205 protein-coding genes, 5 tRNA genes, 1 other RNA gene and 1 pseudogene (1 of these 212 cut by a window edge) are annotated in these 230,686 nt (G+C 40.9%); 91 read left to right on the top strand and 121 right to left on the bottom strand.

Annotated elements, in window-relative coordinates; translation table 11 throughout:
- Window positions 1-243 carry the 5' end (the start) of a DUF1080 domain-containing protein gene (locus tag BWD42_RS16925; protein WP_077437579.1) on the bottom strand. It extends 486 nt beyond the left edge of the window, so only the first 243 of its 729 coding nucleotides appear in the window; the start codon lies at window positions 241-243; the stop codon falls past the left edge of the window.
- 177 nt (window positions 244-420) lie between these two features.
- On the opposite strand from BWD42_RS16925, the gene BWD42_RS16920 reads away from it, so the two are divergent.
- The 3 genes from BWD42_RS16920 (at window position 421) to BWD42_RS16910 (ending at window position 2,406) form a co-directional block, all read left to right on the top strand.
- Window positions 421-786: a dihydroneopterin aldolase gene (locus BWD42_RS16920; RefSeq protein ID WP_077437578.1), complete on the top strand. Its 366-nt coding sequence runs from the start codon at window positions 421-423 to the stop codon at window positions 784-786.
- 154 nt (window positions 787-940) lie between these two features.
- Window positions 941-1,669, top strand: a complete 729-nt coding sequence (locus tag BWD42_RS16915) for an AAA family ATPase (protein WP_077437577.1) — start codon at window positions 941-943, stop codon at window positions 1,667-1,669.
- A gap of 293 nt (window positions 1,670-1,962) precedes the next feature.
- Window positions 1,963-2,406, top strand: a complete 444-nt coding sequence (locus BWD42_RS16910) for an Hsp20/alpha crystallin family protein (RefSeq protein ID WP_077437576.1) — start codon at window positions 1,963-1,965, stop codon at window positions 2,404-2,406.
- 142 nt (window positions 2,407-2,548) lie between these two features.
- Here BWD42_RS16910 and BWD42_RS16905 read toward each other — a convergent pair whose 3' ends face one another.
- Window positions 2,549-2,986 carry an acyl-CoA thioesterase gene (locus BWD42_RS16905; protein WP_077437575.1) on the bottom strand — a complete coding sequence of 146 codons (438 nt, stop codon included), beginning with the start codon at window positions 2,984-2,986 and terminating at the stop codon, window positions 2,549-2,551.
- A 121-nt stretch (window positions 2,987-3,107) separates the two neighbouring features.
- Here BWD42_RS16905 and BWD42_RS16900 point away from each other — a divergent pair, with 121 nt between their 5' ends.
- From BWD42_RS16900 to BWD42_RS16885, 4 genes are all read left to right on the top strand, one after another.
- On the top strand, window positions 3,108-3,611 hold the full coding sequence (locus BWD42_RS16900) for an RNA polymerase sigma factor (protein ID WP_077437574.1): 504 nt from the start codon (window positions 3,108-3,110) through the stop codon (window positions 3,609-3,611).
- Complete coding sequence (locus BWD42_RS16895) at window positions 3,601-4,242, top strand: hypothetical protein (RefSeq protein WP_077437573.1); 642 nt, start codon at window positions 3,601-3,603, stop codon at window positions 4,240-4,242. Before BWD42_RS16900 ends, BWD42_RS16895 begins: the two co-directional genes overlap by 11 nt.
- A 114-nt stretch (window positions 4,243-4,356) precedes the next feature.
- On the top strand, window positions 4,357-6,012 hold the full coding sequence (locus BWD42_RS16890; protein WP_077437572.1) for an ABC1 kinase family protein: 1,656 nt from the start codon (window positions 4,357-4,359) through the stop codon (window positions 6,010-6,012).
- A 75-nt stretch (window positions 6,013-6,087) separates the two neighbouring features.
- On the top strand, window positions 6,088-6,873 hold the full coding sequence (locus BWD42_RS16885; RefSeq protein ID WP_077437571.1) for an SDR family oxidoreductase: 786 nt from the start codon (window positions 6,088-6,090) through the stop codon (window positions 6,871-6,873).
- Between the two features lie 144 nt (window positions 6,874-7,017).
- Here BWD42_RS16885 and BWD42_RS16880 read toward each other — a convergent pair whose 3' ends face one another.
- The gene (locus tag BWD42_RS16880) at window positions 7,018-7,611 is read right to left on the bottom strand and encodes a YceI family protein (protein ID WP_077437570.1); all 594 of its coding nucleotides are present in this window, start codon (window positions 7,609-7,611) and stop codon (window positions 7,018-7,020) included.
- Between the two features lie 107 nt (window positions 7,612-7,718).
- A complete protein-coding gene (locus BWD42_RS16875) occupies window positions 7,719-8,348 on the bottom strand; it encodes a Crp/Fnr family transcriptional regulator (protein ID WP_139351194.1) in 630 nt (209 codons plus the stop codon).
- Between the two features lie 375 nt (window positions 8,349-8,723).
- Here BWD42_RS16875 and BWD42_RS16870 point away from each other — a divergent pair, with 375 nt between their 5' ends.
- Complete coding sequence (locus tag BWD42_RS16870) at window positions 8,724-9,263, top strand: GNAT family N-acetyltransferase (RefSeq protein ID WP_077437568.1); 540 nt, start codon at window positions 8,724-8,726, stop codon at window positions 9,261-9,263.
- Between the two features lie 20 nt (window positions 9,264-9,283).
- On the opposite strand, the gene BWD42_RS16865 is transcribed toward BWD42_RS16870, so the two are convergent.
- From BWD42_RS16865 to BWD42_RS16835, 7 genes are all read right to left on the bottom strand, one after another.
- Window positions 9,284-9,685, bottom strand: coding sequence for a DUF1634 domain-containing protein (locus tag BWD42_RS16865; RefSeq protein ID WP_077437567.1), 402 nt, complete (start codon window positions 9,683-9,685; stop codon window positions 9,284-9,286).
- A 135-nt stretch (window positions 9,686-9,820) separates the two neighbouring features.
- Window positions 9,821-10,654, bottom strand: a complete 834-nt coding sequence (locus BWD42_RS16860) for a sulfite exporter TauE/SafE family protein (protein ID WP_077437566.1) — start codon at window positions 10,652-10,654, stop codon at window positions 9,821-9,823.
- A gap of 184 nt (window positions 10,655-10,838) precedes the next feature.
- Window positions 10,839-13,946 carry an efflux RND transporter permease subunit gene (locus BWD42_RS16855; RefSeq protein WP_077437565.1) on the bottom strand — a complete coding sequence of 1,036 codons (3,108 nt, stop codon included), beginning with the start codon at window positions 13,944-13,946 and terminating at the stop codon, window positions 10,839-10,841.
- 21 nt (window positions 13,947-13,967) lie between these two features.
- A complete protein-coding gene (locus BWD42_RS16850) occupies window positions 13,968-15,059 on the bottom strand; it encodes an efflux RND transporter periplasmic adaptor subunit (RefSeq protein WP_077437564.1) in 1,092 nt (363 codons plus the stop codon).
- The gene (locus tag BWD42_RS16845; protein WP_217700096.1) at window positions 15,049-16,407 is read right to left on the bottom strand and encodes a TolC family protein; all 1,359 of its coding nucleotides are present in this window, start codon (window positions 16,405-16,407) and stop codon (window positions 15,049-15,051) included. The genes BWD42_RS16850 and BWD42_RS16845 overlap by 11 nt, the downstream gene beginning before the upstream one ends.
- Window positions 16,408-16,494: 87 nt before the next feature.
- On the bottom strand, window positions 16,495-17,910 hold the full coding sequence (locus tag BWD42_RS16840) for a sensor histidine kinase (protein WP_077437563.1): 1,416 nt from the start codon (window positions 17,908-17,910) through the stop codon (window positions 16,495-16,497).
- The gene (locus BWD42_RS16835) at window positions 17,907-18,731 is read right to left on the bottom strand and encodes a response regulator transcription factor (RefSeq protein ID WP_217700095.1); all 825 of its coding nucleotides are present in this window, start codon (window positions 18,729-18,731) and stop codon (window positions 17,907-17,909) included. Before BWD42_RS16835 ends, BWD42_RS16840 begins: the two co-directional genes overlap by 4 nt.
- Window positions 18,732-18,803: 72 nt before the next feature.
- Between BWD42_RS16835 and BWD42_RS16830 the strand changes: the two genes are divergently transcribed.
- Window positions 18,804-21,317 carry a phosphocholine-specific phospholipase C gene (locus tag BWD42_RS16830; protein WP_077437562.1) on the top strand — a complete coding sequence of 838 codons (2,514 nt, stop codon included), beginning with the start codon at window positions 18,804-18,806 and terminating at the stop codon, window positions 21,315-21,317.
- A 192-nt stretch (window positions 21,318-21,509) separates the two neighbouring features.
- Here BWD42_RS16830 and bioD read toward each other — a convergent pair whose 3' ends face one another.
- From bioD to bioB, 6 genes are all read right to left on the bottom strand, one after another.
- A complete protein-coding gene (gene bioD, locus BWD42_RS16825; protein WP_077437561.1) occupies window positions 21,510-22,142 on the bottom strand; it encodes a dethiobiotin synthase in 633 nt (210 codons plus the stop codon).
- A gap of 213 nt (window positions 22,143-22,355) precedes the next feature.
- Entirely contained in the window at window positions 22,356-23,120 is a 765-nt protein-coding gene (bioC, locus tag BWD42_RS24790) for a malonyl-ACP O-methyltransferase BioC (RefSeq protein WP_077437560.1), read from the bottom strand.
- A 13-nt stretch (window positions 23,121-23,133) separates the two neighbouring features.
- Entirely contained in the window at window positions 23,134-23,841 is a 708-nt protein-coding gene (locus BWD42_RS24785) for a DUF452 family protein (protein ID WP_077437559.1), read from the bottom strand.
- On the bottom strand, window positions 23,838-24,995 hold the full coding sequence (locus tag BWD42_RS16810; protein WP_077437558.1) for an 8-amino-7-oxononanoate synthase: 1,158 nt from the start codon (window positions 24,993-24,995) through the stop codon (window positions 23,838-23,840). The genes BWD42_RS24785 and BWD42_RS16810 overlap by 4 nt, the downstream gene beginning before the upstream one ends.
- Entirely contained in the window at window positions 24,995-26,278 is a 1,284-nt protein-coding gene (gene bioA, locus BWD42_RS16805) for an adenosylmethionine--8-amino-7-oxononanoate transaminase (protein ID WP_077437557.1), read from the bottom strand. Before bioA ends, BWD42_RS16810 begins: the two co-directional genes overlap by 1 nt.
- A gap of 56 nt (window positions 26,279-26,334) precedes the next feature.
- Complete coding sequence (gene bioB / locus BWD42_RS16800; protein ID WP_077437556.1) at window positions 26,335-27,414, bottom strand: biotin synthase BioB; 1,080 nt, start codon at window positions 27,412-27,414, stop codon at window positions 26,335-26,337.
- A gap of 141 nt (window positions 27,415-27,555) precedes the next feature.
- On the opposite strand from bioB, the gene BWD42_RS16795 reads away from it, so the two are divergent.
- A complete protein-coding gene (locus BWD42_RS16795) occupies window positions 27,556-29,037 on the top strand; it encodes a PLP-dependent aminotransferase family protein (RefSeq protein WP_077437555.1) in 1,482 nt (493 codons plus the stop codon).
- Between the two features lie 373 nt (window positions 29,038-29,410).
- Here BWD42_RS16795 and BWD42_RS16790 read toward each other — a convergent pair whose 3' ends face one another.
- The 3 genes from BWD42_RS16790 to BWD42_RS16780 all read right to left on the bottom strand — a co-directional run bounded on the left by BWD42_RS16790 (window position 29,411) and on the right by BWD42_RS16780 (window position 33,329).
- Entirely contained in the window at window positions 29,411-31,381 is a 1,971-nt protein-coding gene (locus tag BWD42_RS16790; RefSeq protein ID WP_077437554.1) for a transglutaminase domain-containing protein, read from the bottom strand.
- Window positions 31,382-31,492: 111 nt separating this feature from the next.
- Entirely contained in the window at window positions 31,493-32,764 is a 1,272-nt protein-coding gene (locus BWD42_RS16785; protein ID WP_077437553.1) for a TonB family protein, read from the bottom strand.
- Window positions 32,751-33,329: an RNA polymerase sigma factor gene (locus BWD42_RS16780; RefSeq protein ID WP_077437552.1), complete on the bottom strand. Its 579-nt coding sequence runs from the start codon at window positions 33,327-33,329 to the stop codon at window positions 32,751-32,753. The genes BWD42_RS16785 and BWD42_RS16780 overlap by 14 nt, the downstream gene beginning before the upstream one ends.
- Window positions 33,330-33,409: 80 nt before the next feature.
- On the opposite strand from BWD42_RS16780, the gene BWD42_RS16775 reads away from it, so the two are divergent.
- From BWD42_RS16775 to BWD42_RS16760, 4 genes are all read left to right on the top strand, one after another.
- Window positions 33,410-35,272, top strand: a complete 1,863-nt coding sequence (locus BWD42_RS16775) for a vWA domain-containing protein (protein WP_077437551.1) — start codon at window positions 33,410-33,412, stop codon at window positions 35,270-35,272.
- 161 nt (window positions 35,273-35,433) lie between these two features.
- The gene (locus tag BWD42_RS16770) at window positions 35,434-35,694 is read left to right on the top strand and encodes a hypothetical protein (RefSeq protein WP_217700094.1); all 261 of its coding nucleotides are present in this window, start codon (window positions 35,434-35,436) and stop codon (window positions 35,692-35,694) included.
- Between the two features lie 240 nt (window positions 35,695-35,934).
- The gene (locus BWD42_RS25005; RefSeq protein ID WP_254846260.1) at window positions 35,935-36,120 is read left to right on the top strand and encodes a hypothetical protein; all 186 of its coding nucleotides are present in this window, start codon (window positions 35,935-35,937) and stop codon (window positions 36,118-36,120) included.
- A 261-nt stretch (window positions 36,121-36,381) separates the two neighbouring features.
- On the top strand, window positions 36,382-36,792 hold the full coding sequence (locus BWD42_RS16760) for a hypothetical protein (RefSeq protein WP_077437550.1): 411 nt from the start codon (window positions 36,382-36,384) through the stop codon (window positions 36,790-36,792).
- Between the two features lie 123 nt (window positions 36,793-36,915).
- Here the strand turns inward: BWD42_RS16760 and pstB are convergent, their stop codons facing one another.
- The 4 genes from pstB to BWD42_RS16740 are packed head-to-tail and all read right to left on the bottom strand — an operon-like array spanning window position 36,916 to window position 40,255.
- Window positions 36,916-37,662 (bottom strand): phosphate ABC transporter ATP-binding protein PstB, encoded by a 747-nt coding sequence (gene pstB, locus BWD42_RS16755; protein WP_077437549.1) that lies wholly within the window; start codon window positions 37,660-37,662, stop codon window positions 36,916-36,918.
- Entirely contained in the window at window positions 37,652-38,509 is an 858-nt protein-coding gene (gene pstA / locus BWD42_RS16750; RefSeq protein WP_077437548.1) for a phosphate ABC transporter permease PstA, read from the bottom strand. Before pstA ends, pstB begins: the two co-directional genes overlap by 11 nt.
- Complete coding sequence (gene pstC, locus BWD42_RS16745) at window positions 38,499-39,389, bottom strand: phosphate ABC transporter permease subunit PstC (protein ID WP_077437547.1); 891 nt, start codon at window positions 39,387-39,389, stop codon at window positions 38,499-38,501. Before pstC ends, pstA begins: the two co-directional genes overlap by 11 nt.
- Window positions 39,390-39,394: 5 nt before the next feature.
- Entirely contained in the window at window positions 39,395-40,255 is an 861-nt protein-coding gene (locus tag BWD42_RS16740) for a PstS family phosphate ABC transporter substrate-binding protein (RefSeq protein WP_254846259.1), read from the bottom strand.
- A gap of 220 nt (window positions 40,256-40,475) precedes the next feature.
- Here BWD42_RS16740 and BWD42_RS16735 point away from each other — a divergent pair, with 220 nt between their 5' ends.
- Complete coding sequence (locus tag BWD42_RS16735) at window positions 40,476-41,795, top strand: MutS-related protein (protein WP_077437546.1); 1,320 nt, start codon at window positions 40,476-40,478, stop codon at window positions 41,793-41,795.
- Window positions 41,796-41,871: 76 nt separating this feature from the next.
- Here BWD42_RS16735 and BWD42_RS16730 read toward each other — a convergent pair whose 3' ends face one another.
- Together BWD42_RS16730 and BWD42_RS16725 are read right to left on the bottom strand one after the other, a co-directional pair.
- Window positions 41,872-42,534 (bottom strand): DUF6266 family protein, encoded by a 663-nt coding sequence (locus BWD42_RS16730; RefSeq protein WP_077437545.1) that lies wholly within the window; start codon window positions 42,532-42,534, stop codon window positions 41,872-41,874.
- Between the two features lie 322 nt (window positions 42,535-42,856).
- Window positions 42,857-43,351 (bottom strand): hypothetical protein, encoded by a 495-nt coding sequence (locus tag BWD42_RS16725; protein WP_077437544.1) that lies wholly within the window; start codon window positions 43,349-43,351, stop codon window positions 42,857-42,859.
- A 185-nt stretch (window positions 43,352-43,536) separates the two neighbouring features.
- On the opposite strand from BWD42_RS16725, the gene BWD42_RS16720 reads away from it, so the two are divergent.
- Complete coding sequence (locus BWD42_RS16720) at window positions 43,537-44,583, top strand: fatty acid desaturase (RefSeq protein WP_077437543.1); 1,047 nt, start codon at window positions 43,537-43,539, stop codon at window positions 44,581-44,583.
- Here BWD42_RS16720 and BWD42_RS16715 read toward each other — a convergent pair.
- From BWD42_RS16715 to BWD42_RS16700, 4 genes are all read right to left on the bottom strand, one after another.
- A complete protein-coding gene (locus tag BWD42_RS16715) occupies window positions 44,555-45,055 on the bottom strand; it encodes a helix-turn-helix domain-containing protein (protein WP_077437542.1) in 501 nt (166 codons plus the stop codon). The two genes, BWD42_RS16720 and BWD42_RS16715, sit on opposite strands and share 29 nt — an antisense overlap.
- A 550-nt stretch (window positions 45,056-45,605) precedes the next feature.
- Window positions 45,606-46,211, bottom strand: coding sequence for a DUF417 family protein (locus BWD42_RS16710; RefSeq protein WP_077437541.1), 606 nt, complete (start codon window positions 46,209-46,211; stop codon window positions 45,606-45,608).
- Window positions 46,212-46,282: 71 nt separating this feature from the next.
- Window positions 46,283-47,122 carry a helix-turn-helix domain-containing protein gene (locus BWD42_RS16705; RefSeq protein WP_077437540.1) on the bottom strand — a complete coding sequence of 280 codons (840 nt, stop codon included), beginning with the start codon at window positions 47,120-47,122 and terminating at the stop codon, window positions 46,283-46,285.
- A gap of 72 nt (window positions 47,123-47,194) precedes the next feature.
- The gene (locus BWD42_RS16700; protein WP_077437539.1) at window positions 47,195-47,377 is read right to left on the bottom strand and encodes a hypothetical protein; all 183 of its coding nucleotides are present in this window, start codon (window positions 47,375-47,377) and stop codon (window positions 47,195-47,197) included.
- 258 nt (window positions 47,378-47,635) lie between these two features.
- Between BWD42_RS16700 and BWD42_RS16695 the strand changes: the two genes are divergently transcribed.
- Window positions 47,636-48,523 (top strand): sugar phosphate isomerase/epimerase family protein, encoded by an 888-nt coding sequence (locus BWD42_RS16695; protein ID WP_077437538.1) that lies wholly within the window; start codon window positions 47,636-47,638, stop codon window positions 48,521-48,523.
- A 118-nt stretch (window positions 48,524-48,641) separates the two neighbouring features.
- Window positions 48,642-49,460, top strand: a complete 819-nt coding sequence (locus BWD42_RS16690; protein WP_077437537.1) for a universal stress protein — start codon at window positions 48,642-48,644, stop codon at window positions 49,458-49,460.
- Between the two features lie 164 nt (window positions 49,461-49,624).
- Here BWD42_RS16690 and BWD42_RS16685 read toward each other — a convergent pair whose 3' ends face one another.
- Entirely contained in the window at window positions 49,625-50,140 is a 516-nt protein-coding gene (locus tag BWD42_RS16685; protein ID WP_077437536.1) for a GNAT family N-acetyltransferase, read from the bottom strand.
- A gap of 317 nt (window positions 50,141-50,457) precedes the next feature.
- Here BWD42_RS16685 and BWD42_RS16680 point away from each other — a divergent pair, with 317 nt between their 5' ends.
- Together BWD42_RS16680 and BWD42_RS16675 are read left to right on the top strand one after the other, a co-directional pair.
- Window positions 50,458-51,651: a DUF5009 domain-containing protein gene (locus tag BWD42_RS16680; RefSeq protein WP_077437535.1), complete on the top strand. Its 1,194-nt coding sequence runs from the start codon at window positions 50,458-50,460 to the stop codon at window positions 51,649-51,651.
- A 100-nt stretch (window positions 51,652-51,751) separates the two neighbouring features.
- Window positions 51,752-52,798 (top strand): glycoside hydrolase family 18 protein, encoded by a 1,047-nt coding sequence (locus BWD42_RS16675; protein ID WP_217700093.1) that lies wholly within the window; start codon window positions 51,752-51,754, stop codon window positions 52,796-52,798.
- 122 nt (window positions 52,799-52,920) lie between these two features.
- Here BWD42_RS16675 and BWD42_RS16670 read toward each other — a convergent pair whose 3' ends face one another.
- The 4 genes from BWD42_RS16670 to BWD42_RS16655 all read right to left on the bottom strand — a co-directional run bounded on the left by BWD42_RS16670 (window position 52,921) and on the right by BWD42_RS16655 (window position 57,469).
- Window positions 52,921-54,072 (bottom strand): Gfo/Idh/MocA family protein, encoded by a 1,152-nt coding sequence (locus tag BWD42_RS16670; RefSeq protein ID WP_077437533.1) that lies wholly within the window; start codon window positions 54,070-54,072, stop codon window positions 52,921-52,923.
- 21 nt (window positions 54,073-54,093) lie between these two features.
- A complete protein-coding gene (locus BWD42_RS16665) occupies window positions 54,094-55,155 on the bottom strand; it encodes a sugar phosphate isomerase/epimerase family protein (protein WP_077437532.1) in 1,062 nt (353 codons plus the stop codon).
- A gap of 63 nt (window positions 55,156-55,218) precedes the next feature.
- Window positions 55,219-55,785, bottom strand: coding sequence for a gluconate 2-dehydrogenase subunit 3 family protein (locus BWD42_RS16660; RefSeq protein WP_077437531.1), 567 nt, complete (start codon window positions 55,783-55,785; stop codon window positions 55,219-55,221).
- 4 nt (window positions 55,786-55,789) lie between these two features.
- Window positions 55,790-57,469 carry a GMC oxidoreductase gene (locus tag BWD42_RS16655; RefSeq protein ID WP_077437530.1) on the bottom strand — a complete coding sequence of 560 codons (1,680 nt, stop codon included), beginning with the start codon at window positions 57,467-57,469 and terminating at the stop codon, window positions 55,790-55,792.
- A 234-nt stretch (window positions 57,470-57,703) separates the two neighbouring features.
- On the opposite strand from BWD42_RS16655, the gene BWD42_RS16650 reads away from it, so the two are divergent.
- The gene (locus tag BWD42_RS16650; RefSeq protein ID WP_077437529.1) at window positions 57,704-58,552 is read left to right on the top strand and encodes an AraC family transcriptional regulator; all 849 of its coding nucleotides are present in this window, start codon (window positions 57,704-57,706) and stop codon (window positions 58,550-58,552) included.
- Between the two features lie 45 nt (window positions 58,553-58,597).
- Here BWD42_RS16650 and ssrA read toward each other — a convergent pair.
- Window positions 58,598-58,965, bottom strand: a transfer-messenger RNA (tmRNA) gene (ssrA, locus tag BWD42_RS16645).
- 160 nt (window positions 58,966-59,125) lie between these two features.
- Window positions 59,126-61,156: a M3 family metallopeptidase gene (locus tag BWD42_RS16640; RefSeq protein ID WP_077437528.1), complete on the bottom strand. Its 2,031-nt coding sequence runs from the start codon at window positions 61,154-61,156 to the stop codon at window positions 59,126-59,128.
- Between the two features lie 95 nt (window positions 61,157-61,251).
- Between BWD42_RS16640 and BWD42_RS16635 the strand changes: the two genes are divergently transcribed.
- On the top strand, window positions 61,252-61,776 hold the full coding sequence (locus BWD42_RS16635) for a hypothetical protein (RefSeq protein ID WP_077437527.1): 525 nt from the start codon (window positions 61,252-61,254) through the stop codon (window positions 61,774-61,776).
- Between the two features lie 118 nt (window positions 61,777-61,894).
- On the opposite strand, the gene BWD42_RS16630 is transcribed toward BWD42_RS16635, so the two are convergent.
- Window positions 61,895-63,100 carry a pyridoxal phosphate-dependent aminotransferase gene (locus BWD42_RS16630; protein WP_254846258.1) on the bottom strand — a complete coding sequence of 402 codons (1,206 nt, stop codon included), beginning with the start codon at window positions 63,098-63,100 and terminating at the stop codon, window positions 61,895-61,897.
- A gap of 213 nt (window positions 63,101-63,313) precedes the next feature.
- Here BWD42_RS16630 and BWD42_RS16625 point away from each other — a divergent pair, with 213 nt between their 5' ends.
- The 4 genes from BWD42_RS16625 (at window position 63,314) to BWD42_RS16610 (ending at window position 67,860) form a co-directional block, all read left to right on the top strand.
- Window positions 63,314-64,303 (top strand): cation diffusion facilitator family transporter, encoded by a 990-nt coding sequence (locus tag BWD42_RS16625; protein WP_077437525.1) that lies wholly within the window; start codon window positions 63,314-63,316, stop codon window positions 64,301-64,303.
- A 148-nt stretch (window positions 64,304-64,451) separates the two neighbouring features.
- Complete coding sequence (lepA, locus tag BWD42_RS16620) at window positions 64,452-66,242, top strand: translation elongation factor 4 (RefSeq protein WP_077437524.1); 1,791 nt, start codon at window positions 64,452-64,454, stop codon at window positions 66,240-66,242.
- A 68-nt stretch (window positions 66,243-66,310) separates the two neighbouring features.
- Window positions 66,311-67,198, top strand: a complete 888-nt coding sequence (locus tag BWD42_RS16615; RefSeq protein WP_077437523.1) for a bifunctional 5,10-methylenetetrahydrofolate dehydrogenase/5,10-methenyltetrahydrofolate cyclohydrolase — start codon at window positions 66,311-66,313, stop codon at window positions 67,196-67,198.
- A gap of 152 nt (window positions 67,199-67,350) precedes the next feature.
- Window positions 67,351-67,860 (top strand): hypothetical protein, encoded by a 510-nt coding sequence (locus tag BWD42_RS16610; RefSeq protein WP_077437522.1) that lies wholly within the window; start codon window positions 67,351-67,353, stop codon window positions 67,858-67,860.
- A gap of 317 nt (window positions 67,861-68,177) precedes the next feature.
- On the opposite strand, the gene BWD42_RS16605 is transcribed toward BWD42_RS16610, so the two are convergent.
- Window positions 68,178-69,050 (bottom strand): serine hydrolase, encoded by an 873-nt coding sequence (locus BWD42_RS16605; protein WP_077437521.1) that lies wholly within the window; start codon window positions 69,048-69,050, stop codon window positions 68,178-68,180.
- Between the two features lie 245 nt (window positions 69,051-69,295).
- Between BWD42_RS16605 and BWD42_RS16600 the strand changes: the two genes are divergently transcribed.
- Complete coding sequence (locus BWD42_RS16600) at window positions 69,296-69,841, top strand: DUF1543 domain-containing protein (RefSeq protein ID WP_077437520.1); 546 nt, start codon at window positions 69,296-69,298, stop codon at window positions 69,839-69,841.
- A gap of 129 nt (window positions 69,842-69,970) precedes the next feature.
- Here the strand turns inward: BWD42_RS16600 and BWD42_RS16595 are convergent, their stop codons facing one another.
- The 6 genes from BWD42_RS16595 to BWD42_RS16570 form a co-directional block, all read right to left on the bottom strand.
- Entirely contained in the window at window positions 69,971-71,455 is a 1,485-nt protein-coding gene (locus tag BWD42_RS16595) for an amino acid permease (protein WP_077437519.1), read from the bottom strand.
- Between the two features lie 143 nt (window positions 71,456-71,598).
- Window positions 71,599-72,246 (bottom strand): NAD(P)-dependent oxidoreductase, encoded by a 648-nt coding sequence (locus BWD42_RS16590; protein ID WP_077437518.1) that lies wholly within the window; start codon window positions 72,244-72,246, stop codon window positions 71,599-71,601.
- 6 nt (window positions 72,247-72,252) lie between these two features.
- Window positions 72,253-72,666, bottom strand: coding sequence for an Rrf2 family transcriptional regulator (locus BWD42_RS16585; protein WP_077437517.1), 414 nt, complete (start codon window positions 72,664-72,666; stop codon window positions 72,253-72,255).
- 117 nt (window positions 72,667-72,783) lie between these two features.
- Complete coding sequence (locus BWD42_RS16580) at window positions 72,784-73,470, bottom strand: hypothetical protein (RefSeq protein ID WP_077437516.1); 687 nt, start codon at window positions 73,468-73,470, stop codon at window positions 72,784-72,786.
- Between the two features lie 144 nt (window positions 73,471-73,614).
- Window positions 73,615-75,561 carry a M1 family metallopeptidase gene (locus tag BWD42_RS16575; protein WP_254846257.1) on the bottom strand — a complete coding sequence of 649 codons (1,947 nt, stop codon included), beginning with the start codon at window positions 75,559-75,561 and terminating at the stop codon, window positions 73,615-73,617.
- Between the two features lie 94 nt (window positions 75,562-75,655).
- Window positions 75,656-76,003 (bottom strand): ArsC family reductase, encoded by a 348-nt coding sequence (locus tag BWD42_RS16570; RefSeq protein WP_077437515.1) that lies wholly within the window; start codon window positions 76,001-76,003, stop codon window positions 75,656-75,658.
- Between the two features lie 378 nt (window positions 76,004-76,381).
- Here BWD42_RS16570 and fbaA point away from each other — a divergent pair, with 378 nt between their 5' ends.
- From fbaA to BWD42_RS16535, 6 genes are all read left to right on the top strand, one after another.
- Entirely contained in the window at window positions 76,382-77,461 is a 1,080-nt protein-coding gene (gene fbaA / locus BWD42_RS16560; RefSeq protein WP_077437513.1) for a class II fructose-bisphosphate aldolase, read from the top strand.
- 216 nt (window positions 77,462-77,677) lie between these two features.
- Window positions 77,678-78,352, top strand: a complete 675-nt coding sequence (locus tag BWD42_RS16555; RefSeq protein ID WP_077437512.1) for a head GIN domain-containing protein — start codon at window positions 77,678-77,680, stop codon at window positions 78,350-78,352.
- 235 nt (window positions 78,353-78,587) lie between these two features.
- Window positions 78,588-79,256 (top strand): sterol desaturase family protein, encoded by a 669-nt coding sequence (locus BWD42_RS16550; RefSeq protein WP_254846256.1) that lies wholly within the window; start codon window positions 78,588-78,590, stop codon window positions 79,254-79,256.
- 423 nt (window positions 79,257-79,679) lie between these two features.
- A complete protein-coding gene (locus BWD42_RS16545) occupies window positions 79,680-82,070 on the top strand; it encodes a peptide-binding protein (protein ID WP_139351193.1) in 2,391 nt (796 codons plus the stop codon).
- Window positions 82,071-82,552: 482 nt separating this feature from the next.
- A complete protein-coding gene (locus BWD42_RS16540) occupies window positions 82,553-82,819 on the top strand; it encodes a PqqD family protein (protein ID WP_077437510.1) in 267 nt (88 codons plus the stop codon).
- Window positions 82,820-83,274: 455 nt separating this feature from the next.
- Window positions 83,275-84,297: a bestrophin family protein gene (locus BWD42_RS16535; RefSeq protein ID WP_077437509.1), complete on the top strand. Its 1,023-nt coding sequence runs from the start codon at window positions 83,275-83,277 to the stop codon at window positions 84,295-84,297.
- 26 nt (window positions 84,298-84,323) lie between these two features.
- Here BWD42_RS16535 and BWD42_RS16530 read toward each other — a convergent pair whose 3' ends face one another.
- Window positions 84,324-84,782: an Lrp/AsnC family transcriptional regulator gene (locus BWD42_RS16530; RefSeq protein ID WP_077437508.1), complete on the bottom strand. Its 459-nt coding sequence runs from the start codon at window positions 84,780-84,782 to the stop codon at window positions 84,324-84,326.
- Window positions 84,783-85,020: 238 nt separating this feature from the next.
- On the opposite strand from BWD42_RS16530, the gene BWD42_RS16525 reads away from it, so the two are divergent.
- The 4 genes and pseudogenes from BWD42_RS16525 to BWD42_RS16515 all read left to right on the top strand — a co-directional run bounded on the left by BWD42_RS16525 (window position 85,021) and on the right by BWD42_RS16515 (window position 88,542).
- Entirely contained in the window at window positions 85,021-86,232 is a 1,212-nt protein-coding gene (locus tag BWD42_RS16525) for an aminotransferase class I/II-fold pyridoxal phosphate-dependent enzyme (protein ID WP_077437507.1), read from the top strand.
- A gap of 10 nt (window positions 86,233-86,242) precedes the next feature.
- Window positions 86,243-86,764, top strand: a pseudogene (locus BWD42_RS25265) (glycosyl hydrolase family 95 catalytic domain-containing protein); the annotation flags it as partial.
- A 9-nt stretch (window positions 86,765-86,773) separates the two neighbouring features.
- Window positions 86,774-87,046: a glycoside hydrolase family 95-like protein gene (locus BWD42_RS25260; protein ID WP_410528292.1), complete on the top strand. Its 273-nt coding sequence runs from the start codon at window positions 86,774-86,776 to the stop codon at window positions 87,044-87,046.
- Window positions 87,047-87,759: 713 nt separating this feature from the next.
- Window positions 87,760-88,542, top strand: coding sequence for a LuxR C-terminal-related transcriptional regulator (locus BWD42_RS16515; protein ID WP_217700092.1), 783 nt, complete (start codon window positions 87,760-87,762; stop codon window positions 88,540-88,542).
- Window positions 88,543-88,771: 229 nt separating this feature from the next.
- Here BWD42_RS16515 and BWD42_RS16510 read toward each other — a convergent pair whose 3' ends face one another.
- From BWD42_RS16510 to BWD42_RS16500, 3 genes are all read right to left on the bottom strand, one after another.
- Window positions 88,772-90,358, bottom strand: a complete 1,587-nt coding sequence (locus tag BWD42_RS16510) for a M56 family metallopeptidase (protein ID WP_077437505.1) — start codon at window positions 90,356-90,358, stop codon at window positions 88,772-88,774.
- Complete coding sequence (locus tag BWD42_RS16505) at window positions 90,355-90,729, bottom strand: BlaI/MecI/CopY family transcriptional regulator (RefSeq protein ID WP_077437504.1); 375 nt, start codon at window positions 90,727-90,729, stop codon at window positions 90,355-90,357. Before BWD42_RS16505 ends, BWD42_RS16510 begins: the two co-directional genes overlap by 4 nt.
- Window positions 90,730-90,961: 232 nt before the next feature.
- Window positions 90,962-91,354 (bottom strand): group III truncated hemoglobin, encoded by a 393-nt coding sequence (locus tag BWD42_RS16500; protein ID WP_077437503.1) that lies wholly within the window; start codon window positions 91,352-91,354, stop codon window positions 90,962-90,964.
- Between the two features lie 181 nt (window positions 91,355-91,535).
- Here BWD42_RS16500 and BWD42_RS16495 point away from each other — a divergent pair, with 181 nt between their 5' ends.
- Window positions 91,536-92,102: a hypothetical protein gene (locus BWD42_RS16495; protein ID WP_077437502.1), complete on the top strand. Its 567-nt coding sequence runs from the start codon at window positions 91,536-91,538 to the stop codon at window positions 92,100-92,102.
- Window positions 92,103-92,229: 127 nt separating this feature from the next.
- On the opposite strand, the gene BWD42_RS16490 is transcribed toward BWD42_RS16495, so the two are convergent.
- A complete protein-coding gene (locus tag BWD42_RS16490; RefSeq protein ID WP_077437501.1) occupies window positions 92,230-92,766 on the bottom strand; it encodes an ExbD/TolR family protein in 537 nt (178 codons plus the stop codon).
- Between the two features lie 383 nt (window positions 92,767-93,149).
- Here BWD42_RS16490 and BWD42_RS16485 point away from each other — a divergent pair, with 383 nt between their 5' ends.
- Complete coding sequence (locus tag BWD42_RS16485; RefSeq protein WP_077437500.1) at window positions 93,150-93,665, top strand: methylated-DNA--[protein]-cysteine S-methyltransferase; 516 nt, start codon at window positions 93,150-93,152, stop codon at window positions 93,663-93,665.
- A 14-nt stretch (window positions 93,666-93,679) separates the two neighbouring features.
- On the opposite strand, the gene BWD42_RS16480 is transcribed toward BWD42_RS16485, so the two are convergent.
- The 4 genes from BWD42_RS16480 to BWD42_RS16465 form a co-directional block, all read right to left on the bottom strand.
- A complete protein-coding gene (locus BWD42_RS16480) occupies window positions 93,680-94,459 on the bottom strand; it encodes a LuxR C-terminal-related transcriptional regulator (RefSeq protein ID WP_217700091.1) in 780 nt (259 codons plus the stop codon).
- 206 nt (window positions 94,460-94,665) lie between these two features.
- Window positions 94,666-94,750 (bottom strand) — tRNA-Ser (locus tag BWD42_RS16475).
- A 448-nt stretch (window positions 94,751-95,198) separates the two neighbouring features.
- The gene (locus BWD42_RS16470; RefSeq protein ID WP_077437499.1) at window positions 95,199-96,005 is read right to left on the bottom strand and encodes a DNA alkylation repair protein; all 807 of its coding nucleotides are present in this window, start codon (window positions 96,003-96,005) and stop codon (window positions 95,199-95,201) included.
- Entirely contained in the window at window positions 96,002-96,640 is a 639-nt protein-coding gene (locus tag BWD42_RS16465; RefSeq protein WP_077437498.1) for a peroxiredoxin-like family protein, read from the bottom strand. The genes BWD42_RS16470 and BWD42_RS16465 overlap by 4 nt, the downstream gene beginning before the upstream one ends.
- A gap of 92 nt (window positions 96,641-96,732) precedes the next feature.
- On the opposite strand from BWD42_RS16465, the gene BWD42_RS16460 reads away from it, so the two are divergent.
- The gene (locus BWD42_RS16460; RefSeq protein ID WP_077437497.1) at window positions 96,733-97,074 is read left to right on the top strand and encodes a winged helix-turn-helix transcriptional regulator; all 342 of its coding nucleotides are present in this window, start codon (window positions 96,733-96,735) and stop codon (window positions 97,072-97,074) included.
- Between the two features lie 338 nt (window positions 97,075-97,412).
- Here the strand turns inward: BWD42_RS16460 and BWD42_RS16455 are convergent.
- Together BWD42_RS16455 and BWD42_RS16450 are read right to left on the bottom strand one after the other, a co-directional pair.
- Window positions 97,413-97,497 (bottom strand) — tRNA-Ser (locus tag BWD42_RS16455).
- A 93-nt stretch (window positions 97,498-97,590) separates the two neighbouring features.
- Window positions 97,591-98,475 (bottom strand): bestrophin family protein, encoded by an 885-nt coding sequence (locus tag BWD42_RS16450; RefSeq protein WP_077437496.1) that lies wholly within the window; start codon window positions 98,473-98,475, stop codon window positions 97,591-97,593.
- Window positions 98,476-98,541: 66 nt separating this feature from the next.
- Here BWD42_RS16450 and BWD42_RS16445 point away from each other — a divergent pair, with 66 nt between their 5' ends.
- From BWD42_RS16445 to trxA (BWD42_RS16435), 3 genes are read left to right on the top strand one after another with little or no spacing between them, the layout of a single operon-like run.
- Complete coding sequence (locus BWD42_RS16445; protein ID WP_077437495.1) at window positions 98,542-99,390, top strand: glycoside hydrolase family 25 protein; 849 nt, start codon at window positions 98,542-98,544, stop codon at window positions 99,388-99,390.
- An 8-nt stretch (window positions 99,391-99,398) separates the two neighbouring features.
- On the top strand, window positions 99,399-100,127 hold the full coding sequence (locus BWD42_RS16440) for a rhodanese-like domain-containing protein (protein WP_077437494.1): 729 nt from the start codon (window positions 99,399-99,401) through the stop codon (window positions 100,125-100,127).
- A 3-nt stretch (window positions 100,128-100,130) separates the two neighbouring features.
- Window positions 100,131-100,427, top strand: coding sequence for a thioredoxin (gene trxA, locus BWD42_RS16435; protein ID WP_077437493.1), 297 nt, complete (start codon window positions 100,131-100,133; stop codon window positions 100,425-100,427).
- 96 nt (window positions 100,428-100,523) lie between these two features.
- On the opposite strand, the gene BWD42_RS24780 is transcribed toward trxA (BWD42_RS16435), so the two are convergent.
- The 3 genes from BWD42_RS24780 to mqnC form a co-directional block, all read right to left on the bottom strand.
- Entirely contained in the window at window positions 100,524-100,679 is a 156-nt protein-coding gene (locus BWD42_RS24780) for a hypothetical protein (RefSeq protein ID WP_175992081.1), read from the bottom strand.
- Window positions 100,680-100,832: 153 nt separating this feature from the next.
- Complete coding sequence (gene scpB, locus BWD42_RS16430; protein WP_077437492.1) at window positions 100,833-101,393, bottom strand: SMC-Scp complex subunit ScpB; 561 nt, start codon at window positions 101,391-101,393, stop codon at window positions 100,833-100,835.
- A gap of 9 nt (window positions 101,394-101,402) precedes the next feature.
- The gene (gene mqnC / locus BWD42_RS16425) at window positions 101,403-102,527 is read right to left on the bottom strand and encodes a cyclic dehypoxanthinyl futalosine synthase (protein ID WP_077437491.1); all 1,125 of its coding nucleotides are present in this window, start codon (window positions 102,525-102,527) and stop codon (window positions 101,403-101,405) included.
- Between the two features lie 420 nt (window positions 102,528-102,947).
- On the opposite strand from mqnC, the gene BWD42_RS16420 reads away from it, so the two are divergent.
- The 8 genes from BWD42_RS16420 (at window position 102,948) to BWD42_RS16385 (ending at window position 115,909) form a co-directional block, all read left to right on the top strand.
- Window positions 102,948-106,253: a SusC/RagA family TonB-linked outer membrane protein gene (locus tag BWD42_RS16420; protein ID WP_254846255.1), complete on the top strand. Its 3,306-nt coding sequence runs from the start codon at window positions 102,948-102,950 to the stop codon at window positions 106,251-106,253.
- Window positions 106,254-106,286: 33 nt separating this feature from the next.
- Window positions 106,287-107,999: a RagB/SusD family nutrient uptake outer membrane protein gene (locus tag BWD42_RS16415; protein WP_077437490.1), complete on the top strand. Its 1,713-nt coding sequence runs from the start codon at window positions 106,287-106,289 to the stop codon at window positions 107,997-107,999.
- Window positions 108,000-108,122: 123 nt separating this feature from the next.
- Window positions 108,123-109,442, top strand: a complete 1,320-nt coding sequence (locus BWD42_RS16410; RefSeq protein ID WP_254846254.1) for a D-alanyl-D-alanine carboxypeptidase — start codon at window positions 108,123-108,125, stop codon at window positions 109,440-109,442.
- 10 nt (window positions 109,443-109,452) lie between these two features.
- On the top strand, window positions 109,453-110,751 hold the full coding sequence (locus BWD42_RS16405) for an MFS transporter (RefSeq protein WP_077437488.1): 1,299 nt from the start codon (window positions 109,453-109,455) through the stop codon (window positions 110,749-110,751).
- 20 nt (window positions 110,752-110,771) lie between these two features.
- Window positions 110,772-111,500, top strand: a complete 729-nt coding sequence (locus BWD42_RS16400; RefSeq protein ID WP_077437487.1) for a (Fe-S)-binding protein — start codon at window positions 110,772-110,774, stop codon at window positions 111,498-111,500.
- 24 nt (window positions 111,501-111,524) lie between these two features.
- Entirely contained in the window at window positions 111,525-112,415 is an 891-nt protein-coding gene (locus BWD42_RS16395; RefSeq protein ID WP_077437486.1) for a TIM barrel protein, read from the top strand.
- 246 nt (window positions 112,416-112,661) lie between these two features.
- On the top strand, window positions 112,662-114,236 hold the full coding sequence (locus BWD42_RS16390) for a peptide MFS transporter (protein ID WP_077437485.1): 1,575 nt from the start codon (window positions 112,662-112,664) through the stop codon (window positions 114,234-114,236).
- Window positions 114,237-114,319: 83 nt separating this feature from the next.
- The gene (locus BWD42_RS16385) at window positions 114,320-115,909 is read left to right on the top strand and encodes a peptide MFS transporter (protein WP_077437484.1); all 1,590 of its coding nucleotides are present in this window, start codon (window positions 114,320-114,322) and stop codon (window positions 115,907-115,909) included.
- 86 nt (window positions 115,910-115,995) lie between these two features.
- Here the strand turns inward: BWD42_RS16385 and BWD42_RS16380 are convergent, their stop codons facing one another.
- Window positions 115,996-117,288: a hemolysin family protein gene (locus tag BWD42_RS16380; protein WP_077437483.1), complete on the bottom strand. Its 1,293-nt coding sequence runs from the start codon at window positions 117,286-117,288 to the stop codon at window positions 115,996-115,998.
- Between the two features lie 146 nt (window positions 117,289-117,434).
- A complete protein-coding gene (locus tag BWD42_RS16375) occupies window positions 117,435-118,781 on the bottom strand; it encodes a Gfo/Idh/MocA family protein (protein WP_077437482.1) in 1,347 nt (448 codons plus the stop codon).
- 230 nt (window positions 118,782-119,011) lie between these two features.
- On the opposite strand from BWD42_RS16375, the gene BWD42_RS16370 reads away from it, so the two are divergent.
- Both BWD42_RS16370 and BWD42_RS16365 read left to right on the top strand, forming a co-directional pair.
- Window positions 119,012-120,118, top strand: a complete 1,107-nt coding sequence (locus BWD42_RS16370) for a phosphotransferase enzyme family protein (RefSeq protein WP_077437481.1) — start codon at window positions 119,012-119,014, stop codon at window positions 120,116-120,118.
- A 73-nt stretch (window positions 120,119-120,191) separates the two neighbouring features.
- Window positions 120,192-120,839 (top strand): carbohydrate-binding family 9-like protein, encoded by a 648-nt coding sequence (locus tag BWD42_RS16365; RefSeq protein WP_077437480.1) that lies wholly within the window; start codon window positions 120,192-120,194, stop codon window positions 120,837-120,839.
- A gap of 26 nt (window positions 120,840-120,865) precedes the next feature.
- Here BWD42_RS16365 and BWD42_RS16360 read toward each other — a convergent pair whose 3' ends face one another.
- Window positions 120,866-121,204 (bottom strand): DUF2853 family protein, encoded by a 339-nt coding sequence (locus BWD42_RS16360; RefSeq protein WP_077437479.1) that lies wholly within the window; start codon window positions 121,202-121,204, stop codon window positions 120,866-120,868.
- Between the two features lie 227 nt (window positions 121,205-121,431).
- Here BWD42_RS16360 and BWD42_RS16355 point away from each other — a divergent pair, with 227 nt between their 5' ends.
- The 8 genes from BWD42_RS16355 to BWD42_RS16320 all read left to right on the top strand — a co-directional run bounded on the left by BWD42_RS16355 (window position 121,432) and on the right by BWD42_RS16320 (window position 129,823).
- A complete protein-coding gene (locus BWD42_RS16355) occupies window positions 121,432-121,680 on the top strand; it encodes a type B 50S ribosomal protein L31 (protein ID WP_077437478.1) in 249 nt (82 codons plus the stop codon).
- A gap of 78 nt (window positions 121,681-121,758) precedes the next feature.
- Entirely contained in the window at window positions 121,759-122,925 is a 1,167-nt protein-coding gene (locus BWD42_RS16350) for a putative sugar nucleotidyl transferase (RefSeq protein WP_175992080.1), read from the top strand.
- A 12-nt stretch (window positions 122,926-122,937) separates the two neighbouring features.
- Window positions 122,938-123,705 carry a triose-phosphate isomerase gene (tpiA, locus tag BWD42_RS16345; protein ID WP_077437476.1) on the top strand — a complete coding sequence of 256 codons (768 nt, stop codon included), beginning with the start codon at window positions 122,938-122,940 and terminating at the stop codon, window positions 123,703-123,705.
- A 9-nt stretch (window positions 123,706-123,714) separates the two neighbouring features.
- Window positions 123,715-124,554 (top strand): 50S ribosomal protein L11 methyltransferase, encoded by an 840-nt coding sequence (gene prmA, locus BWD42_RS16340; RefSeq protein WP_077437475.1) that lies wholly within the window; start codon window positions 123,715-123,717, stop codon window positions 124,552-124,554.
- Between the two features lie 7 nt (window positions 124,555-124,561).
- Window positions 124,562-125,932: a Mur ligase domain-containing protein gene (locus BWD42_RS16335; protein ID WP_077437474.1), complete on the top strand. Its 1,371-nt coding sequence runs from the start codon at window positions 124,562-124,564 to the stop codon at window positions 125,930-125,932.
- Window positions 125,933-125,997: 65 nt separating this feature from the next.
- Window positions 125,998-126,327, top strand: coding sequence for a helix-turn-helix domain-containing protein (locus BWD42_RS16330; protein WP_070566095.1), 330 nt, complete (start codon window positions 125,998-126,000; stop codon window positions 126,325-126,327).
- Window positions 126,328-126,461: 134 nt separating this feature from the next.
- Complete coding sequence (locus BWD42_RS16325) at window positions 126,462-128,237, top strand: peptide MFS transporter (protein WP_077437473.1); 1,776 nt, start codon at window positions 126,462-126,464, stop codon at window positions 128,235-128,237.
- Between the two features lie 56 nt (window positions 128,238-128,293).
- Window positions 128,294-129,823 (top strand): peptide MFS transporter, encoded by a 1,530-nt coding sequence (locus BWD42_RS16320; protein WP_077437472.1) that lies wholly within the window; start codon window positions 128,294-128,296, stop codon window positions 129,821-129,823.
- A gap of 781 nt (window positions 129,824-130,604) precedes the next feature.
- On the opposite strand, the gene BWD42_RS16315 is transcribed toward BWD42_RS16320, so the two are convergent.
- A complete protein-coding gene (locus tag BWD42_RS16315) occupies window positions 130,605-131,600 on the bottom strand; it encodes an acyl-ACP desaturase (RefSeq protein ID WP_077437471.1) in 996 nt (331 codons plus the stop codon).
- Between the two features lie 210 nt (window positions 131,601-131,810).
- Between BWD42_RS16315 and BWD42_RS16310 the strand changes: the two genes are divergently transcribed.
- Entirely contained in the window at window positions 131,811-133,046 is a 1,236-nt protein-coding gene (locus tag BWD42_RS16310) for a cysteine desulfurase (protein ID WP_175992079.1), read from the top strand.
- An 11-nt stretch (window positions 133,047-133,057) separates the two neighbouring features.
- Entirely contained in the window at window positions 133,058-133,477 is a 420-nt protein-coding gene (locus BWD42_RS16305) for a SufE family protein (protein ID WP_077437470.1), read from the top strand.
- A 75-nt stretch (window positions 133,478-133,552) separates the two neighbouring features.
- Here the strand turns inward: BWD42_RS16305 and BWD42_RS16300 are convergent, their stop codons facing one another.
- Genes BWD42_RS16300 through BWD42_RS16285 form a run of 4 tightly spaced genes read right to left on the bottom strand, consistent with a single transcriptional unit; the run spans window position 133,553 to window position 136,230 of the window.
- Complete coding sequence (locus tag BWD42_RS16300; protein ID WP_077437469.1) at window positions 133,553-134,374, bottom strand: VOC family protein; 822 nt, start codon at window positions 134,372-134,374, stop codon at window positions 133,553-133,555.
- Window positions 134,375-134,402: 28 nt separating this feature from the next.
- Window positions 134,403-135,332, bottom strand: coding sequence for a DUF1801 domain-containing protein (locus BWD42_RS24885; protein ID WP_077437468.1), 930 nt, complete (start codon window positions 135,330-135,332; stop codon window positions 134,403-134,405).
- A 10-nt stretch (window positions 135,333-135,342) separates the two neighbouring features.
- Window positions 135,343-135,771: a DUF1801 domain-containing protein gene (locus tag BWD42_RS16290; RefSeq protein ID WP_077437467.1), complete on the bottom strand. Its 429-nt coding sequence runs from the start codon at window positions 135,769-135,771 to the stop codon at window positions 135,343-135,345.
- A gap of 12 nt (window positions 135,772-135,783) precedes the next feature.
- Entirely contained in the window at window positions 135,784-136,230 is a 447-nt protein-coding gene (locus tag BWD42_RS16285; protein WP_077437466.1) for an SRPBCC domain-containing protein, read from the bottom strand.
- A 394-nt stretch (window positions 136,231-136,624) separates the two neighbouring features.
- On the opposite strand from BWD42_RS16285, the gene BWD42_RS16280 reads away from it, so the two are divergent.
- A complete protein-coding gene (locus BWD42_RS16280) occupies window positions 136,625-138,526 on the top strand; it encodes an alpha-L-fucosidase (protein WP_217700090.1) in 1,902 nt (633 codons plus the stop codon).
- 219 nt (window positions 138,527-138,745) lie between these two features.
- On the opposite strand, the gene BWD42_RS16275 is transcribed toward BWD42_RS16280, so the two are convergent.
- Window positions 138,746-138,818 (bottom strand) — tRNA-Lys (locus BWD42_RS16275).
- 278 nt (window positions 138,819-139,096) lie between these two features.
- Entirely contained in the window at window positions 139,097-140,050 is a 954-nt protein-coding gene (locus tag BWD42_RS16270) for an acetyl-CoA carboxylase carboxyltransferase subunit alpha (RefSeq protein WP_077437464.1), read from the bottom strand.
- A gap of 161 nt (window positions 140,051-140,211) precedes the next feature.
- On the opposite strand from BWD42_RS16270, the gene BWD42_RS16265 reads away from it, so the two are divergent.
- Both BWD42_RS16265 and BWD42_RS16260 read left to right on the top strand, forming a co-directional pair.
- Entirely contained in the window at window positions 140,212-142,395 is a 2,184-nt protein-coding gene (locus BWD42_RS16265; RefSeq protein ID WP_077437463.1) for a glucoamylase family protein, read from the top strand.
- Between the two features lie 96 nt (window positions 142,396-142,491).
- Window positions 142,492-143,013, top strand: coding sequence for an OmpA family protein (locus BWD42_RS16260; protein WP_077437748.1), 522 nt, complete (start codon window positions 142,492-142,494; stop codon window positions 143,011-143,013).
- 179 nt (window positions 143,014-143,192) lie between these two features.
- Here BWD42_RS16260 and BWD42_RS16255 read toward each other — a convergent pair.
- The 3 genes from BWD42_RS16255 to BWD42_RS16245 all read right to left on the bottom strand — a co-directional run bounded on the left by BWD42_RS16255 (window position 143,193) and on the right by BWD42_RS16245 (window position 143,956).
- Window positions 143,193-143,277: transfer RNA gene (locus BWD42_RS16255), tRNA-Leu, on the bottom strand.
- Window positions 143,278-143,282: 5 nt separating this feature from the next.
- Window positions 143,283-143,355 (bottom strand) — tRNA-Gly (locus BWD42_RS16250).
- 112 nt (window positions 143,356-143,467) lie between these two features.
- Window positions 143,468-143,956 (bottom strand): regulatory protein RecX, encoded by a 489-nt coding sequence (locus BWD42_RS16245; RefSeq protein WP_077437462.1) that lies wholly within the window; start codon window positions 143,954-143,956, stop codon window positions 143,468-143,470.
- A 75-nt stretch (window positions 143,957-144,031) separates the two neighbouring features.
- Here BWD42_RS16245 and BWD42_RS16240 point away from each other — a divergent pair, with 75 nt between their 5' ends.
- Both BWD42_RS16240 and BWD42_RS16235 read left to right on the top strand, forming a co-directional pair.
- Window positions 144,032-146,473: a bifunctional UDP-N-acetylmuramoyl-tripeptide:D-alanyl-D-alanine ligase/alanine racemase gene (locus BWD42_RS16240; RefSeq protein ID WP_077437461.1), complete on the top strand. Its 2,442-nt coding sequence runs from the start codon at window positions 144,032-144,034 to the stop codon at window positions 146,471-146,473.
- A 48-nt stretch (window positions 146,474-146,521) separates the two neighbouring features.
- Window positions 146,522-147,121, top strand: a complete 600-nt coding sequence (locus tag BWD42_RS16235; RefSeq protein ID WP_077437460.1) for a DUF502 domain-containing protein — start codon at window positions 146,522-146,524, stop codon at window positions 147,119-147,121.
- Between the two features lie 168 nt (window positions 147,122-147,289).
- On the opposite strand, the gene BWD42_RS16230 is transcribed toward BWD42_RS16235, so the two are convergent.
- On the bottom strand, window positions 147,290-148,189 hold the full coding sequence (locus tag BWD42_RS16230) for a pirin family protein (RefSeq protein ID WP_077437459.1): 900 nt from the start codon (window positions 148,187-148,189) through the stop codon (window positions 147,290-147,292).
- Between the two features lie 45 nt (window positions 148,190-148,234).
- On the opposite strand from BWD42_RS16230, the gene BWD42_RS16225 reads away from it, so the two are divergent.
- Window positions 148,235-148,828: a hypothetical protein gene (locus BWD42_RS16225; RefSeq protein ID WP_077437458.1), complete on the top strand. Its 594-nt coding sequence runs from the start codon at window positions 148,235-148,237 to the stop codon at window positions 148,826-148,828.
- Here BWD42_RS16225 and BWD42_RS16220 read toward each other — a convergent pair.
- On the bottom strand, window positions 148,825-149,607 hold the full coding sequence (locus BWD42_RS16220) for a Cof-type HAD-IIB family hydrolase (protein WP_077437457.1): 783 nt from the start codon (window positions 149,605-149,607) through the stop codon (window positions 148,825-148,827). The two genes, BWD42_RS16225 and BWD42_RS16220, sit on opposite strands and share 4 nt — an antisense overlap.
- 188 nt (window positions 149,608-149,795) lie before the next feature.
- On the opposite strand from BWD42_RS16220, the gene dnaE reads away from it, so the two are divergent.
- Complete coding sequence (gene dnaE / locus BWD42_RS16215; RefSeq protein WP_077437456.1) at window positions 149,796-154,214, top strand: DNA polymerase III subunit alpha; 4,419 nt, start codon at window positions 149,796-149,798, stop codon at window positions 154,212-154,214.
- A 124-nt stretch (window positions 154,215-154,338) separates the two neighbouring features.
- Window positions 154,339-154,659, top strand: coding sequence for a thioredoxin (gene trxA / locus BWD42_RS16210; RefSeq protein ID WP_046671752.1), 321 nt, complete (start codon window positions 154,339-154,341; stop codon window positions 154,657-154,659).
- Between the two features lie 469 nt (window positions 154,660-155,128).
- Here the strand turns inward: trxA (BWD42_RS16210) and rplI are convergent, their stop codons facing one another.
- From rplI to BWD42_RS16175, 7 genes are all read right to left on the bottom strand, one after another.
- Window positions 155,129-155,572: a 50S ribosomal protein L9 gene (rplI, locus tag BWD42_RS16205; RefSeq protein WP_077437455.1), complete on the bottom strand. Its 444-nt coding sequence runs from the start codon at window positions 155,570-155,572 to the stop codon at window positions 155,129-155,131.
- A 15-nt stretch (window positions 155,573-155,587) separates the two neighbouring features.
- Complete coding sequence (gene rpsR / locus BWD42_RS16200) at window positions 155,588-155,851, bottom strand: 30S ribosomal protein S18 (RefSeq protein ID WP_028071347.1); 264 nt, start codon at window positions 155,849-155,851, stop codon at window positions 155,588-155,590.
- Window positions 155,851-156,219: a 30S ribosomal protein S6 gene (gene rpsF / locus BWD42_RS16195; RefSeq protein ID WP_077437454.1), complete on the bottom strand. Its 369-nt coding sequence runs from the start codon at window positions 156,217-156,219 to the stop codon at window positions 155,851-155,853. The genes rpsR and rpsF overlap by 1 nt, the downstream gene beginning before the upstream one ends.
- 144 nt (window positions 156,220-156,363) lie before the next feature.
- Window positions 156,364-157,242 (bottom strand): 4-hydroxy-tetrahydrodipicolinate synthase, encoded by an 879-nt coding sequence (gene dapA, locus BWD42_RS16190; protein WP_077437453.1) that lies wholly within the window; start codon window positions 157,240-157,242, stop codon window positions 156,364-156,366.
- A gap of 37 nt (window positions 157,243-157,279) precedes the next feature.
- Window positions 157,280-159,304, bottom strand: coding sequence for an NAD-dependent DNA ligase LigA (gene ligA, locus BWD42_RS16185; RefSeq protein WP_077437452.1), 2,025 nt, complete (start codon window positions 159,302-159,304; stop codon window positions 157,280-157,282).
- A 120-nt stretch (window positions 159,305-159,424) separates the two neighbouring features.
- Window positions 159,425-160,456 (bottom strand): glycosyltransferase family 2 protein, encoded by a 1,032-nt coding sequence (locus BWD42_RS16180; protein WP_077437451.1) that lies wholly within the window; start codon window positions 160,454-160,456, stop codon window positions 159,425-159,427.
- Entirely contained in the window at window positions 160,453-161,319 is an 867-nt protein-coding gene (locus tag BWD42_RS16175; RefSeq protein ID WP_077437450.1) for a lysophospholipid acyltransferase family protein, read from the bottom strand. The genes BWD42_RS16180 and BWD42_RS16175 overlap by 4 nt, the downstream gene beginning before the upstream one ends.
- Window positions 161,320-161,407: 88 nt before the next feature.
- On the opposite strand from BWD42_RS16175, the gene BWD42_RS16170 reads away from it, so the two are divergent.
- Window positions 161,408-162,019 carry a WbqC family protein gene (locus BWD42_RS16170; protein ID WP_077437449.1) on the top strand — a complete coding sequence of 204 codons (612 nt, stop codon included), beginning with the start codon at window positions 161,408-161,410 and terminating at the stop codon, window positions 162,017-162,019.
- 68 nt (window positions 162,020-162,087) lie between these two features.
- Entirely contained in the window at window positions 162,088-162,774 is a 687-nt protein-coding gene (locus BWD42_RS16165; RefSeq protein ID WP_077437448.1) for an outer membrane beta-barrel protein, read from the top strand.
- A gap of 5 nt (window positions 162,775-162,779) precedes the next feature.
- On the opposite strand, the gene BWD42_RS16160 is transcribed toward BWD42_RS16165, so the two are convergent.
- Both BWD42_RS16160 and BWD42_RS16155 read right to left on the bottom strand, forming a co-directional pair.
- Window positions 162,780-163,781 (bottom strand): YihY/virulence factor BrkB family protein, encoded by a 1,002-nt coding sequence (locus BWD42_RS16160; RefSeq protein WP_077437447.1) that lies wholly within the window; start codon window positions 163,779-163,781, stop codon window positions 162,780-162,782.
- 35 nt (window positions 163,782-163,816) lie between these two features.
- The gene (locus tag BWD42_RS16155) at window positions 163,817-165,583 is read right to left on the bottom strand and encodes an AMP-dependent synthetase/ligase (RefSeq protein WP_077437446.1); all 1,767 of its coding nucleotides are present in this window, start codon (window positions 165,581-165,583) and stop codon (window positions 163,817-163,819) included.
- 170 nt (window positions 165,584-165,753) lie between these two features.
- On the opposite strand from BWD42_RS16155, the gene BWD42_RS16150 reads away from it, so the two are divergent.
- A complete protein-coding gene (locus BWD42_RS16150; protein ID WP_077437445.1) occupies window positions 165,754-166,254 on the top strand; it encodes a hypothetical protein in 501 nt (166 codons plus the stop codon).
- Window positions 166,255-166,309: 55 nt separating this feature from the next.
- On the opposite strand, the gene BWD42_RS16145 is transcribed toward BWD42_RS16150, so the two are convergent.
- The 6 genes from BWD42_RS16145 to BWD42_RS16120 form a co-directional block, all read right to left on the bottom strand.
- A complete protein-coding gene (locus BWD42_RS16145; RefSeq protein WP_139351192.1) occupies window positions 166,310-167,242 on the bottom strand; it encodes a hypothetical protein in 933 nt (310 codons plus the stop codon).
- Window positions 167,243-167,247: 5 nt separating this feature from the next.
- Window positions 167,248-168,198 carry a DUF6175 family protein gene (locus BWD42_RS16140; RefSeq protein WP_077437443.1) on the bottom strand — a complete coding sequence of 317 codons (951 nt, stop codon included), beginning with the start codon at window positions 168,196-168,198 and terminating at the stop codon, window positions 167,248-167,250.
- 10 nt (window positions 168,199-168,208) lie between these two features.
- A complete protein-coding gene (locus BWD42_RS16135; protein WP_077437442.1) occupies window positions 168,209-168,697 on the bottom strand; it encodes a hypothetical protein in 489 nt (162 codons plus the stop codon).
- Window positions 168,698-168,702: 5 nt separating this feature from the next.
- Window positions 168,703-169,191 carry a hypothetical protein gene (locus tag BWD42_RS16130; protein WP_077437441.1) on the bottom strand — a complete coding sequence of 163 codons (489 nt, stop codon included), beginning with the start codon at window positions 169,189-169,191 and terminating at the stop codon, window positions 168,703-168,705.
- Between the two features lie 5 nt (window positions 169,192-169,196).
- Window positions 169,197-170,975, bottom strand: coding sequence for a hypothetical protein (locus BWD42_RS16125; protein WP_139351191.1), 1,779 nt, complete (start codon window positions 170,973-170,975; stop codon window positions 169,197-169,199).
- 493 nt (window positions 170,976-171,468) lie between these two features.
- Window positions 171,469-173,214 (bottom strand): M61 family metallopeptidase, encoded by a 1,746-nt coding sequence (locus BWD42_RS16120; RefSeq protein ID WP_077437439.1) that lies wholly within the window; start codon window positions 173,212-173,214, stop codon window positions 171,469-171,471.
- Window positions 173,215-173,474: 260 nt separating this feature from the next.
- Here BWD42_RS16120 and BWD42_RS16115 point away from each other — a divergent pair, with 260 nt between their 5' ends.
- Entirely contained in the window at window positions 173,475-174,341 is an 867-nt protein-coding gene (locus tag BWD42_RS16115) for an N-acetylglucosamine kinase (protein ID WP_077437438.1), read from the top strand.
- Between the two features lie 12 nt (window positions 174,342-174,353).
- Window positions 174,354-174,878, top strand: coding sequence for a glutathione peroxidase (locus BWD42_RS16110; protein ID WP_077437437.1), 525 nt, complete (start codon window positions 174,354-174,356; stop codon window positions 174,876-174,878).
- A 173-nt stretch (window positions 174,879-175,051) separates the two neighbouring features.
- Here BWD42_RS16110 and BWD42_RS16105 read toward each other — a convergent pair whose 3' ends face one another.
- Together BWD42_RS16105 and BWD42_RS16100 are read right to left on the bottom strand one after the other, a co-directional pair.
- Window positions 175,052-176,188 carry a serine hydrolase domain-containing protein gene (locus tag BWD42_RS16105; protein ID WP_077437436.1) on the bottom strand — a complete coding sequence of 379 codons (1,137 nt, stop codon included), beginning with the start codon at window positions 176,186-176,188 and terminating at the stop codon, window positions 175,052-175,054.
- Window positions 176,189-176,221: 33 nt separating this feature from the next.
- Window positions 176,222-177,103, bottom strand: a complete 882-nt coding sequence (locus tag BWD42_RS16100) for a LysR family transcriptional regulator (RefSeq protein ID WP_077437435.1) — start codon at window positions 177,101-177,103, stop codon at window positions 176,222-176,224.
- A gap of 198 nt (window positions 177,104-177,301) precedes the next feature.
- Between BWD42_RS16100 and BWD42_RS16095 the strand changes: the two genes are divergently transcribed.
- Window positions 177,302-178,015 (top strand): class I SAM-dependent methyltransferase, encoded by a 714-nt coding sequence (locus tag BWD42_RS16095; protein ID WP_077437434.1) that lies wholly within the window; start codon window positions 177,302-177,304, stop codon window positions 178,013-178,015.
- Window positions 178,016-178,313: 298 nt separating this feature from the next.
- Here BWD42_RS16095 and BWD42_RS16090 read toward each other — a convergent pair whose 3' ends face one another.
- From BWD42_RS16090 to BWD42_RS16080, 3 genes are read right to left on the bottom strand one after another with little or no spacing between them, the layout of a single operon-like run.
- Window positions 178,314-178,769 carry an NUDIX domain-containing protein gene (locus tag BWD42_RS16090; RefSeq protein ID WP_077437433.1) on the bottom strand — a complete coding sequence of 152 codons (456 nt, stop codon included), beginning with the start codon at window positions 178,767-178,769 and terminating at the stop codon, window positions 178,314-178,316.
- Between the two features lie 36 nt (window positions 178,770-178,805).
- Complete coding sequence (locus BWD42_RS16085; protein ID WP_077437432.1) at window positions 178,806-179,552, bottom strand: hypothetical protein; 747 nt, start codon at window positions 179,550-179,552, stop codon at window positions 178,806-178,808.
- Window positions 179,553-179,604: 52 nt separating this feature from the next.
- Window positions 179,605-180,750 carry a DEAD/DEAH box helicase gene (locus BWD42_RS16080; RefSeq protein ID WP_077437431.1) on the bottom strand — a complete coding sequence of 382 codons (1,146 nt, stop codon included), beginning with the start codon at window positions 180,748-180,750 and terminating at the stop codon, window positions 179,605-179,607.
- A 323-nt stretch (window positions 180,751-181,073) separates the two neighbouring features.
- On the opposite strand from BWD42_RS16080, the gene BWD42_RS16075 reads away from it, so the two are divergent.
- Window positions 181,074-183,488, top strand: a complete 2,415-nt coding sequence (locus tag BWD42_RS16075; protein ID WP_077437430.1) for a thiamine pyrophosphate-dependent enzyme — start codon at window positions 181,074-181,076, stop codon at window positions 183,486-183,488.
- A gap of 185 nt (window positions 183,489-183,673) precedes the next feature.
- On the opposite strand, the gene BWD42_RS16070 is transcribed toward BWD42_RS16075, so the two are convergent.
- From BWD42_RS16070 to BWD42_RS16050, 5 genes are all read right to left on the bottom strand, one after another.
- Window positions 183,674-184,528: an ROK family protein gene (locus BWD42_RS16070; protein ID WP_077437429.1), complete on the bottom strand. Its 855-nt coding sequence runs from the start codon at window positions 184,526-184,528 to the stop codon at window positions 183,674-183,676.
- A complete protein-coding gene (gene aroC / locus BWD42_RS16065) occupies window positions 184,515-185,621 on the bottom strand; it encodes a chorismate synthase (RefSeq protein ID WP_077437428.1) in 1,107 nt (368 codons plus the stop codon). The genes BWD42_RS16070 and aroC overlap by 14 nt, the downstream gene beginning before the upstream one ends.
- Window positions 185,622-185,835: 214 nt before the next feature.
- Window positions 185,836-187,086, bottom strand: a complete 1,251-nt coding sequence (gene aroA, locus BWD42_RS16060; RefSeq protein WP_077437427.1) for a 3-phosphoshikimate 1-carboxyvinyltransferase — start codon at window positions 187,084-187,086, stop codon at window positions 185,836-185,838.
- Window positions 187,086-188,198: a chorismate mutase gene (locus tag BWD42_RS16055; RefSeq protein ID WP_077437426.1), complete on the bottom strand. Its 1,113-nt coding sequence runs from the start codon at window positions 188,196-188,198 to the stop codon at window positions 187,086-187,088. The genes aroA and BWD42_RS16055 overlap by 1 nt, the downstream gene beginning before the upstream one ends.
- 115 nt (window positions 188,199-188,313) lie before the next feature.
- Window positions 188,314-189,138 carry a prephenate dehydratase gene (locus BWD42_RS16050; RefSeq protein ID WP_077437425.1) on the bottom strand — a complete coding sequence of 275 codons (825 nt, stop codon included), beginning with the start codon at window positions 189,136-189,138 and terminating at the stop codon, window positions 188,314-188,316.
- Between the two features lie 555 nt (window positions 189,139-189,693).
- Here BWD42_RS16050 and BWD42_RS16045 point away from each other — a divergent pair.
- Genes BWD42_RS16045 through BWD42_RS16030 form a run of 4 tightly spaced genes read left to right on the top strand, consistent with a single transcriptional unit; the run spans window position 189,694 to window position 192,546 of the window.
- Window positions 189,694-190,170 carry a thermonuclease family protein gene (locus tag BWD42_RS16045; RefSeq protein ID WP_077437747.1) on the top strand — a complete coding sequence of 159 codons (477 nt, stop codon included), beginning with the start codon at window positions 189,694-189,696 and terminating at the stop codon, window positions 190,168-190,170.
- Between the two features lie 38 nt (window positions 190,171-190,208).
- Window positions 190,209-191,081: a DMT family transporter gene (locus BWD42_RS16040; protein ID WP_077437424.1), complete on the top strand. Its 873-nt coding sequence runs from the start codon at window positions 190,209-190,211 to the stop codon at window positions 191,079-191,081.
- Window positions 191,078-191,695 (top strand): IMPACT family protein, encoded by a 618-nt coding sequence (locus BWD42_RS16035; RefSeq protein WP_077437423.1) that lies wholly within the window; start codon window positions 191,078-191,080, stop codon window positions 191,693-191,695. Before BWD42_RS16040 ends, BWD42_RS16035 begins: the two co-directional genes overlap by 4 nt.
- Window positions 191,692-192,546: a nucleoside phosphorylase gene (locus BWD42_RS16030; protein WP_077437422.1), complete on the top strand. Its 855-nt coding sequence runs from the start codon at window positions 191,692-191,694 to the stop codon at window positions 192,544-192,546. The genes BWD42_RS16035 and BWD42_RS16030 overlap by 4 nt, the downstream gene beginning before the upstream one ends.
- Before the next feature lie 27 nt (window positions 192,547-192,573).
- On the opposite strand, the gene rodA is transcribed toward BWD42_RS16030, so the two are convergent.
- From rodA to BWD42_RS15975, 11 genes are all read right to left on the bottom strand, one after another.
- Window positions 192,574-193,839: a rod shape-determining protein RodA gene (gene rodA, locus BWD42_RS16025; RefSeq protein WP_077437421.1), complete on the bottom strand. Its 1,266-nt coding sequence runs from the start codon at window positions 193,837-193,839 to the stop codon at window positions 192,574-192,576.
- Window positions 193,832-195,814 (bottom strand): penicillin-binding protein 2, encoded by a 1,983-nt coding sequence (gene mrdA / locus BWD42_RS16020; protein WP_077437420.1) that lies wholly within the window; start codon window positions 195,812-195,814, stop codon window positions 193,832-193,834. Before mrdA ends, rodA begins: the two co-directional genes overlap by 8 nt.
- A gap of 27 nt (window positions 195,815-195,841) precedes the next feature.
- Window positions 195,842-196,309: a rod shape-determining protein MreD gene (locus BWD42_RS16015; protein WP_223585203.1), complete on the bottom strand. Its 468-nt coding sequence runs from the start codon at window positions 196,307-196,309 to the stop codon at window positions 195,842-195,844.
- A gap of 43 nt (window positions 196,310-196,352) precedes the next feature.
- Entirely contained in the window at window positions 196,353-197,195 is an 843-nt protein-coding gene (gene mreC, locus BWD42_RS16010; RefSeq protein ID WP_077437418.1) for a rod shape-determining protein MreC, read from the bottom strand.
- Between the two features lie 92 nt (window positions 197,196-197,287).
- Window positions 197,288-198,310 (bottom strand): rod shape-determining protein, encoded by a 1,023-nt coding sequence (locus BWD42_RS16005; protein WP_077437417.1) that lies wholly within the window; start codon window positions 198,308-198,310, stop codon window positions 197,288-197,290.
- Window positions 198,311-198,756: 446 nt separating this feature from the next.
- Complete coding sequence (locus BWD42_RS16000; protein WP_077437416.1) at window positions 198,757-200,064, bottom strand: NAD(P)/FAD-dependent oxidoreductase; 1,308 nt, start codon at window positions 200,062-200,064, stop codon at window positions 198,757-198,759.
- Window positions 200,065-200,316: 252 nt separating this feature from the next.
- Window positions 200,317-200,649: a 2Fe-2S iron-sulfur cluster-binding protein gene (locus BWD42_RS15995; RefSeq protein WP_077437415.1), complete on the bottom strand. Its 333-nt coding sequence runs from the start codon at window positions 200,647-200,649 to the stop codon at window positions 200,317-200,319.
- Between the two features lie 2 nt (window positions 200,650-200,651).
- Window positions 200,652-201,656 carry an NAD(P)/FAD-dependent oxidoreductase gene (locus BWD42_RS15990; protein ID WP_077437414.1) on the bottom strand — a complete coding sequence of 335 codons (1,005 nt, stop codon included), beginning with the start codon at window positions 201,654-201,656 and terminating at the stop codon, window positions 200,652-200,654.
- Window positions 201,657-201,661: 5 nt separating this feature from the next.
- On the bottom strand, window positions 201,662-202,096 hold the full coding sequence (locus BWD42_RS15985; RefSeq protein WP_077437413.1) for a MarR family winged helix-turn-helix transcriptional regulator: 435 nt from the start codon (window positions 202,094-202,096) through the stop codon (window positions 201,662-201,664).
- Between the two features lie 114 nt (window positions 202,097-202,210).
- Window positions 202,211-205,198: a protein translocase subunit SecDF gene (gene secDF, locus BWD42_RS15980; RefSeq protein WP_077437412.1), complete on the bottom strand. Its 2,988-nt coding sequence runs from the start codon at window positions 205,196-205,198 to the stop codon at window positions 202,211-202,213.
- 257 nt (window positions 205,199-205,455) lie between these two features.
- Entirely contained in the window at window positions 205,456-205,929 is a 474-nt protein-coding gene (locus tag BWD42_RS15975; RefSeq protein WP_077437411.1) for a hypothetical protein, read from the bottom strand.
- A 221-nt stretch (window positions 205,930-206,150) separates the two neighbouring features.
- Between BWD42_RS15975 and guaB the strand changes: the two genes are divergently transcribed.
- The 4 genes from guaB (at window position 206,151) to murA (ending at window position 212,499) form a co-directional block, all read left to right on the top strand.
- Complete coding sequence (guaB, locus tag BWD42_RS15970) at window positions 206,151-207,626, top strand: IMP dehydrogenase (protein ID WP_077437410.1); 1,476 nt, start codon at window positions 206,151-206,153, stop codon at window positions 207,624-207,626.
- A gap of 143 nt (window positions 207,627-207,769) precedes the next feature.
- A complete protein-coding gene (locus BWD42_RS15965; protein ID WP_077437409.1) occupies window positions 207,770-210,049 on the top strand; it encodes an ATP-dependent helicase in 2,280 nt (759 codons plus the stop codon).
- 52 nt (window positions 210,050-210,101) lie between these two features.
- The gene (locus BWD42_RS15960; protein ID WP_077437408.1) at window positions 210,102-210,896 is read left to right on the top strand and encodes a DUF4290 domain-containing protein; all 795 of its coding nucleotides are present in this window, start codon (window positions 210,102-210,104) and stop codon (window positions 210,894-210,896) included.
- 277 nt (window positions 210,897-211,173) lie between these two features.
- Window positions 211,174-212,499, top strand: coding sequence for a UDP-N-acetylglucosamine 1-carboxyvinyltransferase (murA, locus tag BWD42_RS15955; protein ID WP_077437407.1), 1,326 nt, complete (start codon window positions 211,174-211,176; stop codon window positions 212,497-212,499).
- Between the two features lie 163 nt (window positions 212,500-212,662).
- Here murA and BWD42_RS15950 read toward each other — a convergent pair whose 3' ends face one another.
- Together BWD42_RS15950 and BWD42_RS15945 are read right to left on the bottom strand one after the other, a co-directional pair.
- On the bottom strand, window positions 212,663-213,067 hold the full coding sequence (locus BWD42_RS15950; RefSeq protein ID WP_077437406.1) for a DUF5606 domain-containing protein: 405 nt from the start codon (window positions 213,065-213,067) through the stop codon (window positions 212,663-212,665).
- 25 nt (window positions 213,068-213,092) lie between these two features.
- Window positions 213,093-213,551 (bottom strand): peptidylprolyl isomerase, encoded by a 459-nt coding sequence (locus tag BWD42_RS15945; RefSeq protein ID WP_077437405.1) that lies wholly within the window; start codon window positions 213,549-213,551, stop codon window positions 213,093-213,095.
- A gap of 164 nt (window positions 213,552-213,715) precedes the next feature.
- On the opposite strand from BWD42_RS15945, the gene radC reads away from it, so the two are divergent.
- The 3 genes from radC (at window position 213,716) to BWD42_RS15930 (ending at window position 215,899) form a co-directional block, all read left to right on the top strand.
- Window positions 213,716-214,414: a RadC family protein gene (radC, locus tag BWD42_RS15940; protein WP_077437404.1), complete on the top strand. Its 699-nt coding sequence runs from the start codon at window positions 213,716-213,718 to the stop codon at window positions 214,412-214,414.
- Window positions 214,415-214,429: 15 nt separating this feature from the next.
- Window positions 214,430-215,179, top strand: a complete 750-nt coding sequence (locus tag BWD42_RS15935; protein WP_077437403.1) for a class I SAM-dependent methyltransferase — start codon at window positions 214,430-214,432, stop codon at window positions 215,177-215,179.
- A gap of 318 nt (window positions 215,180-215,497) precedes the next feature.
- On the top strand, window positions 215,498-215,899 hold the full coding sequence (locus tag BWD42_RS15930) for a hypothetical protein (RefSeq protein WP_077437402.1): 402 nt from the start codon (window positions 215,498-215,500) through the stop codon (window positions 215,897-215,899).
- A 102-nt stretch (window positions 215,900-216,001) separates the two neighbouring features.
- Here the strand turns inward: BWD42_RS15930 and BWD42_RS15925 are convergent, their stop codons facing one another.
- The 4 genes from BWD42_RS15925 to BWD42_RS15910 form a co-directional block, all read right to left on the bottom strand.
- Complete coding sequence (locus BWD42_RS15925; protein WP_077437401.1) at window positions 216,002-219,313, bottom strand: DEAD/DEAH box helicase; 3,312 nt, start codon at window positions 219,311-219,313, stop codon at window positions 216,002-216,004.
- Between the two features lie 11 nt (window positions 219,314-219,324).
- Complete coding sequence (locus BWD42_RS15920) at window positions 219,325-221,394, bottom strand: TonB-dependent receptor (RefSeq protein ID WP_077437400.1); 2,070 nt, start codon at window positions 221,392-221,394, stop codon at window positions 219,325-219,327.
- Window positions 221,395-221,413: 19 nt separating this feature from the next.
- A complete protein-coding gene (locus tag BWD42_RS15915; protein ID WP_077437399.1) occupies window positions 221,414-222,223 on the bottom strand; it encodes a hypothetical protein in 810 nt (269 codons plus the stop codon).
- Between the two features lie 197 nt (window positions 222,224-222,420).
- Entirely contained in the window at window positions 222,421-223,641 is a 1,221-nt protein-coding gene (locus BWD42_RS15910; protein ID WP_254846253.1) for a BamA/TamA family outer membrane protein, read from the bottom strand.
- A 251-nt stretch (window positions 223,642-223,892) separates the two neighbouring features.
- Between BWD42_RS15910 and BWD42_RS15905 the strand changes: the two genes are divergently transcribed.
- Complete coding sequence (locus BWD42_RS15905; RefSeq protein WP_077437398.1) at window positions 223,893-225,773, top strand: M1 family metallopeptidase; 1,881 nt, start codon at window positions 223,893-223,895, stop codon at window positions 225,771-225,773.
- Window positions 225,774-225,866: 93 nt separating this feature from the next.
- Here the strand turns inward: BWD42_RS15905 and BWD42_RS15900 are convergent, their stop codons facing one another.
- The 5 genes from BWD42_RS15900 to BWD42_RS15880 form a co-directional block, all read right to left on the bottom strand.
- Entirely contained in the window at window positions 225,867-226,490 is a 624-nt protein-coding gene (locus BWD42_RS15900; protein WP_077437397.1) for an alpha-ketoglutarate-dependent dioxygenase AlkB family protein, read from the bottom strand.
- Between the two features lie 23 nt (window positions 226,491-226,513).
- Window positions 226,514-227,350: a methylated-DNA--[protein]-cysteine S-methyltransferase gene (locus BWD42_RS15895; protein ID WP_175992077.1), complete on the bottom strand. Its 837-nt coding sequence runs from the start codon at window positions 227,348-227,350 to the stop codon at window positions 226,514-226,516.
- Between the two features lie 78 nt (window positions 227,351-227,428).
- Window positions 227,429-227,716 (bottom strand): SelT/SelW/SelH family protein, encoded by a 288-nt coding sequence (locus BWD42_RS15890; RefSeq protein ID WP_077437396.1) that lies wholly within the window; start codon window positions 227,714-227,716, stop codon window positions 227,429-227,431.
- 122 nt (window positions 227,717-227,838) lie between these two features.
- Window positions 227,839-228,696 (bottom strand): 4,5-DOPA dioxygenase extradiol, encoded by an 858-nt coding sequence (ygiD, locus tag BWD42_RS15885; protein WP_217700088.1) that lies wholly within the window; start codon window positions 228,694-228,696, stop codon window positions 227,839-227,841.
- A gap of 112 nt (window positions 228,697-228,808) precedes the next feature.
- Entirely contained in the window at window positions 228,809-229,642 is an 834-nt protein-coding gene (locus tag BWD42_RS15880) for a helix-turn-helix transcriptional regulator (RefSeq protein ID WP_077437394.1), read from the bottom strand.
- Between the two features lie 662 nt (window positions 229,643-230,304).
- On the opposite strand from BWD42_RS15880, the gene BWD42_RS15875 reads away from it, so the two are divergent.
- A complete protein-coding gene (locus BWD42_RS15875) occupies window positions 230,305-230,610 on the top strand; it encodes a hypothetical protein (protein ID WP_139351156.1) in 306 nt (101 codons plus the stop codon).
- The last annotated feature ends 76 nt before the right edge of the window (window positions 230,611-230,686 follow it).

The raw sequence follows: 230,686 nt of genomic DNA, 5'->3' as shown, positions 1-230,686 counted from the left end.
TACTTCAAGCGTATTATTGGCCACTGTCCAATTTGCTTTCCCCTTTTCGCTCTTCCATTTGCTGAGGTCCTTACCGTCGAAAAGAACAATGGCATCACTTGGGATTCCCTTGTTAAATGTTACTGTTGGCGGAACAGGTTTGTAATACTCTGTATCGCTGGGTTTCATATTTGTTTGGGCATAAACTGCACTAGAACTACATAAGAGTGCTATGGCTAGTGCCGCAGGTAAAGAAAAATTCATCTGTTTGGTTTTTGGTGTATTTAAACTTAGGAAAATTTACCTTTATATACAATTTATTTTTAGAATAGCATCGATTTAAATGTCTCTCTGGATCCGGATGTTTTTTTTCGTGGGAAGTTCTGGAATTCGCTGAAACCGCAGGTTTTTTGATTTGGAACAATTTGCTTAGGTTTGTGCATGGCAACCATTTTACAGACAGTCTCACTGAAAGAAGCGCGGTTTTATGCGCCAATTGGATATTACGAGGAGGAGCAGATTCTCGGAAATGAATTTTTTGTGTCTATTGATGTCTCTTTCCCCTTTCATAATACCGAAACCGAAGATTTGCGTAATACGTTAAATTATGAAGAACTGTACCAGATCACTGCCCGGGTGATGCAGCCCAAACGGAAACTACTGGAATCTGCAGCGGCGGAAATATTGGAACAGATTCGGCTAGGGGTACCGCATGCCGAAATGATCGAAGTTGTTATTCGCAAATCAAATCCTCCGTTCGGTGGAGACCTTTCCTGTTCACAGGTTGGCTTGAAATATAGTATATAGTATTCAATAATGAGATTTTTTTGGCAGCAAGGACCTGCTCTTAAATGTTAGATTTACATTACAATATGGCTGCTAAGATTAGCTGAATACAGTGTAAAGTGTGAGTTTATGGTTTACAAAAATTTATAACCATTTTTAGTATTTGAATGAATCTATGAATATTTACGATCTAGTTATAGCTGATAAGGAAAAGATAGCATTAGAAGATGTTTTTTTAGCGGAAGATAGCAGGCAGAAACTGCAACAATTGATAAAGGAACATCGCTATATCCGAGAGCTCTCACAATATGGTCTGCCTGTCAGCAACAAGATTCTCTTGCACGGTTATTCGGGTTGCGGAAAAACAACGACCGCAAAGGCGCTGGCGACGGCTCTCGACAAACCTATCTATGTGTTGAATCTAAGTAACCTGATCTCGTCCCGGATTGGGGAGACCTCACAGCATATCAAACAGGTCTTTGACAAGGCCGGACGTGAAAAAGCAGTGCTTTTTCTGGACGAATTTGACCAGATCGGAAAAGCGCGGATCAGTGAAGAAAAAGATGTAGGTGAGATGCGTCGCTTGGTGAACACGGTTATCCAACTGATCGATTATTTTCCCAACGAAGCTGTATTAATTGCGGCAACCAACCATCCCGAGATATTGGATACAGCAATTATTCGGCGATTTCAGCTTCGGCTGGCTTTTGAATTGCCCACTCATGCGCAGCTGGATGCCTATTACGCTAAATTATTTTCCCCTTTTCCTCAATATGATGCATTGGTATCACGGATCTATGATGTTTCCTATGCGGAGGCAAAAGATTATATCTATGATGCTGTTAAGTCTTTGCTGATTAATGCACTGGAAGAAAAAGAGAAACCAGAAAAAGAAAGACTGTAGTTGAAAAGTAGAGTTTCATGGTTAATGTTTTGTCAAATTAAATCCGTCTTAAAAACTGTTTGGCTGCTGCTACGTTAATGCTATATCAGGTGTGGGATGCGTAAAGCAATACAATGATAATGCAAGCTCTTTTTGTCGGCTATTTTAATGCGTTAGTGTCAAAATGGCGCTTCGTGTTAATTAAAAATGTCATTTTGTCTTTGTTTTGCGGTTGGTACGTGAATTGAATATCCCCTACAAAAGAGTTAGAAAATAAAGCTTAACAAAAAATAAAAAAATTAGGAGGACAAAAAATGGCATTAATTAAATTCCCTACAAAAAGTTTGAACACAGACGCAGTAAATCCATTTGTAAATACTGTATTTGACAATTTATTTAACGATAATTTTATTTCAGACCGTTTGGTCTCACGTGTTCCAGCAGTAAATATTTCGGAGTCCGAAAAATCATTTAAGATCGAGATGGCTGCTCCGGGATTGGATAAATCAGATTTTAAAATCAATGTGGATAAAAATCTGATTACGATTTCAGCTGAGAAAAAAGAAGAGCAAGTAAGTGAAGAAAAGCTTTATAGCAAGAAGGAGTTCAACTATAGTTCATTTTCAAGATCATTTACCTTACCCGAAACGGTTGACTACAGCAATATCGAAGCTGCCTATGAAGGCGGGATATTGGTCTTGACGGTTGGTAAGAAAGAAGACGCTATCATTGCAAAGCGTTTGATCGAGGTAAAATAAGTTTATCCGGATCATATCTGGGTATATCGATCCTAGGATTAGCAGCTCCCGACAGCTAGTCGGCTGATGCTCAGAATAAGATAGTTTTTAGGTTAGTTTATGTTTTGATCCCTCGGAATATGTTGTATTCCGAGGGATTTTTTTATCCGATCTCTTCATAACCCGCTGCGCGCGGCACTTTGGCGAGATAGGGTTCCATTTCTTCTGGTAATTTGGTCAATTTTCGCAGTTTAAGGTCCAGCCAAGCACCGTCAACGTTAACCGTACAGCATAGGGTGCCATCTTCGCGGTAAACTTGATGGATAAAAGAAAATCGACTATTGCTCTTATTGTATTTGGTCAATTCTACTTTTACCTGAACATATTCATCCAAATGCACTTCCTTGCTGTAGATCAGTTCCTCCCGAAATAAGATCGGTCCGATCTGAAACTGGGCGAACTTGTCCAAAGAAAATCCCATTTTATTCAACATATTGCTCCGGGCCTGTGCGCAGATATCCGCATAGGCAGAATGTCGCATATGCCTATTGGCATCTATTTGCGCCCAGATGACCTGCCCCTCATAAAATATATTTTCCATAATTAATATTGTGATTTGCCTCCTTTTTATGAACAATTTACATATTTTTAAATTAAGCTGTAACACTTTGTTTGTTTGCGATACTTATTACCTGAAAAGATCTTAAAAGAAAAATTTACCATTGGCCCATTCGGAAACAGAATTTCTCCAGTTGATTGACGAAAATAAAGGAATTATCGTCAAGGTGAGCCGTATGTATATGGATGATCAGGATGGTCGGCAGGATCTTTATCAGGAAATCGTATATCAGCTCTGGAAATCTTATGCAACATTTAAGCAGCAAAGTAAATTTTCAACCTGGATGTATCGGGTTGCACTGAATACCGCGATGGTATTTTTAAAGAAAGAGAAAAAACATCGGATCTACGATAGCCTGGAAGAACGACATGACTTCGCTGAAGAATCCTATAATCCGGATAGAGACGAACAGCTAAAAATATTCTATCAGGCAGTACATGAACTGAACGCTGTAGAAAAGGCATTGATCTTTTTATTTTTGGAAGGTCAGAGCCACCGTGAAATTGCGGCGCATCTGGGTATATCTGAAGTCAATGCCCGGGTTAAATTAAATCGTACGAAAGAACGGATTCAACAAATCATTAAAAAATACAATTATGAATTTTGATGAGTTAAAAAAATCGTGGCAAGAGCAGCCTACAGATGAGGATTTACAAAATCCAAATCTCAAACACTATAAGGAGGTCGGTAATATCATGGTCAAGCTGAGACGCAATATCAAGCGGGAATTTGTATCCTGGGTGGTATGCATGTTTTTCCTGATTGCTGTGCCTATGTTGCCGGTTTATAAAATCTCAGGCTATGCAGCTTTTGCGTATTACTTTTTTCTTGTACAGATTTCGCTGTCTAGCCTGCTCTATTACCGTCGATTTTATTACCTGATCAAAAGCGCCAAGCAGATCGATCTACTGGCATCCCGCGAACATCTCCTCAAGCTCTATTACGATCTTAAATACGCAGTCGAGACCTATCGTATCGTAGCTTATGTGATGATCCCCCAGGGTTTATTCCTTTATCTCGTTATGATTGGTCAAAATAGGGCAATCGCCTGGTTTGAAAAATTATATCATTTTAAACAGACGCTCCAGCAGGATCCCAATTTTATCGCATGGATGGCACTCTCGGCGATTGTTTCCATCTTAATTATTGTCTTGATCACCGAATTTATGATCCGCGCCTATTATGGAGATTATCTCAAACAGATCAAAGAAAACCTGGATCAGATGGAAGCAGAATAGTTTATTTTGAATAACCAAAAAATCTGTAGGCAAGTGAATTTTTACTTTCAATAAACCATGGAATGAAAAAGGTAAGGTTTTTGTTCCGTATCTTGTTTTCGAAAATCCTTGTCCATGATGTACAATCCGACCAAGAAGTTACAACGGAGTTCCCAGATCTTAAGCATATTGGCAAAATATGGTTTCAAAGATGCCATCGCCCGATTGCCATGGAAAGGGCCAAGAGCAAGCTTAGAACGTAATATAGATGTTGATAAGATCAGTGTATATACGCGTATCCGTATGGCTTTGGAAGAGCTCGGGCCAGCCTTTATCAAGCTGGGACAATCGGCATCCACCCGTGAAGGACTGCTCCCCAAAGATCTTGTCGAGGAACTCAAACGGCTAGAAGATAATGTTCCGCCTTTTGAAGTTGACATCCAGGATTATCTTACCGAGGAATTGGGACTTGATGTCGCAGAACAATTTCAAAGCATTGCGTCAAAACCTTTTGCCGCCGCTTCCATTGCTCAGGTCTATCGGGCGACATTAAAAGACGGTACAAATGTTGTCTTAAAAGTGCGGCGGCCAGGAATAGATGAAGTCATGCGCGTTGATCTTGCACTCATGCGGGACATCGCCAAGATACTGACCATGTACAATGACGCATTGGAAAATCTCAACCTTTCCCTGATCGTAGAATCCTTTGCCATGACCCTGCAGGAGGAAATGTCGCTGGTCATCGAGCGCCATAATATCGAACGGTTTGCTAAAAATTTTAAAGCCAACAAACTGATCAAAGTTCCCAAAGTTTATCCCGATCTCTCCTCTGACCGTGTACTCTGTATGGAGTATCTCGATGGTTTCAAAGTAACGGATGCCGTGGAAATAAAACGACGGGGAATGGATGTGGAAACCTTGGTGAAAAATGGAATCAATCTGTATCTGGAACAAGTGATTATCCACGGTTTTTTTCATGGTGACCCACATCCCGGTAATATGATGGTAATGCCCGACGGACGCATTGCCTTTCTGGATTTTGGTAACATGGGTAAACTGCTCGGAATTGACCGTAGACAGCTCGAAGAATTTATCCAATCGGCAATTTCCGAAGATGCGGTCCGACTGGCAGATGTCATTGAAGATGTCGCCGTAGTGAGCCATATCCCTGACCGAAACCAGTTTGAACGCTCATTGTATGAGATTTTTGACATGATCGACAATGTCTCCCTAGGTGATCTGAGTCTTGATCTATTGTTCAATAAACTCTGGAAAATTATCGGTGACAACCGCTTGTATTTTCCTGAATATATCTATCAGCTCATGCGGGGTATTTCGCTGATGGAAGGCATCGGACGCCAGCTTTATCCGGACCTGAATATTATGGAGAGCATCAAGCCTTTTGCCCGAAGGATTATGATGGAACGGCTTTCGCCGGAAGCGATGTTCAAGAAAGGAAAACATAAGATCGAGTCTTTCGCACGGGATGTCGAGAAACTTCCCGAGGATATGCGTGCTTTAGTAAGGTTGTTCCGAACAGGTAATTTCACTTTAAATCATCGTCTGATCAGTGCGCGCTCCTTCAATGCCATACTCCGTAAAGGGGTCAATCGCATAGTGATCGGTATTATGTTTATGTCACTCAACTTATTGGGCGGAATGGTGATTGTCGCGCGTATTGAACCCAAATGGCTGGGAATCCCTGTTTTTGCCTGGATATGCTTGGGGTCGGCATGGGTCTTTGCTGTCTATCTGTTTATCGCCATGATTCGCGCAAAGGACAATGATTAAATCAACTGCTGGAGTTCAGCGACTTTACTATACACAATGAATAATCTGATATAAGATAAAAGCATACGAATAAAGATGGAAATCAATCTAATTGGAAAAAAAGCCTTGATTGGTGCAAGTTCCGCCGGTATCGGTGCCGGAATAGCCAAAGTTTTGGCCTCCTGCGGTGCAAGCATCACCCTGGCCTCCCGTAATGAAAATAAGCTACGAGATACGCTAGCAGACCTGGATAGCTCAAGAGGGCAGGTACACCAATATATTCTGGTGGATTACAATGATCATGAAGACTATAAAGTACAAATAGACAACTATTTTGAATCCAATAGGGTGGATATTCTAGTCAACAACTCCAATGGGCCACAGGCGGGGACAATTGATCAGAAAAATCTGGCGGATTACCAGCATGCCTTTGAACTTTTATTTCAAAATCACTGTTATACGACATCCTGTGCCTTACCCTACATGTTGGCAAACGGTTATGGACGCATTATTAATGTGTCATCTTCCACCGTGAAGGAACCTGTGTCTAACCTGGTTCTATCAAATACCATCCGCACCGCACTGATCAGCTGGAGCAAATCGCTTTCAGATGATGTTGCAAAGGAAGGTGTGACTGTCAATAGTATCTTAACGGGTTTATTTGATACTGAGAGGATTCAATCCTTAACTAATATGGATGCACAGCGATTGGGTATATCCTATGAGGAAGCGCTGCAGCTACGTTTAAAGCAGGTGCCGGCAGCCCGCTTGGGTAAGCCCGAAGAATATGGCTACCTGGTGGCTTTCATTTGCTCGGCCTATGCCAACTACCTCACCGGAACCAATATTCCGCTGGATGGTGGGATGTTGAAAGGGTTTTAAGATGGAAAATACCTGCAGTCAAATTACGGCAAAGGGTTAAAGGCGAGAAAAAGAGATTGGTTTACGGCTATAGCCGTAAAAAAAATTAGCTGCCCAAAATCTTGGGTAGCTAATTTCAGTTTGTGTGATGTAAAAAGTCGTAGCTTAGTTCAGAACCAATTCTGTATTAACAATGATATCCACATCAGAAGCAACAGCTTCTACACCTGAAGGTAATTTGTCATTGTATTTGATACCAAAATCCTGGCGGTTGATTTTTGTTTTTGCTGTAAAACCAGCGCGTGTTTTTCCCCAAGGATCAGTAATAACGCCACCATTTTGAGTGACATCAAACGTTACTTTTTTAGTTACGTCACGGATGGTCAGATCGGCTACCATGATATATTTACCTTTCGCTTTCGCATTTTTTAAGCTGACAGATTTTAAAGTCATCTTTGGAAATTTGTCTGCCGCGAAGAAATCATCTGTTTTTAAGTGGTTATCACGTGCTTCGATACGGGTGTCAATGCTATTGACATCAATGGAAAAGTTTACTTTTGCATTGTTAAAACTTGTTGCAGTTGCGGTTTCCACTGTTCCCTCCACTTTGGTAAACTGACCATCGACAAAACTTATTCCAAGGTGTTTGATGTCAAATCTCGCGTTGGTATGTCCAGGGTCAGCAGACCATTTTACTTGTGCTACAGCAACATTAACCATTAATACTGCTACTGCCAGAAATTGGAAAAATCTATTCATGTTGTTTTCTATTTGTTTATTTATCAAACGTTTAATTGCTCAAAATGTTTGTTTGAACAAGCTTCTGCAAAGGTGTGATAATCTTAAATAGAAAAAATTGATGTAGGTCAAGAATTTCGATTAGGCTTTAAAATCTGTCTTTTCAATCGGCTTAGAAACTCCTGTGTTACCCCTAGATACGACGCCAGCTGCATATTGGAGATCCGGGGGTATATTTTAGGATAACGTTTAATGAAATCCAGATAACGCTCCTGGGCTGTAAATCCTATACTTGATATAATACGGTGTTGGGAAGCAATCTGTGCCCGTTGGGCCATAATTCTGGAAAGCTTCTCATAGATCGGATGGTCTTCGTAGAGTTTATCTTTAGCTGTTTTCGATAAAGTCAGTACCACCGAATCTTCTAGGGCCTGGATATTCTGCAAGGCCGGTTCCTGATAGTTGAAGCTGGCAATATCCCCCACCCACCAGTCTTCAATCGCAAATTGTAGGATATGTTCTATACCATCAGCCGTGACATAAAATGATTTAAACAGTCCACTGAGGACATAAGCTTCATAATGACAGACCTCACCCGCCCTTAAAAAGTATTCTTTCTTCTTGATTTTTCTGACCTGATATCGTGATACAATATCATTTAATTCCTCTTCACTGACATTGATCCGCTGTTTTACAAATTCCTTGAACTGTTCCATTAGGGGGTAAAATACGAAATTTTGCGCTGTTAATTTAATCACTGGACTGATTTTTTACCAATTTTATACGCATTAAAGGGACATATGTCAACTATAATCATTTCCGCTGCGGTATTTGATATTCATTCCGCAGAAGATTTTATGGAATCATGTAATTTGCGAAACTTTGTCCCTGTCGAATTTGTGTTTCCGGTAGTGACACTTCAACCGTTTTTACCAGTTTGATCGTTTCTTGCTTATTGTCAGTAAAGTTATTGTGGATGATCATCGGATCTAAATGTAATCCTGATCGATAATTGAACATTTTGGTGTAATATTTGAATAACAGCAGGTGTTATTCAATTTGGTTTCATCAATAATTGGTATCTTTTATTAAAATTTAAAATTTGGTAAAAATCCAACGTTAAACATGTTCAAATGAAGTTTGTAGCACCGAATAAACTTGAAAATGATAAGGTCGTATTAAAGCTGATTGATCCCAGCGATTTTGATGCACTTTATCAAGTAGCAAAAGATCCGCTGATATGGGAACAGCATCCCAATAAAGACCGCTGGAAAGAGGAGGTTTTTCGCTCTTTTTTTGATGTCGCATTGGAAAGCAAAGCAGCTTATCTTATTTTGGATAAAACGACGGGCGAATGCATCGGAAGTACCCGGTATTATGGTTTGAATGAAACGGAAAAATCTATTTTTGTTGGTTTCACGTTCTATGCACGCGCCTATTGGGGGACCGGGATCAATCCTTTGGTCAAAGAAATGATGTTTGACTTTGCCTTTAATTTTGTGGATAAGATCTATTTACATGTAGGCGCAGAAAATATCCGTTCACAGAAAGCTGTTGAGCGCTTGGGGGCAAGCAAGGTAGCCGAGAAATTGGTTTCCTATGTTAATGAACCCGAGCGGAGAAATTTTGAATATGCACTGGAAAAATCTACCTGGCTGAGATCCAAAAGATAACGCGGGGTTCTCCTGCCGGGCTATCCCTTGACTCCGCTCAATATACTGCCTATAATAACAGTCAGCACAATCAACGTGATGATAACATAGAGCTTGTCTCTTTCGATGATGAAGCCAAATAGCGAGCCGATCACCCGTACGATTGGCGTGCAGATCAGGAGTAAGACCCCGAGTTGTATGATCTGGGGAATATTTTTGTTAAATGCCCCCACGATAATACCGCTGATCGTTGTATTGGCTTTTCCTTCACCGACAAAATCTTTATAATTAGGTACTGCGTCCTGTCCATGCACGGTCAAATACCAGATCCCACCAATCACCAGAATAGCGGAAGCCAGGATCACACCTGTGCGTAAGATCTGTCCCACTAGCAATGAGATATCTTTATCGCCCCAATAGATTTTTGAAAATACCTGTTTCATCTGCAAATAATTACTTGTTAAATGTCTATTGCCAATACGAGTACGTTACGTTTTTTGTTCAAATAAGCCCATTGTTCAAAAATGGATATATTGCTTATGATGCCATTGAATATCAGTTGTCTACAATGTGTTCGTCTAAAATTTATGTTGAAATCCATTGAAAATCATTTCCAGTGCAACCAAGGTGATGGCGACGGCGAAAATAATACGCAAGGTCTTGGGATTCATTCTTTTCAGGAGCTTTGAACCGGTAATCGCACCACAAAGTACACCTAAAATAACAGGGAAGGCGATTCCCGGATCCATATACCCACGTTGTAGATAGACTACGGCTGAGGCAGCTGCTGTCACCCCGATCATAAAATTACTTGTTGTAGTACTGACCTTAAAGGGGATTTTCATCATACTATCCATGGCAAGTACTTTAAGGGAGCCCGAACCGATGCCTAGTAAGCCCGATAGGATACCTGCGACACCCATTAACGAAAAACCACCGACCACATTGCTCAGTTTATAGGGCACGAGCTTGCCATCCAAAGGATATGTACTGTTTAGTTTTAACTTTTCGGCTAAAGCCGAACCACCCGAAAAAGCCTGCTCATTTTTCTTGCGTACCGTCATTGCGGCTGAAAAGATCAGTACTACGCCAAAGATAATGGCAATGGTATTGGTGGGCATATAGATCGCAATGATAGCACCGATAACAGCACCTACCGTAGTTGCAATTTCCAGAAACATCCCGAGCCGGATATTGGTAATTCCCTCCTTGACATAGGCAGTGGCGGCACCCGAAGAGGTGGCAATTGAAGCCAGCAATGCGGCGCCAATGGCATAACGGATATCGACATGAAAGAGGAGGGTCAGCAATGGAATGACGACCACTCCGCCGCCCAGGCCTGTTAGGGACCCTAAGAGGCCCGCAACAAATGCACCCAAAAGAAGGATGAGCGTAAAGGTGAGAATAGTCATATATTTTGTCTATTGATCCTGCGTGGTACGATACCCCGCAGACGATAATTTGTTGTAAACTTAAGGGCTTTTTGTTGCTTTTGAAACTTTATGGACCGAATAGATACAAATGTTACATCCATAGTTGAGCCAAAAACGAAATACTGCCTTACGCCTCATGGCGTAGGCAGAGGTGATGATTGTATTAATCTGCTACTCTCCGTTGTACTTTTTCCCCCCGATTGAAGATATCATAGATGATCGGGAATACGAGCAATGTCAGGATGGTGGCAGATATCAATCCGCCGATAATGACGATCGCCAAAGGTTTTTGCGATTCCGAACCTATACCGGTAGAGAGTGCTGCTGGCAACAAGCCAATGGAAGCCATTAATGCGGTCATCACAACAGGACGGGTACGCGATTTGACACCCTTGTAGATCGATTGATCATTGGGCAGGCCATCTTTTTTGTTCTGGTGGAATTCGGAAATCAGGATAACACCATTTTGGATACATATCCCAAATAAGGCAATCATACCCACGCCAGCGGAGATCCCGAAATTCATGCCAGTCACATGCAGTGCAATGATTCCGCCGATCAATGCAAAAGGAACATTGGCTAGAACAAGCAAGGAATCCTTGATATTGCCGAATAAAATAAACAATAAGAAGAAGATCAAAAGCAGACTGATCGGCACCACTTGCGCCAGACGATGGGTTGCCCGTTGCTGATTCTCGAACTGGCCTGTCCAGCCAATGGAATAGCCATCAGGCAATTTGATCTTGCTGACTTTCTGCTGCGCCTCGGCTATGGTACTCCCTAGGTCACGGTCGCGAATGGAAAATTTGATGCCGATATAGCGTTGGATATTATCCCGATAGATAAAGGCTGCTCCATTGTCCTTTTCTATTGTTGCGATACTTTTCAACGGGATCAACGTACCATCGCCGCAGGGCACCATCAGCTGGGCAATATCCTTCTCTGTCTTCCGGTATTCCGGGGCATACCGCAGCCGAATGTCAAACTTGCGTTCACCATCGTATAAGACTGAAGCGGTCTTGCCGCCAAAAGCCATTTCCAGTACCGCCTGTGCATCGGCTGGCAGCACGTTAAATGCAGCCATGCGTGTTCTGTCCAGGATAACACTGACTTCCGGCTGCCCAATATTCAGGATAATACCGGGCTCTTTGATTCCCTGTATATCCTTGATCTGTGCGAAGACCTCCTTCGATAGGCGGTCCAGCGTAGCAAGGTTGTCACCAAAGATCTTAATCCCGTTCTCGGCCTTAAATCCTGCGACAGCTTCCGCGACATTGTCCGAAATGGGTTGTGAATAGTTGTAGGTGATCCCTTGGTACTGCTTGAGTTTATGGTCCATTTCTTCGATCAGCTGATCCATGCTGATCTTTCGTGTCCATTCTTCCTTGGGTTTCAGCGCTACGGCAAATTGCACAAATCCAAAACCATTCGGATCCGTTCCATCATTACTTCGTCCGGTTTGTGATAATACACCGGTTACCTCCGGAAAAGATTCCAATGTCGTTTTTAACACTTTGGTGGTTTTGATGGATTCCTTTAAGGAAGTGCTCATCGGCATTTCGGCGGTTACCCAAAGTGATCCTTCGTTCAAGGTGGGCAAGAACTCTGTTCCCAGAAATTTTGCGGAAAATAATACGGTACCGAGGATGGCCAGAGCAACAATTAAACTCAGACGTTTATTTCTAAAAGTAAATCCAAAACCTTTTGCCACTACTCGGTTCCAAAACTCCACAAAAGGATTATGTCTTTCTTTGACATTTTTGTTCAACAGGATATGGGATAGGGCCGGTACCAGGGTCAATGTAAATAACAGTGCCCCCAATAAGGCAAAACCGAGTGTAAATGCCAGCGGCGAGAACATCTTGCCCTCCACCTTTTGAAAGGAAAAGATCGGGATCAAGGAGGTGATGATAATCAGTTTGGAAAAGAAAATGGCTTTCCCCAATCCGGTACCGGTTTGTTTGATCCAACCCGCTTTGGCCATTTTGTTGAATTTTTCCATGCCCAGTTTATGGGCTTTATGATCCAGCATCACAAATATACCTTCGACCATGACTACGGCACCATCGATGATAATTCCGAAATCCACCGCACCCAAAGAAAGTAGATTGGCACTCATACCCGCCAGTTTAAGGCATAAAAACGCGAATAATAGGGCGAGGGGAATAACGATGGAAACGATTACAGTCGTCCGCCAGTCCGCCATAAAAAGCAATACCATTAGGGTGACCAGAACGATACCCTCGATCAGGTTATGCATCACGGTATGTGTCGTAAAATCCATCAGATTGTCACGGTCATAGAACGTTTGCATTTTGACATCCTTGGGCAATATCTTGTCGTTGAGTTCCGCAATTTTTGCTTTTACGGCTGCCAATACCTCCCTGGGATTCTCTCCTTTGCGCATCACCACTGTACCGGCAACAACATCGTCACTTTTGCCAAAACCGGCTTGCCCTACCCGGGGCATGGAACTCTCTTTGACCTCCGCTACATTTTTGACAAATACTGGGTTGCCGCGTTCGTTGATCACGGTAATGTTTTCGATGTCATTGATCGAATTGACCAGACCGATACCGCGCACGACATAGGACTGTCCACTTTTTTCGATCACATCCCCACCGACATTGAGGTTACTTTTGCTGACCGCATCATAAACCTGTAGGGGTGTAAGGTTATATTTGTCCAATTTGATGGGGTCAGTACTGATCTCATAGACCAAATCCTGCCCACCGAACACATTGATGTCAGCCACCCCTGGAACACCCCTCAATGCCCGGTCTATAACCCAGGTTTGCAAAGTCAGCAGATCTCTTGAATTCCGTTGGTCACTATGTAGGGTATACCGGAATATTTCTCCCGTTGGACCGTATGGTGGTTGCACTTCCGGATCAATGTCTTCGGGAAGACTGACCGAGCGTAGTAAATTGTTGACCTGATTACGTGCAAAAGTATCGTCTACGCCATCATCAAAGATGATTTTAACAATGGAAAGCCCAAACATGGTGGTACTGCGGATGCTGGTCTTCTTCTGAACAGGACTCATGCCCAATTCAATGGGGGTGGTCACAAAACGTTCGACCTCTTCCGCACTACGGCCATTCCATTGGGTGATGATGGTGATCTGCGTATTGGTTACATCCGGAAATGCCTCAATCGGCATACTTTTGAAACTTATAAAGCCGGCAATTGCCAAAATGCCCACCCAGATAAAGGTAAAGGCTTTATTTTTTATGGAAAAGGCAATAATATTTTTAATGAATTTGTTCATGCTCGAAAAAGCTTATACAGGTTAATTATTCAATGCTCTATAAATCAGAAGCTTGTTGTTGACAATCACCTGCTCGCCTTCCTGTAAACCTGAGCTGACGTAGGTGATTTCTTCATTTTGTTTCAGCGGTTGGATCTCACGGATCTTGATGTCATTCTGTGACTTATAGATTAATACGAAATACTTGTTCTGATCAAAAATCACCGCATCTGAGGGGATGGCGAGGGCCTGTGTATTGGAATGATGGAGTAGTTTGATCGTGGCCTTGCTCTCCGGAATAAGCAGACCGTCTTTGTTGTCCAGTACAACACGCGCCTGCATGGCATTAGTCTGAGGGTCAATGATTTTAAAGATCTTGTCGATGCTGCCTTTGAATTTTTTATCGGGATAGCTTAATGTGGAAACAACGGCTGGCATACCCATACTGATCTTTTCGATATCCGTTTCATTGACATTAAGTATTGCCCACACATCTTTGGTGTTGGCTACATCAAAAATATTGTCACTGCGGTCGCTGCGCAACTGCATATCTTTATTGATGTTTTTTTGGACAATATACCCGTCAATTGGAGATACAACGGAATAAATATTGCCGGTACGGACGTTGTAGATCTGACTGACGGCTTCTGAACGGCGCAACTGCTCTTTGGCTTTGGCCAATTGCCCCTTGGCCTCAAGCATGTCCTTATCGGTACTCAATTTGCCGTTATACATATCCTCTGCAACACGGTAATTCTTTTCGGCAAGGAGCAGATCTGTTTTTGCATCGGATAAGTCTTTCTGTATCCCAGCGACCTCTGTACTTCGGATTGTGGCGAGCACCTGACCTTTACGTACATAATCCCCCAGGGATACATTGACGGATACGACATTTCCACCAACCAGTGGAAAGATGTCAATGTAATTATTCTGATCGGCCGATATCTTACCGAAGAAATTGAGTTCCTCGGTCACATTTTCTTTTTTTACGGGGACGAAACTCGTCGATTTGAGCATCGTTTCACTGATTTCAAAACCTTTGACAATCGCTGAATTGTCCGTTTCTTTATGATTTTGGCAGGCGTATAGGAATACGATGGCCACAGTGCTGAGGAGAAGTTGTTTAGTTGACATGGCTTGAATTGAATATAGGGGTTTGCGCCAAGTAGTTAAGTTGCTCGGCATTAAGAATAATTTCTTTTTTCATATCGTAAAGTTTGAGGATGGATATGCGGTAACTATCCATAAAATCACTGAACTCAACCAGGGAGATATTGCCTTTTCTGAAATTGCTGAACACACCATCATAGACTGTAGCAATATTGTGCAGGTCGTCAGCCGTGATCGCGAAATATTGCTTGTATTGATTTTCCCAGGACTGGTAGTTGGCTCGGATCTGTGATTCCAGCAGCTGTCGCTGTACCTCGATATTTTTTTTGGCTTCTTCTTCCGCATATTTGGCCTTGATGATGTTTCCTTTGTTTTGTTTCCATAACGGAAGTGGGATAGCTGCTTTGAGGTTCAGTTCATTGTGAAATGTACCTCCGTTCTGGCTGTATTCTATGCCCAGATTGATGTCCGGTGTATTCAGGGATTTTTGCCACTTGGTAAACAGCTGTGAGCTTTCGGCTGTTTTTAACGCAAACTGATAGTCCGCATTGTTTTCAAGTGCCAGGTCAAATATTTTGTCCATGCTTATTGCTGGCCTGATGGCCAGTTCCCGATCCGCTTCAGCATCTGACAGATTGGGAAGCACGTCCTCTTGATTGGAGAGCAGCACCCTTAACTGTTGTTGCATCGCAATAATGGCATTGGTGGCACTCGTTTTTTCGTTGGTTAGATCGATGGCCATGGTCTGTAGGCGAACCTGATCCCGAAGGGAAACATTTCCCTTTTTCCCTTCCTCTTTGTAGGCGGTCAATAAGCTGTTGAGGTAATCCAGTTGTACATTGATGTCGGCCAGTTTATGTTGTTCGAAATAAAGGGAATAGAATGTTGTTCTTAGTTGTGCGCGTAGACTGGCCAGCAACTGGCTGAATTGTAATTTCGAAAGTTCGACATTTGATTTGGCGAATTCAACCTCATTTTTCTTTTTTCCACCCAGATAAAGCAATTGGGATATGCTGGCATCTTTTGATCCGCCCACATGGAATGCCTTTTTATTTTGTGGATCATAGGCGTTGACGGCGACTTCCAGTTGCGGAAGCTCCCAGATCCTGGCCTGAATGACATCCGCTTCAGCCTGGCTGATATCATATTGTTGCGTCAATAAAGAGAGGTTGTTCTTACGGAAGGCTTCTTCGCATTCAAGCAGCGTCATTTTTCTGCCGGAAGACTGCGGTATTGTTTTATCAATAGTAGTTTCAGCACGAACGGTTGCATTTTCCGGATGAATAGCATTGAGCGCTACCGTCGGTTTCTGTTGTGCGAAAGCAACCGCGTTTAAAAACAGCAAAAATAGCAAGGATTTCTTTGTCATCATGATCGAATCTTATGCAACAAAGAAAGAGCACCCAGATTAAAAGCCCCTTAATAAATACTTAAAAAAAGCTTAAAATTTAATCGTTTTTCAGCTCAGTCGATCAGGGGTGGGCTGGGAATCGTCGGCTTCAGCCGTCGAACCGGAGATCGGGAATCTGAGTATAAAAATATGCGCCGAATGCCCTGTATTGGCTTTGTATTCGATGCTAGCCTGATGGGAATCCATAATGCGTTTGACGATCCGTAGTCCCAGGCCCGAACCGATGGTTTCGGAGGCATTCTCACCGCGGCTGAACGCATCAAAAATACGCTTTTGATCAGTGGCACTCAGGGCAGCCCCATGACTGGTGACCAATACGTTCAGCTGTGTCGGAGATTCATGGATAACGACACTTACCTCCGGATGATAGGAGTATAGTGCTGCGTTTTTGAATAGATTGACAAAAGCGATTTCAATTAACTGTGCCGAGCAAATGAGGGTTAATCTGGGATCTGCGACGCCTTTAATGAAAAAATCAAGTTGCAGATCGGGGAAAGCCTTTGCAACCTTTTCGTATGCCGTAAAAATGATTTCATCAATGCGTTCTTCCTGATAAGTCGTTTGGAGCGTCGCCGAATCAAACTTCGAAAGCAACATCAATGAGTTGGTGACTTCCGAAAGATGCTGTGTTTCTTTTGCAATATTGTCAAGTACATGACTGACCCCTTCCTCCAGCTGCTGTTGATGCCGGAGGTTCTCCAACTGGAATGACATTCTGGCCAGCGGTGTACGCAGCTCGTGGGAAGCACTCGAATTAAATTCCTTTTGGGATTCAAATGCCCCGGAAAGCCGTTTCAACATGGTATTGAATGCTTGGGTCAATACCGCGATTTCGTCCGTATTTCCGGCATATTTAACCGGATTGGTCAGCTTACTGGCATTGATCTGCGTGATATCCTTTTTGAGTTTGTCCAATGGTTTCAGTAAGCGGAGAATCAGGTTATAGCTAAAGATCCAGATCAATGACGTACTCAATAGGAACAAGATCGTTAATACAATAGCCAGGTGGTCCAGCTTTTCGTTGCCGGAATAATCCTGGGCCTTGACCAAAAGGTAATATGCCTGATTGTTGATCAGGTAATATTTGCCCAATATTTCATATTGATCCTGCTTATAGAAGATTCGTTTTTCATTTTCCAGGCGGTTGATGATCGCTTGGTTCCAGGTAATTGTTTTGTCTTTTACCGTGCTGAAAATAAGTTTTTTGTCCCTGTCCAGGATAATGACATCCTCATAAAAGAGCCCATCTTCAATGTCCTGAAAATAAGTTTTATAAGATTCGCGGTCAAAAGAAGGCGTATTGGCAATGTAATGTGAAATATAATCCAGTTTATCGACCAGACGCTGGCGGAATTGATCGTTTCTGAAGTCAACGCTGGCATAATAGATGATGAGCATTGCGATGCCAAATAAAATGGAGAACGCAATACTAAAACTGATCGCTATTTTCTTTTTTAAAGTCATTTATCGGCAGCGAGGTAATAGCCAAATCCAGGTCTGGTATGAATCAGTTTGTTTTCAAAATTCTTGTCTATTTTTTTGCGTAAAAAATTGATATAAACTTCGATGGTATTTTGTGTTGTCTGGAATTGATTTTGCCAAACCTCCTCCGAAATATGTTGCTTCGATAAAGTTCGCCCATTGGCCTGCGCCAAAATTAGCAACAACTGAAATTCTTTCTGCGTCAGGTTGATTTCTTCATTTGACCGGAGTACCCGGGCTTCGTCCGGGTAGATGATCAGATCATCTATAATCAGCGTTTTGGGGCTATTGTTTTCGTTATGCTGCTGCCGGCGAAGAAGTGAATTGATGCGAAGCAACAACTCATCCAGTACGAAGGGCTTGACTAGGTAATCGTCCGCAGCACGGAGAAAGGCTTCCTTTTTGTCGTCGATATCATCATAGGCCGAGAGAATCATGATCGGGGTCATGGCGTCGTGACTTCGTATTTTTTTACAGATTTCTAAACCATTGATCTTGGGTACATTAATGTCAAGCAGGTAAAAGCCATATTTTTTTTGATGCGTCTGTGCGAGAAACTCAATGCCATCAAAGGCCTGGTCACAGGAGAAACCCTGACTTAATAAAAAGGATTTAATTTCCGTAGAAAGAATCCTGTCGTCTTCGAGTAGCAAAATGTCCACCATAAATGTATGCATTGTCCTTCTGTAAAAGTAAGCAAATTTTGTAAACCCTGTCCATCGGATCCCATTTGCGATATTCCTCCCTAGGACACATTCTTCTCCATTTGTCACATTCTTCTCCTGCAAATAATTTAGTAACACAAGATTTACACGAAGAAATATGAAACAAAAAGAAATCTAAGTAGATTCAAATCGAAATTATAGATAAACATTATGGAAAGCAGAAGAGAATTTCTTCGAAAGAGCTTGTTATTTTCCGGAGCTGCCGGTATTGCCAATTTTATGCCGGCCTCTATCCAAAAGGCCTTTGCCATCGATCCAGCACCCGGCAGCAGCTTTTTGGATGCCGAGCATATCGTGATCCTGATGCAGGAAAACCGTTCCTTTGATCATACGTTGGGGAGTCTCTCCGGCGTACGTGGATTCAATGATCCCCGTGCGGTGCGCTTGCCCAATGATCTCCCGGTATGGTATCAGACAGATAAGGCAGGGAAGGTGTTTGCCCCTTTTCGGCTAAATCTCAAAGAGAGCAAGGTAACCTGGATGGGCTCACTTCCCCATAGCAGGGCAAGTCAGGTGGATGCCTACAATGACGGGAAATACGACCAATGGCTGACTGCCAAGCAATCGGGCAATAAGCAATATGCAGCGATGCCACTGACCCTTGGTTATTTCACGCGTGAGGACTTGCCTTTCCATTATGCGTTGGCCGATGCTTTTACCGTATGTGATCAAAATTTCTGTTCGGGCATGACCAGTACAACCCCCAACCGCTCCTTCTTTTGGACTGGGAAGATCACCGAAATAAAGGATGGATTGCAAAAGGTCAATATTCGGAATGATGACTTTGGTTATGGAAAAATGACCTGGCAAACCTTTCCCGAACTGTTGGAAAAGAACAATATCGATTGGCGTTTTTATCAAAATGAAACGAGCTGCGGTGGCGGACTATCGGGCGAGGAGCGTGCCTGGTTGTCCAACTTTGGCTGTAACCTATTGGAATTTTTTCAGGCCTATCAGGTCAAGTTTAAAGATACCTATGTCAGCAACCTCGAGGCGCAGGTACGTGATCTGCCGGGACAGATTTCCAGGCTTGAAGAGCGATCGCCCGAATCGGAGGAGCAGGCAGAAAAAATCCGGATTGATATCCGCAAGAAAAGTGAAGCACTTGAGCGGGCCGAAGCTGAACTAAAGGAGTTTCGTGCCGATAATTACAGTAAGCTGTCTGATTTTAGCAAATCCTTACATCAGCGAGCCTTCACGGTCAATAGGGGAGATCATAATTATCGTAAACTGGAGACCTTGCAATTTAAAGTGCAGGGAAAAAAGCGGACTTTGGAAGTGCCTAAAGGGGATGTGCTCGATCAGTTCCGAAAAGATGTCGACGGCGGTAAATTACCTGCAGTATCCTGGTTGGCCGGCCCCAAAAATTTCTCGGATCATCCCAGTGCCCCTTGGTACGGTGCCTGGTATGTGTCGGAAGTATTGGATATTTTGACCAAAAATCCGGAAGTCTGGAAAAAAACGATTTTTATCATCACTTACGATGAGAATGATGGTTATTACGACCATGTGAAACCTTTCCTCGTGCCGGATCTAATGAAAAAAGATACTGGCGCCTGTTCGGCGGGAATTGACAGTGAGGTGGAAATGGTACGCCTGGAGAATGAACTTAAACAGGGAATTCCAAAGAAACAGGCGCGTGAGGGTGCAGTGGGACTGGGGTTCCGCGTACCGATGTACATTGCATCACCCTGGTCACGGGGAGGCAAGGTCTGTTCTCAGGTATTCGACCATACCTCCACATTGCAGTTTTTGGAGTATTTCTTTAACCATAAATACAATAAGAATATCAATCTGGAGCATATCAGTGCCTGGCGGAGAACAATTTGTGGTGACCTGACAGCGGCTTTCACACCTTTTGTCCAGGCGCAGGAGCAGCTTCCATTCCTCGAACGTAACCAATATATCGAAACTATATACAACGCCCAATTTAAAGATAATCCGGGCGGTTTTATCGAAATTACGGATCTAAACCAAGCTAAGCAGCAGGTTTGGACGTCGAAATTCAATCGCGTACAGGAAAAGGGAATCCGTAAATCGACAGCATTGCCTTACGGACATGACGCTTTTGGGTATGTGCAGAATGGTCAATTTAACCTGACGATGCAGGTGGATACAGGTCTATTTGGTAAAAAGACCAGCGGTGTACCTTTCAATGTGTATAGTCCACTTGTCTATATAGACGGAGCGGGGAAAAGCGAAAGCTATCGAAACTGGAATTTTGCGGTCAAAGCCGGGGATCGCCTCGACTACCAGTGGGACCTGCGGCAGTTTGAAGGGCAGCGCTATGCCTTTGAGCTGCATGGGCCAAATGGTTTTTATCGCAAGTATGCCGGACAAAAAGATGCGCCCGCGGTGTTGGCTACGGTAGGCCCTGAACTCAAATCACTGACCCGAACAGCAACAGGCAAGCTGCAGCTGACCATACGAAATCTAGATGCCGGGCCTGTTCAGCTAGCGATAAAAAGTTTGAATTATCAGCATTATGCTGCGACAAAGGAAATCGGAGCCGGTAAAGAGCTTCTGCTGATTTTGGATATTGCCGCGCATGGCAATTGGTACGATCTTGCGATAAAGGGACTGGGTAAGGCTGATTTTGAAGTACAGCTTGCAGGACGGTTGGAGACCGGAGTGGAAACCACTACTGATCCCTTATTGGCCTAGTGTTTTGCACGCAAAGCTGTTTTCATGAGCAGTCCCGCTGCTACAGTCGGTCGGACCTTTCGTTGCAGGATTTAGGTAATACAGCAATTTGACTGGGGCAGCTTGACTAAGGTCATTTAAAACTGCGATTAGACGTTCTTCTCATCGTAAGCGATTCGCTACAATGGGAAGAACGCACGAGTTTGGGTATATTTATAAAGTGATAAATTTGGTTTCGGGAAAATACTTTTGAATATAATTGCGGAGATAACGCTGTGTTTCTGTGCTGATGGTACTGTCCTCGAGTACAGGGAACGTATTGTATATCACCGAATGCAGATTGATTCCTCGTTTGGCAATGGCTTCCAGGCTTAATAGGGTATGATTGATACTGCCCAATTTGCCGGAGGTTACAAAAAGCAAAGGATAGCCCATTTCTTTGATATAATCTATGATCAGGTAATCCTCCGTGAGTGGTACCATGAGGCCGCCGGCGCCTTCTACCAATACAGCATCATAGCGCTGGCTTAACTGGGCTGTAGCTTGCCTGATTTTTTCAAAGTCTATTTCACGTTTATCTATTTGTGCAGCCAGGTGTGGAGATGCAGGGTAGCTGAAAATTTCAGGCATGGTTATTTTCTCCTGGTCATCTTCGGTAAAGGCGATACCCATCAGTTCGCGGTGTAAGGTAATATCTTCAGAAATCGCTGTGTTTCCGGTCTGTACCAGTTTTTGAGTTATTGTACGCAGGCCGTCTGCATTCCATTGCTTTGCAAGAAGACCAGTTGCGTAACTTTTGCCTATTCCGGTATCTATGCCGGATACAAAATAAATGTTGTTTTTCATTTCTATTTTTTTTTGCTGCTTATTCGATTGCCAATTCAGTGTTACATGCTGTTGAGATTTCGCAGGGATCTGTCATCTGTCATCTGTCAGCACATTCCGGAGCAGGTTTACTACGTAACAGTTCACTTTCCTATTTGGCGCTCTTGTTTAATGCGTTCATTGTTCAATCCGAAACGGCTAAACCAGGGTTTAAAGCGCTACTTGTTGAATTGTTCATTTTTTCTTTGCGATGATATAGATGGGGTGATAAGTCAGTGGAACCCGCGTGCCCACAGCATAACGATCTACATATTCGGTACAATAGGCCTGAAGCTTGCTTTTTGTCCAGCGATGATTTTTTATGCCTGTCACTCCGGTTTCTTTCAGGTGGCTGAGCACCTGTAAGGGGCTTTCAAAGCTGAGGCTCAGGAGTTCTTCTTCTACGGAGAGAATTTCATAGCCCAATGCCAACAATTCCGCTACCAGTGCCGATTGGGTATGATAGGTTAAGCCGACTCCTGTTGTACTGCTGATCTCGCGCATATTTTCTTCGCCAAATGTGCTGAATGCTAGGATACCATGCGCATGAAGTGCGGTATGGCAGCGCGCAAAGAAGGCGCTGGGGTCTTCAAACCATTGAATAGTGGAACAGGAGGTAATGAGATCCAGTTCACCGGGTAAGTTACAGGTTTCGGCATCGGCACAGATAAAGCTGCAGTGTTGCGAACTATGCTGCGGCAAGACAATACTCTTCACACTTTTGATCATTTCCGGGCAGATATCGTTGAAGATCGTATGCTTCGGTGAGAGTTGCTGGAGCAGCAAGCGGGAAAGGAGTCCGGTTCCGCAGCCTATTTCAAGTACCCTATCTGGTCTGATGGGAACATGATTCCGGAGCAGGCGAATCATTTTTTCGGCAATTTGACCTTGCACAACCGCTGCTGAGTCATAGCTAGCGGCGGCTTTAGAAAAACGGGAGCTGATCCGTTGTTTGTCCATGATGTTAAGTATTTTAGATCTCCTGCAAAAGCTGTTTAAATAATTGTTTGGGATAGTGCGGCGTATCGACAAATGTATGGGGGCTGTGCGCCCATGCCCGCTGCTGGTTTTCCGAACTGAAGATGCGGTCATCCTTTCCGATGTAGGCCTGATCCCATTGAAAAGTTGTACCGGATTGTACTGTTGCCTGTTCTTCAATTGCAGCTAATTCTTTTCGAAGGCTCGCTATGTCCCGCCTGGGGGCTCTAGCAAGAAAATGGTTTAACGTCTCCCTTGAGCCACACATCCGTAGTCTGAATTTATCCAGCGTTTTTTCGTTTAACGTGTTCAAGGTGGCTTTGAATATCTGGACTGGAATTCCTCTGTTGTCATCAATCGGATATGGCGTGCCATTGATGGCTGTACAGGTACCGATCGGATAATGCTGCGTCTGCAGTTTCGGTAATACCTGTGAAGCTGCCCATACGCCCATAGACCAGGCAAAAACTTGGATTTCATCGTAGCCTTTTAACAGGGTTTCGTCCAGGGTTAAGGAAGAATAGTCGTAGGCGATCATCAGATTCTGTTCGGATCGGGCGTAACCCGAGAACAGCTGTTCATCCATTCCCCATCCCGCAAAGAATAGGACAAGCTTTTTGTTGGATGGTACTGGATTATTTAGTGGTACCAAATTATCTGGGTTGACCGGATGAAGTGCATGGATAATTTTTTTCAATATCATAGGCTTGCTGCAAGTTGATGAATAAGCGATGTGGTTATACCCGATGTTAGTGAGATACGTATTCTTGAAGTTCCTTCCGGTACAGTAGGTGGACGGATGGGCAGTACGTAAAACCCTTTTTGCTGCAGGTCTTCGGCTTTCCGTACTGCCGCGTTGCTGTCGCCTATTATAAGGGGTAGAATATGGCTTTGTGAGCTGCATTCGTAACCTTTTGCGATGATCTCCTGTTTGAGCAATATACTGTTTTTGCGCAATTGCTGACGTCGATCTGAAAAACTGTCCAAGCGTTCCAGAATAAATAAACTCCATAGGAGATTGATCGGCGGGAGTGCGGTTGTGAATAGCAATGTCCGCATTTTATTGATCAGGTAATCTCGAATCGGCTGTCGACAGACCAAGTAGCCACCTAAAGATGCCAGCGCTTTTCCGAAGGTTCCGGTCAGGAAGTCAATGGCAGCAATGCATCCCTGCTCTTCTGCGCAACCAAGTCCTCTTTCGCCACGTACTCCCACCGCATGGGCTTCATCCAGGTACAACATGACGTTCGGATAATGATGTTTGAGGCGAACCAGATAACCAAGGTCAGTACAGTCGCCGTCCATACTGAATATGCTTTCAGTGACGATAATAACGCGTTCGAAGCGGGAAGCATGTTTTGCTAGTAATTCTTCCAGATGGGCATAGTCGGCATGTCGATACCGGAAATACTGAGCTGTCGAAAGCCGGATGCCATCAATTAGACTGGCGTGCACCCATTTGTCAGCCAGGATTAGGGTACGCCCATGGCAGATGGCTGGAAGTATACCTGTGTTCATGTGATAACCACTGTTAAAAACCAGCGCACTTTCTGTACCGAACATCGCGCTCAACCGCTTCTCCAGTTGGGTATACAGCACATGATTTCCAGTTAAGAGACGTGAAGATGAAGCGCTGAAAAGCGCATTTTCGCTGTTGACCGATTGTAAAAATTCTTCACGCAATGTCAGGTCCGTAGCCAGATCCAGATAATCGTTTGAGGAGAGGTTGTAACCGTTTTTCTCTTCGTATTGGATGTGGTTTCCCTGCTGGATAATCAGGGGGAGTGTTCGCCTATTTCCTTGTTTTTCGAGTTTGTGAAGTTCATCCACAAAGCTATCGAGTAGATTGTTTTCCATTAGTCGATTTCTTTGACGACCTTGAGTAGAGCCTGTGTCAGTTTGTTTAACTCTTCCGTATTGATAATAAAAGGAGGCATGATATAAACCAGTTTGCCAAAAGGTCTGACCCAGACGCCTTCTTCCACAAATCGTTTTTGTATACTTACCATGTCTACTGGATTTTTCATTTCGATGACAGCAATAGCTCCCAAAATCCGGACATCTTCTACCTGGGGGAAGTCTTTTGCCGGGGAAAGTGCTTGTGTCAGCTGTGTTTCAATATATTTCACCTTTGCTTTCCAGTCCATTGACAATAATAATTTGATCGACGCAAGTGCCACGGCGCAGGCCAGCGGGTTTGCCATAAAAGTCGGACCGTGCATAAACATACCCGGATTACCATTGGAAATGGTTTCTGCAACAGCCGTAGTAGTGATTACTGCGGATAAGGTCATGTATCCACCTGTCAAGGCCTTGCCAAGGCATAGAATATCTGGCTCTACATCCGCATGTTCACAGGCAAAGAGCTTACCGGTGCGACCGAACCCGGTGGCGATTTCGTCAAAAATCAGTAAGATATTATTCTCCTTGCAGAGTCGTGCTGCCTGACGGAGATATTCGGGATGGTAGAAGCGCATTCCACCGGCACCCTGGACAATAGGTTCAAGGATCAGGCCCGCCAATTCGTCCTGATGTGTTTTGATAAGCGCTGCTAAGGGGGCAATATCGCTCGCATCCCATTGGTCACCAAACCCAATTTGAGGGGCGGCTGCGAAGTAACGGAGGGGGAGGGTGTTGCCGAAGATGCGGTGCATGCCCGTCACAGGATCACATACAGACATGGCATTCCAGGTGTCGCCATGGTAACCCGAACGAACGGTAACAAAGTTGGTCTTGTTGATCTTCTTTTGTGCCCCCCAGTACTGTACAGCCATTTTGAGTGCCGCTTCCACAGCAACGGAGCCAGAATCGGCATAAAATATTTTATTGAGTGAGGGGGGGATGATCGCAAGCAGCATTTTACCAAGGGCAATTGCAGGTTCATGTGTCAAACCACCAAACATCACATGCGACATCTTGTTGAGCTGGTCCGTTACTGCAGCATTTAATACAGGATGGTTATATCCATGGACGGTACACCACCAGGACGACATGCCGTCGATCAGCTGCTGACCGTTTTCCAGTTCAATCACACAACCATCTGCCCGTTTCACCTTGTAGGCTGGCAGTGGGGCTGTGATACTGGTATAGGGGTGCCATAGGTGCTGTCTGTCGAAATCGTCAGTCTTATACGCTGTCATGCTATTATTTTTTTCAATTCCTGATTTTCGGTCTCTGATAGGCTGTCCCCGATCTATTATTTCCCTTGCTGTTTGGCCAGGTTGCGTTGAATTTTGTGGTCAGGTCGCGACCATTGTGGTTTTTCACCCAGTGCCTGGTATTGACTATCCTCCATTGCGATAGTTTCAGGCTGGCTTTTTTTCTCAAAGGGCTGTTGTGGGATTAAGCCCAGCGTTTTGAACATATCCATATCCTCGTTTACATCCGGATTGGCGGTTGTGAGCAGTTTATCACCTGCGAAAATGGAATTTGCCCCGGCAAAAAAACAGAGGGCCTGCCCTTCGCGACTCATCTTGGTACGGCCGGCAGATAAGCGAACCTGCGTTTGTGGCAATAAAATTCGCGCGGTGGCAACCATGCGTACCATTTCCCAAATCGATACGGTCTCCATGGCTTCCATCGGTGTGCCCGCGACCGGAACCAGCGCATTGATCGGTACCGACTCGGGCTGCGGATGAAGTGATGCCAATGTAATCAGCATATCCGCCCGGTTGGCTATGCTCTCGCCCATACCAATAATGCCGCCACTGCATACCGTAATATTTGTTTTGCGTACATTTTCGATGGTCTGCAAACGGTCATTGTAACTTCGGGTCGAAATAATTTCTTCATAGTATTCAGCAGAGGAATCCAGGTTGTGATTATAGGCGTAGAGGCCTGCTTCCGATAGGCGATGAGCCTGATTTTCGGTCAGCATACCCAAGGTGCAGCAGACTTCCATATCCAGTCTGTTCAGTGTACGTACCATATCCAATACCTGGTCAAACTCGGGGCCGTCTTTGACGTTGCGCCAGGCAGCACCCATGCATATCCGCGAACTGCCGCTAGCTTTGGCTGCCAAAGCCTGCGTTTTTACCTGTTCAACGCTCATCAGCTGCTCGGCCTTAACATCGGTATGGTAACGTGCGGCCTGCGGACAGTAGGCACAATCTTCGGGACATCCACCGGTTTTTATTGAAATCAATGTAGAAACCTGTACTTTATTGGGATCATGATGGGTTCGGTGGACTGTAGCCGCTTCGTACAATAATTCCATGATCGGTTTGTTATATAAGGCAACAACTTCTGCCTGTGTCCATTTCTTTTTAGTTTGCATAACATTTGTTTTTGATCGTTTGAAAAATCAGTTTTTATTGAAAAATATGGTGTGAGCCTCAAATTTTCAGCAAGCTGTTTTTCAGCTGAATTGCAAATATTACTGTTTAAAGTTTAACTTTGGTAGTCCGAAATAAATATAATGAGTAGTCCGGTTAGTATAGCTTTTCATTCAATTATCAAGATAGATCGCTGTAAGGAAGATGCGGTGTATATACAGATCGTCTATCAATTTATCAATGCTGTCAAGCGCAACTTGCTGGAGGATGGGGATCTTCTCCCAGGAAGCCGAAAGATAGCGACGGAATTGAATGTGCATCGAAAAACAGTGGTTGCCGCACTAGCGGAACTACAGGAGCAAGGCTGGGTGGAGATCTTGCCCAATAGAGGTACTTTTGTAAAAAATCCAGAACCTCTGAGCTCAGAAGTAACCGCGATTGAGGTCTTTAGGCAGCCACCAGATCGGGCTCCATATCATTTTAGAAGGGAATTGATCCTGGATACACCGGTAATGGAAGTCCCCGAAAAATATTATTTTACAGACGGTACCCCGGACTACCGTGTTATCGATACAGAAGAACTGGTTCGTTTTTACGCTGCAATGATGAAGCGGAAAAAAAAGAGCAATGAATTTTTGGCTACCGCCGACGGAAATCTGTTTTTTAGGGATCAATTGAGCTATTATCTCAATTTGACACGGGGATTCCATCTCTCCCGAAACTTTCTATTGCCTATTGCCAGCAGGGAACAGGTCTTTTCTATTTTATCGCGCCTACTGATTCAGCGTGGAGATATTGTACTGGTCGAAAATCTTAGCTATTTTTTGCCGAACATGATCTTTAGCCAAGCCGGAGCTAAGCTGAAAACGGTTCCTGTAGATGCAATGGGAATGGATATTGATTATATCGCAGATCATTTTGCACCCGGAGCAATCAGGTGTGTTTATATCAATACGAAATGCCAATATCCCACTACAGTAAGCCTTTCTGAAAAAAGAAAAATGCAGTTGTTGCAGCTGGCCGAACAGTATAATTTTATTGTGATCGAAGATGATGTTGATTTTGAGTCTTCGCTGGTCAAAGACAAGGGGGAGTCCCTTTTTCGTAAAAATGCAGGGAATAGGGTGATCTATACAGGGACTTTCGGTCGTTTTTTGGATCCAGGTTTTCAAATGAACTTTTTGATTGCTCCTCAAGATCTTCTGGAGGAGGGCAAAAAATACCTGAATCTCTTTGGCAAACCCAATTTTATGATCGAAAAAACACTGGGTGAAATTATCCATCAAGGCGATATCTTTCGGTATCAGCGGAAGTTTCAAAAAGTCATCGCCGAACGGAAAGACTTATTTGCAGAGTTGCTGCGTACCTATTTTGAAAATAAGATCGTTTTTGAGGTTCCGGTTTCGGGATTGGCTTTTTGGGTACGGTTTAATGTTGGTTTTTCAGTGATCGCTTTACAGGCGAGAGCCAAAGGGAAGGGATTGCTGCTGCCGAGCTACTGCCTTTACCAGAATCGAACGGTGACAGCCCTGCGTTTGGGTTTTGCTCATCTCGATGAAAAAGATATGCAGGATGCGATCAGTCTGTTGCATGAAGCCTATCAAGAGACTGTCGGAGCTAAGTGAGCGGTGTGATTTTGCGGTTGGGCTTTGCTGATTTCGATGAGAAAGACAGGTGTGATGCGTCTGTAATCCGAAATCTATATGAAGGTAGGGACAGAATTAGGATCAACTATGAAAAGAATAAGCCCGGAGAGGAATCAACCGGGCTTAGAGATTATATAAGGGGAATAATACTTGCTTAAAAAAGTGAAGACCTAGTCTTCATCGGTGATAATGTCATCACCATCTAACTCGAAACCTTCACCAAGAAAGGTATACTCTAGTTCGAATAATTCTGAATCTTTAATCATTTTAATTCTTTTTTTTGTTATTCAAATTTATTACCCTTATTTAAGCTTATCGTCAATATAACATGAAGTTTTTGTTAAGACAGCAACTAGATTTTTTTTAGTGAAATATCCAGTTTTTGCGCTTGAATGATCCGGCTAAAAAACTCCTTTAGATCAAAATATTCTTCTGGCAGAAACAACGGTTTGTTAAATTGAGTTGCGCTCTCAATAAGTAGGACATTCGGATCTGAATTGCTGACTTTAAAAATATAGCGGGCAGCGCGTTCGGGTAGCGCCATACTGATGTTCTTTAATTTTGCCTCGGGGGTGTATGTATATCCTTTTGGCAATTTGATTTCCATATAGCTTTCTTCGAGTATCAGGGATCCGAAATCAATCGGATAATTCCGTTCGGTCAGATTAAAAGGGTTTTTGGTGGTTTTGCTGTCAATATAAGGATTGAAAGCAAGCTGATCATTTTGTTGGTTGGCAAAATTTTCAATCTCAATTTCAAATTCTTCGGCGAATGGTTTGTCCAAAGAATCCCGGTTGGAGACTTTAAAACTATTGATTTTGATACGGTTATTTTCCTCATCCAATTTTTCGTAAAATTCCTCTTCGGAATTGCTGCCCTGTAGACGTTCACGCATGCGTGAAGCCGTATAACCATTACGGGATGTTACCCATTTTCCTTTTAAGGTACCATTTTCCATGAGCTCACCAAAGAAGAAATTACTTTGTGAGGCGGGAAGTCTGGACTCCAGTTTTACCCAGTCGGATTCTCCGGTCAGAGGGATAGAACGACCTTGGTAGTTGACGCATTTCAAGGGAATATTGCCGAAGGGTTCGTAGGGAGAGGTTGCATCTAATAGATAGTATTCTTCGCCGATTTTCACCTGAGCGACAACATGGTTGAATTCCGATATTGCGGGTGCATACAGGCCTGCGTAGCCGTTGTCACGCGTTGATAAAATAATCGGGATGGCCTCTAACTGGGCATAACGCAAGGCATTGACCAATCCGAGATTGATGTCGGCACTATTACCGGTTCTTTTTTCAAGCGCCTCTTTGATATTTTTCGCGTATATCGAGTGCTTCTTGTTCCATTTGATCTGTTTCTGAAAATAGGCATAGAGACGGGATGCTTTTGTGATATCATTGTTTGCACCCTGCAATACAGGTTCGATAAATTCTTTTAAGGCCCCTTTGCGCTTGACCTGACCACCAAAACTTTCGTCTGCGACCAATTTTTCCCGTACATTCTCCCAGGTCATGGAGAAGTCTTTTGTAGGACCCATGGGGAAGCTATAGCGCCCAAGTTCAAAAAAGAGAATAGACCGGAAGTTTTTCGAGGAGGTCATATAATCTTCGCTGTGGAAGGCCGGAATATTCTCCATGATATAGGTCGTTTTGTTGCCCAGGACTTCGCCAATTGAACTTTCTAACCCTGTGTTATAATTATCGGTTTTGCGTTCTTTAATGGGAAATCCACCCTTTAAATTGGACTTGTAATGGCATATTTCCGGTATACGGGTGACATATTCGCTATAGATTTTGGGGAGTTCTTCCTGAAATTCCCAGGCATTGAGGTTAAAAATAAAAGGGGATTCCGTTTTGTAGCGATATTCAATAATTGTTCCCTCCTGGACCTGTGGGATGGCGGCCTTGGTCAGGGAAATGTTTTCCGAAGAATTTTCATTGAAAATATTGGCCTTTGTCATCTCTGTTTCAATGACTTTATCCCCTTCCAGGTGATAGGAAGCCCCCTTGATGTCCGTGACAACCTCGCGTTCATTGCCATTTTTGTAAAGTGGGATCGTGAAGTTCGCGTGTGCATAACCTTCCTTGTTCAGGATTTTGATCCGGACATGCTTTAAAAATTCGACAACCAGACCTTTCTGCGCAGTATAGTTGACCTGTGCGGAACCATATTCCCGAATGACAAAAGCATTGGCTGCAGTGTCCAATTTGCCAATATCGATGGCGAAATCCTCTTTTTTTACCTTACCGAATGAAAAATCCTGGGCATGAGCCCAAAAACTGCCGAGAATAAGCAGACTGGTGAAAAAGCCTTTCATAAAAAGTCACTATATGGTTAAGAATTATAGTGCTAATGTATGAAATAATCTTAGATTTTATACACTAATTTTTTTTGCTTGAATTGCGATCGAATAGCCTTTAAATAGCTACTAATACTTAAAATCAAACGTCAGCGTGACATACCGGTTGTCTCCATCTTTCCATTTTGGTCCCGAGAGTAAAATTTGCTTGGCCTGGTTGTCCAGGTACTCATTTGCACTCTGCAGGATGGTGATATTGGAAGGGAATCCATCTTTATCGATATCGAAATTCAGGCGTACGGTGCCCTCATAGCGGCTGTTAGCTGTTTTCTTTTTAACGTAATTATTAAATGACTTCCAGCCCCAGACAGGTTCTGCGCGCTTTATTTTCCGGGCTGACATGGTCGTCACCACGACTTCTTCAAGTACTGCTCCGGAAGGTTGTAATTTAATATTTAGGTTTTTGTTGCGGCGCATATTCAGCGCAACAGTATTATAACCTACTGCCATGATATCGACCAGTGAGTCTACGGTGCTTGGTTGGATGGTGGCTTTTCCCTGCGCATCAGTATTTGTCGCCAGTTTACTATTGGGCTGTATAATGGTAACTCCCGATATCGGCAAGCCGGTTTCTTTGTCACGAACAGTGACCTGTAACGGACTACCGTAGGTTTGCGGGGTTACATTGACACCGGCGACACGGCCGGCGAGCGCATTGCTTTGACTGGGTTGTTGCCCGCGGATCATAACCGTACTTCCGGTTATACTTTTTTTCGCCTGTGGCGCGTAACCAAATACCTCTACACTGTCAAGCAGTTTTGAGTCGCCCATAGTTCGCTCCCTGTGGATGCCACTATTCATTTTTTCACTCAGCGCGATTCGGATAGGGGACTCCTTATGAATCGGAGCGGTTTCTTCCGTTGTATGTCGAGGTAGGCCTGCGGGTTTATTGTTGTCCGCCAGCCTAGGGCTGTCCTGCTCTTTACTGTCCGTTGCGATGGCTGACGAAGTCGTTGTATCGTTCTGAGGTTTGGATTTTGGTACGGGCACATCAGCCGGTACAGCAACATCTGCTGTAAGTTTTGCCTCAGAAGGGCTTCTCTGTTGCTGGAAATAGAGGATACCTGCACTTAGGATAGCAACTACAGTAGCAGCAATTGCCAGTCGTTTCCAGTCGAAGACTTTTATTTTTGCTTCTTTTCTATGCTCAATGTGTTGCGCAATACCTGCGTTGAGTTCGGAAGGAACAGTACTGTTTTGATCCATTTCTATACCCATAAGAATATCCGCCAACATGGGATCACGTTGGGCCTCACGTTCAATGGCGTACATCTCTTTGGGAGAAAGTTGGCCGTTGACGTATTTCTTTAAGTATGCTATGTCGTAATTACTGTCGCTCATTCCAAGCCTCCATGCAATTTTTTAAATTCCGCTTCCCATTCTGGATATAACTTTTTACTTCATTTAAGCTATATCCCGTCGAGTCGCTGATCTCTTTGTAACATTTTTCCTCCAGAAAAAAGAGTCTGACGGACTGTTGCTGTTTGTCCGGTAATTTTTCCAGGCAGCCTTCCATCGCAGTCAATTGCTCCTCTTTTTCATCCTGTTGCTCATACTGATGCAGATCTTCGGGATATTTCACAAATTCATCCAAAGAAATTTGTGATTTGTTCTTTTGTGACCTTAGATACATCAGGCAATGGTTTTTGCCCAGCACATAGAGCCATCTCGGAAAGTCTTTGATTTCTTGCTTATTAACCTTGTAGATAAGCTCTTCAAAAATATTCATCACGGCATCCTTGCTCAGTTCTGGATCTTGAAGATACCTTAGGCAGACATAATAGACCATCTCGGTATGTCGTTGATAAAGGTTTCCCAATACCTTGAGATCTGTGGTCTCCTGATATTGCTGCAAGAGCTCCTGGTCTTGCGTGGAATCCTTCTTTGACGACTTGAATGCGAACATTTTATTTGCTAAAAATATTTTTTTTTTCTGGTTTATGGAAATTTAATATTTGATGCATCCCTTGACAAAATTTGAACGATATGAGAACAATACTTTTTTTAATGAGCATGTTGCTATCCCTTGGTGGATATGCCGGCCAGCAATACGAAGTGAAAGGGAAAGTGACCGATGCAAAGACTAAAACGGCGTTAAGTGCTGTGGTTGTCATAAATGTAGAAACTAATGCGCGTACAGCTACCGATCGTGATGGAAATTATCAGATCCAGGTAACATCCGGTAAGACCACTTTGGAGTTCAGGTCCCTTGGTTATATTACCCAAAGGGTGAAGGTAAAAGGGAACTCAACGATGGATATTCGCATGGTACAGGATAACCGTACACTGGAAGAGGTTGTCGTTGTGGGCTATGGTAAAGTTGCGAAAAGAAATACCGCATTTACGGCGAATGCCTCTACGGCCTTAGCAGGTCAGGCATCGGGAATATATATTCGTGGCGGTTATATACCGGAGCAAAGCCAGGAATCGTATCAAAAAATCAAAGAAAATAAGTTTATCAATCCAATGAAGGAACCGTTGTCGACATTTGCTGCAGATGTGGATGCCGCTTCATACAGCAATGTGCGCCGGTTTATCAATGCGGGCAGTCTACCCGATAAGGATGCTGTACGCGTTGAGGAGATGATCAATTACTTTCAGTATCAGGTAGCTGGACCAAAGAACGGTGATCCGGTGAATATCGTAACCGAATTGACCAAGGCGCCTTGGAACGATGCACATCAGTTGATGCGAGTGACCTTAAAAGCCAAAGATATCCCGAGGGACCAACTCAAAGCCTCCAACCTGGTTTTCTTGATCGACGTATCAGGATCGATGATGGGCGCGGGACGCTTGCCTTTAGTAAAATCTTCCCTGAAAATGCTGGTGGATCAGTTGCGTGATATTGATCGTGTGGCTATTGTCACCTACGCAGGTTCAGCCGGAGTGAAACTGGAAAGTACCAGCGGTAGCCAGAAAATGAAAATCAAAACAGCAATAGATGAACTGGAAGCGGGAGGAAGTACTGCCGGTGCCGCCGGGATCAGAAAAGCCTATGAGATTGCCCGCCAAAACTTGGTCAAGGGTGGCAACAACCGGATTATCCTGGCCAGTGATGGTGATTTCAATGTAGGCGAGAACAGCGATGAGTCTATGGAGGAACTGATCAGTAAAGAGAGTAAGTCTGGTGTTTTTCTGACCGTGCTTGGCTATGGCATGGGAAATTTGAAAGATAGCAAAATGGAGATTTTAGCAGATAAAGGACATGGCAATTACGCTTATATCGACAATATTTCCGAAGCACGGAAAGCCATGGTGACCGAATTTGGCGGTACATTATTTACGGTGGCTAAAGATGTGAAGATTCAGGTAGAGTTCAATCCGAATTATGTGCAGGCTTATCGCTTGGTCGGCTATGAAAATCGTTTGCTTGAAGCCGAAGATTTCAATAATGATCAGAAAATGGGTGGCGACATGGGCGTAGGGCATGTGGTGACAGCGCTGTATGAAATCGTTCCTGTAGGCGTTAACTCCGAGATGGTCGGAACGGTAGATCCATTGAAATACCAGCAAAATTCAACTAAGTATATTGAGGTCAAAGGCAACGGAGAGTTGGCAACGGTCAAATTCCGTTATAAGGAACCGGATGGCGAAAAAAGTAAATTGCAGCAACATGTAGTACAAGCTAAGGTAACCGAGTTGAATAAGGTCAGTGAAGATTTACGTTTTGCAACGGCTGTGGCCGAACTGGGGCTGTTACTTCGTGAATCGGACTTTAAACAACAGGCTAATTTTGACCGTCTGATCGCACGTGCGAAGGCAGCAAAGGGAACCGATAATGAAGGTTATCGTGCTGAATTTATCCGAATGGCCGAAAATGCACGGGATTTATCGAAAGCGAAATTGTAGAAGGCTTAAAATACAAGCTAAAACGCATTAATATCCGATAGGAAATTGTGTCTGATCAGTAATAAAGTTACTGGCCAGACACAATTGAATATAATGAAGTGTTTGGGATATTTCGATATTAAATTAATTGTAACTATCTTTGAAATAGAGCTTTTACAGTAATGAGAGCCAAGGAGGGTAAAATGACACATGCTGAAAAAAATATAATAAAAACATATTCTATTCTTTTTGAAAACTTAAGTTCTATCGGGAAGCTTGAATTGTTAGAGCGCTTGGCTAAGTCATTAAAAAAAGAGAGAAAATCAAATGAAGATGAGTTTTTTAAGTCATTTGGCGCTTTTGCTTCTGAAAAATCAGCGGAAGATATTATTGCTGAAATCAAATCAAGTCGAAGATTTAAAGTTGATGATTTAAAATTGTAAAAAGGAACATCGCCTGTGAAACAATATTTACTTGATACATGTATTTGTATTTTCTTTTTGCGTGGTAAATTAAATCTCGACAGTTTAATAAAAGAAAAAGGGGTTGAGAATTGTTTCATTTCTGAAATTACTGTTTTTGAGCTAAAATATGGAGCGGAAAACAGTGAAAATCCTTAAAAATCTCATAAGGCTGTTGATGCATTTATCAAAGGACTGACCGTAATCCCAATATTGGGATCGGTGGAACAATATGCAAAAACTAAAGTGAGATTGAGAAAAGAAGGGACTCCTATGAACGATGAATTTGATTTAATAATTGCAGTAACTGCCTTAGAAAATGAGTTTGTTCTGGTTACTGATAATTTGAAAGATTTTCGTTATATAAAAAATTTAAAGCTTGAAAATTGGTTTGAAAGGAAACAGTGATCGGTTTCAACTTTTTGATTTCTTCTTAATCCTGGGTTATAACACTAATATTATCCACTTTCATTCAATAAGAATATCCATAAAATACTTTACACCCCTTTTACTTCCCATGGTTGATTACCGGCCTTTTGTTAAATTGGTTAATCGTTTTTTTATCGAATTTTCAAACAATGTATCTTTATCAAGTTTTTTTGATTCAACGAATAAATAAATTTGAGATAATAAAGAGGGGAAAGTGGAGTTTATTAATAAATTTGAAGCATGAAGAACTTCCTATTAATATGTTTTCTCTTTTTTGGAGCGCACAGTGGGTTGGAAGCCCAAAATACAACGCTCAACAAGCAGCAGACCATAGCTTACATCAATAAGCTCTACAAGATTGCCTATCGCTATAAAGAAACCAAAATTGATACGGTTACGGTGGATGGCAAAGTCCTGACCGTTTTTCTGTCTACTGGTCAGCATTATAGAAGCGATCTATCGAAATCCGAGCCACTTGCTGTGGCACGCGTAAAATCGGGCTATCAAATCCGTTATAAATCCGCCGCGAGCACCGAAGAGATCCTCTGGGCTATCCAGACCGAAGATGATGCCAAACGTTTGCAGAAAGCGCTACAGCATTTGATCGGGATATTAAAAACCGAGAAAAAGACGGATCCTTTTGAAAGCTAGGGGCAGGCTATTGTTGCATTACTAAACTCATTTGTCTTTTTTGTGTTTGGCAACATATGAACTCACCGAATATCAGCAAAAATATGGAATATGCACACAAAAGGTGTATTTCGGATAAAGAGATTAACCGAAATGCCCGCTAATATAATTACGTGTAGTTTCATGTTGCGGGTTGTTAAAAATCTGATGCGTATCCCCCTGTTCAATTATTTCTCCGAGGTACATAAAGACCGTTTTGTCGGCGACACGTTGTGCCTGTTGCATATTATGGGTGACTATAACTATCGTATATTTTTTTTTCAGATGATGAATAAGTTCCTCGATTTTCAGGGTACTCACCGGATCCAATGCCGAGCAAGGTTCATCCATCAAAATAATTTCGGGACGCAGCGCTACCGCACGGGCGATACAGAGCCTTTGTTGCTGTCCCCCAGAAAGCCGTGTGGCGGGCTTTTTTAAATCATCTTTAACCTCCTCCCAGATATAAGCTTCTTCCAATGCCTTTTGTACGGTCGCCTTATCAGCAATCAGATTGTTAATCTTAAGACCATAGCTGATATTTTCGTAAATACTCTTGGGAAAGGGATTGGCTTTTTGGAAAACCATACCGATGCGTTTGCGGAGATCGGTAACCTCTATATCTTTTTGATAGATCTCGCGGCCATCCAGCTTGATATGTCCCTCGATTCTGGCCTCCGGATAGAGGTCGTGCATGCGGTTAAAACTTCGCAAAAGGGTGCTCTTGCCACAGCCTGAGGGACCTATCAGCGCCGTAACTTTGTTTTCTTCAAATTCGATATTGATATTCTTCAATACCTGTTTGCTCCCAAACCATAGGTTGAGCTGTTCTGCGACCAATTTACTTTTCATTATTTCTAAACTTATACCGGATATAGAAAGCTGTTAAATTCATAAGGAAGACCACAATAATCAGCACCAATGCCGTTCCATAGGCGATGGGTCTGACTTCTTCGATAGACTGATGTTGTGTTGACAACATATACAGGTGATAGGGCAGCGCCATAAACTCCTGATTAAGGTTGCCAAAGGAATTGGTGATGTAGAATGCGGCTCCCGTAAAGAGTATAGGCGCTGTTTCTCCAGCGGCTCTGGACAATGTCAGGACGATACCAGTTAGTATACCGGGCAAAGAGGCGGGAAGCACCACATCTTTGATCGATTCGAATTTGGTGGCTCCCACAGCCAGTGCGGCCTCGCGCATGCTTCGTGGAATACGGAGCAGGGCCTCTTCCGTCGTTGTGATTATATAGGGAAGGGACAAGAGCCCTAGGGTCAGTCCGGCAGATAAAATCGACGTTCCGAGGTTCAAGGCCTGCACAAAAAGTGCCAGACCGAATAATCCATAGATAATGGATGGGACACCGGATAAATTGCGGATCGAGGCCCGGATTGTACGGGTCAGCCAGGTATTCTCTGCATATTCGTTGAGATAAATGGCGCAACAGATGCCAAACGGAATGGAAAATATTGCCGTGATCAAGGTCAGAAATACGGTACCGATGATCGGGGTGAGGATACCGCCCTGTGTCATGCCATTGGTGGGCAGCTCAGCGACAAATTCCCAGGACAGTACCTGGTAGCCCTTGCTGAAAATATCGTACAGGATCACGCACAAAAAGAAGCAGACAAGTCCTGTGGACAGGAGAAGTGTACCCCATTCGACGATCGGTGCCAGTTTTTTGAATTTACGCAGCATGGTATTTTCTAAAGCGGTTAATAAAATATTCACCAATCAGATTGGCCACCAAGGTCATAAAGAATAAGACAATCGCTATGGCGAACAAGGCATAATAATGCGTGGTCTGATAGGGGACTTCCCCCATTTCGATAGCGATGGTTGCGGTAATAGTTTTGACCGAATCAAAAAATCCCTTGGGAAATATCGCGGCATTACCGGTAGCCATCAGTACGGTCATGGTTTCGCCGATGGCCCTTCCGAGTCCAAGCATGACTGCTGCAATGATTCCTGGGGCCGCTGCCGGGATCGTAATCTTACGGAGAGTCTGCCAGCGCGACGCGCCAAGGCCATAGCTCGCTTCACGGTACGTTTGCGGTACCGCATGTATGGCATCTTCGGAGATGGTAATAATGGTTGGAAGAGCCATGATGGCCAATAAGATTGCACCATTTAATGCGTTCAGTCCATTGGGTAGATTGTTTAGATCTGCTATTCCCGGACCAACCAATACAATCCCCAAAAAACCGATCACCACCGAAGGGATTGCTGCAAGCATCTCTATAGCTGGTTTTAAAATCGTCTTGAGTTTGGGACTTGCATATTCGGAAATAAAAGCTGCTGTCCCCACCCCTAGTGGAACGGCAATCAGCATCGCACCGAAAGAGACAATGGAAGTACTCACAATTAAAGGTAGAATGCCGTAGACGGGTTCTGCTGCTGTGGGGTTCCATTGGCTTCCGCTGATAAAATCCAGAGGCGAAACTTCCAGAAAGAAGGCGACCGCGTTATAGAGCAACATAAAGAAAATACCACCCAGAAGCGCAAGTACCAAATATCCGGTAGACTTGAATATGATTTTGGCAATCTGATCGATGGCTATTCGTTTTTTGTACTGCATGTTATTTAATGAATAAGGTAATAACCTGAGTTTTCAATAATCTTCGTTCCTTCCCCTTTGGTTTCGAATTGGATAAACGACAGCACCTTTGGCCATGACTTTTCGGGAATAAATTGATAGAGGGGGCGTTGGAAGAAATATAACCTGTTTTTTATCGCTGCTGAATCTAAGGGCGATATCGCATTGGAATTGACATCATTTTTAATTTTCAATACCTTGATCCCCTTGTTATCTTGAATTTTTTTGGAGATATAGCCCGCACCGACATAGCCGATACCTGATTTGTCGATTTTGATGGCTTCCAGAATCTGTGCATTGCCGGTCATTTCCTTGGCCTTTTGGCTGTAGACTATTTTCAGTTTCTTGCGAATAAATGAATAGGTACCCGAACTGCTCTGTCTGCCATAAATATTGATCGGAATGTTCCTGCTGGAAACAGATTTCCAGTTTTCGATCTCCCCACTCATGATTTTTGACAGCGTTTTCACATCAATCTCCGAGATCGGATTGTCGCTATGCACCACAAAAGCGGTAGCATCTTCGGCAAAGACAACGGTTTTGAGGTCTATTTTTTTCTTTCTGAAGAGCGCCTGTTCTTCTTCGGTCAGTGGCCGTGAGGAGTTGGCGATATCTGCCTGTCCATTCAATAGGGAAGTAATGCCGAGCCCAGAGCCCCCGCCTGAAATAGCCATGCTGAAGCTTGGATCGGTCCTGTTATATGCTTCGGCAAGATTAACGGCAAGATTGACCTCCGTATCCGAACCTTTCATTTTAATGGTATGATCTGTATTGCCACAGGACCATAACAGGAGGCTGAAACTAAAAAGTATCGTATAAATAAAGCGATTCAAAGCCATATCATTCATTCTTACTAAGTTAAACAGAACAACAAGGATTTTGTGTTAGCACAATGTTATCTTATTATGAAGTAATATTCCGTAAATATATTTTTACGTTGATGTATTCGCCATATTTTTAGTTAATTTAGGTAGAGCCACTCAGCGAGGTTTTTTCTGAGGGTATAATCAAAAATAAACGAACAGTATAAGCATCGATCATTGCGAAAGCTGACCTGAGATATAAAAAATGGCTAACAGATTTCTAATTGACGAACAGACAAAAAAAGACCTGCAACTCAGCAGTACTTTTGGACGGAGTGTTCTTGACTTTTTCAGCAACACAACGACGGACGGAGGAAGTCGGGTATTGCAAAGTTTTTTTTTATCTCCGACGACTAACTTAAACCTGATTGCGGAAAGGCATAATAAGATAAAACGTATGTTACCATTCGTGGATCATTCCTTTTATTTTGATAAATCCATACTTTTGGACCTGGAAAAGTTTTTGGTCCCAACTCCCAACGCGAAGTCTTTCCTTTATGTGCTGAACGTATTCAGAGTAAGTTCTCCAACGTATTTTTATACCAAGCGATCGATGATCGAAATCGTTGATGTATTACTTAACTTTCATCGATTTTTAGCTGTGGTACTGCAGGTTAATGACGATGCGGATATTGCCGAATATTTCGAAAAATCTAAATACTGTTTAAAAAAGATATTAAAAACCGATAATTTCCGTAGCGCTAAACTTCATGTTACTCATTTTAACTTTGATATTTATAACCATATTATTCGCTGTGATTTATTGAAGGAACTTAAATCCATTTTGGGCTTTTTGTACGAAACTGACGCCTATTTAGCAATTGCAAAATCCTTCAGGGACAAAGTCCATTGTTTTCCGGTTTTTACCAAAAAGTGGGAAACGGGGAAACTCTGTATTGCGGGATTATACCATCTTTTTCACTCGAAGCCAATACCCAACGATATTTTTATGGCGCGCTCAGAGAAGGTCTGGTTTCTTACAGGAGCCAATATGGCTGGTAAATCCTCCTTAATCAAGTCGATAGCAATAGCTGTTTACTTAGCCCATATCGGTTTTCCTGTCCCCGGCCTCGCCATGGAAACGGATGTACTGGATGGATTATTCACTTCAATCAATATAAACGATAATATAGATTTGGGCTACAGTCATTTTTATAATGAAGGGATTCGGCTTAAAGAAATCGCAGATCAGCTACAGCCTAAGTCAAATGCCCTGATCATCCTGGACGAGCTGTTTAAGGGAACGAATAACGAAGATGCTTCACTGGCAATATTTGAAGTGATGAAATTCTTTACTGTAATTGATGGGCCATTCGCGATTGTATCTTCCCATATTGCAGAGTTGGCTGAAAAGCTAAAAGGGCTGAGTAACATTAGTTTTAAAAGACTGAATATTGAGAAAGACCATGCAGGCTTACCTTTTTTTACCTATAAAATCAGTGACGGGATTGCCTATGAGCGTCTGGGAATGTGGTTATTGAACAAAAGCGGCGTATTTACTTCTTTTCAGGAATTAATGAAATAATCCTGTTTATCATCAACACGCATTTGGCATAACTATTTCTTCAGTTTGATAAGGACAATATTGTCTTTATTCCAAATCATTCTTTTTCTGCAGTAATTTTGCCGACATAAACGCTGTTCATGCTACGATTGCTTCCATCTGTCGCTGCGAAACCCAGATAGACATGAAAAATTGAGCTTTCACTGATCTTAGGTAGGTCGATCAACTGGGATCGGTGTTCGATGCTATTACCCAATAGCAGTCCATTTGATTGATCCATTGAATTTTCAGGTAGTAAGAGCGCCATGGCCCTAAAGTCAATTAATTCATGGTTCAGCAGTTCCTTAGTCATTTTGGGTTCCCATTTGATTTCGAGTTTATGGTCTACGATCTCGGTGGATGTGGAAACAATAAGATCGTCCAATCCTCTACTGATCGCAAATTTTTCATAATTGATGGCAGGCCCCTGTGCCCCCATGAGGACGGCATGTTCAAGATGATAGGACATAGCCGCATTAAAAGCGGTCATGTTTTCTGCATAATGCTGAAAACCTAAGCGGAAAAATTTTGTAAACGGGGCCAGAAAAGTTTGTGTAAAGCCAAATTTACCCCTGTTTTTTTCCTCGCTGTCCGATAGTTTTCTTTTTTTTCTGACTTTAGGAAGGGAACGTACATAGGTGATATCCTTCCATTTGCAAAATACGACAGCGCCAACTTTTCCGGAGGGGGCACCGTTTGCTCCATTATTTACTCGTGCCATAATTTTTATACTTGGTTTGAAGCTGTTAACAGACAAGTGGGGGAAAGGTTTGCTTTAACTCCTAGATTCATTGTAATTTAATAGATACAAAATAGGGATGTAATAGGGAGTTTATACGCTTTTATCCGAATGAAGTCCGAATGAGGTCCCTATTATGTCCGAATAAAGTCCCTGTTAAATTACAAGAAAGTCCCCAGTTGAATCCTTGCTGTTCCCCATCTTTTGTGTGGAAGAAGCACAGGGGGCTCCTGCTGATCTCGCAAAAAAAAACAGGCATTTCGCCTGTTTTATAGGATATCGTAATAACTATTGTAGTGATTGGTTAAAATAGGAGTATGGTGAAGACTGGAATAAGTGCAATCATCGAATACATGACGGTAGTTCTCTTTTGGAGATATAGACTGATCGATAACAAGAGTTCATTATTCGCTTTACTTTCTATTGTGCCACCATTGCCCATGACAGAAGGATTGATTTCAACTAGTTCGCCCTGTTCATCTTCGATTTTCCAGGACGACAGCCACATATTACGAGTACTCCATTTGTATTTCCTGTCAACAAGACTGATGGTTGCCCCACCTGTCCAGTTGTTGTATTCGATGTCACCGATCAGTTCACCGTATTTATTTCGTATTTCGGTATATGGATTGAAAAGTCCTTTATTGATAAAGCGATATTGATCCGAGCGGATAGAAACATTGGCATCCAGTGTCCAGTCATTGGATTCCAATGAACCTATCAGGCTATCCTGTTTATATAACTTTGATTTATTTCCCAAGAAATTGTTTTTCCAGTTGTAAATAGATCTCTTTTCCATAACTGTTCAGTTTAATCTGTTTATTTTCCACATTAGTATGGTGGCAGCGAATTATGTTACAGTTTTAGTTGAAAAAAATTGATACCTAGTTTGATACCGGGTTTAGGGTCATCCTTAATTCTAAAGGGAAAGGGCAGTGATGTACGTTAAAAAAAATGTATTTTTGTATTTAAAATCACATTACATTGACACATCAAGAAAAGTCGAGTCGGATCAGAAAGGAGATCAATCTGTCCTATCAGCAGCTAAAAAGGGCGTATCCGATATTAAAACTTCAGAACAGTATTGGATTGGTTATTTTCTTAGTGGCCATTGTTGCGATCGTTGCGGTGTCGATCGGTTGGTACAAAGCCGTTGTTCCGACTTGGCTGATGATTGTTGCGAATGCATTTTTTATGGGCGTGCTGCATGAAATTGAGCATGATCTTATTCACTGGCTATATTTTAAGAAGCAGAAAACCGTACATCATTTTATGCTTTTTAGCGTTTGGATCTTACGCCCATTGACCGTAAACCCCTGGATCCGGCGTACCTTACATCACCATCATCATAAATTTTCGGGAACATTACATGATGTGGAGGAACGTAGCGTAACCAATGGTGAACGATGGACAATCAAACGGCTGTTGACAACACCGGATGTTGTTTTGGGAGGACTGTTGCGCCTGCATCGTATGTTTAGTGATATGGATCGGGAAGTGAAGAATGGAAACCTGAAAGTGGAGACATCATCCAAATTAAAACAGATTATGTTCTTGAGTATCGTTCCCGTGACGATTTTTGCACACGTTATCCTATATTTCTTTTTTGCGGACGCGCTAATGGACTGGTTAAATGGACGATCTGTGATAGATTTTAGTTTTCCACACTATGTGGATAACATGTTGATAAGTCTACATGTGATTATTTATACGATCCTGTTGCCTAATTTACTGCGGCAGTTCTGCCTACATTTTATCACCTCCAACATGCATTATTTTGGTGATGTGGAGGAAGGAAATGTGATCGAACAGACGCAGGTGCTCAATATCTGGTGGACTTATCCGATGCAATTATTCTGTTTCTTTTTTGGCTGGACACACAGTATCCACCATTTTGTCGTCAATGAAACTTTTTATGTGCGTCATATCGGCCGTAAGAAAGCACAGGCGGTGCTGCGAAAGTATGGTGTCCGGTTCAATGACCTGGGTACTTTCAAAAGGGCTAACCGTTTTCGGGAGTTTTCAAAGTAAAGTCACTTTTTCGGTACTCCTTGTAATTGCCATGTTGCTCGTATGAAAGCGTTCCTTCTTCGCAATAAGCGGATAGATAAACCGAGAACTTGTTGCTATGACTTTTATCGACGTCCAGTTTATGTAGTACTTCGGCAACACGTTTGGGCTGATGAAAGAAATCGGAGTGGTAAACCAGTTGATCCAGTTTCTTATTGATCGAAATTCTTTCTTGTACGTCCGGGGAGAGGGAATATGGGGGGCTGAACGTGATGTCGTCCTGAAAAAATTCCCTGGGTTGAATTTCAAGGCTATGGCACAATAGCAGGAAGTTGGTCATGGTGAGGTCTCTACCTTTTTCGATGCCATTTAAAGTTCCTGTTGAAATGCCTGTCAGGTTTGACACATCTCTCAAGGAATAATACAGTTCATTACGTCTTGTACGAAAGCGTAAGCCAATCCAGTCCAGTTTAAGTTTGTTATAATCCGTCATGTAACGAATTGAATAACAATTTGTGCAAAAATTTGTATATTATTTTGTTTGAAAATTTGCTATTATATTTTTTTTCTTTAAATTCGTTATGACATGGATTTAAAAGAATATTTTATATCTAAATTGTTCTTTGTGAATATTATTTAATGATATTATTTTGTATTTATCTTAATTGTAGATGTTTGTTCTTTTATTGATAGTCTATTAATGTTGTATTTTGTTTTTGTCAATATGTTTAAAAAATTGCAAAATGACCCTATCTACCTGTGCTAGGCCTGATCTAGTGCATGCCAAATGAAAAACTCGACTTGCCCAGCTTCGGTTTTCCACAAAATCCGTCAATTTCAGCCGAGGTTGTGGCAAGTTGCTTGAAAAAGTCAACAAATGTACACTATTGTTTCATAAAGACTTGCCCAGCTCCGGTTTTCCATCAAATCCGTCAATTTCAGCTGGGGCTGCGGTAAGTCACTTATTTCTCTTTTGATGGTGCTTGTAATCTCCCTGCTTGTCGTGTTCTTTCTTCACAATAGGCGCCCAGATAAACAGTGAATTATTTATTGGCAAGTATACGCTTTGCGCTATCGGAAGCAATGAGCAAGGCTGTCGCTAGCATAATAACATCTTTTATGACCAAACGACCTGCTGCTGATAGGTAGGGGAAGCCAACGTTTGGTGAGGGTAAATCACCATCTAGTTTTGGAACAAAGCTCTCAGGTGTGGTCATGAGAAAAGTTAGGGTCACAATGGACATTCCGATCGTAAATAGGGCACCCCATAAACCTATTTTTGGAAACCAGATTCCCAACAAAGTCATCGAACCAATGACGACGATTACGAAACCTAGTAGATAAGAGAAGGTATAGGTCCCATTTTGTTGATGCCAGCTCATATTTTTCTTAACCATCAGACCTTCTGGGTTTTTGAATAGCTGATATTCGGGAACTAGTTTTCCATTTTTATCCTCGGCATATTTTCCGGTGTTGTGATAAAAGAAATTCATAAAAGGGCTATTGATGACAAATGGAACAATGCCATCCGCTTCGTATTGATACGCTTTTAAACCACCTATCCAGGCCATGACGATAAATATCGCGATGCGGGCAAAATTGATCAGGCCGTTTTGGCTTGTGGCGAGTAGGTTTACTATTTTTTCCATCTTGCTTTGTTTGATTAAAGAATAAAGCAAAATTAGGTAGGATTAGATCTTCAAAACATGGACAAATAGGGTTATAACATAGACTTTTGGACAACAATAGATAGTCCGACCTGTTCGCGAAAGATTTTTGGGGATACGCCGGTCATTTTTTTGAAAAATCTACTGAAATAAAACTCATCCAGATACTGTAGTTCAGCTGCAATTTCTTTGATGCTCTTCGGGGTCAAGTGAAGAAGTCTTTTACTTTCGAGTACAATACGTTCCTGAATGAGTGTGGAGGGCGATTTACCCCATCTTTGTTTCACTTTTTTTGTAAAAGCAGCTGAACTCAGATTGTAGTATTCTGCGTAAAAAGCGACACTTTTATGGGTTCTATACTCACTTTCCAAAAGTTGCTCAAAACCATCAACAGGATCCTTACGTGATGTGGTTGTCAAGGATAGTTTATTGGTCAATATTTTCTGTTTACTTGCAATGGCAAGGATAAGCTGGAGGTAGGTCTTTGTAATAGCCTGATCAAAGGAAGCGGACGAATATTTTAGATGATCTATTTTGTCTATGATCGCAGTAATTTCCTGAAATGCGTCTTGTGTCAACGCCACATGTGGTTGCTGGTAGATGTTGTTGAATAATAAACCATTGCAAGCTACCTCATCCTTATGATACTCGATGCAATAGAAATCACCATGAAACTTTAAAACCCGAGTATGTTCAGGTAGCTTTTCTTTAATGGAAAACAGCTGAAAAGGAGACAGGAATAAAATACTTTTCGTAACAGATCGGTAAGGTACTAAATCTATTGAAAAATGAAGTTCTTGTTCCATTAATATAATGAAATAGAAAGGTTCGGTTAGTTCCGAGCTTTCAGACAGCATTTCTGGGATTCCAACTTGGATAAGTGACGATGACATAGCGGTAAAATACAAAATTTATAATGATGAGCCTCATATAATATAATCATCAATCACCTCTATTTCTATATTCTACCTCTCGCTCATAAAATAATAGATCAAATAAAATACAATCAGCACACAAACGGCAATAATAATCGTTCGTTTGATATTGCGGCCAGCAGGTGCATCGTCTTTTTCTTCAACGGCTACAGGAGGCAATTTCTCCTCCTGCTTCTCGTGGCTATGTTCCGGGGTGTTGAATTGATTTTCCATCTTTTTAAGTGTTGTCTTTACTCCTATAACAAGTTTGAGAAGCAAATCGTTTAAAATGTTCGATTTTCGGGTTCAGCGAAGGTCGTCGTTATGGCTGAGAATCGCAGCGATGTGAATAAATAAAGAAGCAAAACGTTGTGTTTTTTAACGGATTTGCATACATTGCAGCTGCACTTAACACGAATAAACCTAAACAGCCCGTAAACTAATGTTTACCATAGCTTTCGTGTTGGATAGGTCTATGAATAAATAAAACTCATGAAAAGAAGAACACTTATCGGATCTTTAATGGCGAGCTGTATGCTATTGGCCATCAATCCGACTTTTGCGCAACAAAAAGCCGCAAAAAAAGAAATTGGCCTACAGTTATACTCTGTACGTGAAGAAATCAGTAAGAACCCGAATTTCGATCAAATTCTACAAAAGATCGCTGCACTGGGGTACACAGGAGTAGAAGCTGCGGGCTATAAAGCGGGTAAATTCTACAACCTTAGCCCACAGGAATTTAAAGCGAAAGTGGAAAAGACAGGTATGAAGGTGTTGTCTTCACACGCGACAAAAACACTGTCCCCGCAGGAACTTGCATCCGGAGATTTCTCTGAATCCCTGAAATGGTGGGATGAATGTATCGCCGCCCACAAAGCTGCCGGTATGAAATATATTGTGACACCTTGGATGGATGTACCCAAGACGATCAAAGACCTTGAAACACAATGCCGCTACCTGGATGCCGTGGGTGCAAAATGCCGCCAACAGGGAATTCTGTATGGATACCACAACCACGCACATGAATTTAAAAAGGTGGAAGATCAGGTGATGTACGACTACATGTTGGAGCATACCAACCCCCAAAATGTATTTTTTGAAATGGATGTCTACTGGGCTGTCATCGGCGATGTGAGCCCTGTGGATTATTTCAACAAGTATGCAGGCAGATTTAAAGCCTTACATATCAAAGATCACCGCGAAATCGGTCAAAGTGGAATGGTCGGATTTGATGCAATCTTTAACAATACCAAAGCAGGTGGACTTGAATATCTGTTCGTTGAATTGGAAGATACACGCAATGATATTTACACAGGGCTCGAGCAAAGTATAGACTACCTCAAAAAGGCTCCCTTTGTAAAAGCCAGCTATTCAAAATAGCCCTGAATCGGGAGAAAATTGACGGTGCTGAGACAATTGTCCGGTTGATAGATTTATTATTTTTCGGTAACTTAATGGGATCATTAAGGAATTGTTTAATCGTATTAAATCGGATCATATGAAACGGATTATTGTTGCTACAGACTATGCGGAAGAGGCCGAACATGCCTTGAGTTTTATCATGGAAGTTTTTGTGGGTAAGGAATATGAGATTATCTTATTTTCCCTTCAGAATCCTTCCATCCATGCGATGAATGCACGTCTTTCTCCCGATTCTATGTTCAAAATCTTTGAACACCAAAACAGGATTCTACAACATAAAGCAGAGGCTATCACCCAACAGAAAGGGGTACCGGTCATCCCTTACCTTGCTACGGGGCTGTTCTATGATCAGATGACAAAATGTATTCAGGAAACAGGCGCCGATCTATTGGTCATGGGTATGGCAAAACGGTCATTTGACCAGGATATGCTGGGCAATACGACGACAGCAGCCATCAGTAGACTAAAAATTCCTATTCTCTCCGTACCATTGGGAGCACAATTTACCGGCCTTAAACATATTTTATTCGCCTGTGACGTTGTTCGTGGAGTTCAAAAGGAGATCCTGGAAAAAGTAAAAGATTTTGCGGCGGACTTCAACGCGGTATTGGAAGTACTCAATATCCGTAAAACCGTAGAACAGCTTAACGAAGAAAAAGGCAATGCAACCCGTGAAGCTATCAGCGATGTGATGGGAATCGTCAGCTACTACTATAAACATGTAACGTCAAATGAAGTGGTGAAGGCCATTCGTGATGAAGTCAAAGAAAGCCAGACGGACCTTTTGGTCATGATCCCTTATAAATATGGTTTCTGGAGCTCGTTGACACATCGCAGTAAAACACGCATGATGGCTTCTGGCCTCGATGTGCCCTTGTTGACAATATCCATATAACTCCGGTTGCACTATTTTTATAGCGCTTCCAAAATTGTTGTGAAAGATGCTGAAGGATAGCATTGTTTTCTGATAGCTATGCTCAAAATAAATGAAAGCCTGTCCATATATTTTGACAGGCTTTCTTTTTCTATTAAGGTATTTTATTGTGCGAGCTATAAATGTTACTCGCGATCTGTAGAGTCTATTCTTTTCCCCAATATCTTTAAACTTCGTTCCACACCATCCAGTGTAGCAATATCGGGAAGGTTCGCCCATTCCCGGAATCCCATTTTTTCAAATAGGCTGATGCTGGTTAGGTTGTGCGCAAAGATAAAACCCAATAAGGTATGTACGCCCAGGCCTGGAGCTTTCTCTATACAGTATTGGAGAATTTGCTTGCCTAATCCGCGCCCACGCTGCTGCTCATCCAGGTAGATGCTTATTTCTACCGTAGCATCGTATGCCGGACGACCGTAAAAAGATTGGAAGCTGACCCAGCCGACAATAGTATGCTGATCCTCTACCAGCCATAGCGGTCTCTTGGACGGGCTATGTTCGTCAAACCATTTCTGTCTGCTTTCCACCGTTACCGGACTGGTATCGGCAGTGACCATTCTGGAAGCAATGGTGGTATTGTATATCGCTACGATACGAGGTAAATCTTCTTGTATAGCGTCACGAAATCTTAACTGGCTCATGTTATATGCTGTTTAGAACTTAGGTCAAAAATATTGGTTTTACCTTATAGTTGCTGTATGTTGATCAAGTTTTTCTTTTGTTTTACATTTCAGGAAATAGGTGATAAAAACAAATATTACACTAATTTGAACAATTATTTCTCCTGAATATGGTAGAATTTACTCATCTTAGGGAAGGCAAATAGCTATTCTGTCTGCTGAAATTATAAACCTAAATGTAGGCGGAGCGATGTCTGCAGTTCAATAATTCCCAACCGCATTGCTCTACGGGATATTTGGGCTGTACCAATTATTTCTTTGGATTTTATCGTATCATTATGGATCAACAACAAGCTAAACAGTCCATCCGAATCCGCTCAATGGATGTCATGCGGGGTATGACGCTATTTCTGATGTTATTTGTCAACGATCTATTCGCACCTGGTGTCCCGCAATGGCTATTGCATACCAAAGCTGATGTCGATGGCATGGGGCTGGCAGACTGGGTGTTTCCGGGATTTCTTTTTATGGTCGGAATGGCTGTGCCATACGCAGTGGCTGCCCGTGAGAAGCTGGGGGAATCTACCCGGTTGATATATATGCATGTGGTTACCCGCACGGCAAGTTTAATCCTTATAGGCGTCTTGATTCTTAACGGTGGGCGTGTGGATGCTTCATTGACGGGTATGTCCAGCTTTTTGTGGTTGGGTCTCCTGTACCTTTGTGTGTTTCTGATCTGGAATAAATATCCAACAGCATTGGGCAATCAAGCTCTATTTAAAGGACTGCGTTTGCTCGGAGTCTTGGGGATCTGTTATCTGGTTTACTGCTTTAAAGCTGCTGGGGGCAAAGGCTTGGAGATCGGTTGGTGGGGAATCTTGGGATTGATCGGATGGGGCTATTTTGCTGCAGCCACGACATTTCTGTTAAGTCGGGGAAAGCTCCCTTTTGTAGTATGCTTTTGGTTATTGTTTCTCGTGCTGAATATACTGTCACAGACAGCGCTCAAATTGCATATTCCGATCATCGGAGACTACCTTGGGGTGCTGTTGTCGGGCAATGTGCCTTGTATTGTATTGGCGGGGACAATCATTGGTATTTTGATCAAACGGTATGCTGCCACACCTAAACTACTTTTACCTTGGATGCTGATTATTGGATTACTATGGTTGAGCGGTGGATTTATACTGCGCTCCTGGTTTATATTCTCCAAGATTCAAGGCACACCAAGCTGGGCATTACTCTGTTGTGGTATTAGCCTGCTTTTACTGCTTGTTATTTACTATATAATCGATATCCGGAAATACCATATAGGAATATTTGTCTTTGAAGAGGCTGGAAAAAATTCTTTGACAACTTATCTTGCACCTGATTTAATTTATTTTATCTGTTGGGGATTGCAGATTCCTTTGTTTTTCTACAAGCAAACGGGCAATATGCTACTGGCCGTCGGTGGTTCGCTGGTATGGGCTTTTGTGATGCTCTGGTATGCCATTTTATTGAAAAAGATAAATATCTATTTAAAACTTTAAACAGGAGCCAGGTCCTTACTTGTTTTTCATGTTAACTTGAACAGGGGATCCATTTATAGATTCAGAATCAGTGCTGTTTATTATCTAAATTATAATATATATGAAACCTAAAAATCTTGTAAATCCGCGCAGGTTACTACACGTTTGCTTAATGGTGATCAGCTTATGGTTAATGGCCGTCAGTCCGCAACGGAGCTGGGCGGTAGAAAAACATAATAAGGTAGTGATTGCTTATGTGACATCCTGGTCAACTGTCATGCCGGATCCCGCGTATTTGACCCATATCAACTATGCTTTTGGACATGTAAACGATAGCTTCGACGGCGTTCGTATTGATAATGAAACAAGATTAAAAAGCATCACTGACCTAAAGAAGAAACATCCGCACTTGAAAGTGCTGCTGTCCATCGGTGGCTGGGGGAGTGGTCGTTTTAGTGAAATGGCTGCCGATATCGTTCACCGGGAGAAATTTGCCAAAGACTGTGCACGGGTTGTAAAAGAGTTCAAACTTGATGGCATCGATATCGATTGGGAATACCCCACCAACTCTTCTGCGGGTATTTCCGCAGGGGAGGCGGATACGGAGCATTTCACCCTGCTGATGCGGGATATCCGGAAAACTATCGGTAAGAAAAAGCTATTGACACTTGCTTCGGTATCAAGTGGTCAATATATTGCCTTTGATCAGATTAAAAACGATGTGGATTTTGTGAATATCATGACTTATGATTCCGGAAATCCACCCTACCATCATGCAAGCTTGCATCGTTCAGCGCTATCGGGGCGTACCACCTGTGCTGAAGCTGTCAAAGCCCATATCGCTGCTGGTATGCCTGCCGAAAAACTGGTGCTCGGTATTCCGTTTTATGGGCGGGGAAATAAAACGGATATCAAGGGATTTATAGACTATAAGGATCTCCTGAATTTGCAGGGCTTTGAACAGAAATGGGATGATGTAGCGAAGGCGCATTACCTGGTCAATGCCGAGGGAACATTGGTGCTGACTTTTGAAACACCGGAATCCATTGCGCTGAAATGTGCTTATGTACATGAGCTGGGCCTGCTGGGGGCGATGTACTGGGAATATGCCGGTGATACAGAAGGGGGAGTATTACGGGATGCGGTATATCGAGGGATCATCAGATAAAAGATTCGCTAAGGATACAATGAAAAACCGGAATTACTGGTTTGTCTGTCAGGTTATTTGATTGACAAGCAGTGATTCCGGTTAGGGGAGCTTCTTAGCCGTCTATCTTATTTTGCTAGCGGTCAGAATACTGTCCATTTTTGACTGGACTGTCCTGAAGCGATCACGGTTTCGATAAATTTCATACCCCTCGTTCCATCCTCCACAGTAGGAAAATCCAATAGGGCCTCGGAGGGGGTAGTACCGTTTATTTTCGCGAGAATTGTGCCCGAAAAGTTCCGATAGATATTGGCAAATGCTTCAACATACCCTTCTGGATGTCCAGCGGGTAGACGGCTGTTGTGTTGCGCGAGCGGGCTGAGATACTGTTGTCCTGCACGGAACAGCTGGGCAGGCGCATTCAGTGGTTTCAGTAAGAGCGTGTTGGGATCCTGCTGATTCCATTCCAAACCGGCTTTTTCACCGTATATCCTGATTTTTAACGCATTTTCTTCGCCAGCAGCTACCTGTGAGGCCGAGAGCACGCCGGTTGCTTCATTTTCAAATCCCAGCAATACATTACCGTCATCTTCCAGTCGTCTCCCTGCAACAACTGTTCGGAGATCGGCGCATACCTTGGTTATTTTTAAACCTGAAATGTATTCCACTAAATGGGCTGCATGTGTGCCAATGTCTCCCATACAGCTACTTAGGCCTCCTTTTGCGGGGTCTGTGCGCCAGGCGGCCAAGGGAGATTCGTTCTCGATCAGGGTGCTGAGCCAGCCCTGTGGATATTCGACCATAATTTTGCGAATGTCACCGAGCGCGCCTTCACGCACGAGCTGACGTGCCTGTTTGACCATGGGATAGGCCGAATAGGTATAGGTAACGCAAAGCAGCAGTCCCGTTTCATTGACTTTCTGTTTTAATAACTCCGCTTCTTTCAGGCTGAATGTCATGGGCTTTTCGAGCAGCACATGAAAACCATGTTCGAGGGCGAGCATCGCTGGTTCGAAATGGGCTACATTTGGGGTTACGATACTTACAAAATGCATCCGTTGATCAGCCGGTAACTCACTTTCGCGTAGGATCATTTCCCGAAAATCCCTATAGATCCGATCTTCAGGGAGCGAAAGTAATTGACCGGATTCTTTTGCTTTGACAGGATCGGAACTTAGCGCTCCGCAACATAATTCGACCTGTCCATCTATACCTGCGGCCATACGGTGCACGGCTCCGATAAATGCATTTTTGCCGCCGCCAACCATGCCCATTCTGATTTTTCTGATTTCCATGTTACTTGTATTTTTAGGCTATTACTCCTCTGATAAACCAATCAATTTGCGGTTCAGGTTATTGTCGCTGCCGGCAGAAGCAAAATTGTCAAATGCCTGGTCACTTACCCGGATGATGTACTCCTTGATATGCTGGGCTCCCTCGCGTGCCCCATCCTCAGAATTTTTAAAGGCACATTCCCACTCCAGGACTGCCCAGCCCTGAAAGTTATATTGTGTGAGTTTGGTGAAGATTGCTTTGAAATTCACCTGCCCATCGCCAATCGAGCGAAAACGGCCGGCTCTTGCCTGCCAGTCCTGATAGCCACCATAGACCCCTTGTCGGCCAGATGGGTTGAATTCGGCATCCTTGACATGGAACATTTTGATACGTTCGTGATAGATGTCGATGAACTGTAGATAATCGAGGCATTGCAGTACAAAATGTGAAGGATCGTACAGGATATTTGCCCGCTTATGATAATTGACTTTTGCGAGGAACATGTCGAAGGTGATGCCGTCATGCAGGTCTTCCCCCGGATGGAGCTCATAGCAGAGGTCCACATCGTATTGTTCGCAGACATCCAGTATGGGAAGCCACATGTTGGCAAGCTCAGTGAACCCTGTTTCGATCAGATTCTCAGGCCGTTGTGGCCAGGGGTATACGTAGGGCCAAAGAAATGCGCCGCTGAAGGTTGCGAGGGCTTTCAAACCTAAATGATGAGAGGCTTTGATCGCATAATGGAGCTGTTGTACAGCCCATTGCTGTCGTTCTTTGGGTTTATTATGCAGCTCTTGTGGGGCGAATGCATCGAATAGTGGGTCAAAAGAAGGATTTACGGCGATCAGCTGCCCTTGGAGATGTGTGGATAGTTCGGTGATCTCCAGTCCATAGGATTGCACGGTGGCCTTAAGCTCGAGTGCATAGTCTTTGTCTTCCGCGGCTTTCTGTAGATTGATCAATCGCGCGTCCCAAGTGGGTATCTGAATTCCCTTGTAACCGATGGAGGCTGCCCATGCACAGATACTGTCCAGTGTATTGAAAGGTGCGTCGTCGCCGGCAAATTGTGCCAAAAAGATAGCCGGTCCTTTAATTGTTGTCATAAAGCTTTTTTTTGGTGAAACAGGTGACCCCGTGGGGCGACCTTATAGTTTTCTGTTCGTTGTTTAAGCCCAGGATTTATCCCCTTTTTTATAGGGTACATCGCCACTATACCAGCCCGGAGCGACATTATAGCGCCGCGCTTTGGTGTAACCGATCTGGGAAGAGAAATAGCCCAAGAGGGTCAGCTGATAAAACATCGTGAAATAGTGGGATTCTCCTTTTTTTGCGATAAAATCTTTTGCTTCTTTACTGATCGCAGTCAATAATTCAAGCCGCTGTTCGGGGCTGGCTTTCATGAAGCCCTGTTGGTGCATTTTGTTGCAGGCTTCGTCCAGTTTATTGATGCCTTCTAAAAAGGTTTGCTGATCCATAGACTCATAGCAGTCATTGACGATAACCGTCATCAAAGCGCCGACCTTGGCTGCCTTTGCACCTGGGCTCTTTTGCGTAGTGGGAAGTATGGTCTCAGCGACTTCATCTAAGAATGCTACCTGTTCCGGATCAAAAGCAAGGGGATTTTTTTGATCGGATGTTTTGCTTGAATTACAGCTAGTCAGCAGGGCATTGCCGCCGATAACTGCTCCTCCGGTAAGCAGGGCAATCATCTTTAAAAGTGTTCTTCTTTCCATTGCCTTAAATATTGTTTTTTTTCAATTCATTGACGGCGTAGTCAACGGCCCGCGCTGTCAATGCCATATAGGTCAACGAGGGGTTTTGGCATGCGGAAGAGGTCATGCAGGCCCCATCTGTGACAAATACATTGGGGCAGTCCCAAACTTGGTTCCACTTGTTGAGCACCGAAGATTTGGGATCGAGTCCCATTCTTGCCGTTCCCATTTCGTGGATGCCGTGGCCAACAGCGTGACCGCTGTCCCAGCCGGAAATATTTTTGACTCCCAGGGCTGCGAGCATTGCTTTTGTCTCTTCGAGCATGTCCTTTCGCATCCTTAGTTCATTTTCTTTCAGTTCGGCATCCATTGATAATACAGGTAAGCCCCATTTGTCCTTTTTGTTTTTATCCAATGAGATTTTATTTTCATGATAGGGAAGCATCTCGCCAAAGGCTGTGGCACCGATGGTCCATTGGCCGGGCTCACTGATGGCATCTTTGAAATCGCCACCGATATTCAGTTCGGCGATATGTCTGCCCCAGCCTTCCCTGCTTGCGCTGCCCTGATAGCCAAAACCGCGCAGGTAATCTCTTTTATCCTCACCTATATTGACGAATCGCGGGATGTAAAAGCCATTGGCCCTTTGGCCGGATACATAACGGTCTTCGAAGCCATCGATTGTTCCCGAAGCGCCGATATTGTAGTGGTGGTCCATCACATTATGGCCTAATTCTCCGCTACTGCTACCGAGACCTTCGGGCCAGATATCCGTGGCGGAGTTAAATAGAATCCAGGTGCTATTGAGGGATGATGCGCATAGAAACACCACCTTACTTTTGAACGCATAGGTTTGATTGGTCTCGGTATCTAAAACCTCAACGCCAGTGGCCTTTTTGGTATCCTTGTCGTATAATACCTGTTTAACCAAAGAGTAGGGGCGCACAGTGAGGTTACCGGTCTTCATTGCCGCAGGTAATGTAGAAGATTGCGTACTGAAATAGCCTCCATAGGGACAGCCTTCCCAGCAACGGTTTCTAAATTGACATTTTGTACGGCCGGGGATCATGGCGGTTAGATTCGCTGTTCTGCCGATAATGAGATGACGTTTTCCGCCATAGACTTGCTTGATGCGTTTAGCCACATCTTTTTCCACACAATTGAGTTCCATGGGGGGAAGGAAATGTCCATCTGGCAGATGCGGGATATTTTCTATTGAACCGCTGATTCCTGCAAATTTTTCGACATGATCATACCAGGGGGCAAGATCCCTGTAACCAATGGGCCAGGGCACTGCGATTCCGTCACGTTCATTGGCTTCAAAATCCATCTGGCTCAGTCTGTAGGATTGTCGGCCCCATAGGGTGGAGCGTCCGCCCATACGGTAGCTGCGCCACCAGGTAAATGGCTTCAATTCGGTATAGGGACAATCTTCTTCGTTGACCCAGCCATCCATTATTGCCTCAGATGCGGCCCAACCACGGTGGATAATAGGATATTTTTTTTGCTGTTCAAGCGTAGTTCTTCCCCGGTGCGGAAGATCCCAAGGATTTTTCAGGGCAGAGGTATAATCTTTAATATGTTCATAAGGACCGCCACGCTCCAGCATGAGGACTTTTAATCCTCTTTCGCAAAGCTCTTTTGCCGCCCATCCGCCACTGATACCCGAACCTACGACAATAGCGTCATACCTATTCGTTTCCATACTTGATCGTTATTGGAGTTGTGTTCATAATTAGTTATTGGGTTTATAGGGTATTGCCATACCCGCCTACAGTTTAAACCATATTTCTGTAGTGTGAGATAAATTTACTGGATCGTTCAAGCATCTTTCAACTGCTATTTGGGTGAAAAAATATGCTATCTTGCTATTTTTTAGGTTTATAATTGTATCTTATGTGTTTAGATAGCAGATGTATTCGCTAATAGCAAGTTTATCATGAAAACCCTGATCCAGAAAATACATGTTGAAGAACAGTATTCTTTTGCCTGTCGTACTTACAGAACGCCGACTTTTGAAACGGCCTGGCATCGACATCCCGAATGTGAGCTGATCCTGATCACAGAAGGTAATGGGACAGCACTTATTGGTGATTATATAGGCGATTACAAGCAAGGGGACGTGTTTTTTCTTGGGTCGGATCTGCCGCATTGGTTTCGTAAATCCAAGCCGGATGCCATGGGAAGTGCTATTGTGGTTCATTTCCTGAAAGACTTTTGGGGCGCGGGATTTCTGGCGCTGCCCGAGATGCATGTGATCGCCGGATTGCTGAAAAATGACAGCACAGGAATCCAGCTGATAGGCAATCTCTCGAAAGAAATTGATCGCATGATCCGGCAAATAGAAAATGCGGAGGGACTCCAACGGATTCAGTTATTATTGAACTGTATGGAACGGATTGGATCATCAGATGAGCAGAAGGTGATTACGATGGCTTTCGATACCATCGCCGGTAGAGAAGAAAACATGGTTATCGAAGCAATAATAGATTATTCCTTTAAGAATTTTTTAAATCCTATTTCACTGGAGGAGGTCGCCTCCGGTACGAATATGTCCGTTTCGTCATTTTGCCGCTTTTTCAAAAAGAATATCAAAAAGAGCTACTTTGATTTTATCAAGGAACTCCGGATCGGTCATGCCTGTAAACTGCTGCGCGATACAGACCGGCCTATTCTTGATATCTGTTATAATAGTGGCTATAATAGCTGGGCGCATTTTAGCAAACAATTCAAGGTGGTGACAAAGGTGTCGCCCTTAAAATATAGAAAGCAGTTTCGCGTGGGATAGCAGTTTAAGAAGAAAAGCCATACTCAATGTTGAATATGGCTTTTCTAGTGGAGCTGGAGAGATTCGAACTCTCGTCCAGTCATGGTACTGTATACGCTTTCTACATGTTTAGCTTCTCTTTGATTGTCGGGCGAGGGAAGGTGAGTCGCTTACCTATACCGTACGCCGTAGTTGCTGTTTCTCACAAGTGCTTAGCAACATCACACTTGCCAGTTCTATTGTTCGATGCCCCGAATGTTAAACCAAAGAACAGGATCTAACGGGACAAATAGCTATGTTAAGTCTAACTTAAGCAGCTAAGGCGTAGTTTTCTTCGCCAGTTATAATTCTGAAAGTTCAGATTAAAGTGCTCTACTAACAACGCACTACATGCTTACATAACCGTCTCCATCCTGTCAATTCCGGTCAACCCCAATTATGTCTTACAAAGATACGACTTTTTTGATAATAAATCAACAGAAGGTTCTTTCTAGCCGATAAATTGAGGGAAACGAGGCTGTTAAGCCTGTTTATAGGCTATAAGAAAACCCCAGCTATTTTATCTTCTGGGGTTTTATAAAAGTTGCATGCTGCTTATTTAAGTAAGCCTGCCCGTTTGAGTAGAGGCTCAACAGACGGTTCCTGTCCTCTAAAGCGCTTATAGAGCAGCATTGGATGTTCTGTGCCGCCTTTGGATAAGATGTTGTCCTGAAATTTATGGGCAATATCGGCGTTGAAAATACCGTTTTGTTTGAAATAATCAAACGCATCGGCATCCAGTACTTCGGCCCACTTGTAGCTGTAGTAGCCTGATGAATAACCGCCATTAAAAATATGGGAGAAGGCTGTACTCATCGCATTCTCTTTTACATCGGGATACAATTTTGTGGATGCGAATTGTTCATCTTCGAATGTTTTTAAATCAGCAATAGCGCTTGGGTCCTGTCCATGCCAGCCCATGTCCAATAAACCAAAGCTCAATTGGCGCATGGTGGCCATTCCTTCCAGGAAAGATGCACTTTCGCGTATTTTTTCAACCAGCTCCATGGGAATCACTTCGTCGGTTTCATAATGTTTGGCAAACAATTCCAACGCCTCTTTTTCGTAGCACCAGTTTTCCATGACCTGACTTGGCAATTCAACAAAATCCCAATAGACAGAGGTGCCGGATAAAGTTGGATAAATCGTGTCAGCTAGCATGCCATGTAGGGCATGACCGAATTCGTGAAATAGAGTTGTTACCTCCTGAAAGGTTAATAGGGAAGGCTTAGTCGCTGTTGGACGGGTGAAATTGCATACGATAGATACATGCGGACGCTCTTGTTTGCCATTTTGCACATACTGTGGCTTGAAGGATGTCATCCAGGCACCATTTCGTTTCCCTTTACGTGGAAAGAAATCGGCATAAAAGATAGCGACCAATTCGCCATTATCTTTGGTGACTTCAAAGGTCTGTACTTCTTCGTGGTAGGTTTCTATATCCTTGACTTCTTTGAAATTGATTCCAAACAGACGGTGGGCAACCTCAAACGCACCATTTAATACATTTTCGAGCTTGAAATAGGGCTTAAGCTTCTCGTCATCCAGATTAAAACGTTCTTGTTTTAGTTTTTCCGCATAGTATGCTCCATCCCATTTCTCCAGCTGTTCGATGCCGTCCAGTTTCTTAGCAAAAGCACTTAATTCAGCAAATTCACGCTGCGCGGCTGGTTTCGCCTTTGCGAGCAGATCGTTTAGAAACTCGGTTACCTTCGTCGGATTTTGTGCCATACGCTCCGCTAGCACAAAGTCTGCATGTGTTGCGTAACCTAATAATTTGGCGCGATCAAAGCGTAGTTTTACGATTTTCAATACGTTTTCAATGTTATTATATTCATTGTCCTGAAAAGCCTTGCGTCCTGCGGCCAAGGTGATTTCCCGACGCAATTCGCGGTTGTCGGCATAGGTTACGAAAGGAAGGTAACTTGGGAAATCCAGGGTAAATAACCAGCCTTCTTTTTCATTGGCTTTGGCCAATGCATAGGCAGCTTCAATGGCTCCCTCCGGAAGTCCAGCCAGATCTTTTTCCTCAGTAACCAGCAGTTGATAAGCATTGGTTTCCGCAAGGACATTCTCCCCGAATTTTAATTTTAAAAGCGATAGTTCAGCATCAATTGCACGCAACTGTTCTTTCTGCTCATCGTTCAACAACGCTCCATTACGAACAAAATCCTTGTATGATTTTTCCAATAACGTTGTTTGCTCTGCTGTAAGCGTCAGTTGATCTTTTTGATCGTAGACAGCTTTTACACGTTTGAACAGGTCAAAGTTTAAGGTAATATCATTACCTAAAGCGGATAATTTTGGGGCAACGTCCTGCGCGATCTTTTCCAGTTCATCATTAGTTTCCGCGGAATGCAGGTTGAAAAAGATACTGGACAATCTATCTAAGGTCTGTCCGGAATAAGACATCGCTGCAATGGTATTGTCAAATGTAGCTGCTTCGGGATTGTTGACGATGGCGTCAACTTCACCTTTTGTTTTTTGGATCGCTGCGTCAAATGCAGGGATATAATCTTCGTTTTTTATCTGTGAAAACGGAGCGGTATCATGCTTCGTTTTGAATTTTTCTGTTAAAATACTCATAAAGGTAAATGTAATAAATATTTATCTGAAGCACTAAAATCAATGTAAATTATGTGCTGGGGATGATATTTTCTAAAAATGGGTATCTTCGATGCATGAAATTAGAATCTTTTTATTCGTGGATATCCGCTATTGTACTTGTCTTGATAACGACTGCTGTTCAGGGGCAGCAGAACTGTGATTCCCTAAAAAAGGAGATACCTTCATTTTGTAAGCTGCTGGATGACGATGCACGGGTGGAGTTTCCAAAAGATTATGCTAAAATCGCTGCTTGCATGGAGATTGATTCCGTTGCGGAGATGCTGCTGGGCTATGATATGGTCAAGATGAAAGCCTTACAATTGCAAAAGGTAAAAAATAGGCTTTTCACTTATGGCGACTGGATGGATATGGTGGTGGAACTGAAAACAAGTAAGGAATACCGCAATGCCGTACAGATGATGGCGTTGATTCAGCACAAGATCAATCGTGCGGACTGGGATCAGATGTTGAAGTTGATGAAAAAGAGTTTGTTACCTATTCATCTCGAGGCTCTTGAGCTGGATAAGGTAGAAAAAATGCTTTTTGATCCGAAGAATAAGGGTAAGAAATTCATCGAGGTGATGGAGCATATCAAATAAAAAGACGTATTTGAATATACCGTTGTGGAAAATACAGCGGGATTGATACAGCTGGGATTGATGAAAAAATGAGCTATCCAATTTTCTTGGATAGCTCATTCAGTATGCTGTGTATTGATTAGGCTAATTTGCCTAATGCTTCTTTGATTCGCTTTAATGCTTCGATCAAACTTTCGTCTGATGCAGCATAAGATAAACGAATGTAGTTGTCATTACCAAAAGAATCACCACCTACAGTAGCGACGTGACCAACATTCAATAAATATAAAGCTAGATCAGATGAGTTTTTGATGATATTGCCATCTTGGTCTTTCTTGCCAAAGAAGGATGAAATTTCTGGGAAGAAATAGAAAGCACCTTCCGGAAGGTTAGTACGTACACCTGGGATATCACTCAATAGATCGTAAACCAATTGACGACGACGAGCAAAAGCCTCTTTCATTTTATTGACCGATTCCAATCCTTGTTCGTACGCGACGATACCCGCACGTTGCGAAATCGAGCAGGTACCTGATGTTGTCTGGCCCTGCAATTTATCATTTGCTGCCGCGATAGTTTTGTTGGCCGCAATATAACCCAAACGCCAGCCTGTCATGGCAAAAGCTTTGGAGAAACCATTGATGATAATAACGCGATCCTTGATGCTGTCAAACTGCGCGATAGATTCGTGTTTATCTACAAAGTTGATGTGCTCATAGATCTCATCAGATAGAATGAATACCTGTGGATGTTTTTCAAAAACTTTAGCCAATGCTGCTAGTTCATCTTTACTATAAACTGTTCCAGTTGGATTGTTTGGTGAAGAGAACATAAACAATTTGGTTTTTGGCGTAATGGCCGCTTCCAACTGCTCTGGGGTAATCTTAAAGTTGTTGTCGATCTCGGTATTGATAAATACTGATTTTCCCTCTGCTAACACGACCATTTCTGAATAGGACACCCAGTATGGTGTGGGAATAATCACCTCATCACCCGGATTGATCAACGTTAAGATCACATTAGACAAGGATTGTTTCGCACCTGTTGAAACAACGATCTGCGAAATATCATAATCCAGATTGTTCTCTGTCTTCAATTTATTCACGATCGCCTGACGCAATTCAGGGTATCCCGGTACTGGCGAATAACGTGTCCAGTTTTCATCCAAGGCCTTCTTTGCTGCATCTTTTACATGTTCAGGCGTGTTAAAATCAGGTTCACCTACGCTAAGGCTGATTACATTTACGCCTTTTGCTGCTAATTCGCGGCCCAACTTGGTCATTTTAAGTGTAGCCGATTCGGACAAATTATTTATCCTGTCTGATAAGTATGATGATGTGCTCATGGTAAGACAAAGATATTATATACGTTGCAAATAATGGTCTTTATTTTTGAAAATTTACAAAGAAAAAGGCTGTTTTTATTGGGGCTTTGCTAACAAAAAGCGATTGATGCGATTTAGCACATCAATATTGACACCGCTGTGAAGGTGATGTGCAAAACTAATCAAGTTGATTTGACGTTATATCTTTACCTTTGCCCCTACAAAATACAGGTCATGTCGAGACAAACAAGATTGGTTTTATTATCGCTGTTTACGGGAATAGGCTTAATGCTGATTAAGTTTGTTGCCTATTTTTTAACAGGTTCAAGCGCGATCTTTACGGATGCCGCCGAAAGTATTGTCAATGTTGTGGCCTCTGGTTTCGCTTTCTATAGCATTTATCTTGCAGCACAACCGAAAGATGAAAATCACCCGTATGGGCATGGTAAGGTGGAGTTCTTCTCTGTTTTTCTTGAAGGGGGACTGATCTTTATCGCTGGTGCGATTATTTTGGCAAAAGCTTGTTACAATATCTTTTTCCCGGCAGCAATTACGCATCTCGAACAAGGAATCTACCTGATTGGTGTCACTTCGCTGATCAACTTTGCGATAGGTTTTTATATCATGAAAAGGGGACGTGCGCTGGGATCCATTACCTTGGTGGCGGATGGTAAACACCTGCAGGTGGATGCTTACAGCACCATAGGCTTAATCTTGGGTTTGTTGCTGATGAAATTCACGGGGTTTCAATGGATTGACGTGGTGATCTCTATTATATTGGGACTTTTTATCCTGTTTAATGGTTACAAATTGTTGCGGCAGTCTATCGGTGGACTGATGGATGAATCCGATACCGAGCTTGTAAAGGATGTAGTAGCGATCTTGGAACGTAATCGTAAGGCCGAATGGATTGATGTACATAATCTTCGGGTGCAGCGTTATGGCAACGAACTGCATGTGGATTGTCACCTCACTTTACCAAATTACCTGGATTTGGTGAAAGTTCATGATGAGATTTCGGCCGTCGATAAGATTGTCAACAAGGAAATGTCCGTGCGTACCGAGTTTTTTGTCCATGCGGATCCTTGTCTCCCGCAATGCTGCCGTTATTGCCAGGTGGCGGACTGCCCAATCCGTTCGGAACAGTTTAAAGGTAAGATCGCTTGGGATATGGATAAGGTAACCCGCAATCAGAAGCATTTCTCCTATGCCGTGGCGGACTAAAAATGAAAATGCTTTCTGCTTGTGTCTCATGTGTATAGCGAAACTTTTCATTAGGCTATAGTCGACTGATGAAAAATATACTTGATTCTATAAATATGTATAAAAAAAGGTATCTTTGCCTTTTAGCAAAAGAGTTTAAAAATCCTATATGAAGCACATTCGTAATTTCTGTATTATTGCGCATATTGACCATGGCAAAAGTACTTTGGCAGATCGCCTTTTAGAGTATACCAATACCATCAGTCAGCGCGAAGCACAGGCACAATTACTTGATAATATGGATTTGGAACGTGAACGTGGTATTACGATCAAGAGTCACGCCATCCAAATGAATTATAAAAAAGATGGTCAAGAATATATCTTGAACCTGATTGATACTCCCGGACACGTTGACTTTTCATACGAGGTATCCCGTTCTATTGCCGCCTGTGAAGGGGCGCTGTTGATCGTGGATGCATCGCAGGGTATTCAGGCACAGACAATTTCAAATTTATATTTGGCGTTGGAGCATGACCTGGAGATTATCCCTATTTTAAACAAGATGGACCTCCCGGGAGCGATGCCCGAAGAGGTGAAAGACCAGATCGTTGACCTGATCGGTGGTGACCGTGATGCGATTATTCCTGCATCTGGGAAGACCGGTCTCGGAGTTCCGGATATTCTGGAAGCCATTGTTGAACGTATTCCTCATCCGGTCGGTGATGCAGATGCACCGTTACAGGCTTTGATCTTTGACTCTGTATTTAACTCTTTCCGCGGAATCATGGCTTATTTCAAAGTTGAAAATGGCGAAATCCGCAAAGGGGATCGCGTAAAATTCGTAGCGACGGGTAAAGAGTATTTTGCAGACGAAATTGGTACATTGAAACTTAATCAGGTGCCAAAAGAGGTTATTAAAACAGGGGATGTAGGCTATATTATTTCTGGTATCAAGGAAGCACGTGAAGTGAAGGTAGGGGATACCATTACCCATAAAGACCGCCCTTGTGGCGAGGCAATCCAAGGGTTTGAGGAAGTGAAACCAATGGTCTTTGCCGGTATCTACCCGGTAGATACAGAAGACTATGAGGAACTACGTGAATCTATGCACCGTCTGCAGTTGAACGACGCTTCTTTGGTCTTTGAACCAGAGTCCTCAGCGGCTTTAGGTTTTGGTTTCCGTTGTGGTTTCTTGGGAATGCTTCACATGGAAATTATTCAGGAACGTCTGGAAAGAGAGTTTGACATGACGGTAATCACTACGGTTCCCAACGTGTCCTACAAAGCGTATATGACGAAAGATAAGGAAGAAGTAATCGTACACAACCCTTCGGACTTACCTGATCCAAGCAAATTGGATTCAATTGAAGAACCTTATATCAAAGCGAATATCATTACCAAATCGGATTTCGTAGGGCCGATCATGTCCTTGTGTATTCAAAAACGTGGTACGATCATGAACCAGCATTACCTGACTTCGGATCGTGTGGAATTGGTCTTTGAAATGCCAATGGGAGAAATCGTATTTGACTTCTATGACAAGCTGAAAACTATTTCCAAAGGTTACGCTTCGTTTGACTATCACCAAATCGGTTACCGTACTTCGGATCTGGTTAAACTGGATATTCGATTGAATGATGAGCCTGTGGATGCTCTGTCTTCTTTGATCCACCGCAGCAATGCCTACGATTTTGGTAAGAAAATCTGTGAGAAACTAAAGGAACTTCTTCCACGCCAACAGTTTGAGATTCGTATACAGGCCTCTATTGGCGCAAAAATTATCGCCCGTGAGACGATCTCCGCTTTGCGTAAGGATGTAACTGCGAAATGTTATGGTGGTGATATCTCGCGTAAACGTAAATTGTTGGAAAAACAGAAAAAAGGTAAAAAACGCATGCGTCAGGTTGGGAACGTAGAAATTCCGCAATCTGCATTTATGGCGGTATTGAAATTGGATTAATAACATTTAAATTATACAAAATAAAGGAGCTCTTGGGCTCCTTTTAAATACAATCAAATCTCCTAAACATGAATCTATTAGATGGTAAACTAGTTTCCGAAAAAATTAAAGAGCAGATTGCTTTGGATGCGGCTGAATTTACAACTCAAACGGGTCGGAAACCACATTTGGTAGCTATCCTGGTCGGTAACGACGGTGGTAGCGAGACTTATGTGGCGAGCAAAATGCGTAATTGCCAATTGGTCGGCTTTGAATCGACAAACATCCGCTATGATGAGACAATCACTGAAGAGGAATTGATCGCCAAGGTTCAGGAAATCAATAAAGATGATTCTATCGATGGCCTGATCGTGCAATTGCCCTTACCCAAACACATTGATCCGGACAAAATTACCGAAGCGATAGATTACCGTAAAGATGTGGATGGATTTCACCCGGTTAACCTTGGTCGCATGCAACGTAATCTTCCATGTTTTATCCCAGCGACACCTTATGGTATTATGTTGATGTTGGATTATTACAAGATCGATACAGCGGGCAAACATGCTGTGGTCGTAGGCCGTAGTAATATTGTTGGTTCGCCGATGAGCATCTTATTGGCTCGTAACGCCACTCCTGGAAACTGTACTGTTACATTGACGCATAGCCGTACGAAAGATCTTAAAACCGAGGTATTACGTGCTGATATCGTTGTAGCTGCAATCGGTCGGAAGAATTTTGTTACCGCAGATATGGTCAAAGAGGGGGCTGTAGTGATTGACGTGGGAATCAATAGAGAAACATCTACAGAAACTAAATCTGGATTTAAATTATATGGTGACGTGGACTTTGAGCATGTAGCACCAAAGGCTTCCTGGATCACTCCGGTACCAGGTGGTGTGGGCTTGATGACCATCGTCGGATTATTGAAAAATACATTGGAAGCGGCGAAGGGAACCATTTATCCGAAACCGTAAGTTTTTCTATTTGGCATAGAAGTTGTAAATTGAAGATTAGTTAATCATATAATTACAAACTTACATAGAAAACATCATGCAGTTGATAGGCGTCGAAAATGGACAAATATAAATTCTTGATGAATTCTTGCCATTAAAAAACAATTATTCTAATGAAAAAAATCGCACTTTTAGCAGTAGTAGCAGGAGCATTGGTAATGTCTTCCTGCAATAATTCGGACAAGAAAGCGTCAGACTCGACAGATACTGCGCAAACAGTAGGTGAACATGTGGATGCAGCAATAGCAGATTTAAAGAATGCCGAAGAAAGCGCGCGTCTGAAAGCAGAGGAAGCTAAGAAAGCTTTAGATGAAGCAATCGCCAAAGGTGACAAGGCTGCCGAAGAAAAAGCACGTGCTGCTTCCGAAGAGGCTAATACAGCTTGGGAAAAAACCAAAGCAGCATTGCGTGAAGCTGGTCAGGATGTGAAAGAAGGGTTAAATGATGCGAAAGATGCTACGGTAGATGCTGCGAATACCGCTGTTGATAAAACGAAGGATGTAGCGAAAGATGTTGCTGACGGCACTAAAGAGGCTGCTAAAGATGTTGCTGATGGTACTAAAAAAGTAGGTGAAGACATCAGCCGGAAAGCCAAAAATGTTGGTGAAGCGCTGAAAAACTAATTCGCTTAGTTGAAAATAAAAAAACGGAGACTAAAACAGCTCCGTTTTTTTTATTTCCTTTGATCGGCATTGATAGACATTCATGCTTGAATTTTTACCGCTGTACCACCGAGGTGTCCTAGCGGGCTTTGATCGATATTGCAGCAGGATATTCCAGGCCATTAAGAAGTGTTTACATTGTTGAATGCAATAAACTGCATGGAAATGACAACAATAATGAGCCTCCAGGCATGCCCTCTTTTGGATACAATTTAACATTGACAAATGATATTACCGTAGTCCGGGAGATAGCAGTTAAATGCAGGCAGGCCGAAATTTTACCTGTTGAAGTAATCCCATAGTAATTTAGAGAGATCACGTGTTAACACTTCCGCTGCATTGGTTTTACCCCAGCTCTTGTCCTGGTTGTTTTTGGTGAATATACTGAATACATAGTCGCCTTTTGAGGCATTGACCAAGATGACTTCATTGCGGACATCGTCCAGGGATCCGGTTTTGGATGCCGATTTGACGGTGGCAGGAATCTGGGAAAGCCCCCTTTCGTCGTAGAACATATTCCCCAGAAAACGGTACATCCGGTCAGCGGATTTTGCTGAAACTACTTTTCCCTGACGGATCAAGGTCAGGAGATCGGCCATCTCTTTGGGCGTGGTCTGTCCCCAGCCATACTTTTCCCAATCGGCTTTTCTTCCTTCTGTCTGTGAGTTGACACGGGTATGGGTTAATTGAAGGTCGGCCATCAATCTGTTGATGGCTATTCCGCCGCCAGCGAGCTTTTGGTTCCAAATGCTGGTGACATTGTCGCTATAGGAGAGCATGAGAGCAATCAGGGTTTTAAGGTCCACCTTGCTGCTGTCCTTAAAAAATTGCATCAGTCCCGAACCACCATATTTTTGACTTTCACGATAGATATACTCTTGGTCCAATTGTAACTGCCCTTTTTCAATTTTATCGAAGACACCCACTAAAATGGGGATCTTGACAACACTTGCCGTTGGAAAGATACTGTCGGCCCCGATGTTAACTTCTTTGTGTTTCTTGAGGTCATGTACATAGATACCTACTTCGCCCTGAAAACCCTGAATAAGCTGTTTGATCTGTTTTTCAAGCTTTTTATCTGTACTTCGTTTTTGTCCAAAAGAGCATAAAGAAAGGAATAGTAACGTAAATGATAGGAAAATTTTACTCATAATCAGGCTTTTATCTGTATTAAATGTGATGAATAATCGTTATTTTTATTATTTAATGGGCTTAAGTTATGAAAATATCCGTGATTGGAAAGCACACTATAATTGAAATAGCCTGAATATTCCACATGGAACGTTAGAACCGCCGAAGGCCGCATGAAGTGAGCTCATGAAAGCCATTGCAAATGAATGCTTTTAACTATTGCCTTATTGGGAAAATGGACTAATGGATAAACAAATTTATACAGATGAAATTATTTATGATTTTGATCGGTTGTAAACCGAAAAATAGACGCACCGAACAGCACGATATTTTTTTTGGAATCGGCAATGAGCTAAAGGATTTCATAGAGCCAATTAAAGAATTTTGGCCTGACGCTGATGGCAAAATTCATATTGATGCCTATCGTGTGGTCAATAAGATTGGGGAGTATGAAATTACGGTACAGGAAAAAAATAACGCTACAGCTGTGCCAGATACGGAATTGAAATTGTTTTTTGTCAACTTGGGGGGCTATAAACCGAACGAGTTTGATGAATTCCATTATAAAGAACTGATTGTTGCCCCTAATTTGGCTAAAGCAACGGAGAAGGCCAAACGTACAGTTTTTTGGAAACACCATAGTACAGCCCATATTGATGACAAATATGGATTGGATGTAGATGATATTTATGAAATAGAAGATCTGTTGCTTGATGTGGACAAAGCGAAGTACCATATTCAGATTGTTCCAAAAGCAGGATTGAAAGAAGATGTGGTCGCAAATGGCTATTTTAAACTAAGTGCCCTCTAAGCGATGGGATAGGGGCTAGTATCAATTCAGAAAATGTATTGTCGGTATAAAAATAGCGGGCTTCATTTTTTGAAGCCCGCTATTTTTATGGAGAAATAACTATTTCTAAAGGGTGTTGTTTACCCCCTGTTATTGTATGCCTTGTTGATCCCTGTGCTGTTTACGGATAACACTATGCTTTTTACCATAAACGAAGTAGATCAATAGGCCTAAAGCCAACCATATTGCTAGACGCTCCCAGCTTTCAATAGGGAGTGAGGCCATCATGAGTACACAGACAATGATACCCATAATCGGTACAAAAGGCACTAAAGGTGTTTTGAATGGACGTTCTAAATTCGGATCGGTTTTGCGGAGCACCAATATGCCTACACAAACCAATGTAAAGGCAAATAGTGTACCTATACTAACCATATGGCCCAGATCAGAGACCGGAACGAATCCAGCGAAGATACTTACAAACACCATAAAGATCGCATTTGTTTTCCAAGGAGTCTGTCTTTTGGAAAGATCAGAAAATATTTTTGGAAGTAATCCATCTTTACTCATCGAGTAGAATACACGGCTTTGGCCGAGTAGCATGACAAGAATAACGGAAGTATAACCTGCAATAATCGTAATAATCAAAGCTGTATTCAGAAAATGATATCCCGTTTTCGCAAATGCTGTTGCTACTGGTTTGGCATCGCCTTTAAACATGGTGTAGTTTTCAATACCGGTCATGACATAGGAAAACAGTACATAAAGAAGCGTACAGATAATCAATGATCCGATGATACCAATTGGCATTCCTTTTTTCGGGTTTTTCGCTTCCTGTGCAGCAGTACTGACCGCATCAAAACCAATGAAAGCAAAAAACACAACGCCAGCTGCACGTAATACACCGCTGATTCCAAAATGGCCAAAATCATCACTCTTTAGAAAAGTCCATAAGCTTTGCTGTCCATTTTTTACCATTTCCTCCCCAGCATTTGCAGGGATAAAAGGATCGTGGTTTGCAGGATTTATAAAGCTCCATCCCAATGCAATAAAAATCAGTACAACACCCACTTTCAAAATAACCAATACGTTATTTACGGTCGAGGATTCCTGTGTTCCTCTCATCAATAGCAGGGAAAGCAAGCATACGATGATGATTGCGGGTAAATTGACCATCCCGCCTTCCCAAGGGCCCTTAAGTAATATGTCGGGCAAATGGATATGGAATATCATCAGGAGCTGATTAAAGTATTGTGACCAACTGACGGCTACGGTAGCCCCTGCTAGCGCATACTCCAGTACAAGATCCCAACCGATGATCCAGGCTACAAATTCTCCCATGGTCGCATAAGAGTAGGTGTAAGCACTTCCAGCGACCGGAATCATGGAAGCAAATTCGGCGTAACAAAGACCTGCAAAAGCACAGCCAACGGCGGCAATAATGAAAGATAGGATAACAGCGGGACCAGCGTTTTCAGCGGCAGCAATTCCGGTTAAGGAAAATAGTCCTGCGCCGATGATGGCTCCAACACCCAAGGCAATCAGGCCGGTGCTGGATAGCGTTCTCTTTAGCGTATGTTCACCATTTTCATTTGCCTCAGCGATCAGTTGAGGAATCGATTTTTTAAATAGCATAGGATTAATTCTTTACGATTATTTAGCTTCTAATTGTTTAATTAATGTCAAATATAAATGATATCAACGACAAAAGGGAAGATTGCGCTTCCCTTTTGTAATAAAATTTTGTATTAAATATAAATCAACCGATTGTATAGCCGTTAGTATGCCGCTGTAAAACGTTTGTTGATAAATTGTTTATTAGCGATCTCGTCAACAATGGCAACTGCAAGGTCCTCAACAGATAGCCTGGAACGACCTTCTTGATCAAATACAGGGTTATCCAGTCCTGTACGGTATTGGCCAGTCCGTGTACCGCCCGCATGCGAATTCATTTCGATGGCAGGGCTGATCATTGTCCAGTCAAGCTGATTTTCTTTGCGAATGGTATCGAGGTAATCTGCTGCAGCTAGGGCTCCAGGTTTAATTTCCTGAGGAAATTCAGGTGAATCGACCAAACGATTGCCGTCGATTAATAAACTTCCTGCTCCACCAACAACAATAAAACGTTTGACACCGGCATCTTTTACAGCTTGTTGAATAGCTAAGGCACCCTTTGTAAAATCCGCATAAAGGTTGGGGTTGGTCCAACCGGCATTAAAAGCTGAAATCACGACGTCCGCACCTGTTAATGCATTTACCAATTGTTCGTGGTTATTGATGTCAGCTTCTACTTTTGTGATATTGTCATTTGATGGAATGCTTTCTGTATGGCGAGCGATTGCGATAGCTTCGTAGTTTCGGTCAACCAATTCTTTGACAAGATGTGTTCCTACATATCCTGTGGATCCAATTACTGCTACTTTCATGTGTTTTTAATTAAATGTTTTACTAAAATCAGCTAACGTTATCTTCTCCAAACGTACGGCAATATCAGTGTCGACTTCCTGATAGAGATCCTGCAATTTGGCATTGATGTTTTTACCTACGACACAGGCCGGGTTCGGGTTGTTGAATTTACCCAAAAGCTCCTGTTGTTTTGTACTGAAATAAATGTCCGCAAGGGTGATACGTTCTTTTTCATCGTTTATGCGAATCCCACCGCCTTTGCCCTCTTTACTGATTAATAAGGCAGCCGTTTTAAGGGAAGCGATTTCCTTGCGAACTACAGCAGCATTTACCTGGATGCTTGAAGCGATGTATTCGGAAGAGAGCCATTGTCCGGACTCCTCCAATTGTGCTAAAACCATAATGTGTAAAGCTGTTGCAAATCTCAAGTTGTGTAACATTCCGTTGCTGATTTTTTTAATTTGATAACACAAAGGTAATAGAAAGGTTTTAAACTGAAATAAAAAATATTACAGTTTAAAACCTTCTGACAATCATATGATAAAAAGTCCTTTTTTTTATTTTTTCTCGTTAAATTTTTTGTAGCTATCCATGATATAGACCCGCAATGTTTCCATGCTGCTATTTTGGATAAACTGATAAGAAGGTCTAAATCTTTCTTTAAATAGTGCTAGTTCAGCGGCATTCAATGGTGTCAGCTCTTTGATGAGATTGTCTGTAAATTTCCGGTCAACGGCTCTTTTTTCCATTTCTGCTACGAGAAGTTTATAGTTTGAGCGAGCCTGTTTTCCTTCCTTGCTAAATATACGGCTAGGAGAGATACGGATCCCCCCGCGGTTTTTACTGACATCAGAATATTTCCCAGCTTCTTTTTCCCGTTGAATTTCTGCTGCAAGTCTACTATCGGTCATCCGTTCGACGACAACTTGACTTAATTCAATAGGGGTGTTTATTCTGTTCAGATAGATTCTTCGTAGACTTGAATCATAAATAAATACCGTATCTTGTTCGTATCCGTTCGCTTTGATCAATAAGAGATCATTGATATTAGCATCAATAGCAAATGATCCATCGCGGTTGGTCTGAACTTCTACTTTGCTCCGTAAATTCTGGATCTGCGCAGCTTCTATTTTTTCTCCACTGACAAGCTCCATAATAATACCTTTGGTTTTTTCCTGTGCTAATAGTTGTCCAGAGATCAAGGTCATCAATAAGCAGCTTAGAATCGTTTGTATTACTTTCATGGGGATATAATTATATATAATAATGAGCTTGTTGCCTTTTGTTTATTGCGATGAAACCATTATGAACCGAAAAAATCGTTCATAATGGCTTCATGACGTCGCATTTCCTTATCAAAAATAACGAATAGATTTTGAATTATTGTGCTAATTTGCTTTCCATGTGTTATTGTCAGGATTCTTATCTGGCATTACATCATCAGGGTCTAACTGAACAGACTGTAAAGGTTCGTTTGTTGCGATTTTAAATTGCCATGTTTTGTTTCTTTCCCAAATTTCCACGGGTAGTTTTTTTCTTATTTTTTTGCCGGATACTGTAGTTGCCTCAACAATAGTAGGCATCGGTAATCTTTCCAGATTCTCTACTGTAACCAATGCGCCGAGCATAGGTTGATTGTTGACATAGGACACGGACTTGATCGCCTGATCCATTTGCCAGTTGTTGACAAACCAGCCCCGCCAGAACCAATTCAGGTTTTCGCCGGTTCCGTTTTCGATCGCTTTAAAGAAATCTTCTGGTGTTGGATGTTTAAATGCCCATTCCTGGATGTACTTTTTAAAAGCGTAATCGAAGCGCTCTTTGCCAATAATCTGATTGCGCAATAATTTTAGTCCATAGGCTGGTTTGTAATAAACGAGTGCACCGATATTACGTTCCTTCATATTTTGTGGGGTACTCATAATCGGCTCAAGGTTCTGCGATGTGAAAATATAGGAGCGACTCGCCTGAGCACGATAATATTCGCCATTATTAAATTCTTGTGTTGCCAGTTCATTGATAAAGGTATTGAAACCCTCATCCATCCAGCCGTGTTCACGTTCGTTGGAGGCAACAATCATCGGGAACCAGTTGTGGCCAAATTCGTGGTTGGTTACTCCCCAAAGCGAACCTGCCTTGGCTTGATTACCACAGAATGAAAGGGCCGGATATTCCATACCACCCACATTAGACGCGACATTTACGGCCACCGGGTAGGGGTATTCAAACCAGTTTTTGGAATAAATTTCGATGGCAGCCTTGGTGTATTCTGTCGAACGCTCCCAGGCATTGTTGCTGTTACTTTCCACCGGATAAGCCGAAAGGGCAAGGGCTTTTTTGCCACTGGGTAGATTGATCTTGGCACCATCCAGTATAAAGGCGGTAGAGGAAGCCCATGCAATGTCCTGTGCATTGTTGAGCTGGTATTTCCAGGTCAACGTCTTTTTGTTCGGTCTGGAATTTTTTGCGGTCACTTCTTCGGCGGAACGAATCAATACAGTTTCATCACTGCGTAAAGCGAGCTGATATCTTTTGAGCTGATCTGCAGTAAATACTTCTTGCGGATTTAAGAGTTCCCCACCAAGTACAACGATATGATTAGCCGGTGCTGTGATCTCTACCTGATAATTGCCAAATTCGCGGTAGAATTCTCCAGGGCCTGTATAAGGCAAGGTATTCCAGCCTCTGATATCGTCATATACACAGAGTCTGGGGAACCACTGGGCAATGGCATAGATTTTCCCGTTTTTAGTATCGAGTATACCGGTACGGTCAGCACCGTATTGTGGTACGGTATATTGGTAGGTAATCTTGAATGTCATTTTTCCGCCCTTGCTTTTTAGTGCGGCGGGCAGACGTAGCTGCATACGTGTATCATCGATGATGTGCTCTATGGCTTTGCCATTGGCGTCAGTGACAGACTGGATCTGGTAACCGCCGTCAAATTTTGAATTTCCATCACCATAACGGCTATTGGTTAACGGGGAAATTAATTGACCACGCCCATGTTGTGAAAACATGTTCTGGTCTAACTGAAGCCAAAGGTAATCCATATTGTCCGGGCTGTTGTTACTATAGGTAATCTCTACAGCACCGGTCACCTGATCATTTTGGTCGTTTAAAGAGGCCTGTATCTTGTAGTCTGCGGAATTCTGCCAATATCCCGGGCCTGGTTTTCCGGCCGCGGAGCGATATTCGTTTCCATTATTTTTAAAAAACAATGGAGCAAAAGCTTCAGTATAACTATAGTTGGATGTTTTTTCCTGAGAAAAGGATGGAAAAGCGTAGCTCAATGCAACAAGGCTCAACGAAGCCAATGCAAGTCTTTTCATCATAGTTGTTTGATTTAAATTATGTTTATTGGTACCAATATACAATGAAAAGTACATAAGAAAAAAAAAAGCTCCTTTTTAAAGGAGCTTGTAACAATTATTTTAAGTTGCTGTTATAATCGTCTTCACTGAATCCGAGCAAGATACCCTTACTGTGTTCGATTACAGGACGCTTGATCATGCTGGTATGTTCTTTTAAAACTTGATTGGCACTGTTTGCGTCAACGACACTTGCTTGTTGCTCTGCACTCAATTTTTTCCAGGTGGTACCTTTTTTGTTGACCAGTGACTGCCAGTCTGCTTTTTCTTCCCATTCTCTGAGTTTTTCATCACTGACACCTTCTTTTTTGAAGTCATGAAATTGATAGGCAATCTGATTGTCTTCTAACCATGTTAAGGCTTTTTTAACTGTGTTACAATTCTTGATACCGTATACCTGTAGCATAATGATTACAATATTAGTGAGATCAAATTTAAATAATCTGCGATGTATTTTAAGTGTTATTAAACCTATTTTTTTCGATGCGGTAGCGGAACGGCGATGGATTGCTACTGAGCAACGTTTCATCCAATATAGTAAAAGATCTGTCATTGTGGCCCCCGATGAAAACCAGATCCAAAGGATAGTTTGCTTTTGCAAAGCTGGATTGCTCAGGTCCTTCCAGTGGAGTGAAAGAGATTATATTCTGCTGCAGAAGGAATAGGGTAATAATTAATTGATAGTGTATTTAGTACACTATAAAAATTAGGAAGTAATAATTATTTTTAATAATTTAGTAGCTTCAAGAGTTAATAAAGATTAAAATAAATCAATAACAGTAATATGAGCCTAAAAGATTTTAAAGGTGTATTGACAGGAGATCAAGTACAAGAGTTGTTTGAAGTTGCAAAGAAACATAGGTTTGCTTTGCCTGCGGTAAACATTATCGGAACAAATTCTATCAATGCGGTAATGGAAACTGCTAAAGCAGTAAACTCTCCAGTAATTATTCAATTGTCAAATGGTGGCGCACAATTCTATGCAGGTAAAACATTAAATAATGACAACTTGCAAGCTTGTGTATTAGGAGCAGTATCTGCAGCACAACACGTGCATTTATTGGCAGAGCACTATGGTGTTGCGGTAATTTTGCACACCGATCACGCGGCCAAAAAACTTTTACCTTGGATCGACGGTTTGTTGGATGCTGGTGAGAAATTCTTCGCACAACACGGTAAGCCATTGTTCTCTTCACACATGTTGGATCTATCTGAAGAACCAATTGAGGAGAATATTGAAATTTCTGCAAAATACTTAGCGCGTATGAAACCACTAGGGATGACTGTTGAGATCGAATTGGGTGTTACAGGTGGTGAAGAAGACGGTGTTGACAACTCGGATGTTGACAGCTCCAAATTATATACACAACCGGAAGAAGTTGCTTATGCATACGAAGAATTGTCGAAAGTATCTGACAAATTTACTGTTGCTGCGGCTTTCGGTAACGTACACGGTGTTTATAAACCAGGTAACGTAAAATTACAACCAGTAATCTTACACAATTCTCAAGAATATATCCGCGAAAAATATAACCTTGCAGCTGAAAAGCCGGTGAATTTTGTATTCCATGGTGGATCTGGTTCTTCTCCAGAGGAAATTGCTGAAGCGATCTCTTACGGTGCGATCAAAATGAACATCGATACAGATATGCAATGGGCTTTCTGGGATGGTGTAAGAGGTTATGAAGCTAAAAACCACGATTATTTGCAAGGGCAGATCGGTAATCCTGAAGGCACAGATTCTCCAAACAAAAAATATTACGATCCACGTGTATGGTTACGTAAAGGTGAAGAAGCATTTGTTGCTCGCTTAAAAGAAGCTTTTGCTGATTTGAATGCAGTAGATGTAAACAGCAAATTGTAAGCTGAATAAAATATATTCTTTAGAGGTATCCTGGATCAGGATACCTTTTTTTGTCAAAATAGGTTAAAAAAGGGGAACAGCCAGGGTGATTGGCGTGTTTTTTGACATCAACAACTTGAAATAAGTTAGAATAAATATACTAACCCTATAGGCAATTACAAGTCGGTGTATCGTAGGGGAGGTATATCAAAAAGTAAAAATATAGCTAATATCATTATGAAGTTTTTAGGAATAAGTGCATTTCTTTTATTAATCACCCAAGTAAGTTTTGGACAGGCGAAGCAGAATGTAGGCGATTTCAGTTCGGTTGCCGCTACAGATAAAATACAGGTTGAATTGATCAAATCCAATGAGTCGCTGGTGACTTTTGAGGGGCAGAATTACGAGAATGTAAAGGTTGTTAATACCAATGGCTCTTTGACCTTAAAAATGAATACCCTGAATATGTTGCAGGGCGGCAATATCTCTGTTAAAGTTTATTATAAAAGCCTGAAAAATATAGAGGCTAAAAAAGGAGCTAAAGTATTTGCTACATCAAATAATACGGTGTCATCAGACCAGCTAAAACTTTATGCTGCCGAAGGGGGATTGGTGGATCTATATGTGGATACAAAAAATGCTACAGTTAAAGTGACTTCAGGAGCAACGGTCGCACTTTATGGGAAGGCAGACAGACAGGAAGTTATCTCCAATTTTGGTGGTAAATATGAGGGGAAAGATTTTAAAACGAAAACTACGATTGTTACCGTAAATGGCGGTGGAAAAGCAGAGGTCAATGCAGTAGATTCCATCGAGACACAAACGCGTGCTGGCGGTACAATAGATGTGTATGGCAAGCCTGAACAACGTGTAGAAAAGAAAATGGCGGGTGGAACAGTCATTTTTAAATAAGCAACTGTCTTGATTTTGTCAATTTTACCAGGGCAGATTTACAGGCTGTTCGGGTAAATTGCCAACGAAAGTTTAAGTTAAGAGATCAAATAAAAGGTTTTAGACGAAATATCACTTTGAGCTTGTGTTTAACCTTTTTGTTGAAAAGGTCAAATATTTTGTTTTTATAGGCTACAGCCTTCTTCATTTGTGCTTAAAATACTTATTTTTGTGAGGGAATAATAAAAATAGTATTATGGCAAAGCGTAATTATGTTTCAAATTCTACGGAATCTACGCGCATGTTCAAAAATGACTTTTTAGAGTCTTTGACGAAAGTGCATTGGAGTGTACCTCTGATTTTCTATGTACCCGTAGTGATTTTCTTTTCGTATAAAGCTCTGGTTTGGGGAGAGGTTTCCCTATTGACATATATTGGATACTTTGTTTTTGGCCTGGCATTTTGGACAGCATTTGAATATGCGCTCCACCGTTGGGTATTCCATTTCCATCCCACATCAGAATGGGGTAAACGAATCGCTTTTATTTTTCACGGCGTACATCATGATTACCCAAGGGACCGGATGCGTTTGGTCATGCCGCTATCGGCAAGTATTCCCTTGGCAGCGCTGGTTTATTTTGGATTTACATTGTTCTTTTCAAACGAGTTTATCCTAGCTAGTTTTTTCTCTGGATTTATGGTTGGATACCTAATCTATGACGAATGCCATTATGCTATGCATCATGCTAATTTTAAGAGTGGTATTTTCAAACGGATTAAACAACACCATATGTTGCATCACTATTCGGATCCTGAAAAAGGTTTTGGTGTGAGTTCGTCGCTATGGGATGAAATCCTGCGTTCGGGTTTCGAGGAAAAAGAATCCAAAAAAGAATCGTCAACGCTTAAGGAAGAAAAAGCATAACACGGAATTTTGTATATCAAAAAACATCAAACCCCGTCATTAAACAATGACGGGGTTTGATGTTTTTTGACCTGAAGATTTAGTATCGTACGGTGCATCTACTCTTAATATCTTCTCTTGTAAGGCTATATAATGGTCTGCTAAGCATGAAAATTATCGAACTGAGAATATCATCGAATAGAAACCTGGTAGAAACCGCGTTCAAAGAAAGTCGTTTGTAAAGCAAATGACTTTTTATGCCAAATCCGATTGTTCAATTTTGGGTCGTCTTTTAAAGATACAAAATTATAAGGAACGACTTGCGGCCTTAAAAAAAAAGAAAAGATATATCTTTTTTAAAGATATAAATGGTTTATTTTCGTCTCTGTGATTGATCTAAACAAAAAAGATTTTGATTGAACATTAACCAAATGAAATACCGATATGATGAAGATACCATTTTGCCAGGTAGCCGGGCTATTTTTAATCGGCACGGGCTGTCTACCGACTTTTAGTCTACAGGCGCAGCAGTCAGCTACTGTCAAGCGCTTTTATATCAGTACAAAAGGCAGTGATCAAAATTCGGGAACAGCAACACGTCCCTTTGCTACTGCTGATGCAGCCCTTCGTGCCGCAGAAAAGTACAACAAGAATAAGACTATTTCAGGCATTGAAATTATTTTTAAAGGCGGAATCTATTACCTGGATAAACCAATACAGCTCTCAGCGGAATTATCCGGTAAACCGAAGCGTCCATTAAAGATAAAATCAGAGGGAAAACACGTTATTCTTAGTGGTGGAAGACCGCTGGAGTTAAGTTGGGAACAGGGCGAAAAAAATATCTGGAAAGCCAAGGTTCCAGTAGGCATCAGTTTCCAAAGCCTTTATGTAGGTAAAACAAAACTTGTGCGGGCACGTTATCCGAATTATGATGCCACTATTCTACCCTTTCAGGGCTATGCTGCAGATGCATTGAGTCCCGAACGTGTAAGTACCTGGCAAAATCCGATCGGCGGCATTGTGCACGCGCTACACGCGGGACGTTGGGGCGGCTTCCATTACCGTATTACCGGGAAAGATGGTGCGACAAAGGTCACACTCGAAGGTGGGGAACAGAACAACCGTCCAAGCAAAATGCACGAAACCTATCGTTTTGTCGAAAATATCCTTGAAGAGTTGGATACTTTCCAGGAATGGTATTTGGATAAGCAAACAGCGACATTATATTATATGCCCGAAAAGGGGGTAAATCCCAATCAATTAAATTTCGTAGCGCCACAGCTGGAAAATATAATAAACATTTCTGGTTCAGTATCCGATCCGGTGCGGAATATTGAAGTCAGCGGCCTGCATTTTACGCATACCGCGCCAACTTTTATGAAAACAGCCGAACCGCTCTTGCGTAGCGATTGGACCATCTACCGTCAGGGTGCGATCAAAATTGAAGGCGCTGAAAATTGTGTTCTCCATGATAACGAATTTATGGAATTGGGGGGGAATGCTATTTTCGTCAGTAATTATAACCGGGATGTGAAGATCCGAAGCAATCTGATCAATCAGATCGGCGCGGGAGCCATAAATTTTGTGGGTGATCCTGAAGCTGTGCGCTCAGCTGCGTTCCGGTACGAAAAATTTGTGCCACTTAGTCAGATGGACACCGTCAGAGGTCCAAAAAACAACAACTACCCCATGGACTGCGAAGCCAGTGACAATCTGATTCATCACATTGGCTTAATAGAAAAGCAGGTTGCTGGTGTACAGGTTTCGATGGCCGAGTCCTTACGTATTTTGAACAATACCATTTATAATGTGCCCCGTGCTGGTATCAATGTGGGTGATGGTACCTGGGGAGGTCATGAAATCGCCTACAATGATGTTTTTAATACCGTATTGGAAACTAGTGATCACGGTGCTTTTAATTCCTGGGGGCGCGATCGGTTTTGGCATCCTGATCGAAAAGAAATGGATGAACTGGCAGCAGCACATCCTAATTTGATCTTGCTGGATGCGGTCAAAACAACCAAGATTCATGACAATAGATTTCGCTGTGATCATGGATGGGATATTGATCTAGATGACGGCTCTTCCAATTATGAAATTTACAATAACCTTTGCTTAAGCGGCGGTTTGAAATTGCGGGAGGGCTTTTACCGAAAAGTATATAACAATGTAATGATCAATAACGGCTTTCATCCACATGTATGGTTTCAACATAGCCACGACATATTTCGAGATAATATTGTTATGCAGGCCCACCAGGATATTCAGGTCAAATACTGGGGGGAAGAAGTGGATGATAATCTGTACAGTAGGGCAGAAGATCTGCAAAAAGATCAGGCCAAGGGCGTGGAAAAGCACGGTCGTGTTATTGTCTTGAATTTTATTGATCCTGTTCATGGCGACTTTCGTCTGAAAGACTGGAACGGACAGGGATTTAAAAATTTTGATATGCTGCATTTTGGTGTGGTCAGCAAAAAATTAAAAGCCGTTGCTGCTGAACCGGAAATACCACATTTAATGCAATCCGGTACAAAAGAGCAGGGGCAAATTTGGGACTGGAAAGGCGGTCGGTTCAAATCTATTGAAAGTCTCGGGGAGCAGTCCGCAGCTGGATTACCGTCAATTGCCGGAGCCGTGCTGATTCAGTTGGATGAAAATAGTACGCTTTATAAAAGTGGTTTGCGCGTAGGCGATGTATTATTAGATTATCAGGGGGAAAAAATCGTGAATTTAATGGCTTTACAGCAAGCCGTTAAAAAGCATGTACATGCCGACCAGCCAGCACTTATTATTTTTAGAAACCAGCAACAACTTGAATTGAAGCTACAGCTTTAGTACATGCTTACGCACATAGCCACGACTTGTTGCTTTTTATAGCGGAGAGATCGGGACTATCCACTCCGCTGGGATAGCCCGATTTTTTTGTAATTTTATAGGTACAATTAATTTCTCTTACGATAAAAAATAAAAGCCCAATCGCGAAAGGTTTCAACCATAACTTAGAAATTGCTTAATTACTTCAATCCTAGAACTGACGCTATTAGACTTTTGCGCCCGCAAGGGTATAAAAAACAAGAGATTGTTGATAAACTTAATTTTACTTTTATTCCAAATTTCGCATTTTTCGGTTGATTATTTATTTTCCTTTTTCAATGCTGAGTTTTTTTATTTATCACAGTCTTTTGTATTTTTGAATAGAAGCCACAAGAAAGTCGGACAGCAAATCGGACCTAATTGTAAAAAGTATATATATTTCGTATAAAGACAAACCAAAGATTATATTTGGATGTCATAGATTTAAAACAGCATATAGCCAGATGAAACTTAGAGGAGATTTACAATTACGCAAATTAGGCGATGACCATATTTTAGTCTTTCCAGGACAGGATCAATTGGACGTGTCCAAAGTTTATACTTTTAATGAGACTGCTGTACAGATATGGCTGGAGCTTCAGGGTAAGGAATTTAATGTCGAAAGTGTAACGGCGGTATTGTTGGATTACTATGAAGTGGAAGAAATAGAAGCTGAAAAAGATGCAGCAAAATTGGTTAAGCAATTTGAAAAGCAAGGCTTTTTAATCTAATCATACCAAAACTACATTTGATTGTGTCGGTTGCTCCGCAAATTTTTTGATTTCGTATCTTTTTAATTCCAACGTAGATTCATTATTTGACGTTTACAATCAAGGCAAACGAATTCCCAATTGGTCGTTCGGATTGTGTAAATTTTTACATTTTGTCTGGACAATTATCTTTTTTTTGTCTTCTATAAAAAGATAATTTTTATTTTAAATCTATCTTGATTAAAGCATAACAGAAAAATAGTTGGAATTAAATAGAACGTTTTTATAAGAGAACAATTATTTTTTACATAATTGAGTTCTTATGAAAATAAGGCATGATATTGGACAATAAAAATTTAAATTGTACATTCAGATGGTAATAAGTTTTTCAGTGAATGAGCTAAAAAAAGATATATCATCCTGCCAGAGCATGCATTGATTATTGCGTGATCGGTAGCTGCTTAGCATATTTTATTATGATCACAACAAAGTATTTTAATTACAAACAGATCTTTAATCTTGCCGGGGTACACCTGATCTGGTTGACAGGATGGTGTTCATTGGTGGCGGTCATTTATTATTTTTTTAACTGGCAGTGGATGATTATCCCTTGGGTTCCATTGGCACTGATTGGTACAGCGGAGGCATTTTATGTAGGTTTTAAAAATAACCAGGCGTATGATAGGTTATGGGAGGCCCGAAAGATATGGGGTGCCATCGTCAACTCCAGTCGCGCATTAGGGGCTATGTTGTATGCATTTGATACAGAGCAAGGCGATCAGCACGACCTAAATGAAAGAAGAAAGAAAATGGCCTACCGCCATATTGCATGGCTATACCAGCTTCGGGAACAGCTCCTCATTCCTACGGAATGGGAACATATCAGTCTGAAGAGACATATCGGTGCATTGAATGTGAAGCGACATAGATTGATCAAGGCAGGGTTCCCGGATTATAGCCGTACCCCCATTTTTTTACATAAGTACCTCTCAACGGAAGAGTTTGAATCTCAGTCGACATATAAAAACTTTGCGACTTACCTAATCGCGCAACAGGCCAAAGATGTCAATACATTAAAAAATGACCAGCTGATTACCGATTTCAATCAGACACAGCTCCAGAACTGTCTCAATCAGTTTTACGATTTCCAGGGGCAGGCCGAACGAATAAAAAAGTTCCCCTCACCACGGCAGTTTGCCAGTACGGCTTTTGTATTTAACGTAATTCTAATTCTACTACTACCTTTGGGATTGGTCAATGAATTTGCGAAATTGGGCGACTGGGGGATCTGGACCAGTATTCCATTTTGTGTGGTTATTGGCTGGATCTATATCGTGATGGAACTAGTAGGAGATTATACCGAAAATCCTTTCGGCGGCCTAATGTTTGATATCCCCATGCTTTCGATTTGCCGTACTATTGAAATCGACCTGCTGCAGATGGTCGGCGAGGAAAACCTGCCGGAGCCTATAGCATCCAAGAACGGTGTTTTGGTTTAGCTCATAAGGCTCCTCCTTTAATTGGGCTACAGGAGAATAGTCGGCGTATTTTTTACCTCTGAAATCATAAAGGAACTATGCGTACTGGCGATATGCTGTAGGACGGTAAGCCTGTTCAGGATAAAGCTACGGTAGTCTTCCATATCCTGTACACAGATTTTTAGAATATAATCGTAATCTCCGCTGACATGGAAACATTCGGTCACGGCTTCCAAATCCATAACCTCTCGCTCAAACTGTTGGATGAATTCTTTTTTATGCTGTGTAAGCTTCACATGGCATAATACCATAAAATCTCTGCCCACCTTTCGCTTATCGAGCAGCGCAACGTATTTAGTAATAACACCCGTGTTTTCAAGCTTGCGCACTCGTTCATAGACTGCTGTGACAGACAATCCTAATCGATGTGCCAGTTCCTTGCTGGTCTGTTTGGCGTCCTCCTGTAGAAATTGCAACAATTTTTTATCTGTTTCATCAAACTGCATAGATAATTTTTTGGTTAAAAGGCGATAAGTTTAGCTGTTTTAGATATATTTTCTTTTGTAGTTGTAAATATTAGATTTATAATCTAATATACTTAAAAATTGTTGTAATACAACTTGAAAAAATCCAATTTTATAAATAAAAAATTAGGAAGCTTCCAGTTTTATTAAAAGCAAAATTGAATGCTCAGCAAATAAATCGGATAGCTTTTATAACCCTTAAAAACCAAATTATAAGCAGATGAAAGATTTTAATGCAGCAAATGAAATACAAGATTTGCAATATTTCGGGGAATTCGGCGGGGTAAATCCATCGATTTCGGATAGCTCTACCTATACTTTTCTTTCCGCCAAAACCATGTTCGATACGTTTGAAGGAAATGCAGAGGGTTGCTATTTATACTCCCGGCATTCCTCACCGATGAATTTGTATCTTGCACAGGCGCTGGCCAAGTTGGAGAATACGGCAGCAGCCAATGTGACAGCATCTGGGATGGGAGCTATTACCACAGTCTTGCTGCAGCTATGTAAAAGTGGTGACCATATTATCTCCAGCCGAACCATCTATGGGGGAACCTATGCTTTCCTGAAGAATTTTTTGCCTCCATTTCAAATTGAAACAAGCTTTGTTGACATCAACAATTTTGAGGCGATTGAGCAGGCGATAGGTCCCAAGACCAAAGTAATCTATTGTGAAAGCGTCAGTAATCCTTTATTGGAAGTGGCGGATTTAAGAAAGTTGGGTACAATATGTAAAAAGTATAATCTGAAACTTGTTGTGGACAATACGTTTTCACCCTTGTCAATTTCACCAGCTTTATTCGGCGCGGATATCGTCATTCATAGCCTGACCAAGTTTATCAATGGGAGCAGTGATACGGTGGGTGGTGTTTACTGCGGGACACAGGATTTTATTGATGCTACTAAAAATGTAAATTCTGGTGCTTGTATGCTGCTCGGTCCCACGATGGATAGTCTGCGCTCAGCCAGTATCCTTAAAAATCTAAGGACACTCCATATCCGCGTGAAGCAACATAGTCACAATGCACATTATCTCGCCGAACGTTTTGAACAGGATGGACTAAAAGTTTCATACCCTGGATTGGCCTCTCACAGACATCATGAATTGCTGAAGAATATGATGCATTCGGAATATGGCTTTGGAGGGATACTGACACTGGACGCCGGAACGACAGAAAAGGCCAATGAACTTATGGAACTGATGCAAACGGAAAATCTTGGATACCTGGCCGTAAGCCTTGGATTTTATAAAACTTTATTTTCGTGTTCGGGAAGTTCGACTTCATCTGAAATTCCGGAAGAAGAACGTCTGAGCATGGGAATCTCAGACGGATTGATCCGTTTTTCGATCGGACTGGACCATGATATAGACCGGACTTATCAGCGGATGAAAGCATGTATGATAAAGACGGGTGTGTTGATAACAAGATAGTTCACCAGAAAATAGCTTTGTATTGCCCAACGGAGAAGTTTCTAGTTTTACCTATGATGCCACGATGGACAAACAGATCATCCGCGAATTGCTGCAACATTATATTGAGATGACAGAGATGTGGAAGGTTGACCAAGAATTAGGCAATCGCTGCCGGGATATACTAGCGAAATTAATCCCGACACAAATTAGCGCCAAAACCGGACGTGTGATGGAGTGGATAGAAGATTATGCTGAAACGGAAGTACAGCACCGGCATGTATCCCATCTCTATGGCTTATATCCGAGCAGCGAAATTTCGATGCTACAGACACCAGCGCTTGCAGAAGCGGACAAGAAAACCCTTGTGAGCCGGGGCGATGGGGCGACGGGCTGGAGCTTAGCCTGGAAGATAAATATGTGGAACAGGCTGCATGACGGCAATCATTCGTATCTGCTTTTTCAGCATCTGATCAGTGATAAGACATTACCTAATCTTTTTGACTATCATCCGCCCTTTCAGATTGATGGCAATTTTGGCGTTACAGCGGCGCTCGCGGAAATGTGCCTGCAGAGCCATGTCAGGGACAAGGAGGAAAATTATATTATAGAACTTTTGCCGGCACTGGGGGATAAAATGCCCGACGGAAAGATAAAAGGATTGAAGGCTAGGGGAAATATAGAAGTGGATATCACTTGGGGAAAAGGTCAGCTAAAGCAGGCTGTCTTAAAGCCGAAATATCATGGAAATGTTGTAGTTCGTTATCGCAATAAGACGATCCAGCTCAAATCGGATGACAAGGGTCAGATCGACATTGGACCTGAATTATTTTAATAGCCAGTTAGCTGTGACTTTTTTGTTTTTCTATTGGGACTATTTGTTCGCGGGGGCGTCTTATGAAGTAGTGTATCAAAGTTTAATGGAGGGGATACACGTATAAATTCTTATTCGTATTAATTGATGTTTTAGGCCGCACAGTACCCGATGTACTGGCGGCCTATTTGTTAGCCGGCGCATACCACCGTTTTTATTGTCCAATTGTCAGGTGTTTGAATACAGCACGGATGCTCTCTAGTAGCGGCTTAAAAGGAAATAAACTAATTTTCATTTTTTTCGGGATAAATGGCTTCCTCAACCGTCATAAATAGATACTTTTCATAAAGTAAAGGTTTTTCATAGGTTAGTGTGAGGCCGCAGCAAATTCTCCGTTTGTGCGCTTATCCTGATCCATCTTACTCCCGATAAACCTTCAATAATGTATTCTTTAAAACCACAAAAATATCTGTGGGATAGCAGCTGTACACGCACACAATTTTAATTAAATGATTTGCGATAAAACAAAGAAATAACGAAGTTTACAATAGCGTATTTTTTCTGTTTATCATTCTTAAATTGCTTATAAATAAAAGAAGCGAAGGGGGGTAAACTGGAAAGAAATAGGCTAAACAATTGAATAGCCTATTTGTTAATCAGAAATATAGCCGAAATAACGATTTTCTCTTGGAAACGTAGAGCTACCGAAAAAAACAACCATATACAACTGAACTATGAAAACTGATTTTAATGCGCCTTTCTATCTAGAGGTGCGAAAATACTGGAAGACTGTCGCCCAGCAGGGGAAAACTATTGATCCTTTAACACTTCACCAGCAGCTGGAGGTTTATAGAAAGCTGTTCAATATATTTCAGGCCGGAGATTATTATTTTTTGCTCTTCGATATTTATAATGGAGACATTGCCGAGGCGGGTCCCGAAATGAGCGCGATGCTGGGATATAGCCCCGAAGAGATGGATTTACGCCTTTTTATGGATAGTATTCATCCAGCTGACATGCCTTATTTTATGAATTTTGAACAGTACATTACCTCATTCCTCAATACTGTTCCAATGGAAAAAATAACTCATTATAAATTCCAGTATGACTTGCGAATAAAGAGAAAGGATGGTAATTATCTCCGTATTTTACTTCAATATGTGATCATCGACTACGATGAGAATAATCTTTACCATAGTTTGCATGTGCATACAGACATCACGCATTTGCAAAAGCGGGGCAAACCAACTTGTTCGATAATCGGATTATATGGAGAGCCCTCACTGTATAATATTCCCGATGCAATAGCTGTAACTTTTGGGACGAAGCTCTTCACTGAGCGCGAAACAGAGGTGCTAAAAGGAATAGTCGAGGGCATGAATAGTCAGGAGATCGCCGACCGTCTGTACCTAAGTATTCATACAATCAATACGCACCGTAAAAATATCTTAGCGAAGGCGGGGGTCAAGACGCCCTTACAGTTGATCAAAAAAACAATTGAGGAAGGTTGGGTTTAGTGTGGGAAAGCGGTAAAAGATGATAATAGGAATTTAGGAAATACCTAAGGTCTGCACCAAAAGTGATCCAAGCGGTACGAATGCAATAAATTTTGAAATGGTATGACGGTATAGCGGATTAGATGATTTTTCCGTATGTTAGCCTGGACTGGGAAACCGGAGGAACGATTGTTTCTCCGGTTTTTTTGCTTTGAGATGGGATTTCGATTTCACTTTACTTAAATCCTATTTAGTTTGAAGTAACCTCTTTTTTTGCGGGATGACCTCTAAGTACAATCCTAGCAGCTCGCTTCCCATTGTTTTCCTTTGCTTTGGAGCTGATGGTATTAGTAGAACCCACGTTTACATTCGTTATCGTATTGGGTTCGGTCGACCTAATTTCTGATACCTTTGCAGGGCCAGATGTAGCAGTTCCCGTTCTTACGATCGAAACAGTTTTAGGATTATTCACTTGAGCATTTGATTTTACTGATGTGACCATGCTCACATGTGCTGTTCCACGCATAGTTACCTGCTTAGGTTTCTGGTGTTTTCCCCTTGAATCTCCGCCGGAGTTGCCATTATCGGTAGCGTTTCCATTTCCATTTGTATTACCGTTTACATTGATTCGCTTGGGTTCTTTAATTTGTACATCTTCCAAAATCACTTCTTCTATTTTAGGAGCTTTTTCCACCTTCACTTCTTCAAGCATTGGCGGTTTATTTTTCATTATTTTCTTGCTGTTCCTACTTGTCTTTTTTGGTTCTGGAAAATGTATTGTTTCTTCTGTTTGATGTGCAGGACTTTTCTTTGGCTTCATTGCAGGAGTCATTTCTCTTTTCGGAGGATCAAGCCGTTTGGATACCGCTTTTGGGGCACCCGGTTTTTTGGATGCAGGCGGAGTCATGGCCGGTTTCGCGGGTTCAGTTTTTTCTGTTTTGGCCGGAGTTGTTTTCTGCGCTTCGACATGGGTCGAAAACAGCAGGCTGATTGCTGTCGTCAGCAAGAGGGTAAGCGCAGGCATCAGCAGGAGCTTACGGCTGTTGGTTCTTTTCTGTAACATAATTAATCTTTTTTTTGTTGTTAAATAATTAAAATTACTGGCCGGTAATGCGTTTATATCGGGGGAGGCCATGCTCCACTGGATAATCAGATGTTGGTAACTGGTACGTTCATAAACCTGTACGACGGCATCATCTGCCAGGTATTCGTGGTTTTGTCGGACGGCCCTGTCGATTAGATAAACTAAGGGATTAAACCATAGGACAACGCGTGCGAACTGCATAACCACCACGTCTATCGAATGTCGCTGGTCTACATGTGCCTGCTCGTGCGCAATAATCGAAGCCGCAATCTCTCCTTGTAAATATGCTCTACGGGGAACATAGATCCGCCTGAGAAATGAGAAGGGAGTTTTGAGGCCATGAATGCTATAAATTGAAGCATTGTCAGTTGCAGATGCGCGGTGAATATAAATTAAGAACTTTTTATAGCTCAATATATACTTAATCAAAAGTACTACCGCGATCATTAGATAAACAAGGAAAATAGCTGTGCTGGTCGATATTATCGGTTCCTGTGAGACAGCGGCAGGGGCTGTGACGACAGCCTCCATATGCTCGGGAACTACTTCTGGCTGTAGGTCATTAAAATGAAAAAAATCAGGAATAAAAGATGGTAAGGCAGTTTGCAGCAAAGGCGCAAAAAGTGCGATCGGGATGATGGTAAGCAAATAAAATCGGTTAAAGACCAGAAGTTTTTGCTGTTGCAGAAGAAAAATATATACGAGATACAATAAACCCGAACAGGCGATCAATTTTCCCAAATACATAATCATGTCGCTTTATTTTTAATTTCTGAATCAATTATTTTTTTCAGTTCCTCCAATTGCTCTTTGGTCAACTGCGATCGCTTTGTGAAAAAAGAAGCAAATTTTAATGCTGAATTATCAAAATATGTTTCAACAATATCATTGACGTGTGCAAGATAATAACTGTCTTTGTCGAACAAGGGATAATACTCACGCGAATTACCATATAATACATACGATATAGCACCTTTTTCGGTCATCCGTTTTAATAATGTCGCAATTGTCGTTGGAGCGGGCTTGGGTTCGGGATAGGCTTCCATAATATCTTTCATAAAGGCCTTTTTCATGTCCCAGATGTATCCCATCAATTGTTCTTCAGTCGCTGATAATTTATTCATACTACAAATATAGAATATATTCTACATTATGTAGAATAAAAAATGTTAAAATTTGTTATTTGAATGTATTGTTTTGATTTTTAGTTTTTGTTGCCTGTGTAGAACAAATTGTTATAAAAAAAGAGAGTGGCGACTGCGAAAATAATTATCTGTCGGATACTGAGGAGGATTTATTTGAAATGCTGATGGAAAATCACGCGAGACTGCATATTGAACCTGGAATACTAAATGTTTATATTAGCGGTTTCTTTTTAGGGTTGGCATTGAAATATTCTTTTTTAAACTGGAACATCTGTGCCATTTTCTGTGCACGCCATTTGGCTTCGTCAGCTTTTTCACCCTTATATAGACGATCGACCGTCGCTTCAAACAAAAGGAGCCATTGGTCGAAATGTTTCGCCTCAATAGGTAGGGGGATATGGGGTGGAAATGGACTACCGAAGTAAGTATGTTCATCCAGGAGGATTGTCTGCCAGAAGCGATACATTTTTTCCAGATGTACGCTCCAATTGTCCTGTATGCGCTCCTGAAAAATGGGGCCAATGAGACTATCCGCGCGAACAGTAGTGTAAAACTGATCGACTAATATTTTAATGTCCTCAATGGTTTGGATGTCCTGCTTCATCGGATTGTTTACCTATTTTTTGTGAAACAGCTACCTGATAGGAAACCGCCACAGTCTGAATAATTATATAAATCTAGGGAGAATAATGGAGAATAGAATCAAGCTGATGTAAAGATGTATGTGAAACTTTTGTATTTTTCTTTTATTGTCAGTAATTTAATTACATATTTAGGGAGAACATATGGGAAAATATATGCTTTTTATCCTGTTTATGATGGGATGCTCCATTGCGCAGGCACAGATCACCGATATTTCAGTCAATAAAGAAAACTTTCAGTCTTCAGGTTTTCCGTTTAAAGGCAAACGGGTACTGCAGGTTGAACATATTCAGACTGTAAAGGAAGATAATTACATCATTTTTTCGAAAGAGGAGCGTGGAGCAGATCCGGACAAACTGTATGCACAGCAATTTCAGCGGATAGATGGTATGTGGGTACCAATAGTAGAAGAAACTATTCAAGAAGACGGAATTATTACTTCAGTCTGGGAATCGCGAAAAGCCTTTTTTGATGCAGATAAAGATGGAAAATTGGATGCGGTGTTTATCTATTCCAGACATCCCAAAGAGAATGTCGAAAAACAATTGAGCTGTATTGCCCTGATTTTATATAAAGGACAATTTTATCGGATGCGTGCAGAAGCGGAGGATGGATATAATAAGACCTCCTATTCGGACAACTACGCTTCTCTGCCTGCGGAGGTGAAAGAAAACGTGGAGCGTTATTGGGAAAACTTAGACAAAAGGTAGTCCACCGTCATATTGAACATAAAGACAAGAGGGCCTACCCAAAAATAGAATAGCTCTCCTGTCTTTGATTCTGCTTGTATCGCTACAGTCCTGTTTCGAATATTGAATACATAGGCTTGTTGGTGTTTTACTGAATGGAAGCCAATAGCTGTTTTTCCTCTTCTTCTTGTGTTTTTCCAATGACATACCGTGTGATGTTTTGATGTTTGATCTCATCAATTGTATGGATGACATCTTTTGTCCTTGCTTCTTTGCTCGGCTTAATCAGGACGATCATATCCTTACTGTTGGGCATGGAACTGATCTTTGCTTTCAATTGCACGAGCACCTGCGGTAAGGTTTTCTCGATATCGCTTGATTTCGCTGAAAAAGCAATGGGCTTCTTGAAGTCGCCATGATACCACATAAATTTTCCATTACCAAGGATTAATGTCGCTGTCCGGTTTTCGTCAATGAGTACCTGTGGGGTAGCCTCGCCCTTTGTTTTGTCTGGCATGGCAATATCCATTGCTGCAGGCTTGTTTAAGGTTGTGGTCAGCATGAAAAAGGTGATCAAAAGAAAAGCAAGGTCTACCATCGCTGTCAGATCTACCTTTGGAGCCATTTTCCGGGTTCTAACTTTTTTCTTTCCGCTTTCTTGTGTTTTTTGGTTTAATTCTGCCATGATGCTCGGTCTTTAGGTTATAACTCTTGTTCATTCTCATTTATATGATGATCAAGAGTGGACTATTCCATAGTTTTTTTGACAATTAAAAGCGTTTTCTTTCTTTGTTTTTTTAGGCGATTCTGTTACAATAGGTTAGGGATCGTCTAGTAGAAGACGAATGATTAAGATTAACCAGTGTTAACAATGGATTTATAATGATACTATCTACTATAGTTGGCAATTTGTCTTCTCTGGTACGGTTGTCACAAAAAGTTGAGGCCATCATAAAATCATTGTGGTGGTTATATAATACAGACAGGTTGCTGTGGCTGTTTGGCTAGAAACATGTTTTCGGTACGGGAAATGAAATCAAAAAGATTAGTAACTTGCCAATAAAAAATATGGATCAGGATAAGGGACTTGTCTATACAGATATTGCATCTCCGGTAGGGAGTATAAGACTTGTGGCGACCACGCGTGGTCTTACGGCAGTACTATGGGAAGGTGAGGACTATACCCGTACAAAGCTGTACATGCCGAATAGAAATGATCAGGCGCCTATACTTTTACTCGCGCAACAGCAACTTATGGAGTATTTTAATCGCAAGCGTACTGTGTTTGATCTGCCGCTGGATATGCAGGGAACTCCCTTTCAGCTTAAGGTGTGGGAAGCTTTGCTCGCTATTCCTTATGGCCAAACAAAGACCTATGGGGATCTGGCGCGCCAGCTTGGCGATATCAAAGCTGTACGCGCAGTCGGTGGTGCATTGAACAAAAATCCGATATCCATTATTGTGCCCTGTCATCGGGTGATCGGTGGGAACGGTAAGCTGGTTGGTTTTGCAGGAGGCCTAAAAAATAAATCTATTCTTATTGATCTGGAAATGAAAGATCGGACTCCCACATTGTTTGATTAAATTCATATCTTAACCTATACCCAGCCCTCCTTTATAGCCTTGGTTATCAGGTCTACAGGTGTCTTTACTCCAGCTTTTGCAAGAATATTTTTGCGATGAGAATTCACGGTGTGAAGACTTATGCATAGTTCGTCAGCGATCGATTTGCTCATCTTGCCCTCAACAATACATTTTAAAATTTCTCGTTCTCGCCTTGTAAATATATCATAGGATTTTGTGAATGCTTGATCAAGTTGAATATTGAAAAAAGAGGGCTCGTCATCAAGTCCAATAAGCGAGAAACAGGGCTTTCCTTCTTGTTTTATATGGGATATGTCGGTATGCAGAGAGAGGGTCCGATAGAAGTTTCTTTCGTCATAATCTATCTGAATGGCTTGATGCAGGATCCTAATATACTGCCCATCTTTTCTTTTGATCCTGATATCATACTGAACCTTATAGTTCTTTACTTTTTCATAAGGTAAACTCTTAAAAAACTCTACGACTTTATATTCAAAGTTGAGGAAATAAGGTTTGTCGTCAGGATGGATGCGTTCCATGAAGAGTGGAAGAGAAAGCTCCTCTGGTTTATATCCGAGAAGATTTTCGCTTCCTTCGCTGACAATCTCGAGATCCCCAGTATACATATTGAACACTATATAATAGAAACTACCGGCTTGAAATATATTTAATAAGCGTTTATGAAATTCGATCTGTTGTTGTAATTGATAACTATCCGCTGTTTTCTCGATGTCCACAACTGTCTTCCAGAACTTCTTTGCGGTCAGGTAATATTTGGATTGGGATGACTCCATAAAAGTTAATCGGTTAATTGCATAAAGCTACAAAAAGTACAAGAATACCTAAATGAAAAGACTCCGATTTTTTTTTAAAGGGATTTATCGCGTCCCACATCCCCGTGCAATAATCCGCAATGATAAAGTTCGAACGCCGGCCAGCGCTTCTGGTTCGAATCCTGATAGAATGCAAAAAGCCTTTCATTGCTGAAAGGCTTTTTCTGCGGAGAGTGAGGGATTCGAACCCCCGAACCTGTGACAGTTAACGGTTTTCAAGACCGCCGCATTCGACCACTCTGCCAACTCTCCGCGACAAAAGTAGAAATTCTGAACAGATTTACAAAACTTATTTTACATTTTTCTTTGTTAACGGATCCTGTCGGATGTCTTTTGAATAAAACAGTCTTGAAAACCAGTTGTTTATTGATGGTATTTTTATGAACTTTATACACTGCTTAAATAAGCAGGAGTATGGGGCTCTGCAGATAGAGTCATATCTATCTCTGAAAAGCTCCCTGCTGAGTATATACAGTGGGAAAGTATAGACTATTTTTTGTGTCATTTGGATTTACGGGATAATGCATAATCAAATTCCTATCATATGTGATTTTAGATAACTCGAAAAAATTGTTGAATCCATTACACCTCAATCCGGCCAATTGTATGGTCTTAGAGGATGATATTTACGTTTGTTTTTAATTTGAGAAAAACAGGATTATATGAAGTATAAAAATTTAAGTAGTTACTTGAATATTTTCTATTGCTTATTGATAGTCCGCAATGCTTTTTTAATAATGTAATTAGTCTCTTTTGTTCCGCTTTCTTTTTCCCAAAGCTCACAGAGTTCCTTTACAAAATCCGGACAGGTTTTACTGGCATCATTCAGCCAATTACCAACGCTGTCCTGTACATATTTTGCAGGGTCGGATTTCAACGGCTCCAAGACGGGTAAACCCAATAGAGGATTTTGTTTCAACAACTCAATATGCGTACACCATACGCCACGGGGTCTGGTTGCTTCCGTGGCGAACCGTCTTATATTTTCATCTTCGCTGGTTGTCCATTCTGCAAGAATGGCAACGCTATTTTCTAAATCCCCGTTTATTTTATTCCTAACAGCGATCCAACTGATTTCCCTTACGCCAAAATGTTTGTCTGCCGAAAAGAATCGGATTTCATTAAGGGTTTCGGTTATATTCAGATTTTCATTTTTTCCGATGGCGTAGGTCGCCCAACAACGAACGAGGTCGGCAGTATGATTTGACATAATTGCCAAAAATTCCTTATCGTCTTCTTGCGCCACTTGCTCAAAAAGCCCTGTTCCGATAGCTTCGTTTACCGTGTTTACGGTCTGCTTTTTAAGTTGACCTATTTTAGACAGAACAGATTTTAAATAACTCGTTCTTTTGTGCTGTTTCAGCAAGTTTTCAAGCAGAATTTTTTGGTCAACCGCCAACCATTCCACAAGGTTGGCGGTTTCAATCTCACCACGGTTTAGCTGTGCTAAAATATCTATCGGAATATCCTTTGCACTTCTTGCTCCTTTTCTTTTTACTCCATTCATAATTGTTCAATCAGTTCTTGAATATCTATCCTGTTCATATAGTTGGTGTCAATAAACCTGTATGTGATATTTCCATTGGTATCTATTACGAAAACTGCAGGGATAGGCAGTTCGTTTTTATCGGTCTCATTGTATTCTGATAAGTCAATTCCCAGATTACCGTAAGTCGGGATTATGAAGTCCTGAAGCCCAAACGAAATACCGAGCTGTTTGGCCAAAACATTTTCTTTGTCCGTCAATAACTCAAAACTTAAATGATGGTCGTTTTTCAATTCTTTGCTGTAGTCGGAGGTTTGGGGAGAAATTGCCACAAGTGTTGCATTTCTGTCGGTAATCTGTCTGAGGTTGTCCCGTAATGCTTTCAATTCGAGGTTGCAGTAAGGACACCAACTGCCACGAAAAAAAGCCGCAATTACTTTCCCTTTTTTTAGAAGTTCCTTTAACGCGATTGTTTCATTATTTGTATTTGGCAAGATGAAATCAGGAAATTTCTCGCCGGTTCTGATACTGCGTTCCCCTATGCCTTTTGCTTTGAAGTCTTGAATGGATTTGCCAAATACTTCTAAAACTTCTGTCGGAAGTTGTTTTGCTAAATTTCTATTTAGTTCTTCAATCTGCTGTGCTAAATTTTTCATATTTTGTTTACTATTTTTGCAAAGTTTTGAAAGTAAATTCAGAATCACAATACCGCATTTAATTACCCCTATGGGATAAAAAAGTCAATTTTATGAAAACAAAGGAACTAGCGATAGAAGAAAAGATTTGCCCATTGGAATTTGCTGTAAATGCCATTAGCGGCAAATGGAAAGTTCCGATTGTATGGCGCATAAACCAGGGTGAAAAACGTCCGAGCGAAATGTTGCGGGGTATTGCCAAAGTAGATAGACGGGTTTTAAACCAGCACCTAAAAGAGTTGGAGCAAGACGGGATTTTAAGCAAAAAAATCTTCAATGAATTACCGCCCCGTGTTGAATATTCACTTACGCCATTGGGTGAAAAATTAGTGGACGTGCTTTGGAAATTGAACGATTGGGGAAAAGTCCTATTGGAACATTCCAATGAGGAATAGTTGTATCGAAGTATTTTCATACTATACAACCATTGATTTTACTTTTGCCTAATGTCACGCGTGAATCCATTGTCGGTATTTATCACTTCCCACATCCCCTTGCTATAATCCGCGATGATAAGGGTCGAACCCCGGCCAGCGCTTCTGGTTCGAATCCGAATGCAACGAAAAAAGCCTTTCATTTCTGAAGGGCTTTTACTGCAGAAAGTGAGTGATTTATCGCGTCCCACATCCGCTTGTTATAACCCGCGATGATAAAGTTCGAACCCCGGCCAGCGCTTCTGGTTCGAATCCGAATGCAACGAAAAAAGCCTTTCATTGCTGAAAGGCTTTTTCTGCGGAGAGTGAGGGATTCGAACCCCCGAACCTGTGACAGTTAACGGTTTTCAAGACCGCCGCATTCGACCACTCTGCCAACTCTCCGCGACAAAAGTAGAAATTCTGAATAGATTTGCAAAACTTATTTTTGCGACGATGTCTTATGGTTTGAAAATGAGCTAGATTATTTTAAAAATACTACGCTGGGATAATTTCAAGGCAGTGTTTTTTGATATTCGCAGCTATTTTATCGATAGGTAGATCGTCCTGGTCTATACCAAAGGGCTCCTCTATAGATTCTCCGATCAACTCGAGTGAAGCTAACACATACAGGATAAACGGAACGGCAACAACAACAAAATATCCGATTGAAAAAACATAGCCTACGGGAAGTGTCATCGTATAGAAGATGATGAACTTCTTAATAAACGCACTATATGCTAATGGTATTGGCGTATTCTTAATCCGCTCACAGGCGCCACAAACATTGGTCATGGACACCAGCTCTTCGTTGAGTATGATCAATTGGTCTCCACTGACTATACCTTCCTTATAGAGCTGGTTTATCTTCTGAAAAATCATATTGGAAACCTGATTCGGACCATGTTTCTTGTTGTCCAATGATTTAAGTTCGGGATGCTCATTTTCATCGAGCATAAATTTGGTGTAGTCGGATCGCAAAAAATCGTACAAGGTTTCTGCGAAGAGCGGGATACTTTTTCGAAAGAAGCTACGGTTGACCTTGTCTTCTTCATCAAGAATGGCGTTGAGCTTATACGCAAAGGCCCGACTGACATTCGTCAACGTGCCCCATTGCTTGCGGGCCTCCCACCAACGGTCATAAGCTGTGTTCGTCCTAAAGACTAATAGTAAAGAGATGACGAAACCTAATAGATTATGAACAATCGTAATATTTTTGACCCAACTCCGCTCACTTAATTTGAGGTATTCCAGCTCAAGGTACGCAATACCCCATGAGTAGATAGCGATTAAAATAAGAAATGGTAACAGTTTTTTAAAAGTGTCTGATTTATGTAATTTGAAAGTTGCTGAAAGCCAGTCTTTAGGGTTGTATACGATCATATACAAAAATATAAATTGTTACGAAAATTTTGCGAGTTAATTGCGATTCCCGTAACTTCATCCTGTATGCCGCAACAGCAATCGAAACGAACGAAAACCGCTAGGAAGAAACAGCAACCTCAGGAAACCAGATGGATCTGGATGATCGTGGGAATGCTTGTGTTTTTCTTAGGGCTTGTTGCCTGGCATTATAAAGCTGGAATTATCTACTACTTCCGCGTAGCAACATCCAAAAATAAAGCGCTGGCGAAGGAGGCTAAATATGATATTCGAAACATCGAAATAATGAGTAAGCACGATGATAAGGTCTTTGGTATTGATGTTTCGACCTATCAGGAAGATATTGATTGGCAGAAAGTGAATACGATCAACGACCAATTTCCTATCGACTTTGTATTTATCCGGGCAACAATGGGGGAGAAAGGGGTAGATGATAAATTTAGTCGCAATTGGTCCAAAATACATAATCGGGCAATTTTACGGGGTGCATATCACTACTTTAGGCCTAATGAAAATTCGGTTAAACAAGCAAAGAATTTCATTCGGAAAGTAAGACTCAATCCAGGTGATCTACCTCCTGTACTAGATATCGAAGAACATCCGAAACAGCAATCCATGGATAGTTTGAAAGTGGGATTAAAACGCTGGCTCGATGAGGTGGAAGCGCATTATAAAGTTAAACCCATCCTGTACTCCGGAGATAAATTCTATAGTGATTTTTTGGAAAAGGAATTCGCGAATTATACCCTCTGGATCGCGAACTACAATTTTTGGATCGAAAATCCAAAAGACCATTGGGCATTTTGGCAGTTTTCGGAAAAAGGCACAGTAACCGGTATCCGTGGAAATGTCGATTTGAATATCTATAATGGTAAAATAACGGAATTGGAAAAATTACTTATCCCCTTTAAATAGTAAATAAAATGAACAGAATTTTAGTAGCCGCCTTGCTGGGTGCGACCTTGATATGTACCAGTGCTCTGCCAGCGAATGCAGCGTTCAATATAAAGCAGCAAGAGTCACATCACCACATAGTTGAGTTGCCCTTACTTTCTTTGAAGCAATTTAAAAAACTACGCAAACAACATTCTGTACTTGTTTTGGATACACGTTCGGGTGATGACTTCCTAAAAGGTTTTATTCCAGGGTCTGTCAATATCGGTTTTAAGGGGCCATTTGATACTTTTTTGGAACAGGTTATCCCTGATAAAAAACAAAAGCTCCTCATTGTTGCTGAGGATCAGGATCGTTTTACAGTGGCTGAGCGTTTATCGCAGTTGGGATATACCGGTGCTATGGGGGTATTGGATAGCGGGATAGATGGTTGGAAGAGACTGGAATCTACCGATTCAATCACAAATCTGAGTGCCGGAAAATTTGGAAAAAGATCAGGTTCAGGTCATATTGTGGATGTGAGGACAGTGAAAGAATTTGATAAAGGACATATTGACAATGCAATGAACATTCCGTTAATAGATTTCGCTAATTTTGGTAACACGCTAGAAAAAGATAATATGCCGCTCTATGTGCATTGCCAATCGGGATATCGTAGTGCGGTTGCGGTTTCTATTTTGCGTGCAAAGGGATTTAAAAATATATGCAATATTCAGGGTGGATATAAGGCATTGAAAGAGGAAATAAAGGAGAATTAAGTAATGGCAACTTTTGACCAGATTATTCAATCAAATTCGCTGGTTTTAGTGGATTTTTTTGCAACGTGGTGCGGTCCATGCCAAACAATGGCGCCGGTGTTACAGGAGGTAAAAGAATTTTATCAGGAGGATCTATCTATTATCAAAATAGATGTGGATAAAAATCCGAAAATAGCCTCCATTTATAAAGTGAGTGGGGTACCTACTTTTATCTTGTTTAAAAATGGACAACAGCTATGGCGTCAGAGTGGGATGATCCCAAAGATGGAATTGCATAAGTTGATCGACCAGGCAAAGTAAATCGATGGTAAAACAATAAGGCGTTCAATTTGATTGAACGCCTTATTGTTTTAATGATTCTCTGGCTTTAATAGGTAGTGTTATATGCACTAAATATTAAAATTCATCGTCATCATCGAAGTCATCTAATCCTTCAATTTCTGAGATTTCGAAATCATCGTTATCGAAATCATCATCATCGTCATCAGGTCCATTGAAAGACGCGAATTTTACTTCTTCAAGATCTTCGTTAGCTAATATTGCCGTGTTCATAAAATAATGCTTTATTGTTTTTTATTCAATGTTGTAAAATTAGAGAAGAAAACTATTTTTTAAAACTTTTTTTTAAAAAAATATCGCCCTTTATTTTTCTGTTAATCAATATGTTGAACTGTTTTTTGAAAATAAAAATTTATTTTATTTTATTTACTCATTTGTTTCACCAATTGCGTTATCTTCCGTAACGATATCTTTTAGTTGCGGAAGGTCGCGAACGCCGTTGATTCCAAAGTGATCCATAAATTGTTGGCTGGTTGCATACAGTAATGGTTTACCTATGGTATCTGCCTTTCCAGCTATTTTGATCAATTTCTTTTCCAGTAGTCTCTGAATAGAATAATCACAGCTGACCCCTCTGATCTGTTCGACCTCCAGCTTGGTAATTGGCTGCCTATAGGCGATGATGGCAAGTGTTTCTAAAGCCGATTGACTGAGCTTGCGTTTGTTGTTATGATTTTGTAATTGCTGTATCGCCTCATGATAGACCGCTTTGGTCAAAAACTGATACGAATTATTGATATACCGCAATTCCAATACATGATCTTCATCCTGATATTTGTCTTCTATCTTTTTAATCAATTCACGTAGCTCTTCTTTCGATACTTCAATAGCCAAAGCCTCCTGTAGAATCTGTTTGATGTCGGCAAGATCTATTCCTTCCGCAGAAGCAAAAATAATTGCTTCAATATTTCTAATGACGTCTTTCAATGTAGGGTATTAATAGTTAATGACCTGTTCGACCATATGAGCAGGCAGTTCTCTGAAATCATATTTTTGTGTTCTCAACTGTGGTTCAAAACCGGCTTCTAAAATAGCTTCCTGTATAGATCTGGAAGTAAACCTATGGGGCGCCCCCGCTGCCGAAACGACATTTTCTTCGATCATAATAGATCCAAAATCGTTTGCTCCAGCATGTAAACATAGCTGGGCAGTACGTTTTCCAACCGTAAGCCAAGAGGCCTGAATATTTTTGATATTCGGTAACATGATCCGGCTTAGTGCAATCATACGGATATATTCTTCACTGGTTACATCGTTGGTGATGCCGCGAAGTCTTTTTAATAATGTGCCATCATCCTGGAAAGGCCAGGGAATAAAGGCAATAAAACCATAAGAATCTTCGGGTTTTTCATCTTGCACTTCTCTGATCCATACCAGATGTTCGAAACGCTCTTCTATGGTTTCGATATGACCGAACATCATCGTGGCCGAAGTCGGCAAATTGATCTTATGCGCCGCACGCATTACATCAAGCCATTCCTTACCACCACATTTTCCTTTGGATATCAAACGTCGCACGCGATCATTAAGAATCTCAGCGCCGGCTCCAGGCAATGAATCCAGCCCCGCTTCTTTCAGCTGAGTCAGTACATCGATATGGCTCATATTTTCCAGTTTCGAAATATGGGCAATTTCCGGTGGACCGAGTGAGTGGAGTTTCAGTGTAGGGTAAAGTTCCTTTAACTGTTTGTATAGATTTTTATAGAATTCAATACCTAAATCAGGGTGGTGACCTCCTTGTAATAAAAGTTGATCGCCGCCATATTTAAAGGTCTCTTCGATCTTTTGTTTGTAACTCTCGATATCGGTGATGTAACTGTCTTCATGACCGGGGCGACGAAAAAAATTGCAGAACTTGCAGTTTGCAACACAAACATTCGTCGTATTTACATTTCTGTCGATCTGCCAGGTTACCTTGCCATGTGGTACTTGTATCTTGCGCAATTCATTGGCTACGAAAGTCAAATCAGCTGTAGGTGCATTGTGATATAAAAATACACCCTCTTCCTTGGAAAGGAACTCAAATCGGAGCGCCCGTTCTAATAAACTACTTACATTCATCAAAACAAATATAAGTACCTTTTAGCGTATTTAAATGTATTTGGCGAATATTTGACATTCATGCTTTATATACACTCAAAATAAATCACCCCAATTTGTCGAACTTTATTTTGTAACAAAAGTATTGATGGTAGGCTTAGTGTAGGAAATACAATAACCTGATTTATAGCTTTTTGCGATTTAAAGTGTAAATTTTCTTTTTTTTATATTTTTTATTCTTTACATTTATTTAACAGATTTTAACATTTCTGGAAAATAACCAAGCTGAAATTGAAAAATGATAACCAAAGTAGCTCATAGTCAGTAGCAACGCATGTTGTTTCTGGTAGGGCTAAACGACCAAAACTTAAAATAAACCAATACCAAAAATAGACAAACAAATAAATAAACATAAATTTTTTAAACCACCTATTTAAAATTATGATGAAAAAAACGGACAAAAATTGCTGTTTTGATCTCATATTGGGCCAAAAGTTCAATAAGAGGTTCTTGCTGATGAGTTCTCTTCTCATCGCAGGCGGAATGACTGCTCAGGTGTCTGCCAAAGGAGCTGTTGCTCATGGTCGAGTTGAAGTCGTTTCACTAGTGAAAACGAAAGGTTTACAGGAGATACCTATTAAGGGAGTAGTGAAAGATGCTGCGACAGGCCAGGTGATTACCGGGGTATCAGTTAAAATCAAAGGGACCAGTAAAGGAACATCAACCGATGCGGATGGGGCATTTACGATCCAGGGAAAGGTTGGTGATGTTTTGGTCGTTAGTTACATCGGTTACTCAAGCGCTGAAATTACCGTCTCAGGAAAGGCGGATTTGGCCATTTCATTAAATTCTACTGAAGGGGCATTAGAAGAGGTTGTGGTTACCGGTTATTCCGCTCAACGCAAGAAGGATCTGACAGGTGCTGTTGCGGTTGTTAGCGTAAAAGACCTTAAAACAACCCCCGCAGCCAGTGCTGTAGAATCTATGCAGGGACGGGCGACGGGCGTTCAGATTGTTGTGGATGGTGCACCGGGATCAACCCCACAGATTAAGATTCGGGGTTACAGTACGATCAACAATAATGAACCGCTTTATATTATAGATGGTGTTCCTTATGAAGGAAAATTAAGTTGGCTTAATCAAAGCGATATCGAATCCATGCAGGTGCTGAAAGATGCCTCAGCAGCCTCTATCTATGGTTCACGTGCAAATAATGGTGTGGTTATCATTACCACAAAGATCGGCAAGGAGGGAAAACCTCAATTTAACCTTGATTCTTACTATGGTGTACAAGTACCAAACAGCTCCCGTTTTCCAAAGATGTTGTCTCCGCAACAGACCTTGGATATCGAAAATTTATTAAACGGCGAAAGTAAAAAGTTGCCTGATTATCTTATAAACGGTCCGAAAGTAGGTGGGAAAGATGTGATTACAGATGCTGATATCGACATGTCGAAGTATAAATTTGACGCCAATAGCCGTGCTGACTTCTTTCAGATCACAAAAGCAAATAAGGCGGGTACAAACTGGTTTGATGCATTATCCCAAAATGCGCCCACACAATCTCATCAGTTAAGTGTGCTTGGCGGTGGAGAGAACGCTTCTTATGCCATTTCGGGAGGCTATCTGAAACAAAAGGGTACGATTATCCATACTGGCTTTGAAAAATATAATCTTCGCTCAAATACACGGTTTTCTGCATTCAATAACAAGTTGCGTTTTGGAGAAAATATGCAATATAGTTTCACAGAAGGTTTCGGGGTCGGGGTGAATACAAATACCGCAGGTGACTATATCGGTGAGGGAAGTGCCCTTGGTTTTGCTTATCGTATCCATAATATTATTCCAGTCTATGATATGGGCGGAAATTTCGCGGGATCTGTGGGTGGACAGTTTGGTAACGGTGAAAATCCTGTTGCTATTGCCTATCGCGCAAAGGATAATAAGAATAAGAGCAATATGTTCTTTGGAAATGTATTTGGGGAATATGATATCTTTTCCGGGCTAACATTCCGCAGTAGTTTTGGTATGAAGTATGAAAACTACAACGGTATATCCTATACATATCCGAATCCGGAATTTACAGAGGGAAGTTTTAACAATGGAATTAATGAATATTTTGGATTAAATAAAGAATGGACCTGGACAAATACCTTAAATTATAAAGCCACATTTAATGAAGATCACAGTTTGGCGATCTTAGCAGGTACCGAAGCTATCCAGAATAGAAATAGACAGATCAGGGGTAAAGGAAATGGATTCTTTACCATGTCGACCCTGGATTACCTTTATCTGGATGCGGCATCAACAGGCCGTGTGAGTGAAGGTGGTGGTTCTGTAGGTTCCTTATTCTCTATTTTTGGAAAAGTTGACTATTCATTCAAAGATCGTTATATCTTGAGTGCGACAGTACGTCGGGACGGTTCGTCCAATTTTGGATCGAACAACAAATATGGTACTTTTCCGGGAGCAAGTGCAGCCTGGCGTTTATCCCAAGAGGAATTTATGAAAGGTATATCTTGGCTTTCTGATCTGAAAATCCGGGCCGGCTATGGGGTTACGGGAAATCAACGTATTCCCGCCAACCAATACTTAGATCGTTATCAGGTCGCAATTAACTCCTCATCTTATCCGATCGACGGAAATCTGGCCTCAGGAATGTGGCATAATGCTTATCGCAACCCAGATGTTAAATGGGAGCAAGTCTCCGCGTTGAACCTTGGTTTGGACTTTACCTTATTGCAAGGTGATTTTGATGGATCCTTCGACTGGTATAATAAAAAAACCAAAGATATGTTGTACCTACTTCCTTTGCCGGCAGTTGCGGCAGGTCGTGCCGCATCACCGTATGTCAACATCGGTGATATGGAAAATAAAGGGATCGAACTGTCTTTAAATTATCATTATGGCAGACGTCAGGAGAGCGCCTTTACGCTGGATTTGTCAGGTACGATCTCACGGAATGTCAATAAGATTGTATCATTGGCCCCTTCTGTTAGCCAACAGGTCTATGGAAGTTTTAGAAGTATGGAAACCTCGATCCTTAAGCCAGGTGAAGCAATAGGTTCTTTCTATGGCTATAAGGTAATCGGAATCTATTCTGAGGCGGATATGGCCAACACATCGGTCGCGAAGTATGAAGATGGAAAATCCAGAGCGGGGGCACTCAAATATGAAGATGTTAATGGTGATGGAAAAATTGATGCCAATGACCGTACAATAATCGGCAGTCCTCATCCTGATTTTGTGTATTCATTAAATATCAATGCGGGGTACAAGAATTTTGATTTTATGGCTTATTTCTATGGATCAAAAGGAAATAAAAACTATGAAGCCACGCGTTATTTCACAGATTTCGGTGTATTTAGAGGACAAAAAAGTGAACGTGTACTGGATGCATGGGATGCGAAGAATAATCCTTCAAGTATGATACCATCGCAGGTGAACAATGCTTCGGCCTATGAATATGCGTCTTCAAGCTATTATGTGCAGGATGCTAGTTTTCTAAAGTTAAAGAATCTTCAGGTGGGATATAATTTTGATACCAACAAGGTATTTGGTAAAAATACCGGCATAACGAAATTAAGAGCCTATATAGGAGTCACAAATCTGTTTACCATTACGAAATATCAAGGGTTGGATCCGGAAGTCAGTGCGACACCGTCAACATATTCCGCATTGGGTGTTGACTTTGGGGTGTACCCGCAGGCTCGTCAGTACATGTTGGGTGTGAGTCTTGGATTTTAAGCATGGAATGAATTACGTTAAAATTTGATAGAAATGAAAAAAAGAAATATAATTACAGTTCTAGGTATATCATTGATGTTATTGGGCTCATGTGGTAAATCTTTTCTGGAAAGAGATCCGCAGGGCGAGCTTCCTGAAAGTCAGGTTGTCAATTCCAAAGGGATCGAAGGATCTTTAATAGGAGCTTACGGCATCATGAATGGAAATGTGAATGGAACCTGGGGAAATTACTCCTCTGCGCCGAGCCAATGGTTATTTGGTGAAGTAGGAGCCGATAATGCACATAAAGGCTCCGAAGCGACGGATCAGCCCAATATGAATATGATCGAATTCCATACGCCCAATAGCTCTAATGATAATCTGAGCACGATGTGGGAAGTGTATTATGAAGGGGTATCACGGGCAAATAATACACTACGCCTACTGAAGTTAGATCAGGCAGAAGGCAAAACAGTGCCTGAGGCGAGAGCCAAGGAAATTGAAGCCGAGGCAAAGGTGCTACGCGCACATTATTACTTCTTCCTGTGGCGGGTTTTCAAAAATTTGGCTTATGTAGACGAAAATACATCTGTTGATGATGCTAAGGTAAAACCAAATACAGACGATGTTGTCCCTAAAATTATTGATGACCTGAAATTTGGTATCGCTAACCTTCCCGAAACAAAAATAAATAAGCAGTCAGGGCGTATGGATAAACGCATTGCACAGGCCTATTTAGGTAAAGTGTATTTGTATCAAAAGAAATATGCGGAAGCATTGGTTTTATTTAAGGAGGTCATTGGCGGGAAGGATATTCGTACAATGCCATATCAAAATAATTTCGATGTGCTGACCAAAGATGGTCCTGAATCACTTTTAGTGGCAAAACACGCGATCAACCCCGACGGGAGTGGCGACAATGCCAATGTAGGCGATATGCTGTCCGGATTGAACGGAAATAATCCCGTTGGTTGTTGTGGATTTTATCAACCAACAATAGACTTGGTCAATGCTTATAAAGTTGATGCTAAAGGTTTGCCAATGTTCGATACCTATCGCAATAATCCCTATAAATCTGACTTTGGTTTATCTACAGCAGAGAAAGAAAAATACAAATTGGATGTTACCTTGCGTTTTGACCCTCGTTTGGATTATACGGTAGGTCGTAGAGGTGTACATTTCTATGATTATGGTGTAATGCCGGGAGATGCCTGGATCCGTGAAGTAGGTTCTGGAGGACCTTTTGTGGGTATCAAAACGATGATCCCAAAAAGTTTACATGGTGGCCATACAGCTGCGGGAGCAGCTTATATCACCGATCTAGATGTAAATATTATCCGCTTGGCTGACGTTATTCTGATGGCGGCCGAATGCCAGGTTGAACTGGGAGATCTGGATGGAGCACTGAAATCGGTCAATGCAATCCGAGAAAGAGCGGCTAGCTTACCGCCGAAACTGACGGGAGATAATGTTCCGGCTGCTGCATATGACGTGAAACCTTACCCATCTTTCCCGGATCAAAATTTTGCACGCAAAGCTGTCCGTTTTGAACGCCGTCTGGAATTAGCGATGGAAGGACATCGTTTTTATGATTTAGTAAGATGGGGCGAAGCCAAATCCGTTCTGGAGAGTTATGCTAATTTTGAAGGTGGTTTTATGGCTCGTTATAAAGGATTAAACTTTAAGGAACATAATGTATATCTGCCAATTCCACAGGCACAGATTGACCGAAGTGGTGGTGCTTTAAAGCAAAACCCCGGTTATTAATCGTTGATATAAAGACAGCAAAAGGAGGATGAATTTCCTCCTTTTGCCGTTTTAAATAGTTTGTATCTGAATTTTGGCAATAAGAGAAAAAGAGTTGTTGCTCTTTTTTGTATGTTTGAACTAATGAAAAATTTCTTGCGCACGATATTCCTGCTTTGGCTTATCCCATTTTCTACCCTTATTGTTAAGTCACAGGATTTTGAAGACGTCTATCGGATGCTTCAGGAATCCAAAATATTAAATGATCATTTCTACGGATTTTCACTGTATGATTTAAACGCAAATAAGTATGTACTGGATATCAATGGCAATAAACATTTTACACCAGCTTCGAATACCAAAATGTATACAACCTATGCTACACTGGAGCTGCTGGGAGATTCTATCCCAGGCCTGGAGTATGTCGAAAGGGGAGATTCCTTATTAATTTGGGGAACGGGAGACCCTACTTTCTTGCATAACAGACTCGATACCAGGGTGGTCTACAACTTTCTAAAACGGACGAACAAAACGATTTACGTTGTGCCGGGAACAATGAAAAATAAGTTCTATGCCCACGGTTGGGCAATAGAAGACTTCGAAGCATACTATCAGCCCGAAATCAGCACTTTTCCGATCTATGGCAATGTGGTCACTTTCCGTCAAAGAGGTTATAATCATTTAAATACTTCTCCTGGGGTTTTTCAGAAAGACCTAAATTTTCTACCTGAACCCAAAGTCGGCGATTTTGAGCTCTCACGCTCATTTCGAAGTAATGTTTTTTGGATGTCAAAACGACCAGTACCAAACGATTATGTCAATGAGGTGCCCTTTATTTATTCTGATAGTCTGTTTGTGAAGTTGCTGTCCGACACACTGGGCAAAAAAGTAAATCTGACGACCTATAAAAAGCCCAATGATACCAAGATATTATATTCCGGAGAAACCAAAAACCTTCTTCGGGAAATGATGCTGCCCAGCGATAATTTTATCGCTGAACAATTCTTAATGATGTGCTCATGGAAGCAGTTTGGTCAATTTGACACCTACTTGGTTCGGGACTGGATGAAAAATAAGGTTTATAAATTTTTTTCGAGCGAGGTGGCTATTTTTGATGGTTCGGGATTGTCTTCCTATAACAAAGTCACACCACAAAATAATGTTGACCTGCTGGTGCTCCTGAAAAATAAGATACCGGACGAGCGGGTACGTTTTCGACTGTTTCCCGCTGGTGGAGTGGATGGTACATTAAAAAGAACCTATAGTAAAGACCAGGGCGAAGCTTTTGTTTTTGCAAAAACAGGAACAATTACTTCTGTATATAACCAGAGCGGTTATCTAGTCACGAGGTCGGGAAGACGGCTCGCTTTCTCTTTTATGAACAATAATTATATCGACGATCGCGCAAGTGAAATTCGTAAAGAAATGGCTAAAATAATTACTTATATTCGTCAAACTTATTAAGCCAATTTAAATGGAAGCAATTGTAAAAAACAATAAAAAACTCATTCGCTCATGGGCGATGTTTGATTGGGCCAATTCCGCTTACAACCTTGTGATCACCTCAACCATATTCCCAGTATATTATACTGCAATTACTACGACAAAGGAACATGGTGATGTTGTTAATTTTTTTGGTTTGGAGATTGTCAATACTGCGCTTTCTAATTTTGCACTGGCTGTCGCTTATTTGTTGATGTCATTTTCTTTGCCCTTTATCTCATCCTATGCAGATGCAAAAGGCTTAAAGAAGCCGATCATGAAATTTTTTACCTATATGGGGGCAATTTCATGCATGTGCCTGTTTTTCTTTAAACTCGATACCCTGGAGATCGGTATTATCTGTTTTGCTTTGGCTGCAATGGGCTATATCGGGGGTGTGTTGTTCAATAACTCCTATTTACCACTGCTCGCGACCGTAGATCAACAGGACCGAGTGAGCGCCCAGGGATTTGCTTTTGGTTATATTGGTTGTGTTACTTTACAGATACTTTGTTTTATCGTGGTATTGAAACCTGACTGGTTTGGTATTACAGACCCCTCTTTACCTGCCCGCATATCGTTTTTGATGGTAGGACTCTGGTGGTTAGGGTTCTCCATGATTCCATTTAAATATTTACCTAAAATTGAAGCAACAGGTAATAATGTCGGCAAAAGTTTTGTACAGAATGTACGCGATGAGTTTAGTCATGTTATCCGGGAAATTAAAGGTATACCTGAGATAAAACAGTTTCTACCGGCCTTTTTCTTCTATGCCATCGGGGTGCAGACGCTAATGATCGTGGCCTCATCATTTGGAGAGAAAATACTCCATCTGGGCGCTGAGCGATTGATTGCGACAATTCTTTTAATTCAGCTTGTGGCGATCTTAGGGGCGTTTTTGATGTCGTACTTATCCAAGCTTTTTGGAAATATTAAGGTGCTGATCGTCGTTGTAATGATCTGGATCGCGATCTGTATCGCTGCATTCTACTTGGCTACAGCAATGCAGTTTTATATTATTGCCGCATTGGTCGGCTTGGTCATGGGCGGAATTCAATCTTTATCGAGGTCAACCTATTCCAAATTGATCCCAACGGATATCAAGGATACGACGGCTTTTTTCTCCTTTTATGATGTTACAGAAAAAGTGGCTATCGTCATTGGCTTGTTCTCCTTTGGCCTGATAGAACAGATCACACACAATATTCGCTATTCTGCACTGGTACTTTCTTTATTTTTTGTAATTGGATTGTTACTTTTAGTGCGGATATTAGTATCCAATAAATCTTAATTTTATTGATTGAATTAAATATGAAGGTAGAACTTTTTGTTCCTTGTTTTATAGATCAGCTTTATCCGGAAACGGCTTTTAACACGATTCGTTTACTGGAGAAGGTAGGTTGTGAGGTGAGTTATAATCCCAATCAGACCTGTTGTGGGCAACCGGCCTACAATGCTGGGTTTTGGGACGATGCGAAGCAGGTAGGAAAAAAGTTTTTAGAAGATTTTTCGGGAGATCACGTCATTATTTCTCCTTCGGCCTCCTGTACCGGTATGGTCAGAAACAGTTATAGCGACCTATTCGCAAATTCTGCAGATTCCCACCAATGTCATAAAATACAACAACAGGTCATGGAGATTTCCGATTTCTTGGTCAATGTATTGAAAAAGGATTATTTTGGTGCTGAATTGGAAGGCGTGGCTGTGTATCATGATTCTTGTTCAGCCCTGCGTGAGTGCAAGATCAAAGATGAACCGAGAAAGCTGCTCAGCAAAGTGCTGGGATTGGAAATGGTGGAAGTAAAAGATAGTGAAACCTGTTGCGGTTTTGGCGGAAGTTTTGCCGTTAAGTTTGAAGGGATATCTGCCGCTATGGCGGAACAAAAAGTCCGAAATGCCATGGCATTGAATGCTGACTATATAATTTCAACAGATTCGTCCTGTTTGTTGCAGCTGCAGGCATATATTGATAAACATAAATTACCCATCCAGACCATGCATCTCGTGGATGTACTGACTACCGGATGGGGAAATATATAAATAACACACTTTAAATCTAAACACATGAATTCTAGAAGAGATTTTCTTAAAAACCTTGCATTAGCTTCTGCTGGTGTAGCATTGGCGCCATCGTTGGAGAGCTTTGCTGTAGCAAAGAAAGACTGGTTTGACATTTCCCTGGCTGAATGGTCATTGCACAAAACTTTGTTTAAAGGTGATCTGAACAATTTGGATTTCCCTGTTGTAGCTGCTAAAAAATATGGTATCTATGGCGTGGAATATGTAAATCAATTCTTTAAAGATAAGGCTAATGATAACAATTACCTGACTGAATTGAACATGCGTGCAAAAGATAATGGTGTAAGGAATGTGTTAATTATGGTTGATGGTGAAGGAAATCTTGGTGACGAAGATGAGACCAAAAGAAAACAGGCTGTACAGAACCACTACAAATGGATTTCAGCAGCCAACTTTTTGGGTTGTCATGCCATCCGCGTAAACGCAGCTGGTAAAGGTACACCTGATGAAGTAAGCAAACGTGTTGTTGAGAGTTTAACTACGCTGTCGGATATCGGAAAGAAAGCAGGTATCAGTATTATCGTTGAAAATCATGGTGGTATTTCCTCGCATGGTGACTGGTTGGCTAAAACCCTGAAAGCTGTAGGAAGCAAATATTGTGGAAGCTTACCTGATTTGGGTAATTTCTATGAATATGACCGTTATCAGGGGGTAACAGATCTGATGCCTTATGCGCATGGTGTAAGTGCCAAAACACATGATTTTGATGCGAATGGTAATGAAACCCAGATTGACTACGAACGCATGTTAAAAATCGTGAAAAAGGCGAAATTCAAAGGTTATGTTGGGATTGAATACGAAGGAAGTAAACTGAGTGAAGAGGAAGGAATCTTCGCAACTAAAAAATTATTGGAGCGCTTGCGTCCCTTGATCTAATATAATGAGGATATAAACAAAGTTCTTTTCATGCTATTGGGAAGAACTTTGTTTTTAACCGAGAATTTAATCGATAGGCGATATCCTATTGAGGTAAATCTAAATTTTGTCCATATTATTTTGTCAACCGATTTGATTGCAGTATCTACGTTATCGAACTATGAACATAGGACGATCGGGTCTGGATAAACAATGGATAAATTGAAATCACACTACCTGATATTGAAAAATAACGATTAGAAAAACATGAATTTTGAAAAAGATGCTGTTCTGGAAGCTCACTTAAACCAGGTGGGCGCTGAACGAGTATTGGTGAAAGGGCATCCCGCTGGCTTATTTGTCTTGTTTTTTACCGAGATGTGGGAACGCTTTAGTTACTATGGCATGCGTGCATTATTGGTAAACTTCTTGGTTTCGACAATTGCGCAGCATGGCTGGGGCTGGACAAATTCGGAGGCGATGAAGTTGTACGGGCTTTATACGGGGATGGTCTTTTTGACACCTTTATTCGGCGGAATTATTGCAGATCGTTTGACAGGCTATAAAAAGTCCATTATGGTGGGAGCTATCATTATGACCCTAGGCCATATTGCTATGGCTATGGAGGGATTCAATAAAAACTTCTTTCTTGGGGGACTGGTGCTTATTGTTCTGGGAAATGGCCTGTTTAAACCCAATATCTCTTCGATGGTGGGGAAACTATACCCCGATAAAGGCGGTAAAAAAGATGCTGGATATACGATTTTTTACATGGGGATCAACGGTGGAGCCTTCTTGGGAATGATGTTATGTGGTTACATCGGTGAGAAAATCGGATGGCACTATGGTTTTGGACTTGCGGGTATATTTATGTTTTTAGGGATGTTGCAATTTTATTTTGCCCAACGCATCTTCGGAAAAATAGGCAATACACCAGAAAAGGAAAATATAGTTTTGGCGGAGCGGGGACAGGAAGACGAACATCCAAAGCATATCGTTCGTGACAGGCTATTGGTTATCGCGATCTTTATGTTTTCAAGTATTGTATTCCATTTGGCTTTTGAGCAGGCTGGAGGTTCGATGACCATATTTGCTAAAAACTATACCCAACGCGTATTAAGCGGCGAGGCTGCGACCATTTTCAAATGGGCAGATTCTGCGTTAACGATTGTGCCTATTGTTGTGATTACCGCCGTGTTATTTGTCTTGGCGAAAAAAATAGTCCGAAAGTATCCTATGATCATACTCTGCTCCAGTATCTCATTTGTGATGATCTGGTCTTTGTGTTTATGGAAGGTTTACCGCGAATATCATGGTATGAATTCGGAAGTGACCGTTTCTTGGTTCCCAATGCTCAATTCGTTCTTTATCATTACACTGGCCACTTCTTTCAGCAAGATCTGGGAGCGTGTATGGAATCCTTCCGGGCCGATTAAGTTTGCGATGGGCCTAACGTTGGTTGGTGTTGGCTTTGCCGCCCTGGCAATAGGGAGTGCTGAGATTCCAACGGGAGCAAAGACCGCTTCGGTCAGTATGATCTGGTTGGTTTTAGCTTACTTTTTCCATACGGTGGGAGAGTTGTGTATTGGTCCGGTAGGTTTATCGTATGTGAGTAAATTGTCGCCAAAGAAATTCCTGGGCCTGCTATTTGGCTTTTGGTTTTGTGCCAATGCCATCGCTAACTTTATTGGTGGATTTATTGGCTCTTATATAGATAGGATTACCGAATCACATTCCATGTCATTTTTCTTTGCCGTGTTTACGATCATACCTATGATAGCGGCTGTATTCCTACTGCTGGGAAATAAAAAAATAAAAAAGATGATGCATGGTATTGACTAATTCATAGAAAAATAGTGTATCTTCAAGCGATTTTTATCAAATTAAAAACAAAACCTGAGTTATAAAACAATTATTGAAATTATATGAATCAAGAAAAAGATCAAGTTCTTGTAGCACATCTGGCCAAGCAGGGGATAGATGACAAGATGGTAAATGGGCATCCTGCCGGATTATTTGTGCTATTCTTTACTGAGATGTGGGAGCGTTTCAGCTATTACGGTATGCGTGCGTTACTGACGTTGTTCTTAATCAGTACGATCGCTGACGGCGGCTGGGAATGGAGCAATGAACGCGCCATGAAATTATATGGCGCATATACAGGTTTTGTTTATTTGACTCCGTTGATCGGTGGTATGATTGCGGATAAGTTAACCGGTTTTAAAAAGGCTATTCTGATCGGTGCATTGATTATGACACTAGGTCACTTATCTATGGCATTTGAGGCTGTCAATTCAGGCTTCTTCTTCTTAGGTCTGCTTTTGATGATCTTGGGAAATGGAATGTTTAAACCGAATATTTCTTCTATGGTTGGAAACTTATACCCAGATAAAAGTGCGAAGAAAGATGCTGGTTATACCATTTTCTATATGGGTATTAATGCCGGCTCATTTCTGGGGATGCTTTTGTGCGGTTATATTGGCGAGAAGATCGGTTGGCATTATGGCTTTGGGCTAGCGGGAGTTTTTATGTTTTTTGGGATGTTACAATTCTATTTTGGTCAAAAAATATTTGGAATTATTGGCGATACACCCAAGGCTCTACAGGCGCATCACGACGCAAAGGTTAAAAATAATGAGGAAGTTGATGAGATTATCCCTAGAAATGTTGTAAGAGACCGTCTTGTTGTCGTTACAATATTCATGCTCGCTAGTATCGTATTCTTTTTGTCTTTTGAGCAGGCAGGAGGGTCCATGTCTATTTTTGCCAAAGATTATACACAACGCGTGTTATCGGGAGATTCAGCTGTTGCCTTTAAATGGATAGATACAATATTAACGATCGCTCCCATTATCATAGTAACCATTGTATTGACTGCGCTTGCGAGAAAGATTTACAAACAATTTCCTTTGACCATTTTGTTCACAGCGATTTCCTTTGGAATTATTTGGGGCTTGGGCTTGTGGAAAGTGTTTCGTGAGATTGGTATAACCGGTTCCGAAGTTGGCGCTTCTTGGTTCCAGATATTGAATGCATTTTTTATTATTTCGTTGGCCTCATCCTTCAGCAAATTCTGGGAAAAAATCTGGAATCCTTCTGGACCGGTAAAATTTGCTTTGGGCCTGATCTTGGTCGGTATTGGCTTCGCCGCGCTGGCTTATGGCGCAAGTGATATCCCACAGGGGGCGAAAACTGCCTCAGTTAGCATGATCTGGCTTGTTATCGCCTATTTTTTCCATTCAGCTGGAGAACTTTGTCTATCTCCGGTAGGACTTTCCTATGTCAGTAAACTCTCTCCAAAGAAGTTTTTAGGTTTACTTTTTGGCTGCTGGTTTTGTGCTTCAGCTATCGCTAATTTCATTGGTGGATTTTTAGGTTCGTACATCGATAAAATTACAGCAGAGCACTCGATGGCTTATTTCTTTATGATTTTTGCCATTGTTCCAGGTGTGACCGCGCTATTACTGATTGTTTTCAATCCGATTTTGAAAAAGATGATGCATGGCATCAATTAGATAGACTCATAAAAATAGTTTACACAAAGGGCCGATCAGTACTGATCGGCCCTTTGTGTATTAAATGAAATCGGATAGCATCCTTTTTATTCCTCTATTTTTAATAAAAGCTTGTCGATACGATTGCCATCCATATCCAATACTTCAAAAATCATGTTTTTGAAACGTACACGTTCGCCCTCCTCTGGGACGTGGTCTAAGAGTAAGAAAACCAATCCGCCTACAGTCGTGACATTGTTGATGTCGTCCTCGTCCTCCTCGGAAAGACCTATTTCAAATTCATCCAGAAGATCCTCGATCTGATACTGCCCATCTACGACATAATCGCCACTTTCGAGCTGACGGATTGTTGGACGTACGCTGATATCGCTTTCGGTAATATTGCCAACTAAATCGCCGACAATATCGCGCAGGGTGATAATGCCCTGAGGGGAGCCGTATTCGTCGATGACAACCGCCTGGTGTACCTGAGATGTTCGCAATGTATTCATAATGCTATAAGAAGAGCTGAATTCATTGACAAATTTGATCGGAAGCAGGAGTTTCCGAAGGTCAAAGGGTTTGTTTTCAAAACATTGTCTGAGCAAGGATTTAACATGGACGACGCCTTTGATATTGTCGAGCCCACCTTCGCAGACGGGGTAAATGGAATGATCATTGTCCAGGATAATCTGCCTGTTTTCCTCAAAACTGTCTTCCAGATCCAGAAATACAATATTCTTGCGGTGGGTCATTAGATTGATGGCTTTCTTGTCTCCCAGACTGAGGAGACGATCCACGATATCATGTTCAATACCTTCAATCACACCACTATCTACCCCCTCGTCCACCAATGCCTTGATCTCTTCTTCGGTTACACTATTTCCCGTGCTTTTGATATTGAGCAGCTTGACAATAAATTCTGTAGAAGCACTCAATAGCCAGACAAACGGCCTGACAATTTTGCTGAGTAAATTCATCGGGTAAGCAATGAGCATGGCATATTTTTCGGGAATAGCCATTCCGATGCGTTTTGGCACCAGTTCGCCGAGAACCAACGAGAAATAAGTTATGATGAATACCACCAAAATGACTGCCAACTGTTGGCTATAAGGTGCGAGTAAACTCGATTGATTAAAAATCTCAATCAGATAGGTTGAAATGCTGCCGCCTGAAAAGAAACCTGTTAAGATGCCAATTAGAGTGATGCCTATCTGTACGGTTGATAGGAAACTATTGGGTGATTCTTTGAGATGTAACGCAATCTTGGCGGCAGGATTGTCCTTGTCGCTCTCCGCCTGTAAGCGGGCTTTTCTACTGGAAACGATTGAAATTTCGGAAGCAGAAAGGATTCCATTTAAGATAATGAGTACTAAGATTATAATTGCTTCGGTGAGCATAATGTTATGGAAAAATTGTTTGTGAAAGCTAATTTAAGAAAAAGGCGGCCTAAATGGTAGAACTATTGGGATTATATTAAATAGCCTAACGAAAAAAGCTGTATCTTTTCGGGATACAGCTTCTTTGGTTTATACTTTTTTTATGATTACATGCCGCTATCGTCAAGCATGAAGGTGTTTTTCTTTGTTTTCCATTTTCCTTTTGTGAAATCCGGGAACTCTAAAGTTTTATTACCTTTTTTGATCGATTCTGTAGAAAGTGGGAATACCGCACTCATCGTTACTGAATCATAAACGTCAATTGGCGTTTGAACTTTTTGTTTTACAGCTTGGATAAATGCATTGAATACAAACCAGTCCATACCACCGTGGCCTGAACCTGTCGCTAATTCTTCGTATTTTTTCCAGATCGGGTGATCATATTTTTTAACCCATTCGTCTGCTGGATCCCAGGTATGCGGTTTTGATTTTCCTTCGATGTGGATCCCTTTAGCGACATCCATCCAAATACCTTCCGTTCCCTGTACACGGAAACCGATGGAATAGGGTCTTGGTAAATGCGTGTCGTGTGTTAACAACATGGTTTCACCATTTGCACATTGTAGCATCGTTTGAGTGATATCCCCGTTTTTATAGTTTAGCTTACTGTTTGGGTGTCCGGGCGATACTTTGTTAACATAAGCCGCTAGACCACGCGCCTTACTTGAGTAAGATGTAATATGCGTAAATCTATTGCCCTTGTTGATATCAACAAACTGCATGATAGGTCCTAAACCGTGTGTCGGATAAAGGTCACCATCTTGGTCAATGTTGAACTGTGTACGCCATTGCGCCTCAGAAAGTGCCTTAGGTCCGTATTCAACGCCATGGCCATAATAACTCTTACCATCATTGAATAAAACTTCACGTAAATCATGTTGATAACCACCTTCAAGATGTAACAATTCACCGAATAAACCTTGTCTGTGCATATTTAGTACCGCAAGTACATCACGACGGAAAGCAACATTTTCCAATGTCATGTAAGGTTTTCCGGTTTCTTCAGAAGCTTTTACGACATCCCAGTGATCTTGTACGGTTAAGCCAGCGATAACTTCACAACCTACATATAAACCTGCTTTCATGGCATCAATAGCTTGGTCTTTGTGAAATTGCCAAGGTGTTGCAATGATAACTGCATCTAATTTTTCGCTGCTTAACATTTTTTTGTAAGCATCGACGCCTCCTGTATACTCTTTTGGAAGTTTGGTGCCTTTCGCATTGAACTGTTTACGGCATTGTGCAAGAGATTCTTCTTGTGTATCACATACGGCCACAATTTCTAGATCGTCTCTGTTTAAGGCGATCTGAACGTGATTCCGTCCACGAAGACCTACCCCGATAAAGCCGATTTTGATTTTCCCGTTTGTTTGGGCGAATAAGTCAGTACTTGAAAGAACGCCGAGTCCAGCGGTAGTGATGGCAGTTGACTTAATGAAATTTCTTCTATCCATTGTTTTGAGATATGAGGAGTTTGTATATTAGTTATTTATCTTAGTGAAGAACCAGCTATTTGACTGGCTCCTATCAACAAATATATTATTTCATTTGCTATAAAAGAAAGTGCAAACGATTGTTTAAATTTATTAAATTTCATGCAAACGTTTGATTGAAATAAAAATTATCATTTATTAATTCAATTTGTGATATTGCAAGCACATTGATGATTTAAAAACATAGTTTAATGTCTGATTTTAACCAATTAGTAGTAGAGAACGCAGCAAAACAATTCACATTAGAAGGAGATATCATTTCAGTGCAGCCTTTTGGTTCTGGTCATATCAATGATACTTATCGTGTAACTACCTCCATAAATAGCGGGATATCGCATTTATTGCAACGCATCAACCATCACGTATTTCCAAATGTTGAAGGCTTGATGCATAATATTGAAATCGTAACAAAACATCTCAGTAAAAAAGTAAAAGTTGCCGAAGGCAAGCGGGTCAGTGACCATGTCCTGACGATTATTCCTACACTGGAAGGCAAGTTATATACGAAGGACAGCGAAGGGAATTACTGGCGTATGTTTATCCTGATTGAGGATACAAAGAGTTATGATATTGTGGAAACAGAAGTGCAGGCGGCAGAGGGTGGACGTGCTTTTGGACTGTTTCAGAAACAGCTTTCTGACCTGGATGCTTCCCGTATTGTTGAAGTACTGCCTAATTTTCATAACGTAGAATTCCGACTCAATAATCTTCGAAAAGCGATTGCGCAAGATGTCTGCCAACGTGTGGAACAGGTAAAGGATAAACTGGACTTTATCTTTAGCCGTGAAGACCGTATGAAGACAATCCTGGATTTGGGAAATAAAGGTGCATTGCCCTTGCGTATCACACATAACGATACAAAATTTAATAATGTATTACTTGATGTCCACGATAAAATGCAATGTGTGATTGATCTGGATACGGTTATGCCAGGGTACGTTGCCTATGATTTTGGAGATGCCATACGTACCATTATTAATCCCGTAGCCGAAGATGAAAAGGATATATCGAAAATCGTGCTGAACCTATCATTATACAAGGCCTATGCAGAAGGCTATCTGGAAGAAGCAAACGAGTTTTTGACCACAGCGGAAAAAGAAACGCTGGTTGATGGGGCGTTTTTATTACCTTATATGCAAGGCGTACGCTTCCTGACCGATTACATTGAGGGAGACCATTACTATAAAACCAAATATGACGAACATAATTTGGTACGTACCAATACGCAGCTAAAATTGGTGGAAGAGATGGAAAAGAATGAAGAATTTATGCGAAAGGTAATTTTTGATTGTATTTAACGATTTTATACCTTTAATATGTTGAGAAGCTTCCATCTAATGATGAAGCTTCTTTTTCTTAACTTTACTGTATATGAAGAAACTAACCATTCTGCCCATTGCATCAGATTTGACCGGCAGCCACAATTTTAATCAGCTTTCGGATCTTCTAAAAGATTTGGAGTGGAATACATTGGAGCAGAGTAATTGGAGCGATTCGTATCCTTATAAGCCGCAGGTGCGATTTAAAATAGGTTATACGCAAAATGAATTGCTGCTACAGTTTGATGTCGCTGAGGAGCAATTGCGCGGAAATTACGCAGAAGCAAACCAAAATGTTTGGGAGGATAGTTGCGTAGAGTTTTTCGTTTCGTTTGATGATCGCAAGCATTATTATAATATAGAGTTTAATTTGATCGGAACAGGGTTGATCGGCTACGGTACTCCTGATAAATCAGCGAGAAGCAGGCTCAGTGCGGCAGAGATTGAGACGGTGCAGGCATTCTCCATGATCGAGCGGCATAGCGGTACAGATAGACGCTGGAGCATGATCCAGGTCATTCCACTGGCTGTCTTTAAATTTAATGATACAAGTGAGCTGAAAGGGAAGAAAATACATGGGAACTTTTACAAGTGTGGTGACAACCTAAAAAATCCGCATTTTCTCTCCTGGAGTAAAGTAGATAATCCAACTCCTAATTTCCATTTACCTCAGTTTTTTGGCGAACTGATTTTTGGATAGAAGTTGGATTAATAAAATGTTGTTGCTTATTGGTAAACAGATTCTTTTTTGAATTTTTTTGCCAATAAAGCATACACCAAAACACGGTATTTATTTTTATTGGATTTACCAATAGTGGTAATAACTTCTTCTAATGCTTTGTCTAAATCAGGACCATCTTTGAGCCCTAATTTTTTGATCAGAAAATTTTGCTTGACACGTTTAAGCTCTTCGGGATCTGACGCTGCAATAGTTTCTGAATCTGCATTGTAAATGGAAGGTCCCATCCCTTTTGTCACTTTTGCAATAAACGCATCATCGAGTGATAACCCTAGTTTTTTTGATTCTGCAGTATATGCAGCAATTTTTTCATCTAATTTGCTCATAATTATGTAAATGATTTAATTGTAGTAAGTTAAGTTAAGCGAAAAAAGTTGGAAAACAAAATAATTCTTGGGGGATAAATAAAGATTGTTACATTTGTAACCGTTTAAGTGCTGGTAACCGAAAGTGTGGAAAAATTCAATGAATTATTCTTTGCAATTGTTGCAAATTACATTTTTATAAATTATCTTTGCACCTCAATAATTGAATATACGTAATCATAATAATAATGAAAAAAGATTTGCATCCTTCAAATTACAGATTAGTTGTATTTAAAGATATGTCAAACGACTATGCTTTTATTACTAAATCTTGTGTTGACACGAAAGAGACTATTCAGTGGGAAGATGGTAATGAGTACCCAGTTGTAAAATTAGAGATTTCTCATACATCACACCCTTTCTATACAGGTAAAATGAAATTGGTTGATACTGCTGGACGTATCGACAAATTCCGTAGCCGTTACAACAAAAAATAATTGTAGCAGATCTGTATATTACAATATTAAGAACTCGATAAATGTTATTTGTCGGGTTTTTTTTGTTATTTTTATTTTGTGAAAATCTTTTTTGTAGATTGTTTTGATGCTATCCGATCGTTGGATACGCTCACTTTCCCGCTGACTTCTTTTGATAAAAAGAGTTTATATCCTTTTACCTTCGTTAAATCCTGTTTAGACTTGCGTGTCGGTATTCTCACTTTAAGGGAGAAATGGCATAGGTTGGCTTCCACATTCAATCTGGAGCTTGCCGAGGGGAATAGTTGTGAGGATGGAGCTGTTTGGGTGACCAAACATGTAGTTCCCTCTGCGGTGATGTTACAGGCTGTTTTGGCGATGGAGGAAGGCGATATCTTGCGACAGGATGAAATGATCATCGCCTGGCGGTATCATAAAGAGGGGGCTTTGAAGTTAAAGCATGCAGATGATACCATCTCTTTGTTGAAAGGCGTGGAAGACCTGTTTGTATTAACGGGGGCGGAAATTGTACATGATTTCAACCTGTTGGCACAAAAGACAGCCGTTGAGGCTATCTCTCCCACAAACCAGTTGCTGGGTACAGATTTTTACGTCGCTGAAAAGGTCTCGATGGAATGTGCGACACTTAACTCGACCACTGGCCCTATTTACATTGACGAGGGAGCCACGATTATGGAAGGTGCTCATCTGCGCGGGCCACTCTATCTTGGAAAAGGGGCTGTCGTAAAAATGGGTGCAACGATCTATGGCAATGTGTCTGTGGGAAAACAAAGTGTCGTCGGAGGTGAGGTCGGAAATTCCGTTATCGGGGACTTTTCCGCAAAAGGACATCATGGTTATCTTGGCTGCTCGGTCATAGGGGACTGGTGTAATCTTGGTGCCGGGACCTCCAATTCGAATCTTAAAAACAATTTAAAAACGGTATCAATTTATGATTATAGCCTCGAAGACTTTAGGGATACAGGCTTATTAAAGTGTGGTGTTTTTATAGGTGACTATACACGGACGGGGATTAACTCGTCTTTTAATACCGGAACCGTAATTGGAATTGCAAGTATGCTGGCAGATACAAGTTTTTATGCTAAATTTGTACCGTCGTTTGCCTGGCTGTTCAATGGGGATACACAGATCTATAACTTTGACAAGTTTATGGAGTACCTGGAAACGCTATATATGTCAAAAAATGAGGAACTGCCGGAAAGGCTCACAAGGGAATTGAATCAACTTAACAAAAAATATAATTAAATCGTAAAAATCATGCGTAAGAAAATCGTAGCTGGTAATTGGAAAATGAATTTAGACTATCAATCCGGATTAAGTTTATTCTCTGAAATTATCAATATGGCCAAAGATGAAGTTATTGGAAATCAGGAACTGGTTGTTTGCAGCCCTTTCATTCACTTGTCAAGTCTTGGGCAACTTTCCAAGAATGTGGCTAACGTGAATATCGGTGCACAAAATATTCATCAGGCGGAGTCTGGAGCTTACACTGGTGAAATTTCAGCAGGACAGGTAAAATCGGTCGGTGCTTCACATGTGATCTTAGGTCACTCTGAAAGACGTGCTTATTTTGGAGAAACAGACGCTTTGTTGGCTGCGAAAGTAGATATCGCGTTGAAACATGGCCTGACGCCGATATTTTGTATTGGAGAAACCAAAGAAGAGCGCGAGTCCGGTGATTTCTTTGAAATAATTAAAACACAATTGACTGCTGGATTGTTCCATCTGTCCAATGAAGCTTTCGCTACAGTGGTATTGGCCTATGAGCCAGTTTGGGCGATCGGCACGGGTCTTACGGCTAGTCCGGAGCAGGCACAGGAAGTTCATCAATTTATCCGTCAGGTCGTCGCAGAGAAATATGGTCAGGAAACAGCGGATAATACAAGTATTCTGTATGGTGGTTCTTGTAATCCGGGTAATGCAAAAGATCTGTTTGCACAAGCAGATATCGATGGTGGTTTGATTGGAGGAGCTTCTTTGAAATCGAGAGATTTTATTGATATTGCCAAAGTGTTTAACGGCTAATTTTTAGAAATGAAATACATAGAGGTTATCTTTCAAATGCTATCGGGCGAGGAATGGCAAAAAGATCTATTGGTATCTGATTTGGCAGACATCGGCTTTGATACGTTTGAAGATACCGAATCTGGATTTGCAGCTTATATTCCAGCTGCAAATCTAGATCTGCAGGCATTAGAAACATTAATGCTACATCTTGATGAAGGACTTGAAGTAAGCTATAAAGTCCAGGAAATTGAAAATCAGAATTGGAATAAGCTCTGGGAGAGTAATTTTAATCCCATTGAAGTAGGTGGACAATGCTATGTTCGTGCTACATTTCATGAGGCAAGGCCTGATTTTCCCTATGAAATAATCATCGACCCCAAAATGTCCTTCGGTACAGGGCACCATCAGACGACATCGATGATGCTACAGTATATTCTGGAAAATGATTTTGAGGGTAAACAGGTCCTGGACATGGGCTGTGGTACGGGGATCCTGGCGATCTTGGCTTCAAAAAAAGGGGCTGATGCTTTATTGGCAGTAGATTACGATGAAATCTGCGTGGACAGTGTGATCGAAAATAGCGCGCTTAATACAGTAACCAATATCGAGGCTATCTGTGGCTCTTTTGAGGTTTTAAAAGGCCGTGTTTTTGATACTATCTTAGCAAATATCAATCGGAATATTCTATTGGAACAATTGCCCCAATACGCTTTAAGTATCAATATAAATGGAGAGTTGTACTTAAGCGGATTCTATGAACAGGAAGATTTGGCCATGTTACGTGAGACAGCTGAGTCTTTAGGTTTTGAATTTATCTCCAAAAAAGTTTTAAATAATTGGTGTGCAGCCAAGTTTGTGAAACGGTAATAGAGCGATGCGTATTCATTTTATAGCGATAGGTGGTAGTGTGATGCACAACCTTGCCATTTCCTTGGCAAAGCAAGGGCACCAGATTACTGGATCTGATGATCAGATTGTGGAGCCTTCCCGTTCCCATCTTATCGAAGCTGGATTATTGCCAGATCAATTGGGATGGTTTGCCGATAAGGTGACAGAAGATATTGATGCTGTTATTTTAGGAGCACATGCGCAAGCAGATAATCCCGAATTAAAAAGGGCGCAGGAATTAGGCCTGAAAATCTATTCTTTCCCTGAGTTTATACAAGAACTTTCACAGGATAAAATCCGTGTGGTTATTGCAGGTAGCTATGGGAAAACCACGATTACGAGTATGGTCATGCACGTCATGCGCTTCTTAGGTAAAGATTTTGATTACCTGGTCGGGGCGCAATTAAGAGGCTTTGATAAACTTGTGGATATTACCAAGCATAATAAGATTATTATTATCGAGGGAGATGAATATGTTTCGTCCAAAATTGACTCCAAGTCCAAATTCTTGTATTATAAGCCCAATATTGCGCTAATCTCGGGTATCGTATGGAATGAATTCAATTCCAAAATATCTCAAGAGGAATATATTAAACAATTTGAAGATTTTATTGATTCTATACCTCCCAAAGGAACACTGATCTATAATAAAGAAGATGCCGTTCTCCAAAAGGTTTTGCAGGATACTAAAGATTGTAAGATCAACAGACATGGTTATAAAATTCCTGATTATACGATCAATAAAGGGGTTACCTATTTGAATACTGCGGATGGAGATGTTCCTTTGCAGGTATTTGGAAAACATAATCTGTCCAATATTGCAGGCGCTTATACGGTCTGTGAATGGTTGGGAATTAAAAAGAAAGATTTCTTTGACGCAATAAAGAGCTTTAATACTTCTATTCGTTATCTCGAGTTTGTGGCCAGTTCGGAAGGATCAGTGGTCTATCAGGATTACGCCTGCAATGCAGATAAAGTTCGGTCAAGTATCCATGCCGTAAAAGAACAATTTCCTAATCAGAAATTGGTCACAATTATTGAATTAAACTCATATGATAGCTTAGATTCATCCTTTTTGTTACAATATGCGGACTCCATGCGGGAATCGGATGTCTCTGTAGTCTACGTGAATATCAACTCATGCAAGGAAATGAACAAGGATATTGAACGCGTGCCTGAGAATATCAAACGGAGCTTTAATAATCCTGATTTAGAGGTTGTTGTGAGTTTGGATGGGCTGTATTCGTTTTTAGATGGGGTTAAGTCCAGAGGTTACAATTTACTACTTATGAGTTTAAATAATTATAATGGGGTTAATCTCTCGGTGCTTGCTGATCGTTTTTTTAGAGATTTTTAAAGAAAATATTATAATTTAATGTAAATTAATTTTTATTTGCTATTTTTGTTTAAAATATCTACCAGATGAATGCATTAGGAAAAAAAATTAGATTACTTAGACACCAAAAAGGGTGGAGTCAAGAGGATGTTGCAAAGCGATTGGATATCTCAATCCCAGCATTTTCTAAAATTGAAACAGGAATTACAGATGTGAATCTGTCGCGCTTGAATCAAATCTCAAAATTATTCAATTTGACAGTTGTTCAACTATTATCTACTTCGGATTCAGAAGAAGATAAAGAGTATGTCAATGAAGTCAATGCGTTAACGCAAAAGTTGCAACAACGTGATGGCGAAGTGATCGAGCTTCAGAAAAAGGTCATTGATCTTTACGAACAATTGCACAAAAGATAGGACATATTAAAAATGTTACTGAAAAGGCAATCCAAAGGGATTGTCTTTTTTTGTTTATGCAACTTTATTTTGGCCAAAAGTGATTTTGTTTTTGTTTCTTTGTAAGTATTTTATAAAAATAAGGTTGATTACTTATGGGGAGATTAAACGGGGATATAACTACTAGCCCGTCGAATGATTTTTTTAAATCAAATGTACTGGGACAGCGCTCAGGGCTGTTCGTACTTTTCTTTACGGAGATGTGGGAACGCTTTTCATTCTATGGAATGCGCGTCCTATTGATGCAATTTTTAACTGCAGCGGTCATACAGGGAAGCCCATTCTCTGGTTGGGCCTGGACAGCACAACAGGCTGGAGCCTTGTATGGGACATATGCCATGATGCTTTATCTGACTCCAATACTTGGTGGAATCATTGCCGATAAATACATTGGATCCCGAAAAGCGGTTATTATCGGTTCGGCAATCATGACATTGGGACATGCTGCAATGGCCTTTGATACAGCAATCATGTTTTTCTTGGGATTGATCTGCCTGGTGATCGGAACAGGGTTTTTCAAACCAAACATGCCTTCAATCCTTGGCGAAATGTATAAAGACCTTCCTGAAAAGAAGGATGGCGCATACACCATATTTTATATGGGCGTCAATGCGGGCGCTTTCTTCGGGATGATGCTCTGTGGTTATATTGCCGAAACCTATGGTTGGCATTGGGGATTTGGCCTGGCGGGTATTTTTATGCTGCTCGGAACATTACAATTTGTTTTCGCAAAACCGCTCATGGGTAACCTCGGTATTTTGGACAAGTCTGTTGTAGGCGAAAAGGAAGCAGTCACCGAGACCGATACAGATACCAAAAATCCATTTACGGTAAAGGACTATGTGTTGATCGGTATTGTATCGATAATAGGTTTTGTATATGCCTTTAATGATCCATTGTCGAAAAATGGGATTATCGATGTCTTTGCCGGATTGGATACATCTTTTTTGAGAGGACAGTATATTATGGTCATTATTGCATTGATCCTATTTATTTATCTCATCGTTTCGCGGATTTTGCGTTACGACAAAACCGTTAGGGACAGAATGTTTGCCGTAATGCTTTTGGCGTTTTTCCTCATCTTCTTTTTCATGAGTTTCGAGCAGGGAGCCACCTCCTTGGTGATTGTGGCACGTGATAATATCGATAGAGCACTTACAGGCACGGCATTGACAACATTTAATGTGGTCAATGGTTTATTGACGATCGTTCCTTTATCAATTATCAGCTGGGTTCTAATAAAACTGGCCAAAGTGACCTGGGACAAGATCGCTATTTCCAATATCGTATTGTTTGTCTGTTTTGGACTGATCTGGGGTGCGGCAATCTGGATGCTTTATCAGGAATTTAATAAAGAAGCTTCAGAAATTAAAGTATCCTGGTTTTCAATTCTCAACTCATTTTTTATCATTGCGCTGGCATCTACAGTATCTAAGATATGGGAATCCAAATATAATCCCTCGGCTGCATTTAAATATGGATTTGGGTTGATCTTAGTTGCGATCGGATTCCTGATTATCGGGCTGGGCTCATGGGGAGTAGCGCCGGGAGTGAAAATCTCCATGGTATTTCTTGTTTTGACTTACCTATTTCATACACTGGGGGAATTGTTTATCTCGCCAGTGGGCTTATCTTATGTTTCTAAACTAGTGCCTGCACGGATGTTGGCTTTTATGTTCGGTATCTGGTATCTGGCTATTGCTATCGCGCAGAAGGTTGCTGCGGTATTGGGAGGACAGGTGGAAACAATTCAGCAGGAATATTCATTGAGCCATTTTTTCTTTTTATTTACAGCTATTCCAGCTTTCGCGGGATTGTTAGTGATACTATTCAATCCTTTGATCAAAAGATTGATGCACGGAATTAAATAATAACTATATAAGCTTCTTTTACGAAAGAAGCTTTTTTGATTAATAATAAATACAGTATGGAGGCGAGTACACGCGAATCGTTAGAGGAGATTCAAAATTTTAAGGGAAAGTACCCAAGGCAGATCTGGAGCTTATTTTTCTCGGAAATGTGGGAACGGTTTTGCTTTTATGGCATGCGGGGCATGTTGGTGTTCTTTATGATTAACGAGTTAGACTTTGCAAAGAAAGAGGCTAATTTACAATATGGGGCTACACAGGCATTTGTCTATGCGTTTACATTTATTGGTGGACTTTTTGCCGATAAAATTTTAGGTTTTAGAAAATCACTATTTTGGGGCGGTTTATTGATGATTGTCGGAAGTCTTTTCCTCGCAGCAGATCCACATCAATATTTCTTTTTTGGCCTCTCATTTATTATTATTGGTACGGGTTTCTTTAAACCCAATATTTCTACGATGGTGGGAGAGCTTTACCGGGATGGCGATAACCGTCGTGACGGTGGTTTTTCCTTATTCTATGCCGGGATTAACCTAGGTGCATTTTTGGGGGGATATGTTTGTGTCGCCATTGGTAAAGGTTATATGCTGAGTTCGTTTATCTCCGAGCCTCACCGTTGGAATGTTGCTTTTGGTTTAGCCGCAATAGGGATGTTGGCAAGTTTGATCAATTTTCACTTTACCAAAAGACATTTGGGACCTATCGGACTTCAGCCCGGGCATCCGGATGCTATTGTAAAGACGAAAGCTCTGCCTAAATGGGTTGAATATGCTGTATATGCGCTGACCCTGATCTTTATACCTGTCATTCAGATCATGGTCTCCAAAACGCAATATACGGACTACTTTATGTATACCATAGGACCCTTGACACTCTTATATCTTTTCTATGAAATGTCAAGAGTGACCAAGGAAGAACGCAACAAATTAATTGCTGCGCTGGTATTCATCCTATTTTCCATTATCTTTTGGGGTATATATGAACAAAGCGGCGGTTCGCTGAGTATCTTCGCTGCCGAGCACCTGAATGATTCTCTACTTGGTGTAATGACGCTCGATCCTAATGGCGTGAATAATTCTGGCGGTGCATTATTTATTATTGCGTTGGCGCCATTATTCGGTCTATTCTGGATCTGGCTTGGAAGACGTAAGCTTGAACCGAATACCATTATCAAGTTTGGCCTGGGCTTTGTTTTTCTGGGCTTAGGTTATTACGTGCTTTTTGCTACACGCCTTTTTTCCCACGATGGCATGACCTCATTGGATATCTTTACGCTTGCACTGTTGGTTATTACCATTGGGGAATTGTGCCTTTCTCCAATCGGACTCTCCATTATGACGAAACTATCCCCGGCAAGGTTGCAGGGTATTATGATGGGAATGTGGTTCCTGGCAAGTGCCTATGGACAATATGTTGCAGGTTTGATCGGTGCGAGTATGGCTGAAGCAAAAGCGGGAAGCTCATTAGCGGATAACTTAATGACTTATACAGAAAGTTATAAGCAATTGGGACTGTATTCTTTAATTGCCGGTGTCGTACTTATCGCATTGTCACCAGTTGTTCGGAAATTAATGGGAAATGTAAAATAATCCCTGACACAATATTCACCGAAGACGCATCTTATAGCGCGTTTTTACAGTTTGAGCCAGCCTTTATATAAGGGCAAAAAAAAGGAGCAGATTCATCAGGAATCTGCTCCTTTTTTTAAACTTATGATTGTGCATATTTTATACTAATTGCTGTAAGCAAATTTTTCATTATGGCTTTCTGGGACTCGATATACTTTGTTGGTCACTGAGAAAAGCGATAACGACAAGTATATGAAAACATTTGGTTTCCGCCACACTGCTAGGCTACTTGTCCACAGCTGCTTCGGGACAACATCGTATCAGCTTCGAAATGCGTCCATGATGAGAGCACCATGAGTCCGTGGTGAGTCCGTGTCAAACACGGTCTCACGGTGTAGACATCCCGGCAGCATAATGCTCTTACCTGCTCTCAGGGCCGAATAAGGGGCGAATCGATCCCATTATATAGGCGAAGGATAACTGAATCTCCTATTATACTCGGACTCCGTTCTGAAAATAAATATAGATGTTTTTAATATCAGATTATATGTTATTATTTAATTTAATAATGTATTTTATTTATATATCATAAAATACATATATTTAGGTTTTATTATATAATTGTATAGAATATGTATAAATATAACTTGGCGAAATAAGTGTTCCTAAAGCAATCGTTGTAGAATACCTTTGCTTTCTGGAAGCATATCTGCTCGGAAATGTGGAATGACTAGCATTTTGCTGCATTGGAGAACGAGCCATAAAACAAAAACGCTTGACTTTTTCTGGTCAAGCGTTTTTGTTATCCGTAAATCCATTTGAATTTATATTCTTTTTCAGGAACCTTCATACGATCCGCCAATCTTGCTAGACGGTCCGGTAATTTTAGCAGATAATCTCTTGCTTTTTCACCCTGATCATTTAGTCCCGAAACCTGATCAATCTTCCATTCATTATTAAGTTCTTTCAGGATATCAACATAATCTAATGCAGTATATACGCCTAATCGCTGTGCAGCATCCGAGAAATGTGCAAAGGCTTCACCTTGGGGTTCGCCTGCTTCCCTTAAAAACTGCGCTGGCATAACAATTTTCTTGCGCATCATATCTTCAAACGCAATCATCACTTCGCTCGGATCTACGGTCATGGCTTTTGAAATGAAAGACATATATGCCTTCGCATGACGAGCTTCGTCCGAAGCAATGACTCCACACATCTTCGCCAAAAGCTTATCGCCACTTTTTTTAGAAAGTCCTGATACCCGACGGTGGGATACGTTGGTTGCAAGTTCCTGGAATGAAGTATATATAAAGTTGCGGTAGGGATCAGCTCCGGTGCCGATATCGAATCCATCTTGGATCAGATACTGTGTCGACATCTCAAACTGACGCATATCTATTCTACCTGATAGATAAAGATATTTGTTCAACAGGTCTCCGTGACGGTTTTCTTCGGCAGTCCATGCACGAACCCATTTCATCCATCCACCTTGTTCGTTTTTATCGACATCCTCAACCATGGTCAACCAGGACTCATAGGTAGGAAGGGCCTCTTCGGTGATTGTATCACCAATCAATACCGCGACCAAATCATACGATAGTTCTTTGGCACTTTCCTGTAAATCTCGTATTTCCTCAAAAAAAGTATCCCTTGAAGCGTCTGGAAGGAAATCAGCAGGTTGCCACATTTCTTCTACAGGCTTCAGGTATTCGCTCATTTCATTTAACATGAAAGGCTCCAAGTAGGCCATCACTTCTTTACGTGAGCCTTCTGGTAAATTTAGAGGTAATTCTTGCATATCAATACAAAGGTAAATAAATAGCAGCAATAAATTATAAAAGCAGAATAGAATTGTTTAAAATGGCAAAGGATGCGTAGAAAGGGACGCTTTTGTCATATTAAGTCATGTTTATTTTGGTTGATCATTAAATCCAGATGATTGATAATGACATAAAAAACAGATTGTCGGCCCTGTATTCGATAAAATACTATTAACTTTGTATAAATTATGGAGACGACTTTGGAAACATATAATATAGATAAAATACGCGCAGATTTTCCTATTCTAAAAAGACAGGTAAATGGCAAACCTTTGGTGTATCTGGATAACGGTGCGACGACACAGAAGCCGACAACGGTAATTGATGCTATCGCACACTATTATAAGGATATGAATAGCAATGTACACCGTGGGGTTCATTACCTGAGTCAGATATCGACAGATGCTTTTGAGGTAACCCGCAAAAAGCTTCAATCTTTTATCAATGCTCCTGAAGACAAGCAGGTGATTATCACCAAAGGTACGACAGACAGTATTAACTTGGTTGCTACCTGCTATGGTAGAGCATTTATCAACGCTGGAGATGAAATTATTATTTCTGCGATGGAACACCATTCGAATATTGTTCCTTGGCAGATGCTATGTGATGAAAAAGGCTGTAAGATCCGTGTTATTCCAATGAATGATAAGGGCGAGCTCGATATGGATGCCTATCGGAAACTGCTGAACGAAAGGACGAAGCTAGTTGCCGTAACTTATGTTTCCAATGCATTAGGTACGATCAATCCTGTAAAGGAGATTATCTCGATTGCACATCAAGGAGGAGCGGTGGTATTGGTGGATGCTGCGCAAGCTGTCCAACATATACAAATTGATGTGCAGGATCTTGACGTTGATTTTTTAGTTTTCTCCGGACATAAAATGTATGGCCCTACAGGTGTCGGTGTGTTGTATGGTAAGGAACAGCTCTTAAACGCAATGCCTCCTTATCAAGGTGGTGGGGATATGATCAAAGAAGTAACCTTCGAAAAGACAACCTATAATGAATTGCCTTTTAAATTTGAAGCCGGAACTCCAAATATTGAAGCTGGAATCTGCTTGAATGAGGCGATTGACTATATCAATTCGATTGGCTTAAAAAATATTGAATCCTATGAGCATGAATTACTGGAATATGCACAGGAAAAATTAGCCCAGATTCCGGGAATGAAGTTTATAGGTACCGCAGATCAGAAATGTTCTGTGATTTCATTTATCATTGAAGGTACACATCCCTATGATGTTGGGGTAATATTGGATAAATTGGGTATAGCTGTGCGTACGGGGCACCACTGTGCACAACCTGTGATGGATCGCTTTGGTATCCCTGGAACGATCCGGGCTTCATTGGCACTTTATAATACAAAGGAAGAGATCGATATTTTGGTTGCAGGTATTCAACGCGCAGTCAATATGTTGGTGTAATAAAAACGGTTATGACGATTAATGAAATACAAAATGAATTAATTGAGGATTTCGCTTTCTTTACGGATTGGATGGAAAAATACGAGTACATCATTCAGCTCGGGAAAGAGGTTCCTTTAATTGATGAGCAATATAAGACGGAAGAATATATTATTAAAGGCTGTCAGTCCAAAGTATGGCTGTACCCGGAGGTTAAAGACGGAAAGGTGTATTTTACAGCGAATAGTGACGCGATTATCACCAAGGGCTTGGTTAGCCTGATGGTTAAAGTACTTTCTGGGCATACGGCAAAAGAAATTGTTGATGCTGACCTGTATTTTGTGGATGAAATAGGTTTAAAAGAACACTTGTCGCCAACCCGTGCTAACGGCTTATTGTCGATGATCAAACAAATGAAATTATACGCATTGGCATTGCAAGTCAATGCCTAGCCTACATAAATAAAGGGGATATCATTATCCCCTTTATTTATGCCTCTAAATGAGTACCGCCATTGTTTGGCGGGCTTATCCCAATAAATCTTTAATGATGATCTTATTCATTTTCATGAGCGCTTCTCCGGCCCCTGGGTTTTGAAGGTAGCTGGAGATCTGTGCCGGTACAATTTGCCAACTTACGCCAAATTCATCTTTACACCAGCCACAGCGACTTTCTTGTCCCCTTTGGGTAATGCGGTTCCAGTAATAGTCAATTTCTGCCTGATCTTGGCAGATGATGGTGAGGGAGATGCCTTCATTGAAAGTAAAGTTTTGTGTGACTCCGCTGTCCATGGCCATTAAGGTAAACCCGTTGACAAGGAACTGGCTGTGTTGGATCTGGCCATCATATTCACCTGTCGCGTAGCGCATGATGCCATTGCTACGGAAGTCTTTAAATAATTCCTCGTAAAACTTTAGTGCGGCTTCACATTTACCCTGCTGAGGGCCGCAATACATCAGGGTGGGAACAATTGCTTGCTGATTGGTGTCACTGACTTTACCTTGGTATAATTGCCAGTTTACACCATATTTATCCGCTACCCAACCATAATAAGGGCTCCAAGGATAGTTGTCTAAAGGCATTAATATACTACCATCCGGCGAAAATACATTCCAGATACGGTCAACCTCTTCTTTGGATTCGCAGATCACCATAAAGGATATGGACGGATTTGGTTTGAACATCGGCCCGCCGTTGATGCCGATAAATTTTACGCCATTGAGCTGCGCCTCAACAACAATCGGGGAATTGCCTGTGACTTGGCTGTTCGGGAAGGTCTGGCTGTATAGATCAAAAGCTTCCTTCGCATTTTGATCAAACCAGATGGACGGTATAATTGAATTTTCCATGAGCGTCGATTTTTAAGTTAAAACTCACTTATTTATATTTATCATGTAATCCTTTTTTTGCGATAATCATGGGTTTGATTTTCTCTACCCTGGATAATTTGGTCTTTTCCTGTTTTGCTTCGTCGATATATTGGATATATTCTTTTTGCCTTCCCGGTGTGAGGGCCTTGAAGTGATCATGAAATATCGGATCTGCCTGGAGCGCTTCCAAAAGCAGTCCAGTGGGAGGTATAAGCTCGCTTTTGGCTGGTTTAATTTCTTTTCCCTCGTCAATGGTTCGGATAGATTCCTGGATGTAAGCCTCGATTTTGGCGCTATCCATTTCGCTGACATCCCTAAAACGCCATTGTCGAAGTGCTTTGGTTTTGCCTTCGGAGGCGCTGATCAGAACATTTTCTTTATCTTCTAAAAACACACCATTGTAGAACCAAAGTGAAAAGAAGTTTTTAAAACCACCCCATCCGATGACATTTTTCCCTTTGTGTGTATAGATGTCACTGCCCCATTTGAACTCTTTTTTTAATGGGATTTTGAGCATAATCTGTTGCATCAGCTCCTCGGCTTCGAGCCAATTTCCACGATTGATATGCCAATTGGGAGCTTGTTTATCTTTTAGCCTTTCGATGTTAAAGGCTACAATATCAAGAATGATTTTTTCGGGCAGGGGTTGGTCGATCGGGATCTGTATTGCGCCTTTTGAGGTTTTGAAACCTTTGAGCTCTGTAGCAAAGTGCTCGATGGCGGTTGAACCGGGGTATAGTCCGAGATGTTGTTTATTCATTGCAAAATGGATCAGATTGCCGTTGTACCGAAATGTAGGCATCTGATAGGAAATGGTCTCTGTTGCTGCAGTTGGAACTGCTCCGGCAATCAGTTGCCGGACCTGAATGAGATAAGCTTTTTTGTCGCCTTCAAATTGGTCTATATATGCGTCAATTGTTGAAATGCTACTTGTCATAATCCTGCTTCTAATCTTTGATCCTAGTGTATTTCGTTGTTATAAATTGAATGGTCTGTTGCATTAATACGATCAGACGCGCTGTATTGATATCACTCAGTTTTTTGATATAAATACAGGCTTTACCCATTTTAAATCTGCCTAGTTGTTCTATGAATGACCGATGTTCCTCAAGTCCAGTATATACATAGAGTGAAATGGCCGCTTTACGAGGACTGAATCCGATTAAAGGTGCATATCCTTCGTGTCCGCTAGGATATTTATAATAATATTGTCCAAAGCCAATAATGGATCCACCAAACATCTTTGGGGCCTCCTTTGAAACAGATTGCATCAATTGTATCAATTGGATGCTGTCTTCCCGCTTTTGTATATCAGGTATTTCCTGAATAAAGTCATCGACACTTTTTTCGTTGTAGAAGGTTTTATTCGCTGTCATTTTTTGCCGCTATCAAAACATAAAATCAAATGCGCCCTTACGAAGATTGATGTTATATTCGAGGTATGCCTTCATACAGGCTAGAAAATTTGCCCACCCTTCGGTCTGACGCATCATAATCAAAATGCCTTCCTCATCGTTGTTCATTTCATGTTCTGTAATTTTGACAACAGTGGAGCCCTCGCCGAAGGAAGATAAGCTGATTTCAACCAGTTGATTTGCTAATCCGCCACTCCAGTCAAAGGAAATATAGTCGTCTGGACGGATTGTTTTTCCGGTTACAGGAAAACTGTCGGGGAACTCAGGGAAATTCCATTCTACTGTTTTTCCGGTCTCTAGACGGCCTGTTGAGGACTTAATAAAATAGTGATTCATTTTATTGGGATCAACTATGGCTTCAAAAACTTCATTGATGGGTTTTTGAATCTGAATACTTGCTTTTGCGGTTAGCTTTTCCATATTCTGAATTTTAGACAAATATTATATAAATACCAATAGCTTGTATCAGTTTAGCATAAAAATAATCAAAACCGGTGTAGGAAGATGCGTGTAAAGATGCTGTTTTGTATTTGCTTATTGCCCCCCCGAAATGCTATCGCTGCCTGCCAGTGGGGAAACGTGGTCGGTAGGCTTATTGTTTATGTGTCCTTAAGTTTATAATATAAAATAAACATCGCAGAGACGAATAGGTTTTATTTTTTTGACTTTTGATTGTTTTTACCCCAAATTGAACAAAAAATGCACCCTATCGCTCGCTTTTTGAGCTATTTTTGATACCATTACAATTTTTCTGTTGAGCTATTGCCTTCCTTTGCATGTTAGTTCAGCTATTAAAATAACGAAATCGAAACTTATGATAAAAATCAGGTATTACCTTATTTTAATGCTTTCAATCACTGTCATGGCGGCAATGGGACAGGTTCATAATGCCAATAAGGGCAATGAAGCCGCAGATATGTTTAATGACCCGGGAACAAGGGATAGAAACGCGATCGCTGAGGCGGAATCCGGTTGGTGGAAAGCGTCATTGGCTGGTCAGGAACAGCGTATCAAAAAGTGGAAAGAAGCCGCTTTTGGCATGTTTGTCCACTGGGGCGTTTATTCGCAATATGGTAATAAATGGAAGGGCAAAAAAGGAGGTGGCTATGCCGAACACCTTATGCGTGTCATGCAGATTCCCCGTCAGGAATACCTGGACTCGGCGGCAAGATTTAATCCAGAAAAATTTGATGCGGAGGAATGGGTGCTCCTGGCGAAAAATGCAGGCATGAAATACTTTATCATCACGGCCAAACATCATGACGGTTTTGCGCTATATCCATCTCGGTATTCGAGTACTTATTCTGTCAAGAGCACGGCTTTCAAACGGGATCCATTGGCCGAACTTGCGCATGCCTGCCGTAAACATGGTTTGTTATTTGGATTTTACTATTCCCACGCTTTTGATTGGGAGCATCCTGATGCTCCCGGCAATGACTGGGATTACGCTAATCCGGGCGGAGATAAACTATTGGGAGGAGCAAACTGGTTTGACAACCATCCCGAATGGTTGCCCAAGGCACAGCGCTATGTGGACGAAAAAGCTATTCCCCAGATAAAAGAGCTGATCCACCAGTACAGGCCTGATCTGCTTTGGTTTGATACGCCGCATAAGCTGCCTTTGTCAGAAAATCTAAGGATCCTGAAAGCGATCTGGGATACTGATCCATCGATTGTTGTCAATGGGCGGTTAGCGCGGACAGCAGAAAAGAATTACGGTGATTATTTAAACACTGCTGACCGCCCTGAAGAGTTTTATCCTGTTGCTAAAGGTGCTAATTGGGAAGCGATTCCGACAACCAATGACTCATATGGGTATTCGTCAACGGATGTAAACCACAAACCAACGGCACATTTTATTCAATTGCTGGCGAAGGCGAAGGCCATGGGAGGGAATATTTTATTGAATATAGGCCCCAAAGGAGATGGTAGTATTGATGCCCCTGATGTGGCTATCTTAAGGGGAATAGGCGGATGGATGACAAAAAATAAAGCGAGTGTTATTGGCGTTGAACCTGCTCCGCTACCGCGTCAACAATGGGGGGTGATCACAAAAAGAAAGGATATATTGTATCTGCATGTATTCAATAAACCAAAAGGAGAACAATTGACTGTGGGCGGTCTTACTGCTGCGGTCAAATCCATCTCTTTATTGTCTTCAAAGAAGAGTATTAAAGCATACACTTCAGATGCCATAGGACTTCATATTCCATTGGATCAAATAGCCGCTGATTCAGCAGATGAAGTTATTGTCGTCCGGTTAAAAGAAGATAATATTGTTCCCCAAGCCAATGATCTGATTTATGTGGATGCACATAGTGCCGAAAATCGATTATTGTCTTTCTATGCAAAACAGTATGGGCAACCGATGAAGTTTGGAGACGGTAAAAGAGATCGTTACTATGTGTCCGGATGGAAAAGTAGTAATCAATATCTTGGATGGAATATCGATGTATTGGAGCCAGCGCAATTTGATGTTGTCATACGCTACGTTAAAGATGTGGAAAATACAGGTGGGGATATGGTATTGGAGATTGGTGGACAAACATTGGATTTTTCAATTGATCCCGCATCAGCTACAAGTGTACGGGGAAACTCGCTTAAGCTTGAGCGGATAAACTTGCCGTCCGGAAAACAATCCGTGCAACTGCGTGCAAAAAATATTGTAGGCGGGGAGGCGGTGAAGTTTTTGGAAGTTGTCCTAACAAATGATTAAAATAGCTTATGAGGAGGAGAGGAGAACCCTCATACCACTAAAAAGGAAAAGCTAATCGTTTGATTAGCTTTTCCTTTTGTGATCCCGCTGGGATTGGCTCAGCCGCACATTTCCCGCGCGTATCCCTGAGCCTCTATAAGGTCGAACCCGGCTGACCCTTCTTTCGAATCCTTACCTCTATAACAAAAAAAGCTAATCATTTGATTAGCTTTTCCTTTGTGATCCCGCTGGGATTCGAACCCAGGACCCATACATTAAAAGTGTATTGCTCTACCAGCTGAGCTACGGAATCCTTTCTGTTTTTGAAAGTGATGCAAAGGTATGAAAATATGTGGTTGTGTCCAAATCTTTTTGTTGTTTTTGTTTGAATAATTTATAACGGTTTATAAATTACCTGTTTATTTTTCCTGGTTGTCCGGTTTGTCCTTTGAACCATGGTGGATTCGATTGTAAATCGAGCGATTTCGATCAGTTCGTTTTTGTACTTTTTGCAATTGGAAGCCCGTTAAAATAAAAAAAGTCGGCATGGGCTGCCAACTTTTTTTATTTTGAGGAATAAAGGAGGTAACATTATTCTGTCACAACACCCATATTACTGAATTTGTCAATGCGTTCTTTGACCAATGTATCGCTGTCTTTCGCAGTCAATTCGGCTAAATCTTTCAATAATTGTTCTTTCAGATTTGCCGCAGCCTGTGCTGGATCTTGATGGGCACCACCCAATGGCTCAGGAATGATACCATCTATCAAGCCATTGCTTAACATATCGCTTGAGGTCAATTTCAATGCTTCTGCTGCTTTTTCTTTGTGATCCCAGCTTCTCCATAAGATGGAAGAACAAGATTCTGGAGAAATAACGGAATACCAGGTATGCTCCATCATATATACACGGTTACCTACTCCGATACCCAAGGCGCCACCCGAAGCACCTTCGCCGATAACCACACAGATGATCGGAACTTTAAGTACGGCCATTTCCATAAGGTTGCGTGCAATAGCTTCACCCTGACCGCGCTCTTCAGCTTCCAGCCCTGGGTAGGCCCCCATAGTGTCGATCAACGTAATGACTGGTTTATTGAACTTTTCGGCCATTTTCATTAAGCGCAATGCTTTGCGGTAACCTTCCGGATTAGCCATACCAAAATTATGGTATTGACGCTCTTTGGTATTTTTACCTTTTTGATGACCAATGATCATAACGGGATTACCATCGATGGATGCCATACCGCCCACAATTGCTTTGTCATCTTTTACAGTACGGTCACCATGCAATTCGATAAACTCATCGCAGATAGCTTCGATATAATCATAGGTCTGTGGACGATCTGGGTGACGCGACATTTGAACATTCTGCCATCCTGTTAAATTGCTGTATATTTCTTTTTCCGTAGAAGCAAGTTTTTCCTCAAGTTCACGAACGGTTGCGCTCATATCAACTTGAGTTTTTTCGGCAACCTGTGTTACCTTTTCAATCTGCAATTGCAAATCTGCAATTGGCTTTTCAAAATCAAAAGTGGTTTTCATATATCTATTTTATGAAAATATTCAGAGGGCTAATTTAGCGCATTTTTTCCGAAATTAAAATTTGCGCGTAGAATATCATTGGAAATCCTTTGTTACATTTGCGTTATAATCATTGGCGTGGCTTAGTTTTTGATTGTTAGCCTGTGAAAAAATGTTGACTTATGCTGAAAAAATACTTATACTTTCTTTTTCTATTGATTTTACCCATACTCGCCAAATCAGAAAGCTATCCCGAGGTGCTCTTTGACAATAGTATAATCAATGGAAGTTATGCGCGAAGCATGGCGCATTACAATGGGGAGTCCTGGATCCAGAATGTGAATCATAGTCTTCCAGTTTCGGACAGCTTGTTTTTTACGCCTGGAAATTCGCTTTCCCTACGTTACGTTTCTTCCCCAAATGGCACATGGGAGGCTGGTATATTATGTGATAAGCAAAAATTTCAGTATATGATCGCGAAGGATGATCATTTAACCTTTAAACTGTTTGTCCAAAGTAATACCGAAAAAGGACAGTTGCCTAAAGTTGCCCTGCAACAAAACGATGTGCGTAGCACTGCCTTGGATATTGCGCATTATATTGAAGATTTTGCCTATGATACCTGGCTTAATGTTTCTATCCCGGTGTCGAAATTTGAAGGAATTACCATTGGTAAAGCCGTATCCTCGTTACTGTTGGAACAAAATGGAACAAGCACAACTACACATCAGCTTTTTATAGATCAAATAGAGTTTCTGCCAAAAAATTACCCAAAAGTAAAACTGTCGTCAGCAGCGATTTTATCTAAAATAGGTTCGGTAGATAAACAGGTTGAACTGGTATGGCAACTGCCGTTAACTCCAAGCATCCGCTATGTGAAAATTTATAGATCAGAGGATAAACTGAATTTTCAGCCAATTGCAATTTTGCCGGTCTATGTGCAGAAGTGTCTCGACCGGGTGAATGAGTATAATAAGCATTATTATTATAAAATAGCATGGGTGGACTTCAACTATGTAGAGTCGCCATTTTCGGAAGTAAAAGAAATACAGACAAAAAAAGGGACGGATGCTGAGATGCTGAGTTTTATTCGGAATGCGCACGTCAATTATTTTATTGATAATTACGACGTAAATAGTGGTATGTATCTTCCTGACCGCGGAAATAGACAGGCTATCGTTTCAACCAATGAAACAGGCTACGCCATTTTGGGGCTACTTGTTGCCGCTGAAAATCAACTCATATCCAGACAGGCCTTATTGTCGCGGATGACACGGATGGTGAAATTCCTGGGAGCGGCGCAGAATCATCAGGGTATTTTTACTGCTTTTTATGATGGAAGACTGGGTGTGCCCTATTATCGGGATTCTGTACCAACCTACGATGTTAGAGGAACTTCACATTTGATGGAATCGTTGCTAATTGCCCGTGAATATTTTGATAAGGATGATCCGCAGGAGCAGTCCTTGCGAAAATCCATTACAAGCTTGTGGGAAAGAATCAATTGGAGCTATTTTACAGACCGAAATAATGCAGATATCCTCTGGAACAAATGGTCACCTATCGATAGTACGGCAAGATCGCGTCCATTGGGCGGGTTTAACGAGAGCCTAAGTACTTATCTGCTGGCGATGTCTTCTCCTACACATCCTTTAGCGGCGTCAGCCTATATGAATGGATTCGCAACCAAACATGCAGATGTAATGGATTTTGGAGATGAGTTGAGTCCTTTGGCTACCGAAATAAAAACGAAATTAAATGATTCGATCGCGCGATCTATAAGTAACAACCCTCTGATCGGTAGTGGCTGGGATACACCTGCCTCTATTTATTCGGATGATAAGGTGATCTTCGCGAAGAATATCGCCGGAGGCAATCTGACAGAATCACTGATTTCAGTTTATCGGCCGTTCTTAATCATGGATCCTAGAGGAAAAGTGGATAATTTTGTGGATTATAAAAAGTATCTGTCGGATTATATACTAGCCTATAAGCGAAGGGACAATGAATTGAATATCGGGACGAGGTTTACGGATATTTGGGGTGTTGAACATATAGACAATTTTGGTCAGGGATATCTTGTCAATCCGGCCATTTCAATTGCTTCTTATCCATTTGAAAGGGAGGTCGGCCTAAAGGCCTTGCGCAAATTTTACGAAGAATATGCCGATGTGCTATTTACGCAGTATGGATTCAGGGCATGGATCGACCTGAAAAACAATGATGTTTCTGAAAACTACCGAGCAAGGAATCAGGCGACAATTGCCGTAATGCTCGAAAATGCCAATTCGGGAATGATCTGGAAGTTGTACGAAAGGATTCCTGAGATTAAAAAGACATTGGATAGCGTTTATTTGAAGAAATAGATTTGTTACGATGCTGTATAAGGAAAAGAAGCTCCTTTTTGGAGTTTTTTCCTTATATTTACCATGCTTAAATCGACAATAAATACGTTAAAAACGATGCTTAGAAAAATTAATTTGGGACTACTCGCGTTGTGCGCAAGTTTATCATTATTTTCTTGTAAACAACAGGCTATTGTAGTTAATCCTGGCGCTGTTGTCACAAAAGATGGGACTGATGATGGTCTGAAAAATGTGAAAAAAGATTTTAATGATGCGAAAAGGACAGAAGAGGGGATTAAATTCAGTATTTCATCCGATCTATTGTTCCCGACAAATTCTTCCTATCTGTCTGAAAAAGCAAAAGCTGAAGTAAGTAAGCTGGCCGTAATTTTGAATGAGAATACCAATAAAATTAAAGTTGATGGTTATACGGATGCGACCGGTACAGTCGAATATAATCAATGGCTTTCAGATAAACGTGCTGCATCTGTAAAGAAGTTTCTAGTAGATTCGGGGGTAAAGGAATCTCGTATTACCGCTAAGGGTTTTGGTCAGTCAAATCCTGTGGGCGATAATAAAACCCCAGAAGGACGTCAGAAAAACAGAAGGGTGGAAGTAACCATTTTGGATAAAAAATAATATTATCAGGGCTTTTTCCTGAGGTGAAAAGCGATATGTTCGTAGAATGTATCGCTTTTTTTATTGTATAGCTATCGCGTCGGAATGTTACAGCTTATACTTTTGAGTTTGCTGTATGGGAGCTTGCTTTATCTGTTGTCATGAAACAAGAAAAGCCCATCGTGAGATGAGCTTTCTTGTACCTAGGGCGGGAATCGAACCCGCACTCCCTTAACGGGAACAGGATTTTAAGTCCTGCGTGTCTACCAGTTCCACCACCTAGGCAGGTGAGCGAAAAACGAGATTCGAACTCGCGACCCCAACCTTGGCAAGGTTGTGCTCTACCAACTGAGCTATTTTCGCATGGAATTTTTATTTCAACTTTAAAAAGAACCTCGTGTTCCTTTTTGGTGATGCAAATATAGAGCGAAAATTTAATATTGCAAAATATTTGTTTACTTTATTTTGTTGTTTTTTATAACTCCTTTGAATTCAGTATAGAAAAAATTAAATCGCTTTCAAATCCCCTGGACAAGGCAAATTGATAGACTTTGTTCCTTACGATGAATGAATCCTTACCGTTGATTTCCCGAATTTTTTTGTCAATTATATTTTCCAATATCGTCTCATATTCATCGGGGTCGATTTGCCTGAATGCAATTTTTATCAATGGTTCAGAAACTCGTTTCCCTTTTAAAGCCTGCTTGATTTTGATTTTACCCCATCCTTTCATTCGGAGCTTGCCCTGACAATAGGCTATCGCAAAACGTTCCTCATTTAAGAAGTTTTCTGCTATTAAATTTGCGATAATATTTTCGACATCGGCCTCATGGAGTCCCCAACCGTAAAGTTTGTCCCGTACTTCCTGCTGGGATCTTTCCTGGTAGGCACAATAGCTTTCGGCCTTTAACTGAGCCTGACGCGGTGTTAGGATCTTCCTGTTGTTTTTATCTTCCTCGAACATATTGTCAAAATTTCAAAAATAATATGAAATAACTAAAAAAATGTTCAGTTTTGATCCAATCAAAATATCAGGAGAATGTATAAAATATCGGAAATCGTCCAGATTTTACACCCTAATCGCACATTTATCACGGATCCCAATTCTTTAGTTCAGCACTTATTCTACGATAGCCGGAAGATCGTTCAGGCGGATAACGGTGTGTTTTTTGCGCTTCAGAAGAGCAGGGATGGCCATCATTATATAAAAGAAGCTTATGATAAGGGCGTAAGAAATTTTGTGCTTCAGATGGATGAGGAACAGGAGCTGGTATTTCCGGACGCAAATCTGATCTGGGTATCGGATAGCCTTGAAGCTATGCAGCTTTTGGCTGCTTTTCATCGGCAAAAGTTTAATTTTCCTGTTATAGGGATTACTGGTAGCAATGGAAAGACCATCGTCAAGGAATGGTTATATCAGCTGATGTCTCCTGAATATAAGATCTACCGTAGCCCCAAAAGCTACAACTCACAATTAGGTGTTGCACTTTCATTATGGGGTTTGTCAGATCAGTATAATTTGGCGATTATCGAAGCGGGCATTTCGGAGAAAGGCGAAATGGTAAAGCTTGAAAATATGATAAAACCAACGATAGGCCTGCTAACGAATATAGGCGTGGCTCACAAAGCTGGTTTTGAATCAAAGAATGAAAAGATCTATGAAAAAATAAATCTGTTTAAGGACGTTGAAACAATGATTTTTCCGAACCGTTATCTGGAAGATATTCAATTGCCTTATAGACCCCGAAAGTTTTCATGGGGATTTGATGAAGGACTTTCATTAGAGGTTTATTCGCTCAAGCAGGTCGACGATAAGTATACCGTAACGACACTTTTTTATGCCGGGCGGACATTTGCTATTGAAGTGCCTTTTGTGGATAAAGGGAATGTGGAAAATGCCATCAACTGCGTTGCGGTTATGTTACGTTTTGGCTATGAAAAAGAGGTGATCGCATCGAGAATGAAAGAACTGCAACCTGTTGCCATGCGCCTTGAGCTGAAAAAAGGAAAAAAAAATAGTTCGATTATTGATGATTCCTACAGCAACGATTTGGATGCCCTGCAGATCGCGCTTGAATTTTTAAATCAACAGGGACAGCATCCCCGAAAAATCTTGATCTTGTCCGATATACCGGGAGTGAATATAACGGACGAGAAAAGTTTGTCAAAATTGAAGCGCTTACTTTCTGAATACCGTTTGGACAAACTGATCCTGATCGGGGAGATTCTACCCCAGGTGGCCGGTCAATTTGATGTTCCGTCGGTATCTTACCCGAGCACAACGGCATTTTTGGAAGATATCAAGGCTATTCGATTTGAGGATTCAACTATTTTATTAAAAGGGGGGCGAGAATTCCACTTTGAACGAATCAGTAGCTTGTTGGTTGCCAAATCACATGATACGGTGCTCGAGATCAACCTGAATGCCATGGAAAATAATCTGAATGTCTATCGCCAGCTGTTGCCAAAACAGGTGAAATTGATGTCGATGGTCAAAGCATTTTCTTATGGCAGTGGTAGTTTTGAGATCGCGAATCTTTTACAGTTCAATAGGGTAGATTACCTGACTGTTGCATTTGCCGACGAAGGGGTCGATCTGCGGGGAGCAGGAATAACATTGCCTATCGTTGTGATGAGTCCAGATGAAAATACGTTTGAATCGATCGTTCAGCATCATCTTGAACCTGAAATTTATAGCTTCAGAGTACTGGCTTCATTTCTGAATTATCTTAAAGGGCGGGGAATTTCATCTTTTCCGGTTCATATCAAAGTAGACACGGGAATGCATCGTTTGGGATTTATGCCTGACGAAGTAGATAAGCTGATCGCAGCTTTAAAGACCGACTCGATACTGCAAGTCAAGTCCGCATTTTCCCATTTGGCCTCCGCGGGAAATAAAGAGGATAACGCTTTTACCCAACAGCAGATAGATCTTTTGGATCAATTTACCAAACGTCTTGAAGAAGGCCTTGGCTATTCATTCTTACGGCATATTGCTGCAACTTCAGGAATCGAACTATGGCCGCAGGCCTATTTTGACATGGTTCGACTGGGGATCGGTTTATATGGTATCGATATCGAACGACATGATCTTCCACTTAGGGAGGTCAGCAGCTTAAAGACCAATGTGACGCAAATAAAATACTTGCCTGCGGGAGAAACGGTAGGCTATAATCGGCACGGCATATTACATCGGGACAGCAAAATTGCGACAATAAAAATTGGCTATGCAGACGGTTATGACAGACGTTTTGGAAATGGTGTGGGTAAAATGATGATCAATGGTTGTCTTGTACCAACTGTGGGGGATATCTGTATGGACATGTGTATGCTTGACGTGACAGATATCGAAATAGCAGAAGAAGACGAAGTGATTGTCTATCCAGATATTAAGCTCGCTGCGAAATCTATCGGAACTATTCCTTATGAACTGTTAACGAGTATTTCACAGCGGGTAAAAAGAGTATATTTTTATGAATAATAAAGGATATTCTGCATTTTTGTATAAATACATTTGATTTTCTAATTCATGTTTGGCAAATTATTCAGGGGATTTATTAATTATCTAATTCGGGGTATCCTCGTTGTTGTACCTTTGGCTGGTGCAGTTTTTCTAATTGTATGGATTTTTGCATCGATAGACTCTGCGCTTAATCTGACTGAACATTTTTTGGAGGATGAAAAAGGTCATCCATTATATATTCCCGGAATTGGTATCTTGACCGTGATTCTGATCCTTGTTCTTGCAGGAGTGATATTTACTAATTTTGTGACTGATCCGATTAAAGTGTGGATCAACCATCAGATCAAAAGAATACCGCTTCTGAATACCTTATATACTTCGATCAAAGATTTTACGGAAGCATTCGTAGGTGATGCTAAAAAATTCAATGAACCTGTGTTGGTGACCGTAAATGAATACGGGTTGAAAAAAATAGGATTTCTGACACAGCATGATCTAAAGAAGATTGGGCTGGAGGACGAGGTGATGGTTTATTTTCCTTACTCTTATTCTTTTGCGGGTCAGGTTGTTATCATTAGTGCAGACAAGGTTCGAAAATTGGATATGTCACCAACCGATGCCATGAAACTTGTTGTTTCGGGTGGTGTTAGTGGAATAGAGCATTAATGGAACAGATCGTAAGCGGTCATGAATCTTTACAGAAAATAAATCGTATCCTCCCTTGAAATTGAATAGTTGAAAAAACATTGGCGGGGATAGGAGCAAAATAAAAAATAGGGTAGCTGATTTTTAGCTACCCTATTTTTATATCATTCAACCAAGGTTTATGCTGTTTTAAGCTTTCTTTTGCCCTAAAGTCGGGTTTACGGGAGGAATTGGGATGTAACCATCATCTCCGGGGACTTTAGGAAATTCATGTTGTTCCCATTTAGCCCTGGCGATTTTGAGCGTCTCAATGTCCGAAGCCACAAAGTTCCAGTCGATATAACGTTGTTCGGGGAAAGGCTCGCCGCCAAAGATGTAGACGGAGGTGCCAGCTTTGATTTCGAATTCACATAACTTGGCATCTTTAGCAACGAGGATTTGTTTCGGCCCAAATTCCTGACCTTCGGCATATACTGAACCATGAAGGATATATAGACCGCTTTCTCCGTAGAGGTGCTCGCCCAATTTAATGGTGCTGTCTTTGTCAGCTTTAATTTCAATAAGATACAAAGGACTATATACAGGAACTTCTGAACGATGATTGCTAATCTGCCCTGCGATCAGGCGATAGTTTACACCATCTTCGGTCCAATGGGGAAGCTGAGGCTCTTCAATATGAACAAAATTTGGTTCCATCTGTTCCAGATCCTTTGGTAATGCGACCCAAATCTGTAGGCCATGTAGTTGATGAGGGGTAGATCTTAGATAGTCGGGAGTTCGTTCGGAATGGGTTACACCTTTTCCGGCAGTCATCCAGTTTACCGCTCCTGGTTTTATTTCGACTTCATTTCCGAGACTATCGCGGTGCATGATACTTCCTTCAAAGAGGTAGGTCAATGTTGACAATCCAATGTGCGGATGGGGTGCAATATCCATGAACTGAGGATCGGAGATCTTTTCAGGTCCCATATGGTCAATAAATATAAACGGACCGACCATCCTTTTTTGTCTGAAAGGAAGGAGCCTTCCTACCAGGAAATTGCCTATATCTGCGGCTCTTTCTTCAATAACTATTGCGATATTTGACATAATGTTTCCTTATTTTTGTGTGTCTAATCTAGAGCAATTTAAGAAATGTCAAGTATAATTGATCGCATTCTACGTAAAAAGTCTGTAAGAAACGAGGCGGCGTTGGCTCTGTCCGATAGATTGTCATTTGGCAACAGTCAGATAGATCATTTTCTTATGGAAATGATGTTAGGCCAAGAGGCTGTACCGGAATATCGACTATTTCAGAAAAAGTTGTTGCTACTGGAGCCGGGAACCTGCCATGCAATGAAAGTCGAGCTAGACCTGTTGAACCAATATTTCGAAATTGTCAAGAGATTGATGCCCGCGGGTTTCTCCCTGAAATGGGAAAATCGTTTTCAGCCGGAAAATGATGTGACGGTACCAGCACTTCTACTTTTTCCGATGATACAAAATGCAGTTGCAAACGGATATAATAGCATGTCTTCACATCCAATCCGAATCCGGCTCTCGGGATCGTCCAAAATCATGTTATTTGAAGTGAGCCACCGCATGAATCATTATCTGGATGGCCAATTTAAGCATACTTTAATAGCGGATTTTCAGGGCCGATTGGAATATCTTTTCCCGGAACGGCATAGTTTGCTATTGAATAGCAATAGCAATACCTGTCGTGCGACACTCAGTATTCACTTCTAGAGAATACCAAAATGTTTTAAGGCATTCCATATACCATTATTATCTACATCGTCGGTGATATAATCGGCGATTTCTTTTACCTCGGGATTCGCATTTCCCATGGCAATACCAATCTGTGTATGGGCGAGCATGGTAATATCATTGCCGCCATCACCGAATGACATGGTTTCTGAAAGTTCGATGCCATAATGTTCTAAAAAAACATCGATACCTACTTTTTTGCTCTGGCCCATCGGGTTAATATCGGCAAAAATAGGCGTCCACCGGGACGCGATGGAATTGGGCATAATGTTTTCCATAAAGGCAGCTTCTTCTTCCGGATTGATAAAAACATTGATCTGCATGACCGATTCTAGATCGAAGTTATCTTCGTAATCACGTATAGGAGGCGTTTTTACATTCACCTGTTGATACATTTTTAATACCTCGGGTGTGACCTGATTTAAGGAGATTTCTTTTTCGGACATAAACGAAAAAGTAAGCTCGGGATGCTGTTTTGCATAATCAAGTAATGAGCGAATGTCCTTTTCGACGATGTTATTTTTATAAATAACCTGTTCGTCTTTGGTAACACAATAGCCACCATTAAATGTTATAAAACCGTCAAAATCAAGATAGCGGATATGTCCCAATTGATTGAAGGAACGGCCGGTTGAAACGAAGACTTTTATATTTTTTTCTTTTAGTAATCGAAATGCTTGTTGTGTGGAGTCGGGGACCTGATGCGTTTTGAAACTTAATAGTGTTCCGTCTATATCAAAAAAAATCGCTTTAATCATAGAAATTGGAGTCAGATTCAAATATAACAAATAACTGGGATAGTGTGGTTAGTACAATATTAAATAGCTGCTATTATTTTTCGCAAAAATCTGACATAATCTTCTCTAAGAATTTCGTAAATTTCAAGTTCAAATAAATGTAAATATGTTTACATTTAATCTATTGTATTAAAGAGGTTTAGAGATTTATGTATATTATTTTCGATACGGAGACGACGGGTTTGCCTAAGCGTTGGGACGCGCCAATTACAGATACGGATAATTGGCCACGTTGTATACAGCTGGCCTGGCAGATTCATGATGAGATGGGAAATTTGGTCGAACATCAGGATTTTTTGATCAAGCCTGATGGATTTGATATACCTTATGATTCTGAAAAAATACATGGCATATCCACTGCATTGGCGGAGGAGCAGGGTGTACCCTTACAAGTTGCTTTGGAGAAATTTAATACTGCATTAAACCGGGCAAAGTTTGTGGTCGGACAGAACATTGGTTTCGACCTCAATATTATGGGCTGTGAATTTTATCGTTATGGTGTGGAGTCTAAAATGGCCAGCATGCCAGTTTTGGATACCTGTACCGAGGTGACGGCAGAACTATTGAAAATTCCCGGCGGTCGTGGTGGTCGATATAAGTTGCCCAATCTGACTGAATTGCACTCCTACTTATTTGGGGTTCCATTTGCGGAGGCCCATAATGCAACTGCCGACGTTGAGGCGACAACACGCTGTTTTCTGGAGTTGGTCAGAAGAGAAGTCTTTACAGCGGAGGAACTACAGGTTGACACTGGCTATTTCGTTGATTTCAAAACGAATAATCCGGGTCCCGTCCCTACTGCCGGACTTAAACATATTAATCTAAAGGCGGCTTCTGAAGAGATCAGAAAACGGGCTGAACCGGATGACGTTCGAGTTGTCGTAGATGCAAATACGTTATCAGCGTTTAAGGAAGCAAAATTTGCCCACTTACATAACCATTCGCAATTTTCTATTCTACAGTCAACAATGTCATATGACAGGTTGGTCTCGGCAGCAGTAAAAGACAATATGCCCGCTGTTGCGCTTACCGATCATGGTAATATGATGGGGGCATTTGAATTCGTTTCGAGGGTTATAGGGCATAATAAGGAAGTGGAGGCGCAAAATGCTGAAGCTATGGCCAATGGACAGGAGCCTACAGGTCAAATTCTAAAGCCTATTGTGGGCTGTGAATTCTTTGTTTGTGAGGATCATAAAGATAAGACCAGAAAAGATAATGGGTACCAGGTTGTTTTTCTGGCTAAAAATAAACGGGGTTATCATAATTTAGCCAAGCTGGCTTCTTTTGCATATACAGCAGGTTTCTATTACGTCCCTCGTATAGATAAAAACCTTATTCTACAGTATAAGGAAGATGTGATTGTGCTTTCAGGAAATCTTCAGGGTGAGATACCTAGCAAGGTGCTGAATATCGGTGAAAATCAGGCGGAGGAAGCTTTGCAATGGTGGAAAGAGCATTTTGGACAAGATTTCTATCTGGAGTTAATGCGGCATGGACAGGAAGATGAGGACCGGGTAAATCAAACTTTATTGAAGTTTGCCCGGAAATACGATGTTAAAGTTGTTGCCACCAATAACACCTATTATGAGAAAAAAGGGGATGCCCATGCGCATGATATCCTTTTATGTGTAAAGGATGGTGAGAAGCTTTCGACGCCTAAAGGTAGGGGAAGGGGCTTTCGGTTCGGATTGCCGAATCAGGAGTATTATTTTAAATCTTCTGATGAAATGAAGGCGCTGTTCCAAGATTTACCCGAAGCGATTATTAATATACAGGAGATCGTGGATAAGGTAGAGATCTTCAAATTGAACCGGGACGTTTTGTTACCTAAATTTGATATACCAGAGGAATTTCAGGTTGCCGAGGACAATGAAGATGGCGGAAAAAGAGGGGAAAATAAATATCTTGCCCACTTGTGTTATGTTGGTGCTGAGAAACGTTACGAAGAGATAACGCCTGATATTCGTGAAAGGCTGGACTTTGAATTGGCAACGATAGAAAAAACGGGATATCCTGGATATTTTTTGATTGTACAGGATTTTATTGCTGCTGCACGTGATATGGGGGTCTCGGTCGGGCCTGGGCGGGGATCTGCAGCAGGATCTGCTGTTGCGTATTGCCTTGGTATTACGAATATTGATCCCATCAAATACGATTTGCTATTTGAGCGTTTTCTAAACCCCGATCGTGTCTCCATGCCCGATATTGATATTGACTTTGATGATGAAGGGCGTGGTCGGGTCATGCAGTATGTAATCGATAAATATGGTGCCAGTCAGGTGGCTCAGATCATTACTTATGGTACAATGGCTGCCAAGTCTTCCATTAAAGATACAGCCCGAGTGCTGGATCTGCCTTTGGGAGATGCCAATGAAATTGCCAAGTTGATCCCCAACCTGAAGCTGTCCAAAATCTTTACATTGGATGATGCGGGCTTAAAGGAGAAGTTGCGAGCAGAAGAGATAGAGGCTGTCAATCGTCTAAAGTCAATCGCTGATGGTGCTGGTCTCGAGGCCGAAACGATTCGTCAGGCGCGCGTATTGGAAGGTTCTGTCCGCAATACAGGGATTCATGCCTGTGGTGTGATAATCACCCCGGATGATATTACCAATTTCGTCCCGGTGTCTTTGGCAAAGGATTCCGATCTGTATGTGACGCAGTTTGATAACCACGTTGTTGAAAGTGCCGGTCTATTGAAAATGGACTTTTTAGGATTGAAAACCCTGACGCTTATCAAGGATACTGTTGAGAATGTTAAGTTAAGTCATGGTATAATTTTAGATCCCGATAAATTTCCAATAGACGATGTTCTGACCTACGAGCTCTTCCAGCGCGGTGAGACTATCGGTGTATTCCAGTATGAATCTCCTGGGATGCAAAAATATATGCGGGACCTAAAGCCAACTGTATTCGCCGATTTAATTGCGATGAACGCCTTATACCGTCCCGGACCAATAGAGTATATTCCAAGTTTCATCAAACGTAAACATGGGATTGATCCTATTGTCTATGACTTGGACGCCTGTGAGGAATATTTAAAGGAAACGTATGGGATTACAGTATATCAAGAGCAGGTAATGCTTTTATCGCAAAAACTGGCGGGTTTTTCCAAAGGTGATGCCGATGTTTTGCGTAAAGCAATGGGTAAGAAGCAGAAAGCCGTGCTTGATAAAATGAAGCCTAAGTTTATAGCGCAGGCAGAAGAGCGAGGTCATAATGCTAAAGTGCTGGAGAAAATCTGGACTGACTGGGAGGCTTTTGCCAGTTATGCATTCAATAAATCGCACTCCACCTGTTATGCATGGGTGGCTTATCAGACGGCTTATTTAAAGGCACATTTTCCGGCCGAATATATGGCTGCAGTACTTTCCAATAATATGAATGACATCAAGCAAGTGACATTCTTCATGGAGGAATGTAAACGCATGGGCTTGGAGGTACTGGGGCCAGATGTAAATGAATCTTACTACAAATTTACGGTCAATGAACGCGGAGCGATCCGCTTCGGTATTGGTGCCGTCAAGGGAGTCGGTGCTGGTGCGGTGGATGCTATTGTTCAAACAAGGCAATCGGGATTGTATAAATCTGTTTTTGATATGGCGAAGCGGATAGACTTACGCGCTGTCAATAAAAAAGCTTTTGAAAGTTTAGCCTATGCCGGAGGGTTTGATAGTTTTGAAAATACGCATCGCGCGCAGTATTTCCATTCCGAGGATAATTCTACGGGGATGGAGAAGGCGATCCGATTTGGACAGCGCTATAAAGAGAATGAAAACTCTGCTCAGGCCAGTTTATTTGGTGCCGGTGAAGCTGCTGAACTGCCAGAGCCTGTCCTGGCACCTTGTGCGCAGTGGGGACTGATCGAGAAGCTTAAATACGAAAAAGATGTTATCGGTATATACCTGACAAGTCATCCTTTGGATACCTATCGATTTGAGATCGAGCATTTTTGCCATAATCCGGTGTCTGATCTGTCCCTGATTAATAAAGTAAAGGCTGCTGAGGTAGATGAAGAAACATTGCTTGAATTTAACCGTATCAAAAACAAAGAACTGGTCATTGGAGGAATTATAGCGTCGGCCAGTCATCGCCTGACTAAAAATGGAAAACCATTTGCGTCTTTTATTATCGAAGATTACAGCGATTCTTACGACATGGCTGTATTTGGTGAAGAATATGTGAAGTTGAAAGGTTATTTACAGGAGGGGTATTTTGTTCAATTACGTGGATTGGTTCAGGAACGTTTTAGACAGGTCGGAAATTGGGGCTTTGAGTTGAGAAGCGTACAATTGCTTTCCGAGCTCCGTGAGAAGATGGCAAAGAGTTTTACAATTAATATCCCTTTGCCCAAGCTGAATGAGGAATTTCTGGATGGGATTAAAGATATATTGGCGCAGAATGAAATTGAAGGGGTAGTGCCAAATTGTCAATTGAAATTTAAAATCTGGGACCCTCAGGATGAAATATCTGTCGAAATGCCAGCTAAAAGTCTGAAAATAAACCTTACAAATGAGTTTTTGGATTGTATAGATAAGTTTGAGGGTATTAATTATCGATTGAACTAATTTGGATTAGATTTTGTGTAATTAAGATTACAAATACATTGACAGTTGTTACTATCTTTGTTTATTGATTTTAGCAATTAAGTAGTATCATAAATATAACTTCGGTTTATAAAATTAAAAGATTATGGCATTAGAAATTACAGATAGCAACTTTGAAGAAGTTGTTTTGAAAGCGGACAAACCCGTATTAATTGATTTTTGGGCAGAATGGTGTGGTCCTTGTCGTATGGTTGGTCCTGTTGTTGAAGAATTAGCTAAAGATTACGAAGGTAAGGCTGTGGTAGGGAAAGTAAACGTAGATGAAAATCCAGAGATTTCAGTTCGTTACGGAATCCGTAATATCCCCGCGTTATTGTTCTTCAAAAATGGAGAAATTGTTGATAAACAAATCGGAGCAGTTCCAAAGTCAGTTTTGAATGAGAAATTAGAGAAACAATTGGCTTAATTAATTGTTTTTTTTATAAAAGACCTGGAATATTCTTATTTCAGGTCTTTTTTTTGTGACTATTTTCATTTATTGTTATTTATTTTTGGTTTTTAGGCTGTATTTTCTGTTAATTATATGGATTTGGTGTTATTTTAGTGGTTATTAGATGGAATTTTGGTTTGTTTTTCACTATTTAATCTTTTTTTTAAAAATTTATTGATTTTATTTTGATATTTAGATAATTTTCACTTCTTTTGAGTATGAAAAAGGAATAAATAAATGATTTTTAAATTTAAATGTATTATTTATGTTTTTTCTGTTGATAATTTGATATATAATAAGATTTTTCCCTTTCAAATACCCTAGATTATGCCTCGCGTTGTTCTCAGCAGCGCGAGTTTTTTATTTTTGGAGGTAAGATAAGATATAAAAAAAGCGGCTATCCATTTGGATAGCCGCTTTTGTATATCGTGCTAAATAATTTTAATTACTCAGCGATTACTTCGAAAGGAACTTGAACTTTAACTTCTTTGTGTAAGTTTAAGTTAGCGATGTATTCACCTAATTCTTTAGGCTCAACCTCGAATGTAATACGACGACGATCTACGTCAAAACCTTTTGCTTTCAATGCATCAGCAATTTGGATGCTATTTACTTTACCGAAGATTTTACCAGACTCACCTGCTTTAGCGCCGATTGAAAGTTTTACAGCTTCCAATTTACCAGCTAATTCGGTAGCATCTTTTTTGATTTTCTCTTGTTTGAACTGAGCTTGTTTGATGTTCTCAGCTAAAACTTTTTTTGCAGACTCAGTCGCTTGGATAGCAAATCCTTGAGGGATTAAGTAGTTACGACCGAAACCTGGTTTTACATTAACGATATCGTTTTGCTCACCTAAGCCTTTGATATCTTGTTTTAAAATTACTTCCATTTTCTATCGTCCTCCTTATTTAATTGCATCAGCTAAGTAAGGTAACAAACCGATGTGACGAGCACGTTTAACAGCTTGAGCTACTTTACGTTGAAATTTCAAAGATGTACCAGTTAAACGACGAGGTAAGATTTTACCTTGGTCATTTACAAATTTCATTAAGAAGTTAGCATCTTTATAATCGATATATTTGATACCATTCTTTTTGAAACGACAGTATTTTTTACGGTTGTCCTCTACTTTAGGAGCAGTTACGTATTGGATATTTTCGTTAGCCATTAGTTTGCGCCCTCCTCAGTTTTAGTTTCAGCTTTTTTGTTGAATGCACCGCTACGTTTTTTCTCGTTGTAAGCTCTAGCATGTTTGTCTAAGCTTACAGTCAAGAAACGCATAATGCGCTCATCACGTTTGTATTCAACCTCTAATTTGTTAATTAATTCACCTGGAGCCTTGAATTCAGTTAAGTGATAAAATCCAGTAGTTTTTTTCTGGATTGGATACGCTAATTTTTTCAAACCCCAATTGTCTTCAGCGACAATCTCGGCTCCGCCTTCTGCTAAGATGTTTTTGAATTTTGCGATTACTTCTTTCGCAGCATCTTCAGAAAGCAACGGGGTAAGAACGATTACAGATTCGTACTGTTGCATTTGTTAATTAATTTTGTTATTTAAATTTCCACATTTGTGGAAGTGCAAAGGTAGGTATTATATTATTATATTGCAATGCCTTAAAATAAAAAAGTTTAGACCCAAACGAGATCTAAACTTTTTTATAGCAGATATATTGATCGTCTAGTTCAATTTGTGCATTTCTTCAGCTATAGCTAACTGTGTTTTTTCACTGATGCCGACCAATGGAAGACGTAAAATATCGTTACCGATACCTAATTTTTTAAGAATGTATTTGACACCGGCAGGGTTTCCTTCCACAAAACAAAGGTCAGTTATCTGAAGTAGATCGTTATGTATTGCCCGCGCTTCGGTATACTTGCCTTCGGTACATAATTTTGCCAATGTAGCAACGCGTTGCGGATAGGCATTTCCAACTACAGAAATAATACCTGCAGCACCGAGTGCCATCATGGGTAGGGTCACTGGATCATCACCGGAGATCAATAGAAAATCAGCTGGCTTATCACGTAAGATTTCGCTGAACTGGGCAAAATTGCCGGAGGCCTCTTTGATGGCTACGATATTCGCGAAATCATTGGCCAGACGTAATGTTGTTTGTGCGGTCATGTTGCTGCCAGTACGACCCGGTACATTATACAGTATAATAGGTAAAGGGGATACTTGTGCAATCGCTTTATAATGTTGATAAATTCCTTCCTGTGTCGGTTTGTTATAATAAGGCGATACGGATAAAATGGCACAGAAACCCGTTGGGTCGAAAGCTTTGATCTGTTCTACAATCTCAGCGGTATTATTGCCACCGATGCCAGCGACCAAAGGGAGTCTACCGTTCACGCGCTTGACAGTGAAATCCCAGATACGCTTTCGCTCTTCTTTAGTCAATGTGGCAACTTCTCCAGTTGTACCCAAAGAAACCAAATAATCCATACCCTCGTTAATTTGCAAGTCAATAAGTTGGCCTAATGCCTCGAAATCAACAGATTCATCTGAGTTAAAAGGAGTGACCAATGCTACTCCTGCGCCGTGAAGCTCGTTCATCTTGTTTTTGTATTTATATAAATTTAATTAAAAAATCCTATTTGGAATGAATAAGGTCTAATAGATCTTTTTCATTAATCATGGGGATGCCCAGTTTCTCTGCCTTAGCTAGTTTAGAAGGCCCCATTTTATCGCCTGCAACCAGATAGTTCAGTTTTGCGGAAATGGAAGAGAGCATCTTTCCACCGTTGCTCTCGATTAGTTCTGCAAGCTGTTCTCTGGAATAATCTGCAAATACTCCTGAAATCAAAAATGTTTTTCCGCTGAGATTTTCGCTGGCCAGAATAATCTCCCTTTCCTCAATTTCCAGATTTAAACCATAATTTTTGAGACTAATGATCTGTTGTTGGTGAATGGGATTATCCAGGTATTCTTTGACACTAACAGCAATACGGTGTCCGATATCCGGTACAGCCTCGATTTCTTCTGTCGATGCCTGGGCAAGAGCGTCAATATTCTTAAAATGCTGTGCCAGTTTTTTAGCGATTGTTTCGCCGACATGACGTATCCCCAGAGAGAATAACACTTTCTCAAAAGGTTTTTCTTTTGATTTTTCAATGCCGGCAAGCATGTTATCGATAGACTTCTGGCCAAAACGTTCCAATTGCTGTAAGTCTTCCTGATGGTTCTTTAGACCATAGATATCAACTATAGTATGTAATAATCCTTTTTTGAAAAAGGTTTCTACGGTTTCATCGCCCATCCCCTCGATGTCCATCATTTTACGGCCAATAAAATGTTGCATTTTTCCGACGATCTGTGGCGGACATCCGGTTTCATTAGGGCAATAGTGAACGGCTTCGCCTTCCTGTCTAATTAATGCTGTGCCACATTCCGGACAACTTTCCGGGTAGACAAAAGCTGTCGTATCTGCTAATCTTTTTTCAAGATTTACAGCAATGATTTTTGGAATGATCTCGCCGCCTTTTTCTACATAGACGGTATCACCTTGATGTAAATCTAATCGCGCAATTTCATTGGCATTATGCAGTGAGGCACGTTTGACCGTGGTGCCCGCCAATAGTACAGGTTGAAGGTTTGCTACAGGAGTGACCGCACCTGTACGGCCCACTTGGTAGCTAATGCTATTGAGTGTTGTTTCAACACGTTCAGCTTTGAATTTATAAGATATTGCCCACCGAGGGTTCTTGGCTGTGAAACCCAGATCTTCCTGCTGTGCATAATCATTTACTTTGATCACGATACCATCGATTTCATATCCGAGCTTATGTCTTTCGGTATCCCAATAGCCGATGAATTCGAAGACATCTGCCAGTGAACTGCATTTTCGTGTATGTTCGCAGACAGGGAATCCCCAGCTTTTCACATGCTCCAAACTATTCCAGTGATCGTGAAATAAATTAGTCCTATTATCACAGTACAAAAAGTAAAGAAAACAGTCCAATGGCCTTTTTGCAACTTCTGCTGAATCTTGAAGTTTTATTGTTCCCGAAGCAAAATTACGCGGATTAGCATAAGTCTGCTCCTCGTTCTCTTCCCGTTCTTTATTCAGGCGAAGAAAAGCGGATTTGTGCATAAATATCTCCCCCCGAATTTCAAACTGCTCGGGGTAGTCGCCGGCTTTGAGCCTGATGGGAATGGAGCGAATGGTTTTGACATTGCTTGTCACTACATCACCTTGAGTTCCATCACCACGGGTGACGGCTTTGCTCAACAGGCCGTTTTCATACGTGAGGCTAATGGAAAGACCATCAAATTTTAATTCACAGACATACTCAAACTGATCGCCAATAATCTTGCGGATGCGCTGATCAAAATCAAAGAGCTCTTCCTGGCTGTACGTATTGCCCAGTGAAAGCATGGGCCAACGATGTTTTTCTGTTTTAAATTTAGATGTGATGTCTCCTCCAATACGTTGGGTCGGTGAGTTTGGGTCAGCATATTCTGGATATTGACTTTCGAGTGCTTCGAGCTCCTTTAATTTGAGGTCAAAGTCGTAATCTGAAATAAGACTATTCGCCAATACATAGTATTGGTAGTTGTAATGATTAAGTTCTGCCGTTAAGTCTTTTATCTTTTTTTCAATATCCATTGCCAACATGTTGCAAAATTACAAATAAAAAGTACGTTTAAATAAAATAAATAAAGAATCTTGTTGTAAAGACTGTCTTATTTTTAAAATGCGTTTTTGTGCATTTTGCGAATCAAGACTTCAAATGCCTTATTTGAAATCTTTCGGATTCAATTGGGAAAATTTATGTTTATTATTCGTGTAAAAATCAATAACAATAGCCTTGCTATACTGTCCTGCCTGATTTTCTGTCGCCGTGTATTTCTTTCGTTTTCTAGCATTTTTAAAAATATTTAGGAAGAAATACTGATGCGCGCGGCTGACCGCCCAGGCATCTTTTGGTTTGCGATCTATTAGAAATTTCAGCAATGCAGCCAAATCAAACCAAAAACGTAATGAAATTATCCAAATTGCTTTACCCAAAGGTAAGTTCTTTTGCAACATAACCAGATTATTCCTGAAATTCAGGTAGGTCTTCTTCGGGTTGCTCGTGTTTAACGTGCCACCGCCTACATGATAAACCACAGATGTAGGACAGTAGCCTATAGCATAGCCCATCTTTTTCAGTCGCCAGCATAAATCAATTTCCTCCATATGAGCAAAAAAATCTTCATCTAGGCCATTGGCCTCTCTCCAGGCTTTTTGTCGGATAAAAAGCGCCGCTCCTGAGGCCCAAAAAATTTCGGATTCTTGATTGTACTGCCCCTGGTCTTCCTCGACCTCATGCAAAATCCTTCCTCTGCAAAAAGGGAAACCGAAATAGTCCAGATAGCCTCCGGCAGCGCCGGCATGCTCAAATTGCCCTTTGTTATGGTAGGATAAGATTTTGGGTTGTGCAGCTGCAATGCCGGGATTTCTTTCCATATAAGTAATCACAGGCTCTATCCAGTTTTGGCTAACTTCTACATCTGAATTTAACAGGACATAATAATCCGCATCTACGCGTTCCAGCACTTTATTATAACCACCTGCAAAACCATAATTCTTGTCGTTTTCAAGGATGGTAATGGTAGGATAGTACTGCTTGACAAACAGGATAGAATCGTCATCCGATGCATTGTCACCGATGACGAACTCGATATTTGGATAAGAACTGTTGTAGACGGAAGGTAAGAATTTCTCTAAGAAGAAACGACCATTCCAATTCAGGATGACAACAGCTACTTTTGGTAATTTACTCATTTTCTACGTTTCCTTTTCCAGCGATTATGTGACCAAAGCCAATATTCGGGATTTTCACGAATCATTTGCTCCGCAAAACGATTGTGCAAATCGGTTATTTCATGTTCAGCAAATTCGGAAGGGTCTTCCACTAGGGTGGAAAACTTACAGAAGTATTGTCCTCTTTTTGCTTCCCGTCCGATATAACAAAATACAACAGGGGCTTTACTTATTCTTGAAAGCCGCTCAGCTCCGGTATAAACCAATGTTTCCTGATTCAACCAATTGATAAAATAATCTGAATCCGAATATAGTGGGGTCTGATCCGCGACCAGCATGCTGACACTGGGCTGCCCTCTTAATTTTACAATATGCCTGAGAATTTGTTTCATTGGAATCATTTCCGCTCCAAAGCGGCCACGCATTGCATTGTATACCGTATCAATATCCTTGTTGTTTAATGGCTTGTATACAATTAATGTTGGAAAATCAGTGATCAAACTCAACCGGTGTATCCCCAATTCCCAGTTGGCATAATGTGAGGTTACCCCAATCACATTTTTTCCGGCAGCAAGATGGCGCGTGAGTTCCTCTTCATTGTCCAGCGTCATTTTCCGTTTGACTTCTTCGGCCGAAATCGTTTTTAGCTTAATGGATTCCACCAGTAAATCCGGAAAAAAGCGGTAGAATTTTTTTGCGATTACTAGTCTTTCAGCCTCTGTTTTTTCGGGAAAAGCGTTCTCTAAATTTTGAAATACAATATTCTTTCTATATCCTATAATGTAATAAAGGATATAATAAAGCCCATCGGAAATCAAATATAGAAACCAATAGGGGAGAAGAGAGATGATATAGATTAATGCGTTTAACGCTTTTTGTCTCATGCTATAGCTAAAATTCCCAGTTGTATTTTACAAATATCCTTAATTTAAGTTATTTTTGCGTCACTTATAACAAAAATCATCAGTTTTTATGGAATCGCAGTTTTTACTTCCAGCATGTTATCTTCCGCCGATCTCTTATTTTCATACCATTCAGGAGAATAATCTTCCTCTTGTTATTGAAAAATATGAACATTTTCAGAAACAGAGCTATCGTACACGGGCACGAATTGCCTCTGCCAATGGGGTACAGGACTTAATTGTTCCTATCCAACATGGAAACAAGGACCGCGTACCGATGAAAGATATCCGGATAAGTTATGAATTTGACTGGCAACGTTTGCATTGGCTAAGTATTCAGACAGCCTATAGAAGTTCTGCGTATTTTGAATTTTATGAAGATGATTTTAGTCGTTTTTATCAGGAAAAGTTCGATTATCTGTTAGATTTCAACGTCGCACAGCTGGAGCTGATACTAAAATCAATTAAGCTAAAAAGAACAGTTTCTTTTACCGAAGAATATGTGGCTAATGATTCGGATGCGATAGACTACCGGGAAATCATACACCCGAAAAAAGAGAGTATATTGATAGCCCCAAAAGAATATTATCAGGTGTTCTCGGACAAAAACGGGTTTTATCCGGATCTAAGTATTATCGATCTGCTGTTTAATCAGGGACCACAGTCCAAAAGCTATCTCTAAATTATTTTAGTTACCTTGAACATTCTGCGTTTAATATTGTTTTTATATTCAATATTAAACGCTTTTAAATGAAAAGACTTTTTCTTGTTTTTATTCTCCTTCCATTTTTTAGTATTGCTAGCTATGCCCAAGGGGGTGTGGATACGATACATTATCGGAAAGTTTATTATTGGGGAACAACCGGAATGGGATTTCCCATAGGCAAAACCAAAGATATCCTTTCTCCAAAATTTTCAGGCAGTATTGGGCTGGATATTTCCCTTAAAAACTCCATGTTTTTTGTGTCGCCCACCTTGTATACCCTGTCATTCAAATATAAACAGCGCTTACCTGACCCTGATTTTGCTTACCGTATTGAAGATGCTAATACAAACTTTTATACGTTGGCTTTTTCGGGAGGAGTGCGTAAGCAGATGCGACGTTTGAATGTTTATGGTTTTATAGGGCCTGGAATAGGGCTGACCAGTGAGCCTCGTGCGAATGTGATGGCCGATCAGAAACTGGTTAAGATGGAAAGTATAAATCGTTTTAACCTGTCCAGTAAACTAGGAGCCGGAGCGGATTATAAATTCAACGGATTTTTCCTTGGGCTGGAGTTAGGTTATCTGCATAATTTCAGTAAGATACAGGATACTCCGGTCAATATTTTTACAATAATGGTCGGTCTGAAATCAGATATCACGCAAATTGGTGATAAAGTCATCGATGTGATCGGGATAGACGGATCGATTAGCGGGAAAAAAGAAAAAAAATAATCTGATTATTTTAATACTCGGATGGTATCCCCGATATGAGCTTCTGCGTCGGAGCCCATTTTCTTAACTTTTTCAGTTTGTTCAACAGCAACGGCAAAAGCGGATGGAACAATACCTGCACCAAATTTGATGGCATAGAACTTAGTGAACTCCGCCCCAAAATAAAGTATTGCGGCGGAGTAGTAAATCCACAATAACATAATAATGATAGATCCTGCTGCACCATAAAAACTGGCGGTCGAAGAGAGGTTGAGGTAAAGTGAAATACCGTACCTGCCCAACATAAAGAGTAAGCCTGTGAAGATCGCTCCACCGAGCATATCTCGGAACTTTACTTTAGCATCGGGTAAAAACGAAAAGATAAATCCGAAAAGGATAACAATGACAGAAAACGTGATCCCGGTATTCACCCAGGAAATCAACGCAATTGGAATAATGGGAAAATAAGTCATAACCAGATTGGTGACCGCAACGATAACGCCATTGATCATCAATGATGCAATTAACAGGAATCCTAAAGCGATAACGATGGAGAAAGAAATCAGTCGATTGATAATCAATTTGAGCCAGCCCTTCTTGGGTTTAGGTTTTACTTTCCAGATATTATTTATGGAATCCTGAATATCAACAAACAACGTGGTGGAGGAAATAACCAGGGTAATAATACCCACCGTAATGCCTATATTGGATTTGTTCTCAAAAGTAATTTTTTGGAGATAAGATTGAATCTGCATCGTCACATCTTGGCCAAAAAGAACCATCACTTCATTCAGTACTTCATCTTGCGCGGAGGAACCGCTTTGGAGATGTTCACCATAAAAGAAACCGATACACCATATGACGATCATCAGCAACGGACCGATCGAGAAGATTGTATAATAGGCTAATGAAGCACTTTTTTTCATGCATTTGTCATCATTAAACCCGTTAAAGGCGTCCACCATGACCTGCCCAATATTTCTCCAGTATTCGAATGTAAATAAATCCCTTAGTGTAACGTGCTTCATAATCAGATTATCCGCTCCAATAATCGTGCAAATTGTTATTCCTGACTTTGTTCTGCATATAGTTTATCGATGGCAGCTTCGTTCTCTTTTAAAATAACTTTTCTTTTTAAACTCAATTTTGGGGTCAATTGACCTTCGTTTATCGTCCATTCTTTTGGCAGAAGTATAAACTTCTTGACAATTTCCCAATGGCCAAAGTTACCTGATAATCGGTTTATTTCCTCTTGATATTTTTGAATTACCTCAGGATTTTTGATAAGTTCTCCGTTAGAACTGGCGGATATTCCCTTTTGAGCCGTCCATTTGGAAAGGATATCAAAAGCCGGTACGATTAGAGCGCTTGGAAATTTGCGGTTTTCGCCTATAACCATTACCTGACCGATCAGGGTTGATTCCATTAATTTGTTTTCAATTGACTGCGGTGCGATGTATTTTCCGCCCGCTGTTTTAAACATCTCTTTCTTTCGGTCGGTGATTTTCAGGAAACCATCCGTCGTGATTTCGCCAATATCTCCGGTTTTGAAGAAGCCGTTTTCATCGAAAGCTTCTTTCGTTGCTTCCTCGTTTTGATAATAGCCTGTTGTGATACTAGGGCCTTTTACGAGTATTTCACCATCTGAGGCAATTTTTACTTCAAGGTTTTTAAGCGGTTTGCCGACTGTCCCGAATTTTAGCCCATTGGGTAGATAAGAATTCACGGCAATAACAGGGGAAGTTTCCGTTAACCCATAGCCTTCAAGGACTTTGAGGTCAGCAGCCCAAAATATACGTGCTAAACGCTCTTGAAGAGCAGCGCCACCGGATACGATAATCTTAATATTCCCGCCCAATGCTTCCTGCCATTTTGAAAAGATTAGTTTGCGGGCAATACCCAATTTAATAGAATAAAGAAGTCCATTTTTGCCAGGTTCCTGATATTTTAGTCCTAGATCAACAGCCCAGAAGAATAGCTTCTTTTTGATTCCGGTCAGTGCTTTACCTTTTTCTATGATCTTGTCATAGACCTTTTCCAGTACACGGGGTACGGTTGTAAAGACATCTGGTTTTACATCATTAATATCGTTAACCACATTATCCAGGGTTTCTGAGAAGTAAATTTGAATACCCTTTGAATAGTACATATACACAACCATGCGTTCGAAAATATGGCATAATGGAAGAAAACTAAGTGCAGTTTTGAAATCCTCACGTATCAGATAATTGCAGGCGGTGACATTGCTATAGACATTTTTATGGGATAGGTAAACACCTTTGGGACGCCCTGTGGTGCCCGAGGTATAAATCAAGGTCAATAGATCATCTTCGGTAACGCTATCGCGATGGGTGGACAGATCAGTCGTATCTTCTTTTCCACTTGCAATTAACTCGGTTAATGGAGCATGGTTTTCAATCTGGTCAAAGGTATATACCTGCGGTTGTATGCCATGTTCTTTGATCGCCTGCTCAATGCGGGCAGTCAAATCTATATTGCTGACAAACAATACTTTGACATCCGAATCGTTGACAATGAAGGAAAGATCTTGTGTAGATAATGTCGGATAGAGCGGAACTGTTGCAAGCCCAATTTGATTGCAGGCAAAATCAACCAGGTTCCATTCCGGTCTATTGCCGGACATTATTCCGACGCGGTCCCCTTTCTTAAGCTCCAGTTTTAATAGCGCCCGACTCAAGGAATCAATTGCATCTGTATATTCTTTGGTGGAGTAAGTTTTCCAGTTGCCACTGGAATCTCTGCCCGCTACCATAATGTCCTTTGCGTATTTTTCTTTATATATGGTTATAAAGTCAAAAATTCTGCCCATATCACGTGAGTTTATTTTGGTTATCACTATTGACTTAAATATAAAAAAAAATATCAGAATAAAGTTGGAGATATTGGGAATAATGTCATAACAAATTAAACATTGTGTCGTTATAGCTGTAATTGTTACTTTTGAAAGATATAAAGTAGTATATAAAGCGTTCAATTTTTATGAGAAAAATATTTTTGGCTATCGGTGGAATGCTGATGTTTGCTGCATTATCCAATAAAGCTGTAGCTCAGTTGGATAATAAAGGCGCTATTGGTGGGCGATTTGGTTCTGCGCAAGGGATTACTTACCGTCATACGCTCAATTCAAGCCATGCGTTGGAAGGTATTATGAGTATTCAAAGCAATTCTGATTTCCGCCGGTTTCGTGTTGTGGGATTGTATGAGATTTACAAACCTTTAGCGACTGGTCTAAATTGGTACTATGGTTTTGGTGGAAGTATCGGGTCGTACAAAGAAAAAGACAAAATTATAAATGGTCAACGTCAATCGTTTGATTCGCATCTGAATTTAAGTATAGACGGCATTGTCGGAATAGAGTATAATATTCCACAAGCCCCATTTCAGATTTCATTAGATGTAAAACCTTATTTTGATTTTCTGAATGAATCCAGCATCAAGATATTTGATCCTATTGGATTTTCGGTAAGATATAAGTTTTAAGAATATCGGGCTATCAATCTGTTTTTTCTGAAGTTGATAGCCCGATATCCGATTGTTAGTCGACAATGATATAGTTGTCCGAAACTAAACTATTGTAATATGCTGAAGTAATTTTACTGATTGCATTTAGTTTACTTTTTTCTATTTCGATTTCTCCTGAGATAATCATTCGTCTAAACTCCTTTTCATCAAATTCATCATTCATCAGCTTCTCGCGTATCCTGTTGATAAGTTGTTGGAAGCTGTCGTGACAGCGTCCGTTCAGATCTAAGCCTTGTAAAAATGTCGCAACTGCGGTGGCCCCTTCTTTGCTGGGGTCAGCTGCCCAAAGCAGATTCGCCTGACTGATGATGTTCTCACAATGATGTTTGCTATATTCTTTCCATAACTGTGTGAAAATGGCATCATAGCGTTCTAAACAGGGGGAATTGGCTAAATTTGGCATTAAAGAAAGCTGTGCAAATGCTTCAGGGTATTGTTGCGTATCTTTTAATAACGCCGCTTTTGTTAGTATTCTTTCACAATTCTGCTCGTAGTAACTCAATAATTTACTGATTCCTTCCTCCATCTCGCTTTTAAAAAGCTCATTTCTAAAATTGAGTCGATCTACGGCAACTGCGAATGCTATTGGTTCAGTTTTGCCTACTCCAGCCGTTGTGACGGCAAAGCTATGGAAAATCTGATCAGCTAAAAGATCATAGAGTTCAAACTGCAAATTGTATTTTATCATAACCTGTCCTCCGGTGGTTTGAATAGCTAGCTTGGTCGGATTGATAACAAGAAGAAATCTTGTCGCTTGGTCAGAAAAGTAGGTGGACACTTTTGTTTGTGCCTTGAACTTATTTTTCAAACTATTTATCGCGCCTTCGGTAGCGACAACATCAGATGAACGAAAGGCCGGTGTAAACTTAATCTCATCTTGTCCATGAACAAGATTACCCAATGTGCTGAGGACAATGAGTAGCAAGAAATGTTGAATTGCTTTCATAATCATTATTTTTGGCCGCAGATTAATTGGACATACCCCAAACCTTTGGTTACAATTTTTGTGTCTATATTAAAAGATGACTTCAAAAAGCGCTGTATATTTCTACCAAATGACCGTGCATCCAACGCACGTTGTCCTTCATACATTGGGATGCGGACCTGATCAAAAACTAATTTGTTGTCAGTGGCTTCCGCTGTTGAGAAGCGGTTTTTTACAGATTGACTCTGAATCCAGTCTTCGATTTGAAATGACAGTTCGTCACCATTGAAATCGCTTTCAAAATTGTATACCCAATTGTTATCGCGGCGGAATTCGACTTTAATTTCTCTTCCATTGGTAAACAGATCTTCAAAATGTACCATCAATCGCGCGTTAAAATTATCAATATGTTGGAGAACGGCTTCCTCTAAAAGCAAGGCTGTCTCCGATGCTACAGATGGCTCACCGGTACCTTCAGCCCCAGCGATCTGCTTATCGGTATATGCGTCCAGGCCGCGCATGACATAAGTGATCGAACGACGTGGACCTGACTGGTTGACAACCCACTGCAGTTCGATTAAAATATCAGCTTTTGCGGTATTGCGGACCTTATCGAAGAGAGATTCTGCTAAAGCTCCTTTTCCAGCTTGCTCACGATCTAAGCCTAAAGCAAGATCCTCGGCATTTGACCGGCCGATAGAAGAAAGTGTCTGGCTCAAGTCTTTTAAAGGAAATCCTCTGTCAACAAATAATGAATTGATCTTGGAGATCACGAGAAGTAATTCAGGGTTTTCGTCAAATGCTTTTCGATAGTCCGGTTCTCTTTCTTCTGTGCCAAAGTTGTCAACCGTATTATAATAGCCCTTGGAAAAACACCATTGCCGGGAAGGGACTACCATAATCGTAGGTTTTTTTGCCTGAGCGCAAACCTCAGCGCTCAGGCAGCATAGCGTTATTAAAAAAGCTAAAATTTTCATGGTTGATCGTTTAAAAACCGTGACTAAGTGATTTGATTACTCCCGCTTGTTCCAATTCCTTGCGCAAAGAAGCTTTTTGTACGGATACTACAAATCCGATCTTTAGCATTTTTCCTACACGCATCCGGTCATCAGCGTTAATCGAACCATCAGACGAAAGGGCAACAAAACTCCTGTATTTGCCATTTTCCTTAAAGAATGCGTTAAAATAGTCCTTGTGAACTTCTATTGCAGCGGGATCTGTAGCCAGGGGCCGCTGTAGATCAGACCACGGAATTCCGGTGAAAATAACCGCTTTTACAGCATTTCTTTTTGCATTTTCCAAGCAGGACTTTTCATTTTTACCATATGAGAAAACCTTGAAAAGGATAGTTCCCTCTAAGCCAGTTCGGACAAACTGTACCTCGTATTCGTCGTCTCTAAGTTCATTTTTGTTCTTTTGTCCGTATCCATTTAAATAGAAGACAACGAAAAACAATATTAAAATAGGGTATTTCATGATGTTTATTTTTGATCTGTTATTCTTTTAAATTCTGACCTTAAACTGGACGGAGACAGCGCAATTTCAAAGGCCATTTGATAAAAGGACTCCTTCTTTTTAACGGCAGTAGCAATCTTATCGAATTTTTGTTCGCTAATTTGCAAGATACCTTCTGTGCGGAGCAATTGACCGATATAGCGAGCCTCGTCTTCGCGGAATCTGTTGGCAAAGTCACCAGCACCGATCAAAGGTTTCATTTCGGTTCCACGGTCTATACCCTCATAAATCAGCTGCTTCAATAATAGGTAACCTGCATTTATCCGACACTCTTCATTGTTAGCGCCTTTGCCAAACACAATGAAGTGGATGACTCCGTCGGCATCGGTATGGCTTTTCCGGATCGCAAGATCCGTATAACTAGCCTCTGGTTTTACCATAGAAGCTTGGTTTTGACAACCTAATGCAAGGAAGATGCTGGCGCATACAATGCTGACTAATGGATGAAGTTTCATGTCCCTTATAAATTAAATAAACGGATGCCGATGGAATATACCTTAGATTTGAATTTCGGTGTATATTCAAACGATTGCTTGGTTTCGGAACCAGAATCATCCGAAGAATTTTTGCTCTTGAGCAAGCTGTTTAAATCAAAGAATACAGGGGTCAGCGAGTTATTAAATCTAACGCCAGCACGTAATTGAATTGTTTTGGATAGATTAATGCCAAAATCTGCACCATAGGTTAAACCTAATGTAAGACCAACGTTGGTTCCATAGAGCTCGGACATATTGTCGGAATTTAGCAGTATACCGTCTGTATTGACAACGTTACCATCTGACAATCCAAGGAAAGAGAAGCTTGGTCCTGCCAAAGGGATTAAGGATACGTGGTTATAGCTAAAGCTTTGACGGAATGTAATTGCTGTCGATACCGCATAGCCTTTAAAATAGCCATCTACGGGATTACCGTCCAATTCAACTGTTTTGGTTCGCAGTTTTGGATTGAAGCCCACGTCGACTGTCCAGCTCATACCCGGTAACCAGTTTGTTAATTTTTCAAAATTGGCAAAGTAGCCACTATATAAGCTTGCTGTGTCCGTGTTGTAATTAAATGACATGCTCCAGCGACGATCTTTGTCAACAGCACTTTCCAATAGCATACCTTTTTCTATTTTCTTTGTTGCGATTCGATAGAATGTCGATGGTTCGCTATTTCCCATCTTATTGCGGACACGGTTATCACCTACCCATTGCACTCTTACGTAGCCTACTTTTCGTTCTAATGGTTGTTTGGTTTTTTCATCTAGCACCTTTTCTGTTACTTGGTAAAGTTGATTGGGACGCAAATTTTCCTTTTTACCGATCTTCGCACGCAATGGGTGAGTGGTCAGAACAGAGGATAATATACTAAAGTCGTCGCCGGCAATAACTGAACCTAAGGAAGATCGCATGATTTTATCCAATGCCTCTTCCATCATTTGTGACTCCGATTTACGGCTAACGGTATAGTTTGTGGAATTGCTGTTTGAAAGGGTATTGAAAAAAGTGGTAACACTGGCACCTACTTTGTCTGTTGAGCTCACATCACTTACTTTTACGGAGAAAGACTGTGGAGAAACTTTGAGCGGAAAGTCGTATTCCATCAATTTGTCCATCATTTGTGTATTAGGTTTGTCGAAGTAAAATTCCTTCCAAAATGAGTCCGTCATAAACGTAGAGTCAAGATCTAACTGATAGAGGTAACCTGTTCCCGTATAGGTTCGTTCATTGGATTGCAATTGTGAGTTGTAATAGCTGGTTAGACTACTCGGTTTAATAATTAAAAAATAGATGTTCTGCATCAGCTTTACGCCGGCATCTTTTAGGATATTAATTCCTCGAGCTGCATTTTGCGCCATGTGATAATCCGCGTCTGTAGCGTTGTACAATCCTCGTTCTTCGACCAGGTTAGTGGTCATGAAGCCTAGTTTCTCATCAACTAAGATGCTACGTAGAATTCGGTTGGGGATCCGGTTAGCTCTAATTTGGGCACGAATGTCCGATTCAGTGATATTTTCGGCACTTGAGAAATTTTGATTCATACCGATTGCCGTCAGGCCAATATTGTTTTCATCAAATTGTGTAGGAACGGCGAGATTGTCAAAATAATCTGACGAGATGGGCCGGTCATCATTGTATTTTATCATCATTACAGTGAGGCTCTTCCGACTAAAAGATTGAGCGTTGACAGGTTGAATAGTGGCTACACAAGTGGTGATTGTTGCCAACAGGATTTTGGTTAATGTAGACGTTTTCATAAGGTCGATGTTAGTTATTTAATAAACCAGAACTGTTATCTGTCGATTTCAAACCTTAGGTGTGGGCCCAATACTAAGGATGGAATTCTACAATTTTCTCTTTCATAGTAACAATCCGTCTCTTTAATTTAGACGATGGATACTTGGCTATTAGTATCAAAATTGTTTAGTAAAATTATTGATAACTGTTTTTCGATAAAATACCTAGTAGTAGCTATTTTTTAAATTTTTGTTTTTACCTAAAAGATTGATTTTTTTTGTTACTCTTTTGTTTTAGAGGGTTTTGTGTGTTTTTTTACGTTTATGTACTCATTCCGCGCCAAAATAGTAATTGTTAAGTGTGACGGAACTAGCCTGTTTTTAGGGGGACAGGAGCAGTTTGACTGGACAATTTTTGAGGTTAAAATAATAAAAGAAAGACAGGATAGCTGCTTGTTAGCTATCCTGTCTTTTTTACCTATTTTTCAGGCAGATTTATGGATCTTTTTTCAGTCTAAGCCATCCAGATTTTTCCTAGGAGCTCTTGCAGGAACGTTTGGTCTTTAAGTGGACGGATTTCATGGATCTTCTTGTTATTTGGTCTGATCTCAACGGGTATTTCTCGTACCAAGCCGTCTCTTGCAATCAGGAAATTCAATATTTCTCCTTCCGTAGCATGTTGGATGATAAAATCGATCTCTTTGTCTTTGGGATCCAATCTGACGTTATTTATAGCAATTAATTCATCCCTGACATTTAGCCCCGCATCGTAGGCACCCGTTCCTTTTTCAACGGTCGCAACACTGATGATACCCTCCACTTTGTTGGTGGTGATGCCCAGCGTTAAACTGTCGTTATCTTTATTGATATCAACGATTTCATAGCCTACCAAGTTAAAATACGCATTGTAATCGAGTTCGCCGTCCTGATGCGCAGCTTGGAATATATCATCCAGAGAAGTGCCCGCAATATGCTCCGCTAAGCTCTGAAATTCTTTCTCTTCAAAACCGCGGTCAAGCTTTAAGAAAAATTCTTCATAGGCAGCACGGATGATGTCGTCCAATTTGACTTTTCCCTCTGTAGCAGCAATTACTTTGATATCTAACAGTGCGGTAAGCATGGCGCCTTTGTTATAGTAGGAGATAGCCGAATTAATGGCATTTTCATCCGGTCTATAATATTTGATCCAGGTGTCAAAGCTCGAAGCAGCCGCAGACTGTATCTCATGCCCCGGACGGTTCAGTACAATATTGAAATCATTGGCCAATAATGAAAGGTATTCCTTTTCATCGTAGAAGCCACAGCGCTTGATGATTAGATTGTCATAATAAGAGGTAAAGCCCTCCATGATCCACAAGCCTGTAGTATAGTTTTCTGCGTCATAGTCAAAGGGACCTAATGCCTTGGGACGAAGCCGCTTTACATTCCACAGGTGAAAATATTCATGGGCGACCAGGCTCAGGTATGTTTTGTAACTATGTTCATTGCGATAAGCATTTCTCGAAGCTCCTAACACGGTTGAATTAAGGTGTTCAAGCCCACCACCACCGGATTGATAATTATGCGTGATGATGACGTAACGTTTATTGGGATTTGATCCCCAAATACGGGTTTCTTCTTCCACAATACGAGTAATATCCTTTGTAAGACGTTCTTTATCATAGCAACCGCCACCAACCATAGCGCATTCATGTTCTACACCAGCAGCCTGAAACTTCCAGATATCCTGGTTGCCTACTTCAATCGGGCTGTCGTATAAAACGTCAAAGTTTGGCGCATGAAAAGTATGTTGCGTCAAGCGTTCAAGTCCCGTGGATATACTCTTCCAGTTTTCTTTCGGTACAATAGCGATCGTGGAAGGGATATGAAGAGAACCTTCAAGGTATAGAAATGTTGCTGTTGGGACTATAAATGCATGATCACTGTCGAAAAAATTTGTACGGACAGAGACTTCGAAGCCATATACTGAATAGTGTACATCGATCTGATCCAAGGTATTCGTCGTCACACGCCAGGTATTCTTTGATATTTTGCTGAAAGGAACAGGATTTCCATCTGTGTCAACAGGTTTAAATCGCTCTACATTTTTTGCATATTCACGAATCAAATAGGAACCTGGTGACCAAACGGGCATTTTTAGATCAACATAAGGTTGGTTGAGTTTTTTTAGGCTCATCTTCACGTTAATGTAATGAGCTTGTACTTCTGGAAATGATACCTCAAAATTTATTGTGGGTACATTTAAATGGTCACTATCCATGAAAAATAATTTTAGTATGCGCTTACAAAATTAAAAGTATCTTATGCTTAAATCAAACAAAAAAATGTTTTGTTGGTTCTTCAATAGTTCATTAAACCCGTTGAACTTTGATTGATTCAAAAAGTTTCATTGGATTGGCCGGATGCTACATAAGAAATCCAAGATACATATTTTCTTTAAGAATCGTCATTTCAGTTTGGAGGTAATTTTTGTATATTTGATACACTAGTTTATAAGGGGAAAATAATCAAAGAATTTGTATGATCTTAGTTGTTGATAGTGGCTCGTCAAAGTCAGATTGGAAATTGGAATTGCCTGATAGTGCTCCAATTTCGTTCAGTACTAATGGACTCAATCCTTTTTTTGTTAATGAAAAAGAAATCACACGCGTTATTAAAGAAATACCTGAAATAATACCCTATGCTGATGAGGTAACGGAGCTTTATTTTTTTGGAGCGGGCTGTATTACCCCAGACCGTCGTGAAATGGTTTCAAATGCGTTGACCCCTTTATTTGAAAATGCATATATCGCAGTAGAGAATGATCTGTTTGGTAGCGCGCTAGCAACCTGTGGTAATAAGAAAGGCTATGTAGCTACACTGGGTACAGGGTCGGATCTGAGCTTTTTTGATGGAGAAGAGCTTATGCCTTCCCACAATGGAAATGGCTATGTGCTGGGAGACGAGGGTTCTGGCGCCTATTTCGGTAAAAAGCTTCTACGTTTATTTCTATACGGGCGTATGCCGAAAGATCTAAACGAGAAATTCGCCGTTAAATACCGGATAAATAAAGAGGTGGTTATAAAAAATGTCTATCAGAAAGAACGTCCGAATGCTTTTTTAGCCTCTTTTGCGCCGTTTATGTCTGATAATATTACCCATCCATTTATTATTGACCTAGTAAAAAGTGGTTTCGAAGAGTTCGTTCAGGCGTCTATTTTGACTTATGCCGATTATACACAGTATGAATGCCATTTTGTAGGTTCTATTGCGTACAGTTTTGATTTATTATTGCGTGAAGTGTGTGAAACACATCAGATCAAGGTCGGAACAATACTAAAATCACCTATTAACGAACTGTTCAATGCAGTATTGGAAAGAGAGAGTAACTCATTGTTAAGTCTATAAAATTAAATAAATATGATTGTTGCAACTATTATGGTGTATATGTCAATGTTATTTGGCAATCCCGACATTTATAATTTCACTTTTAAGACGCTGGAAGGGCAAGAGGTGAAGATGTCCGATTTTAAAGGAAAGAAGATATTGATCGTCAATACAGCTTCTAAATGTGGTTTTACGAAACAGTATAAGGATCTTGAAGAACTCCACAAGACATTTGGCGATAAATTGGTGATCATCGGCTTTCCGGCAAACAACTTTGGACAACAGGAACCGGGATCTAATACGGAGATTCAAGAATTCTGTGAACGGAACTACGGTGTAGACTTTTTAATGGCTGAAAAAGTGGAAGTCAAAGGAGATCAAATTTCCCCATTATTTAAATATCTGACCACACAGGATAATCCTGATTTTACAGGAGAAATTAAATGGAACTTTGAAAAATTCCTGATCGACGAAAATGGTAAATTGGTGCATCGTTTTCGATCGGCTACAAATCCGTTAGACCCAGCGATTGTAAACTGGGCGGGAAATAAAAAATAAATCAGTTAAGACTCAAAATATGATACCCTCAAAAAGTTCGCTACTATTTGGGGGTATTTTTATGGGTGAAAGACAGCGGGATGATTCTCATTGTGCTCCAACTGTTCTGCTTATCAAGCCTTTTTTCCTAGTTGGAAAATAAAAATTGTGAAACTTTTTTACTGAATTTTCACCTATTTTAGGTACGTGTCATATAAGGCACGGATACAGTCTTTCAATAGCGGATTAAACTCTTCACTATCAGGTATGTTGCAGCCATTTGTGATTACGACAAATCCATATTTTTTCTTCGGATTGAAAAACATTGCACTGTATAAACCATAAGCAGAACCTGTATGTCCCGTTAATGTAATTCCCGGAATGACCGTATCTTCATTCATCATGGCCAGACCATATCCTGAATCGCTGTTAACAGTTGTTTGCATAATCTTCGCATACTTTTTATCCATTATTTTCTTCCCGTTTCCCATTCCATAGTTCATATGCATGAGCATATATTTTGCAAGATCGAGTGCTGATATTTTCATTCCGCCGGTCGGGGAAAGTGTAGGCGTTGTATACCCCAACTGATAAGCTGCAAGTTCATCCCTTCTAGGGGCATAGGCATTTTGTTCCTCTATAAAATTGGCTTTATCGTCAAATGAATATAAAGGGACTAACTTGGTCTGATCCAGCGAATCAATACAATATCCGCCATAAAGATGCAATGGCTTGAGAATATTTTTGGAAATATAATTATCAAAACGCGTCTGTGTCAGCTTCTCCAATACGGCCCCTGCCATATTAAAATTTAGATTGCAATATTGATATTGGCTGCCTGGTGCATAATTGTTGTATGAATCTTTCCAGCCTGGATTTTTGGATGGGTTGATTACATCCATATTAAAATAGCCGTTTTTATCATTGATGCTGGAAGTATGGGAAAGTACCATCCGAAGGGTAATTTTTGCTTCGGGATAGTTTGGATTTCTAATTGGAAAACCGATAAGATCGCCGAAATCATCGTCTAGCGAACAGCGACCCTGTTTTAGAAGTTGCATAAAAGAGGTCGCGGTAAACGACTTCGATATGGAAGCGATTCGGAAAATATCGTTGTCCTGTAAGGTGGTTTTGTCTTTTATGTTTTTGTAACCGTAGTTATTATGAAAGTCAATCTGGTTGTTTTTGACAAGTACCACACTCAATCCTACTGCTTGATAGCGTTGCATAATTGCCAGCAATCTTTGATCGATTTCTGAAGCCTGCTGCCCAAATGATAGTATAGGGAGCAAGAATGTTAATAGGAGGAAGGAAATGAAAGTCTTTTTCATGATGTGTAAGCGAAAAAATAAACAGGGCTAGCTTTAACTTTTATTGAATTTAAGATATTCTTTTTGAATACACTGAATAAATTCCCCAAGAGCACTATTCTTGCTTTTTATATTCGAAACAAGGATAACCTCCGTTTTGCTATCGATGTCACCAAGATTCAGCATTTTCAATTTTAGATGTGGATACTGTTTAATCGTCGATGCTGGAACCACAGCCAGGCCTAATCCCTGAGCAACCAGTTCTAGGATAGAGGACATGGAATTACTTTGATGCACAATCTTGGGTTCGAACCCCATACGATTGCAGGTGTTGATCGTTAATCGATGGTATTCAGAAGCATATTTTTGATTGAATGAAATAAAATTTTCATTGAAAAAATTGATGTTGTTAAAGTCCACAGTCGTGGATCCCACAATAACCATAGGGTCTTCAAACAGGGGGGTGATAAGAAGTTCGCTTGCGTAAATAGGCGCGCGCATAATTCCGAGATCCAGTTTTCCATTTTCCAATGCTGCTTTCTGTTTTTGAGTCGATGTTTCAAACAAACTGACCCGTAGGTAAGGGAATTTTTGCTGAATCTGTTTCAATACTGTTGCCAACATCTGTTTTGGTGTGGAACTGATATAACCTAGTTTAAATTCCCCTGAAATATTGTTATGGATCTGTTTTGTGATTGTTTTGCTATGCTCTAAATTTTGAAGGATTTCGATGACCTCTTCCAAAAAGTATTTACCGGCTTCGGTCAGTTCTACTCTTTTGTTGGTCCTAAAAAATAGAATAACACCCAGCTCATCTTCAAGATCCTTGATTTGTCTGCTTAGAGGGGGTTGGGACATAAATAACCGCTCAGCAGCCCTTCCGAAATGAAGTTCCTCAGCCACTGTTTTGAAATAAATAAGATGTCGGATTTCCATTGATACTTTTTTGGTATGAATCGATGACAAAATAAATATTTTTAATGAATTTGGGTTAACCTTACCTTTAAATAATTAAAATTTATAGGCGATACTCCTGTCAGAATGCAAACAGCGCCAATGAAAATAACTTGGATACGATAGGTATCCACCGAGTGATAAAAGGTGTATTTATGCGTATTAAATAATTATTAGACTATGAATAAGGCAACATTACAGGAAATTGAAACGCGATTTGACCAGGATGTCGAACGGTTCTCCAATTTAGAAACAGGTCAAGCGACGACACTGGATGCGGTGTGGAATATGGAGCTCATAACGGATGCAATTTCATCGCTCTATCCGAATCTGGCGAATGTGTTGGATATCGGCTGTGGCGCTGGTAACTACGATGTGAAATTGCTTCAGAAGGTTAGAACCAATCCGGATGTTACTTTGGTCGATTTGAGCCTACCCATGTTAGAACGGGCTAAAACACGAGTCGGCGTGCTTACGAATGGGGCGATCAATTTGATTAAAGGTGATTTTAGAGAGGTCGATCTACCCGAAGAGAAATTTGATGTTATCATAGCGACGGCGGTTTTACATCATTTGAGAGACGATCAGGATTGGGAGAGCGCATTTCGTAAACTTTTTAAACTTCTCAAAAAAGGAGGCAGTGTATGGATTTTTGATCTGATCGAACAGAATAGTACCGCTCTCCAACACCTAATCTATCGTGAAAAATATGGCGCTTATTTAATCAGCTTGAAAGACCAGGCATATCGCGACCATGTTTTTGCCTACATCGAGCACGAGGACACACCACGGCCGCTGATCTATCAGCTTGAATTATTGTCAAAGGTCGGATTTAAAGATATAGATGTGTTACACAAGAATTTATGTTTCGCTTCTTTTGTCGCATTTAAATAGTATTCTCATGTGATAAAAACCATAAAATAAATAAGGCGATACGGGGAGTATCGCCATAAAATCACACTAACTATTAAAAAACCTATAGGACTAGGAATTTACAAATTCAATAAACCAATGTCTGTTTGATATCGCTTCCCCTTCACTTATCCCGTCTGGTCGAGATATCAAAAAAATAATAAAATGTAATTATTAAGGTCAATACTTCAAAAAAACAAAGTATTTCCATTGGTTTACGTAAAGATATATGTTTATTTTTTAAATACAAATAAAATTGACGAAAATTAAAAATTTATTATCATTTTACTGTTTTTAAAAACTCTGTCCACGCTACCTGATCAGTTTTAAACGTTAGGTCTGCTATTGTAAGTTCGTGTACCGGAACCCAACGGAAAGACTGCCGTTTATTATCTTCAACTTTCTCGTTCGGATCAAAGTCAAACGCTTTGGTCGTCGTTCTGATCTGAATGGTTGATGTATTTCTAACCTGGTAGTAAATTGATATGATCTGGCTGTCGTTGAAGCTAGATTTCTCATAAAAATCAGTTGTATAAATATGCTTAACAACAGCAATGTCAAATGCACATTCTTCTTGATATTCTCTGATTAAGGCCTCCAATAGACCTTCGCCATACTCTAGCCCTCCACCGGGGAATTTGGTAAATGAAACATTTTCCGTTCTTTCATCACTGATCAATACTTCCTGCTTTTCATTGATCAGTATCCCGTATACTCTTACGTTAAATGGAAACATTCTTTATTCTCTATTTATTATAATCAATTTTTTCTTCTACAATGGCATAAAACCATTTTCAACAGCAAACTCATCTAAACCTATATAGGAATAATGTCTTGGCAGAAACCAGCCAATTGCTTCCATGATATTCGTGAATTCTTTCTCCGTTCTAAATTGATTGGCGACGATATTAAATACCAGATCCTGAGATGCTTTTTCTTCGTCTTTATAATTACGTGCGATAAGCATAATTTTAGCATTCTTGACGCCATAATAATCCAAAAACTCACGAAGTTGTGCGCGCACCTGCTGGGGTAGGATTGTTTCCGATGGTTGACCAACTAAGATTTCTTCATCTTTACCAATTGTAGTTTGCTCGGTTTTTGGTGAAAAAATACTCTGGTCCGTGTAAAACTCTTCATTCAGAAAATAATTGACCAAATCGCCGTAGGTGAATATCCAATCTGGATTTTCATTTTGCGGATTAATAGCGATACCAAAACCTTTGGGTAGTACAAAATCCTTTAAACGGTTTTTGATAACAAAGGCCTGGAAATTTTGATCTTTGGGCACGCTTTCCAGTTGGAAATAAGGAAATCCGTCCGGGCCGATGACTACTTCGGTTTCGGCGAGTTTCAATGTACACTCAGCGATATTATTTAAGAAGGTATCGCGCCATGATTCATCCCGTTCTGCAAAAGGAACCTCCATCAGATTGTTAACGATAATGGTTTTTTCTAGGTCTCCTAACCGATTGTCGTTCGCATTGTTACTATCGTCAAATAAATGTATTGTACTCATCTTGGACTGTGATTTTGTTAATTGCAGGTAAAAGTAAAAGAATAATTATAATTTAACGACGTTTTCTTGATTTTGATTGCCCTTTTCGGCTATTGTTCTGACTGCTGGATAGCATTTTTTCCCAACTCAGTAAAAAGGGGTGTTGATCGTCTATTGGTACTTGTTTATGGAGTGATAACTGTAGCTTGATCCATTTTTGGTTATCTTCGGCGTCACAGAATGTGATAGCTGTACCGTCCGCCTGAGAACGACCCGTTCTACCAATGCGGTGTGTATATAACTCAGGCGAGTCAGGTACTTCATAGTTTATAATCGCTTCCAGGTCAGGAAAATCTACGCCTCTCGCCAGTAAATCCGTTGTAATCAATACCCTGTTTTCTTGACTTCTAAATTTGTTGATAATATCTTCACGTTGGGCCTGGGACTTATCGCCGTATAGCGCGAGAGCTGAAATGTTATTTCGACGAAGATCTGCTTCAATCCGTTCAACGGCATGTACTGTCCGTGTGAAAATAAGGACTTGTGATTTAATCCTATTTTCAAGTAGGTAACGGACTAAATTTTTCTTGTCATTTTTATCGACGTACAATACGTACTCGGTGATTTTTCCTTTTTTTAATTGATTGTCTATGGTTATTTCTATTGGGTGTTTCAGTCTTTTGTGAATGATTTTGTCCATTTCCACTGTGCGTGTTGCGGATACGAAAATAGACTGTCTCTCAGTTGGTAGCGCCTGTATGATTTTATTGATTTCGATTGTAAAGCCCAGATCAAGCAATTGATCAAACTCATCAATGACTAAAGTATCTATGGTTTTCAGATTAACAAGCTGTTGTTCCAGAAAGTCGAGTAGTCTACCAGGGGTTGCTAGGATGAATTGCGCTTTAGGATAGGTCGCGAGTTGACTCTCGTAAGTTCCGCCCCCATAAAAGCAGGCGATATCGAGACCTGTGCCCTCGATCAGTTTAGCAAGCCTGTCCTTTGTTTGGATACAGAGTTCGCGTGTTGGAAGCAGAATAAGTACAGCGGCATGTTCTCTCTGCTCTTTTTCCAATAGACGTTGTATGAGCGGGATAGCGAAAGCTTCGGTTTTTCCAGTCCCTGTGGGGGCGATAGCCAGACAATCTTTGCCTGCTAATACGGTAGGAATCACCTGCTCCTGGATAGCTGTTAATACCGAAAGCTCTTGTTTTTCCATGTTGGAAAAAAGAAGCTTATTGAGTTGAAGTGCTGAAAAATTCACAGTAAAAAAATAAAATTAAAAAGAAGATCTATCGCAATCTTGTGTTTGCTATCTGATGAGAGAAGGAAAGTATAAATTTCTGATCCCTATCGCTAGACTTTAATCCATATGTATAATAATTAAAAATCTACAAAAATTAGGAATTTTTCTCAAAAAGTACTAATTTGAGAAATTAGAATATTCTATTTCAAATACGAACCATTGATTGTCAATTTATTTGACAAACACCAATTATATAGAATAATATTTTTGTTAAATTTGTTGAAACAAAAAAGAATATGTTTGATACTGCATTTGACCAAAACAATGAATCTATTTCCACTTTGAGCTTTGACGAGTTCAAAAAGATTATTGTGAATGATTATCGAACTGCCTTGGAAAGTCGTTACGTAAGTTTATTGGGACGTAAGGAAGTGCTTACAGGTAAGGCGAAGTTTGGTATTTTTGGCGATGGAAAAGAGTTGGCACAAATTGCGATGGCTAAAGTCTTCAGGAATGGCGATTGGCGGTCGGGATATTACCGTGACCAGACATTTATATTTGCTTCGGGGATCAGTGATGTCTACCGTTTTTTTTCTCAATTGTACGCACACCCAGATGTTGAAGCGGATCCTTCTTCTGCTGGTCGGCAAATGAACTGTCATTTTTCTACACGTGTATTGGATGATCGGGGGAATTGGCTTGATCAAACGGTTCAAAAGAATTCCTTTTCAGATATTTCTACTACAGGTGGACAGATGGCCAGGGTTTTGGGGCTCGGATTAGCATCTAAATTATATAAACAAAATAGGAATTTGGATTATCTGTCCTATTTCTCAAACAGGGGCAATGAAGTTACCTTCTGTACCATAGGGAATGCTGCAACCTCAGAAGGAGTGTTTTTTGAGGTTATCAATGCGGCCGGGGTACATCAGATTCCTGCGGTTATTTCTATTTGGGATGACGGTTACGGGATTTCAGTGTCGAATGAAATACAGACCACAAAAGGCGATATTTCTGAAATTCTGAAAGGCTTTCAGAAAGAGGAACTGACAAACGGAATCGAAATTTTTAAAGTCAGAGGCTGGGATTACGCGGGCTTGTGTGAGACATACGAACAAGCTGCTAACATTGCAAGAGAAAAGCATATTCCATGTCTAATCCATGTGACCGAATTGACACAGCCTCAAGGCCACTCATCTTCAGGGTCTCATGAACGTTATAAATCTCAGGAACGCTTGCAGTGGGAATCGGAGTTTGACTGTATCGCTAAAATGAAGGAATGGTTACAAAGTTCGGGCATTGCTACAGATGAAGAGTTAGATCAGTTGGACCGTGAAGCGAAAGATTTTGTTCGTCAGGAACAAAAGCGAGCTTGGGCTGATTATATCAAAACCCTGACGCTTGAGGCAAAAGAAGCCATAGATTTATTGCTACTTATTCCAAATGAAAAAGCGGACTTTGCAGCTAAAAAACTCCAGTCAATGGTCGAACCTTCATTGAAGGAAGTGTATGGACAAGTCCGGAAGGTATTGCATGAGCTAAAAGGAAAAGACACAGAAGGCCGTCAGGAATTGTTGAATTGGTATAAGATTAAACAGGAGATTAACGAAAAACGATATAATTCAAAATTATTTACGGATGGTGTAGATTCACCGTTCAACGTGCCAACGGTAGCCACAAATTACACAGAAGATGCTAAAATTGTGGATGGAAGGGAAGTGTTGAATCTCTGTTTTGAGGAAAATTTCCGACGTGATGAGCGTTTGTTGGCTTTCGGAGAAGATGTGGGGAAGATAGGGGACGTCAACCAAGGATTTGCGGGCCTACAGGAAAAACTCGGCGCGCATCGTGTGTTTGATACCGGAATCCGGGAGAATTCCATCATAGGTAAGGGGATTGGATTGGCAATTCGTGGGTTAAAACCAATTGCTGAAATTCAATATTTAGATTATTTAATTTATGGAATTACCGTTGCCAGTGACGATTTAGCCAGTTTAAGTTACCGTACTTTTGGAGGGCAAAAAGCACCGGTTATTATCCGTACCCGCGGACATCGTCTGGAGGGGGTATGGCATTCGGGATCCCCGATGTCTGTGATATTGGGCTCATTAAGGGGATTGCATGTCTGCGTACCGCGTAACATGACGCAAGCTGCCGGAATGTATAATACACTTTTCCGTTCAGACGAACCTGCTATTGTTGTCGAATGTCTCAATGGTTATCGTCTCAAAGAACGTTTGCCGGATAATGTCGGTGAATTTACTGTGCCAATTGGCTATGCCGAGTGTATAAAGGAAGGACAGGATATCACGGTAGTTTCCTATGGTTCGACGCTACGTGTTGTTGAAGAAGCTGCAGTGGAACTGGAACGACTGGGGATATTTATTGAAATTATTGATGCGCAGACCTTACTGCCGTTTGACAAAGGTCAGTTATGTGCAGAGTCCTTGAAAAAAACAAATAAGTTACTGGTTGTAGATGAGGATGTGCCTGGGGGAGCTGCTGCGTTTATACTACAGGAAATACTTGAAAATCAAAATGGTTATTATTTACTTGATAGTCAGCCTCGAACCTTAACAGCAAAAGCACACCGTCCGCCCTATGGCTCGGATGGTGATTATTTCTCGAAACCATCTTCAGATGATGTCGTGGAAACTGTGTATGCGATCATGCATGAGGCTAATCCGGAAAAATATCCATCGATGTTTTAATAAATAGCTATTTTTAGATCATAAAAAAAATGCTATTCAAAGCGCCTCTCGATAGGGAGTGTTTTGAATAGCATTTTTTTGGGAATACTTTAGCAAGCCCGGAAACTTATCTGGGCTTGCTTTTTGTTTATTTATTAATGATAATTTTATTTTTGGAGTACTTTTTCAGTTTTGCTATCCGTATTCTAGCTGAATAAACTTGCAGCCCCAATCATAGCTGCCTTTTCTCCCAATATCGCTGTGTGGATGGTGAACCTACTGAATTCTTCACGGTCAGCAATAAAGATAGGAAGTGCTTTAGCGATATTACCGCCAATAATAAAGAGATTAGTCTGATATTTTCCTTCAAAAAAATGCATAAAATCAAAGAGATGTGTTGCGTATTCATCCTTGATTGTCGCAAATGCAGCTGTTTCTCTATGATTATCCAAAATTTCTTTTAAACCAGTGACATCTTTCCCAGTGATCTCTTTGAATCGTTTGACAAACCATCTGGTCACAAGGTATTCTTCAAAAATACTTTCTTGGTAAGGAGTATTCCATAAATCTGCATCGAAGGCTTTCTCTCCTTTATTCCAGACCGCAGAACCTAAACCTGTTCCCAGGGTAATACCTAGTATTCTCGGATTGGACTGAAGATGCTGTACAAATATTTCGCCCTGTAAGAAAGCTGCCGCATCATTGATAAAGTGAATAGCAGTAGGAGGTAAGCCTAGCTCAGCGGATAGAAGGCTTTTGATGTCTTGATCGTACAAGTTGTCGTACTTGCTTTGTCCTAACATTTTAGAGATGCCGTTTTCATAGTCAAAAGGCCCTGGCATTGCAATGCCAATAAACTGAATAGCAGTCGGTGAACTAGCAATACTGTCCCGTACTGTGGAGGCCCAGGTCTGTAAAATCGTTTTAGCATCTCCTTGAGAAAAAACGTGGTTTCTGACCACGTTCTCTAAATGTATATTCCATTGTTTGGTGTCAATGATACAGGCGGAAATATGAGTGCCTCCAATGTCAACACCTACGACATAATTATCTTGCAGCATGTTTGTAACTTTGATGTTTAAGTAGATGATCCGCAATCACAAGTGCCGCCATGGCTTCTACAATAATTACCGCTCTCGAAACAACACAAGGATCATGTCTTCCCTTACCACTTGCGATGGCAGGGTTACCATGGATATCGACTGTTTCCTGATCTCTCATGATGGTGGCAACAGGCTTAAATGCTACTTTAAAAGTAATGTCCATTCCGTTTGATATACCGCCTTGTATTCCCCCAGAGAAATTGGTATGTGTATGCACTTGATTTAAATCATGGTCATCTGCTACAAATATATCATTATGTTCGGAACCTCGCAACTCTGAACCTGCAAAACCTGATCCATATTCAAATCCGTGTACGGCATTGATGCTCATCATCGCTTTGGCGAGGTCAGCATGGAGTTTGTCAAATACAGGTTCCCCAAGTCCAACGGGTACATGTCTTATCACTGCCGAAATGCGTCCACCTACTGTATCACCTGCTTTTCTCACAGTATCTATAAATTCGACCATCTCATTGGCTGTAGCCGGATCAGCGCAGCGCGCGATATTGGATTCGCGTAGTTCAAGCAAGGCTTTAAGATCTTTGGTGTCCAAATTCGGGGCTTCGATCGTGCCTACACCGGAAACATGGGCAAAGATTTCAATGCCAAATTGTTGTAGAAAGCTCTTCGCAACAGCACCTGCAGCAACACGGGCAGCTGTCTCGCGGGCCGATGAACGGCCACCGCCGCGGTAGTCACGGATGCCATATTTCATTTGGTAGGTGAAGTCCGCATGGGAAGGTCTGAAGATATCTTTAATGTGGGTATAGTCCTTCGAACGTTGATCTTCATTTGGTATAACAATGGCAATCGGTGTTCCAGTAGACTTGCCTTCGAATACGCCTGATAATATCTGGGCCGTATCGCTTTCTTTTCGTTGCGTGGTGATCCTGGACTGTCCGGGTTTACGTCTATCTAGTTCAGACTGTATAAACTCTTCGTCTATCGTTATATTTGAGGGGCAACCATCAATAATTACACCGATCGCTTTACCGTGTGATTCGCCAAAAGTGCTGATTCTGAATAAATCGCCAAATGAGTTTCCTGCCATAAAAATTAAATTTCAATAAACTTAGATAAATTTGCCTTTAAATGCAATGAAAACACTACTGTAAAACCTAACTTTATCAAGTTGATTATTTTCAATCATGACTGCGTTTGCCTGCGGGTAGTATTTCTCTTGTTGCCATTAAAGCTATTAATAGCGCGTATATAGGTTATAAAACCTGGGAGTATAAAACTATATTCTCCCAGGTTTTTAAATATTAGTCAATGCTAAAAGATTGGGCCTGCAGATGTTTCCAGAAATCAGGATATGATTTTTCTACAACCATTGGCTCCGCTATCTTGATCTGGTCAAAAACCAATGCCAGGGGTGCAAATGCCATTGCCATACGGTGATCCTCATAGGTGTTAAAGGTCACATCTTCCGGCCGGAATACCCCTGCTGTTTTAAGATGATAGATTTCGTTATCTTCGATCAGTTCAGCGCCAAATTTAGCTATTTCAGTCTGGAGAGCTGCGATTCGGTCCGTTTCTTTGATTTTTAATGTCTCAAGACCTGTAAAAGAAACGTCACGACCTAAAGCTGCAGCGACGACGACGACAGTCTGTGCGAGATCGGGGCATTCTTTGAAATCAAATAACGTTTTTTCCGAATCTATTACTGTTTTATGAAGATGCAAGCCATCGGCTTCAAAACTGGATTGCACGCCAAAATGGGTCATGATATCGACAATTGCAATATCTCCTTGCAGACTGTCTTTTTTAAGCCCAGGCAAGACGATAGATGCTCCGTCTTCTGCCAGCGCTACAATAGCGTACCAGTAAGAAGCTGCACTCCAATCTGGCTCCACATAAATTGTGCTTTTTGAAAAAGTCTGCGGGGCAATATGTATTTCATTCGCTGTCCACTCATGCTGTATGCCGACGCTTTTTAGCATATCGAGGGTCATGGATACATAGGGTCTGGAAGTCAGTTCACCCTCGATTTCCAATGTAAGCCCTTTTTTCAATGCGGGAGCAATTAATAGCAGCGCAGAGATATATTGGCTACTGATATTTCCTTTTATCCGGACACGGTCCTTTCCTTGAAATATGCCGCCTTCTATTTTTAGGGGCGGATAGCCTGCTTTTTTTTCATAATGAATGTCGGCTCCGATTTCCTTCATGGCATCAACTAATATACCGATTGGCCGTTGTTGCATGCGTTCGGTCCCCGTAAGGATAAAGTTTCCTTGAACAAGGTTGAGGTAGGCCGTTAAAAAGCGCATTGCTGTACCCGCAGGGCCGATGTCAATCGTGTTGTAGCCAGGTTGAGGATCTGATGCGATCTGTAAGACACGGTTTAACGTAACGGTATCAGCGGCTTCAGAAAGATTAGCGATATCAACCTGCCCCTTGCTCAACGAGCGGATAATAAGAGCACGGTTGCTCTCGGATTTTGATCCTGTCAGTTGAACCGTGCCTTTTATTTTTTTTGATGGGTGCGTCAGCTTGATGACTTGTTGATTCATTATGCTTCTGCTGTTGGTTGTTCCTGTGAATTCATTACCGCATTTTGTTTACGGATAGATTCGTTGTGAATTAATTCTAGGAATTTTGTTGCAAATTCGCTGCCCAAAGAAAGCGCCTCAGCAAGTTTTGTGCGTTTTTGAACAATCTCATCCCAGCGGTTTACCTGTAGGATGGTTACATTGTTGTCGCGTTTGTATTCACCGATTTTCTCTGCAATTTTCATACGCTCACCGATTTTTTGGATAATTAAATCGTCCAATTTGTCAATGTTGCTACGCAATTCGGCTAATTTATCCTCAAATGAAGGGTTGTCAGAATCAGCTTTACGTAATGTTAAATGATTGATCAACTCTGCTAGGGCTACTGGCGTAACTTGTTGTTTGGCATCAGTCCATGCAACAGAAGGATCAATATGTGATTCGATGATCAAACCTTGCATATCCATATCCATAGCTTTTTGGGCGATGTACGGTAATAATTCGCGGTTACCACAGATGTGGCTAGGGTCATTGATGATCGGCAAATTAGGACAAGCAGTTTTTAACTGGATAGCTAAATCCCACATCGGCTCATTGCGGAATGCTGTTTTCTCGTAAGAAGAGAATCCACGGTGGATAGCACCTAATTTTTTGATGCCAGCACGGTTGATACGCTCCAAAGCACCGATCCACAACGACAAATCTGGGTTAACAGGGTTTTTTACGAAAACTGGTACATCTACTCCCTGTAGTGCATCAGCGATTTCTTGTACCGTGAATGGGTTTGCAGTGGAACGTGCACCTACCCAAAGTACATCAACACCAGCTGCCAAAGCTTCTTCGACGTGTTTTGCTGTCGCAACCTCTGTAGCTGTCAATAAACCTGTCTCTTCTTTCGCTCTCTTCAACCACTCCAAACCAATGGAACCGATACCTTCAAATTCACCTGGACGAGTACGTGGTTTCCAGATTCCTGCACGTAAAATATTTACTTTTCCAGTGTTTGCCAATAGATGAGCTGTAGATACAAGTTGTTCTTCTGTTTCTGCACTACAAGGGCCTGCGATAATTAAAGGTTTGTCTCCAGTATCCAACCATGATTTCAAAGGAGTGATTTCTAATGTATTTTTCATCGGAATAATTTTTTAAAGGTATTTGAGTCTGCTAAGCCGTTATGCTTGTTTTGTAAGTCTTTATAGCTCCAACAGATTCAGGATAAGTTGATTTTTTTAATTATTAAATTGTTGATTATAGTTTCTCGTTTTTGATGTATTCGCCCATAATATTGAAATTGATGCTATGTTTGAGTACTTTTCGGATCGCAGCCTCATAGTCTGATTGTTTTTTCCATTCAACATCAACGAAAAAGTCATATTCGTTGCGTTTTCCGATAACAGGCATAGACTGAATCTTGCTCAAGTTGATATTTTGCTCAGCAAAACACTGTAAAATTGTCGCTAAGGAACCAACTGTATTTCCCGTTTGAAACGATAAAGATGCTTTATTCGCATTTTTGTGTTCAACCACCTCATTGGATAGAACCAGGAAACGTGTTGCATTCTTTTTATTGGTTTCGATTCTTTTCTCTAGAATCTCAAGCCCATAAATTTCGGCGGCTAAAGTACCTGCAATAGCAGCTGTATCAGTCAATTTCCGTTCAGCAATCATCTTTGCTGTGGCTGCTGTGTCTGACCCTTCGGTAATACGTACACCTTCCAGTTCTGAAAGAAATTCCTCGCATTGGCGGATGGCGATCGGATGTGATTCGATGTGTTTGATGTCTTTCAGTTTAACACCAGGTAATACCATCAGATTCTGCTGAATGTTGAGATAGACTTCGCCTGTGATATGGAATTTGTAGTCCCGAAGCAGATTATAGTTTGGTAGCAGACTACCTGCAATCGAATTTTCGATCGCCATAACAATGTAATCTACTTTTCTTTGTTTTAGCAATTCACAGGTTTTTTTGAATGAATCACATTCAACAATTTCGACCTCACGCCCAAAATATTTAAATGCTGCTTCCTCGTGAAATGAAGCTTTTGCTCCTTGTATCGCAATTTTTAAACTCATTTTCTTGTTGCTATTTTGCCCTTAAACAAGAAAGAGTCCCGATCATCTAAACCGGGACTCTTTCTTGTTATATTTTAATGTATACACAATCTAATCCCGGCTCTTATTTTTAAAATAAAAGAAGTTAAAATAGAAATATGTATATGATCTGTTCATCCTTGTGTTGTTTGACATTTCAAATGTACGAATGTTTTTGAAATATCAAAGAAAAAATAATTTTTTTTCATGAAAAATCTATTGCTAATAGGTGTGATTTTGGTGTGTTTTTGATGTTTTTTTATTGATTTTTTTATGATAAAAATAAGTGTTTTTTTACAGCTTTTGTTAGAGATTTTATTTTTGTAATATTCTTTTTTATAGAGTTTTATGGTTTTTATTATCTTTTATGAATCTATTTTTTAATGATTTTTTAACATAAAAAACATATTTAAAATGGCTGCTTTTTTAGGTGTTTTTTTTTGTTGAAAATAGTGATTTTTTTTGTTGAAATATGCTGTGTTTTATACACTGTTTGCTGAAAAAGTATTTTATTACCTTTGCGCAAATTTGATTTTTATGCTAAAGCGATTTAATTTTTTGGTGAGTACCATTATCATCTGTTTCTTGTTTTTAGGTTTTTCTTATAAAGGGGAGGAACGGTATGTAAAAGTACGGCGGGTGATAGATGGAGACACCTTTGTGATTGAAAATGGTAGTAAAAAAGGCGAGCGGGTACGCTTGATTGGGATTGATGCTCCCGAAACAAGGAGAACGGCACGAAAGGAAGTTGGTTACTATGGCCTGGAGGCAAAGGAATACCTACAAGCTATGTTGACTGGAAAAAATGTAAAGCTAGTCTTTGATGTTGGTAAAAAGGATCGTTATGGAAGACTTCTTGCTTATGTGTATCTTAGGGAGAAATTTGTTAACGCGGAGCTGATCGAGCAGGGCTATGCGATGACCTACACCTTGGCCCCAAATGTTCAGTATGCTGATTTTTTTGTAAAATTAGAACGACAGGCCCGTCAGGCAAAGCGTGGCCTTTGGAAGTGATTTGTGGGCTTTGGAACTAATTTAGTAATAATAGAACAATGATTTATGTCCTTATAAGTGTTATCTGTAGTGTCACTGTAGCTGTATTGTTAAAACTGGCAAAACAGCATGGAGTAGAAACAAAACAAGTGATTGTCTGGAATTATCCTATGGCGGTTGCTTTGACCTACTTTATATTACGGCCCGAAATAAAAGAAATAAGCTGGGATGCCTTACCATTCCCGCTGTATGTGGCACTGGCCGTACTATTACCGGGGATGTTTGTATTTATTGCATTATCTATCCGTTATAGCGGTTTGGTAAAAACAGAGGTGGCTCAGCGACTGTCTTTATTTATTCCCTTACTGGCAGCGTTTTTTTTATTCCACGAAAAGCTACAGGGAAATAAACTATTGGGAATAGGGGTAGGTCTATTGGCGATAATATGTTCCATCGGTTGGCGAAAATCTCTCCCTACAGTAACCCTGTCAAATACAGGCTATAAAAATAGTGTCTACCCATTGCTTGTTTTTATTGGTATGGGGATTATTGATATCCTTTTTAAACAGGTGGCATTGCATGTGACGATACCTTATGTCAGTTCGATGTTTATTATCTTTGTTATGGCCATGCTGATTGCATTTGCTTTACTAGGCTATTTTATCTTTGTTGAAAAGCAGAACTTTTCAGGTAAAGCTGCCGTCTATGGCCTGATTTTAGGCGCTTTCAATTTTTGTAATATATTATTTTATATGAAAGCTCATCGGGCATTACCCGAGAACCCTTCCGTCGTATTTACTGGAATGAATATTGGTGTTATCTCGTTGGGCGCTTTGGTGGGTGTATTATTTTTTAAAGAAAGACTCTCATGGTTGAATTACCTGGGGATAGTCCTTTCTATTGTTTCAGTTTTAATTATCGCATATCAGTGAGTTTATTTGAAGATACTTATCGAACGATCGATGCAAACTATGAGGGAATTTTTAGAGATAAAGGGAGCAAATTTATTGCCTATGCATTTCCTTTTAAATCTGAGGAGAAATTAAAAGATGTTCTACAGGAGGTGAAATCTCTGCATCCGAAAGCAAGACACCACTGCTGGGCTTATCGGCTGACTCCGGATCGAAATGTATTTCGGATAAACGATGATGGTGAACCCTCTGGCACCGCGGGGCGTCCTATTTTAAATGCTTTGCTTTCGGCAGACATTACCAATATAATCGTCGTTGTTGTCCGTTATTTCGGCGGGACCTTGCTGGGTGTACCGGGCTTGATTAATGCTTATAAATCGGCTACACAGGATGCATTGGACCAAGCTCAGATCATCGAACGTACAGTTAACGATAGCTATGGGTTGACTTTTGATTATCTAAATATGAATGATGTTATGCGTATTATTAAGGAAGAAGGACTGGAAATCGAAAAGCAGGAATTTGATAATAATTGTTATCTGGAATTTGAGGTGCGTAAAATGCAGGTGAACCGTGTCGTAGAGCGTTTTTCGAAAATTGAAGGTTGTCAATTGAATTATTTAAGAACGATATGATAAACAATTCAGAACTCATTTTAAATTCAGATGGAAGTATTTACCATTTGAATTTATTGCCCGAAGATTTAGCCAATACTATCATTACGGTAGGAGATCCAGACCGTGTCGCCAAGGTTTCGAAATATTTTGACCGTATCGAACTCAAAAAAGGGAAGCGTGAGTTTATCACTCATACGGGATATATTGGTACTAAGCGGTTGAGTGTGATCTCTACAGGTATAGGTACAGATAATATTGATATTGTATTGAATGAGCTGGATGCATTGGTGAATATCGATTTTCAGCATAAGGAAGTAAAAAAGGAGCTGGCCTCTTTGGATATTGTGCGTATCGGTACTTCCGGGGCTGTACAGACAGATGTCGAAATGGGAACTATATTGGCCTCGGAATATGGGGTCGGTTTTGATGCGCTGATGCAGTTCTATCAAAAACCTGACGATGAGATTGAACTGAATATCCAGCAGGCGTTAATTCGTTATTTTCCGCAATTGAGTTTAAGACCCTATGTAGCACAGGCTGGTAAGTGTCTATTAGACCGTATTGCATTTGATCTACCCAAAGGGATGACCTTGACGGCGCCGGGATTCTATGCACCACAAGGGCGTTGTGTGCGGTCAGATAACACGATTCCGGATTTGATTCCCTTAGTAAATTCCTTTCGGTATGACAATTTCCGTTTGACCAATCTGGAAATGGAAACTGCTGGTATCTATGCTCTGGCGAAAATGTTTGGCCACCAGGCCTTATCCATAAATGCCATTTTAGCGAGTAGGGTAGCTGGAGAATTTTCGCCGAATCCTGAAGCGGTGGTAGAAAAAGCTATTCAATTGGTGTTGGAAAGGATCTAGAAAATTTATCCCAGTACCAAATATGCGTTAAACAACTCCTTTTCTATTGGAGTCAAATTTGAGCATAATAAAGAGTAGTATCGTGAAACTCCAGAGTGAAGACCCTCCATAGCTGACAAAAGGCAAGGGAATTCCAATAACGGGAACAATACCTATGGTCATCCCAATATTGATAAATAGGTGAAAAAACAAAATGGAGGCCACGCCATAGGCATATATTCTGGCAAAAGCCGAGCGCTGTCGTTCTGCAATGTGAATGATGCGCAAGAGTAGCGTCAGATAAATAGCGAGTAAAGTTACCGAACCGACAAAGCCCCATTCTTCTCCCACTGTACAGAAAATAAAGTCTGTACTCTGTTCGGGGACAAAGTTATATTTTGTCTGGGTTCCCTGCAGATATCCCTTCCCCCAGAATTGCCCGGATCCAATAGCAATTTTAGACTGGTTTAGATTATATCCCTTATCTTTAAGATCTTGTGTTTTACCCAGAATAATATCAATCCGATCTCGTTGATGCGGTTGCAGCACATGGTCGTAAACCAAGTCTACGCATAATATAAATGCAGAACAGGCCGCAAAAAGGATACTTAGATTAATGATATATTTTCTCTTTTTTCGGAAGCTCCACATAAAAAATCCAATAATAGCCGCTAGGACTAAAATAAGAATCCATGGATTGAATAACAGCGCTAAGACGAAAAGTAAGATACAGAGACCACCGAAGATCAATAGTTCATTGTTTACATAACCCTCACGATAAAAAACAAAAATCAGGGAAAAGAAAGCCAATGCAGAACCAGTGTCAGGCTGCAGCATCACCAGGAATACAGGGAATAGAACAATACCTGCGCCCATGGCCAGAGTCTGCATGGTAGGAGCTTTATTGCTCTGGGCACTAAGAAAGTTGGCCAGCAACAAGCAGGTGGATAGCTTGGCAAACTCAGAAGGCTGTAGCCTGAAAAATCCCAAATCAATCCAGGCCTGATTTCCGCCTACATTTCGCCCGACAACCAAAACAATAACAAGCAGGATCGCTGTTATTCCATAGAATATCGGTGAAGCGGAACTGAAAAATTTGGCATCTATAATCAAAATAGATATGCCTAGTATAATTGCCGAAATCAGATACAAGGACTGTTTTCCATAGTTGGTAGCCAAGGTAAAAAAGCTGGGCATTTCCGGATTAAATACGGCTGCTCGGATATTGAACAGACCGATCAGACAGAGTGAGAGCCAGAGTATGATTGTTAACCAATCTATTTTTCCAAAGAAACTATTTTTTTGATTATTCATATCTTCTTTTTACCTCGCTATGGTGAACAATTGTTTCTTTTGGTTTTACCAATGCCGCCAGTTGTCGTTTGGATTTAGCGGTATCTGTTTTTGATTTGATCGAATCCGCTTTCTTGACCTCTTTAGTTTTGGGATCTATTACTTTCTTTGGTGCAGGGAGAAAGTTCGCTTTATAGATCCGATCCTGAATATATTTTGGGGTTGTAATGGTATCCTTAAGGTATTTCTCGACCATCATACTGGCTATTGGGCCGGCCCATGTACCACCATAACCTGCATTTTCCACAAATACAGCAATGGCAATTTTCGGATTTTCTCTTGGGGCAAAAGCAAAAAATACGGCGTGATTTTCTCCGTGCGGGTTTTGGGCTGTACCTGTCTTTCCACACATTTCAATACTGGGAATACGATTCGCCCAAGCAGTTCCTTCGGGTGTATTCACGGCATCGCTCATTCCCTGAATGACTACAGGGTAATATTTTTCATCTACGCCAGCACTGATCTTTTCTGTAAATTCCTTTTTGGCTATTTTTTGAGCGCCGATCCCTTTGATGAGATGCGGTCTATAGTAAAAACCTTTATTGGCTACAATAGCCATGATATTGGCCATTTGTAGCGGTGTTATTCCCATCTCTCCTTGACCAATGGATAAGGAGATATTGAAACTTGAACGCCATTTGTCATTGCCATATCGTTTTGTATAAAATTCCGAGGTAGGCAATAATCCTGGTTTTTCTCCAGGCAGGTCTATACCCAATTTGTGGCCGATTCCAAACTTTGTGGTTGCATTGCGCCATAGGTCGTAGGCTTTTGGTCCTGAGAGGCCACGTCCATCAATCATTTTGGCATAGGTAAATCCATAATAGGTATTACAGGAAACTGCTACAGAACGCTGTAAAGTGGTAGAACCGTGATAGTGGGTACATCCCATCCAGCCACGTCCGCCACCATAGCTATAACCATGTGGACAGAAAAATACCGTATTTCGGTCAATGACGCCAGCTTGTTGTGCTGTAAGGGCTGAAACAACCTTAAAGACAGATCCCGGGGGGTATGATGCTTGAATAGGACGATTGAAAAGTGGTTTGGTCTCATCGTTCAGCAACTTCATGTAATTATTGCCGACTTGGCGACCTACCATAAGATTGGGGTTATAGCTCGGGCTGCTTACATAGGCTAAAATTTCTCCCGTTGCCGGTTCAATTGCAACAATAGAACCCAGCTTATTTTTCATGAGGTTTTCCCCTAATATTTGAAGATCCTTATCTAAGGAAGAGACCAGTCCCTCTCCAGCAACCGCTAGGGTGTCGTACTTGCCTTCCATAAATATACCCTTTGGACGATTCAGTGCATCCACCATTAAATTATTAACGCCTCTTTTACCACGAATCAGATCTTCGTAGGAGCGTTCGACTCCACTTCTTCCGATATAATCACCGCTTCGATAAAATCCATTGGATCGTTCGATATCTTTGTCGTTTACCTCACTGACATAACCTAAGAATTGGGCCGCGATACTATCGGGATAGCTTCTGATTGTTCGCTTTTGTACATAAAATCCACGAAACTGATATTGATATTCCTGATATTGCGCCCAAGTTCGGACGGATAATTGTTTCTCAAAAATCGATGCCCTATACGGAGAATGTGCCCGGGCTTTAGCCATGCGTTTAATAAAACCTTCTTTGTCAATATCAATTAATTTACAAAACAAAGCCGTGTCAATCTCTTTGACTTCGCGCGGTGTGACCATCAGATCATAAACCGGCTCATTTTGTACCAATACTTTTCCCTTTCGGTCCAAAATAACACCCCTTGCAGGGTAGACAATGACCTTGCGCATGACATTGCTATTGGCTGAATGTATATAGGAATCGTCGATGATCTGTAAATAAAATAAGCGGGCAACCAAAGTCAAAACTATGGCAACAAAAATTCCGGAAACGACGTACTTGCGAGCAAAAAAACTATTCATAGAAATAAATTTCTATCCACCGATCTACTACAATCGATCTTTCTTTTTGTAGAATAATATGCTAAACAACAGCATGATAATTACCGTAAATATACAACTTAAAACAATACTGAGCAGTGTGTATTGAATATGTTGGAAGGAGAAAGATTCCAGTAGATATAGGAATGTATGATGAATCAACGTGCCAAAAAAGATATAGGAAAAAAACCATCTCACATTCATCAATCCTAGCATTGGCGTAAGAAAAGAATCCCGTTCCTCAACTTCGAGTGTGATCTTCATAAAGAAAATACGGAAGGCAGCTAATGCGACACAAGCAGCGGTATTGACCCCAAGTGTATCGTAAAAAGAATCAACGGTCAGTCCTGTTAGAAAAGCGATTAGGTAAACCAAAAAATTAGGTGTTCCGGTCGGGAGCAAAAAGATAAATAAAATATAGGGGAACGCTGCAACCAAATTGTAATAGCCAATATTTTGGAACAAAAATACTTGCATTCCAATCAAGACGATAAATCGAATAAAATTAAATATTAAAATCCTAGCCATTGTCCTTTGTCGATTCCTCCAATGTTTTTAATTCATTACTTAATAAATCCTTTACGACGTATACATGTTGTAGATTAGAGAAATTGGTACTTAAAAGAATGCGCAGATCAAGGAACGCGTCACCCGAGGAGATACCGGTTTGAATCACTGTTCCCACAAAAATGCCTTTTGGAAAATGTCCCGAATATCCTGAGGTATAGACTTTGTCGCCTTTATTTACTTTGATATGATTCGGAATTTCCTTAACTGTTGCAGCCCGATAATCGATGTTGTTGCCCCAGACCAATGAGCCAAAGACTTCACTGCGGCCCAAAGTTACAGATATACGTGTGTCGGGGTGTAATAAGGATTGTACAGTTGAAAAATTAGGTGATACATTTAATACAATACCCACAACTCCATTTGGAGCGATGACGCCCATTCCTTTTTCAATACCGTCTTTACTGCCTTTATCCAATGTGATCGTATTCGCTTTTTGATGGATGCTATTGTTGATTACATTCGCAATAAGAAATTGGTAACGTCCGAATTCGCTGCTGTCGATGGCCGGTACGGGGCCGATCTTGATACTATCTGTTGACTTATAGGATTGAAGGTCTTTCCGTAATTGCGCATTCTCTTTAGCTAAAGCATCATTTGTCTCCCCGAGATGTAAGTAGCTTTTCCAGGAGTTGACTTTTGCATAGAGACTTCCGATTACGCTATTGGAAGAATTTAGGACCGAGTTGCGTTGAAATGAGTTATTCGTAATGACCAAAAATAACGAGAATCCAAAAAATAGGATAAACCAAAAGAATGCATTATATCGTCTCAGGAATAACCAAAGGTTTCTCATCTTTTATTGTGGGTATTTAATAAGCAAGCGATATAATAATTTTGCATATTATATCGCTCTTTAATAAAATCTTGTTAATTATCGAACGCTAATTATTGCATCAAGAATTTGAATCGACCAATGTTTTTAAGCGCAATACCAGTACCTCTAACAACAGCACGAAGAGGATCCTCGGCAATGTGCACCGGAAGTTTTGTTTTTGCCTGAATACGACGGTCCAAACCACGTAACAAGGCGCCACCACCAGTCAGATAGATACCGGTTTGATAGATATCAGCCGAAAGCTCAGGCGGCGTGATTTCAAGCGCTTTTAGGATTGCTTCTTCGATTTTGGAAATTGATTTATCCAGACAATGGGCGATTTCGGTATAAGAAACAGTAATCTGTTTAGGAATACCCGTCATCAGGTCACGGCCCTGTACCGCAAAATCTGCCGGTGGCTCCTGTAATTCAGGAAGTGCAGCACCTACCTCAATCTTAATCTTCTCCGCTGTACGTTCACCGATCATGATATTATGCTGTCTACGGATGTATTGAACAATATCAGAGTCAAAATTGTCACCCGCTACACGAATAGACTGGTCACATACGATACCAGATAATGCGATAACGGCAATTTCTGTCGTACCACCACCAATATCAATAATCATGTTACCCATTGGCTCTTCCACATCGATACCGATACCTACGGCAGCAGCCATGGGTTCATGGATCAGATAAACTTCTTTCGCGCCTGCAATTTCTGCAGAATCGCGCACCGCTCTCTTCTCCACCTCGGTGATGCCTGACGGGATACACACAACCATGCGCAAGGATGGGAAAAACCAACTTTTACCATTGTTGACCAATTTTACCATCCCTCTGATCAGGTGTTCAGCCGCTGTAAAATCAGCAATTACACCATCACGTAAAGGTCGTACTGTTTTTATATTATCGTGTGTTTTACCTTCCATCTGCATGGCCTGACGACCAATAGCAATCACTTTGTTTGTGGTGCGGTCAAATGCAACAATAGAAGGCTCATCCACTACTACTTTGTCATTATGAATTATCAGGGTGTTCGCAGTACCCAAGTCAATCGCAACTTCTTGCGTAAACCAATTAAATAAGCCCATTTGCTAATCCTTAAGCTATTTTAAAATAATATGCAAACCTACACAAAAAAAATTAATCTTTTTGAGGTTCTACATCAAAAAAAACTATATTCTGCAAGTAAATTCTATCTGGAAAAAACTGTCTTTAAATTTAACGAATATAATCTGCAATTGTTACGTCCAGCAGCAACTTATTTTTTATTGGATACAATACCAAGTAGGTGTTAAAAAATTGCTTTTGAGATCTTTTTTATACGTAGAAGGGCTGATAAGAATGAAATTGTAGTTTCGATAATTTTATAAAGGATGGGGAGGATGTTATGCCAGAGAATTTTTTAGAACCTGATTCCACGTGGTTTTAGGTTGGCAGGAAAAAAAGAATGCCGTTATATACTAAAATAACGGCATTCTTTTTTTGATTGAAGAAACAGGCTTCCTTGTTTCACTTAAATTATTTGTTATCAATTCTATTGAGCAGTTGTTGTTTGTTCTTCGGGCTTAGGCTCGTCATATTTATGGAAAATTAAACGAACACCACTGTTTTTGGTAAAAAACTTCAGCGACCAGTTGACAAATGTGATCAACTTATTTCTAAACCCATAAATAGACATCAGGTGAACAAACATCCAGGTCATCCATCCGAAGAAACCACTGAAGTGAATTTTGCCCATGTCAACGACGGCTTTATTACGTCCTACCGTAGCCATTGAGCCCTTGTCAAAATAGCTGAATTTTTCGGTAGGCTGGTTGGACATCGTTTGAAGGATGTGTTTGGCAACATAGCCTCCCTGTTGTTGTGCTACTGGAGCAACTCCAGGTAAACCACGAGGTAAGTCATCTGTAATAAATGCGGATACGTCGCCAATCGCGTAGACACCAGGCATGTCAATGACACGACATTGATCATCCGTTTGTATACGGTTACCGCGCTGGATAACTTCTTTTTTGAATCCATCCGGATATTGACCTGCGACACCTGCGCCCCAGATTACCGTTTTGGTTTCTATGCTCCTGCCATCGGCGAAGGTGATCGATTTACCATCATATCCGGTTACCTGTACATTCAATAGTACTTCAACACCCAAATCTTTTAAATACTTCTCGGAATTTTTTGATGCTTTCTCTGATAGGTTGGCCAGAACCTTTGGTAAGCCTTCTACCAGGTATACAGACATCTCTGATTTCTTCAATTCAGGATAGTCTTTTTCCAGCACGTTATTTTTGATTTCTGCAATAGCACCAGAAAGCTCTACCCCTGTAGGACCACCTCCAACGATCACAAAGTTCAGGTGTGGCTTACGATCTTCTGGATTCGGTATCATTACGGCTTCTTCAAGGTTTTGAAGAACATAACTTCGTATATTGAGTGCCTCCTGGATGTTTTTCATTGGCAAGGCATATTTTGTGATCTGCTGATTGCCAAAGAAATTTGTCGTGGCACCAGTGGCAACAACCAAATAATCGTAGTCAAAATCTCCAATATCAGTTTTAACTATTTTGGCCTCGTTGTCGATGCTTTTTACATCGGCAAGTCGAAAATGGAAGTTATCCTGATTTTTGAACATTTTACGGACAGGGAAGGAAATAGAGTCCGCCGAAAGCGTACCGGTAGCAACTTGGTACATGAGTGGTTGAAAGGTGTGAAAGTTGTTTCTATCTAATAAGAGAACTTCAACTTCCTTATTTTTAAGCTTTTTAGCAACTTCAATTCCTCCAAATCCAGCACCAATAATGATTACTCTTGGGAATTTTCTATTTGAACTATTGCTTGGCATATTTTTAATAGTTTGTTGTAAAAATTCGTACAATCGAATTAAGCTGCAAATATCTTAAATTTTGAACCAAAAAGCTAAAAAATATTTATTTATTATGGCAATACATTGTGAAATTTATCGTTATAAGGCCAATTCTTTTGATAAAATATTTTGTAGTGTTTTGGTTTTAAGTCTTTTATGGCCCGAAAGGGCGTTTAAAAAAAAATTACATGGATAGCTAGGTCATTGTGTATAAAATACACAATGACCTAGCTATTGCAACGAACCTTTGACCTTGATTTTCATCCCATTGTTATTTGCGTGCAAGTGGAGCTGACAAGCGAGCCGGCTTTGTCCATCTGCATCTGGCAATGTGTCCAGCATATCCAATTCCTGATCACTGGCTTCGGAAAGATTTTCCAGGCCTTCGAGAACTTCAATATGGCATGTAGCACATAACGCCATGCCACCGCAGGTGGCCAGTATATCGTATTCGGACGCTTTCAGAATTTCCATTAACGACAGATTGATATCCGTAGGTATCTCGATTGTATTTTCCGAGCCATCGCGATCGACGACAGTTAATTGTATCAAATTGTCTTCCATGACTAAAAGGTATTTATACCGTTGACGGTTGTATATTTAAATGTTAGCTTTTGATCCGGGTAAACAAATTTGAATGCACTTTGGCACATCAGTGCAGCTTCATGGTAGCCGCAGAGAATCAACTTTAGTTTGCCAGGATAGGTATTGATATCGCCAATGGCATAGATACGTTCGACGTTGGTCGAATAATCAAAAGTATTGACTTCAATTGCATTTTTATCAATATTTAATCCCCAGTCCGCGATAGGACCCAGTTTTGGTGTCAGACCATATAGCGGAATGAAATAGTCTGCTTCAATCGTAATAGTTTCCTTTTCTTTATTTACCGTCTCGACAGCTGTAAGGATACCATTTCCGTGTATGCTGCTTAGGTTATGGGACAACAGTAAATTGATTTTGCCCTGTTGAGCCAGTTTGAAGACCTTTTCCGCTGAATCGGGCGCTCCCCGAAAAGAATCACTGCGGTGAATGAGTGTAACCTGTTGTGCAATATCAGCTAAATGGTAAGTCCAATCCAGCGCTGAGTCGCCACCCCCGGCAATCACAATCCGTTTGCCAGCATATTTTGCAGGATCTTTTACCATATAATCCACGCCCTTCCCCTCAAATAGATGCAGATTTTGGATCTCTGGCTTACGCGGTTCAAAACAACCGAGCCCGCCGGCGATCACAATAACCTGTGCATGCACTTTGGTATCATCACTTGTGGCGATGATAAAGGAACCATCATCCTGTTTTTCGATCTGTTCTACACGTTCACCCAGTGTAAAAGTGGGTGCAAAAGGTTTTATTTGCTCGAGTTGATTATCGATAAGCTCCTGTGCTGTAATGCTCGGATAGCCAGGTATATCATAAATCGGTTTGTGTGGATATATTTCAGATAACTGTCCGCCCACCTGAGGTAAAACATCAATCAGATGGCATCTCATTTTTAGAAGGCCGGCTTCGAAAACAGCAAACAACCCTACTGGTCCAGCACCGATGATACAAATGTCAGTATTTATCATAGTGATTATACATTTAAATTGTTGTAAATCGTATTTAATATTCTTGTAAAATCCTCGAAATCTTTTTCCGTTAATTTCTCCCAGGCTTTCATGCGGATCTCCGCGACGAGGGGGGATAGGGAAGCAACCTTAAGCTTACCTTCTTCCGTCAAATGAAGATAGAGGCTTCGTCGATCTGTCTCATCAATAACACGTTCAGCCAAACCTTTCTTCAATAAGATATCCACGATACGGGTTAGGGTGGGTTGGTCTTTGCCGCAGCGCTTGGCTAATTCTTTCTGAGACAGTTGTTCGGTTTCATACAGTGCCTTTAAGACAGCCCATTGATCCACTGTAATGTCAAATCCCTTTTCAGAAAAAGATGATTGAGCAAATTGTTTTACCTTCCTGGCTGTTTGATCCAGGATAAAAGAATAACGGTCAAATTTTTCGTTTAGCATACAAATATTTAGTATGACAAATATATTTAAAATATTTAGTGTGACAAGTAATTTGAATGCAATAAAAAAGGCGTTCAAATTTTTGAACGCCTTTTTACGATATTTTAAAATCGATTATGGTCTTACTACTTCAGCTTTTTTTGCTGTATTACCTTCAGCTAGGTGCTTTCCTTTACGTAAGTCGTATACGGAAGGTGCTGCTAAGATAATGGAAGAATAGGTACCTACAATCACACCGATTAAGATCGCGAAAGAGAATCCACGGATTACCTCACCACCAAAGATGAACAAGACCGCAAGAACGAAAATAATCGTCAATGAAGTAATGATTGTTCTACTCAATGTTGAGTTGATTGCGTGATTAACAACTTCGCCAAGATCTTCATTATGCGCATTAGGTTTTGTTACGAACTCTCTTAAGCGGTCAAATACAACAACCGTATCATTCACCGAGTATGCGATTACCGTTAAGATGGCTGCTACAAAGTGTTGGTCAATGTCCAAGGAGAATGGTACAATACCATCTAATATAGAGAATAAACCCAATAGAATAATCGCATCGTGGATGGTTGCAATAGCTGCACCCACAGAGTATTCCCATTTGCGGAAACGGATTAAGATATAAGCCGCTACGATGATAATGGAGAAGATTGCTGAGCTAGTCGCTCTAGACTTGATGTCTGATGCGATACTAGGTCCTACTTTTTGTGACGACAGGATCTCATGTTTGTTGGAGGCATCTACCTTAGCTAGTCCTTGATTTAATTTATCCAATACTTCTTTATCGGCTGCATCGGAAGTTTCTTCAATATGATATGTGGTCGTAACGCGAAGTTGGTTTGATGCACCAAATACTTTTACTTCCGTTGTTTTTTGGAAAATATCATCCAAACTGGTACGAACAGCTTCGGGATCAACCGTTTTATCGAAACGAACAGTATAGGTACGTCCACCTTGGAAATCCACACCTAAGCTGAAACCTTTTGTGAAAATTGAGGCTGCGGAAATTAAGACCGCTACAACAGAGATTGCATAGAATACTTTACGTTTTTGAACGAATTTGAAGTTTGCATTATGCAAGGTATTTGCAGACCATGGGAAAGATACTTTGATTTTAATATCTTTTTCCAGCATCCATTCGATAATAACGCGTGTTACAAGTATTGCTGTAAACAATGATGTAATGATACCCACCATCAATGTAGTAGCAAAACCTAAGATCGGACCACTACCAAATAAGAATAAGATAATACCGATTAAGAATGTCGTAATCTGAGAATCTAAGATCGATGGTAAAGCATGTTTATAACCATCCGCAACTGCCTGACGAATTGATTTTCCTAAGCCAAGTTCCTCACGGATACGTTCATAGATCAGTACGTTGGCGTCGACGGCCGTACCCATTGTCAATACGATACCGGCAATACCAGGCAAGGTCAGTACAGCATTGAGTGAGGCTAATACCCCCATGATAATAAATACGTTCAACAATACAGCAATGTTAGCCACAATACCTGCAGTGTTGTAATATGCAATCATGAAGATCATGACCACGATAATACCGATTACCGCTGAGTTGATACCAGCATCAATCGCTGCTTGTCCCAAAGTAGGGCCTACAATCGCTTCTTCAACGATTTTAGCCGTAGTTGGAAGACGACCAGCTTTTAAAACGTTTGCTAAATCTTTTGTGTCCTCTACCGTAAATGAACCGGAGATAGATGAACTTCCGTTTGGAATTTCACCGTTAACAGAAGGGGCAGAATAAACCACATTATCCAATACGATAGCAATTGCATCTCTATTTTGAGCAGCTTTTGCCGTGATTTTTTTCCACTCACGTGCACCTTCACTGTTCATTTGCATACCAACAACAGGCTGGTTTTTCTCATCAAAGTTGGAGTTAGCATCTGTGATCACATCACCGGTCAATACGGCGCCATTATCTGGGCCTACTGCTTTGATGGCATATAGAGAAAGTTGTTCTGGTGTTTTTTGCTCAGGTTTTACAGCCCATAAAAGCTTCAAGTTGCCCGGAAGAATTGATTTTACCTCTGGACGTTGCAAGTAAGCGTTTACTTTGGACGTATCTTTTAAGGCAGCATTACCAACCATAGCGCCTGGCATAAGGGCCATTTGCTGGTTTTCGCCCATATAAACTGCTGGACGTAATACTTCAAATAATGGATTTTTCTGACCTAGATTAAGTGCCGCACTGTCTTTTTTAGCTTTATTGTCCTTTTGACCACCGGTTAGGTTAGAAAGTAAATCGTCTGACTTTTTCGTTGTGTCAGCAGGAGCATTGTTGTTCGCCGCCGGAGCAGCATTTAAAGTGCTTGCTAATGTTCTGTCAATATTTTCTAATAACGGATAAACTTCTTGATTTGTGAAAGTTTCGTAAAACTCCAATTTAGCTGAACCTTGAAGAAGATTACGGACACGGCTTTCGTCTTTTACACCTGGTAACTCAATTAAGATACGGTTTGTACCTTGTTGAATCTGGATGTTCGGTGAAGCAACACCAAATTTATCAATACGTGTACGTAGTACTTTGTATGAATTTTGAATGGCGTTGTCAGCTTCTTTTTGAAGGAACGATTCAACTTTTGAATCGGAATCACCCGGTTTAATCAAAGAAGCATTGTCTTTTGTTGAAAAGAATGTCGAAAGTGGGGTAGAAGCTCCAAGGGATTTGTATTCTTCCATGAATAAAGCTACGACCGTTTTCTGACTGGTTTTGCTTTTTGCTACCGCCTGTTCCAACGCTTTGTTGAATTTCTCATCTTTTGGATTGTTGGCCAGATTACGGATCAATTCATCCAATGAGATCTCCATGGTAACGTTCATACCACCTTTCAAATCCAATCCTAAAGCCAGTTCATTTGCTTTTGCTTCCCGATAGGTGTATTTCGCAAAACCTAAATTGTACACTACTTCACCTGCCATTGAGTCTAGATAGCGTTTCTCCTTTGCCAAATCTCCTTTGGCAAAATTATCTGCATCTCGCTCCACCTTGCGGGTCACCCAAGTAAATGATAGGGAGTATAGACACGCTAATGACACCACTATCACTAAAAGTTTAATCAGCCCTTTACCTTGCATCGTCTGTTATTAATTGTATTAATTTTAATGTTAAATACTGTTTATGTAATTGATAATTAGTTCTTGTTTAATCACACTTTACCAAGAATGGCAAAGGTATAAAATTTTTGTAGAATGAAAAGCTTTATTTATGCCATTTAGGTCAAAGGCATAAAATTAGAAGAATTGCGGAAAAAAAGAAATATTTAACGCATTTATTTTATAAAAAAAAAGGCCCTGATCTAACTTGATCAGGGCCTTTTTATCTTTTTTTAATACTATCTCAATGTATATTTAATACCGAAAGAGAAAGTTGATGCGTCAAAGTCAGAACCGTGGTTTAATGTCCAGTTTGGTTTCCAGTCAGCATGAAATCCGATAGGAGCAGCTGGGATTTTAAATTCTAGACCCAATTGTGGTCTTAAACCTACGAAAGTGACGTTGTCACCTGCATCAACAAATGTCAACTGCGCACCAACACCTGCATACCAGCCCAAACCGTTTACACCACGGAATGGTCTAGCGTATTGATAATCCGCACCTACAGCTACAACGTTGTCATCAAACATCACCTGTGCCTGACCATTATTGGCGCCGCCCATAGATTGTTTGTATTGAACACCCCAAAGGTCACCGCCTGAACCATCGAAAACAACACCGATAGCAGCACGTTGCGGAGATTGAGCTTTTGCTTCTTGTGCACCAAATGCTAATGCTGCAACAGCAGCTAATGAGAGTAAGGTCTTTTTCATAATTATCTTTACTTATATTTTCAATTAATTAAAATTACTTTTCGTGTAAGCAAAAGCAAATAGCTTGCCAAAAAAAGAAGTAACGGTGGGAAATAACCTTTTGTATCAATTCATAACCGTTCTAATTTGTCTAACGATTGTAATTTGTTTATTTTATTTTTTTATATTGCTTATTTTTCTTAAATTTGCCTGGCAAATAGAAAACCCAATACATATTTGCCATGCAATTAGATCCACAAAAATTCGTAGCAGAAGGTCTCACTTACGATGACGTCTTATTAATTCCAGCTTATTCTGAAATTTTACCCCGTGACGTCGATACGAGTACCTCGCTGACAAAAAAAATCAAATTAAATATTCCATTGGTTTCTGCGGCAATGGATACAGTAACGGGTGCTGATTTAGCAATTGCGATCGCACAGGCGGGCGGTATTGGTATGTTACATAAAAACATGACTATTGCAGAGCAAGCTGCTGAGGTGCGTAAAGTAAAGCGTTCTGAAAGCGGCATGATCCAAGATCCGGTAACATTATTGGCTACTGCAACTGTTGGCGACGCCTTCAATATTATGAAAGAACATAAAATTGGGGGAATTCCAGTGGTTAACGAAAAAGGGCAGTTAGTGGGTATCGTCACCAATCGTGACCTTCGTTTTCAAAAAGATATGCGCCGTCCGATCAATGAGCTGATGACGAAAGATAATCTTGTCGTTGCCCCCGAAGGAACGGATTTGGTGAAAGCTGAAGAAATTCTCCAGAACGAAAAAATCGAGAAACTTCCTGTTGTCAATAAGGAAGGTATCCTGAAAGGTTTGATCACTTTTAAGGATATACAAAAATATAAGCACTATCCAAATGCTGCTAAAGATAGCCATGGTCGTCTATTAGTAGGTGCTGCTGTCGGTGTTACCCCAGATACATTGGACCGGGTTGAAGCTTTGGTAAAGGCAGGTGTGGACGTAGTAACCATTGATACTGCGCACGGACACTCTAAAGGTGTAATTGACAAATTGAAATTGGTGAAATCCAAGTTCCCAGAACTACAGGTGATCGTCGGAAATATTGCAACAGGAGCGGCTGCAACAGCATTAGCTGAAGCTGGCGCGGATGCTGTAAAGGTAGGTATCGGGCCAGGCTCGATCTGTACAACCCGTATTATTGCAGGTGTTGGTGTTCCCCAATTATACGCTGTTTACGAAGTCGCTAAAGCGCTAAAAGGTACTGGAGTACCATTGATCGCTGATGGGGGGATCAAACAAACCGGTGATATCGCAAAAGCGATTGCTGCAGGGGCGAGCACCATTATGGCTGGATCGCTATTTGCCGGCGTTGAGGAAGCTCCAGGAGAAACTATTATCTACGAAGGACGTAAATTTAAATCCTACCGTGGTATGGGATCTATCGAAGCAATGGAAAAAGGTTCTAAAGATCGTTACTTTCAGGATGTAGAAGATGATATCAAAAAGCTGGTTCCAGAGGGTATTGTTGGTCGTGTTCCTTATAAAGGTACATTGGCTGAGGTCGTATATCAGTATATCGGTGGGTTGCGCGCTTCAATGGGTTATTGTGGTGCCGCAACAATTGAAAAACTACAGGAAGCACAATTTGTCCGTATTACAGGTGCCGGTTTGAGAGAATCTCATCCACATAATATCTCGATTACAAAAGAAGCTCCTAACTATAATAGCAGAGGCTAAACTGGGCTTTATTTATATAAAACCTGATAATTTGCATTATCAGGTTTTTTTGTGTAAAAATATTAGCAAGATAGCTCCAGTGATCGCGGGGAAATTTGTACTTTTATACCCTATTCTCAGGTTTTAAAATTTAAGGAGTTAATTTGGATTATTTAGCGGGTTTAAACCCTTCACAACGAGGAGCCGTAGAGCAAACAGAAGGCCCTGTCATGATTGTTGCAGGAGCTGGTTCAGGAAAAACACGGGTAATTACTTATCGTGTCGCACATTTGATTCAAAAAGGAATTGATCCATTCAATATCTTGGTCTTGACATTTACGAATAAAGCAGCCAAGGAAATGCGAGCGCGTATTGTTTCTGTCGTGGGAAGCGAAGCAAAAAATATTTGGATGGGGACATTTCACTCCGTATTCGCAAAGATACTTCGCGTAGAAGCTGAACTAATTGGATATCCCCGAAATTTTACCATCTACGATACCGATGATACCAAAAGTCTGCTACGTGCGATCCTAAAGGAAATGAACCTGGATGACAAATTATATAATGTCAATCATGTTTACGGTCGGATATCCCAAGCCAAGAATAACTTGATCTCGCCACAGGAGTACAATAAGAACGAAGCTATATTAGCTGAGGATATTTCGAATGGACGTGGTCAATTGGGACAGATTTACATGACCTATGCACAGCGTTGTTACCGTGCAGGTGCCATGGATTTTGATGATCTCCTGTTCAAGACAAATGTTTTATTGAACAAACATCCTGAGGTATTGCACAAATACCAGCATCAATTCCGTTACCTCATGGTCGATGAGTATCAGGATACGAACTTTTCCCAGTACCTGATTGTAAAACGACTGGCGGCCGTCAATGAAAATATCTGCGTTGTGGGTGACGATGCACAGTCTATATATGCCTTTCGGGGAGCAAATATCCAGAATATTCTGAATTTCCAGAAAGATTATCCAGATGTGAAGATCTTTAAATTGGAACAAAATTATAGATCCACCAAAATGATCGTTAATGCAGCCAATTCGGTGATCGCTAATAATCAGAATCAGCTGGAAAAAAACGTTTTTTCGGATAATGAAGAAGGAGAGAAAATTAAGGTTTCACGCGCCTTCTCTGATAACGAAGAGGGGAAAATCGTTGCGGACCAAATCATTGAAGAGAAATCTCTGAAGGGACTCAATTACAAAGATTTTGCGATTCTTTATCGGACCAATGCGCAGTCAAGGGCGATGGAGGAGGCCCTGCGGAAGATCAATATACCTTATAAAATCTATGGCGGGACATCTTTCTACCAAAGAAAAGAGATTAAAGACCTGATTGCTTATTTCCGTCTTACTTTTAATCCCAATGATGAGGAGGCCCTGAAACGTGTCATCAATTACCCACGTCGGGGGATTGGAGATACAACCATAGAGAAGATTATGATTGCTGCAGATCAAAATCAATATCGTATATGGGATGTTGTTGCCAATTCAGCGCATTTTCTGGATGGTCGTAGTGCGACCTCAGTAGGTGGTTTTGCGCAGATGATACAGAGTTTTCAGGCATTGGCTAAAAATAACAATGCATTTGATACCGCCATGCATATCGCACAGCATTGTGGTATATTGAAAGAACTATACGAAGATAAATCTGTCGAAGGATTAGCGCGTTATGAAAATATTCAGGAGCTACTTAATGGTATTAAGGAGTTTTCGGAACGCGAGGATATTGAAGAGCGTGGTCTTGATGTATACATGCAGGATATTGCTTTGTTGACCAATGATGACAACGATAAAGATCCAAATGCAGATACGGTTTCCTTGATGACAATACACTCTTCCAAGGGACTTGAGTTTCCAATCGTATTTATTGTAGGTCTTGAAGAAAACTTGTTTCCCTCTCAGTTGTCATTGAATTCCAGATCGGAATTGGAAGAAGAAAGAAGACTTTTTTACGTTGCTGTTACCAGAGCTGAAAAAAAATTACTACTTTCGTATGCTACTTCGCGATATCGTTGGGGAACGTTGAATAATTGCGAACCCAGTCGTTTTTTGGATGAATTGAATCCTGCTTGTCTTGCATTGGATTTTAAACCACGACAAACTTCCGCCTCAGCCGGCAGTTTTCAGGGCGAACGAATTGCATGGCAACAAAAGGATAGTGACGATGTGTTTTCGAAACCTAAGCCTAAGCCAATGGTCAAAACAACGTCGATACTGCCAAAAGCCCACAAACCTACTGCGGGTTTTGCTCCTTCTGACACATCAAATCTTCAGGTCGGCATGGAAGTTGAACATGAACGCTTTGGATTTGGTAAGGTTGTCAACCTCGAAGGAAACAAAGGAGATATAAAAGCAACTATTTTCTTTAAAGAGTTGGGGCAGAAACAATTGTTGCTTAAATTTGCAAAACTTAGAATAATTCAATAATAAAATACCAAAACGAGATCTTAACCGTTTAATAGGTACTTATATTAGCTATATGAACTTTGACTACAACAGCACTAGGCCAAAATTGATCCTTGCAGAATATGGCCGCAATGTGCAAAATATGGTAGATTACATCTGTACTTTACCCACAAAGGAAGAACGAAATAAACATGCCCAAATCGTGATCGACATGATGGGGGTACTGAACCCACATTTGAGAGACGTTTCTGATTTTAAGCATAAACTTTGGGATCACCTACAGATCATCTCAGATTTTAAGCTTGATATTGACTCGCCTTATCCTATTGCTACAGCCAAAAGTGTTAAACACGAAGTCGAGCACTTAGGTTATCCTCAGCATTCGATTAAATTCAAACATTACGGATTTACAGTGGAGAAAATGATCGATAAGGCATTGAAGGTAACTGATGAATCCAAGCGGGAGCAGATGGTTATTGGTATCGCCAATTTTATGAAAATGGCGTACCTTACCTGGAACAAGGATTCCGTATCAGATGAATTGATCATTCAGGATCTGAAAGAACTGTCTGGATATCAATTAACCTTACCTGAAGGTACGGTATTGACCAAACTTGATTTTAAAACCCCGCCTCCGGGAAATCGTGTCAAAGGACCGGCAACGACCAACTCTGGTGGAAATAATAATAACAACAGCAATAATAACAATAGTTCTTCAGGTTATCAGTCAAAAGGCAGTGGTGGCAGCAAACCCCGTATGTCAAATAACAATAACAACATGAAGCGCAATAACTTTGGTAGCAATAACAATAATAACAACAATAGAAATAGAAAACCTCAAAATAATTACAATAATAAAAGAGGCTAGTTCTTTAAGTTTTTAGTTTAAGAAGCAGGCAATTGCGAAGTGATTCATAGATTTCTTTACAATTGCCTTCTTTATTTATAGCATGGATTTGTCTGTCAGCTTTGGTTTAGATATTGGATTAATAAAATCTGATGCGATCTTGATTTGTTGATCGGACAATGCCATAAAATTTTTTAGTATAATTTCGTTGATTTTAAGAATCCCGCAATGTCATTTAGTGGCATAAGCTAAATTATAAGCCGGGTTTTGGTGTAATAAGAAGATATCAGTTATATAAATGAATGCATTTGAAATAATCGGTGGAAAACCGTTAAAGGGAGAGATTATTCCTCAGGGAGCAAAAAATGAAGCTTTACAGATTCTGTCAGCAGTTTTACTGACTGAGGAACCCATGACCATCAGTAATATTCCCGATATTAAGGATGTCAATAAATTAATTGATCTATTAGGCGCGTTAGGCGTTAAGATTGATCGGATAGACAAAGATACTTACGTTTTTGAAGCGAAAGATATTAATATAGATTATTTCCAATCGCCTGAATTTAAAGAGAAAGGTGGTGGCTTGCGTGGTTCTATTATGATTGTCGGACCATTGTTGGCTAGATTTGGGAAGGCTGCCATTCCAAAACCAGGGGGTGATAAAATTGGGCGCCGACGTTTGGATACCCATTTTCTGGGCTTTGAAAAACTAGGAGCCAAATTTGTTTACGATGCTTCAACACATTTTTTTAATGTGGATGCTACTGAACTAAAAGGTAACTACATCTTATTGGACGAAGCTTCTGTTACTGGTACAGCAAATATCGTTATGGCTGCTGTATTGGCCAAAGGAACAACAACCATTTACAATGCGGCGTGCGAACCTTATTTGCAACAGCTCTGTAAGATGTTGAACCGGATGGGAGCAAAGATATCGGGTATTGGATCCAATTTATTGACCATTGAAGGTGTAGAACGCCTTGGCGGAACATCTCACCGCATGTTACCTGATATGATCGAGATCGGCTCTTTTATTGGATTAGCCGCAATGACAGGTTCTGAAATTACTATTAAAGATGTTTGTTTCCAGGAACTGGGTGTAATTCCATCGGTATTCTCTCGCTTAGGGATTCAGTTTGAACTACGCGGGGATGATATCTTTATTCCGGCTCAGGATTCTTACGAAATTGATACATTTATAGATGGTTCTATCCTGACCATATCGGATGCGCCATGGCCTGGATTCACACCGGATCTATTGAGTATTATTCTCGTAGTGGCAACACAAGCAAAGGGAAATGTTTTGATTCACCAAAAGATGTTTGAAAGTAGACTGTTCTTTGTCGACAAATTGATCGATATGGGTGCACAGATTATTTTATGTGATCCGCACCGTGCTACTGTCATTGGTTTGAACAAATCACACACACTGAAGGGTATCGAAATGACATCTCCAGATATCCGTGCAGGAGTATCCTTATTGATCGCGGCATTATCTGCAAAAGGTAAATCTGTGATTCACAATATCGAGCAGATCGAACGTGGCTATCAGGATATCGAGGAGCGTTTACGTAAGCTAGGGGCAGATATCAAACGTGTAGATGTTGAACCAAAAGGTCACTAGTATCCATTTTGGAAAAAGTAATCCATACAAGATAAATTTTTATAATTATAGCCCTGGAGAGAATCTAGGGCTTTTCTGTGAAACTAGATAGGAATAACAAAACTTGAATAAATAGAAAAGGAGTTGACTCTGTCAACTCCTTTTCTATTTATTCGCTATCCCATTATACCAAAGGAGCTGGTGCTTCTTCTTCAAATAAAGGAAACTCTTTGATAATATTGTACCAAGTGATCACTTTTTTGATATCTGATGTATATACACGGGATTCATCATGACCAGGAGCGACTTCGCGGAAGAACTCTCGCAATGTAGCAGCATCCGATTTTGTATCAGGCAAGGTCAATCCTTTTTCTTTAATGGTCTCAAATATATCCAAAAGGCGGATTTCTTCTTCGTCACCATAAATCGTGATATCTTCCAATGTTGCCATTTTTGTTGAAGATAAACTTACCACTGTCTTAATTTTTGCTTGATCAAGGGTTTCCAGAATAAAACCACCCTTATTTTGTCCAACCAATTTGAACAATCCTGGTTTACCAGTTACAGATACTAATGCTCTTAAATTCATCTTAATTTTTTTTAAACCTCCAGAATTAATCTTCGATTACTTCAATTGATAAAATGCGGTCTCCTTGTCTGATATCGTCTACTACATCAACATTCTCGATTACTTTTCCGAAACAAGTATGGTTACGGTCCAAGTGCGCTGTGTTGTTGCGGCTATGGCAAATGAAAAATTGAGAACCACCTGTATTGCGTCCGGCATGAGCCATCGACAATACACCTCTATCATGGTACTGATTTTCTCCTGTTAATTCACAGTCGATTTTATAACCGGGGCCACCAGTTCCAGGGATACCTGCAGCGCCTTCGCGTGAATTTGGACAACCACCTTGAACCACAAAATCAGGGATAACACGGTGGAAAGCCAATCCATCATAATAACCTGATTTAGCAAGTTTAATGAAATTTGCTACTGTATTTGGAGCATCAGCTGTGTAGAATTGCACAGTCATGTCGCCTTTTTCTGTTTTAATAATCGCTTTACTCATGTTCAAAAATTTTTATGAAATACAAAGATAATGTTTCAGAGTGAAATGCGAAGTAATTCGCAGATTCCATTTTTTAAAATTGCATGATTTGTCGCGGGATGACCTTTAGAATAATGTGAAATATTTTTTATATTTATGTCAGCTAGCCGGTTATAATTTAAATCATGTCAAATCTGCATAAATTAGTTATCAGGGAATGGTCCGAGGCAGATCGACCCCGCGAGAAATTAGTAAGTCAGGGAAGGAGAGCTCTTTCCGACGCGGAGCTATTGGCGATTCTGATTGGCTCGGGTTCGATGGATGAAAGTGCTGTAGCACTTTGCCGACGAATTTTAGCGGATGTCAACAATAGCTTGGATACGCTTTCAAAGATGGATGTCAACGAATTGAGTCGATATAAAGGTATTGGTGAGGCCAAAGCGATATCCATCATCGCCGCATTGGAGCTGGCACGACGTAAGAAGGAATCTCCGTCCGAGGCAAGAAAAGTTTTGAATAGCAGTAAACGTGTATATGATTTTATGAAACCTATTTTACAGGATTTACCGCATGAGGAGTTTTGGACACTCTACCTGAATACCGGATGCAAATTATTGGATCAGCAACTTATTGGTCGTGGCGGAAATGATTTCACTCCTGTCGATGTCCGCATCATTCTGAGAAATGCCCTTGCAATAAAAGCCCATTCCATCGTACTGATTCACAATCATCCCTCTGGCACTTTGCAACCCAGTAATGCTGACAGAATTCTGACGCAAAAAATTGTTGAAGCATCAAAAATTATGGATATTAGGGTAAATGATCACCTGATCTTTACTGACAATGGATATTATAGCTTCAGAGATGAAGATATAATAGATTAGCTATAGGAATCTAACATGAACAAAAATAATATTGAGCGATTTACAGATAGGGTAGTGGATTATGAGAAATTTAGACCCAATTATCCAAAAGAAATTATTCAGATTCTTAGCGAAAAGATCGGTTTCAATAAGAGATGGCTGGTTGCAGATATCGGTAGTGGTACAGGTTTATCGACACAGCTATTTTTGGAAAACGGAAATGATGTCTTTGCCGTTGAACCAAACCGGGAGATGCGCGAATCCCTTGTACATCATTTTAAAACATACCGGAATTTAATCGCATTAAATACGACCGCCGAAGATACATCCATAGAGTCGGGCTGTGTAGATCTGATTTTCGCTGGTCAATCTTTTCATTGGTTTGATCGTAACGCCTGTTATAAGGAATTTAATCGTATTCTCACGAAAAGCGGTCATATCGTACTGGTCTGGAATCAACGGGACCCGACAGATGCTTTCCAGCAGGAATATGAACAATTTTTACGTCAGCATATTCCTACTTATCAATCTGTCAGTCACAAAAATATAAGTGATGAAGATCTTCGGGATTTTTTTGTGGATAGGCCAATGACAAAAGTTTCTTTGCAGAATCAACAAGTGTTTGATCTGAAATCCTTTCTGGGAAGAGTGAGGTCATCTTCTTATTTCCCGAAAGATGGGGATGAAAATAAAACCTTATACGATGACCTCCGTTTACTATTTGAAAAGTATGCAATTTCTAAACGTATCGTGTTTAAATATATTACCGAGATCTATATCAGTTAAAATAAGCCCGGCGAATGCGTGGAAGCTCTTGGACAACAGCTGTTCTTTTTACATTGAAAACACGCCCGGTAAGGGAAAGGATGTCTTTAGTGTTGTCATATGTTTAGGAAGGCTTTTATAGGAAAGGGCATTCCTTTTTTATGGTCCCCAGTTAAATAGGATAGGAATACAGTACTGATAGTTAAAAAAATGTTAAACATACCATTGAAAAAGGGACATGGCATTTTATTTGGAAGTAGTTGAGGGATAAGTTAAAAAGATATGTTTGGAGTTGATTTAATATTCTTTAGACGGTTTTTAGTTTTATTGCCAATTTTCATGTTGGCAAGCCGGTCAAAGGGTCAACAGTTTACTTCCTTCGGTAATGGAGAAGGAAACTTTCATTTGGCTAATCGTTGGATAGATCCTTTTTTTCCTTTAAATATCCATGCTAATATGGTTGCATTAGCTCCGGTCACCAATGATAAAACTAAGAGCACAGGGGCGAAAGAAACTATCGATAAGGTAAGTGACTGGACAGCTGAGACTACCAACCCCATTGTGGAGCATAACAAACCTAAAGCAGAGATAAAATACTCTTCTTCCGGTACAAGTACATTATATCGCGTGGCACTTGATAAACAGCTCGACGAACGTTACGATGGAAAGCAAGTTTTTGTGGATGCAAAAGGGGTAAAATATATAATTGATTCGAAATACAGAAAGCAGGTCATCAAATAATAATATAGTGACGTTAAAATGTTTTTATAATATTGTTATGAAGAAATTGTGATACGTAAAAGGGACATCCATGGATGTCCCTTTTACGTATCACAATTTCTTCTACCGTAATATTTTTAGTAGATAATCCTTATCGAGGTAAAAAGTGTTTAAACTTCCTCCATATTCGAGAATAGTGCTACTGATTTCCTTCTTATGTTGTTGTAGTGTCTGGATTTTATCCTCAACGGTGTTTGGGCTGATCAGACGAACGGCAGTGACATCCTTCCGTTGACCAATACGATAAATGCGATCGATCGCTTGCTGTTCCACGGCCGGATTCCACCAGGGGTCGACCAGGTAGACAACATCTGCCGCTGTAAGGTTAAGACCTGTACCTCCGGCCTTGAGGCTGATGAGAAAAACGCGGATATTTTGATCGGATTGGAAATCGCTGACCAGCTGCCCACGGTTTCTGGACTGACCCGTCAGCGTAAGCGACGGTATCCCATTTTTATCCAATGCTTCTTTAATCAGTCGCAACATGCTCACAAATTGCGAGAATACAATGATTTTATGTTGATCTTTTTTATGTTGGATCTGTTCCACAAGCATTTCAATCTTTGCCGAATCTTCCGCCGATGTTAGGTCTTCACTTTGGAGTAATTTACTGGAATTACAGATCTGACGTAATTTGGTTAAACCTTTAAGGACATGCATGGGGCTTTTCTTGATTTCATCCCCGTCTTTGGCTGAGATAAACTCGCGGAATTCTTTTTCATAGAGATCATAGATCCTGCGTTGTGCAGTTTTCATTTCACAATAGAGCACCAATTCATTTTTTGCGGGGAGATCATCCAGGACATCTTGCTTGGTTCTCCGCAGGATAAAAGGTTTGATTTTTTCCTTCAGCATTTTTTTTCTTTTGCGATCGTGAAAAGCATCAATCGGAGTTGTATACACGTCCTTAAAATACTTTTTATTCCCCAATAGACCCGGAACAGTAAAAGAAAGCTGTGCAAATAGATCCATCGTATTATTCTCAATAGGCGTTCCTGTTAGAATAATACGGTTTCTCGACCGCAATAGATTTACCGCTTTGTACCGCTGTGAATCCGGATTTTTGATGTGCTGAGATTCATCAAGTATGACATAGTTGAATGTCAGTTTCTTTAATCTATTGATATCGGTCAATAGGTTGTGGTAAGAAATAAGCACAATATCCAGTTTTTCAAACTGATCCGCGATGTCGCTTCGGTTTGGCCCTTCAAGAATCATGGTGTTAAATGAAGGCAGAAATTGCTGAATTTCATGTTTCCAGTTAAAAATCAGTGTGGTGGGGAGAACCAATAGTGTCGGAGGCATTCCCTTTGCTTTTTGGGTCGCTAGAAAGGCGAGGATTTGGACGGTTTTGCCTAATCCCATATCATCGGCCAGGCAGGCTCCAAAATTTAGCTTGTCCAAAAAATTGAGCCATTGCAGCCCCTGCTGTTGATAAGGCCGTAAATCTCCGACAAAAATCTCCGGTAATTGTACCGGTGGATATGTTGCCAATGTGGAAAGCTGATTTTTTAAATGGCTGACCTCAGTAGATACTTTCTGATCCATGTCTTGTTTATCAAAAAGCTGGTCTATTTCATTAAACTTATACTTGGGTATCTGAATAAGTTCATCTTCTATAATTTCTGCTGCGTTAAAGTAAGCCTCAAATTTTTCTAGCCATTCCTCAGGTAAAATACCGAGTGTGCCATCATCCAGGGCGATAAATTGGGAACGGTTTCGAATTGCCTTTTCAAGTTTTTTCAATGAGACGCTCTTGGGCCCAAATTTGACCTGTACAGTGGCATTAAACCAATTTTGTCCACTTAATACCTCGATCTGTATTTTGCCTTTAAACTGGCTCAGCTTATTTCCCCTTATGGTATTGAACCCAATAATCTGGATACCATGATTACGCCATTCATCGAATGCATTCAGAAACCAGTTTTTATCCAAGAAATATTTACGGTGCAAATAAAGATGTTGAAAGCTATCGTCATCCAACTGTTCCTGAAAGTAGGCATGTTGCTTGAGTAGCAACGAGATCACTTTGGTTTCTAGTTCTTTTTTGCGTTCTACCAAAAATTGGGATCCCTTTGCATCGGTTCCAAATATGTTTCTCTTACTCAGTATAGGAACTTCAACATCCCCATAACGCATGACCGGTATAATATTTACGAAATCTTCTGATTCTTCCAGAAAAATGAGTGCCTGTATATCTTCATAGTACAGGTTTTCCTTCAGTTGCGGTTTGCTCGCTTTGGGGATATCTTTGAAATTTAATTCTACTGAATTGGCAAGAGGATCTAGAAATAATTCGTTAAACTCTTTGAACTTGTTGCGATGTATGCGCAATTGATCGCCTTTGTTCCCAAATAAACGAATCAATTTGAGATGGAGTTTATTCTCTACAAGGAAAAGCTGTTTTTTTATCAGGATGAACTGATCAAAAAGAATATTCAGATCCTGCAGGTCATAAACGATACCATGAATGGATAGTTCCCCTTTGATGCTATAGAATGCATCGTTTTGTTCCACAAATAATCTGATATTTCCTTTGTTTGAGCTGAGCTGAACCGGGGATAATGATGTAGCCGTTATATTCTCTGCTTTCTCATAATCGTGTAGGTAAAAATCTATTGCCAATGGATTTTTGGCAATGGCACGCAAACTCCTTTCAATGGTGACATCTGCTTGCTGTAAAGGTTGGGCCAGCAGGTTGATTGCCGCAAAAAACTGGGTTTCTTCGACAGAGTCAGTCTGCCAAATGCGCGTTTGACTTTCCAGGAGCGAAATGGGATTTTTTGGGGTACCCGATTTCGAAAGCGTTGACTGGCATAACAATACCTGTAATTGCTTATAGTAGCGATTGCGGGTTAATACAATAAAAGTATGTTGGTGTTCTCCGGAAGTTTTGGGTTGTTTGGTCGATGGCTCGAGTAGATCAAAATCGTCTATAGAGGTGAGCTGCTTGTCTTTTAAAACGAATTGCAGCTCAGCATTTTTGACCTGGGCTGAAAAGTAGTTTTCCAGCGAGGGTTCATTTTCCAAACCATATTGAACGGCAGCTTTTTTAAGTAGATTTCGATAACGGTTAAAGTCGAAAAAAGATAGCCAGTTTTCTTGTCCGAATAGCTTGGTTAATGTTGCTTTTTGGTGTGTACAAAAGCCTGTTTGCGCACAGTTGCAGAACAGGGAAGTGACAGGTGATTTGTAAATAACCATTACCTGAAAATTCGTGTAGCTTTCGATTACCTGAAAGGTCGCCTGATTAAATTCCATCTCCTGGACATTGATCTGGATATTTCCCAGGATGGTGTCCATCCACGGAAAATAAGAATACCGACTTACTGTCCCGAAATCTATTGTTGTTAATGTATGTTGATGGAACTCCATACTCGGTTAGATTAAAAATTAAAATTCATACCGCCATAGTAATTTCGCAATGGTGCTGGATTGAAATACCGGCCACCGAAAGCATTAATGTCATTACCTAGACTATACTTTTGGTTCAGCAGATTGTCAGCACCAGCAAAAATACCAACTTTGTACCTATGACTTATAGCTTTGCTCCAGGATATTTTGCCTTGCAAAAGGTGGTACCGTTTTGCAAATACAGTATTGGCATCGTCCAATGGTATGGCTGCGGTCAAATTGGAAAGTAGGTCCAAACGAAGCTCACAGGGGAAAAGCACATTTAAGCTGTTTACCCAAACTGTTTTTGGTACCGCAGTAAGTTTGTTGCCAGTATAATCTTTATCCCCAACCTGGTAGTTTTTAAAAGAATAGTTATTTAGGGAGAGGTTGCTTCCAACCCGTAGGCTACGGATGAGCCCAGCCGACTTGGGTGTTATCAAATAAAGTAGTATGGACGCCTCAAATCCCTTTTGATCTATTTTTCCTGCGTTCTGAAAATATTCTGCTCCGGTTTCGCGTACCTGCCGGATGATGGCATTCTCCATTTGGTAGCTGTATGCGGCCGCATCCAATATCATTCGACGGTTCCACAGATGCCAGCGTATACCGAATTCATGGTTGGTGCCGATTTCTGGTCTGAGTTCGTCATTGATCGCATTGTCTGATGAGCGCACTTCCGCAATCGTTGGTGCAGAAAATCCCTTTGAAATTGAAGCCCGGGCTGCGAATGTTGGAGCCAGCATGTAGGAGACAGCGGCCCGTGGCATCCAGGTGTTGCCAAAATCGATATGCGATTTATCTTTCTGTTCAGTCGGATAGCGTTGTTGATAGGCTATTTTATTCGTATTTAGCCCCATGGATAATTCGACCTGTAACCGCTCGGACCAGGCTAGCTGTGCACGTGCAAAGAATGTCTGCTGACTATTTTCCAGTTTGTCTTTGGCCTGTGGACTTCCGGCCTGCCCTTGGTTATTGTCATAATTATCTATATCGTACCAGCCTTTTTGAGCCTCTATACCCATTTGCAGTTCATACTTTACTTTTTTGTAGAGTTGATCTACGTAGGATAAATATAGCCGTGTTCCTAAGTTTTTCTCATCCCTTTTTTCGTAATTAGTGATAAAGGGATTTTTGATCTGGTTGGACGAGCCGAATACATTGGCAAACAAGGTTAATTTGGAACTGATACTCGTTAGGTTACTTACACCGCCAAAAATGGTTTTATCATAGATTGCCGCTTTTTGTTCCGCGGCACTTGGGTTCGGTCCGGCTTTGGGACGGGATTGGCGGCGATCGCTCTCCATCTGTGCCGCAGTAAGACCTCCGGGAGTTTGATACGCTAGATCGGTATAGAATCCCGTGAATTTGAGTTCTGAACGCTTGGCATAATGCCAGTTATAGTTCAGTTGGATGTTTTTCCTGTTTAGCGATGAATGTTGACGATAACCGTCGCTGCGTGTCCAGCTCTGATTGATAGCCAATTGTTGAGTCTGATTGATTGGAAGTACAGCATTGAGCTGCTGTTGGAATAAGCCATAGGAACCCCCTGTTAGCTGTAAGCTGACTTGGGGTTTGGCTAGGGTATTAAAACCTTTGCTGTAGAGTGAAATTACCCCGCCGGAGTTGGCGCCGTATATAGAACCATCTGGACCTTTCAAAATATTGATCTGATCGATCGCGTAAGGATCTATCAGATTCAGATAGGTATTTCCCCCTGCATCTGTAAGTGGAAAATCATCGAGATAGATCTTGACATTGCGGATGCCAAACGGAGAACGGAGCATACTGCCGCGTAATGCCAAACGATAGCTCCCCGGAGAGCGTTCTTCCATACGTATTCCGGGTACCGTATTCATTACAGCGACAAGACTCGAGGATTGCTGGGATTGGATATGCTGTTGACCTAATACAGCAGCGGATGACGTCAGCCTTAGCAAAGGTTGTTTATTGAAATAAGCTTTGATTTCGACCTGTTCAAGCCTGTTGTGCGTGCTGTCAGCTGTTTGGGCATATAATTTACCGCATAGAAAAATCGCGGCAATTAGGTGTTTTTTTTTCATTGCTATTGGTAAGATAGGCTTAGTCTGCAAATTCCTGGCTAAAATATAATTCAAAAACCGCCTTGGCCTTGTTGTATTTCAAACATTGATAATTGGCATATACCGAACTCGTCGGCATACATAAGGTATTGGACATTTTATCCGTTGAAAAATCCTTGCTTAAGCACCCACGTTTGAGATCGAATCTGTTATTGGTTGAAATATTTTCAATCGAGAATGCATTTTCATCCATCAAATAATTTGATTGACTTGAGCGTATATAATCCTCTTGATAGATCAATTCTGCTGCAATGCTGTAATCCACTGTCCCATTCGCATAATAACAATCCGATTGACGCAGTAAATTTGATACCTGTATATCCCGATACAATGTTTTAAAAAGCTTATTTTTTTGATCAAAAAATAGGATTTCAATCTGATGCTTTCCTGTTTCATAGACAATGTATGCGACATCATTCGCTTTATTTCCAAAAATATCCCCTTTTGTTTGCGCCAGAATATGAAGATACGCATGATGCTCAAAATAATCTTTTTGGTCTTCCCCTAGATCTGCACGCAGTTTTAGATCGAATTTTTCAAAGAGCCCCGCATCAGCTAGTTTGGTTAACTGTTGCCGTTGCTGACTGGCCATTTCCTCTGTCTGTGGATTCGAATAGGTAGACGTATCAAATACAGGAGTTAAGGCGTGGCGACTTTCGGTAATCTGTTGATTTTGATGATCGACAGCACTGTCTTTCGTCGAAATAACCCGAGGATTAGATTGCGTGATCTGCTGACAGGATACCAAACCCAAAAGCAAAATAGATAGAAAAGTCGTCTGTAAATTCATGTATTTATCTTCAATGGAGAATCCATCTAACGGATTTTAGACAGAGTCACAATATCGGCTAATTTAATGATTTTGTAGAAAAGAACGCTTGCTTGTTTAGGTTAAATTAAAATGCTTCGTTCAATCCAAGGAAGAAGCCACGGGATCCATATTTTCCTATAGCATAATCAAGACAAAGATTTGTTCGGGTGGCTTTGTTAAATAGGACACGTAATCCGGCACCCCCCCCCCGGCTGCCATCTTTCAAATAATTTTGTCCCCAATTCATCGCTAGCACTTTGGAGATTAAAAAATGCAGCCCCGCTTAAAAAACGATTTTTTAAAATAGGGAAACGGTATTCTGTTTCGGCATAGGCAAAAGAAAGTCCTTTGAAATAACCAACGGTATAACCACGACCAGTCCTTACTGCAGCATCTCTTCCTGTTCCCGGGAGGTCAAAATAAGGGAGGACACCGCCAAGCTTGTAAGAACCCCAATACCAAAAGGCGAGTACATGTGCCGGATCTGATTGCGATAAACTAAAGTATTTACGAAAGTCGGTTGTTAGTTGGACAGCACTTTTGCTACTGCCCAGCAATGTTGTGTTCCACCGCAGGCCAATGTCCGAATAGATCCCCTTATAAGGTCTGTTGGGATTATCACGGGTGGTATACTGCATATTCAATAAGAGGCCGTTGGAGTTGTAGCTATCTGGAGCAAATCCATGCTTTTCGGTATAAATGGTGTTTGGTGTAATATCTCCATTTGGGCCACTGCTTGTTATTTTTCGGCGCAGGTCGAATGCCAATCCGGCCCCTAAAAATAAACCATCCGCAACTTTTTTATAGACTTTTTCATTAAAAGTAAAGGCGTTGTATTTGGCTCCATATTTTTTATGTTCCGGATTGGCAAGTATTTCCTCCGCCTCATTAGTCCATTTTCCCTGTGGGGTCATACCTAAGCCAGCATCAAGCGCCACCATTTTGACCAACGCAAAAGCTCCCTGAAAGTTTAACTTATTGTTTGGAGTAAATACATTATGGCTAATGTAGAAAACCATAATATTTTTGGTGGTAATGGAGGCAGACGTTGCTGCAATCGACATGGTTGTCGTTTTTGGATCGCCCAGTACTTTTCCGGCAACGGCCTTGATTCCTATCTGTCCGCCAATCGTCGGATTATAAGCGATGTTTGGCATCAGGGTAATCGGAGAACGTTTACTCGATCTTTCCTTTTTGCGTTTGGGGTGAATAATCCGGCCAATTAGATCCGAGATGTCATATTGATTGGCCAGAATAGAGTCACGTTGTTTTTTATAGAAGGAGGTCGAATCAATTTCAGTTTCGGATTGAGCCACAAGCCTATTGGATAGCAGTAGGAAGCAAGGTAGGAAAAAACAGAACGTGAATAAATTATGACGACGTAAAAATTGCTGCATACCTTCGGGTTTATCTTCAATCTAAACGTCAAAAATATTAAAATGTTTTCTAAAGCGATAAAGCCAACCCCCACAGCATGTATCGTTGCATAGGCGAATATGCGTGGTAAGACCATTTGTCCAGATGAATTGGCATAAGCTTATGGTCAATGCTATGGTCAGGGTTATTTTCCACAGAAGGACAGAATCCGGTAATTAAACTTGGAAGTAAGCGCAAATTTATCTTAGTTTTGATTATCTAATTCGGAAATATGATCAGGAAAAATATATATTGCTGCAGTTTAGCCTTACTGCTGATCACTGGCTTTGTAGAAGCACAGGAACTCTATATGCCAAGAAATATTAAGCAGGCCATTGAAAAAGGTACGCGTACTATAACTGGTGTGCCGGGCAAAAATTACTGGCAAAACTTTGGGAAATATGATGTGAAAGTACAGTTGGATCCTGCTGCGAAAACAGTTCATGGAAGTGAGACAATTTTGTATACCAATAATAGCCCCGACACCTTAAAGCAATTGGCGATCCGATTTGTGAATAATGTGCACAAGCCTAATGCCGTAAGAGCTAATTATGCCTCTGACGACTACCTGACATCAGGGCTAAAAATAAAATCATTTAAGCTCAACGGGCAGGTTTATGAGGTGAACAGTGGGGAATGGGGGACAGTCAAGCTTGGTGATTTTGGACAGAAAATCCTTCCCGGAACGGTGGCTACCTTAGAGATTAGCTGGGAATATCCTTTATCGGTGGAGAGTGATCGAGAAGGCCTCCTCAATGCATCTACTTTTTATTGTGCTTATTCTTATCCACGTATATCTGTATATGATGATTACAATGGCTGGGACGTTTTGGAACATAACGGCAGACAGGAGTTCTATAATGGTTTCAATGATTATCAGTTTGAAATTACTGTTCCTAAAAATTTTGTTGTATGGGCTACAGGAGAGCTTCAGAATGCTGCAGAGGTTTTACAGAAACCTATTTTAGAACGTTTTGAGCAATCGAAGCAAAGTGATGTGCCTATTCATGTTGCTACAGCATCTGAGATGAAAGAGGGTAGGGTGACCGCACAGCAGGATTGGAACAAGTGGAGGTTTAAAGCGACTTATGTTCCAGATTTTTGTTTCAGTGTGAGTGACAATTACATTTGGGACGCCGGTAGTGTGGATTTAGGAACGAAACGCGTCAGTGTACAATCCAGTTACGTCGCCGGTACTCCTGATTTTGAACAGTATATTGGCTGGCAGCAATATTGCATCGACTGGTTTTCCAAAAATTGGCCCGGTGTGACCTATCCTTACCCGACGATGACTGCAGTACAAGGGTTTGCGGATATGGAATACCCGATGATGATCAATGATTCAAGTGTACCTGATAATTTTGTCGATGCACGACAAACAGCAGATCATGAGATCGCGCACACCTATTTTCCATTTTATATGGGAATTAATGAAACCCGATATGGGTATATGGACGAAGGCTGGGCTACTGCACTTGAATTTTGGATTGGTAATGCAGAAATCGGGGCCGAAAAGAACAAGGAGCTCTTTAAAGATTCACGTGTGAAACGATATATTTCTGATCCGTCCACAGAAGAGGATCAGCCTTTGATTACCATGACTTCACAGTTAAATGGTTTGGGATACGGAAATAACGCTTATATTAAAGCCGCCTTATCCTATATCGCATTGCGGGATTATTTAGGGGATGCGGTATTCAAAAAAGCCTTGCATCATTATATGGATCTTTGGCATGGTAAACATCCAACACCATGGGATTTCTTTTTCAGTATCAATGCTGGAGCTGGCCAGAATTTAAACTGGTTCTGGAAGAATTGGTATTTTACAAATAATTATATTGATTTAAAGGTGGATAGTTTCAGACAATCCGGAAATAAAAATACGCTTTCGATCACCAATGTAGGGGGATTTGCTATTCCATTTGACGTCTTGATTACCTATACGGACGGCACGGTGGAAACCAGACATCACACGCCGGCAATTTGGCAACAGCATGAAAAACAGGCAACAATCAGCTGGTCATCCGCAAAGAAAGTGAAGAAAATTACGTTGGATGGCGGTGTTTTTATGGACTATACAGCCAAAGACAATGACTGGGAAGTTGTAAAATAACGATGTATCTATGTCCATCTCCTTTCTATAGGGAGATGGATATACAAAAAACTTTAAACTTGACTGAAAACTTCAAAATTTTGCTATATAAAATTAACTGTCTGTGCTATAATTGTCGATAGTTCTGAAAGTAAGATTGATACGCGGCATAAAAACCTTTTTTGTTGGTGGCAGGCGATGTAGCCAATAAGTCTGGGTGAGATCTTTCATGACTAGCAGACTACCATTTCCCAGAATAAGATCGATCTTCTCTTTTGTTGTTTTGTGCTTGAACGCAAATTTTCTTTCGGCGCCAAAGCTCAATGAAGCAATTGCCCCATTTTTCTTTAGGTCTTTTTCTCCGTCGCTGTGCCAGGCCATGCCTTCATCGCCATTGTGATATAAATTTAATAAGCAGGAATTATAGGTTTCCTCCGTTTTCAGCTCGGCAAGTGCTTTTAGTTCAAGCAGTTCTTTTGTCCAGGGGAGGGCTTTTTTGGTGGTATTGGAATAGCTATATTCAAAAGCCTGTTCACCATACCAAGCAACTTTGCGTTTGGTGATAATTTCATTTCCAAAGATAATGGCACGATCATTTACCCATTCAATGGAATTCATTAATCGGTCAAAATAGTGATCAGCTTGTATTTGATCTAGTATTTTACCATAATAATTGACCGTCCCATCGTAGGGAAGTATGTTTTTTTTTCCATCAAAAAGATTGTCGAAGAGTTCCATGATATCCTTTGTTTTTGTGTTTTTTATATCGCGGTATGTAGGCTTTCCCAGCCGATCATTGCTGTCTTTCGCATCGGATCCCAACGATAGCCGCCGAAAATACCACTGTTTTGGATAACCCGATGGCAGGGGATCAGGTATGCGATGGGATTGCTGCCGACGGCAGTACCTACCGCGCGTGAAGCTTTGGGATTTCCGATCTGAGTAGCGATGGAACCGTAAGTACTTAAATTACCCATCGGGATCTTTAGCAGGGCTTCCCATACTTTCAATTGAAACTCCGTTCCCTTGAGGTGCAATTTCACCTGACCGATATCACCATCCTGTGGATTTAGTGCTTTGAGTGCATTTTCGTGCATCATGTCTCTTTGCTGCATAAATTTAGCGTTAGGAAAACGCCTTTGGAGTGCTTTGAATGCAAATTCTTTATCTTCTTCGTATGCAATATGACAGATACCCTTGGCGGTGGAAGCGACGATAATAGAGCCAAAAAGTGTATCATAATAATCATACGAAATGAGCAGGTTGGCGCCTTCATTCTTGTACTCGGCAGGTGTCATTCCTTCGATGTTGATAAAGAGCTCGTGCAACCTACTGCTACTTGAAAGTCCCAATTGAAATGTGGTTTCTGCAATATTGTTTTCTTTCAATAATGATTTGGCGTGATTTAAACTTATATATTGCAGGAATTTCTTCGGGCTTGTGCCTGCCCAGGCCGTAAACATGCGTTGAAAATGAGCTTCACTCATATAGACATGGGAAGCGATCTGCCCTAAGGTGGGTTGAGTTCTAAAATTTTCCTGTAAAAAATGTATAGCCTTGGCAATACGTTGAAAATCTACTTCTTGTTGGATAGTCATGATCTGTCATTTTGTTTATACAAAGTTGCTAAGAAGAAGAAGTTTATAAAATCCGATTTATGCTAAAGTGAGCGAAAGCTACGATGTTTTGTCTGAATGTCCCAATGATTTTGAGGGAGCAACAATATCGCGGATCAATTGCTTAAGCTCCTTGATCTCTGGAAATCTGCCGGCTCTCTTTCGATCAAAGATTTCTTCCCCATCGATGCGTATGGTATAGCGACCTGAAATTTCGCTCGGAATAAGCAGGACGCCATGGATATCATCGGTGAACGAGCTCAGAATTTCCTGGGACATATAGGCCGCACGCAACATCCAATTGCATTTTGGACAGTATTCGATTTCGATAACAGGTTTTGTTGCCATGATCTAAATTAAGCTATTATGCTTTCTGTAAAACAAATGTACCGATCTTGGCGCTGTCATCAAAGCGTCTGTAACAAATCATCTGCTGCTGGCAGCTAGCACGTCTTGCTCTTATTCTTCCATTAACCGATTTTTAAAGAGGTCATGGTGAGGGAACCCGCTACAGCATTGTCATTGAACAACAATATATCTTCATTTTTTTCCTGTAAAGCCAATGTATAGATTAAAGGAAGATAGTGCTCCGGTGTGGGGATTGCCAGATCAAACTCTTTTCCCTGCTGTCTGAAGTCAATTAGCGCCTGATGGTTGCCATCCAGGATAAATTTTTTCATCTTATCATTGGCAACGGTTGCCCACTCGTAAGCATATCCTGTTGTATTGAGTTTGTCCCATGCGACCATTCGGAGATTGTGAACCATATTCCCACTTCCGATAATTAGGACGCCTTTTTTGCGTAGTTCAGCCAGTTGTTGTGCAATTTCGTAATGATAGGAAGCCGGTTGGGTATAATCTATGCTCATCTGAATAATGGGCACATCAGCATGAGGATATAAATGTTTGACAACAGACCAGGAGCCATGATCCAAGCCCCATTTATCGTCGAGATGAATTTCTGTTTTTGTAACGATGCGCTGTGTTTCATGGGCTAAGGTGGGACTTCCGGGAGCAGGATATTGTACATCAAATAAAGCTTGCGGGAAACCTCCAAAGTCATGGATTGTAGCCGGATGCTCCATGGCGGTAACAAATGTTCCACGTGTCTCCCAATGCGCTGAGATCACTAAGATTGCTTTCGGTTTTTCGAATGTTTGTCCTATTTTTCTGAACCCCTGCACAAATTCATTTTCTTCAATCGCATTCATGGGGCTTCCGTGCCCTAAAAAAAGAACCGGAAATTTATCCGTAGGATTAAGTTCATTACAAAATTTACGTAATGAACTTGCGGGACCAGCGATGCCTGATAAGGGTAATGTTGCCATAATTTTTATAAACTCCTTCCTATGCATTTGGAATTAATAAGCGTTAATTTTTAATACAAAATTAGGTAGCCGAAGCCGGAGCAGGGTAGCGTTTTTTGGTCAATTGGTTGTATTATTCGGAAATCAGCCTCTGGATTTCATTTCTAAATTCAGATGGGGTCATGCCGGCTTTCTTTTTAAAAACATTGGTAAAGTAAGCTTTTTCCTGATAACCTAATTCGAAACCTATTTCCGAAATGGTCTTATTTGTTGTTAATAGCAGATTTTTGGCTTCGATCAGCTTTCTTGTTTCAATGATCTCCGAGACACTTTGTTGCAGTATACTTTGGCAAATCAGATTTAAATTGCGTGCGGACATAAAAAGTTTTTCCGCGTAATAGTTTACACCCTCCGGTCGGCGATAATTCTCTTCCAATATGGATAGAAAACTGCTGAACGTTGTGCTCTGGTTTTTTAATTGTTGTTGTGTGCCGGGAAACTGTTTTTTCCGCTCCGACTCTATCATAATAAATATTGTGCTCAACAACTGCTTGATTACAGCATAATCAACTATGACTTGTTGTGTTTCCTGTTGTATCATTTGGCAGAGGATGACCAGTCTGGAAAAACAGGGCGGCTGGAAAAAAGTTAATGTCGAATTTTCATGAAAATGCGCATAGAGCTGGAAGGTGGTTTCGGGAATGAATTCGCTTTTAAACCGGATCACCCAAAAGTCGATCTCTTGATCCAGAAGGAGAGGGGTTACCCGGTGTTTTTTGCCCTGCGCGACAAAACTGACGAAAGGAGCCTGATATGTTTTCGACTTAAAATCGATAAAATGTTCTAACTGTCCCTTGACGCCAATAATCAATTCTTCGAAATCATGTTGGTGAATTTCATTTTTCGACTCTTGGATGCGGAGTGCTTCTTTTGCATCGACTTGATATATCTTGAAAAGTTCGTTCAAAACTATTGACAACGATTAAATATTCCTTATTATCCAAACTTAGATAAATTGCTTTTTATATACAATATAATTACGTTTCCTATAAAAACAATTATTCGGTCTATTCTCTGCCACCGGGATTTTTTCTAGGGGAAATATACAGCTTTATTCCCATTTTGTGATATGCTATTCTGAATGCTTTTCTTTTAAAGAACTACGTTCCATAGAGTTAGTTCACATGTTTAGCGTTTTTTGTGTTGTTTGGCGCTGCGGTTCAGCTTTTGCCCGCTCTTGAATTGGACTTAATTTCTACACCTTTCGACTTCGCATTAGCTAGGAGACAAATCCATAAATAATAGGGACTTTATAGGGACCTCATTCGGACCTTGTCCGGACCTTATTCGGATAAAACCGTATAAAGTACCTATTAATCCCCTATCATATTAGGGTAAAGCTCCTCTTAATTTAAAAGTTGATTTAACGTTGTCCGCAAGATATTACGGCATTTCTGTGTCGCCGGACCCCGCTAGCCCCCCTGCTGGGAAAAACAATCCCCCACCGTTCCAGCCAGTTAGCAGAAAAACAAAAGAAATAAGAACAAAAAGCTTGGAAGTTTGTTATCAATCTTCCTATCTTTGCACCACTCCGCAAGGGAGGGACGGTTGCCGCGAGAGCAGGCAGCCATGAAAAAAGAAAGGTTTAAGAGAGCCTGGCAGGATTTAAAATCCCGTTCAGCTTATTTTAAACGCGGAAATCAGAAAAGAGAAAAAGAAAAAAAAACTTCAAAAGTTTTTTGGAAGTTCAAAAAAGATTTCTACCTTTGCAGTCCCAACGGAAACGGAGGGAAACAGAAAAAGATAAAGAGGGATGCAATGTCCATCGGAATAAAGCGGATACGGAAGTTGAAGCGCAAAAAGTTCTTTAAGAAAACACAATCATGTAGCGTGACGAGTAGACAAACGAAAGTCATGAACAAATTCAAGAATTAGTTCAATTCGATCCAAGATCAGAGATATAAAAAAAGAATTCTGATTATGTAAATAGTTAGAATCAAAAACTTCATTT

This window comes from Sphingobacterium sp. CZ-UAM (genome assembly GCF_002000245.1).
In the GTDB taxonomy this organism is placed as follows: Bacteria; Bacteroidota; Bacteroidia; order Sphingobacteriales; family Sphingobacteriaceae; genus Sphingobacterium.
This window is presented reverse-complemented; position numbering and strand designations above follow the sequence as displayed.

Coding starts and splice junctions, on each gene's coding strand:
- BWD42_RS16780 (WP_077437552.1), bottom strand. CDS start 33,329: ATGTTCGCATTCAAGTCGTCAAAGAAGGATTCCACGCAAGACCAGGAG.
- BWD42_RS16505 (WP_077437504.1), bottom strand. CDS start 90,729: ATGAATAAATTATCAGCGACTGAAGAACAATTGATGGGATACATCTGG.
- BWD42_RS16335 (WP_077437474.1), top strand. CDS start 124,562: ATGCGTATTCATTTTATAGCGATAGGTGGTAGTGTGATGCACAACCTT.
- BWD42_RS16125 (WP_139351191.1), bottom strand. CDS start 170,975: ATGAAAACGTCTACATTAACCAAAATCCTGTTGGCAACAATCACCACT.
- BWD42_RS16910 (WP_077437576.1), top strand. CDS start 1,963: ATGGCATTAATTAAATTCCCTACAAAAAGTTTGAACACAGACGCAGTA.
- BWD42_RS15945 (WP_077437405.1), bottom strand. CDS start 213,551: ATGAGTAAAGCGATTATTAAAACAGAAAAAGGCGACATGACTGTGCAA.
- BWD42_RS16165 (WP_077437448.1), top strand. CDS start 162,088: ATGAAAAGACTTTTTCTTGTTTTTATTCTCCTTCCATTTTTTAGTATT.
- BWD42_RS16090 (WP_077437433.1), bottom strand. CDS start 178,769: ATGTTTCCATTTAACGTAAGAGTATACGGGATACTGATCAATGAAAAG.
- BWD42_RS16155 (WP_077437446.1), bottom strand. CDS start 165,583: ATGGGCAGAATTTTTGACTTTATAACCATATATAAAGAAAAATACGCA.
- rodA (WP_077437421.1), bottom strand. CDS start 193,839: ATGAATAATCAAAAAAATAGTTTCTTTGGAAAAATAGATTGGTTAACA.
- BWD42_RS16080 (WP_077437431.1), bottom strand. CDS start 180,750: ATGGAAAAACAAGAGCTTTCGGTATTAACAGCTATCCAGGAGCAGGTG.
- BWD42_RS16465 (WP_077437498.1), bottom strand. CDS start 96,640: ATGAAAAATTTAGCACAGCAGATTGAAGAACTAAATAGAAATTTAGCA.
- BWD42_RS16740 (WP_254846259.1), bottom strand. CDS start 40,255: ATGAATGATATGGCTTTGAATCGCTTTATTTATACGATACTTTTTAGT.
- BWD42_RS16415 (WP_077437490.1), top strand. CDS start 106,287: ATGAAAAAAAGAAATATAATTACAGTTCTAGGTATATCATTGATGTTA.
- BWD42_RS16360 (WP_077437479.1), bottom strand. CDS start 121,204: ATGAGCAAATTAGATGAAAAAATTGCTGCATATACTGCAGAATCAAAA.
- BWD42_RS15975 (WP_077437411.1), bottom strand. CDS start 205,929: ATGAAAAAGACCTTACTCTCATTAGCTGCTGTTGCAGCATTAGCATTT.
- BWD42_RS16690 (WP_077437537.1), top strand. CDS start 48,642: ATGAAACGGATTATTGTTGCTACAGACTATGCGGAAGAGGCCGAACAT.
- ligA (WP_077437452.1), bottom strand. CDS start 159,304: ATGTTGGCAATGGATATTGAAAAAAAGATAAAAGACTTAACGGCAGAA.
- mrdA (WP_077437420.1), bottom strand. CDS start 195,814: ATGAATAGTTTTTTTGCTCGCAAGTACGTCGTTTCCGGAATTTTTGTT.
- BWD42_RS16860 (WP_077437566.1), bottom strand. CDS start 10,654: ATGACTATTCTCACCTTTACGCTCATCCTTCTTTTGGGTGCATTTGTT.
- BWD42_RS16810 (WP_077437558.1), bottom strand. CDS start 24,995: ATGGAAAACAATCTACTCGATAGCTTTGTGGATGAACTTCACAAACTC.
- BWD42_RS16095 (WP_077437434.1), top strand. CDS start 177,302: ATGAATAAGGCAACATTACAGGAAATTGAAACGCGATTTGACCAGGAT.
- aroC (WP_077437428.1), bottom strand. CDS start 185,621: ATGGCAGGAAACTCATTTGGCGATTTATTCAGAATCAGCACTTTTGGC.
- BWD42_RS16660 (WP_077437531.1), bottom strand. CDS start 55,785: ATGGAAAGAAGAACACTTTTAAAGATGATTGCCCTGCTTACCGGAGGA.
- BWD42_RS16290 (WP_077437467.1), bottom strand. CDS start 135,771: ATGACAGCGAATAAAACCTTCTACAACGAAAAAAGTGTCGATGACTTT.
- BWD42_RS16705 (WP_077437540.1), bottom strand. CDS start 47,122: ATGTCATCGTCACTTATCCAAGTTGGAATCCCAGAAATGCTGTCTGAA.
- BWD42_RS16580 (WP_077437516.1), bottom strand. CDS start 73,470: ATGAAAGTAATACAAACGATTCTAAGCTGCTTATTGATGACCTTGATC.
- BWD42_RS16265 (WP_077437463.1), top strand. CDS start 140,212: ATGCTGAAAAAATACTTATACTTTCTTTTTCTATTGATTTTACCCATA.
- BWD42_RS16490 (WP_077437501.1), bottom strand. CDS start 92,766: ATGGCAGAATTAAACCAAAAAACACAAGAAAGCGGAAAGAAAAAAGTT.
- BWD42_RS15925 (WP_077437401.1), bottom strand. CDS start 219,313: ATGGAGTTCCATCAACATACATTAACAACAATAGATTTCGGGACAGTA.
- pstA (WP_077437548.1), bottom strand. CDS start 38,509: ATGCTGCGTAAATTCAAAAAACTGGCACCGATCGTCGAATGGGGTACA.
- BWD42_RS16635 (WP_077437527.1), top strand. CDS start 61,252: ATGAAATTAGAATCTTTTTATTCGTGGATATCCGCTATTGTACTTGTC.
- BWD42_RS16420 (WP_254846255.1), top strand. CDS start 102,948: ATGATGAAAAAAACGGACAAAAATTGCTGTTTTGATCTCATATTGGGC.
- BWD42_RS15930 (WP_077437402.1), top strand. CDS start 215,498: ATGTTGGCAAGCCGGTCAAAGGGTCAACAGTTTACTTCCTTCGGTAAT.
- BWD42_RS16470 (WP_077437499.1), bottom strand. CDS start 96,005: ATGAATGGAGTAAAAAGAAAAGGAGCAAGAAGTGCAAAGGATATTCCG.
- BWD42_RS16535 (WP_077437509.1), top strand. CDS start 83,275: ATGATCACAACAAAGTATTTTAATTACAAACAGATCTTTAATCTTGCC.
- BWD42_RS16300 (WP_077437469.1), bottom strand. CDS start 134,374: ATGGAAAATTCAATTATACCGTCCATCTGGTTTGATCAAAATGCGAAG.
- murA (WP_077437407.1), top strand. CDS start 211,174: ATGAATGCATTTGAAATAATCGGTGGAAAACCGTTAAAGGGAGAGATT.
- BWD42_RS15950 (WP_077437406.1), bottom strand. CDS start 213,067: ATGAATTTAAGAGCATTAGTATCTGTAACTGGTAAACCAGGATTGTTC.
- BWD42_RS16495 (WP_077437502.1), top strand. CDS start 91,536: ATGGGAAAATATATGCTTTTTATCCTGTTTATGATGGGATGCTCCATT.
- trxA (WP_046671752.1), top strand. CDS start 154,339: ATGGCATTAGAAATTACAGATAGCAACTTTGAAGAAGTTGTTTTGAAA.
- BWD42_RS16605 (WP_077437521.1), bottom strand. CDS start 69,050: ATGAGTAAAATTTTCCTATCATTTACGTTACTATTCCTTTCTTTATGC.
- pstB (WP_077437549.1), bottom strand. CDS start 37,662: ATGAAAAGTAAATTGGTCGCAGAACAGCTCAACCTATGGTTTGGGAGC.
- BWD42_RS16695 (WP_077437538.1), top strand. CDS start 47,636: ATGAAAAGAAGAACACTTATCGGATCTTTAATGGCGAGCTGTATGCTA.
- BWD42_RS16665 (WP_077437532.1), bottom strand. CDS start 55,155: ATGACAACAATTAAAGGACCGGCTATCTTTTTGGCACAATTTGCCGGC.
- BWD42_RS24780 (WP_175992081.1), bottom strand. CDS start 100,679: ATGAACACGGCAATATTAGCTAACGAAGATCTTGAAGAAGTAAAATTC.
- BWD42_RS16550 (WP_254846256.1), top strand. CDS start 78,588: ATGGCAAAGCGTAATTATGTTTCAAATTCTACGGAATCTACGCGCATG.
- BWD42_RS15990 (WP_077437414.1), bottom strand. CDS start 201,656: ATGATAAATACTGACATTTGTATCATCGGTGCTGGACCAGTAGGGTTG.
- BWD42_RS15890 (WP_077437396.1), bottom strand. CDS start 227,716: ATGGCAACAAAACCTGTTATCGAAATCGAATACTGTCCAAAATGCAAT.
- lepA (WP_077437524.1), top strand. CDS start 64,452: ATGAAGCACATTCGTAATTTCTGTATTATTGCGCATATTGACCATGGC.
- BWD42_RS15995 (WP_077437415.1), bottom strand. CDS start 200,649: ATGGAAGACAATTTGATACAATTAACTGTCGTCGATCGCGATGGCTCG.
- BWD42_RS16330 (WP_070566095.1), top strand. CDS start 125,998: ATGAATGCATTAGGAAAAAAAATTAGATTACTTAGACACCAAAAAGGG.
- BWD42_RS16885 (WP_077437571.1), top strand. CDS start 6,088: ATGGAAATCAATCTAATTGGAAAAAAAGCCTTGATTGGTGCAAGTTCC.
- BWD42_RS16315 (WP_077437471.1), bottom strand. CDS start 131,600: ATGCAAGAATTACCTCTAAATTTACCAGAAGGCTCACGTAAAGAAGTG.
- rpsR (WP_028071347.1), bottom strand. CDS start 155,851: ATGGCTAACGAAAATATCCAATACGTAACTGCTCCTAAAGTAGAGGAC.
- rplI (WP_077437455.1), bottom strand. CDS start 155,572: ATGGAAGTAATTTTAAAACAAGATATCAAAGGCTTAGGTGAGCAAAAC.
- BWD42_RS16075 (WP_077437430.1), top strand. CDS start 181,074: ATGTTTGATACTGCATTTGACCAAAACAATGAATCTATTTCCACTTTG.
- BWD42_RS16120 (WP_077437439.1), bottom strand. CDS start 173,214: ATGGATAGTGACCATTTAAATGTACCCACAATAAATTTTGAGGTATCA.
- BWD42_RS16870 (WP_077437568.1), top strand. CDS start 8,724: ATGAAGTTTGTAGCACCGAATAAACTTGAAAATGATAAGGTCGTATTA.
- BWD42_RS16045 (WP_077437747.1), top strand. CDS start 189,694: ATGCTAAAGCGATTTAATTTTTTGGTGAGTACCATTATCATCTGTTTC.
- BWD42_RS16905 (WP_077437575.1), bottom strand. CDS start 2,986: ATGGAAAATATATTTTATGAGGGGCAGGTCATCTGGGCGCAAATAGAT.
- BWD42_RS16915 (WP_077437577.1), top strand. CDS start 941: ATGAATATTTACGATCTAGTTATAGCTGATAAGGAAAAGATAGCATTA.
- BWD42_RS16555 (WP_077437512.1), top strand. CDS start 77,678: ATGAAGTTTTTAGGAATAAGTGCATTTCTTTTATTAATCACCCAAGTA.
- BWD42_RS15915 (WP_077437399.1), bottom strand. CDS start 222,223: ATGAATTTACAGACGACTTTTCTATCTATTTTGCTTTTGGGTTTGGTA.
- BWD42_RS16380 (WP_077437483.1), bottom strand. CDS start 117,288: ATGCTCACCGAAGCAATTATAATCTTAGTACTCATTATCTTAAATGGA.
- BWD42_RS16625 (WP_077437525.1), top strand. CDS start 63,314: ATGTCGAGACAAACAAGATTGGTTTTATTATCGCTGTTTACGGGAATA.
- BWD42_RS16105 (WP_077437436.1), bottom strand. CDS start 176,188: ATGAAAAAGACTTTCATTTCCTTCCTCCTATTAACATTCTTGCTCCCT.
- BWD42_RS16545 (WP_139351193.1), top strand. CDS start 79,680: ATGATGAAGATACCATTTTGCCAGGTAGCCGGGCTATTTTTAATCGGC.
- BWD42_RS15960 (WP_077437408.1), top strand. CDS start 210,102: ATGAACTTTGACTACAACAGCACTAGGCCAAAATTGATCCTTGCAGAA.
- bioD (WP_077437561.1), bottom strand. CDS start 22,142: ATGAAAAACAACATTTATTTTGTATCCGGCATAGATACCGGAATAGGC.
- BWD42_RS16670 (WP_077437533.1), bottom strand. CDS start 54,072: ATGGAAATCAGAAAAATCAGAATGGGCATGGTTGGCGGCGGCAAAAAT.
- BWD42_RS16770 (WP_217700094.1), top strand. CDS start 35,434: ATGAGAGCCAAGGAGGGTAAAATGACACATGCTGAAAAAAATATAATA.
- radC (WP_077437404.1), top strand. CDS start 213,716: ATGTCAAATCTGCATAAATTAGTTATCAGGGAATGGTCCGAGGCAGAT.
- tpiA (WP_077437476.1), top strand. CDS start 122,938: ATGCGTAAGAAAATCGTAGCTGGTAATTGGAAAATGAATTTAGACTAT.
- dapA (WP_077437453.1), bottom strand. CDS start 157,242: ATGAACGAGCTTCACGGCGCAGGAGTAGCATTGGTCACTCCTTTTAAC.
- BWD42_RS24785 (WP_077437559.1), bottom strand. CDS start 23,841: ATGATATTGAAAAAAATTATCCATGCACTTCATCCGGTCAACCCAGAT.
- BWD42_RS16240 (WP_077437461.1), top strand. CDS start 144,032: ATGTATAAAATATCGGAAATCGTCCAGATTTTACACCCTAATCGCACA.
- dnaE (WP_077437456.1), top strand. CDS start 149,796: ATGTATATTATTTTCGATACGGAGACGACGGGTTTGCCTAAGCGTTGG.
- trxA (WP_077437493.1), top strand. CDS start 100,131: ATGGCAACTTTTGACCAGATTATTCAATCAAATTCGCTGGTTTTAGTG.
- BWD42_RS16445 (WP_077437495.1), top strand. CDS start 98,542: ATGCCGCAACAGCAATCGAAACGAACGAAAACCGCTAGGAAGAAACAG.
- BWD42_RS16845 (WP_217700096.1), bottom strand. CDS start 16,407: ATGATGACAAAGAAATCCTTGCTATTTTTGCTGTTTTTAAACGCGGTT.
- BWD42_RS16180 (WP_077437451.1), bottom strand. CDS start 160,456: ATGAGTAAATTACCAAAAGTAGCTGTTGTCATCCTGAATTGGAATGGT.
- bioA (WP_077437557.1), bottom strand. CDS start 26,278: ATGACAGCGTATAAGACTGACGATTTCGACAGACAGCACCTATGGCAC.
- fbaA (WP_077437513.1), top strand. CDS start 76,382: ATGAGCCTAAAAGATTTTAAAGGTGTATTGACAGGAGATCAAGTACAA.
- BWD42_RS16630 (WP_254846258.1), bottom strand. CDS start 63,100: ATGAGCACATCATCATACTTATCAGACAGGATAAATAATTTGTCCGAA.
- BWD42_RS16575 (WP_254846257.1), bottom strand. CDS start 75,561: ATGATGAAAAGACTTGCATTGGCTTCGTTGAGCCTTGTTGCATTGAGC.
- BWD42_RS16440 (WP_077437494.1), top strand. CDS start 99,399: ATGAACAGAATTTTAGTAGCCGCCTTGCTGGGTGCGACCTTGATATGT.
- BWD42_RS16500 (WP_077437503.1), bottom strand. CDS start 91,354: ATGAAGCAGGACATCCAAACCATTGAGGACATTAAAATATTAGTCGAT.
- BWD42_RS16375 (WP_077437482.1), bottom strand. CDS start 118,781: ATGGATAGAAGAAATTTCATTAAGTCAACTGCCATCACTACCGCTGGA.
- BWD42_RS25260 (WP_410528292.1), top strand. CDS start 86,774: ATGTGCCTGCAGAGCCATGTCAGGGACAAGGAGGAAAATTATATTATA.
- aroA (WP_077437427.1), bottom strand. CDS start 187,086: ATGAATCAACAAGTCATCAAGCTGACGCACCCATCAAAAAAAATAAAA.
- BWD42_RS16725 (WP_077437544.1), bottom strand. CDS start 43,351: ATGGAAAAGAGATCTATTTACAACTGGAAAAACAATTTCTTGGGAAAT.
- ygiD (WP_217700088.1), bottom strand. CDS start 228,696: ATGGCAACATTACCCTTATCAGGCATCGCTGGTCCCGCAAGTTCATTA.
- BWD42_RS16460 (WP_077437497.1), top strand. CDS start 96,733: ATGAAAACAAAGGAACTAGCGATAGAAGAAAAGATTTGCCCATTGGAA.
- BWD42_RS16325 (WP_077437473.1), top strand. CDS start 126,462: ATGGGGAGATTAAACGGGGATATAACTACTAGCCCGTCGAATGATTTT.
- BWD42_RS16285 (WP_077437466.1), bottom strand. CDS start 136,230: ATGGAAAAGCTAACCGCAAAAGCAAGTATTCAGATTCAAAAACCCATC.
- BWD42_RS16110 (WP_077437437.1), top strand. CDS start 174,354: ATGATTGTTGCAACTATTATGGTGTATATGTCAATGTTATTTGGCAAT.
- BWD42_RS16410 (WP_254846254.1), top strand. CDS start 108,123: ATGAAAAATTTCTTGCGCACGATATTCCTGCTTTGGCTTATCCCATTT.
- BWD42_RS16160 (WP_077437447.1), bottom strand. CDS start 163,781: ATGAAGCACGTTACACTAAGGGATTTATTTACATTCGAATACTGGAGA.
- pstC (WP_077437547.1), bottom strand. CDS start 39,389: ATGCAGTACAAAAAACGAATAGCCATCGATCAGATTGCCAAAATCATA.
- BWD42_RS16850 (WP_077437564.1), bottom strand. CDS start 15,059: ATGTCAACTAAACAACTTCTCCTCAGCACTGTGGCCATCGTATTCCTA.
- BWD42_RS16320 (WP_077437472.1), top strand. CDS start 128,294: ATGGAGGCGAGTACACGCGAATCGTTAGAGGAGATTCAAAATTTTAAG.
- BWD42_RS16840 (WP_077437563.1), bottom strand. CDS start 17,910: ATGACTTTAAAAAAGAAAATAGCGATCAGTTTTAGTATTGCGTTCTCC.
- BWD42_RS16305 (WP_077437470.1), top strand. CDS start 133,058: ATGACGATTAATGAAATACAAAATGAATTAATTGAGGATTTCGCTTTC.
- BWD42_RS16365 (WP_077437480.1), top strand. CDS start 120,192: ATGAAGAAACTAACCATTCTGCCCATTGCATCAGATTTGACCGGCAGC.
- mreC (WP_077437418.1), bottom strand. CDS start 197,195: ATGAGAAACCTTTGGTTATTCCTGAGACGATATAATGCATTCTTTTGG.
- BWD42_RS16680 (WP_077437535.1), top strand. CDS start 50,458: ATGGATCAACAACAAGCTAAACAGTCCATCCGAATCCGCTCAATGGAT.
- BWD42_RS16600 (WP_077437520.1), top strand. CDS start 69,296: ATGAAATTATTTATGATTTTGATCGGTTGTAAACCGAAAAATAGACGC.
- BWD42_RS16790 (WP_077437554.1), bottom strand. CDS start 31,381: ATGAAAGGCTTTTTCACCAGTCTGCTTATTCTCGGCAGTTTTTGGGCT.
- BWD42_RS16225 (WP_077437458.1), top strand. CDS start 148,235: ATGTCAAGTATAATTGATCGCATTCTACGTAAAAAGTCTGTAAGAAAC.
- BWD42_RS16485 (WP_077437500.1), top strand. CDS start 93,150: ATGGATCAGGATAAGGGACTTGTCTATACAGATATTGCATCTCCGGTA.
- BWD42_RS16675 (WP_217700093.1), top strand. CDS start 51,752: ATGAAACCTAAAAATCTTGTAAATCCGCGCAGGTTACTACACGTTTGC.
- BWD42_RS16760 (WP_077437550.1), top strand. CDS start 36,382: ATGAAGAACTTCCTATTAATATGTTTTCTCTTTTTTGGAGCGCACAGT.
- rpsF (WP_077437454.1), bottom strand. CDS start 156,219: ATGCAACAGTACGAATCTGTAATCGTTCTTACCCCGTTGCTTTCTGAA.
- BWD42_RS16260 (WP_077437748.1), top strand. CDS start 142,492: ATGCTTAGAAAAATTAATTTGGGACTACTCGCGTTGTGCGCAAGTTTA.
- BWD42_RS16405 (WP_077437488.1), top strand. CDS start 109,453: ATGGAAGCAATTGTAAAAAACAATAAAAAACTCATTCGCTCATGGGCG.
- BWD42_RS16715 (WP_077437542.1), bottom strand. CDS start 45,055: ATGACGGATTATAACAAACTTAAACTGGACTGGATTGGCTTACGCTTT.
- BWD42_RS16050 (WP_077437425.1), bottom strand. CDS start 189,138: ATGAGTTTAAAAATTGCGATACAAGGAGCAAAAGCTTCATTTCACGAG.
- BWD42_RS16400 (WP_077437487.1), top strand. CDS start 110,772: ATGAAGGTAGAACTTTTTGTTCCTTGTTTTATAGATCAGCTTTATCCG.
- BWD42_RS16150 (WP_077437445.1), top strand. CDS start 165,754: ATGAGAAAAATATTTTTGGCTATCGGTGGAATGCTGATGTTTGCTGCA.
- BWD42_RS16710 (WP_077437541.1), bottom strand. CDS start 46,211: ATGGAAAAAATAGTAAACCTACTCGCCACAAGCCAAAACGGCCTGATC.
- BWD42_RS16830 (WP_077437562.1), top strand. CDS start 18,804: ATGGAAAGCAGAAGAGAATTTCTTCGAAAGAGCTTGTTATTTTCCGGA.
- prmA (WP_077437475.1), top strand. CDS start 123,715: ATGAAATACATAGAGGTTATCTTTCAAATGCTATCGGGCGAGGAATGG.
- BWD42_RS16685 (WP_077437536.1), bottom strand. CDS start 50,140: ATGAGCCAGTTAAGATTTCGTGACGCTATACAAGAAGATTTACCTCGT.
- BWD42_RS16735 (WP_077437546.1), top strand. CDS start 40,476: ATGGCTAACAGATTTCTAATTGACGAACAGACAAAAAAAGACCTGCAA.
- BWD42_RS16895 (WP_077437573.1), top strand. CDS start 3,601: ATGAATTTTGATGAGTTAAAAAAATCGTGGCAAGAGCAGCCTACAGAT.
- BWD42_RS16920 (WP_077437578.1), top strand. CDS start 421: ATGGCAACCATTTTACAGACAGTCTCACTGAAAGAAGCGCGGTTTTAT.
- BWD42_RS16015 (WP_223585203.1), bottom strand. CDS start 196,309: ATGCAAGTATTTTTGTTCCAAAATATTGGCTATTACAATTTGGTTGCA.
- BWD42_RS16230 (WP_077437459.1), bottom strand. CDS start 148,189: ATGTCAAATATCGCAATAGTTATTGAAGAAAGAGCCGCAGATATAGGC.
- BWD42_RS16235 (WP_077437460.1), top strand. CDS start 146,522: ATGTTTGGCAAATTATTCAGGGGATTTATTAATTATCTAATTCGGGGT.
- BWD42_RS16140 (WP_077437443.1), bottom strand. CDS start 168,198: ATGAAAATTTTAGCTTTTTTAATAACGCTATGCTGCCTGAGCGCTGAG.
- BWD42_RS16640 (WP_077437528.1), bottom strand. CDS start 61,156: ATGAGTATTTTAACAGAAAAATTCAAAACGAAGCATGATACCGCTCCG.
- guaB (WP_077437410.1), top strand. CDS start 206,151: ATGCAATTAGATCCACAAAAATTCGTAGCAGAAGGTCTCACTTACGAT.
- BWD42_RS16005 (WP_077437417.1), bottom strand. CDS start 198,310: ATGGGCTTATTTAATTGGTTTACGCAAGAAGTTGCGATTGACTTGGGT.
- bioB (WP_077437556.1), bottom strand. CDS start 27,414: ATGCAAACTAAAAAGAAATGGACACAGGCAGAAGTTGTTGCCTTATAT.
- BWD42_RS16880 (WP_077437570.1), bottom strand. CDS start 7,611: ATGAATAGATTTTTCCAATTTCTGGCAGTAGCAGTATTAATGGTTAAT.
- BWD42_RS15905 (WP_077437398.1), top strand. CDS start 223,893: ATGATCAGGAAAAATATATATTGCTGCAGTTTAGCCTTACTGCTGATC.
- BWD42_RS15935 (WP_077437403.1), top strand. CDS start 214,430: ATGAACAAAAATAATATTGAGCGATTTACAGATAGGGTAGTGGATTAT.
- BWD42_RS16700 (WP_077437539.1), bottom strand. CDS start 47,377: ATGGAAAATCAATTCAACACCCCGGAACATAGCCACGAGAAGCAGGAG.
- BWD42_RS16135 (WP_077437442.1), bottom strand. CDS start 168,697: ATGAAATACCCTATTTTAATATTGTTTTTCGTTGTCTTCTATTTAAAT.
- BWD42_RS16100 (WP_077437435.1), bottom strand. CDS start 177,103: ATGGAAATCCGACATCTTATTTATTTCAAAACAGTGGCTGAGGAACTT.
- BWD42_RS16865 (WP_077437567.1), bottom strand. CDS start 9,685: ATGAAACAGGTATTTTCAAAAATCTATTGGGGCGATAAAGATATCTCA.
- mqnC (WP_077437491.1), bottom strand. CDS start 102,527: ATGAATGTAAGTAGTTTATTAGAACGGGCGCTCCGATTTGAGTTCCTT.
- BWD42_RS16175 (WP_077437450.1), bottom strand. CDS start 161,319: ATGAGACAAAAAGCGTTAAACGCATTAATCTATATCATCTCTCTTCTC.
- BWD42_RS16655 (WP_077437530.1), bottom strand. CDS start 57,469: ATGGAAACGAATAGGTATGACGCTATTGTCGTAGGTTCGGGTATCAGT.
- BWD42_RS16570 (WP_077437515.1), bottom strand. CDS start 76,003: ATGCTACAGGTATACGGTATCAAGAATTGTAACACAGTTAAAAAAGCC.
- BWD42_RS16515 (WP_217700092.1), top strand. CDS start 87,760: ATGAAAACTGATTTTAATGCGCCTTTCTATCTAGAGGTGCGAAAATAC.
- BWD42_RS15875 (WP_139351156.1), top strand. CDS start 230,305: ATGAAAAAAGAAAGGTTTAAGAGAGCCTGGCAGGATTTAAAATCCCGT.
- BWD42_RS16540 (WP_077437510.1), top strand. CDS start 82,553: ATGAAACTTAGAGGAGATTTACAATTACGCAAATTAGGCGATGACCAT.
- BWD42_RS16395 (WP_077437486.1), top strand. CDS start 111,525: ATGAATTCTAGAAGAGATTTTCTTAAAAACCTTGCATTAGCTTCTGCT.
- BWD42_RS16510 (WP_077437505.1), bottom strand. CDS start 90,358: ATGATTATGTATTTGGGAAAATTGATCGCCTGTTCGGGTTTATTGTAT.
- BWD42_RS16220 (WP_077437457.1), bottom strand. CDS start 149,607: ATGATTAAAGCGATTTTTTTTGATATAGACGGAACACTATTAAGTTTC.
- BWD42_RS16270 (WP_077437464.1), bottom strand. CDS start 140,050: ATGAAAACCACTTTTGATTTTGAAAAGCCAATTGCAGATTTGCAATTG.
- BWD42_RS16615 (WP_077437523.1), top strand. CDS start 66,311: ATGAATCTATTAGATGGTAAACTAGTTTCCGAAAAAATTAAAGAGCAG.
- BWD42_RS15895 (WP_175992077.1), bottom strand. CDS start 227,350: ATGACTATCCAACAAGAAGTAGATTTTCAACGTATTGCCAAGGCTATA.
- BWD42_RS16030 (WP_077437422.1), top strand. CDS start 191,692: ATGATAAACAATTCAGAACTCATTTTAAATTCAGATGGAAGTATTTAC.
- bioC (WP_077437560.1), bottom strand. CDS start 23,120: ATGGACAAACAACGGATCAGCTCCCGTTTTTCTAAAGCCGCCGCTAGC.
- BWD42_RS16040 (WP_077437424.1), top strand. CDS start 190,209: ATGATTTATGTCCTTATAAGTGTTATCTGTAGTGTCACTGTAGCTGTA.
- BWD42_RS16730 (WP_077437545.1), bottom strand. CDS start 42,534: ATGGCACGAGTAAATAATGGAGCAAACGGTGCCCCCTCCGGAAAAGTT.
- BWD42_RS15910 (WP_254846253.1), bottom strand. CDS start 223,641: ATGCAGCAATTTTTACGTCGTCATAATTTATTCACGTTCTGTTTTTTC.
- BWD42_RS24885 (WP_077437468.1), bottom strand. CDS start 135,332: ATGACAAGTAGCATTTCAACAATTGACGCATATATAGACCAATTTGAA.
- BWD42_RS16785 (WP_077437553.1), bottom strand. CDS start 32,764: ATGAGCGACAGTAATTACGACATAGCATACTTAAAGAAATACGTCAAC.
- BWD42_RS16115 (WP_077437438.1), top strand. CDS start 173,475: ATGATCTTAGTTGTTGATAGTGGCTCGTCAAAGTCAGATTGGAAATTG.
- BWD42_RS15985 (WP_077437413.1), bottom strand. CDS start 202,096: ATGCTAAACGAAAAATTTGACCGTTATTCTTTTATCCTGGATCAAACA.
- BWD42_RS16310 (WP_175992079.1), top strand. CDS start 131,811: ATGGAGACGACTTTGGAAACATATAATATAGATAAAATACGCGCAGAT.
- BWD42_RS16355 (WP_077437478.1), top strand. CDS start 121,432: ATGAAAAAAGATTTGCATCCTTCAAATTACAGATTAGTTGTATTTAAA.
- BWD42_RS16590 (WP_077437518.1), bottom strand. CDS start 72,246: ATGAAAGTAGCAGTAATTGGATCCACAGGATATGTAGGAACACATCTT.
- BWD42_RS16130 (WP_077437441.1), bottom strand. CDS start 169,191: ATGAAACTTCATCCATTAGTCAGCATTGTATGCGCCAGCATCTTCCTT.
- BWD42_RS15920 (WP_077437400.1), bottom strand. CDS start 221,394: ATGAAAAAAAAACACCTAATTGCCGCGATTTTTCTATGCGGTAAATTA.
- BWD42_RS16280 (WP_217700090.1), top strand. CDS start 136,625: ATGATAAAAATCAGGTATTACCTTATTTTAATGCTTTCAATCACTGTC.
- BWD42_RS16145 (WP_139351192.1), bottom strand. CDS start 167,242: ATGAAAGCAATTCAACATTTCTTGCTACTCATTGTCCTCAGCACATTG.
- BWD42_RS16170 (WP_077437449.1), top strand. CDS start 161,408: ATGGAATCGCAGTTTTTACTTCCAGCATGTTATCTTCCGCCGATCTCT.
- BWD42_RS16070 (WP_077437429.1), bottom strand. CDS start 184,528: ATGCTGCAAGATAATTATGTCGTAGGTGTTGACATTGGAGGCACTCAT.
- BWD42_RS16085 (WP_077437432.1), bottom strand. CDS start 179,552: ATGAGTACAATACATTTATTTGACGATAGTAACAATGCGAACGACAAT.
- BWD42_RS16610 (WP_077437522.1), top strand. CDS start 67,351: ATGAAAAAAATCGCACTTTTAGCAGTAGTAGCAGGAGCATTGGTAATG.
- BWD42_RS16480 (WP_217700091.1), bottom strand. CDS start 94,459: ATGGAGTCATCCCAATCCAAATATTACCTGACCGCAAAGAAGTTCTGG.
- BWD42_RS16775 (WP_077437551.1), top strand. CDS start 33,410: ATGAGAACAATACTTTTTTTAATGAGCATGTTGCTATCCCTTGGTGGA.
- BWD42_RS16000 (WP_077437416.1), bottom strand. CDS start 200,064: ATGCCAAGCAATAGTTCAAATAGAAAATTCCCAAGAGTAATCATTATT.
- BWD42_RS15900 (WP_077437397.1), bottom strand. CDS start 226,490: ATGGAACTCTTCGACAATCTTTTTGATGGAAAAAAAAACATACTTCCC.
- BWD42_RS16245 (WP_077437462.1), bottom strand. CDS start 143,956: ATGTTCGAGGAAGATAAAAACAACAGGAAGATCCTAACACCGCGTCAG.
- BWD42_RS16595 (WP_077437519.1), bottom strand. CDS start 71,455: ATGCTATTTAAAAAATCGATTCCTCAACTGATCGCTGAGGCAAATGAA.
- BWD42_RS16370 (WP_077437481.1), top strand. CDS start 119,012: ATGTCTGATTTTAACCAATTAGTAGTAGAGAACGCAGCAAAACAATTC.
- BWD42_RS16855 (WP_077437565.1), bottom strand. CDS start 13,946: ATGAACAAATTCATTAAAAATATTATTGCCTTTTCCATAAAAAATAAA.
- secDF (WP_077437412.1), bottom strand. CDS start 205,198: ATGCAAGGTAAAGGGCTGATTAAACTTTTAGTGATAGTGGTGTCATTA.
- BWD42_RS16525 (WP_077437507.1), top strand. CDS start 85,021: ATGAAAGATTTTAATGCAGCAAATGAAATACAAGATTTGCAATATTTC.
- BWD42_RS16795 (WP_077437555.1), top strand. CDS start 27,556: ATGAGTAGTCCGGTTAGTATAGCTTTTCATTCAATTATCAAGATAGAT.
- BWD42_RS16385 (WP_077437484.1), top strand. CDS start 114,320: ATGAATCAAGAAAAAGATCAAGTTCTTGTAGCACATCTGGCCAAGCAG.
- BWD42_RS16390 (WP_077437485.1), top strand. CDS start 112,662: ATGAATTTTGAAAAAGATGCTGTTCTGGAAGCTCACTTAAACCAGGTG.
- BWD42_RS16890 (WP_077437572.1), top strand. CDS start 4,357: ATGATGTACAATCCGACCAAGAAGTTACAACGGAGTTCCCAGATCTTA.
- BWD42_RS16585 (WP_077437517.1), bottom strand. CDS start 72,666: ATGTTACACAACTTGAGATTTGCAACAGCTTTACACATTATGGTTTTA.
- BWD42_RS16450 (WP_077437496.1), bottom strand. CDS start 98,475: ATGATCGTATACAACCCTAAAGACTGGCTTTCAGCAACTTTCAAATTA.
- BWD42_RS16530 (WP_077437508.1), bottom strand. CDS start 84,782: ATGCAGTTTGATGAAACAGATAAAAAATTGTTGCAATTTCTACAGGAG.
- BWD42_RS16650 (WP_077437529.1), top strand. CDS start 57,704: ATGAAAACCCTGATCCAGAAAATACATGTTGAAGAACAGTATTCTTTT.
- BWD42_RS16055 (WP_077437426.1), bottom strand. CDS start 188,198: ATGAAAAATACATTAGAAATCACTCCTTTGAAATCATGGTTGGATACT.